Consider the following 230,686-nt stretch of genomic DNA (forward strand, 5'->3'; position numbering starts at 1 on the left):
TAACCTGTTCGGCAACGACACCGACGCTGCCAATCGTGGACTGGGCGACAACAGACTCCGCCAGACCATAGGCAATCTGGGCATATAAAACGGTGTGGGCCTTGGCATTCACAAGTCCCAGCGCCCGACGATAATGGCCACTGGCCGTTTCGGCCATTTCGATATCGTCAATTTCCTTGGCATGGATCATCGTGGCTTCGCCAAGTTTGCCAATGGCAATCGCGCGCGAAACCGGCGTGCCCGCCATCAATTCAAAACGGCGTTCCAGAAGCTTCCACACACCGATGGCTGTTGCGCCTGAACGCGCGTTCATATTGCTTACCATCGACCAGTTCAAAAGCGTGCCATACAACGCCATGATCGCCGAGCGTTCCGGATCAATCAGTGACAGATCCGCAACCCCGCGCAACATGTCTTCGGTTTTGCTGATGGTTTCAAAGGTTTCCTGCTGAACGACCCTTTCATTCAGAAGACCGGTCGGCTTTTTGATCGTTTTGCTGTCTTTTGGCGTTTCCGTGACCAGGGTCAGGAATTGACGGACAATCGGTTCAATTGCCCGGATCGCGCTGAGGCAATAGCTGCGTTCACCCGTTTCAGCCAGCATAACCGCACCAAAAGCATAGGCAGTTGTCACGCCCTGTCCGACGTCGGTAAAGTTTTCGCCGTTATTGATCCGTTCCTGAAGGTCATCAAGGTGAGACGCAAGGCGTGCCACCTGCAACGCACGCAGATCACGGCCACGTGCACGCGCCAGCAATTCACATGTCAGAAGGATATGAAGGGCCGCTGCGGTATCTTTATGCTGTGGCTGACGAAAGGTGTGAACCAATGGCAGCAGCAATTCATAAAGCGGTGAAACCAGCATGTCGTTGCTGAAATAAACTTCCAGCAATCCGTTCACCGGATTGGTCTGCCCCCAGAATACCGCCGTAGCATCCTGACGCCGGGCAAGGTTTAACACACCAGCATGGGCTTCGCGCACCGCCTGAAAGGCATCGGCAATATCGGTACTGATTGTGAAATGCCGTCCCAACGACAGTGGCGCAGTATCGGGGATATCCGATAGGGTGCGTTTCACCCAGTCACCAACCTGATCGGGCAATGGCGTTCCGGATGGATCTTCGGGGACAAAGTGGGCAACGGCATACAGGCATGGCTCAACACGTTCGTCCGGTCCATCGACCGACGCAGAACCGTTTTCAACCGTTTCCCCGGTTGTAAAGATGGACTTGAAAACAAGCCCGACCATCGACCAGAAGCCCGCCATTTATCCCCTTCTCAAACATCCGTCGCCATCCGTCCGTGGCCGGAGGTTGACTTAGACGATTATGATATAATCTCGTGCAGCGGCGGCGGCGTCAATCATACGCCATCGCATTTCGCACCATACCGAAGGATAAAACCGGCAAGGTTTGTATAGGTCGGGGTCAGGAAATCCCCCAAAATTTTAGTAACTTAGATTAATTCCAGGGGCGACGACGCACCCGGCGATCCTTTGCCGCCCCGGACCACGGACCGGATTTTGCCGGTGCGGCAGCTCCCGATTGTGGCGCGCCCGCCATTTCACGCAATTTGGCAATCCGGTTTGACATGCTCGGATGGGTTGAGAACAGATTGTCCACACCTTTGCCCGAAAGCGGGTTGGCAATATACATATGCGCCGTCGCCGGGTTGCGTTCGGCATCCATGTTCGGAATGGCATGAACGCCTTTGTCCAGTTTGTTAAGGGCGGATGCCAGCCACATCGGATGGCGGCAGATTTCAGCCCCGATCTTGTCGGCTTCGTATTCGCGGGTACGCGAGATTGCCATTTGCACCAGCATCGCACCCAGCGGTGCCAGAATGGCAACAAGGATCATCCCCACCCCGCCCAGCGGATTGTTGTTGTCATTGCGCCCCCCGCCAAACATGCCGGCAAACATGGCAAAGTTGGCCAAGGCGGAAATCGCCCCGGCGATGGTGGCGGTGATCGTCATGGTCAGGGTATCGCGGTTTTTGATATGGGCCAGTTCATGAGCCATCACCCCGGCAATTTCATTGCGATCAAGCAACTGCATCAAGCCGCTGGTTGCGGCGACGGCAGCATTTTCCGGATTACGTCCGGTGGCAAAGGCATTGGGCTGGGGATTATCGATCACATAGACCTTGGGCATCGGCAGCCCGGCATTGTGGGCCAGTTCGCGCACCATCGATACCAGTTCGGGTGCGGTGCGGTCATCCACCTGCCTTGCACCGCGCATGCGCAAAAGCATGGAATCCGCGTTCCAATAGGCAAACACATTCATCGCCGCAGCAAACAGCAATGCGATGATCATGCCCTGTTGCCCGCCAATCATCATGCCGACTGCGCCAAACAGCGCGGTCAAGCCAGCCAGCAACAAACCTGTACGCACATAATTCATGGTCGACACTTCCTTTGACGAATACTCCGCGCAGAAGATAGGGAGAAGTTGCGCCAAGGCAAGCACCCGGCAAACTTGTTCTGCTTCTTTGCCACCGCATCGAGAACTTATTCGTTGGTGTGGGAAGATTATTCCCGCCAACCCTTTGAACAAGCAAAATGATTATGGAATTTTTTCCTGCGTGACCAACATCACAGACCAAATGCCGCAGATATCAACGGAGTCCCACTAACACACTCATGAGTGGTCTTTTAATTGCATGTACAATTTAAAGATCATTGAAGGAGGTGTCATATGGTCGAGTTTCAAGGGAAAATGTCTATTGTCGGTGCACGGTACCTGACCATGCCCAGACCGATTGATCCACAAACCGGTGAATACAGCACCAGATTCTCGCTTGAAGAATGGAAAGCCCTTCAGACCAAGCGGAAGGAAGAATTCGAAACCTATCAAGCCAATGCCGAAGGCCAGTTGAATGGCTGGTTAGATGATAACAGCGAGGCACAGGTAACACGCGCCTATTATCTTGATGATCAGCTTGTCGCAGTCTTTGGCGAGGATAACGTCAATGTTTCCAATGGCATGAATTACGCCATAGAATATAGCAAAGCGCAGAGTGACGGCGAGAATCTTGGCTATTCCGGGGATCAGTTAACCCGATATGTCGAAAATCGCGTCGAGGTCGCGTTGCGTTCCGAATATGGCAACCGACTAACGGTTAAAGAAGGTACGGCAGGAACACTTGGCACGCTGGCAGATTACCGCGAGGAACTGTTTGGCGGGGATCGCTGGCCATCAGAAGAAAACATGCCGCCGCCGCGAGAAATTGACTGGAATGCGCCATCACCGGCACAGGCTGGCACCTGGCAAGGACCGCTTCGTATCGACACAGATACCTTCCTTGGCATTCGGCGTCTGGTTTTTGGAAATCAATAAAAGAGAAAACAGCCGGACCACGGGGTCGGGGGAACTTTATGGTCCGGCTGTTGTGCAACGGTTTTCGTTACTCCGCGGGCTGCTGCGCGTCAGCCCCATCAAGTGAACGAACCTCGTTGCCACGGCCGATCTTGCGCACCAGCACGTAGAACACCGGTGTCAGGATCAGACCGAAGATGGTCACGCCCAGCATGCCCGAGAAGACGGCGATGCCGATGGCATGGCGCATTTCCGAACCCGCACCGCTTGAAATCACCAGCGGCACAACGCCCATGATGAAGGCAAGCGACGTCATCAGGATCGGGCGCAGGCGCAGGCGGCTGGCTTCGATGGCTGCCTGAACGGTTGTCCGGCCCTGATGTTCAAGTTCACGGGCGAATTCGACAATCAGGATGGCGTTCTTTGATGCCAGTCCGGCCAGAACGAACAGACTGATCTGGGTGAAGATGTTGTTATCCCCACCGAACAGATAGACACCAAAGGCCGCCGAAAGCGTGCTCATCGGGACGATCAGGATGACCGCCAGCGGCAAGGTCAGGCTTTCGTACTGGGCGGCCAGAACAAGGAAGACCAGCAGAATACAGATCGGGAAGATGAAGATTGCCGTGTTACCCGCCAGAATCTGCTGATAGGTCAAATCCGTCCATTCATAGGACATGCCCGGCGGCAGGGTTTCATCAAGGATCTTGATAATCGCGGCCTCGGCCTCGCCACTGGAGTAACCCGGTGCGGCGTTGCCATTCAGATCAGCCGAACGGAAGGCGTTGTAACGCATGGCGGTATCCGGCCCGAATGTTTCGGATACGGAAAGAACACTGCCAAGCGGCACCATATCGCCATCCGCGTTGCGCGTTTGCAGACGCAGGATGTCTTCGGGGCTTGAGCGATAGGGTTTGTCGGCCTGTGCGATCACCTGATAGGTGCGACCGAACTGGTTGAAGTCGTTGACATACATGGAACCCAGATAAATCTGCATGGTCCGGAAGATTTCATCGACCGGAATGCCGAGCTGCTGGACCTTTGTACGGTCCAGATTGGCCTGCAATTGCGGGACATTGATATTGTAGCTTGAGAACACACCGGTCAGTTCGGGTGCGGCCCATGCCTTGGCCAATACCTGTTTCATGGCATCGTCAAGGGCACGATAACCCTGATCGGTACGGTCCTGTACCTGCAATTTGAAACCACCGACCGTGCCAAGCCCCTGAACCGGGGGCGGCGGGAAGATGGCAACGAAGGCCTCGTCAAGTGCGGCATATTTCTGTTGCAGTTTACCGGCAATTGCCAGCCCCGACAGGTCATCGGATTTGCGTTTGTCAAAGTCGGTCAAGGCGACAAAGACAATCCCGGCACTTGAACTGTTTACAAAGCCGTTGATCGACAGGCCCGGGAAGGCGACGGCACTTTCGACACCGGGTTCGGCCAATGCGATGTCAGACATTTCGCGAATGACTTCTTCGGTGCGATCAAGCGTCGCGCCCTGCGGCAATTGTGCGAAACTGACCAGATATTGTTTGTCCTGCAACGGAATGAAGCCGGATGGCAAAATCTGGAAGCCCTGCCAGGTCAGAACCAGCAATCCGGCATAAACCGCCATCATGATGGTTTTCATCCCCAGCAACCGTTTGACACCCCCGCCATACAGTTCCGTACTGCGGTTGAAGAACCGGTTGAACCAGCGGAAGAACCAGCCAAAGACAAAGTCCATCGCACGGGTCAGCCAATCCTTTGGCGCATCATGCGGTTTTAGCAGAAGTGCCGACAGGGCCGGGCTGAGCGTCAGGGAGTTGATGGTTGAAATGATCGTTGCGATGGCGATTGTCAGGGCGAACTGCTGATAGAACTGCCCGGTCAGGCCACTGATGAAGGCAATCGGCACGAACACGCCGGTGATGACCAGCGAGGTTGCGATGATCGGGCCGGTGACTTCGCGCATCGCAGCCACGGTTGCATCGCGCGGCGAAAGACCACGTTCGATGTTACGTTCGACGTTTTCGACCACCACGATGGCATCATCGACCACGATCCCGATGGCCAGAATAAGACCGAACAACGACAGCACGTTGATCGAGAATCCCAGCAACAGCATCAGGGCAAAGGTCCCGACAATCGACACCGGCACCGCCAGCAGCGGAATGATCGAGGCACGCCATGTTTGCAGGAAGATCGTCACCACCACAACAACGAGGGCGACGGCTTCGAGCAGGGTTTTGATCACCGATTTGATCGAGCTTCGAACAAAGACGGTCGGATCGTAAACGATGCTGTATTCAAGGCCTTCGGGGAAATTCTGCTTAAGCTCTGCCATGGTTGCGCGAACGTTGCTTGAAATTTCAAGCGCGTTGGAACCGGGCGAGGCAAAGATCGGCAGGGCAACGGCGGATTTGTTATCAAGCAGGGACCGCAGGGCATATTGCTGTGCCTCCAGCTCGACCCGGGCGACATCGCCAAGACGGGTTACGGTGCCGTCTTCGTCGCGATTGACGATGATTTCGGCAAATTCATCGGGTGTTTCGAGGCGCCCGTGGACATTGATCGGCAACTGGAACTGCACACCGGTATCATAGGGCGCGCCGCCAATGGTGCCGGCGGCGACCTGCACGTTCTGGCTTTGAATGGCCGATACGACATCACCCGCCGTCAGGCCGCGTTCGGCGACCTTGTCCGGGTTAAGCCAGATGCGCATTGCGTAATCACCCGATCCGAACAGACCGACCTGACCAACGCCCTTGATGCGGGCCAGCTGATCCTTGACATTCAGGGTCGCGTAGTTGCGCAGATACAGCATGTCATAGCGGTCATTTGGCGAGAGCAGATGCACCACCATCGTCAGATCCGGGGATTGTTTTGACACCGTCACGCCAAGCTGACGGACGATATCGGGCAGGCGCGGTTCGGCCTGCGAGACCCGGTTCTGGACCTTTTGCTGTGCCAGATCGGGGTCGGTCCCGATTTCAAAGGTCACGGTCAGGCTGAGACGACCATCGGTCGTCGCCAGCGAATTGATATATAGCATCCCTTCGACCCCGTTGATCTGTTCTTCAAGCGGGGAGGCGACGGTTTGGGCAATTTCGGCCGGGTTTGCACCGGGGAATTGCGCTTCGACCACAACGGTCGGTGGCACGACTTCCGGATATTCGGAAATCGGCAAATTCAGCATGGCAATCAAACCTGATAACAATATCAGGACGGATAGAACGCCAGCGAAAATCGGGCGATCCACAAAGAATCTGGATATATTCTGCATAACAGTCAGCCTAGCTTTTGCGCGCAGTCAAGCATCCGTCAGGATGCCGAGGCCTGCAGAATTTCAGGAGCAACAGGCATACCGGGCCGGACTTTCATGATCCCGTTCACAATCACCATGTCACCGGGTTCAAGCCCGGAGGTCACGATACGACGCCCGTCAACTTCGGCCCCCAGCGTTACCTGACGGTAGGCAACCGTATTGTCCGACTGGACCACGTAAACGAATTTGCGGTCCTGATCGGTGCTGATGGCGTCGGGTGCAATCAGGATGACATCCTGTTCGGCCGAGGTGCCGAGTTGCAGGCTGGCGAAACTGCCGGGCAGAAGTGCGCCGTTGCTGTTGTCAAACAGGGCGCGGGTCCGGATGGTACCCGTACGGGTATCGATGCGGTTATCGAAACTGTGGATAAATCCGTCAATTGTCTTGCCACCGGCGATGGTCATGCGGACCGGGATTTTCTGATCCGCGCCGCTGACTTTATTGGCGTCATAGATGCTGGCGAAATAGGTTTGTTCATCCAGATCGAAATCGGCATAGATTTTTCCGGTCGAGACTATGGTGGTCAGAACCGGGGCATTCGGCCCGGCATTGACCTGATTGCCGACGGTCAGTTCAACCCGGCTGACACGGCCATCAATCGGTGCCTTGACGAAGGCATGGTCAAATTCGATTTCGGCAAGTTCGAGCTGGGCAAGAGCGCGGTTAACCTGACTTTGCGCAACCTGTTCGGCGCTGACGCGTTCATCAAAAACACGTTTTGAAACGGTGCCATTGGCCACCAGTTTTTCAGCGCGTGCCTTTTCCTTGGCGGCAAGCGACAGGGTTTGGCGGGCAGCGGCCAGTTCGGCCTTGGCTTCGTCAACGGCGGCCTTGTAGGTGCGGGGATCGATCACGGCGAGAATATCGCCCTGCTTGACGATCTGACCATCTTCGAAGCGAATATCGACAATGGCACCACTGACCTGCGGGCGAAGCTGGACTTCCTCGACCGCACTCAGCCGGCCGGAGAAATTGTTCCAAAGCCTGACGGACTGGCTATGGACGCCTTGGACGGTAACAGGGGTGATTTGCGGTGCAGCCTGTGCAACGGCTTCGTCGGCACCCGCAGAACCTATGGTGCTAAGCCCGTAACCACCGGCAGCAATCGCAGCGATTGCAGCTGTGGCGGACAGCAGCATTCTCAGTTTGGATCGTGATTGCATCTTTCCATTTCCCAATAGCGTGACCCGCGCATTCGCGGACAGAATAACGGGAAAATGCGTACCGATCGGTTTGTTAGCAAGGGGAAAATGAAAAAAATTTACATGCGTTCTAAATTTTATGAATTATCCGGCAGCTGACAACGAGGCTTCCTCGGCCTTTACATCCCTGAATTCACAGCGTAAATCCAGCATCCGGCAGATGCCGACACGCAAATCAGACCGAACAGTATCCAAACTGTTAAAAACTTTGCCGTATGTCAGCAAGCCATGCACAAACTGGAAAACAAGACGCGCCAGCAGGGTCACATCGGCATCCCCGGAAAGCATGCCTTCGCCCTTAAGGCCGCGAATCATGGAGGCAAGATACTTGATCTGCTCCTCGGCAAGTTCGCGTGAACAGTCCTGAATTTCGATATCCTCGGGCCCAACCTGGCCACCGGCAGTAAAAATGGGGCAGACACAAACCTCGGCATCCCCCGGAATAGCCTGCTTTTTCTGTTTGTTCATGATCAGATCTATATAGCTGTTCAACTGATCAAGTGGCGCAATTTCCGGGGAAAAGATCGCTCTGAGTTCGTCCTTTCCCTTATCCCAGTGATGGCGCGCCGATGCGGCGAACAGGGCGGCCTTGCTGTCAAAGTGATGATAAAACGCCCCTTTGGTAACCCCTGCATGCTTGCAGACATCACTGACACCAATATCGTGATAGCTGCTGGTCCATAGCAATTGTATGGCGGTCTCCAGCAATTTCGTCCGGGTCTCGGCAGCGTTCCTCATTTTCACACCATTTTTCTCTTTTTCTGTATTCAATATACGTACCGGTTGGTATTTTTCAAGGCATCCCCTGACTTCATTTGGTTTTCATCATATAAAAACGGCAGGAGAATGGCAGTAAATTAAATCGATTCAATTACTTCGCATTCGGTATCCGGTTCAAAAAATTTACCAACCCGACAGCATCCGGTTGCTCCTGACATTTCGGGGGATATTTCAGCCCCCGGACGAAGGCAAAAAAAGAGGGCACCGAAGCGCCCTCTTTTGCGAAAATGCCTTGCCTGTGCGGATCAGCCGCCGACCATGGCCCTGATCTGACGGTTGGCAACCGTGATCATCGACAGGTCGATCTGTCCTGCGGCACGCAATTCATCGATCAGCTGATCACACCGCGCACAACCGCGCTGATGATCATCGACCCATTTCCTGACCAGATCACCACCAACCGTGCCGTTCGTGCCAGAAGACAGCACCACACGCGTCAGTTCGCGCTGATGACCGAACAGATCATCAATCGCGGCGGCACGCGCCAGTTTCTGCCAATGGGTTTCGGCTTCGATGGACTCGGCCGCTGCACGCAGCAGGCCAAGCTGGAAGCGTGCCCCGATGGCAAAATAGGTTGCCCCGACATCGATGACGTCACGCCCGGTTGCCTCGGCAATGCGGACGATATCGCAAACCGCGACCATCTGCTGCATTGCCGCCACACGGCGCGCCAGATCTTCGGGCACGCCCTGATCGATCAGGGATTGCGATTTCTGATCCAGGGTCGTGCGGAAAGCCGCATCGGCCGGGACGATATCGTCAAAGGCCTCGATCACCTTGGCGACCGCCGGACGGAACAGCTCGATCTTCGCCCCGACATTCAATTCCTCGCAATTGCGCAGGAACCACAGGGTCACATCTTCGACCATGCGGTTGATGTGGGAGAACATCGCGATCTGGACCTTGGCATCAACCTTGTTATCAAGGGCTTCGATACCCGCCCACAGTTTGCGCAGGCCAAACACCGCACGGGTAATCAGATAACCGCGCGAAACGTCCACCGCCGAAAGCCCGGTTGCTTCCATCATGTCATGGACAAAGGTGCCGCCAACGCGGTTGACCAGACTGTTGGTGCCGACGGTCGCGATGATTTCACGTTTCAGACGATGGCTGGAAATCGCCGCGCTGTATTTTTTACGGACAGCCGTCGGGAAATACCGCACCAGTTCTTCGACGAGGATCGGGTCATCGGGAAGATCGGATTTAAGCACCTCGTCATAGAGCCACAGCTTGGCATAAGGCATCAGAACCGAGATTTCCGGGCGGGTAAGGCCCTGATGGGCGGCCGTGCGACGTGCCAGTTCCTCGTCATCGGGAAGATATTCGATTTCCCGGTTCAGACGACCTTCGCGTTCCAGCATCCGGATCAGGCGAACCTGCGCATCAAGCGCATCCCCGCCCCCGGCAAAGGCGTTCGAGATCGCCTGGCTTTGCAGATAGTTGTCACGCAGCACCAGATCGCCGACCTCGTCGGTCATTTCGACCAGCAGTTTGTTACGCTGCTTTTCGGTCATGTCACCGGCGGCAACCACCTCGCCTACCAGGATCTTGATATTGACCTCGTGATCGGAGCAGTTGACACCCGCCGCATTGTCGATGGCGTCCGTATTCAAACGCCCACCAGCATGGGCATACTCGATACGGCCGCGCTGTGTGCAGCCAAGGTTGGCGCCCTCGCCGATGACCTTTGCGCGGATATCCTTGCCATTGATGCGGATGGCATCATTTGCACGATCCCCGGCATCGGCATTCGATTCCGTCGATGATTTGATATAGGTCCCGATCCCGCCGAACCACAGAAGTTCGACATCGGATTTCAGGATGGCCTTCATCATGTCGGCCGGCGTTACCTTGCCGGTGCCAAGATCAAGCAGCTTGCGAACCTCGGCCGAGGGATCAAGCGTCTTGGCCTTGCGGTCAAAAATTGCGCCGCCCTTCGAGAGGACCTTGGTATCGTAGTCGGCCCAGCTTGAGCGCGGCATATCAAACAGTCGCTGCCGTTCGGCAAAGCTTTTCGCCAGATCCGGGTCGGGATCGACAAAAATATGCATGTGGTTGAAGGCCGCAACCAGCTTGATCTGTTCGGACAACAGCATGCCATTGCCAAACACATCACCCGACATGTCGCCAACACCAGCAACGGTGAAGGGTTCTTTCTGGATGTCCTTGCCGATTTCGCGGAAGTGACGTTTGACCGATTCCCACGCACCGCGTGCGGTGATGCCCATTTTCTTGTGATCATAGCCCTGCGAGCCGCCCGATGCGAAGGCATCATCCAGCCAGAAGCCATAATCACGGGCCACACCATTGGCGATATCCGAGAATGTCGCAGTCCCCTTGTCGGCAGCAACAACCAGATAAGGATCGTCATCATCAAGACGGCGTACACGTTCCGGCGGGATGATGTCGCCACCGACAATATTGTCGGTGATATCAAGCATCCCGGACATCAGCGTTTTGTAACAGGCAATGCCTTCTTCAAGGAATGCTTCGCGCCCGCCATCGACCGGGGGCCGTTTGACGACAAAGCCGCCCTTGGAGCCAACCGGCACGATAACCGCGTTCTTGACCATCTGGGCCTTTACCAGACCAAGAATTTCGGTGCGGAAATCTTCCTGACGGTCCGACCAGCGGATACCACCACGCGCGACAGGACCACCGCGCAGATGGACGGCTTCGACACGCGGCGAATAGACGAATATTTCGCGCCAAGGACGCGGAAGCGGCAGATCTTCGACCATGCCGGAATTGAATTTTACCGACAGATAGGGTTTCGGATTGCCGTCCTTGCCATACTGGAAATAGTTGGTGCGAAGCGTTGATTGAACAAGGTTGAGGAAGGCGCGCAGAATGCGGTCCTCGTCCGGGTTCATCACATCTTCAAGGCGGGTGATAATGTCGCCTTCGATGGCCTCGGCTTCGGCGGCCAGCCCCGGATCACGATCCGGGTCAAAACGTGCGACAAACAGATCGACGATTGCAGCGGCGAGACTGGCGTTATTGGCCAGTGTTTTGGCCATGTAATCCTGCGAGAAGGCCGATCCCATCTGACGCATATAACGGGCATAGGTCCGCAGGATGACGACTTCGCGCCAATGCAACCCGCCCAGCAGAACAAGACGGTTAAAGGCGTCGTTTTCGACTTCGCCATGCCACATGCGAATGAAAAGTTCCTGGAACTTGTCACGCACATCATGCAGGTGGAATTCGCCGTCAACCAGCACCCCGAAATCGTGAATGCGGACATTCACATCGGTATCGCGTGGTTCGACCTTGAACGGGTTTTCGGTAATGACCTTAAGACCCATATTTTCAAGCATCGGCAAGACGTCAGAAAGCGGAACCGGTGCACCGGGGTTATAAATCTTGAAGCGCAGCTCGTTCTCGGCGGCCTCGATCGGGCGATACAGATTAACCCGCAAGTCCGATGATTTGATCACGTCCTCGATACGGTCGATATCAAGAGCCGCGGTATCAACACCGAACCGATCACGATAATCGCCGGTGAAGCTTTCGCCGTAACGACGATAAAGGGTCAAGCCGCGTTCTTCGCCCATTTCACGGACCAGTACCTGACGGAGCGTATCAGCCCAGTCGCGCGCGGTTTCAACAAGCTGACGTTCGATATCGGTAACATTGTATTCCGGCAACTCACCCGGCGTGGTTTTGACCAGAAGGTGCAACCGCGCAAGGGGGCTATCGCCGATCAATGTGTAATGTGCCGTCACCTTGCCATCAAAGGCGGCTTCGATCACCGACTGGAACTTCATGCGAAGTTTCGTCGAGAACCGGTCACGCGGACAGAAAACCTGACAGGAAACAAAACGTTCAAAGGCATCACGGCGCACGAACAGGGCAATCCGCTGACGTTCCTGCAAATGCAGGATGCCCATGCAGATATGATACAGATCATCAAGTTCGATCTGGAAAAGCTCGTCGCGCGGGAAGGTTTCAAGGATATTGACCAATGCCTTGGCATCGTGGCTGGCAGGCGGGAAGCCGGCACGCTTGATGGTTTCGGCAAGCTTCATGCGCAGAAGCGGAATGAGGCGCGGGCTGAGGTTATAGGCAACCGAGGTGAACAGACCGACAAAGAGATGCTGGCCGACAACCTTGCCTTCATCATCGAACTGCTTGACGACAATCGTGTCGAGATGCACCGAACGATGCACGGTTGACTGCTTGTTGGCCTTGGTCACCATCAGAAGACTTGGCTGGGCGACAAATGCCTGCACCTCGGTCGACAGATTGCCGATCTGGCGCAGCTCATCAAAGATATGCGTCCCTTCACGGCGCAGAATCCCAAGCTGGCTTTGCGGATTCACGTCCACTTTGGCCTTCTTGCCCGTACCGCTGAATTTATATTCGCGATAGCCAAGGAAGGTGAAATGGTCGTTATGAACCCAGCCGAGGAAATCCTGGGCTTCTTTCTGGTCTTCTGCGGAAATACCGGTTGGCGCGGTTCTGATGCCATCAAGAACTTCGGCGACTTTTGACAGCATCGCCTGCCAATCCTCGACCGAAAGACTGACATCGGTAAGAACGTCTTCCAGACGATCACTGATTTTTCGCAGAACGGCTTCGTCGGTCTGCTCGTCAATTTCAAGATGCATCACGGATTCACGCGACGCATCCGAATTCTCGACTGCTTCGACCGACTGCAATTCACCACGATCATCACGCGCGATACGCATGATCGGATGGATGACCAGATGGACGGTCAGATCGAATTCGTTAAGCGCAGACGTTACGGAATCCACCAGAAACGGCATATCCGTATTGATCATCTCGATCACGGTGTGATCGGATTTCCAGCCATGCTCTTCAAGATCGGGGTTATAGACCCGGATCTTGGCGGCATTGGCCGATGGGCGCTTTTGCGCGAATTTATATAATGTCAGTGCCGCGCCATAAAGCGAGTCGACGGATCGACCTGCCATGTCGTCTGGCGGTACATCCTTGTAAAAAAGGCGAACGAATGCTTCTGCATCCTTCGCCATCTTACCGGTCAAGCGTTGCTGGATCTGTTCGACAACCTTGTCGATGACTTCCCGTTTCGGGTCGTCGCTTCGGGCTTTCATGTCCAATTTCCCTTTTTATCGGCTCTGTTTGCCAGAACCGAAGTGCCGACCTTTGCGGGCGGCACTACACACCTCGGATGTCACATGTATTTGGGAAGACAACCTGAAGTTCCCCACACCCGGAAATGACGGAAAACTGCAGCTTCCTTCCATGGCTACACATAGCGGATCATCTGCCTAAAAACTATGCTTCTGCACAAAAAAAAATCGTTCACTCAATAGGTTCCGATCAACGGAGCCCTGTATTCCAATTGGGGATTGTCACAGAATTTTACACTTTGCTGCATCGCAAAATCATTTAAGCTTTGTATCGCTTGCGAATCAGGAGTCCGCTTCGCATCCGCAAAACAACTCAAAGCAGGAGATGCCAAGTGCTGGCAGGAAAGAAGGGCCTTATCGTCGGAATTGCCAACGACAAATCGATTGCCTATGGCTGTGCCCGAATTTTCAACCGGGAGGGTGCAGAGCTTGCGATCACCTATCTGAACGACAAGGCCGAAAAGCATGTCCGCCCCTTGGCAGAGGGACTAAACGCCGCGATCATCACCCCGCTTGATGTTCAGAACGAAGACCAGATGGATCGATTGTTCGCGGCAATTTCCGATCAATGGGGAAAACTGGATTTTGTCCTGCATTCCATCGCATTTGCGCCTGGCGATGACCTGCATGGACGCGTGATCGACTGTTCACGCGACGGGTTTCTGACCGCGATGGATATTTCGTGCCATTCATTCCAGCGACTGGCAAAGCGTGCAGAGCCGTTGATGATCGACGGTGGCGCACTTTTGACCGTCACCTATATGGGGTCGGAGCGGGTTATTGATCATTATGGCGTGATGGGCCCGGTCAAGGCCGCGCTTGAAAGTGCCACCCGATACATGGCGGCCGAACTTGGCCCGAAAAACATTCAGGTCCATGCGATTTCACCCGGCCCCCTTCTGACACGGGCGGCATCGGGCATTGCCGAGTTTGATCACCTTATGACCACCGCCCAAAGCCGGGCACCGGGACGCAGGCTGGTTACCATCGACGAGATCGGGGAACTGGCCGCTTTCCTTGCCAGCGACCGGTCACGCGGGATCACGGGCGACGTCATCCATATCGATGGTGGTTATAACATCATGGGCTAAAGCAATTTGCCTTTAACCGATCATGCTGTCCTCGAACACAATATTGTCCTCGGTGAAATCGGCAAGATCGGTATTTTCAATCAGGACACCATAATCGTAATGCCGACCATCACTAAAATCGACATACAACCCGGCGTCCGTTTCCTCTGCATGCTCTAGAAAATCAGCGAAGTCATGGATGCCGCTTTTTTCCTGAAACTCGATTCCGAACTGAAGCCTGTCACCGTTGGAACCGGTTTCAAAATCGGCAATACGGTCGCGTTCGGCACCGCCTTCAAACACCCGCCACAAAAACGTGTCCGGGCCATCATCCTCTGGATATCTGTCGCTATTGCCGCGCAGGAAATCGTTGCCGTCGCCACCCTCGATGATGTCATGCCCATTGCCACCATGCAGCACATCATGCCCGTCCCCACCACGCAGAACATCATCGCCAAAATGTCCCTGCAGAACATTTCGACCAGCGTCGCCGATTAACAGGTCATCATGGATTGTGCCGTATAGATTTTCGATATCATGGACAACGTCGCCTTCGGCTTCGCCGCCCTGAAAAACACCGGTTTCAAGGTTGATCGAAACACCGGCATCACCATTGTAGCGCAATTTGTCGCTTCCAGCACCGCCATCGACATAGTCCGCATCGGCACCGGGGCTTAACATATCATCCCCGTCACCACCCAGAAGGGTATCCTCGCCGTCGCGCCCTGTGAGGGTATCGTTCCCGCTTCCGCCCAGCAGGGTGTCGTTGCCCGGATCATTGCCAAGATAATCGCCGTACAGAAAATCGTCGCCGTCACCGCCCAGCAGCAAATCGCTGCCACCGCGCCCCCAAAGCACATTGCTTGCGTCATCGCCGATTACGGTATCGTCAAACGGACTTCCTTCGACCACTTCGATGCCAACAAGCCGGTCGCCTTGTGCCTCGCCCCCGTGACCGGTTCCGGCTTGCAGATCAACAATCACGCCTTGTGTTGCGGTATCGGTATCGTAGTTGGCGCTATCACGTCCTCCGGGGCCACCGTCAAGCAAATCGGCCCCCGGTCCGCCCGTTAGCTCGTCATCCCTGCCAGCGCCATAAAGCTGATCATCTCCGGCCAAGCCATAAATCGTGTCATTATCACTTGATCCGACAAGGCTATCATTGCCTTCCGTTCCGGTAACGAGTGCCACAACGCCCTCCTGCAACTGACGACAACATCAACTGCAGATTTAAATATATATTCCCGCGTACAGCAACATTCGTAAAATAGAATGAAATATAAACTTGAATTATACAAAATGACCATTTTCAAAAAATGGCGATAACGCGTTTTAAGAAATGAAATATTAGAAATTATTTTGCCGTTTTCTGGATTTTATTGCGTCATCTGCAAGCGGAGCCGCTTTGACAATTTGCTTCTTAAGGGCCAGAACCAGATCGGCATCGGGGTCCGGTGCGCTGGCCGCGAACAAATCGGCCGTATCACCGCCATTGATCGCAATCATACGCTTTTCCGTTTCTGCCTGGGTTTCCACACGCCCGTCGGAAACCAGGTGCCGCAAATCAAACCCAGCGGCCTTGAGTACCGGCGCGATCAGCAATGTGCGGTGGCAATCCAGCGGATCCTTTTCCGCACACATCAGACAGATTCGGTATTTGCCCGCACCCGATATCAAACGATCAATCCCGGCCCTGAATTCCGAGCGTGCTGCCATCAGGTCATAGTCCAGTCGACCGTTCGGATAAAGTGTCGGGTCTTGTGGCTTTCCACCCAGCAGATCGCCCATGAAAACGTAAGCAATGCCGTTCTCGCGCAGGAAGGGGCCAAAGGTATCGGCGTCAAACGCCTTCCAGTAATTCGATCCGCGAAAAGTCCGGATGTCGGCCACCGCCGTAATATCCTGCCCCTTCAGAAGGGCAAGCAAACTGTCGCGGTCATGCCCGGCATAACCGACGGTCCAGATAATGTTTTGGGGGTAATCGTTGTCCTGATTGTCGTGCATTTTTCCAAAAAACGACATCTGACAAGGAACCGCAAGACAGAAACAAAAAAGGCCGCCCCGAAGGACAGCCTTTTTAAACTTTCATCATGGAGCGGGCGAAGAGATTCGAACTCTCGACCCTAACCTTGGCAAGGTTATGCTCTACCCCTGAGCTACGCCCGCATCATCATGAAAGCATGATCAAGGAAACCACCTGATGGAGCGGGCGAAGAGATTCGAACTCTCGACCCTAACCTTGGCAAGGTTATGCTCTACCCCTGAGCTACGCCCGCATTCATCAGTATTTCCTGCCCCTGTGGAGCGGCGCGGATAATAGCCCAACAAAACGCGATTGCAACCCTTTTTTCCATCAAATCGCCGCCACATCCAGAATGGCGGTTTTCCTTGACTTTTTACCCTTAAAACAGGGAAATCACGCCAACATGCTGCAATTTGCGTCCTAATTGCAATCTGACGATCTTCGCGCGACCCAGCCAGAAGGAAAACAGGATGAGTGATCCATCAACCGCACTTTTCGATTATCTCGAAAATCTTGGGATCAAAACCAGCACTCACGCGCATGTGCCGTTATTCACGGTCGAGGATTCGCAAAAGCTGCGCGGGGATTTGCCAGGCCTTCATTCCAAGAACCTTTTTGTCAAAGACAAGAAGGATGCCCTGTGGCTTGTCGTGGCCGAGGAAAATACCGAAATCCGCATGAACCACCTGCACAAGACACTGGGCTGCGCGCGCCTTTCTTTTGGCAAACCGGAGCTGCTGCTTGAAACGCTGGGCGTCATTCCCGGATCCGTCACACCGTTTGCCCTGATCAACGATCATGCGCGCAAGGTCAACTTCGCCCTCGATTCAAAGCTGGCCAAAGGCGACATTCTTAACTTCCACCCCTTGCGGAATGATAGAACCACGACAATTCAATCGGATGATCTGCTTCGATTTATCACCAGTCTTGGCTACGAAATCAGAATTGTCGATTTTGACGAGGAAATTGGTTCGTTCTGATTCCGAACAAATGCTCACAAAGCCTTTTACCGCGAAACATTAAGCTATAAGACTTACCTAATGTTATGGTTGGACCCCTTGTCGAACAGCGGTTGCGGCATCATCTAGAATCCAGAATTAGAGAGTAAAGCAATAATGTCCATCATTCTTGACGCCACCGCTGCGAACGCCACCCCGACCGCCGGACAGGACAAAGACCTGATCAAGGACAGCAGCGTAGAAACATTTGTCCAGGACGTCATCGAACCCTCGATGGAAGTGCCTGTTGTCGTCGATTTCTGGGCCCCTTGGTGCGGTCCGTGCAAAAGCCTGACCCCGACCATCGAAAAGGTCACACGCGAAGCTGGTGGGCGCGTAAAGCTGGTCAAGGTCAATATCGACGAGAATCAGGAACTGGCGATGCAATTGCGCATTCAGTCCGTTCCAACGGTCTATGCCTTTAAGGGTGGCCGACCGGTAGATGGTTTTCAGGGCGCACAGCCCGAAAGCGAAGTCCGCGCCTTCTACGAGCGCCTTGCAGGCGGCCCGATTGAAAGCCCGATTACCGCAATTCTGGATCAGGCGGCAGGCGCACTTGCAGATGACGACCATGAAACAGCCCATGGCCTTTATGTTGGCGTCCTTGAACGTGAACCGCAAAACGAAACAGCAATCGGCGGCATGATCCGCTGCATGGTCGCCATGGGTGAAATTGAAGAAACCCGCCATTTTGTGGATAACATGGCCGAAGCAGACCGCCTGAAAGCGCCGATTGCATCCGCGATCAGTGCGCTTGAACTGGCGGAAACGGGCTACAGCAAGGAAGACCTTGATGTTGCGCGTGCCAAAGTGGCCGCCAATCCGGAGGACCTGCAGGCACAGTTTGATTTGGGCATGGCCTGCTTTGCCACCAACAAGCGCGAAGAAGCCGTCAACGCCATGATTGCGATCATTCGCAAGGATCGCAGCTGGAACGACGATGCCGGTCGCACCCAACTGATTAAATTTTTCGAGGCCTGGGGCCCAATGGACCCGGCCAGCGTTGCGGGGCGCCGCGCACTTTCGACGGTTTTGTTTTCATGAGCATATGCGGTCCTTTTGATCCCAGTTTTTCGGATCTTCCAGATACGATGCCGGTTTTTCCGCTAAGTGGTGCGCTTTTGCTGCCGCGTGGCCATCTGCCGCTCAATATCTTCGAGCCCCGCTATCTGAACATGATCGCGGATGCCCTGGGACAGGACCGCATGATCGGCATGGTTCAGCCACGCCCGGACGGGCGAAACACCTATCACATGGACCCCGACAATCCGCCGGTGTTCCAGACCGGCTGTGCGGGTCGCATCACGGCGTTCAGTGAAACGGATGATGGCCGTTTCCTGATCACGCTAACGGGTGTCTGCCGATTCAACATCATCGAAGAACTGCCGATGCAAAGTGGCGGATATCGTGCAGTGCTTGGTGATTTCGCCCCATGGAAGGATGACCTGCTGTTGCCATCGCCGGATTTGCAGCCCGTCAATCGCGACCGGCTCCGGCAAGCATTGGAAGGCTATTTTGCCCAGCATTCATTGCGATCCTGCTGGGATACGCTGAGCGATACGGATGATGAAATGCTGGTGACGGCCATTGCAATGGGCTGCCGCCTCAGCCCGCTTGAAAAACAGGCTTTGCTCGAATGCGCAAGCCTGTATGATCGCGGTGATATGCTGACAACCTTGCTGGAAATGGCGGCCCATCCACGGGCCCCGCAAACAGCCACCAATTAAAGTGATATGAAGGCCAGACAATGACCGTGACACATAGCCCGGTAGACCCGAAATTGCTTGAAATCCTCGTTTGCCCGGTCACGAAGGAAACGCTGGAATATAATCGCGAACGGAATGAGCTGATCAGCGTCAAGGCGGGCCTTGCCTATCCGATCCGCGATGGCATTCCGATCATGCTGCCCGACGAAGCCCGTGTCATCGCAGACTGATTGTGACGGCTTTCATGTCGGAAGACAGCTTTACCCCGCGTTTCAGTCCGGTTGAAATCAACTATCTGCGTGATGAGCACATTCTGGAAATCATCTGGGATGATGGGCTGACGTCAAAATTCAGTGCCGAACTTCTGCGGGTCGAAAGCCCGTCTGCCGAGGTTCAGGGACACCATCCGTCCGAGAAAAAAATCATCCCCGGCCGCCGTCATGTCGGCATTATCGACATCGTCCCGGTCGGGAACTATGCAGTGCGCCTTACATTTGATGATCTGCATGATAGCGGATTGTTCAGCTGGCAATATCTGCGTGACCTGCATGCCAATCAGGATCAGCTCTGGACTGATTACCTTCGCGCCCTTGAAACGCGCGGCCTGTCACGCGATCCTGTGCGCCGTTAAGGCAACAGGCATCCCTGTTTTCGATGAGCCGCCCATTCCATCCGGCCCCATAACCAAAAACGGCCCTGACAACAAAGCCAGGACCGTTCTTGGGATCAGACAACAAACCGGAAAGTTTGCCGTCGGCAGTGATCAGAAGCGGTAACCAACACCGACACCAAACAGCCACGGATCAAGATCGGCATCCGCTTTGGTGGCACCACCATTTACCGACACGTCGGTATTCAGATAAATCTTTTTAACATCAACGTTCAGCGACCACGGACCGGAGATCGCATAGTCAAAACCGGCCTGGAAGGCATAGCCAAAGCCATCGTCATATTTGACGGAATTGAACTGACCCGGTTTGCTGTCATAGAAGAACGTGTAATTGATGCCGGCACCAATATACGGGCTGAAACGCTGATCAGCCATGAAGTGATATTGTGCGGTCAAAGTCGGTGGCAGCAGACGCACACTGCCAAGGTCCAGATTGCTGGACCCGGTATTCCAAGTCACATCATGCTTGGAGGTACCAGCGATCAATTCCAGCGCAATGTTATCGGTAATGAAGTAGGAAAAATCCACTTCAGGAATAACATCGTCATCAACCTTGCCTTCACCCGCAAGCGTGCCGCTGGTGATGTCTTCGTCCGGAACAACCCCGACGACACGACCGCGAATCACAATATCGCCTGCCTGTTTCGTTTTAAATGCCGCTTCCTGCGCCTGTGCGCCAGTTGCCGCAATCATCATCGTGCCAACAACAGCGCAGCTGGCCACTGTGGTCATCAATTTCCGGGTAAGTGTCATGTTTATCCCCTGCATTCAAAAATACGTCATGGGGACATTGCATCTTCGCACATGCGAAATGCTTGACTCAAATCAACACAGCACGACAAAAAGCGACACAATTTTGAATTGTTTTTAACTGAGCGCAGATAACCAAACCAAAAGGCGATCTTTAGAAATCAAAGATCGCCTTTTGCATCAATCCCCATCTGGATGGGGGAAGATTAAAGCGGTTTACCCTGCATCAGGCGCGGCAGAGTCCCCGCATACCCCATGGCATGGGACATGAAAGTCTTTTTGAGCGGCGGGATTTTCTGCACCACGGCAAGCCCGATATCGCGCGCCCAACGCACCGGTGCAACATCATTGGAAAACAGCCGATTGGTCAAATCGGTCACCGCCAGCATCACGGTGTTGTCAAACCGGCGCCATTGCTCGTATTCAGCCAAAACATCAGAACCACCGATATCGCGACCAAGGCGGCGGGCTTCGACAAGAATCTCGGCAAGGGCCGCGACATCGCGTATCCCCATATTAAGCCCCTGCCCGGCAATCGGGTGCATGCCATGGGCCGCATCCCCGATCAGGGCGATGCGCGGATCGGTGTAGCGATAGGCATGCTGCAAACCGAGCGGATAACAAAAACGCGGGCCGATGACTTCAAGATCACCAAGGTAGCCGTCAAACCGCCGATGCAATTCGTCGACAAACGTCTCTTCGTCCAGATTGACAAGATAATTGGCGAGATCGGTTGTTTCCGTCCAGACGATCGAACAACGATCATCGGTCATCGGCAAAATGGCAAATGGTCCGGCGGGCAGGAAATGCTCCACGGCAAGACCGTTATGGGGCACCTTGTGCTTGACCGTACAGACCACCGCACTTTGCCTGTAGCTCCATTGGTAGGTCTTGATGCCCGCCCAATTCCGCAGCATCGAATTGCGCCCTTCGGCGCCAATGGCCAACGCGCCGCGGATAGACCGGCCATCTGCCAATGTAACCGTCATGCCGCCCTGATCACGTACAATGGTTTCAACACGTGCCGGTGCGATCATTTCGACCAGATCGGTTTCGGCAATAGCCCGATAAAGCGCGCCACGTGTGATCAGATTCTCGACGATGTAGCCCAAAGGCTGGTTTCCGACATCTTTATGATCATAATGAAGAAACAGCGGACTTACGCCGTCTGCAATCCTGATATCAAGGATCGGTTCGGCTTCGTCCGCCATATATTTCCATGCACCAATCACATCAAGCACGGAACGGGAAGCCGCAGCTATGGCGCAAGTACGTCCATCATAATTGGCGGTGAGGATGGCTTTGGGGTCAGCGTAATCAATCACAACGGAACGCAGGCCACCATGCGCAAGCGCAAGCCCCATCGCCGCACCATTCAGCCCCCCGCCAAGAATGATGACATCGGCCTTAATCGTTTCCTGCTGAGCAACCATCGTGCACACCTTTGCTTTCTGCGCCAGCCGGGCAAAGTCGTATGACACCTGACTGGAAAATCCATGTTTCGACAGTTTTTACGTAAAACAGCCGCCGAAAGATGCATCTGATTTACCGCGTCACGACCACGGCCACAAGCCGGACCAGGAAAATACCGCACATTGCGTCAATCCGGACATTCTCGATCCTGATGACAGCAATGCCGCCACGACATCGCCTTGACGGAAAACAGATTTTTAGATCGCTATAGTTGATTAAAATTTGTGCATAAATTTTAATCAGCGCCAAAATCTATGCACAATTAGTATTCTGCCCGCGTTTTGCATCACCCGATCAGATGACCTCTTTGTTGAGGAATATATATAAGATTCAATGCATTAGAAGATTTATTTCGAATCTGGCACGATTCTTGGTTTGTAGGTTGCGACTGCGAAATCGTGATTACCACGTCGGTACTCAACGGATATGCCGGGAGGTCGCAATATTATGAAACTCGTTACTGCTGTCATTAAGCCATTCAAGCTCGATGAAGTCCGTGAAGCGCTTAGCGCGCTTGGCGTTCAGGGCCTGACGGTGACTGAAGTCAAAGGTTTTGGCCGCCAGAAAGGCCAGACCGAAATTTATCGTGGCGCTGAATACATGGTCAGCTTCCTGCCCAAAGTGAAGCTGGAAGTCGCGATCACGGATAATCTGGTTGATCAGGTTGTCGAAGCCATCACCAAAACTGCTCAGACCGGGAAAATCGGGGACGGAAAGATTTTCGTTCTTGATGTGAGCCAGGCGGTACGTATCCGCACGGGCGAAACCGGCGACGACGCCCTGTAAGTCCAGAGACAAGGGGAGACATTATGAACATTCCGATGAAGAAAACCGGCTTTGCCGCTCTTGCCGGGGCCGCTGCGCTGGCAATCACGTCACCGGCCTTTGCTCAGGACGCGGGCGTTCCGGCCGAGACCCAATACATCCTCAACACCTTCAGCTTCCTGTTTAGCGGTGCGCTGGTGATGTGGATGGCCGCCGGCTTTGCCATGCTGGAATCCGGCCTGGTGCGGACCAAAAACGTATCGACCATTCTTTTCAAAAACATCGCCCTCTTCGCCGTTGCAGGTATCATGTATTACCTGATCGGTTATAACCTTATGTATATGGACGTTTCCGGCTGGATCGGTTCGCTCAGCCTCTGGAGCGCTGATGACGCTGCAGCTCTTGGTGGCGATTTCTCTGGCGGGTATTCGGCGACCTCCGACTGGTTCTTCCAGATGGTGTTCGTTGCAACCGCAGCTTCGATCGTTTCCGGTACCGTTGCCGAACGTATCAAACTGTGGCCGTTCATGATTTTCGTCGTCGTCCTGACCGGTATCATGTATCCGATTACCGGTGCATGGACCTGGGGCGGTGGCTGGCTGTCAGAAATGGGCTTTGCCGATTTCGCAGGCTCGACCATCGTTCACTCGGTTGGCGGCTGGGCGGCTCTGACCGGCGCAATCATCCTTGGTGCACGTAAAGGCAAATATGGTGCGGACGGTTCGGTTCATCCGATGCCCGGCTCGAACCTGCCGCTGGCAACGCTTGGTACCTTCGTTCTGTGGCTCGGCTGGTTTGGCTTCAACGGTGGTTCGCAGCTTGCAATGGGTTCGGCTGCTGACGTTATCGCGATTGCCAACATTTACGGCAACACCTCGATGGCTGCTGCCGGTGGCGTTGTTGCCGCAGCAATCCTGACCCAGATCCTCTACAAAAAGGTCGACCTTACCATGGCACTTAACGGTGCGCTGGCTGGTCTGGTCTCGATTACTGCTGGCCCGGACACCCCGACCATCGGTTCCGCCATCATCATCGGCGCCATCGGCGGTATTCTGGTTGTTGTTGCGGTTCCGCTGCTCGACAAACTGAAAATCGATGACGTTGTCGGTGCGGTTTCGGTTCACCTTGTCTGCGGTATCTGGGGCACCATGGCTGTTCCGTTCACCAATGACGGTGCATCGTTTGGTGTTCAGCTGACCGGTGTTGTTGCGATGGGTGCCTTCACCATTGTTGCATCGGCAATCGTGTGGCTGATCCTGAAATTCACGGTTGGCATTCGCCTTAGCGAAGAAGAAGAAGCACTGGGCAGCGATGCTGTCGAGCTTGGCCTCGAAGCTTATCCGGAATTCGGTAAAGGTTCGCAGCGCTTCTAAGCGATCAGATTTCCTGACGGGTGCCATGTTCGCATGGCACCCAGCCTGTCAGACCGATTGACCCGCCTTGGGATTTCCCAGTGGCGGGTCTTTTGTATTTTGCCCATGCCACCTTTTTAAGCACAGTGATAAGCACAAGACATGCAAACGGTTCCGTCCGGTCCTTATCCTGAGGATGATCCGCGTGCCAGCTGATCTGCCAATTCTTTGCCCGAATTTTCTGCCAAAAGCCCGGAGAGCGCAACTTTCCGGGCTTTTTCATTGCCAATCCCCCCGCCCTTAAATCTTTCTTTGTATTTTTGGCATAGGGGTAAAGTCAGGGGAGATTGCCCACATTTTGCGGATACCTGCATTTTGACGCCTGTCGATCTGCGAGATCCATTCATGACCGGAATGCCGAACGCGATGTTTAACCAGCGCCTTGATCAATTGCCCGCCTATCCGTTTCCACGGCTTGCTGCCCTGTTAGAGGGGCTTGAACCCGGCAAGACGCCATTGGTGATGTCGATTGGCGAGCCGCAGCACGAACCACCTGCAATGATCACCGAGGCCATGGTGAAATACGCCAGCCTCTGGCATAAATACCCGCCGGGAAACGGCACGCCGGAACTGCGCAGCGCGATCAAGGGATGGCTTGACCGCCGTTACAATCTGCCAGATGGCATGATTGATCGGGATGCTCATATTCTGCCGGTCGCCGGAACACGCGAGGCGCTTTATCTGATTGCAACCTGTGTCATCCCGCAGGATCAGCCCGGCCCGAAACCCAAGGTTCTTTTGCCCAATCCGTTCTATCAGGTCTATTGCGGTGCGGCAGTCCTTAATGATGCGGAAATGGTGCCGCTGGCGGCGGGACCGGAAACCGGTTTCATGCCGGATCTTGATCAGATCGATATCGAAACACTTAAGGCGTGCCGCCTGTTTTTCCTGTGTTCACCGGCGAACCCGCAAGGGGCCGTTGCATCGCGCGACTATCTTGAACGCATTATTGCGATGGCGCAGGAACATGATTTCGTTCTGGCGATGGATGAATGCTACGCCGATATCTATGATCGCGAAGCCCCGGTTGGTGCCCTTGAAATCTGTGCGGCGCAGGGCGGCAGGATGGATAATGTGGTTGTTTTCCATAGCCTGTCAAAACGATCCAGCGCGCCGGGCCTTCGTTCAGGGTTCGTTGCCGGTGATCCCGTGATTATCAAACGCTTCAACGCATTGCGCAGCTATTGCTCGGCGACGATTCCGATGCCGATCATGGCCGCATCCGCCGAACTGTGGGCCGATGATGCCCACGCATCGGAAAACCGTGATCTTTATCGCGCCAAGATTGATGTCGCGCAGGAAATTTTTGGCAACCGGTTTGGTTTCTATCGCCCGCCGGGGGGCTTTTTCCTGTGGCTTGATGTCGGTGATGATGAAGCCGCAACCAAAAAAATATGGGTGGAAGCCGGGGTAAAAGTCATTCCGGGCAGTTATCTGTCGATCACGGATGCAGATGGCAACAATCCCGGAAAACGCTTTATCCGCATTGCCCTTGTTCATGACCTTGAAACCACCCGCGAAGGGCTTCGACGTATCGCCGATGCCCTGAGCTGAACCAAGTCTGCCCGATCAACAGCGACGAAACGACAACGGATACCCCGATGAGCAGTCAGTCCAACCTTCTCGCACGCAGCACCGCCTTTATGCCGGGCAGTCTTGTCAATCTGCTGAAACGAAGCGGATTGCAGCTTTGCGGGCTTGCGCTGGTTGGCGCAGCAATCGCCCTTTTCATGATGCTGATCGGTTTTCATCCCGGTGATCCGTCTTTCAACCATGCGGCTGATCGCGATGTGATCTTCAACCCGCTTGGAACATTCGGGGCTTATACCGCCGATCTGTTGTTGCGCACGCTGGGTCTGGCATCGGCGCTGCTTACTGTCTTGATCCTCGGCTGGGGTCTGCGGCTGATTGCGGTTCGGCCGTTCAACTGGATGTGGGCACGTTTTCTGGTTTTGCCGCTTGCCCTGCTGATGGTCTCCACCGCGGCTGCCGCGGTCCGACCGGGTATGCACTGGCCGCTCACGGTCGGGTTTGGTGGTTTTGCCGGTGATCTGCTGCTTTCCAAGCTTCAATACGGGTTCGAAATGATTGGCGTGCCAGGTGCACGTCCGCTGATTGCGCTGATTGCAATGGTACTTGGTCTTTTCCTGACCATGTTCTGCATGGCCTATCACATGTCTGAATGGCAGAAAGTCGGCTCGATCCTGTCGCGTATCGCAGGCGGTATCATTTCCGCAATCGGCCGCGCCATTCCTGGCAATTCAACAGATGACCGCCCGGGCGAACGGACAGCAGCCCGCAATCCCCGCATGCGTCAGGAACCGTCGCTAGAAAAAGGCAAAACCGGCCTTGGCGCTGCGATCAGTACCCGTCTGCAAGCGGCAACATCGTCGCATAACAAGGACGATGATATCGAAGAAGACGATTACAACGACGCCGATCATGCGCCGCCGGTTCATATTGTCGCAGCCCCGGCGGCAAAATTACAGCCCGGCGAAAAAGCATCGGCCCAGCGTCAGGCGTCGTTTGATCTTGGATCAGACGATTACCGATTCCCGCCGCTTAGCCTTTTGCATGAACCCGACCCGGCAGACGCAACCCAGATTGATCAGGAAGCATTGGCGCAAAATGCCCGCCTTCTGGAAACCGTTCTTCAGGACTTCGGCGTCAAGGGCGAAATCGTTCAGGTTCGCCCCGGGCCGGTTGTTACCCTTTATGAACTTGAACCGGCAGCAGGCGTCAAGTCATCACGCGTGATCGGCCTGGCCGATGATATCGCGCGTTCCATGAGCGCGATTGCCGCCCGTGTCGCGGTGGTACCGGGGCGCAATGTCATCGGTATCGAATTGCCAAACGCGCGCCGCGAAACCGTACATCTGCACGAAATTCTGGCATCGAGCGATTTCGAAAAGAATACCGGCAAACTCAATATGAGCCTTGGCAAGGATATCGGCGGGACGCCGGTTATTGCCGACCTGTCGAAGATGCCGCACCTGCTGATTGCCGGTACCACCGGCTCGGGTAAATCGGTTGGTGTGAACGCGATGATCCTGTCGCTGCTTTATCGCCTGAAGCCGGAAGAATGCCGTTTCATCATGATCGATCCGAAAATGCTGGAACTGTCGATTTATGACGGTATCCCGCACCTTCTGACGCCGGTTGTGACCGACCCGCATAAGGCGGTTGTCGCCCTTAAATGGGCGGTGCGCGAAATGGAAGACCGGTATCGCGCCATGAGCCAGGTCGGTGTGCGTAACATCGCGGGCTATAACAAACGCATCAAGGAAGCAGCGGCCAAGGGCGAACAGCTGACGCGGCGCGTTCAGACCGGCTTTGATCCCGAAACCGGCAAACCGATCTTTGAAGATCAGGAACTGCCGATGGAGCCACTGCCGTTTATTGTGGTCATCGTCGACGAAATGGCCGATCTGATGCTGGTGGCAGGCAAGGATGTTGAAGCATCGATCCAGCGACTGGCACAGATGGCCCGTGCCGCTGGCCTGCATCTGATCATGGCAACCCAACGCCCGTCGGTCGACGTGATTACCGGTACGATCAAGGCAAACTTCCCGACCCGAATTTCCTATTCCGTGACATCGAAAATCGATTCCCGGACCATCCTTGGCGAAATGGGTGCCGAACAGCTTCTGGGTCAGGGGGATATGCTCTATATGGGGCAAGGTGGCCGATTGCAGCGTGTCCACGGCCCGTTCGTATCGGACGAGGAAGTCGAAAGCATCGTCGCCCATCTGCGCGATCAGGGCGACCCGGCCTATCTCGAAACCGTTACCGAAGAACCCGAAGAAGACCCGGTCGCGGCTTATATGGCCGGTGGCGGCGGTTCAGACGGTGGTGGGAATGGATCGGATGATGATCTGTATAATCAGGCTGTCGGCATTGTCCTGCGCGAGAAAAAGGCATCCACCAGCTTCATTCAGCGCAAATTGTCTATCGGGTATAACCGCGCAGCCCGAATCATCGAACAGATGGAAGAAAACGGCATTGTTTCGTCGGCCAACCATGTCGGCAAACGTGAAGTCCTGATGGAAAACATGGACGGATCGCCTTACGAATACTGATCGTCGTGCAACCAAAAATATCAACAACAAATGAAAGAGGGATGCCATGTGCATCCCTCTTTCATTTGCAGATCTCGCCGCGATACTGATTTCACTGAGGATTCTTCATCTTATCACGGGTTTTCTGATTTCGATCAGGAACAATTGGCAAAGCTCTTTTTATAAAACCGCACATCTGCACAACCCTATGTTGCAGTTATGCTGATCTGACAGCTTTTGCTGCATGCAGTTTCCGCCGTTTACATCCAAACACGGAGAACCCGATGAAACTCTCCAATTTCTCGCTTTCCGCCAAATTGCGGATGGTACTGGTAATGACGGCTTTTGCGCTGGGCGGTCTGGCGGTCTTTGATCTTGTGACCCTGCGATCTGCACTGGTCGAAGAAAAGAAAGCCAATGTCCGGCAAGTCGTCGATATGACCCGTTCGATCTTTAGCCATTATGATCAGCTCGCCAAATCCGGTGAGATCACCCTCGACGAAGCGCAGACCCGTGCAACAGAGTTTATTCAGAATGCGCGTTACGCTGACAATAATTATGTGTTTGTACTGGGTCTTGATACCAAGGTCATACTGCACCCGATCCAGCCAAAACTGAACGGCCAGAACGGTAAACAGGTGATTGATGTCAACGGTGTCCCGATCCTTGATGAAATGGTCAAGGCAGCACGTCATCCCGAAGGCGGTTTCCTGACCTATGAGTGGAACAAACCGGGGCATGACGGGGTATTTCCCAAACTGGCCTATGCCGAAACATTCAAGCCGTGGGGCTGGGTGATAACAACCGGCGTTTATATCGATGATGTTGATGACATTTTCTGGCAAACCGCCATCAATGACATCGCTGTTGCGATTTCCATGCTGATCGTCATCGGAATGGCCGGACTTGCGATTGACAGATCAACAACCCGACCCTTGCGAATGATCACCGAGGCGCTTAACAAACTGGCCCAAGGCGATACCAGCGTCACCACAAACGAAACAGATCGGCGTGATGAAATCGGTGCCTTGGCCCGGTCACTTGATGTTTTCAGGTCAAACCGCGAACAGGCCGAAAAGCTTGAACGGGAACAGAAAGATACGCACAGAACCCAGATTGCCCGCGCGGAAAAGGTCGAAAAGCTGATTAAAAGTTTCGAGATCGAAGTCGAAGGCAATCTGTCGACGGTTCACAGCGCGTTGGAGCAATTACGCACTACGGCAACAGGCATGGCCAGCCAGTCTGACGAAACCACGAGCCGTGCGGCCAACGTTGCCGTGGCAACCGAACAGGCAGCAGCCAATGTCGATACCGTTGCAGCCGCGGCAGAACAGCTTGCTGCATCCATCGATGAAATCACGTCGCAGGTTTCGCGAAGCTCTGATATCGCACAGTCGGGTGCAAACGAAGCCGATGACGCAAGTACGATTTTTGCAGAACTTGGAACGGCTTCCGACAAAATCGGGCAAGTGGTTGAACTGATCCAGTCGATTGCCGAGCAAACCAATCTTCTGGCACTCAACGCCACAATCGAGGCCGCCCGTGCCGGTGATGCCGGAAAAGGCTTTGCCGTGGTTGCGGCCGAGGTCAAAAACCTTGCCAACCAGACCACGCGCGCGACCGAAGACATTGCCGGTCAAATCGGCGGCATTCAGGAATCGACCCAGAATGCACTGGGCGCGATCCAGCACCTTTCGGGTCGGATGAAGGAACTGAACGAAGTTTCGGCAAGCATTGCCGCCGCCGTACGTGAACAGGATGCAGCAACCGGCGAAATTGCCCGCAACGTTGCCGAAGCCGCAACCGGCACCAAGGATGTCGCGCAAAACGTCGTCGGCTTGCGCAAGGCCGCCGAAGAAGAACGTGAAGCATCCGGTCAGGTTCTGGCGGCATCCGGCAGCCTGAACAGCAAATCGCAAAACCTGATGGAGCAAATCAAACAGTTCCTGAACGATATCAGGGCGGCATAAGCCAATCTGATACTGAACTTTCAGCTGTGCCGTCCTGAAAACCGTCAACGTATTTTGGGACGGCACATTCGGAAAAGACAAAAAGCAACTTTCAGTTGATTTTGATCTATCGCAAGATTTCCAGTCTAGAAAAAGCCTAAAACCGGAAAAGAATAACAAAACCGGCAGAAACACCGTCCCCACACGTTTTGGAGATGAGGCGTGAATGCCACCAACGGCTTATCTGGAAACGCTCATGACCCTATCCAATCTTTCCATATCGACAAAACTACGACTGGTTCTGGTGCTCGTTGCGCTTGCGTTGACCACTCTTTCAGCAATTGATTTGATCAACCTTCGCGCGACCATGGTTGATGATCGCAAAAACACTGTTCGCAATGTTGTTGAAATGGCCAACACAACCCTGGAGCATTATCAGCAACTGTCCAAAGACGGACAATTGTCGGATGAAGATGCCCGAGAGCAGGCGCTTGCAGCCTTGAATGCGCAACGTTTTGGCGATGACAATTACGTTTTTGTATTCAAGCCGGATACCCGAATTGTTTTGCACCCTGTCCAGCCACAGTTGAATGGCAAGCAAGGCCGCGACATCAAGGACCCGAACGGAATTGCACTGTTTGTAGAATTGGCAAAGGCTGCCGGACAGCGCGACGGTGTTTTTGTCCCTTACACCTGGAACAAGCCGGGGAAGGAAGGCACATTCCCCAAACTTTCCTATGCCAAAGCCGCACCGTTTGGCTGGATCGTTGCCACCGGCATTTATATTGATGATGTTGATGCATTATTCTGGCAGCGCGCGATTACCAATATTGTGGTCGCATTTGCCATGCTTTTCATCATCGCTGTCCTCGGCGTCATGATCGACCGGTCGACATCTCGTCCGCTTAAATCGATCACCACCGCGATCAACAATCTGGCAAACGGCAATACCGAAATCGCCATCACAAATTCAGATCGCAAAGATGAAATTGGCGACCTGCAACGGGCCTTGCTGATTTTCCGCGAGAACCGGATCCAAGCTGACAAACTTGAACGTGAACAGCAGGAAAACCAGGAAGCACAGCTTCAGCGTGCCAAAAAGATCGATGCAATGATCCGCAACTTTGAAACAGAGGTTGCCGGGAACCTGACAGTTGTTAATGCAGCGGTAACGCAGCTTCGCAGCACAGCCAGCCACATGATGGATCAATCGGTATCGACAACCAACCAAGCCACCGCTGTTGCGGCGGCAACCGAAGAAGCGGCGGCAAATGTGGACACTGTTGCCTCCGCCGCCGAACAGCTTGCCGCCGCGATTGATGAAATCACACTTCAGGTCAATCGTAGTTCGCAGATTGCCCAGTCGGGTGCCGAAGAAGCCGAGGAAGCCAGCTCTATCTTTGCTGCGCTCGGAAATGCATCCGACAAGATTGGCGAAGTTGTTGAATTGATCCAGTCGATTGCAGAACAAACAAACCTTCTTGCACTGAATGCGACCATTGAAGCAGCAAGGGCGGGAGAAGCTGGTAAAGGGTTTGCCGTGGTGGCCGCCGAGGTCAAGAACCTTGCCAATCAGACCACCCGCGCAACCGAAGACATCGCAACCCAGATCAACGATATCCAGTCATCGACACAAAATGCGCTGGGCGCAATCCAGCACCTTTCGGGTCGGATGAACGAATTGAACGAAGTTGCAGGTGGAATTGCCGCAGCCGTCAGCGAACAGGATGCAGCCACGGGTGAAATCGCCCGTAATGTGTCCGAAGCCGCCGAGGGAACCAAGGAAGTGTCACGCAATGTCAACGGCCTCAGGCACTCTGCCGAAGACGAACGAGGCGCTTCTGGCGAAGTCATGGATGCTGCGGAAAGCCTTAGCGACAAGTCACACGTCCTGATGTCCCAAATCAACGATTTCCTGGCCAACATCCGGGCCGCCTGATCAAACGGGCACAAGTCTTCGATACAAAGTTCAAAGAAAAAGGCGGGCTGCATGACACAGCCCGCCTTTTGATGTTTTAAGATCGTCACCGATCAGATGATCAGATCGACTGATTGATCCAGTCGACAAGAGCGCTTTTCGGCAGCGCGCCAACTTTCATCGCGGCAACTTCGCCACCCTTGAAGATCATCAGGGTCGGGATACCACGTACACCGTATTTCGCCGGGGTGTTCGGGTTTTCATCGATGTTTACCTTGGCAATCTTGAGCTTGCCGCCCAGTTCGCCAGCAATTTCGTCCAGATACGGCGCGATCTGTTTACACGGGCCGCACCATTCCGCCCAGAAATCGACGAGGACCGGGTCATTGGAACCCAGAACGTCGGAATCGAACGAAGTATCGGATACTTTAATCGTGGTCATACTATCAGTTCCTGGTTGTTACGAGGCCAAGTCGGGTTTCCCCTCCAACCTCGATCCGCTGTATGGAGGCAAAGGTAGGCAGCACCGACGCAAAGGTCAAGCGCGTTACAGTCTCATGATGTGTTCGGGCAGCTCGACCATCCATGGTCCGTTGGTCCACAGGATGAAACACCGAATGTTTTTATCCGGGTACATCTGGCCCAGTGCCGCCTTGTAAATAGACATCTGCCGACGATAGGCACGTGGTGTGCCCTCGACATCGCGTGGGGGCGGCCGATTTGTTTTAAAATCAACGATCATGACGTCGTTTTCACGCACCACCAGACGGTCAATCTGGGCGGAAACGACGTCTCCGCCGACAATGCCAACCAATGGTACCTCGGCCCTTGATCCCGTATCAAACACCGGCGCAAATTCGGGATTTTCAAAGATCGCGATTGTTTCACTGGTGATTTCACGCTGCTGGTCTGCATCAAGTGCATGCACCGGCTGGGCAAGGAACCGTTCGGCGGCATCCCGCCTTTTGGCTTCGGGCAGGTCGGGCAGCAGTTCAAGCAGTTTGTGAATCAGAAGCCCGCGTTTGAAACTTTGCCCCTGATCCCCGCCCAGCGGCGATTGCACAGAGGGCTCTTCTTCAAGCGGGCGGCTGGGTGCCAGGGGTTTTGGCGGGAAGGCTTCGGTCGGCGCGATGTCGCGAATCAGAACGCGCGTGGACAAATCGGCGGTGCCGGTCGCGGCAGTGACCTTGTCTGCCCGAGGCGCTTCGCGCTGATCGGTTTCCCATACCCAACCGTCGCCCGACCAGCCGGACCCCGAAAATTCCGTAAAATCGAATGTTTCGGAACTCGCATAGCCTTCCATCGCCTGCTGACACAGATTGTACCAGCAATGATCGGGGGCCTTGCGTTTTCCCTGCCAGCCACAGATGTAAAGCCGGTCTTCGGCGCGCGTCAGGGCGACATATAGCAGGCGGTTATATTCCTGATCACGCTTGATCGCGATGGCGTCACGCAACCGCGCAACCACATCGGTTTCCAATGCCACCCGCGGCAGCCAATACATCAGATCGCGATCTTCCTGCCAGAACAGGTTGGGGGCCTGTGTCGGCACCTGCATGGTATCGGGCAGAAACACGATAGGTGCCTGCAGGCCCTTGGCCCCGTGCACCGTCATGATCCGGACCTCGTCACGGCCGCTTTGTTCAAGGTCACGCTTGATTTCGGCGTCCCCTGCCATCAGCCAGTGCAGGAACCCCTGCAAGGTCGGCGCATGATCGGCTTCGTATCCCATGGCAAGGTTGAGGAATTCGTCAATCGGGTCGTTTGCCTCGATCCCGAGCCGCCCGACCAGACGGGCGCGCACCCCGCGCGCATCGTCGCCACGCCCGCCCAGAAGCTCGGCAAACAGTTCAAACGGGCGTTCGTAATCAACCCGCCCCAGCCATTTGAACAGGAATTCATAGGCCGAAAGGAAGGCCGGATCGGCATCATCACTGCCTGCCTTTTCGCGCAAGGCAAGCCAAAGGGTGCGCGGACGGTTATGGGCAATCGCAAACAACTGATCATCGTCAAACCCGATCAGCGGGCTTTTGAGGACCTCGGCCAATGTCAGGTCGTCTTCGGGCATCAGAAGAAACCGGCCAAAGGCGATCAGGTCCATCACGGCAAGCTGATCGGTGATCTGCATACGGTCCACACCGGCAACCGGAACGTTGCGTTCCTTTAACGCCTTGACGACCTCGTCGACAAAGGCCGTCCGACGTCGCACCAGGATCATGAAATCACCTGCCCGCACCGGACGTCCGCGCGATGTCAGTTCCTCTCGGGTGTCGATTGCATGGCGGATACGCCCGGCGATTACCCGCGCAAGGCGGATTTCCGGGTCCTCAAGGCGCACGATACGGGTTGGTGGGGTCCACGGGTCCTCGGCGGCTCTTTCCTGCGGTTCGACCGCCGGCCACAATTCGATCCGACCGGCCTGCCCGACACGGAACGGACTGTGACTGACATCGGCACCATCATCGCCCACCCCCTGTTTCGCGATCATCCCGGCAAAAACCCGGTCCACCGTGCCCAGCACGGCATCGGTTGAACGAAACGATATATTCATCGGGACTTCGCGCCATTCGGCTTCGATTTCGCGCGCCCGTTCGCGGAAATAGGCCCGCATCTGGGTGAATTTTTCGGGATCGGCGCGCTGGAAGCTGTAAATCGATTGTTTCGCATCCCCAACGGCAAAGATTGTCCGTGGCTTTTCATCATGCTGCCCGGCACCGGCAAAGAATTCCTCTGCCAGAATACGCACCACTTCCCATTGTTCGGGGTTGGTATCCTGTGCCTCGTCAATCAGGATGTGATCAAGCCCTTCGTCGAGTTTGAACAAAACCCACCCGGCAATCCCGGCCTGCTGTTGCAATAACTGCAGACTGGTCAGGATCAGGTCGTCATAATCAAGGCGGGCATGCAGCGCCTTTTTCGCGGCATAACGATCCAGCATCGCATTGCCGATACGGATCAGGGCCGATGTGGCACCGGCCAATGCGGCGGCCTTGCGCAAACGGTCAATTTCGATCAGACGGGCACATTCTGCTTCGAGCGCATCGGCCCCCATCGGATGATTTTCGGCGGCTTTTTTCGTGATCAGTTTGGCACGCGGTTCGCCTGCGGCGGTAAAGAAGACACCGCGATAATCTGAAAACACCGCCAGCCGATCCTCGATACCGGTTTTTTCAAGGAATTGGGCCAATGCGGGCACACGATCCTGATCGGTTTTGGTGCCCGCCTCAAGTGCGGCCAATCCACGCATCAGCCCATCCCGATCAAAGGCATCATCGGATAGGGCCTTGCGCAGGATATCATCCTCGCTTTGGCCGTTGGGAACGCCAAGTGCGGCATACACCGCATCGCGCATGCGTGCCGCACCGCCATGGCGTATCAGCATGCGTTTCAACCGGCCGCGTTCACGCGCCAATTCGCCCATGACCTCGCCAAAGGCACCTTCGCGGACCTGCCCGGTCACGACCGACAGGGCATCAGCCAGATCGTCATCCCGGCCATTTCGGGCAAAGGCCAGTACTTCTTCCTGAACGTCGGCCATGGTTTCGGCCGCAGTACGGTCATCCATGATTTCAAAATGCGGTGCCAGCCCGGCCTCAAGCGGGAAACGGCGCAGCAATGACTGACAGAAGGCGTGGATCGTCTGGATTTTCATCCCGCCCGGCGCATCAAGCACCGACGCAAACAGGCGGCGCGCGCGACGCGTTTCATCGCCACTTGGCGCGGTTCCGGCCAGATTGAAAAGATCGTCATGAAGTTCACGATCTTCCATGGTGGCCCAATGACCCAGCCGTTCATTGACGCGGTTGGCCATTTCCGCCGCGGCGGCCTTGGTAAAGGTCAGGCACAGGATGCGATGGGGCTCGGTCCCCGACAGCATCAGGCGCAGTACCCGATCCGACAGAACCTTGGTCTTGCCGGCACCAGCCGATGCCGACACCCAGACTGACGCCATCGGATCGGATGCATTGCGTTGCAGGATATTGGGATCGGTTCCGCGAATTCCGGTCATGCGTCACCATCCTTGTTCTCATTGCCGTCCGTCGTCTCGACATCCTCGCTGCCCATCCATTCGCGCAGGCGTGCCAGATGAACATAATCGGAATATTTTGGCGCATGATCCGGGTGCGGCACACTCAGATAAGGTGTATTTTCGTCGTCAAATGCGGTGGCAAGTGCATTGACCCCGGCCACCGCATCACGCGCAAGCTCCGCCGGGGTGGTTTTCATGCGTTTGGTATCAATCTCGCGGATTTCACCTGCGGGGTCACCACCGGACAGCTTCCAGAACGCCATGGAAGCCGGTGGACCGGCCGGGACATCCTTAAATCCGCCGTCCTGCGCAATCGCGGCCTCAAGCGGCAATTGCGGGGCAAAGCCATTGGCAACGTCCGTCTGGCTGGGCGGCATGCCGGTTTTATAATCAATGATCGCGATCCCGCCATCGCGCAGCATGTCAATCCGGTCCGCACGGGCATAAACTTCGAACCCGGTCTCGGTTTCAAGCGTACCGGATTGTTCGGTATAGGATCTGCGCACATGATCCCGGCGTGCTGCCTCCGTCTGGATGAACCAGCGGGCAATCCTCTCGAACCGTGGCCACCAGAACGCCCAAAGGCCGGGCCGGGCCGCAAGCGGTTTGAACACCGCACGCCCGATCATGATCAATTCCTGTTCGCCATCCGGTGGCAAATGATCCGGGTACCTCGAAATAAACTGATCAAGAGCATCATGGATCAGGTTGCCGTAATCCGCCGCGCCGGGATCTTCGTCCACCCCGTCAAGTTTGCGCAAACCAAGGATATGCCGGGCATAGATCGCATACGGATCACGCATCCATGTTTCAATCTGGGTAACCGACAACCGTTTTGGACGGACGGAAACCGGCGGCGTTGGTGCCGGACGGCCAATTTTGCGGCGCATGTCATCGCGCGGTTCATCCAGCAGATCGGCCAAGGCACGCCACGCATGGGCATCCGGCTTTTCCATTGAAACGCCCGACTTCCGAAGAATGTTTTCAATCCGTAACAACCAGCGGGACGGCACGGTTGGCGTGCCTTCGACGCGAAGCGCACGGGTCATGACCACATCGGGCGCACAGAAAAGCTGTTGAAAATCATGGGCGGATTGCCCGACACGATGTTCAGGTGCCGGAAGGCCAAAATTCCGCCGCATCGGGCGGCTCATCCACGGATCGGCCCCGGCCTCGGGCGGCCAGACACCCTCGTTCAAACCGCCCAGAATGGTCAGATCGGCCTGTTGCATCTGGGCTTCGACCGTGCCCCAGATAAACAGGCGCGGATGTTTGCCAAACTTCGGACGCACGGCACGCTCTGCCATCAAGGCATCCAGAAAGGCCGCATACCGGATACCCGGCATGGGGACGAAATCGGTTAATGCCTGAAGCAGCTCATGGATAAAATCGGCAAGGGCCTCGCCCGCTTCGCCGCGCCATAGACGCTCCGCCCCGTCCTGCACATCGCTTGCCGCCAAGGCTTCGGCAGTCTGAATATGACAGCGCAAGGCACCAACCGGCGAGATCGATTTTTCATCCATCAGATCAAGCAACGGTGCCAAACAGGTTTCAAACCGTGCGATCAGGTCGGAAAGCCGCGCATGATCATCGCGGATGCGTTCAATCCGCGGGGCCGCGTTATCCGCCCCGGACGAGGTGATGCGATCAATCGTCTCATCGCGCCAGCCATCCAGCGCCACCTGCAAGCCGTCCAGCCCCGGACCGGGACGCGCACCGCGCAAAACATACTGTTCCATTTGCCGGGTCAGGACACGGAACTGTTCCGGCGGAAGCCCCGCCGCACTCAGCGGATGTTTCAAAAGTTCCAGCAAGGGCACCGGGGCAAATTGCTCCTGCACGGCGCGCACGACAAGGCGCAAATAGATTGCGGGCGCTGTGTCATGCAACGGAATGCCTGCGGAATCATCAATTTCGATTTCCCAGCGACGCAGTTCCGTGGCAACACGGCGCGCCAGACCGCGATCCGGGGTTACCAAGGCACAGGTTTTACCGGGATGTTCCAGGGCGTCGCGCATCATAAGCGCAATCGTCGCGGCCTCTTCGCGCGCGCCGGAGCAGTCAACCCGCAGAACGCCATCCAGAATTTCTGGCGCGAAATTGGCGATATGGCGCCATTGGTCGGTTGTTTGCGCCGGGCGCAGGGCCTCGCGCGTCAATCGTCGGCGTTCTTCATCCTGCGGGTACGATTGCGGTACCGATGGCCAGATCAGGACCGTCCCCGGATCACGCCCGATATGTCGCAACGTTGTCCCCAAAAGATGTTGCGGGTGGGTGGCATCCTCGTTAATCGCCTGCCAGTCATCACGTCCCAACCCCGTCATCAGGCCGGGCAGGACCACACGACCATGCGGCATGTTCAAAACCGCACTCATCAGATCGCGCAAGGCCGGAAACGGGCCGGTCGACCCAGCGATAATAATCGGTGTGGTGGGGGGATTTTCGCGCCACAACATGATCTGGGCGGCAATCAACGCATTGCGCCGCATCGCACGGTCACTGACCTGATACGATTGCAGAATCTCTGGCCAATACAGGGTCAGGATTTGCAGGAATTCCAACGTCAATTGCCAATGTTCGGCAAATTCGGCAGGCACCAGCCCCTTAAGATCATCAAATTTGCAATTTTCGGTCTGTACCTGATCGAGAAACCGCGCCAGTTCCCCGGCCAGACGGGCGGCCTGATCGGCGGTTGGTTTATCGCCCTTGTGATCGGGGCGGTTCATGATCAACCGGGTTAGCAGCAGTTTTCGTTGCAAATCCGGAATGGATGGCGGCAGATCAAGGGCTGCCTGTTCGCCGCCTGCACCATAAATCGCCAGTTCGTCCTCGTCAGCCTCGCCCAATGCGCGGATGGTCGGCAGCATGGTCACCGCCCCATTCGACTGACGAAGGAACGCATCGCGCATTACCTTTGCCGACCGGCGATTGGGTACCATCAGGACATAATCAGGTAAGACGACCGGCTCTGCGGCGGTTTCCGCCATCAACTGTTTTGCGATCAGATCGGCAAATGCAGCGCCCGGCGGAATATAAAACAGGTTTTCGGGCTGTGCCGCCGGTGCGGCAAAGTGATCGGCGGCGTCCATATAATCGAACAGATCCGCCATCAGTCGCCCCCGGCTTTGGCTGCTTTTGCCATTCTGGCGGCACTTTCATGCGCCAAAGCGTCTGCGATGACGATTTCGGCATCGGCCAATGCTTCTGGCGTGCCGATATGGAAATAATCCCCGTCATGAACCAAACCAAAGCAGCGCCCCGATGCCAAAGCCTTGTCGTAAACCAGATTTGATGAAAACGCGCCATCAGGGGTATTTTCAAACAATCGCGGCGACAGGATTTGAACACCGGTAAAGAAATACGGGGCAGACACGGCATCGCCGCGACGCTTCAACCGACCATCGACCTGCCAGAAGAAATCACCCGCACCGTCATAACCAAACGCCCCTTCGACCGGATAGATCGCAAGCAACGCGTCCATATGGTCCGGATCGAAGGCCTCTGTCAGGCGGTCAAAAAGCGGCTCCGCCCCCTCGGTCCAGAAAACATCCGCATTGGCAACCAGCACGGCCTGATCATCAAGCATTGGCAGGGCCTTTTTCACCCCACCGCCTGTTTCAAGCAAGTCTTCCTCGGGCGAGCACAGAACCCGTGGCAGGGTCCGGGTGGCGACGTGGTCGACAATCATCTGCCCCATATAATGGCTGTTGACCACCGCCTGATCAAAGCCCGCCAAAGCCAGTTTATCAAGCACATGATCAAGCATCGGCTTCCCTGCAACCGGAACCAGTGGTTTTGGCATGTGATCGGTGATCGGACGCATGCGTTTGCCAAGCCCGGCAGCCAGGACCATTGCTTGCGCCTTTGCGGTGTTATCCCTCATCAGGATGCCCCCTGTTCGGACGATTGGCGTGCGCCGGAAAGTGACGGGGCCATTCGTGCCTCAACCGGGATATGATTTGCAATCCATGCGGCCAATTCAGGTAAATTGCGGTCTGCATCGCGCAGGATCAATTCCCAGCAGCGCGGGATGAAATCAAAATAGCGCTGCTTGCCTGCCTTGATGGCAAGCCAGCCAAACCGGCCCAGTATCCTGAAATTCCGAACCATATTACAGGCCATATATGATGTTTCGAAATCGGAATGATCCAGATTTTCGAAGGCTGCACAATAACGATCCTTCAGACTGGCTTCGAGTTCCGAACCGATATCATGCCGGACATCACGCAATAACGACACCAGATCATAGGGCCGTGGGGCGATTGCCGCGTCCTGAAAATCAATGATCCCGCAATCCTCGCCGCCCTCGTCATTTTCGACCAGCATCAGGTTATCGACGTGATAGTCGCGGTGAATGATGACCGTGCCGGTTTTCCAGCATGACGGCAAAACGCCATCCAGCATCACATCAAAATCAATCATGGCCTGATTGCGTCGGACCGGATCGACAATGATCAGCGGCAGATAGTCATCCTTGAAGCTTTTCAGCATACGCCTGAAATTATCCGGCCCGTAAACCACCAGATCGGCCTCTGCCTGCATCCCGGCCTGCGCCGTTTTTGTATCGCAATAGCGATGCAGGTTAATCAACTGATCCACCGCCCGAAGATAAAGGGCCGGTTTGGACGCCCCATTCTGGTCGAGCGCCCGTGTAAAGGTCAGATCGCCAAAATCCTCGATCAGGACAAGACCCTGCGACACATCGCTGGCATAGATTGCCGGTACGCGCCAGCCTGCCTGCATGAACAGGTCTGTCGTTGTCATCACGGGCTCCACAGATGCCGGGCGTTCGGGATTTTCATGGATGCCGTGCGGATCAACGCTGATGGCATCAATGGGAAAATCCATCAACAAAGCGGTGCGGCGACCGTCATCCAGACGATAGTATTTCCGTGCAGAGGCGTCATCGACCAACGGCACCGGCACCACATCGCGCCAGCCGTTTTTCCCAAGGAAAAGATCAATCACATCCTGTCGTGCCGCCGCATTCATGATGCAACCTCATCGAGATTTTCAATGCGCTTCTGCCAATCGGCACCGTGCGGAAGAAGCTGAAACACCCGCGCATCAATTGTTGATCCGGGTTCGATATGAATATCAAGACGATTTTCGGGCGTCAGATATTCCAGCCGGTCAGGCCATTCAATCAGACTGACGCCATCGGCAAAGGCATCTTCGATATCAAGCTCGTGGATTTCTTCGGGATCGGACAACCGATACAAATCGAAATGCCAGACAGGGATGGGGGCAAGTTCGTAAATCTGCACCAGGGTGAAGGTCGGACTGGGAACTTCTTCATGCGGATTGTTGGCCAACGCGCGGATATAGGCCCGGCAAAAGGCACTTTTCCCCATGCCCAGTGTCCCATGCATCAGGATCACGTCACCCGGCTTTGCCAATGCGGCAAGTTTCCCGGCAAGGGCTTCTGTCCCGTTCTGGTCGCTGACAGTAACTGTCCTGGTCATGATATCCGTCAATTGATTGCAAGCTGACCCTATTTGTAGGGTGACGAGACCATCCTTCGCAATGATTTTACGTGCAAGGATAAAGGCAACCCGCGCACAAGGTTAAAAACGGCGGGAAAGGCCGGTTTACATTGCGATAACCGGTCCCAAATGTTATCTCGCACATATATGATTCAGGCTATGAATTACCGTCGCTTTTATCGACCTGATGTTATTTGGATGGAATGAACATGTCAGACGCATCGTACAGCACCGATATCGCCATAATTGGCGCTGGCCCTGTCGGGCTTTTCGCCGTTTTCGAAGCCGGAATGCTGGGGCTTAAAACACATGTCATTGATGCGCTTGATATGGTTGGCGGGCAATGCAGCGCGCTTTATCCCGAAAAGCCGATTTTCGATATCCCGGCCCATCCGCAAATTGCCGGTCAGGACCTGATTGATCAGCTGGCCAAACAGGCCGCCCCGTTCGAACCGACCTATCATCTCGGTCAGCAGGTGATCAAACTTGAAAAGCGTGACGATGGCCGTTTCACGCTGGAAACCTCGGTCGGCACCATCATTGATGCGGGTGCGGTTGTGATTGCGGCGGGTTGCGGTGCCTTTGGCCCGAACAAACCGCCGATGGACGGCCTTGAAGATTACGAAGGCAGTGGCGGCGTTCAGTATTACGTCAAACGCCGCGCCGATTTCGCCGGGAAGAAGGTTGTGATTGCCGGTGGCGGGGATTCGGCTGTTGATTGGGCGCTTTCCCTTCATGACATCGCCGAAAAGGTCATGGTTGTTCATCGTCGCCCGAAATTCCGCGCCGCACCGGACAGTAGCGCAAAATTGCAGGCCCTTGCCGAAGCCGGAAAGATCGAGATGGTCATCCCCTATCAGCTCAAGAGCCTCAAGGGTGACAATGGCAAGCTTTCCCATGTCGTCGTTGCCACACTTAAGGGCGAGGAACTTGCACTGGAAGCAGATCACCTGTTGCCGTTCTTTGGCCTTGCCATGGAACTGGGTCCGATTGCCGATTGGGGCCTTAACCTTGATCGCAACCATATCGGTGTGACGCAGGCCACCATGGCAACGTCAGTTCCGGGCATCTTCGCAATTGGCGATATCGCGACCTATGACCACAAACTGAAACTGATCCTGTCAGGCTTTGCCGAAGGGGCCAGCGCCATCCATGCCGCGCGCAGCTACCTGTTCCCCGATAAGGAGTTCCATTTCGAATATTCCACCACGACGGGCGTTCCGAACGAGTAACGAGCCTTGTAGGCCATTCAGGAAAGCGCCCTTTATGCTAGGGCGCTTTCCGAACAAACAGGCAAGGATTCTGTGCCTGATTTTTGCTTTTTCTTCTCAGTCACGCTTCAAATTTCGTTTCCATCCAGGTGGAATACCACCTAAAGTCATTGCAGTAAATTTTCAGCAACCGGAAAATGCAATGGAAAATCCTGAGAATCCGTCCACCGCAAAACGCACACCTTTAACCGACATGCATAAACTTGCATTGTTCGGAGCCGGAACCTTGCTGTGTGGAACAATAATATTCATGTTCACACTTAATAGCGTTTTCGAAATGGCAATGCGTGGCCGCTCTGGCGGGAGCATCATGTTAACGATTGGAATGACATTGGCAATCGGTCTGCTGATTGCTGGTGGGACGGTCGTTTCAAAATGCGTATCAAAAGCAATCAAACCTATTCTAGAAGACTAAAAACCTTCAACAACAAGCTCGGCCGATTAGGGTGTTGATTAGGCACCTTCTCTTGGCAACATTGGCGGAATAAGCCCTGATCAAAAAGGGAAAGCACACCATGCCCGCAGCCGATAAAACCACCCTTCATTCCGGCGGTTGTCTGTGTGGCGCGGTGCGCTTTTCCGTTTCTGGCGATCCGACGGGCGGCAATCATTGCCATTGCGGCATGTGCCGCAAAGACAGCGGTTCAGGCGTCTCAACCTTCGTCACCTTTCCGACCGCGACCCTGAAATGGGATGGCAAACCGGCCGAGTTTGAAAGTTCACCCAACCGGTTTCGTGGCTTTTGTCCGACATGCGGATCAAGCCTTACCTGGCGGCACGGCGACCATCCCGAATTCCTTGATTTCAGGCTTGGCAGCTTCGACGACCCGACGCCCTTCAAGGCGAAAAAGCATCTGTGGGTGAGTACGGCCCTGCCCAGCTTTGCGGGAATTGATCCCGATATCGAACATATCGATCAATCGAGCTGATCGACCACGAATGTCCTTTTCCTAGATGGTCGGGACCGTGCCGCCATCGATGGTATATTCCGCGCCATGAATCGACGACGCCCGGCTTGATGCCAGAAAGGCAATCAATTCTGCGACTTCTTCCGGCTGCGCCGGACGCCCCAAGGGGATGCCGCCCAAGGCATCAAGGATGCTTTGGCGTGCGGCTTCCTCGCTGATACCGCCGCCTTCTGCAATCCGTTCGACCATCGCCTTTGAGGCATCGGTATAAATCCATCCCGGCGCAACGGCATTGACCCGAACACCTTTGGGGCCGACTTCCTTTGACAGAACCTTGCTGTAAGTCGTAAGCGCGGCCTTTGCTGCGGCGTAGGCGGTTGTTGCGTCAAATAACGGCAAACGCCGCTGAATTGAGGAGGTATGCACAACAACACCGCTGCCACGCCTGATCATTTCCGGCACCAGACAGCGGTCCAACCGCACAGCCGCCATCAGGTTAAGGTTCAATTCCTTTTCCCAACCGGCATCGTCGATCACAGCAAAGCCACCGGACGGGTTTGACGACCCGCCCAGAACGTGGATCAGGATATCAACTCCTCCCATGCGTTCTTGTGCAGCTGCGGTAAGTCTTTCGACACCGGCCGTGGTTGAAAGGTCCGCCTGCACATAGCAATCGCTGTCGATATCATCGGGTTTTTCGCCCCGCGCCGCCGTAAGCAGGGTTCCGCCACCCGCCATCATGCGTTCAAAAACGGCCTTTCCTGTACCTTTGGTACCGCCGGTTACAATTATGCGTTTTTGCGCAAATTCCTGCGCAGGATCTGGAAGCTGAAACATTTTCGGGTCGCTTGTTTTGTTGGGAAAATTGCGTCAAAAATCGCGGTCGATTAGCCGATCAAAAGCTTTTCGATCTTGCCATTCGCAAGTTCGAACCGATAATCAAGTTCAATCGGACTGTTGGGGAAGTCACCGCTGACCTTGGCTTTCACCGCAAATTGTTCAGCTTTATGGGCAACTTCAATCGGCTCAGCGACAAAGTTGTATTTTGCTTTGACGTCTTCCATCCATTTGCCGATTTCGGGTTGGCCGTGATGGCGTTGCTTTTCGTCTTCGACAATTGCAGTTTCATTGAAAGCCGCAACCTTCTGGGCAACGCTATTGGATGGATCAAAATATGCGGTGATCGGTTCAGGGAGTTTGATCATCTTGTTTGTTCCTGTCTGTTTGCTTGTCAGGCAGGCATTTTTCAAACAAACTCCCATTTTGGGAAGTACGTACTTTAAAGTAAGTAACTAACAGGCTTGAAGCATGGCGAAAACCTACACGCCGGTCACTGCGGCATCAGACGTCGAAACGATCTTTAAAATGCTTGAAGGTCGATGGAAGCTGATCATTCTTTTCCATCTGTTTGGTGGCAAGGTGCAACGTTATTCAGATCTGGAAAAGCTGATCCCGGGCATTTCGCAAAAGATGCTCGCCCAGCAGCTTCGACAGCTTGAAGCCGATGGCATCATCGAACGCAAAGTTTACCCGGTGGTGCCGCCCAAGGTCGAATATCGCATGAGCGAATGGGGCCAATCATTGTGCCCCGCATTGGATGCCCTGCTTAAATGGGCAGAAGCCCGTCCTGCCGAACTCAAAGTTGGCTGACGATCATTGGCCGATAACCCGATACCCGAAACCGAACCGAATCAAGCCGAAACCCCAAGAAAATCTTCAAGAACACCAACGATCATGCCGTGATCCTCGTGCGAGGCAAGGCCGGAAACGGTGATTGCCGCGATCACGCCAACGCCTTTGACGCGAACCGGGAAACTGCCGCCGTGGTCGGCATAATCGGCGAAATCAATCCCGTGATCGGCAAGCGTTTTGCCCTTGGCCTTCAACGCCAATCCGAACTGCATCGATGATTGATGTTCGCGAAGCGTCAGATTGCTTTTGCGATATGCCCAGGAATCATTGGCGGGTTTTGCCCCCAAAAGGGCCGCGTGGAACAGGGTGCGATCAGATGTACGGATGTCGACGACAACCGGGGCTCTCTGTGCCCGTGCCACTGCCACGAGGGCCGATCCGATTTCCCACGCCGTTTCCTCGTCAAAGCGATCAAAGACAAGGATGGCTTCCTGACGTTGAAGAATTTCAAGATCCATAGCGGGCTCCCGCAGCAAAACAGTATGACGACCTATCCATAACGCATGGCACGAATTGCCGAAAGCCCTCAAAGAAAAAGGCTGCATCCCCAATGGGATACAGCCTTTGTTTCGATACCGTAATATCGGTTTATTTATCGTCGCTCATTTTAAGGGCGTTGATAAAGGCCGACTGTGGAATTTCGACCTTGCCGAACTGGCGCATCTTTTTCTTACCGGCCTTCTGTTTGTCCAGAAGTTTGCGTTTACGCGACACGTCACCGCCATAACACTTGGCTGTCACGTCTTTACGCATCGCAGAAACCGTTTCACGTGCGATCACCTTGCCGCCGATGGCGGCCTGAATGGCGACCTTGAACATCTGGCGCGGGATAAGGTCCTTAAGACGTTTGCAAATCTCGCGGCCCCGATGTTCGGCAGCAGAACGGTGAACCATCAATGCAAGCGCATCAACCGGCTCTTCGTTGACCAGAATGGATACCTTGACCAGATCGCTTTCATCGTAGCCCGCCAGTTCATAATCAAAGCTGGCATAGCCACGCGAAATCGATTTCAGGCGGTCATAGAAATCAAACACCACCTCGTTCAGCGGCAGTTTGTACACCGCCATCGCCCGGTTCCCGACATAGGTCAGGTCCTGCTGAATGCCGCGGCGTTCGGTGCAAAGCGTCAGAATGCCGCCCAGATATTCATCCGGCACCATGATGGATGCCTTGATCCAGGGTTCTTCAATCGCCTTGATCTTGGTGACATCAGGGAAATCCGCCGGGTTATGCAGCAGAATATCTTCGCCCTTGATCATCGAGATTTTATAGGAAACCGATGGCGCCGTGGTGATCAGATCAAGTTCAAACTCGCGTTCAAGACGCTCCTGAATGATCTCCAGATGCAAAAGCCCCAGGAAGCCACAGCGGAAACCAAGCCCCAGTGCGGTCGAGTTTTCCGGCTCGAACTGGAAGGATGCATCGTTAAGGTGCAGCTTTTCAAGCGCATCGCGCAGCACATCATATTCGCTGGTATCAACCGGGAAAATGCCACAGAACACTACCGGAATGGACGGTTTGAAACCGGCAAGCGGTTTTGCGCAGGGACGTTTTTCTTCGGTAATCGTGTCGCCGACTTCGCATTCGGCAACGGTTTTCATACCGCAATTGATAAAGCCGACTTCACCCGGCCCCATTTCATCAAGCGCAAGCGGCTTGGGCGTAAACACGCCAACACGGTCAACCGTGTGGGTGACCTTGGCGTTCATGAAGCGGATTTTCTGGCCTTTTTTCAGGGTGCCTTCTTTGACACGCACCAGAATCATCACACCAAGATATGAATCGTACCAGCTATCAACCAGCAGGACTTCAAGCGGTGCCGCCGGATCGCCCGTCGGAGCAGGTAAACGATGCACCAATGCTTCAAGCACATCGGGAACACCAAGACCGGTTTTGGCCGAAATCATCAGCGCGTCACTGGCGTCAATGCCAATCACTTCTTCGATCTGTTCCTTGACGCGGTCCGGTTCTGCGGCGGGCAGATCAACCTTGTTCAGGACAGGCACGATTTCGTGGTTGTTATCAATCGCCTGATACACGTTGGCCAGCGTCTGCGCTTCGACGCCCTGGGCGGCATCAACCACCAGAAGCGATCCCTCGCACGCGGCAAGCGAACGCGACACTTCATAGGCAAAATCGACGTGACCCGGCGTATCCATCAGGTTCAGGGTATATTCCTGACCATCCTTGGCCGTGTATTTCAAACGCACGGCCTGCGACTTGATGGTGATCCCGCGTTCGCGTTCGATATCCATCGAGTCGAGGACCTGCTCGGACATCTCGCGATCGGTAAGACCACCGGTAAGCTGGATCAAACGATCGGCCAGGGTCGATTTACCGTGGTCGATATGCGCGATAATCGAAAAGTTTCGAATGTTCTTAAGATCGGTCATATGGCTGCTTCTGGCACTGGGCGATGGTTATGTCAAAAATTCGGTTCGGTTTTTGCCAAAACTTGATCGCATTTCACATCGATCATTTATCACAAAGCCGGTGTCACGCCGTTTGCACCATCCCGGTCAGCCAGCCCTGCACAAGGCAGCGACATCTGGAAAGGCACGGCAGTAAAAGTTGTGCTGCCGCGGAGCAAGCGGGCGATACCGGCAATTTCGGATCGTCTTGGCCGTCCTGGCGATAAAAACCAATCGCCAACAGCGGGTTTATAGGGGTTTTTAACTTCAATTAGAAGCACTGTGTTTGAATTCGGTTCTGCGAATTCGCCTTCACCCTGCCCCGGATTTGCATGATCGCCCCTTCCTGATGGCAACAACATGCCCCGAACAAGAGCAAGTTGCTGTCACCGCGCGATTTTTTATATGAGATCATCCGCATTATTGCCGGTTGAAAGCTTTTCAACCCGACCAAAAAAACATAGGCTTTGATCACGGGGCAGTTAGGCAGGATCAGGCAAGGGTGCAACAAAGAAAATGTTTCTGACATCCATCGAGCCGTCATTGTCCCGACGCGGGTTAAGCAAACTGCGAAAGCGTCTGGCTGCGCTCACGATGACCGGCATGGTGATCCTGCTTTTTTCCTTCTTGTTTATCCAGAAAACACTATACGACAGCGCGATTGATCAGGCGCGGGCGCAAATGATGGCCATCACCTATCATCTGAGTGCCGTGCTGATGCAAAACAGCACAATCGACCTGCAACGCGTCATTGATGAAAATCCCGATCTTTCCGTTGGCGTTCTCGATACTGATCGCCATCAGATCAACGGCACTATCCCGCCCCATTTTGTTGATGATCTTTTTGACGAAATAGACAAACAAAAAGCCTATCGCGGCAGTTTGCTGTGCATGCATGGCAATACCGTGATGCTGATGGCCTACAGTGTTTTGCCGCAGCTTGACCGTATCGTTGTGACCTATATTCCGCGGCACATTTTATTGGGCAACTGGCGCGAAGCCATCATGCTTCACGCCTCGTTGTTTCTGATCGTGCTGGTTATTATGGCGGGCCTTTCTGTTTGGCTGTGGCAGCGCCTGAAACGACAGCATTTGCGCGCCGCCGACCTGGCCGAGCATTTCAACGATTCAGAAAACACGCTGTCTGATTGCGGCTGTGCGATTTTAAGCTGGTCGTCAAAGAACCCGTCGGGAATTCTTACATCTCGTCTGAACTGGCCGGAAATACTCGGCCTTGAATTTGGCGATGTCAAACCAACCGCCGATGCATTTCTGTCACGTCTTGGCGCGGCATCGCGGGCACAGCTACGAAGTCCGCTGATTGACAACGAGTGGCAAGATAATCGTATCGGCACAATGGTCGATATACTGACATCAGCTGGTCAAACCCAGCGCTTTTATCTGATGGCTCAACGCCGCCAGGAAGAAGACAGTGAAACCATTACCGTCCTTTTGCTGGAAATCGCCCCGCAGCAGGAACTTTGTCACCCGTTCGAAACCTATCTGCATCATACGCCAGAACCTGCAATCGCAGTCGACATGGAAGGCATTCTGCAAGGCCTCAGCCCCGCATTGGCCGAACTTGTTGGAAAGGCGGTCTATGATCTGATCGGAAAGCCGGTCGAATTTCTTTTCCTGCCAGAAGACCGGGAAACTATCCGCACAAGTTTCATAAACCGGCAAAGTGGCGATACACAGGAAAGAGAACTGGTTTTACGTATTTCCGATCAGCGCGGCGAAACCCGATGGCTGGCGTGGCACGCCATTGGTCCGTTCGAGGGCATGACATTCAGCAGCGCACGCGACGTGACCCAGTTTGTCGAAAATGCAAACAAGCTGCGCGATACCCTTGATCAGCTCAAGCGGACCAATGAAGACCTTGAACAATTTGCCTATGTCGCGTCCCACGACCTGCAACAGCCATTACGCATGGTCGCAAGCTATACCCAGCTTTTGAAACGCCGTTATGGCGGATCACTTGATCAGGAAGCAGACGAATATATCGACTATGCGGTCGATGGCGCAAAGCGCATGCATAAACTGATCAGCCATTTGCTGGAATATGCCAAAACCGGCAGCAACGATGATGAAATGGCGGAACTCGACTGCAATCAGGTGCTTAACGAAGCGCAAGCCGACCTCAAGGCCATTATTGTTCAGGAACAGGCAACCATTACCCATAATGATCTGCCCGTGATCAACGGTGATCGGATCAGTTTGTCACGTCTATTCCAGAACCTGTTGTCGAATGCGATCAAATATCGTCGCCCAGGCGTCCCACCTCACATCGATATTCATGCCATGCGAGATCCCGACATGCCCGGATTCTGGCGTATTTCGGTTCGCGATAATGGAATTGGCATTCATCCGGAACATGCACATCGTATTTTCCGCCTGTTCCAGCGTTTGCACAAAGATGAGTTCAGCGGAACCGGGCTTGGGCTTTCACTATGTCGGAAAATTGCAGAACAGCATGGCGGTCGGATATGGCTTGATACGACCCGCCCCCTGACCGATCCCGGGGCAACATTTGTCTTCACTCTGCGCGGGAAGCCATAAAAGCCCCCAAGTCCAAGGGTGGCAAGCATCTTGCTTTGAAACAGACAGCACAAAGCGGGTCGGTAAAACCTGCCCGCTTGATGACCATCGGCCACGACGGAGCATGGTATGACTAGCACCCGTTTATATACGGCACTTTCATTGACTGGTTTGTTGCTTCTGGCGGCATGTGGCTCGGACATGCGAACCATGCCAAACAGCCACATGCAATCGCTGGCCAGCCTGTTTGCCGAGCGCGATGTTCATGCCCCTATGCCGCGTGGATGGCGGCAATTGAATGGTAAGGAAATCAACTACCGTTTCGCAAACGAAACTTACGCTGTTTACTCAGTTGACGAGGATGAAGAACTGCTGGTCATGCATCTGTCCGATAACGGAACCGGTCGGCTTGAAGCGGATGACGACTGGGAAAGCTGCACATGGAACAGCATGATCGATCAACTTAACATCGAATGCGATGACACCGATATGGAATGGCGGATTTACACCAATGGTCCGGACATCGTGGCCGTCGACCTTGATGAAGAAGAATTTGCCGTCTTGCGTAAACGACCAGGTGGATAGCTTCCTTGCGCCTTCGCGCACATTCCCACATTCGGACAACAAAAAACGGGCCGCCAGACAGGCGACCCGTTTTTATTATGCTTGTCGGGGAAAACCCTAGGCGCGCAAAGAACCGCCTGTTGCCTTTTCGACAGCAGCGACAACCTTTTTACAAACCCCGTCGATTTCTTCTTCGGTCAGGGTTGCCTTGGTCGGCTGCAAGGTGATCGAGAAAGCAATTGATTTCTTGCCATCCTCGATACCTTTGCCGGCATAAAGATCGAAGATCGTGACATCCGAAATCAGGTTACGGTCCACATTCCGTGCTGCCTTGACAATGGCTTCGGACTGAACATCCGCATCCAGAAGGAAGGCAAAATCACGTTCGACCGACTGGAAGCTTGATGCATTCAGTAACGGGCGGCCGGGGCCTTTTTTCTTTGGCATCGGAACGTTTTCAACGAACAGCTCGAACGCAACGACGCGCCCTTTGACACCCAAAGCTTTCAATACTTTCGGGTGCAGTTCACCGAAATAGCCAAGGATGTTTTTCGGCCCCAGCTGCAAGGCGGCTGATCGGCCCGGGTGATACCACGACGGGGCACCATCAGCATTCACCTGCACGTTGGCTGCGGCAGTACCAAGGGCTTCCAGCAATGCCTCGGCATCCGCCTTGACATCAAACAGGTCAATATCGCGACGGGACCCTGTCCAGCTGCGCGGAGTAGTCGATCCCGACCGCAAACCGGCCGCAACCAGACGCTGATCCCCCGGCTGATCGCCAAAGAATTCCGGACCAGCTTCAAACAGTGCCAGATCAGCAAAGCCGCGCGACTGATTGCGACCGACTGCGGCAATCAGGTTGATCAGCACATTGGGCCGCATCACATCAAGATCGGAACTGATCGGATTGGCAAGGAACAGCCCCGGTTTCAAATCCGCAAACAGTTTTGCCCAACGCGAGTCCGTGAACGACCACGTGACGGTTTCAAACATGCCGCGCGAAGCCAGTGTCCGACGGGTCAGACCGACCCGCTTCTGGAACGGGCTAAGGGCCGGAACCGGCAGGCTGGTTTCACGTTCCAGCGGCACCGTCGGTATTTTATCGTATCCGACAATGCGCAGCACTTCCTCGACCAGATCGGCTTCGCCAACGATATCCGGACGCCATGTTGGTGCAACAGCCGTAATAACGGGCGCATTTCCGGTAACTTCGAAGCCAAGCGACTTCAGAATTGCAATCGCCTGATCGGCGTCAACGTCGACACCCCCCAGTTCCCGGATGCGATCAATGCGAAGATCAAAGCTGTTCCTGGGCGCAGGAACGTCACCGGCCTTGACCACGTGCGAAACTTCGCCACCACAAAGTTCCGTGATCAGACGGGTGGCAACTTCCATGCCCCAGACAATTGATTGCGGATCAACGCCGCGCTCGAACCGGTAACGGGCATCGGAATTGATCTGCAGTTTGCGACCGGTTTTTGCAACACTGATCGGATCGAACAGGGCACATTCGACAAACACATTGACCGTGTCTTCGACACAACCGGTTTCTTCACCGCCGATAATACCACCGATGCCAAGTGCCTTTGCCTGATCGGCAATCACGACCATGCTCTCGGACAGCTCGTATTCCCTGTTATCAAGTGCCGCAAGCTTTTCGCCATTGATCGCATAGCGCACATTGATGTCACCCGACAGTTTATCGGCATCAAATACATGCAATGGACGGGCAAGGTCATGGGTCACAAGGTTTGTGATATCGACAAGAGCCGAAATCGGACGCAAACCGATGGCTTCAAGACGGGCTTTCAGCCATGCCGGGCTTTCGCCGTTTTTAACACCGCGAATGTAGCGACCATAAAATGCCGGGGCTGCGGCATTTTTTGCAATATCTGCTGAAATCGTGACACCCACCGGGCTATCGAACGATCCGGCAACCGCTTCCTGACGTGGATCTGCCTTTAGCGCCCCAAGACCGGCAGCGGCAAGATCACGTGCGATCCCGCGCACACCGGTACAATCGGGACGGTTCGGGGTCAGGCCGATTTCAATGATCGGATCGTCCGCACCAAGAACCGTTGCAACCTGTGCGCCGATTTCGGCATCTTCCGGCAGTTCGATGATGCCGTCGTGATCTTCACCCAGGCAAAGTTCGCGGGTCGAACACATCATGCCCTGGCTTTCGACGCCCCGGATTTTACCCGGTTTCAGTTTCGAACCGTCAATCGGGATGATCGCGCCCGGCTGTGCCAGTGCAACCTTGATCCCGGTTCGGGCGTTCGGTGCACCGCAAACGACCTGAATGATTTTATCACCGGTATTCACCCGGCACAGTTTCAGGCGGTCGGCATCCGGGTGCTGACCCGCTTCTTCGATATAGGCGACACGGATATCCCGAAGCGCTGCGGCTCGGTCGGTGACGCTTTCGATTTCAAGCCCGACATCGGTCAGTTTTTCGGCGATAACATCAATCGACGCATCGGTATCGAGGTGCTGCTTCAGCCAATCGAGTGTGAATTTCATGATCTTAGCCTCTCACCATGTTCGGTACATCCAGCGGCACGAAACCGTAATGTTTCAGCCAGCGCAGATCGGTATCGAAGAAGGTGCGAAGATCGGGAATGCCGTATTTCAGCATCGCGATACGTTCGATCCCCATGCCAAAGGCAAAGCCCTGATATTCATTCGGATCAAGCCCACAAGCCGCCAGAACGCGCGGATGAACCATGCCGCAGCCCAGAATCTCCAGCCAGTCGTCGCCTTCACCAATCTTGAGCTCCCCGCCCTTGCGCGAACAGCCAATGTCCATTTCGGCACTCGGCTCGGTAAAGGGGAAGAAGCTCGGACGGTAGCGAACCGGAACTTCGTCCAGCTCAAAATAGGTTTTAACAAACTCCAGCAGGCACCCTTTCAGATGGCCCATATGGGTTTTCTTGTCGATCACCAGTCCTTCGACCTGATGGAACATCGGCGTATGGGTCATATCGCTATCGGAACGATATGTCCGCCCCGGCGCGATGATCCGGATTGGCGGGGTTTTGCTCTGCATGGTTCTGATCTGCACCGGCGAGGTATGGGTGCGCAGCACAAGGCGCGACCCGTCTTCCTGCTCGGGCAGATAGAAGGTGTCCTGCATCTCGCGCGCCGGGTGTTCCGGCGGGATGTTCAGGGCGGTAAAGTTATGGAAATCGTCTTCGACATCCGGACCTTCGGCAAGCGCAAAGCCCATCTCGCCAAAGATCGAGATGATTTCGTCCATCGTCTGGCTGATCGGATGAATCCGGCCTGCAGTCTCGTCCATGCGCGAAGGCAGGGTTACATCGATCCGTTCGCCAACCAGGCGTGCATTCAAGGCCGCGTCTTCCAGGCCGGATTTGCGGGTCTCGATCGCCTCGGCAACCTGATCCTTGACCGTGTTCAGCGTTTGACCGAATTCACGGCGCTGATCCGGATCCATCTGGCCAAGGTTTTTCATCAGGCCGGTAATGCGGCCCTTTTTGCCAAGAGCACTGATACGAACATCTTCAAGAGCCTGCAAGTCGGCTGCTTTTTCGATTTCGGCCAGAACCTCTTCGCGCAATGCTTCGATGTTTTCCATAACTTCCGATGCTTTGCTTAAAGTGAATTGGGATAAACAAAAGAAAGGGGACGGCCAATATGGCCGCCCCCGATCAAATCAGGCAAGTGCCGATTAAACCTTTTTGCAAAAGGTTTATTAGCCGAGTGCAGCCTGCGCCTGGGTAACCAGAGCTTTGAAAGCATCGGGTTCGCGCACGGCGATGTCGGCAAGCACTTTGCGGTCCAGTTCAACGCCAGCCTTCTTGAGGCCGTTCATGAACTGCGAGTAGCTCAGACCGTTTTCACGAGCACCGGCGTTGATACGCTGAATCCACAAGCTGCGGAACTGGCGTTTCTTAACGCGACGGTCGCGATATGCATATTGCAGACCTTTTTCAACGGCCTGCACAGCAGTGCGGTAAGCATTCTTGCGGCGACCACGATAACCTTTGGCAGCCTTGATAACCTTGCGGTGACGGGCGTGAGAAGACACGCCCCCTTTTACACGAGCCATTTAACTCTCCTTAGCCTTAACCGTACGGCAGGAATTTTTTGACGATGCGGGCATCTGCGTCACAGAGAATCTCCGTGCCACGTGCCTGGCGCTTCATCTTGGTGGGTTTCGCAGTCAACAGGTGACGCTTGTTAGCGACATTGCGACGAACTTTACCCTTTGCGGTCAGGCTAAAGCGTTTTTTAGCGCTCGCTTTGGTCTTCATCTTGGGCATTTTTCTATCCTTGCATAAGCAATGAAACACGAAATTCCCCACGGCGGCTGGGCATGCCCTGAAAGATCAATGATCTTTCCAGCCTCACCACCTGTTTTGGGGACGGGTGGTTATAGACTCCACCCCTTCCTTTTTCAAGGACCTTTTCGCCCCTGTTACCCGCGATTTTCCCCGCTTCACCACATCGCGTAAAAGATCAGACTGAAACGGTCACAACAACACACCGTTGGCAGAGATCCTCGCATATCTGCGTGATCCGAAATCGTATTGTGAAAGTCAGGGAAAAAGTCGGACGATCAGGATGCACTCATACCTGGCGACAGATCGATGTCAGCCCGGCAGAAATATGTTAAACTGCTGTTTTAATTGTGTGAACCCGACCGATCCACTTCTCGATTCGGCTCAGCAGTTTTTCGCGATTGATCGGCTTTAAGACGAAGTCATTTCCACCCGCGGCAACACCGCCACGCAAATCTTCTTCGCCCTGACGGGCCGTGACATAGATGATTGCACAGGCACGATCAGGGAAACCCGTGCGAACCCGAAGCGAAGTTTCAAAGCCATTCATGCCGGGCATCATGATATCCATCAGAATGATGCGCGGCTTTTTTGTCTTCAGGACTTCCAGAAGTTCCTTGCCAGAGGAAACGCCAACAAAACTGTATCCGCCACTTTCGACGATTCGTTTCAGAAGCACGAGACTTTTAGGGTCGTCATCGACCCCGACGATCAGAAGATCATTCCCGGCTGCCATGGCATTCCCTCTTGCTTGGAAAGGCAAAACGCCGCGGGTTAACGCGGCGCCAGCACCATAATCATTATGCGGCCTTCCATCTTCGGCATCTGTTCGGTTTTGGCAAGATCTTCAAGATCCCCCGAAAAACGCTGCAGCATGCCAAGACCAAGGTCCTGGTGAGCCATTTCACGTCCACGGAAACGCAAAGTGACTTTCACCTTATCTCCACCGCCAAGAAACTTCTGCGCTGCACGTAGCTTCACATTGTAGTCATGGATATCAATGTTCGGACGGAGCTTGATTTCCTTGACTTCAATAACCTTCTGTTTCTTTTTGGCTTCGTTCTGTTTCTTGCTTTGTTCGTATTTGAACTTGCCGTAGTCGATCAGCTTACAGACGGGAGGCTCGGCATTCGGAGCGACTTCGACAAGGTCGAGTCCAGCTTCCATCGCCATTTCAATGCCTTCACGAACCGTCATTGGATCAGACATATTGCCTTCAGCGTCAACGACACAGATGGCACGGGCTTTGATATCCTCATTGACGCGCGGACCTTCCTTGGTCGGCTGCATCGGTTTACGTGGTCGTGCTATGGATAATCTCCTTTGGTAATCAAACAAAAAAGCACAGAAACAAGTCGCTGGTGATGCAATAAGTCGCCGGAAAGCACATCCGGTCATGCGTACTGCAAAACGGACCTTTGCCTAGCATATCGGGCCGTCATCAGAAAGCAATGATTTTAGCCTTGGGCAACGGTATTCAAAGCCTTGAAGTCCTTCGCATTCAATGACGCACGACCGACATGGCAGAAACGGCGATATTAATCGACAAGATCAAGGCGATGACGAACCTCATCCATCACCCGGTTAACCGTCAATTCCCTCAGGTCATTCTCTCGCACGATGCTGACGGCGTTGTCCGTTGTCCCGCGCGGCGCACTTTTTTTGGGGTCGGAGTCCCGCGAAAACAGCACAATAGACGGCGCCCCGGCCGCTGCTGCAATGTGCATTGGCCCCGTATCATTGCCAATCGCCAAAACAGAGCGTGCCGCAAGTCCCGCAATATCAAGAAACCCTGTACGTCCCATCAGGTTTCGCGCCTTGGGGCACATACTATCGATTTTGCCAAGAACCTCGGCTTCCTTATCAGTTCCGATCAGCACCGGCGTCAGACGATAGTCGGCAATCTTTTTTGCCAGCAAACCGAACCGCTCGGCAGGCCACCGCTTGTCAGGACGATGCGGGGCACCGCCAGGACAAATAAGAACAAAAGGACTTCGAACCCCAAAACGTTCCAGATCAATATCCGATCCGGCAATAAACGGCGGTGGCACATTTTCGATCCCGGAGCGATGCAGCTGATCCGCCAAACGGTCAATGGTATGCAGACTGTCACGATCCGGGTTGTCATGCGGATGCGAGCAGCCCTTGGCAATTCCGGACCACTCCGGTGCTTTCCCCGGCCAAAACAGCCGATAGTAAAACCCGCTGCGATCCGAAGTTTGCAGATCATAGACCCGATCAAAGTTGCCATTTCGCAGGAAGCGGCGCAGCGCAAGAACCTCACGCACCTGATAAAGCTTTGGCCGCCGGTCTATTGCAATGGCGTCAAAATAACCCGTTGATTTTATCAGGTCGACATAAAGCCGTGTTGTCAGAACCGTGATATGAGCACGCGGATGCGCGGATCGAATCGCGGCAAATGCCCCCATGGCAAGAATAATGTCCCCCAAGGCAGACAGCTTGATGACAAGAATGCGTTCCTGCCTGGCATCCGGCATCACACCCGCGACAATTTCAGCATCTTGCGACATGTCCGAAGTCATCGTTTCTGTCATGCAGCGTTCCTGATCGCGCCTTTCAGCGCCTTTTCATAAACCGCCAGAGTTTTTTCCGCCATTTGGGTCAGGGAATAGTTTTCGATAACGTGCTTTCGCCCCTTTTGCGCCAAAGCGGCACGCTTTTCCGGGGTCAACCGCAACACTTGTGTCAATGCCACAGACAATTGCTCAACTTCATTCGGCGTAACAAGCCATCCGGTTTCACCGGGCAAGACCGTCTCCATGGCACCGCCATGGGCCGTCGAAACAACCGGGCGCCCCATTGCCTGCGCTTCGGATGGAATTCGGCCGAAGGCTTCGGGCTCGATTGACGGACACGCAACCACATCCGCCAGCATGTAGGCCGCTGGCATATCGGCACAATGATCAACGATATGCACAATATCTTCGAGGCCAAGCTTCCTGGTCAAAGCCAGCACTTCATCGCGATAAGCCGTGCGTCCCTGATCGGAACCGACCATCAGACAACGCACGTTCCGATGGCCAAGTGCTTCAAACACTGCCGGTAAAGCCTTGATCAGGAAACAATGCCCTTTCCAGCGCGTGATCCGTCCCGGCAACATGATGACATATTCTTCACCGGTCAAACGCCACTGGTTTGACAATGCAATCAGGCGTTCCTGACTGACATTTTCCGGATTGAACAAATCGGTATTGGTACCGCGCGGCACGATATTCAGGCGCGCAGGATCCATTTTATAAAATTTGCGAATATGGTCCGCGATATGATTGGAAATGGCGATGACCTGATCACCCATTGTCATGATCGCGTTATAACGCTTTTTGAACAGGTTGTTATGACCGGAATAAGTGCCATGGAATGTCGTAACAAACGGAATCCCCGCCTTGCGCGCAGCAAAATAGGCACTCCAGGCCGGCGCGCGCGAACGCGCATGAATAATATCAACGCCCTCTGCACGGATAAGATCAACCAGCGCATCAACATTGCGGCGCATGGTAAACAGATTTTTTGACTTCAGTGGCAGGGTAATATGACGGGCACCAAACCGGTCCAGCTCCCGCTCAAGCCGACCGCCCTGAGAAGCGACCAGCGCAACACCACCACCATCAACAATGGCACGCGCAATATCAACCGTACCGCGCTCCACACCACCGGTATCAAGTTCCGGCAGAACTTGCAGAATTACGGCCGGACGATAAGCCGAACCTTGCACCTGCTGTTCCGGACGATAAACTGACTGGGTCTTGATCTCTGACGCGCTCATGCAATTCCAACCACTAACACCCAAGGATACCCTTCCCGGATGACAAATGACATGCCGACGCCTCAGTATCTCGAGCGGCCTGACGGATTAAAAATCGCATACCATGCGACTCCCGGCAAGCTGACAGAAGTACAAGGCCGACAAAAGCCTGGTGTTCTGTTTCTGGGGGGCTTCATGTCCGATATGACCGGCACCAAGGCCACCCATCTCGAGGCCCATTGCGTACAGCAGGGGCTGGCTTATACCCGCTTTGACTATTCGGGTCACGGACAATCGGCAGGCGCATTCAAAGACGGGACGATTGGACAGTGGGCCCGCGATGCCATTGCCATTATTGACGAAATCACCTCAGGTCCGCTTATTCTGGTCGGATCATCAATGGGGGGCTGGATCATGCTGTTGGCGGCACTGGCCCGGAAAGAACGCATCGCCGGACTTGTTGGCATTGCGGCGGCCCCCGACTTCACCGAAGACCTTATGTGGGCGCAATTCAGTGATGCCCAGAAATCTGAAATCACCAAGAACGGAGCCCTGATCGAGCCGACCGAGTATGGCGACGATCCCTATACGATTACGCAGGCTCTGATAGAGGATGGCAGAAATCAGCTACTTTTGCGAAATCCGATCAAACTTGAATGCCCGGTTCGCCTTATCCAAGGCATGCAGGATCCGGATGTCCCGTGGCAGACCGCCATTCGTCTGACGGAAGCACTGGTTTCCAAGGATGTCCGCATAGATCTGATCAAAACCGGTGATCATCGCCTGTCCGAACCGGATCAGCTTGATGTCATCACCAAACATCTTGATGAGCTTATCGAAAAGGTGACGGTCGCCTAAGACCGTCACCATGACGCAGAATTTCAGGCCAGAACGACTTTCTCGTTCTCAATCTTTACGGCAACGGGTTCCAGCATATCGCCGTCACAAGGACCCGATACGCATAGGCCATCTTCGATCCTGAAACGTGCGCCATGCGTCGAGCAGATGATTTCGTTGTGAATATCACTGATGAATTCATCGGACTCAAGTTCAAGCGGCACACCAATATGGGGGCAACTGTTGACGTAACCGAAAACCCCTGCGTCGTCCCGCACGATGAAAATCCCGGCCCGGCCAGAATTTCCGTCAAGCGATATGCCTTTGGCCCCGGTCGCATCCAGATCAGAAAGCGCACATAACACTGTTCCGGAGGGCGGCAGATCAACTGTCATGCCGAAACACCACCCATCTCGCAAATCGCTGTCCAGGATGCATCATCTATCGGCATGACCGACAAACGGGATTGTCTGAGCAACGGCAATTCGGCAAATCGCGGATCAGCTTTGATATCGGCCAGTGTCACCGGATTTGGCACCGGTTTGACGGTTTTGAAATCAACCTGAACAAATTTGCCGGTGGCGTCAGTTGGATCGGGATAGGCTTCGCGGACCACCTCGACAATGCCGACAATCCGTTTTTCATTCACCGAATGATAAAAGAAAGCCAGATCACCGATCTGCATGATCTTGAGGTTTTTTGCCGCCTGATGGTTGCGAACCCCATCCCATCCCTCGACACCTTTCCTGACCTGATCGTCCCACGACCAGCTTCCCGGCTCGGTTTTGATCAGCCAGTATGCCATGGATCAGAATACCTTTTTGAAGGGACGGATAATCACGGATTCAAACAGACCTGCCTTGCCGTATGGATCGTTGGCGGCAAATTCTTCGGCTTCGGCCTGGGTGTCAAATTCGATAATGAAGACCGAGCCATTCATGCCCTCAAGATCGGGATCAAGTGTGGGGCCTGCTGCAACGATCCTGTCGGCAAAACCGTCCTTGATATAGGCAAGATGCGCATTACGATTGGCTTTGCGCACAGCAAGATGCCCCGGTTTGTCGACACAGCGAATGTAAAAATGCATGGCAGCGTTTCCTGTCAAAATTGGTTTTGATACCGGTAAATTGACAGAACCTGCTCAAAGGCTCAAGCCGAACAAAAGCTGATAGCGTGGATGTGACCAGATTATTTTCCGGTTTCAAGCTCATCGCGAAACGGGCGCTGCAACAATGCATTGATCGTGCTGCGCAGGTCCGCATCATGGTTGGCGACCTGATCCACAGCACTGCAGATTGGCATTTCAATACCGTATTTCGACGCAACAGCTGTAATTGACGCGGCTGTATGAACACCTTCGGTCACCGAACGTCGTGCGGCCAAAATGGCATCAGCCTTCTGCCCCTGCCCAAGGGCAAACCCGAAGGTGTAATTGCGCGACAACGTGCCGGTACATGTCAGCGTCAGATCGCCAAGTCCCGCCAGCCCCATCATGGTTTCAATCCGCCCCCCCATCGCCACCGCCAATCGCGACATTTCGGCAAGTCCACGGGTAATCAGGGCTGCGCGCGCATTATCGCCAAGCTCAAGCCCCGCGACAACGCCGCTTGCGATTGCCAGAACGTTTTTGATAGCCCCCGCAACTTCAACACCCACGACATCGGTACTGAAATAGGGCCGAAATGCCGACGTCCCGATCAGTTCCACCAGATCCTTGCCCAAATTCCTGTCTGAACAGGCAAGTGTAATCGCCGCGGGCAGCCCTTTGGCAACTTCCTGGGCAAATGTCGGGCCAGACAGAACCGCAACCGGAACATCACCAAGCGTTTCGTTCACGACCTGCGCCATAAGCGCACCGGTCCCTTTTTCGATCCCTTTGGCGCAAATAACGGCAGGAAGCGTTTCGGGCCAATGCGGGGCAAGCTTGATCAAAGTGCTTCGAAGATGCTGTGCCGGTGTAACCAGAAGAACCGCGTCTGACTCTCTCAATCCATCAATCGCAATTGTCGCTCTTAATGCTTTCGGAAGCTTCACCCCAGGTAGATAAAGGTCATTTTCACCAGAATTGTCGATGCGTTCCGCCAGCGCACTATCACGCAGTACAAGCTCAACATCAGCACCAGCCCGTACAGCCTGAATAGCCAGCGCAGTACCCCATGCGCCGCCGCCGACTACCGTTATGCGCTTATCCGACATAGTTCTTCTCGACCCCGATGATAAATATTCGAACAGTTTGGCGTTTGGAGAAACTCAGGCCTTCACTCCCGCACCCGGACGCTTTGGTGCCTCTGGGTCAAGCGGCCAGCGCGGTCGCGGCTTGAAATCCAGTTCGTCATGCTGACCGAGGCGAAAACGTTCCAACCCTGCCCAGGCAATCATGGCGGCATTATCAGTACAAAGCTCCAACGGTGGCGCAACAAGCGTCATGCCAGCCTGATCGGTCAGTTCCGTCAAACGGGTCCGCAAATATTTGTTTGCCGCAACCCCACCGGCAAGCACCAAAGTCTTGCCCGTCGGATAATCGCGCATGAATTCGAAAATTGCATTTCGTGTGCGATCAATGAGCGTATCACCCACTGCCCGCTGGAACGAAGCCGCCAGATCAGCTTTGACTTCGGCAGTTTGCTGTTCGACAGGAAACCCGTCGAGATAGATGCGGACCGCAGTCTTCAAACCCGAAAACGAAAAATCACACCCGGGACGCCCGCGTAACGGTCGGGGCAGACCAAACCTGTCCGGGTTCCCGGCCTCCGCCGTTTTTTCAAGCGCAGGCCCCCCCGGGTAACCAAGCCCCATCATTTTCGCGGTTTTGTCGAATGCTTCACCCACCGCGTCATCGATGGTCGTCCCGATCCGCTTGTATTGGCCAACACCTTCAACGATCAGGACCTGGCAATGACCGCCGGAAACCAGCAACAGCAGGTAAGGAAATGCAACATCATCCGTAAGGCGCACCGTAAGCGCATGACCTTCAAGGTGATTGACCGCCAGAAACGGCTTCTGAGCTGCAAAGGCAATCGCCTTCGCGGTCATGGCCCCCACCATAACGCCACCAATCAGACCGGGGCCACCTGTGCAGGCCACGGCATCAAGATCGGCAAAATCAACACCCGCATCATCCATCGCTTCGGCGACAAGACGGTCAAGATGTTCAAGATGCGCGCGTGCCGCAATTTCCGGAACAACACCACCATAAGGACGATGATCGTCAAGCTGCGAAAGCACCCTGTTGGACATAACCTCGCGCTTGTCATTCACGACAGCTGCCGCCGTTTCATCACAACTGGTTTCGATACCCAATACGATCATTTCTTGCAAATCCGGCAATAAGTCGCGTCAGATTGACGCATCCTGTGTGGGAAAATTCTGGCAGTGATGTAGCCTAAACAGCACCCGTTTTCCACCCCAAGGCAATGCATTTGCCCTATGCAGGAAAAGCGTCAGAGAAAAAACACTACCACATAAGTCAATGAAACAGGGACATTCATCATTATAATCCGATCCGGTTTGGGTAAGGTGGCATACGCTACCGCCCTTGTTTTCAATCGGTTTTATGACTACAACTCGGGCTCATGACAAACACATCTGATACCGTAAAACTCCGCATCGGCACACGTGGCTCTCCCCTGGCGATGGCTCAGGCGCATGAAGTCCGCGACAAGCTTGCGAAAGCGCATCCCGAACTCGCCGCCGAAGGCGCGATTGCCATTACCGTTATTACAACGACGGGCGACAAGATTCTTGATCGCGCATTGTCGGAAATCGGTGGCAAGGGGTTATTCACCAAGGAAATTGATGATGCCCTGATGGGTGGCGAGATTGATCTTGCTGTTCACAGTATGAAAGATGTGCCGACGGTGCTGCCAGATGGCATGATTTTGCCAACGATCTTGCCGCGCGAAGACGTGCGCGATGCGTTTATTTCTCTGAAATACAAAAGCTTTGCCGAAATGCCTGCGGGATCGGTGATCGGCTCGGCATCGTTACGCCGCCAAGCAATGATCCTTAATAAATATCCCGATCTCAAGGTTGTGACATTCCGTGGCAATGTCCAAACCCGCCTTCGCAAGCTTGAAGAGGGTCAGGTGGATGCCACGCTTCTGGCAATGGCAGGTTTGAACCGGCTAAACCGTCCAGAAGTTGCAACTGCTGCAATTTCCGAGGACGACATGCTCCCCGCTGTTGCCCAAGGGGCAATCGGTATTACTATTCGCGAAACTGACAACCAGACGCACAACTGGCTTTCTGCTTTGAACTGCCCGGCATCGGCCATCCGCGTCGCGGCTGAACGCGCGGCGTTACGTGCGCTCGACGGTTCATGTCGCACCCCTATTGCTGCTCTTGCCGAATATCTCCCGGATGGCAGAATGCGTTTACGGGTCAGCATTGTGCGCCCGGATGGCAGCGAACGACTGGATACTGAACGAATGATTTATGATCCGGACCTGGCAAATGCCGCAGCCGCCGGAACCGATGCCGGTAACGAGCTCAAAGAGCGTGGCGGGTCAGACTTTATCTCGGCCTAGTCGGGTTAATGGCGCGATCTGGAATATCAGCGGGGAGAATATGGGACCATTGATCCTCAATACCCGACCGGAAGCCGATTCGCAGGAACTCGAAACCACGCTTCTGCAACGTGGTTATCGCCTGCTTTCGGCGCCGATGTTGCGGATCGAGTTTCCCCAAAACCCGGATCAGCTTGATCTTGCTGATGTGCAGGCATTGATATTTACCTCTGCCAATGGTGTGCGTGCCTTTACCCGGCAATGTGATGACCGGCGTTATCCGGCTTTGTGCGTAGGTGATGCCACTGCGCGCACCGCACAACAGGCCGGTTTCACCGATATACGAAGTGCTAACGGTGACATTCACGATTTGGCACGCCTGATCAAAGATCAGATTGATCCGACAAACGGGGCGTTATTCCATCCTGCGGCCCGCAAGGTCGCCGGAGATCTGGGATCACTTTTGCGAGACGGAAACTTCGATATCCGAAGGCAAACCATGTATGATGCCGTTCCGTCCGATTGTCTTCCAAATGAGGTCGTCAGCGCGATTTCTGCCCATCATATTGATGCAGTTTTATTTTTCTCTCCCCGTACGGCGGAAAGCTTTGTTAAGCTGATTGAAAGACACAAGCTGCAAAAAGATCTGGTCGGTACACGTGCAATTTGTCTGAGTTCGGCAGTGCAAGATCGCCTAAGCGTCCTTACATGGCTAAAGACAGAAGTGGCAAAACACCCGACACAGGAATACCTTCTTTCGGCACTAGAGAACGCATTCGCCTGACTTTTCCGCGCCAAGTGGTGTCTCGGAACAACCGCAAACTGCAATGGTCCGACCGTGAAAAAACCAGAAACGCCAAAAACCCACGCTTCCACAGACCCAGCCGAGACAAAATCCGGCTCGTCCGAAACCATTTCCATTGATAGCAAGGGCAATGCAAATGTTGCCAAAGAACCTGCTGATCAAAAGCCGGGAACGACGTCGGGTGGGTCAGAAGGTGCGAAACCTTCATCCACGTCAAACGCTACCTCAAAGTCAGACAGCCAGAAGTCCGGCTCCAAAACGGCAGATGCAAAACCTGAAATCAAACCGGGTATGAGCCAAAAGACTGCTTCCGACAAGCAAGCCACTGACAAGACAGACAAAACCGTGCAAAAAAAGCGTGGTGGTCGCGCAATCCTGTTGTTTGTGATCATTATTGCCGGTGCTTTGGTCACCGGATGGCTGACACGTACCCTTTGGTGGCGTGACGCGGAACCCGTCCTGAGCCAGTATGTGCCTGCTGAAATCCTGGCGGAGATCACACCGGCAGAAGTGGCGGATAACCAATCGTCAGGAACTGGTAGCGAGCCGACAACCGATAGTGCCACACCATCCACATCTGCCAATGATGCACCCGGAACTTCATCAAGCATAACGCCTGGTGCGCCGGAACGTGACGATGCAATGATCGGCAATGAAGACAACCTGTCTGAGCCGACAGACAATGCTTTTGCCCGCAATGAAAAAGCACCATCAGAAGGTGATGAAACAGTCGTCGTCGATACGGCATTGACCGAACGCCTGTCACGTCTCGAAGGTACGATCAACGCCTTGCGTGAACGCCTTGACAGTGAACGCGGCGATTCGCTGAACTCCACAGTTGCACGCCGGATGGCAGAAATTGAAACCCGCACCGCACCGATTGAAGAACTGGCACGGGTCGAAGCCGAACTTTCTGGTGTTGCAGCAGAAATGCGCGATCTGTCAGCACGTCTGTCAACCATGGAAGAAGAAGTGCGGGCAACTGCCGGTCTTCGGGTTGAAAGCCGTGGCCAGGCCATTGCCATGGCCGTTACGATCCTGCGCGATGCCGTGCAGCGCGGCGGATCGTTTATGATCGCGCTTAATCAGCTGGAACGCAGCGGCTCGGACGATCCCGTCATTGCAGAACAGATATCAGCCCTGAAACCGCTTGCGGATCGTGGCGCGCCCACCATCGAAAAGCTGCGCCAGTCATTTCCGGCAATGGCACAGAAAGCCGTACAGGCATCAAGTGACGACCATTCCGGTAGTGTTCTTGACGCGACCTGGGCCAATATCAAAAAACTGATCCCGGTTCGGCGTATTGATGTTGTCGGCGAAGAATCGCTCGATGGACGTTTGGTGACCGCAGAAACAGCGCTTGAAAGTGATGATCTTGATGGTGCCATTGCCGCCCTTGATGGTATCGAAGGTGACAATGCCAGGGCCGCCGTCAACGAGTGGCTTGAAGACGCCAAAAGCCGTCAGGTGTTGAACGGTGCCATCGCAACGCTCAGTGCACATGCGATCAATCTTCTGACCGGTGATGGGTCTGCAAATACGGGGGACAGCCAATGATCCGTCTTGGCCTGTTCATTCTGATAACTGCAATTCTGGTCACCTGCACGGTCTGGTTTGCCAATAATCCCGGTACAATGACCATCGTCTGGCTCGGCTACAGGTTTGATGGCTCTATTGGCATGGTCGCCCTTGGCCTTCTTGTTCTGACCGGGGTTCTGGTCATCCTTTGGCGCTGTTGGTCCGCCATTGCCAATTCTCCCAATTGGCTTGGCCGTATTCTGGGCAGTCGCCGTCGCAAAAAAGGTCAGCAGGCCCTTACCATGGGATTGCTGGAACTTGCATCTGGTGATGTTCGACAAGCATTGAAGCATACCCGTGCGGTCGACCGGTATCTTGAAGACGATACCCTGACCCGCCTGTTAACAGCCCAAGCCGCCGAACTTGACGGAAACAACGAGGCTGCCAAACGTCAATTTGAAGCAATGCTTGAAAAGCCTGATTCAGCATTTTTCGGGTTGCGCGGTTTACTGCAGTTATCGCTGAAGTCCGATAACCGGTCGGAGGCACTCGATTATGCGGAACGGGCCCACCGCCTGCGTCCGCGCAATCCGTCCGTGCTTGTAACGTTATTTGATTTGTTACTGGGTGCAAAACGCTGGGACCGGGCCCTGACCCTGCTGGTGGATGCCCAAAAGGCAGATATCTTTAACGAAGATGAACTGACACGTCGCCGTGCACTTCTGATTACAGCCAAAGCCGAAGACGCAATAACGGATGGTGAAAATGCCGAAGCCATCAAACTTTTGCGCAAAGCTTTGAACGCGCGCCCGGACTTTACCGGCGCGGCCGTTCTTCTGGCTAGGCTTTATGCCGACATTGATCAGCCTGCGAAAGCGCGCGACGTTGCCCAGCAAAGCTGGCAGACATCACCATCCGCGGCCTTGGGTCAAATCTATCTGGACAGTCTTTCCGAAGACGCCTTGGCAAAAGTCAAAGCTGTCGAAAAGCTGATTGCCGCCAATCCGGAACATGTAGAAAGCCAGCTTTTGCTTGCCGAAGCCGCACTTTCTGCCGATTTGTGGGGCATGGCACGCAGCAACCTGGAAAAGGCCATCGCCCAAAAGGCGCAGTCACGTCACTACCGTCTTCTGGCTGATCTGGAATTCCGTGAAAAGAAAGATGCCGCAAAAGCACGTGAGCTGCTGGTAAAGGCAAGTCACGCCAATCCCGACCCCGGCTGGCGGTGCGGCGCATGTGGTACGGAAACAGATAAATGGGCGGTAACCTGCCCGTCCTGTCATTCCTTTGGCAGCATTGACTGGCGCGCACCGATGCGCGTTCATAATGATCAGCCCGCATCCGATCCGGCAACGCCAAAACAGCCCGCCGCCATAAAGCGGGATGGGGCAATGATCGAAAACTCCGATCCGATTGATAAAACTGTGAACAGCAGCGCAAAAGGGGAACATCCAGCAACGGCTGTTTGACCCTGATATCCATCCACTGAACACAAAAAACAGGCCGCGGACATAAAATGTCTGCGGCCTGTTTGCTTAAGGTTCAAACCAAAGATTAATGACGGAAGTGACGCATACCGGTAAACACCATGGCAATACCGTGTTCATCGGCAGCCGCAATGACTTCTTCGTCACGCATTGAACCGCCCGGCTGAATAACCGCTGTGGCACCGGCATTGACTGCGGCCAGCAATCCGTCTGCAAACGGGAAGAAGGCATCAGACGACACGACCGATCCCTTGGTGCGCAATTCGCCTTCACCCGCATTTTTACCGGCTTCTTCGGCTTTCCATGCGGCAATCCGTGAACTGTCAACACGGCTCATCTGGCCGGCACCCACACCAACCGTTTTACCGTCTTTGACATAAACAATCGCGTTTGATTTGACATGTTTGCCAACACGGAAGGCAAACAGCAGATCATCAAGTTCGGCTTCGGTCGGCTTGCGCTTGGTGACGACTTTAAGCGCGTCACGCTTGACGCGACCGGCATCGCGGTTCTGAAGAAGATATCCACCAGCCAACGACCGAAGCGTCATGTCTTCACCTTCCGGATCCGCCATGCCACCGGTCACCAGAAGACGCAGGTTCTTCTTCGCTGCCAGAACTTCCTTCGCCGCGTCATCGGCATCCGGGCAGATCACGACTTCGGCAAACAGCTTGGCAATTTCTTCGGCAGTGGCCTTATCAAGGGTACGGTTAACCGCGATGATGCCACCAAAGGCCGAAACCGGGTCACAAGAAAGTGCCTTGTGATAGGCTTCAATCAGAGTTGCCCCCTCGGCAACGCCACACGGATTGGCGTGCTTGATGATGGCAACAGCCGGTTTTTCATCAAACTCGGACACCAGTTCGAACGCTGCATCCGTATCATTCAGGTTATTGAATGACAGTTCCTTACCCTGAAGCTGGGTTGCGGTGGCAACGCCCGGACGGTTCTTGCCATTGGTATAGAACGCTGCCTGCTGATGGGGGTTTTCACCGTAACGCAGGGTCTGTTTCAGTTCGGCAGAAACATTCAGGCGCTGCGGGAAGGTTTCACCAAGCTCACCGGCAAACCAGCTTGAAATAGCCGAGTCATAAGCGCCCGTACGGGCAAATGCCTTGGCGGCCAGAACGCGTCGGGTCTCAGCCGTCGTGGCACCTGCATTGTCTTTCATTTCGGCAACAACGCGGTCGTAATCAGACGGATCGACAACAACCGTAACCGATTCGTGGTTCTTTGCCGCCGAACGGATCATGCTCGGTCCGCCGATATCGATATTTTCGATGCAGGTATCGAAATCGGCACCCTTGGCAACGGTTTCTTCGAACGGATAAAGGTTCACACACACCAGATCGATCGGCGAAATATCGTTATCTTCCATCGCCTTCATGTGGCTGGAAAGAGAACGGCGGCCCAAAAGGCCGCCGTGAATCTTCGGATGAAGAGTCTTGACGCGACCGTCCATGATTTCGGGAAAACCAGTATGATCGGCAACTTCCTTCACAGGGATACCGGCCGCTTCGATGGCCTTGGCAGAACCACCGGTAGACAGGATTTCAACACCCTGTTCATGAAGGGATTTGGCAAATTCGACCAGACCGGTCTTGTCGGAAACAGAGATCAGCGCGCGCGCAATACGAGCAGTCATCGGGTTCGCTTTCAAAAGATCGTCAGTGATGAAGGCACCGGACCCATTGATGATATATCGGCCCACAAAAGAAACCGTTCCGTATGGCTGCGCGTGGGCAAGACTGGCCTTCTGATGAATGAAAACCGATGGTTTTCATTCTGGCCGACACATGATCAATGAGTCCGAACCATGTTTCGCGCGGAGCTTTATCACGCAGACGATAAAATGTGGACCCCGAAATGTTGCATGGCCGCAGACCAGACTGCGCAGACGTGCCGTCTTTAAACAGATATCAGGTTATTGACCACTAACCGCCTGATCGAGTTTTCCCGGATCGCTATCTGCAAAGAAGGATTTAACCCCAATCTCGGGCGGCTGAAATTCGGGGACAAGACGCCCCATCAGTTCCAGCGTCTTGTGCGTATCACGCCTTGCTGCACTTTCACCAAGCTCGTCAAACACCTGCTTGATCAACGCATAATCAACAACACGCGGGGCCGCCAACATAACGCCGTCGGTTTCAGTCGGTTCTGGTGGCTCACCATCGTGGAACAATTCTTCGTAAAGCTTCTCGCCGGGACGTAATCCCGTTACCTTGATATCGATATCCTTGCCCGGACGCAGGCCCGACAGCAGGATCATCTGACGCGCCAGATCGATGATCTTGACCGGTCGCCCCATATCAAGAACGAATATCTTGCCGCCATCGGTGACACCATGCTTGCCAAGTTCGGCAGCCTGCAAAACAAGTTCCACCGCTTCGGCAATCGTCATGAAGTACCGCGTGATGCCTTCGTGCGTCACCGTCAACGGACCACCGGCCTCCAGCTGGCGGCGGAACAGGGGTACGACGGATCCGGTTGAGCCCAGCACATTGCCAAACCGAACCGTCACAAAACGTGTCGGGCCGCGCTGATCCGCTGGCAGCGTCTCAAGCGCCTGACAATAGCATTCCGCCAAACGTTTTGACGCCCCCATGACATTCGCCGGATTTACGGCCTTGTCCGTTGAAATCAGAACCATGGTGCCAACCCCGGCCGCACGGCATGCCTCGGCAACGTTGCGGGTGCCCAACGTATTGGTCAGAATACCTTCATTGGGATTATGTTCAACCAGCGGCACATGTTTGTAGGCTGCGGCATGAAAAACAATCTCCGGCTTTTGCTTTGCAAAAACCTGATCGATCCGGGTTCGATCACGAACATCGCCTAAAATACTTTCACGCGGAAGATCGGGATATTTTTCCGCCATCTCCATATCAATGGCATAAAGATTGTATTCCCCCGCATCCAGCAAGGTCAGACTTTCCGGACCATAGGCAGCAATCTGCCGCACCAGTTCCGAGCCGATTGATCCACCGGCACCGGTCACAAGCACCCGATGCCCGGCAATCATTTGACGAACCTTGTCTCGATCAAGGCGCGCCTGCGGACGGCCCAGCAAATCCTCGATCGCTACGGGGCGGATTTGCAGTGGGTCGGCAAGACCTTCCCGCAGATCATTCAACTTTGGCAGGCGCGCAAGGGTGATGCCCCTTTGCTCAGCAATCTCGACCCATTTCGTTATATCTTCGTGACGCAGTGCGTCACCGGTCAGAACCAACCGGCGCGGCAGCCCACGCTTGCTATTGGCGAGCTTGCCAAGGATCTCCTCAAGACGGTCTACGGTCGCAAGAACATCAACGCCGTGCATGTTGCGCCCAACGCGGCTATCGGTCAGCGAAACAATCCCGACAACATCAAACGGTGTATTTGCTGAACGACGCGTTTCGCGAATGAAGGCTTCCGCCTCGTCACCTGCACCAATCAACAGAACCGGCAAACGATGCGTCCCCTGCCGCAGCATTTCACGGGCAGAGGTTTTGTCCTTGGTGATCCGATAAATCAGCCGGGATCCCCCCAGCAGCGCCATTAAAAGGAACCACTGAATAATCGGTGTTGATCGCGGCAACCAGTCAAGCCGCGCGGTCAGGAACAACACAAGAAACAATACGCCAATGGCAACTGTTACCGCCTTGGCAATTCGCGTCAGATCGTTCAAAGACGCATAACGCCAAATCCCGCGATAAAGGCCAAAAAACCAGAAAGAGACTGCGGCGATAACGGTAAAGACTGATGCTGAAAACAGAATGTTCTGCGGATTATAAAAAACCACACCATCGCCCACGCGCAGATAAAGTGCTGCGGGCAATGAAACAGCTGCCATTGTCACATCATGGACAAAGGCAATCTGGCTACGTTGGAATAAACGCGACATTCGGTTCCTTACCGGAATACTGGTGTGGTTCATACTAGCCGCAAGCCTTTGGCAGGGACACGGTTTTTCTTTTCGCGTTCGGCCTGTGACAAGTCAAGCTATCCGAACGAGCGGCAATCAGGGCGAATGCGTTTTGACAGTCTTAACCGGCAAAAATTTCATTCCCGCAATCAGCAACACGACAATTATCGCAGCTATTGCCAACCGTTCAGATACGTCCGCATCTGTCGGCAAAAACACCACAAGGATCAGTGCCAGATTGGCAAGCATTATCAGGAATGAAACCCCAGCGTGGCTCATCCCACGCTGGGTCGCCTGTTGATAGAAATGCTCACGATGAGCATGCCAGACCTTTTCCCCCCGAAGCCCGCGCTTCATCAACGTAAAGGTTGCATCGACCAGATAGTATAATGGCAGGATCAAAGCTGGCATCCACGCACCACGTGCCGCCAGTTCAAGCAGCAACCAACCCAGAACAAACCCCAGCGGCACCGATCCGACATCCCCCAGAAACAGCTTCGCCGGATGCCAGTTCCAGATCAGAAATCCGGCCATGATCGCCAGAATACCAAGCCCGATATAACCAAGATCAATGAATTCAGGCAACGGCATCAAAAGCGCCAAAGCAAAAACGCCCGCGCCAATGGATCCCGCTTCGACCCCGGTAATGCCGTCAATCCCATCCATGAAATTGAAAAGATTAAGGAACCAGACCCAGGCAAGAACCACCAGAACACGATCCAGCCACATTGGCACCAGCCCTTGCAGGACAGGACTGTCAATCGCGAACACACCGACGATCACGGCAACGAACTGACAGGCAAAACGAATAGCAGGCGACAGATCATGTCGATCATCAAACCAGCTTAACATGCCAAGCGCCGCAGCCGCGGCGAGCATGACCCATTGAGGCAGATCAGCATTCCCCGACCATAAAAAAACCGCTCCGACCATGAACACCAAAAGCGGCGTCACGGCCAATCCGCCACCGCGCGGGGTTGGCACCGCGTGACTGGAACGATGATTGGGCATATCAAGAATCGCCTTGCGCCGCAGATAAAGCAACACCGCCCAGGTCAGCAACATAGAGCCGATCAGAAAGCAGCCGGAAAAAATCGCAAGTGCGGCAAAAGACATCTGTAACGCCCGTTCCGTTCAAATCATCCGTCTGGATTACCGGGCACTCGTCCCCATCGCAAGGCTTTTAAGTAGCCGACAAACCATATCCAGCAGGCCAGCCATGCCAGAAATCGCGCGGCTAAGTGCTTTACAGCCCCCCAAAGGGCGCTTACTTACAAGCCACAACCCGAAACCGGAGATATTCCTTTGACAGAACGCCGCGCCCGTCCGGACAACCGCCACGCGCCACACCATAGCCAACCGGCCGATCTTCCCGATCCACGGATGCTGGCGCTCAAAACCCTGCAGGAGCTGCGCGGGGGGGAAGTCACACTGGACGAGCTTCTGTCAAAACACGGGTTTGGTCTGCCGTCACTGGATCGCAATTTTTTGCGTCAATTGCTCGGCACGACATTGCGCCATCTCGGTGAAATTGATGCCATGCTCGCCCCACGCTATCACCCGCCACAAGATCGCACCGCCGCACGACTGACCAATATCCTGCGTCTGGGTGTTGCCCAGCTGTTTTTCATGGATACAGCCGATCATGGTGCAGTTGACAGCACGGTTAATCTGGCGCGCGATGCAGGACTTCATCGGTACACCAAACTGATCAATGCCGTCTTGCGCGGCTTGCAGCGCGACGGCTTTGAATGGCCTGAAAATGTCGAAGACTGGCAATTGAATGTTCCGGCATGGCTGCGCGGATCATGGAAAAAGGCCTATGGCGCGGACGTGGCCCAGGGCATTGCACAGGCAAGCCTTGGCTATGCCATGCTTGATCTTTCGATCAAAGACCCGGCCGAGGCCGCCGAATGGGCGGAAAAAATGGACGGTATCGTCCTTCCAACCGGCACGGTCCGGCTTGAAGGCGGGCGTCGCATCCGCAACCTGCCGGGCTATAAAGACGGCAAATGGTGGGTGCAGGACGCGGCGGCATCCATCCCGGCCAAACTGTTTTCGGCTCACAAGGGCAAAACCATTTATGATCTCTGCGCTGCACCGGGCGGAAAAACCATGCAGCTTGCGGCTTTCGGTGCACAGGCCATTGCCGTTGATAAATCCGAGGGCCGCCTGAAACGCGTCTATGAAAACCTTGAACGGGTTGAACTCGGTGCCGCTGTTGTTATCGGGGACGCCACCGATCTGGCCCCTGATACGCCACGTGCCGATGCGGTTTTGCTTGATGCGCCTTGTTCGGCAACCGGCACCATTCGCCGCCATCCCGATATTTTGCTGCGTCAGAACGACAAACTGATGCGATCACTTTTGCCGATCCAGACCAAGCTGCTTAATCAGGCTGACAAGCTTCTGAATGTTGGTGGCGAGCTGATCTATTGCACCTGTTCGCTTCAGCCCGAAGAGGGCGAGCATCAGGTCAAATCGTTCCTGGCCGACCACCCCAATTACGAACGCAAGCCGATTACCGCCGACGAACTGGGCGGTTGGAGTGAGGCCATCAACGATGCCGGTGAATTGCGCATCCTGCCGCTACATATGCAGGAATATGGCGGGATCGATGGTTTCTTCTGCGCACGTCTGGTCAAGAAATCCTGATTGGTATCTTAAACGATACAGATCAAGACAGCCATTCGCCCCGCTTGGGTGACAGGACCGCGTTTTTGGGGTATGAGAACCGCGAAATTCCCATATCCCAACCCGCTTCAGGACCTTTGCCGCGCCATGACCGCATCAAACGCCATTAAAATCGCACCTTCGATCCTTTCCGCCGATTTCGCCCAGCTGGGTGTTGACGTCCGCGCGGTTGATGCCGCTGGCGCAGACTACATCCATATCGATGTCATGGATGGTCATTACGTGCCCAACATCACCATCGGCCCGGATGTGGTCAAGGCACTGCGCCCGCATAGCGACAAGGTGTTTGACGTTCACCTGATGATCGCACCGGTCGATCCCTATATCGAAGCCTTCGCCAATGCCGGATCCGACATCATCACCATCCATGCCGAAGCAGGCCCGCACCTGCATCGTTCGCTGCAGCTGATCAAGTCGCTGGGCAAAAAAGCCGGGGTGTCGCTGAACCCGTCAACGCCGGAAAGCGTCATCGAATATGTCATGGACATGGTTGACCTTGTTCTGGTCATGACCGTCAACCCCGGCTTTGGCGGCCAGAAATTCATTCCAAGCCAGCTTGAAAAAATCAAACGCATCCGCAAGATGATCGACGCGACCGGACGCGATATCGACCTTGAAGTCGATGGTGGCGTAAACCCGGAAATCGCGCCCAAGGTGATCGAAGCCGGGGCAAACGTTCTGGTCGCCGGTTCCGCGACCTTCAAAGGCGGCCCATCCGAATACGCCAACAACATCAAAGCCATTCGCGGCAACTGAGCCCGGCGGACTGCTTTATCTGGCAATTCAGAAATGAATAGGGTCGGCGCAAAAATTCCCGACCCTATTCATATATGTATCACCTGAAGTCAATTCCGGGAATGGCTGCAACATCAAAAATCGATGCAACGGCCCTTGTTTTCCCAATCACCAAATCGGGTCGGCTCGGGGCCTTTGGGCCCGCCGATTTCGCGCTGTTTTGCAGCAGCTTCCTTAGCGGCCTTGGCTTCGGCCAGCGCATTGATTGCATCCTGTGACAGAACAGGTGCCATGTCTGCACCGGCAATGGCTTCATTCTTTTCTTCCGAGGTTTTCGGTTCTGCCTTTTCTTTTGGCACCTCGTGAATGACGGTTTCGCGGAACTTTCCGGCCATCCTTATTCTCCGGTTGTCGGGACTGCCCGATGGAACTGTTATCCCAGAAATAGCCCGCCTGCACCGTCGGGGCAAGTTATAGGGCAGCAATATCTGGCAGGATTTCCAAAATCCGTTCGATTTCAGCAGCTTGGGATTTCAACGAGAAAATCCATCAAATATGCAGACAGCCATTTATCCGAAACTGGCTCTTTCCCCCCTGCACGAAAGCCGCTATTTCAGGCAGACGAGCAAACCAAGGAGAAACCATGCGTCCAATTCCCCAGCGTATCGCCGAAGAACTTTCATGCCGGCCGGAACAGGTCATTGCCACCATCGAGATGCTCAATGAGGGCTCCACCGTTCCATTCATTGCGCGCTACCGCAAAGAAAAAACCGGCGGCCTTGATGATACCCAACTTCGTACGCTGGAAGAACGCCTGCGCTATCTGACCGAACTGGAAGAACGCCGTTCAAGCGTGCTTGAAAGCATCCGCGAACAGGAAAAGCTGACGCCGGAACTTGAAAAGGCCATCAACGAGGCCGACACCAAAACCCGCCTTGAAGATTTGTACCTGCCCTACAAGAAAAAGCGCCGCACCAAGGCCCAGATCGCTCGCGAAGCCGGGCTGGAGCCGCTGGCGGATGATCTGTACGGCAATCCGAACCTTGATCCGGAAACAGAGGCCGCAAAATATGTCGATGCTGAAAAAGGCGTCGAAGATACCAAGGCCGCCCTTGATGGTGCGCGTCAGATCCTGATGGAACGCTTTGCCGAGGATGCCGATCTGGTCGCCAAGCTGCGCGACCTTTTGTGGAATGATGGCGAAATCAGTGCCAGCGTGATCGATGGCAAACAGGCTGAAGGTGCCAAGTTTTCCGACTATTTCGAACATTCCGAAAAAATCAAAACCTGCCCGTCGCATCGCGCACTGGCCCTGTTCAGGGGACGCAACGAAAACATCCTGCAACTTAAACTGACCCTGGGGGCCGCCGACGAAGACCGCCCGCGCACCGAGCAGGGCCGGGCCGAGATCATGATTTCCGCCCATGTCGGGATTGCCGACCGTGGCCGTGCCGCAGACAAATGGCTGGTGGATACGGTTCGCTGGACCTGGCGGGTCAAACTGTCGCTATCCATCGAACTTGATTTGTTCGGCACCCTTCGTGACAGCGCCGAAGAAGACGCGATCAAGGTGTTTGCCGATAACCTCAAGGACCTGCTGCTGGCCGCACCGGCCGGGCAGAAGGCCACCATGGGTCTTGATCCGGGGGTGCGTACCGGTGTCAAGGTTGCCGTGATCGATGCCACCGGCAAGATGGTTGATACCGCAACCGTTTACCCGTTCCAGCCACGCAATGACGTCGAAGGGGCGCTGAATACACTGGCGGCCCTTGCCGCCCGCCACAAGATCGAACTGATCGCGATTGGCAATGGCACCTATTCGCGTGAAACCGATGAGCTTGCCGGTCAGTTACTCAAACGCTTCCCGGCCCTTAAGGCGACCAAGGTCATCGTCAACGAATCCGGCGCATCGATTTATTCCGCGTCACAATTTGCCGCCGAAGAATTCCCCGATCTGGATGTGTCGCTGCGTGGCGCGGTATCCATCGCCCGCCGCCTGCAGGACCCGTTGGCGGAACTGGTGAAGATCGAACCAAAATCCATTGGTGTCGGGCAGTATCAGCACGACGTATCGGAAACCAAACTGGCCAAATCGCTCGATGCCGTGGTCGAGGATTGCGTAAACGGCGTGGGGGTTGACCTTAATACCGCGTCTATTCCGCTTCTGACCCGTGTTGCCGGACTTTCGGAAACACTGGCGCGCAATATTGTCGGTTATCGCGATATCAATGGCGCGTTCCGGTCGCGTGCGGACTTGCGCAAGGTCGAACGTCTGGGCCCCAAAGCGTTCGAACAATGTGCGGGATTTTTGCGCATCCGCGGCGGTGAAAACCCGCTGGATGCATCGGCCGTTCACCCGGAGGCCTATAAACTGGTGGAACGTATCAGCACGCGTTCCAACAAACCGCTGGCAGAGCTGATTGGCGACTCGCCCTTCATCAAAACCCTGCGCCCGGATGACTATGCCGATGATGTGTTCGGGGTTCCGACGATCCGCGACATTCTGGCCGAGCTTGATAAACCCGGCCGCGATCCGCGCCCGGAATTCAAAACCGCGAAATTCACCGATGGTGTGAACGAGATCAAGGACCTTAAAACCGGTATGAAGCTTGAAGGTACCGTCACCAACGTCACCAATTTCGGGGCGTTCGTGGATATCGGTGTCCACCAGGACGGGTTGGTGCATATTTCACAACTGGCCGACAAATTCGTTTCCGACCCGCGTGAAGTCGTCAAGGCAGGCCAGATCGTGTCGGTTACCGTCATGGAAGTCGATGCTCCGCGCAAACGTATCGGCCTGTCGATGAAATCAGCACCGGACTATGAAGGCACCCGTGAAAAGCGTACCGAGTCCCGTGGCAATCAAAGCAATCCCGGCCATCAGGCCCGCGGCAACACCGGGCGAAACAACCAGCACGGCGGAAATTATCAAAGCAGTCCGCGTAACAATCAAGGCAGTGCCGGAAATGACGGTGGTGCGATGGCCGCCGCACTCAAGGCCGCGATGGAACGCCGAAAGTAATAATTTCATAAAAATTTCGCGCACGATCTGATTGTAGAAAGCCCCCTAACCTTTTGTTCAGGGGGCTTTTTACCTGTGACCGATGGAAAATCGAAACATTCGGCACGGAAATGCCGCATTTGCGCCGCCATTTTCCCGTCTTCACCGCGCATCTTTACTTCACCAAAAAGAAGCGCGAGGAAACAACATGTTTAGATCTTTGCGCAGCAAGCCGGTTGTAATCGCCCTCGTCGGAGTTTTGACAGTGACGACAGCCGCACTGGCTGCAATCCGCGTCGCACCGAAAGCGACCACCGACAGTGTCACCATCCATGCTGATCAGCCGAAAGGCGAAGTCATCCTGTCCTTTCAGGACGGATCGATTGCGCTGAACAAAGATTGCGGCTCTTTTCCGTGCCGTATCGATATTTCCCGCCTGCAAAAGGGGGAATATGACGTGATGATCCGCAATGGCACCGATATTCAGAACATGGTCAGCCTTTATAAGGAATAGCGGGCTGACCGGTTATCCGGCTCGGGGTACATGACGCCCGATAACAGAAGCCTGTCGGGCAGACATTCGCAGAATTCAAAATATTTTCGCATCCATGGAACGATGCGCGCCTCAGCTTGTTTAAAGGGTATGAAATATCGCAAAGCCGTCCAAGGCATTGCGCGCTGCTTCCTTTGTCCTAGATAAAGGCCGAGGATTAAGACCACGAGGTTTTCCATCATGCCCGTTTCCAAACCAGCCAAAAGACAGTGATCATCCATAGCAACAAGTTTTCCAACAGGTTGCATGGGATTTTCACTTTTACGGCAGGTGGTAATGGGGATATGTTGCGGAAGCCCTGTGCTGACCGCACAAACCAATAACGAAAGTCGAGGATCTGTATCATGGCTCTTGAACTCCCTGCACTCCCCTATGCCTATGACGCGCTTGCACCGGTCATGTCGGCTGAAACCCTTGAGTTTCACCATGACAAACACCACAACGCCTATGTTGTGAACGGCAACAAGCTGCTCGAAGGTTCCGGCCTTGAAGGCAAGTCGCTCGAAGAAATCGTTGTTGCATCCTATGGCGATGCATCCAAAGCCGGCCTGTTCAACAACGCTGCCCAGCACTGGAACCATATCGAGTTCTGGCAGATGATGAAGAAAAATGGCGGCGGCAACATTCCGGGCGAACTGGAAAAGAAAATCGTTGAAGATTTCGGCTCTGTCGATGCCTTCAAGGAAGCCTTCATTCAGGCTGGCGTGACCCAGTTCGGTTCTGGCTGGTGCTGGCTGGCACTTGATAAATCCGGCAAGCTGGTCGTGACCAAAACCCCGAATGCGGAAAACCCGCTGGTCCACGGTCAGACCCCGCTGCTCGGTTGCGATGTCTGGGAACACTCCTACTACATCGATTACCGCAACGCGCGCCCGGACTATGTCAAAGCGTTCATCAACGACCTGGTGAACTGGGAATATGTTGCAGAACGTTTCTCCAAAGCTGGCTGATTAGACCCAAAGCTTTGAGATTGAATTTAAAAGCGGCCCTGATGCGGGCCGCTTTTTTTATGAGCCAAACATCAAGCTTTTGGTCACTTTCCAAGCACACTCGGTATATTGGTCACCTCAGTACCAATATAATATGCCCCGTCAAACGGATGAAGGACCTCCTGCTAGCAGGAAACCAAGCCCGTCCTTTGTCATAAATCTACCTTTATATATTAGTTGATCATTATTCAACCTATGATTATATTTAAATCCCGATAAACGCCTTAGAGGGATCAGCCATGCCTATAAAATTCAAAAAGTTGCGTGAAGCTGCCACCGTAACAATCATTCTAGCATTCACAAATACCGGGATGCTGAGCCAGGCAACCGCTCAAACTAAAAACCCTACCCTTGCAGTAATTCCAGCCGGTTTTAATTTTCCAACACCTGGATACGTCATCCAGCAATGGATAACAAATGCAGGATCAAGCGACACAACCGTCTCAGCTGCCGGATTAAAAAACATCCGCGATCATGGATGGGATTTATGGAATGGGATGACGCAAATGACGGGCATTAGTTCCGGTGGCGCGACGATTGCAGAAATCGAAGTTCCAATCTGGACCACCTGGCCGGACCAAACGCAGGCGCTAAAACCGATATTCTCCAAATCAGGTGCTAGCGAATTACTATTTGAACTCTCGCAAGAAACCGCCATGCGCCGACCAAAGCAATTCAAACACCTAAAAAAGGCAGAAGTAAAAGCCAAAGCCGACACTGCCGCCGCCCCCGAGATTGTGTATACATTGGAGACAGAACGATTTAACAGAACCTGGGTAATTTCGGCGAATACACCTCAGATTGTGCCCTTTGGACAAGGCATTTATTCCATTCTGGGTAAAGCCAACATTGACAATTATGCCAACGATTTCCCGGCCAGCTATTCCCCTGGAGCAAAAGCGATTCTCGACTTCGATGCCCGAGCGATAGAGACCAAACCGGTATATTACGCCCTGAAAAGCAAGGGCACATCCATCATGCCCTATTGGCAGGGAACCAGTTCATCGGCCACAACAAATACAACCAATCCCGTACCGGAAACATGGAAAACCTGTGTCATCATTGATGCAGAAAATACAGCGACAACCGGTATGCGCGTAGCCACGGCAAATGAACAAAATGGTGCCTATGCCGCACCGGGCTTGCAATGCGCAAGCTATCTTTATGCTCCGATTGGTATGGTGTTTGTGCAAAGCCTGACCGCACTGGAAGCAGCCGCATTCGAAGGACAACCAGACATTAAGGCAGGCGACTTCGGTGCGCTTATGGCTATGCATGTCAACAGCAAGGAAACCGATTCCTGGACCTGGCAGACATTCTACTGGCAGGGGGATCCGTCTTTTGAAACCAACAGTCCAGGCAGCCTTGAGGGTCAACCATCTTCACTCGGCGCGCCTTGGTCAAGCTATGCAATGTGTACTGCCTATGATCAAAGCTATGATCGCGGTGCAACCATGAACCTTTGCTATAACCCGTATCTGGAAACAAGCCCCGGAATCCCCGATGGTATCCAGTCAAACTGCGTAAGCTGTCATGGCTCTGCCAATGTTGCGGCACAAGGCACAGAAAACCCACCCAGCTATCCGTCAAACTATGACAAACTGATTGATTTTGGCGGATCAGAGTTCAAAGGCGTCATGAAAACTGACTTCTCCTGGACTATTGCCGACCAACAGTAACACAGCGGAAAATATGAAAAAGGAGCCCTGCAAGCACTCAGCGGGACTCCTTTTATCATCGTAAATTATCCGACGAGATCAGATATCGAACTTGATACCCTGCGCCAGCGGCAGTTCGCGGGAATAGTTGATCGTGTTGGTCGCACGGCGCATATAGCCTTTCCATGCGTCCGAACCCGATTCACGACCGCCACCGGTTTCTTTTTCGCCGCCAAAAGCACCGCCGATTTCCGCACCCGACGGGCCGATATTGACGTTGGCGATACCGCAATCCGAACCAACGGCTGACAGGAACAGTTCGGTTTCACGCAGATCGGTCGAGAATATGCAGGATGACAGGCCCTGTGGCACACCGTTCTGAAGCGCAATGGCTTCTTCAAGCGTTTCATAGGTCATGACATACAGGATCGGCGCAAAGGTCTCGTGGCGCACGGTTTCGGTCTGGGACGGCATTTCAACAACCGCCGGGGTGACGTAATAGGCATTCGGATACTGATCGGCCAACACGCGTTCACCGCCATGCACTTTACCGCCGTCTTTCTTGGCATTGGAAAGCGCGGTCTGCATGTTGTTAAAGCTGTCCTCGTCAATCAGCGGACCGACAAGCGTGCCATCGGCAAGCGGATCACCGATTTTGACAGACTTGTAGGCAGCAACGATTTTCGGCAGCAATTCGTCTTTGACGTCTTTGTGGACAATCACGCGACGCAAGGATGTGCAACGCTGACCACATGTCCCAACCGCCGAGAAGACCACCGCTCGCACGGTCATATCAAGGTCGGCAGACGGGGTCACGATCATCGCATTGTTGCCCCCCAGTTCCAGGATGGTCCGGCCAAAACGTTCCGCCACACGCGGTGCAACTTCGCGGCCCATACGGGTTGAACCGGTTGCCGAAACAAGTGCGACATCATGGCTGTCGGTAAGGGCTTCGCCAATGCTGCGATCACCGATCACCACCTGATGCAGGCCTTCCGGCGCATCACCGAATTTCGCCAATGCCTTTTCAAAGATTTTCTGGCAGGCAAGCGCCACAACCGGGGTTTTTTCCGACGGCTTCCAGATCACCGAGTTGCCGCAAACCAATGCAAGGGCTGTGTTCCATGACCAGACGGCAACCGGGAAGTTAAACGCGGAAATGACGCCAACAACACCCAACGGATGCCAGTTTTCCATCATTTTATGGCCCGGACGTTCGGACGCGATGGTCAAACCGTAAAGCTGACGGGACAGGCCAACGGCGAAATCGCAGATATCGATCATTTCCTGAACTTCGCCAAGACCTTCCTGATATATCTTGCCGCATTCCAGCGACACCAGACGCCCCAGCGGTTCCTTGGCCGCGCGCAGTTCTTCACCCAGAAGACGGGCCAGTTCACCACGGCGCGGGCCGGGCACCTGACGCCACTGGACAAATGCCTTTTTCGAACGCGCAATGATGTCGTTCATTTCCGACGGATCGGTTTCGGCAACAGCCGCAATTTCAGAACCGTCAACCGGGGTCTGAACCTTAAGCGTACCATTGGAAATCTCGGCCTCGGAAAGGCCCAGTTCAGTCAGAATGTTTTTGAAACTCACGGTTAAGCTCCCTTCTTTTTGAGTTTTACGGCAATCACGACCGGTCATCCGCATCCGATACCGCCGCCAGCTTTGGCAGCAACTTGCCGATGATGGCAAAGGCTTCATCGACCTGTTCGAATGGAATGGTCAGCGGGGCCAGAAGGCGCACCACATTGGCGTGTTCACCACTTGGCATCAACAATAGCCCGCTCGCACGGGCCAGTTGCAATAATGTTTGCAGACGTTTCGGCGACGGTGCCCCGTCATCTGCGATCAGTTCGAAGGCGCGCATCGCGCCAATACCCCGCATTGCACCAATCACATGCCCACCGGGCAAATCGCGCAGCCAGGAAATATGGGTGGCATATTTTTCGCCAAGCTGCTTGGCACGGTTCAGAATGCCGTCTGTTTCCAGCACATCGAACACACCGGTTGCCGCCGCACAGGCCACCGGATTACCGGAATAGGTCCCGCCCAGACCACCGGGCAGCAGGGCATTCATCACATCCTCCGCCCCCGTGATCGCCGCCAGCGGGAAACCACCGCCAATACCCTTACCCATCACGAGGATGTCGGGGCAGACATTGGCATGTTCGATGGCAAACATCTTACCCGTCCGGCCAAAGCCCGACTGGATTTCATCAGCAATCAGAACCATGCCATTGGCATCGCAAAGACGGCGCAGTTCGACAAGAAAGGCCGCGTCGCACGCCCGAAAACCGCCCTCCCCCTGCACGGGTTCGATCACCACGGCACCGATACTGCCCGGATCGACCGATACGGCAAATAATTTGGCAATTGCGTCCATTGCATCGGCCACCGATACACCGGTTTCACGGCAGGGATATGGCAAATGATAAACCGGCCCCGGAAGCGGCCCAAGCCCGGTCTTATAGGGTTTGGTTTTGCCCGTCAGCGCAAGAGTCGCAAGGGTCCGGCCATGAAACGCTCCTTCGAAAGCAATAACACCGGTCCGGCCGGTAAAGGCACGCGCAAGTTTCAGGGCATTTTCCATCGCCTCGGCACCGGAATTGGTCAGCATCGATTTTGCCGGACCTTCAATCGGGCAGTTTTGCGCCAGCCAATCGGTTACCGCGACATAAGGTTCATGAGGCAACGCGTTAAAGCACGAATGGGTAAAGCGTTCGCATTGCTCGGCCACACGGGCCATGACGACCGGATTGCGATGGCCGGTATTCAATACCCCGATCCCGCCGATGAAATCGATATAACGATTGCCGTCGATATCCCAGGCTTCGGAATTAAGCGCCCGGTCGAGATAAATCGGGTGCAGAGTACGAATACCATTTGAAACACTGTGTTTCTGGCGTGCCGTGACGGTGGCAGCGTCCATCACGGCATCAGATGTCTGGTTTGTCATATCGTCACGGGGCATGTGGGGTTGCTCCGGCTTTCATCGTTAAGATATTGATTTCGAACATCCGTTACGAAATCGATTTAAATCACGTTCAGTTCCAGAACCGGGGCATTGTCACGAATGCGCTCATATCCGAACACCGACATATCAAGTGTTTGGTAGTGGCCTGCGACAATCAGTTCCGAAAGACCACGGCCAACTGCCGGGCTTTGCTGCAATCCATGGCCCGAAAAACCATTGGCAAAGAAGAAGTTCTTTACCTCTGGATGCGGACCAATGATCGCGTTCTGATCAAGCAGGTTATAGGAATAATGCCCGGCCCAGGCATTGACCATCTTGATCGCCTCGAACCGTTCGCAACGCTCGTAAAGCCCCGGCCAGATGATATCGTCAAACAGGCTGTAATCGACGTCAAAGTCCCAGCATTCCGGGTCACGATCCGCAGGCGGCGCAATGCCGGTAATGAAAAGATCGCCTTCGGGACGGACATAAAGGCCACTTGGATCAATCAGCATCGGACAGGCCGCGTTAATGTCGGCCGCATCCCGGCAATCAAACACAAAGATGCACCGTTTGCGCGGCTCCACCGGGATCTCAAGCCCGGCCATACGGGCAACTTTTGATCCACCGGTTCCCGCCGCATTAATCAGCGCCCCGCAACCAAACCGCCGTCCGTCTTTCAGAACCACACCAGTGATCTGATTGCCATCGCGCAGGACTTCGACAACTTCGCCGTCGATATAATCAGCCCCCTGACGGCGGGCCTGTTTACGGAAGGACTGCATCAGGGAATAGGCATCAAACCAGCCTTCCCCGGTGCGGCCCCAGCAGGCCGCCGCCAGATCGGATGTGTTCATCCATGGATATTTGGCGGCCAGTTCATCGGGCTCCATCCAGACGATATCAGCCCCCAGCTTGGTCTGGGTTGCGTGATTCTGTCGCAGGATATCGCGACCGGACTCGGTCGCCAGAACCAGATAGCCCTTTTCATGGAAGGAAATATCAACTTCGGGATCAAGATCACGTTTCAGATTGCGCAGGAATTCAATGCCAAAACCCGACATTTCAATATTGATCGGGGTCGAAAACTGCTGACGGATCGATGCCGCCGACAGGGTTGTCGAACAGAATTCATAATTCGGGTCTTTTTCAATGACCAGAACCCGGCCCTTGAAATCATCCCGGTCGGTCAAAAACCACGCGGCGGAGCTTCCGATAACCGCCCCGCCAACAATGATGACATCATAATTTTCGTCCACTGAACCCATGATCGCCTGCCACCCGATAGAATGTTTTGAAACCGGAACGGTATAACCCGTTCCGGCATTCCGGTCTTTTTGCTTCCTTATGCCGCCTTGCTTCCGGCGGTCATTTTAAAGATGCCCTGTGCATTGCTGCTGTCAAATCGAAGATCAAGTTTTTGCTCCCCGGTCGTCTCGTCACGCACGTGATCACGGCTGATGAATTCATAGAAGGAACCGGGCACATTGCGGGTCACCAGATCGCCATTGGCATCACGCATCTGACGCAGAACACGGGTTGCCTTGAATGCGGTCTGACGCACCGATCCGGTGCTGGAAATCTCGACCTTCTCCTTCATCGGGCGGCCCTTGGCGCGCTGTTCGTCGGCGACCGCCTCGATATCGTCAACCCGGTCCGTTGCATGGTTGAACGCATTGCCTTCGGTTGAAATCCACGCCATTTCGGCGGATTCGGCCAACAGGACTTCATAATCGGCCTCGGCTACCGGGCCGTGATGCGCGCCAAAGCATTTGACCAGAACCGGCAGAAGCTTGGTCGCATCGGCAAAGTTGATAGTGCCGTTAGCGGCCAGTTGATCCAGCAGGACCTTGGCACCGGGCGACAGCGGATCAACCGATTTGCCAACCGTATTGGCAACCGCCTGCTGAAAGGCCGGGCTGAATTCTTCGACATGAAGTTCGGACACAAAAAACTGCGCAATCAGTTCCGGTTCATCTGCATGACAAAACGCCCGACCCGTCATTTTCAGACGCGACAGCGGATAAACACCGGCAATATCGAACCCAAGCGGGGCCAGGATGCGCGCCATGGCAACATGACCGCGCGGCAATGCGCCGGTTGCCGGGCCATCGACGGTACGAATGGCACCATGATCGAAAATGATCGGCTCGCCCGCCGCCAGTTTATCCTCGGAATAGGCTTTGCCTTCGGGAACGGCTTCCAGCAGACCATCAAACAGGATCATGTTAAGCGCCTGCGCCATCGTCAGGCGGCTGACTTTTCCGGCATCATTCGCAGGATCGGCCAAAAGCCGGTCATTCACATCAATCATCCGGAACAGATAATCGGCCTTTGTCTCGCCAATAACGGCCTTAAGCACCGCGCCAAGCTGGCTGTTCAAGGGGGATTTAACTGGCTGGGGCATTTCTGCCTCTCCTTCCGTAATATTATCAATTACCCGATCAATTTTACTGTCCGGAAGGATCATGTGGTGGCACGAGGGGTTCCGAACCATTGAAATGCTAAGGCTTGGCAGAAAATCTAACAAACGATATATTCGCACCATATCATTCCATTTGGTAATGAACTTTGGGATCAAAACATATGCGTCGCGTCCTGCCGTCCCTCACTGCCCTGCAATTTTTCGAAAGCTCCGCCCGGCATCTGAGTTTTACCCGTGCGGCAGAGGAACTGAATGTGACGCAAAGTGCTATCAGCCGCCAGATCCGCGCACTCGAGGAATATCTGGGCCGGGATCTTTTTCGTCGGGTAAAAAAACGCCTGAAACTGACGGCGGCGGGCGAAGCCTATGCCGCACAGGTGCGCGATCTTCTGGATCGGGCAGAAGCCGCAACCTTGCAGGTCATGGCCTATTCCGATGCGGGCGGGATGCTGAATGTCGGGACATTGCCGACCTTTGGCGCGCGCTGGCTGGTGCCGCGACTGGGTGATTTCAAAACCACATGGCCCGATATCCAGCTTAACCTGATCACCCAGACCCGCGAATTCAATTTCACCCGCGAAGGCATCGATATCGCCATCCATTTTGGCGAAGACAACATGCCCGGCTGCGTGTTTCACCGCCTGATGGGCGAAACCCTGATTGCGGTCTGCGCGCCCAAAATCCTTAAGGAAAATGACGATCTGCCGATTGCGCGTGAACGGGTCCGCAATTGCACCCTGTTGCAACATTCCACCCGTCCCCGCGCCTGGCAGGACTGGCTGGCGGCAACCGGCGTTGCGGTTGTGGATGAACTTGCCGGTCCCAGGTTTGAACATTTCCACATGGTGATACAGGCCGCCGTCGCCGGACTGGGGCTGGCCCTTCTGCCGGAATTTCTGGTGCGCGAAGAACTTGATAACGGGCGGCTTGTCGCCCCGTTTGACGTCTCGATCCCCAACCGGCACGCCTATTACGTTGTTTATCCCGAAGAAAAGGAAAACAACTTTGCGGTTCGGGCCTTCCGCGACTGGATCATCGCAACCTGCAGGGCGGAATCAGCACAAGCAAACGCCGCATGACATCCTTCAACGGATATATCCCGACAACGAATTTTATTGCCGATTGAATCCACGCCCCCTAAAGTTCCCATCCATATGTATAAGAACCGCCATTCAGGCGGTCAGGCCGGGGCATCCGTTGCAGGATGTTCAGACAGGGGTGGCCCTTCGGGGAATGACTGGGGTATAGGGAAATGGTTGTGTCACAACTGGAAAACCGTCTGGCGATTTACAACATCCTGCCGGAAACATTTGGTGCCCTTCGCAAGGCATCAGGACTGATCCACGATAAATCGGCCCAACGCGCCGAGACATTTTACCGGACCATCAGCCAAAGCGAAGATCTGAAATCCGATCCCCTTTCAGACGCCACCATCGCATCCCTGACGAAATCATTGCAAAATCACTGGAAAAACCTGTTTGACGGCAAGATTGACGAGGATTTCGTCCTTGAATCCAACCGGATCGGCCAGACCCACGAAACCCACGGCATTACCCCCAAACTTTACATCGCGACCTATAACGCGATCACCGATGCCCTGATCGAGGCCATCATAACCCGCTTTCGCTGGAACGCCGGTCAGGCGGCAAACATCGTCACCTCGCTCACCTCGGTCATGCTGCTCGATATCGAACTGACGCTGACCGCCTATTGCGATGCCAGTGCCGTCAAACGCCACAACGCATCGGAAAATGCCTTCGCCGATCAGCAGCTTGATCGCACGATGGAACTGTCGGTTGCGATCAATCAAAGTGCCGTATCCAATGCCCGCATGATGAATGTCATCGAGGATGTCGACCGCAAGGCACAATCGATTTCGGCCGCCATCGATCAAATGGTTTCCGGCATCAGTCACATTGCCGAAAATGGCCGCGCTGCTGCCGATAACGCAACCGATGCCATCACCGCCACCCGCAATGGCCAGCAAACTGTCAAGGAAGCTGTCGGCAGCATGGATGACATCGCACATGCGGTGTCGGACGCATCTGGCCGGGTCGATGCCCTGGCCGAGGCATCGGAAAAAATCGGCGAGATCGTCGCCTCCATCGAAGCAATTGCCGCCGAAACCAACCTTCTGGCGCTCAACGCCACAATCGAGGCCGCCCGCGCGGGCGAAGCGGGCAAGGGTTTTGCCGTCGTCGCGGGCGAGGTCAAGGCCCTTAGCCAGCAGACCGCACGCGCGACCGAGGAAATCCGCAGCCGCATCGTCAACCTGCAAGGCGAAACACAGGGCATCGTCGATGCCATGGCACGCGGCAATGATGCCGTATCACGCGGGCAGAATGTGATGAATGATGTTGCCCGCGAAATGGGGGATATCGGCAGCAAGATGGAAGACACGACCCGCCGCATTGCCGATATTTCAACCATCCTTGATGAACAGAACAAGGCAACCGATGCCGTCCGCGATGGCATTACCGGTATCGCCGGGCAAACCGGCGGGCAGGTTGCGGCAATCCGCTCGGCCATTGGTGTTATCGGTCAGGTCGAAGGCCTGATCGAAACACAGGTTTCCGAACTGGTTCAGTATGAAATTCCGAACCGCACCATACGAAGTGCCCGCGCCGAACATGCCGTGTTCTTCAAATCCGTTGCCGAATTGCTCGCCGGACTGGGCAGCAGCGCCGATATCCAGATGGGGGATGCGAAAACCTGCCGGTTTGGCAAATGGTATGACAGCCCGGCATCAAAACCGTTCCGCCATCTGCCGTCTTTCGACGCCATCCGGGCACCGCATCTGGCACAACATGAAGCCGGTCATGCGGCAATCACGGCCTTCAGGAACCGCGATATTATTGCCGCGGAAAAGGCCTTCGCCCTTATGGAAACTGCGACCCGTGAAGTCCTGCAGAAACTCGATCAACTGGCAAACGAAGCGCGCAATATCACACCACTCGCCGAAGCCGCCGAATAGCCGGCCATGTAAAAAGACCCGAACAGCTTGAAACCTTATCCACCGATCTTTGCCGCCGATCCCGCACGGAGGGCTGCAATCATCTGAATGCACACAATCACGAACAGGAAGGACAAGGCCGCCTCCCAGTTGCCAAGCAGGTCATGCAGGGCGCCGAACAAAACCGGGCCGACCGCGGCCAGCAAATAGCCGACCGACTGGCACATACCCGACAACCGTGCCGAGGTCTGCGGGTCCGCGCCGCGGATACCCACCAGCGTCAATGCGATGCTGATCATCGCCCCCTGCCCAAGCCCCATGCAGAACGCCCAAAGATAGGGAAGCTCGGTCGTGGCAAAAACAAACCCCGGAATGCCGATCATCAACGGAACGTGCAAAATGACCATCGCCAGTTTCTTGTTGGCGATTTTCGAATAGATCAGCGGTGCGGCAAACGCCGCCGGGATGCCAAACACGTTAAAGATCGTCAGAAGGGTTGCGGCCTCCCCCTCGGAAATGCCGCTATCGATGAAGACCTTCGCGACCCAGGCCGTGCCGGTATAAAACATCAGCGACTGGCACCCGAAAAACAGCGCAAGCCACCATGCCTCGGCATTTTTCCACAGGGAAACCTGTGTGACAGAAACGGGTGCCGGGCCCTTATGTCGATAACGCAACATTGGCAACCACAACAGGAAGGCAAGGGCGGCGAATACCGCCCAGATCCCCAATGAATAGCGCCAATCACCATCCGCCGCATTTCGTATCGGAATTGCAACGAATGCCGCAACAGTCGCACCGGTTGACATCGTAAAGGTGTAAAGCGCTGTAATCAAAGCAACACGGGTCGGGAAACTGCGCCGCACCAGTGACGGGGTCAGCACGTTTAAAACGGCAATCGCCGACCCAAGAATGATCGTGCCAACAATCATGATGCCATAACTGCCGGTCGCACGAAGCCCCTGCCCCACCGCAATAAACAGCAACATGGTCAGAAGGGTTGCCTCCAACCCGAACCGCTGCCCAAGGCGCGGCGCAAAGATCGATAACACACCGAAACTAAGAACCGGGATGGTCGTCAGCAGACCAAGCTGCACGCCCGAAAGCTGCAGATCAAGACCGACAATCTCGGCAAGCGGCCCCATGGCAACGATGCTGCCACGCATGTTCGCTGCCAAAAGCAAAAGCGCCAGCAGAAAGCCGATATGCGGACCAAGATGGCGAAATCCGCGTGCCGCAGGATCGGCTGATCGCGTGTTTCCATCCTGCTGCGTTGGGGACACAGCGGGCGAAGCTTCAGACGGTGCAACACCGCCCTGATTTTGGGTCATCGGAATACTCCGGCAGTGTGGTGGCGGGGAAAGCCTGAGTAACTTTGTTATTCATGCAGAAGAAAGATCGATCAAACCGGCAGAATGCCAATCAGAACACGCATCGCAATCACGACAAACAATATCGCGATGATGCGTTCGATCCACATCGAATGTGCGCGCAGCCATGGCAAAACCGCACCATGCGACAAGCCGACAGCAACAAGGCAGTACCAGGCGGCATCAATCCCCGCCGCGGTGAAAGCCAGCAGGAATTTACCGCCCCATTCAAATTCCGGGGACACGAACTGACTGAACAGGGCCAGGAAAAACAGCGCAATCTTCGGGTTCAGAAACGCGATCATGAAACCGTCGCGTGCCGCCTGCGTCATTGTATCTGCAACCTGCCCACTCTGATCAGATTCGAACCGTGCGCCTGACCCTGCCGCACGCCAGGCCTTGATCGCCAGATAGATCAGATAAAGCGCGCCAAGAACGCTGACGATATTGCGAAATGCCGGAACCGTCTGGAAAAGTATGCCAAGGCCGGTCATGGTGATGACGGCATAAAAACCGACGCCCAATCCATGGGCCACCGCACAGGCAAACCCCGCCTGACGTGATTGCCCGACGGAATATCGCAAAACAACGGCCAGACTGGGGCCGGGCGTCATCGCGCCAAGGATGCAGATTGTCGCAACGGACAACCAGGCCGCAAATGTCATGACGTTTCCCTTGGTCTTTCTGAGTTTTTTTTATCGCGCCTAATGCCGCGCCATCAAGCTAGCGGGATGTCTGAACCGTTTCAACGCAAATGATGTTTCAAAATCGCATCAATCACAGGCGAAAACGCGTTCTGAATCAAGGCATTCCCCGATGCCTTTTTCTTACCTTATCTGCCGCACTCTCTCCTTAAAGCCGCCCGATGCCTTCCTTATTGCCCGATCAGACTGTCTGATCGGCGGCGTATCCATTTCCCGGAATGCCACCACGATAAAACAAAATGGGAAGGACACGAGAGATGCGAAACGTAGCTATTACATTGGCCGTTGCCAGCACACTGGGATTGTCGGCCTGCAGCGGTTTGGGTGACAGGGATCAGAAAATGCTGAGCGGTGCCGCCATTGGTGCCGGTGTTGGTGTTGTGGGCACTGCCGTCACGGGCGGATGTATTTCCTGCGGGGCTGTCATTGGCGGGGTCGTGGGCACCGGTGCCGGTTATATCCTTCATGAGAATGAGGAACGCCGGAAGTGACAGGCTTGAAATGGTCCCGACGCATTATGGCCGCTGCGGTCTCTGTTGGCATCGTCGCACCGGTTGCCATTCCGGCGACGGCCTTTGCCGACCCGCCACCCTGGGCACCGGCGCACGGTCATCGTGCAAAGCATAAGGATAAACACCACCATCACAGGGATTATGACCGCGGATATCGACCCGACATGTTCGTATCAGACGGGAATTTCCTGCGATGCAACCGCGATGTGATTGGCGCATTGATTGGTGGCGGTGCGGGAACGGCAATCGGATCGACAATCGGCAAAGGCAGCGGGCGTGACGTTGCCATGATTGGCGGTGCGATCCTTGGCCTGCTGGGTGGGTACTCTGTCGGGCAAAGCCTGGATCAGGCCGATGTCGCCTGCACGGGATATGCCCTTCAACAAATTCCGGACGGACAGACCGCCCGATGGATCAACCCGGAGTCGCAACGCCAGTTTGATATGACACCAACCCGGACATGGCAAAATACGGCGGGACGTTATTGCCGCGAATATACGGCAACAACTGTCATTGGCGGAAATCAGCAGCAAAGCTATGGCACAGCCTGCATGCAACCGGATGGAAGCTGGCAGATCGTATCCTGATATCGCCTGCCGAAAATACGACCTATACGCGTAGTTGTATATTGAAGGACCCGGAACTTCCGGGTCCTTTCTGCTGTCTGGAACCGCAATTTTGCGGTCGATTATTTATCCAGATCAGTGACTTAATAGGAGTCTAACTATCCATATCGTAATTTGTTTTACGTTAACGTCACTTTGCGTTACAGTGCTGACATAAACAGAAAAACAACATCAGCTTCACAGGGAGGCGTTCGTGGAGGATATCCTCGAATCCGTAAAACAGAAACTTCCGCAATTGCGCGGCCTTAATGCCGTGGTTGCCTTTGATTGCGGCGATGACGGGCATATTGTCATTGATGCGACCGGCCCCGAGCCGGAAATCAGCGATGACGATATGAGTGACGCGGACTGCATCCTGAAAATCAAGAAAGCCAATCTGGAAAAGCTGATTGCCGGCAAACTTGATCCCATGCTCGCCTTTACAATGGGCAAGCTCAAGATCAAGGGCTCTATGGGAGTCGCGGCAAAACTTTCATCCATGCTGGATTGATTTCTATCGTCAGGGGAACAGGGATGCGGCACAGCTTTATCAAAAGCACCGTTCTTTGCACTTTGGCCGCCGGACTGATCGGAAGCCTTGGTGCAACTTCATCGGCGCATGCCGACGAAACACTGAATTATCAGGTCTTGAAGGATGGTGAACCCATCGGCTTTGAAACGGTCGAAATCACCGATACGCCAGATGGTTATACTGCCACCATCACCACGCGTACGGATGTAAAGGTCCTTTTCCTTCAATTCCAGTATGGCCATTCACGCCTTGAAAAATGGCGGAACGATCAGCTTGTGTCCGTTGATACCGACACAAATGATGACGGCACCCCCTATGTCTACAAGGCTGAATATGACGGCGACTGCTATGAAGTCGCTGGCAAGCGGATCGCGAAACGTGATGCCTGCGACGGTGCATGGCCCCTCACGCTTTGGCGCGAGGATATCACTGCGAAAACAAGTCTTTACAGCGTCATCAATGCCGAACCTTACGCTGTGACAACCCGGAAAACCGGGACAGAAACACTTGCCATCAAGAACCGGGAAATACCGGCCACACACTATGCCATGACCGGGGATGTTCAACGCGACCTTTGGTATGGCTCCGACGGCAGGCTTCTGAAAACAAGCTTCAAAAGAAAGGGTTACGACATCGACTTTATCCGGGTCGATGCTAAAGACCTTCAAAAATAAAAGCGGGCGCAAAAAGCGCATTCTTCAAAACCGTTATGATTCAGGGAGATACCCATGACGTCCAAATTCAAGAAAAGCTGCCTGTGGGGGGCAGCTTCCGGAACGGCACTTATCTGCGCACTTGTGGCAAGCGGCAGCGCCCATGCATCAGGCTTTCAGGTCCGTGAGACCAGCGGCACATTACAGGGTTCCAGCTTTGCGGGCATGTCGACGCTCTCAACTGATGCATCAACCATGTTCTACAATCCCGGAACCGTCGGACAATATAAGGAAACGAGCTACAGTGTTGGTGGCTCACTGATCATGCCCGTCGCGAAAGCAAAGAACATTGTGGCCTCTGGCGGAGCTGTAACGAATACTCAAACCTTCAATAACGGCAGCTATAAAGATATGGCACAGGACGCGTTTGTGCCTAACGCCCATGCCGTCTGGAAACTAAATGACCAGTTAAATATGGGTATTTCAATTACATCCCCTTGGGGACTGGTAACTGACTATGAACCTGATTTTGCGGGGCGCTTCTATGGTACAACCTCCAAAATCAAGACCATCAATATCAAGCCTGTTCTTGCCTACAGATTTGATAACGGGTTGTCGGTCGGTGCTGGACCTCAAATTCAGCAGATGGATGCGTCGCTCGCTAGGTCAGTTCCAAACCTTGCTGGTGCTGGCGAAGGAAACAGTGAAGTAAGTGGTGATTCAGTAGACGCTGGTTGGGCCGCAGGCATCAACTGGGAAGTGATTGATGGTACGAAAATCGGTCTTTCCTACAACTCTGAAATCAAGCACGAACTTGACGGTAAAATTGACTTTGATACGGCCGCCAACGCACTTGGTTATACCGACCGGAATGCGACGGCAAAGGTTGCCACGCCAGAATCAATCACCTTTGGCGTCTCCCAGGAACTGAACAGTCAGTGGACCGTTATGGCGGACGCACAGTGGACCAACTGGAACTCCATCGACACGCTCACCTTCAATTATGATGGTGACATCAGCCCGCAAGCCGGAACGCAGAGCTCAACCTCGGACGAATACAAGTGGGGCAGCGCCTGGTTTGCATCACTTGGCGCAAGGTACCAGTATGACGATAACTGGTCCTTTACGGGTGGCGTCGCCTTTGATGAATCGCCAATAAAAACCAAATATCGCAACGTTCGGCTGCCTGACTCCGACCGGTATTGGGTCTCTCTTGGTGCGGCATACAAGGTTGCAGACTGGGCGGCGGTAAGTCTTGGATATACGCATGTTTTCGCAAACTCGGCACGCGTTGACGAGACGGATACCTTCCTTGGCAGCTACGCAGCGGATTACGACGCGCACGTCGACATCATCGCTCTACAGGCGAATTTCAAGTTCTGATCGTTTATACTGTTCGATGCGGGATGGTGGTGGCCATTCCGCGTCGGGCGGTTTTTTTTGCCCGCAAAGTGACGTTAACGTAATGGAGTTAACGCGTATGAACCAAATAAACGTCCAAGACGCGCCTGTCCTGCAAAACGGTGTCGATGTCAGCTCGCCGGTGCGCATGCGCCCGGTTCACGAGATTTTTGATGATGCCGCAAAACGTTTTGCCAAGCGCCCCTGTCTTGATTTTCTTGGTCGTATTTACGACTACGAAGACATTTCCAGACAAATTGATCGCGTCGCCGAAGGCTTTCATCAGTTGGGCGTGCGTAAGGGGGACAAGGTCGGGCTGTGCCTGCCCAACACCCCTTATTACGTGATCTGCTACTATGCCGTGCTGAAATGCGGCGGTGTCGTTGTCAATTTCAACCCGCTTTATGCCAAGCGCGAGATCGCTTACCAGATCGAGGATTCCGGTTGCCGCCTGATGGTAACGCTTAATCTGAAACAGATTTATTCCAAGGTGGCAGATTGCCTGGATGTAACCTGCCTGAAGCGGATCGTCATCTGCGAGATGAGCGATATCCTGCCCCCGGTCAAAAGCGTCCTTTTCAGCCTGTTCAAGCGCAGCGAACTTGCCGAAATCCCCAAAGATCTGCGTCATATCCCTTTCTCCCGGCTGATCGACTGCAAACCCATAAATTTCGTCGCAGACGTAACAAACGACGATTTGGCCGTGCTGCAATATACCGGTGGCACCACCGGTCGCCCGAAAGGCGCGATGCTGACGCATGGCAATCTCAGCGCCAATGTCGATCAATTGACCCGCTGGATGCCCGATGCAAATCCGGGGCACGAAGTTACGCTTTGCGTTCTGCCGTTTTTCCACGTCTTTGCCATGACGGTGGCGCTTAACACGTCGATCAATCTCGGGGCGGAACTTGTCCTGCAGCCGCGCTTCGAACTTTATGCCCTGCTTAAGGCACTGGATAAAAAAAACGTCACGATCTTCCCGGGCGTGCCCACGATCTATACCGCGATCAACAACTCGCCCGAGACATTGAAGCATGACCTGTCAACGATTCGATGCTGCATTTCCGGCGGCGCGCCCCTGCCGGTCGAAGTCAAACACCGGTTCGAGGAAATTACGGGCGCAAAAGTGGTCGAGGGATACGGCCTGACAGAGGCAAGCCCCGTCTGCACATGCAATCCGGTAAAAGGTGTCAACAAGGAAGGATCAATCGGTATCCCGATGCCCGGTACCGAAATCCAGATTAGGTCGCTTGACCGACCGGATCAGATCATGCCGACCGGCGAGAAAGGCGAGGTTTGCGTCCGCGGCCCGCAGGTAATGCCCGGCTACTGGCAGAACGATGCCGCAACCAAAGAAACCTTTGTCGATGGCTGGCTGAAAACCGGCGATGTCGGTTATGCCGATGAGGACGGATATATCTTTCTGGTTGATCGGCTTAAAGACGTCATCCTGTGCAGCGGTTATAATGTCTATCCGCGCGCCATCGAGGAAGCGCTTTATCTGCACGAACAGATCGCCGAAGTCACCGTGATCGGCGTGCCCGATCAATATCGCGGTCAGGCACCAAAGGCCTTTGTCCGGCTGAAAGACGACGCCGCAGGCGTGACCGCAGAAGATCTTCGAACCTTCCTTGACGACAAGATTTCAAGAATCGAAATGCCACGCGAAATCGAAATACGCGAAGAACTTCCCAAGACCATGGTCGGCAAATTGTCGAAGAAGGAACTGGTCGAGGAAGAACGCCTGAAACGCGAGGGAAAAGCACAATAATTCAATACGTTAACGTCATGTCACACATAACGGAAAAAATCCAAGTGACGTTAACGTAAACTAATTGACGTAAAGATAAAAATATATACCATAAGGGCGATCAAATGACGAAAATTGACGACCGGTTTTATACCGTTCCCGAACTGGCTGAAAATCTGGGGGTCACACCACGTACCATCCGGTTTTACGAACAAAAGGGTCTCGTAGCACCACAGCGTGCTGGAACTACCCGGATTTATACCCGTCAGGACAGGGCAAGAATGCTGATCATCCTGCGGGGCAAGAGGCTGGGTTTCACGCTGAAAGAGATTGCAGATTATCTGGATCTTTATGGCGCAGACCCCACCCAGGCAGAGCAGATCAAGATGCTGCTGACCCGGGTTCGGGATCGAATAGAAGCCCTGGAGGATCAACGCCAGGCACTGGACGTCACGTTGGACGAATTGCGCGAAATCGAACAACAATCGATTGATGCGCTGAAAGAAAAAGGACTCGATCCGGTATCGTAACAATTGCTTTCCGGAATCGCTGACAGCTCAGGAAGGAATACTTCGCCATGACCAATGCCGTTATTGCCGGATATGTCCGGTCGCCTTTCACCCCGGCACGCAAAGGTGCCCTTGCCAAGGTCCGTCCTGACGATCTTGCGGCACAGGTTGTCAAAGGTCTGGTGGATAAAACCGGGATCGATCCCAACACGATAGAGGATCTGGTTCTGGGTTGCGCCTTCCCCGAAGGCGAACAGGGGCTTAACGTCGCCCGACTGGTGACTTTCCTTGCCGGTCTGCCGCGTTCGGTCGGCGGTGTTACGGTCAACCGTTTCTGCGGATCATCCATGCAGTCGATCCATCAGGCCGCTGGTGCCATCGCGATTGGTGCCGGTGATGCCTTCATCTGTGCCGGTATCGAAAGCATGTCGCGCGTGCCGATGATGGGCTTCAACCCGATGCCAAACCCGGCCCTGTATAAGGAAATGCCCGAGGCATATATGGGCATGGGCGACACCGCAGAAAACGTCGCAGCCAAATACAATCTTTCGCGTGCCGAACAGGAAGCCTTTGCCGTAGAAAGCCACAAAAAGGCCGCCGCAGCACAGGCCGCAGGAAAATTTGTCGATGAAATCATCCCGATTGAGGGCCCGGACGGCACAATCGCCGAAGATGGCTGCATTCGCGGCGACACCACAGCCGAAGGTCTGGCCGATCTGAAACCGGCTTTCAAGGCAGATGGCGTTGTCACCGCCGGAACATCCTCGCCACTGACCGATGGCGCATCTGCCGTTCTGGTCTGCTCCGAAGAATATGCCAAGAAACACGGCCTGACCCCGCTGGCACGGATCAAATCCGTCGCGGTTGATGGCTGCCTGCCGGAAATCATGGGGATCGGCCCGGTTGGTGCCTCGAAAAAGGCGCTGGCACGTGCTGGTATCACGGCTTCCGACCTTAATGTCGTTGAACTGAACGAAGCATTCTCGTCGCAGGCAATCGCCAGCATTTCCGACCTTGGTCTGGATATCAAAACCGTCAATATCGACGGTGGTGCGCTGGCCATCGGGCATCCGCTGGGCGCAACGGGGGCGCGTATCGTTGGTAAAGCCGCCGCCCTTCTGAAACGTGAAGGCGGCAAATACGCACTTGCCTCGCAATGTATTGGCGGGGGTCAGGGGATCGCGACCATTCTGGAGGCGATGTAATGACCAACATCAAACAGGTCGCCGTTATCGGCGCCGGTGTTATGGGGGCCGGGATTGCCGCCCATATCGCCAATTCGGGCACGCCCGTTCTGTTGCTTGATATCGTTCCCGAAGGATCAAAAAACCGCAACGCGGTTGCCGAAGGTGCGGTTGCCAAGATGCTGAAAACCGATCCGGCCCCGTTCATGTCCAAACGCGTGGCAAAGCTGATCACGTGCGGCAATATCGAGGACGACCTTGATAAGCTGGCAAAATGCGACTGGATCGTCGAGGCCGTCATCGAACGCCTTGATATCAAGCAGGATCTGTATCGCAAAATTGACGCCGTTCGCGCCAAGGGATCGGTTGTCTCGTCAAACACCTCGACCATTCCGCTTGCCACACTGATCGATGGCATGGGCGACGGGTTTGCGCAGGACTTCATCATCACGCATTTCTTCAACCCGCCGCGCTATATGCGTCTGCTGGAACTGGTCGGATCAGAGGTCACCCGAAGCGGCGTCATCGATATGGTCGCGGAATTTGCCGATCACAAACTGGGCAAGACCTGTGTCATCTGCCATGACAAGCCGGGCTTTATAGCCAACCGCCTTGGTGTCTACTGGATTCAGGCCGCCATGGTCGAAGCGATGGATCGGGGATTGACTGTCGAAGAAGCCGACAGCGTCATTGGTCGCCCGTTCGGCATTCCCAAAACCGGTGTCTTTGGTCTGATGGATCTGGTGGGCCTGGATCTGATGCCCCATGTGCAATCAAGCATGGCAGGTGCCCTTGATAAATCCGATCCGTTCCACGCCATTTACCGCGAAAGCGATCTGGTCGGAAAACTGATCGCCGATGGCTATACCGGTCGCAAGGGCAAGGGCGGTTTTTACCGTCTGAACCGCGAAGGTGGCGAAAAGGTCAAGGAATCCGTCAATCTTCAGACCGGCAAATTCGCCAAGTCGGAAAAAGCCCGCCTTGAAAGCGTTCGTTCTGCCGGCAAAGACCCGCGCAAAATGATGGAAGCAAAGGACAAGGGGGGCCTTTATGGCCGTGCCGTGATGGCCAAAACCCTTGCCTATGCCGCCTTCATCGCCGAAGAAGCCGCCAATTCGATTGTCGATGTCGATGACGCGATGAAACTTGGCTATGCGTGGAAAACCGGCCCGTTCGAACTGATGGATGCCATCGGGGTCGATACCCTGATTGCCATGCTTGAAGCGGACGGTATCGAAGTCCCCGCATTACTCAAAAAGGCCGCCGGGAAATCGTTTTACAAGGTCGAAGACGGCACGCTGTTCTTCCTTGGTTTTGATGGCACATACGCCAAAGTCACGCGCCCGGACGGTGTTCTTCTGCTCGAAGACATCAAACGCAAATCTGAACCGGTCGTCGGCAACCGCGCCGCATCGCTTTGGGATATCGGTGACGGCGTCGCCTGCCTTGAATTCCATACCAAAATGAATGCGCTTGATGCTGACGTTCTTGGCATGGTCAAGACATCCATCCGGACTGTCAAAAAGCAGTTCAAGGCAATGGTGATCTATAACGAAGGCAGCAATTTCTCCGCCGGGGCGAACCTTGGTCTGGCGCTGTTTGCCGCCAATATCGCCGCGTGGCCGGAAATCGAAAACCTCGTTGAAACCGGACAGGAAACCTACAAGGCCCTGAAATATTCGCCCTTCCCGGTTGTCGGCGCACCAAGTGGCATGGCACTGGGCGGGGGCTGCGAGGTCCTTCTGCATTGTGATGCCGTGCAGGCCCACGGGGAAACCTATATCGGTCTGGTCGAACCCGGTGTTGGTCTGATCCCGGCCTGGGGCGGGTGCAAGGAAATGATCCGTCGCTGGTCGGAAAATCCGAAATTCCCCAAGGGACCGATGGCCCCAAGTGCCAAGGCGTTTGAAATCATCTCGGTGGCAACCGTTGCCAAATCGGCGATGGAAGCCAAGGAAAACCTGTTCTTCCGCGAGGGTGACGGCATCACCATGAACCGCAATCGCCTACTGGCCGATGCCAAGGCGCGTGCGCTTTCAATGGTCGAAGGTTACGAAGCCCCCGAAGAATTCACCTATCGCCTGCCCGGCGAAAGTGCGCGGGTTGCCTTCGAGATGGCGGTTGATGGTTTCTATCGTCTGGGCAAGGCCACCGATTACGACCGTGTCGTCGCAGGTGAACTTGCCAAAGTTCTCGCCGGTGGTGACACCGACATCACCGAAGAACTTTCCGAAGATGACATTCTGGAACTGGAGCGCGAAGGCTTCATGCGTCTGGTCCGCAACGAAGGCACCATGGCCCGGGTCGAACATATGCTTCTGACCGGCAAGCCGTTGCGAAACTAGGACGAGGAGGACAGAAAAATGGCCCAATATAAAGCACCGCTGCGCGACATGCGCTTCGTCCTGACCGAACTGTTTGACTATAACGACATCAACCAGATGCCCGGATGCGAGGATTTCACCCCGGACGTCGTCGATGCCGTTCTCGAAGAAGCCGCCAAGGTCTGCGAAGAACTCCTGTTCCCGATCAACCGCACAGGTGACGAGGAAGGCTGTCATTGGGATGATGGTGTTGTCACCACGCCCAAGGGCTTCAGGGAAGCCTATCAGACCTTTGCCGAAGGCGGATGGACGGGCATTGCCTGCGATCCCGTCTATGGCGGTCAGGGTGCGCCGAAAACGATCAATGCCCTGGTCGAAGAAATGATCTGTTCGACCAACCTGTCATTCGGGATGTATCCGGGTCTGTCTTTTGGTGCTTACGCCGCCCTTCACAGCCACGCCTCGGACGAACTGAAGGATAAGTATCTTCCGAAAATGGTCGAAGGCACGTGGGCTGGCACCATGTGCCTGACCGAACCGCATTGCGGTACCGATCTTGGCATCATCAAGACCAAGGCTGAACCACGTGAAGACGGATCCTATGCCATTTCCGGCACCAAGATATTCATTTCCGCCGGGGAACATGACCTGACGGAAAACATCATCCATCTGGTTCTGGCCAAACTGCCCGATGCACCCAAGGGGACCAAGGGTATTTCCCTGTTCCTTGTGCCGAAATTCATGGTTGGCGACGACGGGTCGCTTGGCGATCGCAATGCGGTCAAATGCGGGTCGATCGAACACAAGATGGGCATCAAGGCATCCGCCACCTGTGTCATGAACTTTGATGGCGCAATCGGCTATCTGGTCGGTGAACCGCACCAAGGCATGCCCGCCATGTTCACCATGATGAACCAGGAACGGCTTTCGGTCGGTATTCAGGGTCTTGGCCTTGGCGAAGCCGCCTATCAGGGGGCGGCTGCCTATGCCCGTGACCGCCTGCAAGGAAGGGCATTGACCGGTCCCAAAAGCCCCGAAAAACCCGCCGATTCCCTGCTGGTGCATCCCGATGTACGCCGGATGCTGCTGACCGCACGCGCAACCAACGAAGGCTGCCGGGCGATGGGGATTTGGGTTGCGCGCGCGCTTGATACCGCCAAACACCACGCCGATCCGGTCAAACGCGAAGAAGCCGACGAATTCGTGCAACTGATGACCCCAATCGTCAAGGCCCTGTTCACCGACTGGGGCTTTGATAACGCCAATCTTGGCGTGCAGGTCTTTGGCGGCCACGGTTACATCCGTGAATGGGGGATGGAACAATATGTTCGTGATGCCCGCATCGCCCAGATTTACGAGGGCACCAACGGCATTCAGGCCCTTGATCTTGTCGGGCGTAAAATGCCGGCAAAGGCTGGTCGTTACCTTCGGCGTTTCTTCCACCCGGTACAGGAATATATCGAAGCCAACGTATCGAAGGACGGGCTTGGCGATTTCATCCAGCCACTGGCAAAGGCCTTCATGCGGTTGCAGCAGGCCACCGGTGAACTGGCCCAACGCGGCATGAAAAACCCCAACGAAGCCGGGGCCGCCGCCACCGAATTCCTGCGCCTGTTTGGGCTGGTCGCGGTTGGCTATATGTGGGCCCGCATGGCCGAAGTCGCCCTTACGAAACAGGACGACGACCCGGACGGTTTCTACAAGGCGAAACTGATCACCGCCAAATTCTATATGGAACGCATCCTGCCGCAGTCCGGCGCACTGTTCAGCGCGATCATGGCGGGGTCTGGCACCATGATGGAACTGGACGAGGATCTGTTCTGATCATGCAAACGGGCCGCATCCCTCAACCGGCAATCATTGGCGCAAGGAGCCTGTCGTGAATCTGATTTTCCGACTGATCCGTGTGCTGGTCTTGTCCTGGTTGCGGCCCGGTCTGCATCCGCTTGATCCGTCTGTCTTGTCATTCCGTGCCTGGCCATTGGATCTGGACATCAATGTCCATATGACCAATTCGCGCTACTTCGCCCTGATGGATCTCGGACGCACGGAACTGATCCTGCGTAACGGCATTGCCAGACAGATGTTCAAACGCAAATGGCAGCCCGTCGTGTCCGGGTCCACCATGCGGTTCAAGCGCGCGATCAAACCGTTTCAGCGCTTCAAACTCGAAACCCAGGCGCTTTATTGGGACGACAAGGGTTTCTATCTGGAACAACGTTTTATCGCGGAAAACAAGACACTGGCACTTGGCATCGTAAAGGCCGTGTTTGTCGGCCCCGATGGCATCGTCCCGCCCGAACAGATTTGCCGTCTGGTGGGTGCGGACGAAACATCACCGGTCATGCCCGACTGGCTTTCGGGCTGGCCGGACATGGAAACCGCCATCGAAGCACGGCTTGCCGCCTGACAAGAATAACCGGGCACAAACCCGCGGGAGGAATTCTTATGACTTCAAATGATGCCGTCTTGCTTTCGATCACCGATCAGATCGCAACGATCACCCTGAACCGGCCCGACCGGATGAATGCGCTTGATCAGTCCATGATCGAAGGGCTTGGCACCGCGCTTGACCGGATCGAGGCCGACATTGCCCATATCGGTGCAATCATTATCGAGGGATCAGGCGGCACTTTCATGGCCGGTGGCGATGTGAAGTTCTTTTATGAGTTATCAAAAAACCCGGCCGAAGAATCCCGCCCCCAGATCGAAACCATGATCAACCGCGTGCATGACATCATCACCCGCCTCACCGCCCTGCCCCGCCCGGTTATTGCAAAGCTTGACGGCGCGGTTGCCGGATTTGGCATCAGCCTGATGAATGCCTGCGATCTTGCGGTTGCCGCCGAGGAAACCGTTTTCACGCTGGCCTATATCCATATCGGTACGTCGCCGGATGGCGGATCAACCCATTCGCTGCCCCGCCTTGTCGGCATGAAGAAAGCCAAGGAAATCGCCTTTCTGGGTGACCGGTTCACCGCGACCGACGCCCATGAATGCGGCCTGGTCAACAAGGTCGTCCCCGCCGATCAACTGGCATCGGCCACGGCAAAATATGCCGCCCGCCTTGCCGCCGGTCCACGCGACGCCCTTGCCCGCACCAAGGCGTTGCTCAACACCGCGCCCGAAAACGATCTGGCAAAACAATTGGCCCTCGAAGCCACCGCCTTCGCCGATTGCGCCGGAAGCCACGACTTCCGCGAAGGTGTCAGCGCCTTTGTCGAAAAACGCAGCCCGCAATTTGGCAAATCATAAGAAAATTCAGGGAAGAAAATCATGGCAAGTTTAGCAGGCAAAACACTGTTCATTACCGGCGCATCACGCGGCATCGGCAAGGCAATCGCGCTGCGTGCGGCACGCGATGGGGCAAATGTCGCGATCATCGCCAAAACCGATGAACCCCATCCCAAACTGCCCGGCACCATTCATACTGCCGCCGCCGAGATCGAGGAAGCCGGTGGTAAGGCGCTTGCCCTTAAAACCGACATTCGCGAAGAAGACCAGATCGCCGATGCCGTCGCCAGAACCGTTGAAACTTTTGGCGGGATCGACATCCTGATCAACAATGCCAGCGCGATCAATCTGACCCCGACCCTGCAAACGCCGATGAAGCGGTTTGACCTGATGTATCAGGTCAACACACGGGCCAGTTTCGCCTGTGCGCAGGCCTGCCTGCCGCACCTGATGAAATCGGACAACCCGCATATCCTGACCATGTCGCCACCGCCCAACCTGTCGGCACAATGGTTTGCCAATCACACCGCCTATACGATTTCGAAATACGGTATGAGCCTCGTGACGCTGGGTCTTGCTGCGGAATTCGAAGACGAAGGTGTTGCTGTCAACTCGCTTTGGCCCGTCACCGTGATCGAAACCGCCGCCCTTAACATGATCCCCGGCCTTGAACAGGGTCGCGCGCGTAGCCCCGAAATCCTTGCCGATGCCGCGCACGCCATCCTGACATCGCCTGCACGCGACGTTACGGGGGGATTCTTCACCGATGAAAGCGTGCTCGAAGCCATCGGGATCACGGATTTCGAACCCTACAACCTGACACCGGGCAAGGCCCCCTATCCGGACTTCTTCCTTGAACTGGACCGGAACGGCAAAAACGATCCGGCCGTCGCCCGGCTTCTCGAAAAACTGTCCGCCGCGCGCAAAGCGGCCTGAACCTTTTTTCGTCGGCGTTGGGGAGTGTGTGCCCTGACGTCATCGGGATCTGATTTCAATCGGGATCAGGTCCCACTCGCCCGCTGAACTCGACCCGCCCTTTTGGGCGGGTTCTTTTTTGCATGCCCCAAAACCAACAAAGCACCGCCTTTATGGCAGTGCTTTGTTGGGAATGCGCAAATGACGTTGAGGGTAAAACAAGTCAGCGCAAATCTTTAAATTCTTAGGACGCGGCGCGACGATCCAGCGACTGGCGCGGCATCACACAGCTTTTCACCGCCGGGGTCGGGCACATCATCTGTACCGACAGGGCAAGGGCCAGGTCATTGTTGCTGTGTTCACGATCCAGGAAACGCTCGGACCAAGCCTTGTCGCAGTTTGCCGACAGGAATGCACAACGCATCATGGCAAAGCCCGAAGAACCAAAACAGTTGTTCTGGCCGCTCAGATCGGCAAACCAGCTTGCAATGGCATCATGGGCCGCCTGATCAAGGATGTCCTGCATGCTTTCTTTTTCGGTTGTCGCAACGGTGTCCTGCTGCAAGGCGGTACGCAATTCGTTCACCAGACGCTGATGGGCCTGCGGATTATCAACACTGAACGAACGCAACCACGCACGCGCGGTCTCGTCAATCAGGCGAGTCACAGCAGCAGATTCAAAAGCAGCGTAGGAAAAGCCTTTTGATGCGATGGTCAGATCAGTCATGTTTGCGGCCCCTTCGGGCTAAATGGCGACAATCGGTGATTAACTCTTTGGTAAGGATTATGATCACCTAAAAACCGCGGCATATTTTGATTAAATCAGGGCGTTTTTGTGGCGCGACCTATGCAAGAAAATCAATGCACTATGACGAATTAGCGGGCATTTTTGCGTTTTCGTCCTTTTTGCCAGCCATAATTTGATCAAGAGGCTTGACCGGCCACGATAGAATCTTGAGTTTCTCGTCTTTTGTCAGGCTTTCGACGCCCAACCGGGACAGCTTTTCATAGATGATGCCGATCTCGATCTGGGTACGACGATCAGGTTTACGCGCGGGCAAAAGTGCCGAATGCAATGCGTTGGCAAACGGGTCCTCGATCAGGCGCAGCAACCCGTCTTTGACATCCTCATCGGGCGCTTCCGCTGTCAGGCGCGCCAATGTCGCAAGCTCTTCGGGGGATTCGGTTTCTTCGGGTGTCACAAAAAGCTTCATCCGGCGCGCCGCACGCCCGATGGCAAGGCTACTTGACCAATGCGTCAGCCACGGTGCCAGAACAAGCCCCGCCAGAATCGGCGACAGCCACCAGAAGAAGGCCGTATCCACAAACAGCGCCACCGCCCCCCAGATAAGGCCGATCACGATGATCGTCCGATGGGTTTTCAATGCCGCCTTAAACGGCACCCCCGTATCGTCACGTTCCTGTGCATCCCAACCCACCTGATTGCCGGTCAGAACCGAAAACACGAACTGCGCATGCAACATCATCATGATCGGTGCCTGCAAGGCGGAATACAGCGTTTCAAGAACACCACTCGCCAGCACCATGACCCCACCGTATTTCTTGCGATCACGGCCGAAACAAACCATCAGGATCGAGATGATTTTGGGCACCACCAGCATGCCGATGGTAAAGACCAGCAGCACCAGCATCTCGAACGACCGGTCAACCGGCCATTGCGGGAACATCGTGAACTGGCTGGGAAAGAAGCTATAGGTCAGTTGGGTGTTTTGCAGCGTCGCAATCGTCGAAGACAGCAACAGCAGAAGCCACAGCGGCGATGAGCCAAAGCTCATGACCCCCATAAAGAAATGAAGACGGCTAAGCGGCCTGAATCCCGGCGCAAACAGAAGCCGCGCATGCTGCATATTGCCCTGGCACCAGCGGCGATCACGGATTGCATAATCAATCAGGTTCGGCGGCAATTCTTCCCAGCTACCTTCAAGCTGCGGGATCAGCCAGCAACGCCAGCCCGCCTTGCGCATAAAGGCGGCCTCGACAAAATCGTGGCTCAGGATATGCCCGCCCATCGGCGGCTTGCCCGACAATACAGGCAACCCGCAGCAATCAATGAACGCCTGCACGCGAATGATCGCGTTATGGCCCCAATAGTTCGAACTACCCATGCACCAGAATGACAAACCCGCCGACATGGTCGGACCATGCACACGCGAAATGAACTGAAGGATACGGGCAAACAGGGTCTGGCGGCCGGTCGGCTGCGGCGGACTCTGGATGATCCCGGCATCGGGATTGTTTTCCATTAGATAGGCCATATTCACCATGGCCTCGCCCGACATCACACTATCGGCATCAAAAACGATCATGTGATCGTAATGCGTCGCATAGGTCTCGCAGAATTCCTTAAGGTTCCCCGATTTGCGTTCGGTATTTTCAGCCCGACGGCGGAAAAAGATCTTGCCGCGCGCTTTCAGATCGGCGCAGGCCTTGGCCCATGCGACTTCCTCGGCGATCCAGATATCCGGGTCACGGGTATCGGACAGAACAAAGAAATCAAACGCATCGATTTCACCCGTCGCGACAAGGCTTTCATAACTCGCACGCAGTCCGGCAAAAACACGGTCCGGGTCTTCGTTATAAACCGGGATCACCACCACATTCCTGGATCTGAGCGACCCTTTGCGCGCAATCGGCTTCAACCGTTTCAGCGTAATCGCATCCAGCCCGAACCCACGCAGGAATATCCCGACAATCCCAGTAAAGAAGGATACTGAAATCCAGGCAAAGTTGATCGTAAAGAACGCAATAACCACCATTTCCATGACGGTCAGCTGGTCGGCCCCCAATACATCGGCCATCAGCCACGCGGCATAGGCGGTCGCAAAAATCGACGCGCCAAACAGGAAAATGCGCCGTGATCCAACACCCGGCCCACGCAGTTTGACTGTCGGGTCAAGGTCATCCTCGTTGACACCATGATTGGCTGCGCTATCAGGCATAGGATCGGAAATCCGGCTCATAAGGTTTTACTTTTCCCTGAATTCAACTTGCGACTGTCGGGCAAAACGCACCACACAGGCAATTGTGCCCGCGGGATTGGGGCCAAAGGCGTTAAAACACCCACGGCATTGTCCAGGTTTCACTCAGCACCCTGTCGTCATATTGCAGGAAGGCACGTAAATTTGAACTTTGGGCATCACCTGTCCCAATCAGATCAAAGATCACGCGAACCCCACCATTTTCCGAATCCTTCATGATACGGACATTACGTATTTCGGCATTGGACGCGCTGATATTGGCTTTAAGATTGTCGAGGTCCGCCAGATAATATTCAAGCTCTTCACCGGCAAAATTCAGGATGAAACGGGTTGCCGCCTGTGCGTCATCACCCTCAGACTGGATACGCATGATGCGCGTATCGGTCGCCTGTGACAGCTTGTGCAGGTCGCTTCCATCCTGTGTTGCCGCAATCTTATATTCGAATGTCAGCTCGGTTCCCGCCTCGGGCTTGTTCTGCGGGACCCAGAAGGCGACAATATTGTCGTTACCTTCGCTCGGGCTTGGTATCTCGACCAGTTCAACATGCCCTTTGCCCCAATCACCTTTTGGCGTCACCCAATATCCCGGCTGCTGATCGAAACGGGTATCGAGATCCTGATAATGGTCAAAGTTCCGGTCACGCTGCAAAAGCCCGAAGCCGCGCGGATTTTCATCCAGGAACGAACTGATTTGCAGATTTGCCGGATTATCAAGCGGCCGCCAAAGCCATTCATTTTTACCGTTATTGATCAAAAGACCATCACTTGAATGAACTTCACCACGATAATCATCAAGGCGGCGGCGCTTCTGTTCGCCATAAAGGAACATGCTGTTCAATGGCGCAAGGCCGATCTTTTCGACACGATCCCGGAAGAACAGCGTGCTGCTGACATCAACTTTGCTGTTGTTACCCGGACGAATATCAAACCGATAGGCACCGGTTACGCGCACGCTATCAAGAAGCGCAAATACCGTGATCGTGCGCTCGCCTTGTTTGGGCGCAACGATCCAGAATTCACGAAATACCGGGATTTCTTCGCCGGACGGCCCGGCAAGATCAATGGTCAGGCCGCGTGCCATCTGCCCGGCAACCTGATCACGCCCCAGAATGCGGAAATAGGAAGCGCCAAGGAACGTCGCCAGTTCATCACTGCCTGCAACATTCCCCAACGGATATCGCAGACGGAAACCGGCATATCCCTGTGTCGAGAAATCATTACCCGAAAGGCCGGTCTCGCCAAAATCGAACAATCCCGCAGAATAGGGAACAGCCTGCACCTGACCTTCACGAATAAGGTTTATGGCAACCGGCACGTCATACATGTTGCCCGGATGATAAAGGTCCAGTGCGAAACCCGAATTCGCCTGACTGAAAAATGCTTTCTCGGATTTAAAGCGGATCTTCGCATAATTATCGGAGCTAAGATTTGCCAGTGCTTCGGGCAGCTCACGATGCGGGTTCTCGAACGGTTGCTTTGCAAGATTGCGCGCCCGCTCGATCACCTGTGCGGGATCAAAGAGCACTGGCACGGAAACCGCCGGTTTTTCAGCCGTCTCTGGTGCCGCCGCACCCTCAGCAGGTTGCACAGAATTATCAGCAGGATTATCAGCAGGGGTTTGGGCACCATCCGCCGCCGTTGGCTCTGTGCTTTCTGCTGCCGGGCTGGCCGTCTCGGCCTGTACGGGTACAGCAGGCTGCTCGCCTGACGAAGTTTCGGTCGTGGTGCTGCTATCCTGCGCGTGTACCGGGCCACTCGCCCCAAACGTTAAAAACCCCGCCAGCGCAACCGCAAGCAGAGCATGAACCGAGACACTGGTGACACGCTTTTGAAATCTGTACATATTTCCCGTCTGAGTTTTCCAACTGATCGGCGATTTTCCCGCCAAAGATGTTTTGCTTAAAGAACGGGGCAGCAATGTGACAGCATATTGATAAGAATCCGGTGCTGCCAGCATTTCAAATTCCGTATCGTGCGTCTTTACGCCTGTCCTGACCAGTCTCAAAGCGGCATTTTTGCATGGGCTATCATGCTGGAAAGCAGTGATTTCCAGCTTGACTAGAAAGAAAAAATTTTATGCGGTGCAATGATTAACGGATCGCCACAGACGCGGTCTTTAAATCACCCTGCAACATTCTGGGTGATACGCCGTATTTCTGCAAAATAGCCCGCGCAAGTGCTGTCGAACTGCGATACCCGACCTCGCCCGCGACGAATTGCAAACGCTGCCCCGCCTGCAAAAGCGCATGGGCGCGCTCAAGGCGGATGGTTTGCAAAAATTCCCCGGGAGATATTCCAAGCAAATCTCTGAATAACTGCGCAAAAGCCGCACGCGACATGCCTGCCAGCTCCGCCTGACTTTCAACCGACCAACCGTGCCCCGGACGATTGTAAAGTGCCCCAACGACACGCGAAATTCTTGGATCACGCAAAGCAGATAGGATACCCGCGCGCATCAATCCATGCTTTTGGCAATGTCGCATCACCATCAGGAATAACAGATCAATCAGGAGATTGACGGCTGTTCGCGTCCCCGGCTGAATCTCAAAAGCTTCGTTAAAAAGCTGCCCGGTGATCATTTCCAGCCCCGGCATCTCATCAAATGTCAGGACAAGGCAATCAGGAATCCCAAGCAGGGCCGGACCGGGTCCAGCATCATGAAAAAGCAAATTCGCGCATACGATGTCCGATCCCGTTTTCGGGGTTTCAATCTCATGGCGGGTAGCTTTTCCAAAAAGGATCAATCCCGGACGATCCAGAAAATGTGTCTGACGACCATCTATGAACACACGAACCGAGCCGCTACGCAAAACATGCAATATGCCCTGTTGAATAAGCGGCTTGTCATCTCGCCCCTGATGATCGCTGCGACCACACAAAGTTCCGGTAAAAAACGCATTTCCACGCGGATGGTTCACACCAAAAACGTCGGACAGAATATCGTGTTCAGACAAATTGCGCGTTTGTTCAGACAACAAGTCACTCCCCCGCTGCTAGCTTGTCTCAGGATTTCAAGGCCATTTCTTGATGCCTCACATTATCGATAACCGGCCAGTCACAAGCCGGTGATCGACCGGGAAGGAGAACCTCAATGACGAACCGCAAATTCAATCTTCGGACTGCCGCACTTACGCTTGCAATTGGCGTCACCGCAATCGGTGGCATCGCCTCATTCGCAAGCCCCGCCATCGCCGCACAGGAAGTCAATATTGTCGAAGGCTATGCCTTGCATGGCTATGACCCCGTGGCTTATTTCACGGTTGGCAGTCCGACCTTGGGAAATTCTGATTTTGTCGCAGAATATGACGGCGCGAAATATCGATTTGCCAGCGCGGAAAATCGCGATCAATTTAATGCTGATCCGGAAAAATATGCACCGCAATATGGCGGTTTCTGTGCATTCGGCACCGCGATGGGCCGCAAATTTGATGGTGATCCGACCGCATGGCGGATTGTGGATAACAAGCTTTATCTCAACCTGAACAAAGAAATTCAGGCACGCTGGCTGGCAGATATTCCGGGCTTCGTCCGGGGTGCTGATCACAACTGGGATATCATCCGTTCTATCGAAGACGCAAAACTTGCCGACGAAGCAATGGCACCCAAAAACCTGACGATTGGCGCCCAGTAATACCGAAATACGGTTCCTGATCTTTTTTGGCCATGAACGGAAACGGGCCGGTTCACGTCATGAACCGGCCCGTTTAATTTCAGATGACTGCGAATGCCGACCTGAAAACAAATCCCGTACTAGTAACCGACGGCACATCCATCCTTGCGCGGATCAGAACCGGCAACATAACCGGCATCGGTTTTCGCGATAAGCTGCGCACCACCAAAACCGAAATTGGTGCTATCGGGGGCCTCAACCTTGATCGCATGCCCCTTGGCTTTCAGGGCATCGATCACATCCGCCCCGACCGAGGCCTCAACGGCAACCTCAAGCCCGGAAAGCGCCTGCCAGCGCGGTGCATCGGCCGCCGTTTGCGGGTCCTGCCCCCAAAGCTGGGTGCGAAGCGTCATCTGCAAATGGCCCTGTGACTGCATCGGGCCGCCCATCACGCCAAAACTCATGACCGGGTTGCCGTCGTCCCCCATCAGGAAACCCGGAATGATTGTCTGGAACGGGCGTTTTCCACCCGCGACCTGATTGGGATGACCGTCTTTCAGGGTGAAACCGAAACCACGGTTTTGCAGGCTGATTGATGTGCCCGGCACAACAACACCGGACCCGAAACCCATATAGTTCGACTGGATGAACGACACCATCATGCCGCTTTCATCCGCCGCCGTGACATAGACCGTGCCACCATGCTTGGGCGCACCGGCCTTGAAATCCTGCGCCTTGCTGGCATCAATCAATGCCGCACGCGATTTCAGATAATCATCGGACAGCAGATGTTCGACCGTCACATCACGCATGTGATCCAGATCGGCGACATATTCATGCATATCCGCAAAGGCGAGCTTCATCGCCTCGATCTCAAGATGCAGGGCCTCGACCGAGTCCGGTGCATGATCGGCGATGTTGGTATGGCGCAAAATACCAAGCGCAATCAGGGCCGAAATCCCCTGCCCGTTTGGCGGGATTTCATGCAGCTTGACCTTGCCAAAGCTTTGCGAAATCGTTCCGACCCAGTCGGTTTTATGATTTCCAAGATCATCCTCGGTAAGGACCGCACCATTTTCCTTGGCAAAGGCCGCAATTTTGGCCGCCAGCCGCCCGCGATAGAAACTCTCGCCACCGGTTTCGGCAATATCTGTCAGGCTTTCCGCAATCGCGCGGTTGATGAACAATTCACCCGCCTTCGGTGCCTTGCCACCGGGCAGAAACGCCTCGGCAAAGCCCGGTTGCTTCCCCAAAAGATTGCCGCCCTTTTCCCAAAGGGTCGCGATGATCGGGGAAACGGCAAAACCACGGCTGGCATATTCGATGGCTGGCTCGAACAGTTTTTCAAACGGCAATTTGCCGAACTTGTCGGAAATCGTGCGCCAGGCCGAAACGGCCCCCGGTACGGTCACAGATTCCCAACCACGCTGCGGCATGGCATCCGCCCCGGCAAAGCGTTCCGGCGACCATGCCGCGGGCGCACGACCCGATGCATTAAGCCCGTGCAGTTCCTTGCCATCCCAGATGATCGCATAGGCATCAGACCCAAGCCCATTGCCCGTCGGCTCAAGCACCGTCAATGCAATGGCGGATGCCAATGCGGCATCGGCCGCATTTCCGCCCGCCAGCAACATGCGCAAACCGGCCTGTGCCGCCAATGGCTGGGATGTCGATACAACATTGCGCGCAAGCACCGGTGACCGGCGTGAGGCATAAAGCGCGTCATGACGAAGTTTCATTGGAGTCTCCTGATCGGCTTAATCGCCGTCCTGTTCATCGGTGGCGGGACGGTTCTTTTTGCGCATTTTAAGGATGGAACGGACACTGAAGATAACCGACAGCAACGCCGCCGCCAGAAGGACGGCTGAAATCGGTCGGGTAAAGAAAGTCATCCAGTCGGGATCACTCATCAATGCGCGGCGTAAATTGGTTTCGGCAATCGGTCCCAGGATCACACCCAGCACCAGCGGTGCCAGCGGATAATCAAGGCATTTAAGGCCATAACCAACCAGACCGATAATCCCCAGAAGATACAGGTCCGTCACACGGTTATTAAGCGCAAACGCCCCAATAACGCAGCAAATGATGACGGTCGGCACGATGAACTGTTTGGGAATGTCGGTCACCCGCAGGAACAGGCGCATGGAAGCGACACACACCACCAGCATCATCAGGCTTGAAACGATCATGGCAATGAACATGCCATAGGCCAGATCGGCATGATCCATGATCAGGCGCGGACCAACTGAAATGCCGTGCACCATAAGCGACGCCATCAGAATGGCATCCACCGCAGACCCCGGAATGCCCAACGCAATCATCGGGATCAGACCACCACCCGCCGTGGCAGAATTCCCTGCCTCGGACGCAACCACACCATCGGCACAGCCTTCACCGAATTTTTCCGGGTTTTTCGAACTGCGTTTGGCCTGATCATAGGCCAGCAGGTTGGCGATGGATCCACCCGCCCCCGGCAGCGCCCCAATCAGAACCCCGATCATCGATGACCGGAACAGATTGACCGGCGCCATCAGGACTTCGCGCATGACTTTCCATGTCTTGAAGTCGATGACATCCGGGATCAGCGCCTGATTGGCTTTCTTACCATGAATTTCCACTTCGCTCAGAAGCTGGCTGATCGCGAAAATACCAATCAGCACCACAAGGAACGGCAAGCCCGGCATCAAAAGATCGGTATCAAAGGTCAGGCGCGATTTACCCATCATCGGGTCCGGGCCAATGGTCGCAATGCCAAGGCCAATGACGCCCGCGATCAAACCACGGATTAACGAATTCCCGACAAGGCTTGCGACAATCGTCAGTGCAAAGACGATCAGCGCGAAATATTCCCACGGGCCAAGCTTGACCGCAATCAGCGCCAGCGGCGGGGCGGCCACGATCAGAACGATGGTCGAAATCACCGTCCCAAAAAACGATGCCCATACACCCAGTGAAAGGGCCCGGCCCGGTTCCCCCTTGCGCGCCATCGGAAAGGCATCAAAGGTTGTCGCAACCGAACTTGGTGTTCCGGGAATCCCCAGAAGGGCGGCACTGATCAGGCCACCGGTATACCCACCAACATAAACCGACAGCATCACCGACACCCCCTGCAACGGTTCCATCGCAAAGGTCAGCGGCAGCGTCAGAATGATTGCCATTGTTACGGTAAAACCGGGGATGGCCGCGGCAACAATCCCGGCAACCGACCCGATCAGCATGTATGTCAGGGTATCAAAGGCAAATACCTGATGGGCCCCGGCAAGAAACGCATCCAGCATAATTTAAACTTTCCCGCCTAACCCGCGAACAGAACGCCGCGCGGTAAGAACACATTGAAAACTTCTGCAAACAGCAGGTTCAACCCGACCGAAAAAATCAGGGCGGCGATGATGGACTGCATGACCGTGCGTCGCGAAACATCCGCAATCATCAATTGCGCAATCAGCAGAAAGACAAAACTCGCAAGCGAAAACCCGGTCCACGGCAGAACACCAAGATAAACCGCGAACAGGACAAACAGACCGATGGCGACCCGACGCACATAAAGCCACTGGGTAAAGGCAGCCCCCACACCCGCAAGACCACCCGCCCGCACGATTTCAATGATCGAGCGAACAGCCGCAATCAGGCAAAGCACCGCCAGCAGCGCAAAAACAAGTTTCGGAAACGTGCCCGCCCCCAGCGGTTCCCAGCGTGACGTCGGCAAACCGGCCGCCATCGAGGACAGAACAACAGAAACGCCACCAAAAACGATATAGGAGATCAGCCGCGCCAATTCGGTGCGGGCGCGCGAAGCAGCGGATACACCTGTATCCGCTGCTGCTGCCTCCGTCACCTTGACGGTCATCCTTCGAGCTTGCCGACAAGCTTCGCGATGGTCGCATTAAGCTTTTCAAGATAGGCGCTGTATTTTTCCTGACCATAGAACACCGGATCGGCACCGGCATTTTTCATCAGCTTGATCACGTCTTCGCGCTGCATGACCTTTTCGATATGGGCTTCAAGCGCATCAACGGTTTCCTGCGGCGTGCCTTTCGGCAGAACCACACCACGCGTGATCACCAGTTCCGCATCCATGCCAAGTTCCTTAAGCGTCGGAACATCGGGTGCATCGTCGGTACGTTCCTCGGTACCAACGGCGGCATAAACCAGATCACCATTGTCGACGAACTGCTTGGCCGACGAAATATCACCAATCGCGATATCGATGTTGCCACCCATCAGCGCGCGGATACGCTCACCCGTATCGGTGTAACCGACATAGGAAAACTGAAGCCCCATGGCTTCTTCGATCATCGCGATATGAACATGCGGAATCCCGCCCAGCGTCACACCGGCGCGAACGGCACCCGGATGCGCCTTGGCATAGGCGACCATTTCTTCGAAGTTCGAAAAATTATCGTTCTTCGAAAGCGTCAGATACTGCGGCGACGATGCCACCAGCGCGACGGGGATGAAGCTGTCCCAGTTAAGCTCGGTAATTCCGGTCTGGCTCGATACCAGAAGACCTTCGTGAATCTGCGAAATGGTATAGCCATCTGCCGGACGTTTGGCGAATTCGGCAAGGCCGACATTGCCACCCACGCCGGGCATATTGATGACAGGAATGGCCTGACCGGTTTCTTCGGCAAGGCCCTGGGCAACGATACGCATCAACGTGTCACTGCCGCCACCCGGCCCCCACGGCACAATGAATTCAATCGGTTTTTCGGGATAGCTCTGCGCCTGCGCGGGTGCGGCAAAGGCAGCGGCCATCAAACCGGCGGCTACGGCAATCTTGCGGAACATATGTTCTGCCTCCTGATGAGATTTGATACCTGAGTCTGAACCAATTTATATTTGGTTTGTTCATTTTGTCGCCATATTGTTGGCATTCTTGCATTTGGTTCGCAACTATTAAATCTGGTTAATGCGGATTAATTGTGAAATTAAGCTGATTAACAGCGCAAAACATTTGCCAACCACAACCGATCAAGGCTAGTACCAATACATTCATATAGTCTTTATTGGTTTGGATTGGTTCATCATGATTGAAATCGAAGGCACCATGAGCCTGTATCTGCTGTGGGGTGCGGCAATGCTGTTTGCCGGCATCGTTGGCGGCATCATGGCCGGGCTTCTGGGCGTCGGCGGCGGCATCGTCATTGTGCCGGTGCTGTATCATTTCCTGACCACCATGGGTGTGGATGAAAGCCTGCGCATGCAGGTCGCCGTTGCCACGTCGCTCACGACGATTATCGCCACCGCGATTTCATCCACCCGAAGCCACTATAAAAAGGGTTCGGTTGATATCGCCCTGCTCAAACACTGGGGCCCGGCAATTGTCGTCGGTGTTCTGATTGGCACCGCGATTGGCGGCTTTGCCGATGGCCGGGTTCTGACCATTGTCTTTGCCGTCGTCGCCCTGCTGGTTGCCGCCAATATGATTCTGGTCCGGGATCGCGAAACCGATACCCAGAAAAACCCGCCCAAATCCGTCTGGGCGATACTGGGTGTGATCGCAGGCAGCCTGTCGGCCATGATGGGCATCGGTGGTGGCACGATCTGCGTACCGGTGCTCAGCTTCCTTGGATATGACATCCGCCGTGCGGTGGGCACATCGGCCGCAATCGGCCTGATCATCGCCCTGCCCGGCACCATTGGTTATGCGATGTCTGGTATCGGTGTGGACGGGCGGCCGCCCTTCTCGCTGGGATATGTAAACGTTCTGGCCGCGGCCCTGCTGATCCCGATGACGGTTCTTTTCGCACCGGTTGGCGCCCGCATCGCACATTCCATCCCAAGACGCGCGCTTCGCATCTGTTTTGGCCTGTTTCTGGCCATCACATCATTGCGCATGTTCTATGATCTGATTTCCTGATATCTGATTGGGATTGATGCTGTTCCGGGCTGATGAAACCGCAAGGGTGCAAAACGCGGGAAGCGACCCGGAACAGAAGATTAGCTTTAAACGTCCAGATAACGATAAAAAACGCCATGAATGACATAGCAACCCAGGACTTGGCAGAAAAGCTGAGAACAAGCTTCACCGCGGGAGAATTCGTCAAGGACGGGCGCGTCATCGCCGAACGCGAACTGGCCGAACAGCTTGATGTCGGACGCCGCGCACTGCGCAAGGCACTCGATCAGCTTGAATCTGATGGTCTGATCTGGCGTCGTCAGGGTCAGGGCACCTTTGTCGGAACGCCGCCAACACCGCGCCTTCGCAAGCTTGAAGGACTGGCCACCCGAACAAGCCCGTTTGAAATCATGGAAGTCCGCCAGGAGATCGAGCCCTCCATGGCCCGGTTCGCCGCCCTTCGCGCCTCACAGGCCGATATCGACACCATGCGCACCATGGTCGAAAACGCTGCCAAGGCCCAGAATCAGGGCGAATATGAAAAATGGGACGCGGCCTTTCATCAGAAACTGGCCGAAAGTGTCCGAAACACCCTGTTTCTGGCAGTGTTCGAAGCCGTCAGTGCCGTTCGCCGCGAAGCCGCATGGGCGCGCATGCGCGAAAGCAGCCATTCGGATCGCCTGATCAATGACCTAAGCGCCCAGCATCGCGAAATCGTCGATGCCATAGAACAGCGCGACCCGAAACGCGCAGAAGACGCCATGCGCCGTCATCTGGTTCAGGTCGAACAGGCGTTAAAGCAAATCTGACCGGAAATTTGATCTTCGATCACGCCACCGGGGCAAACGCGGCAAATATCCCGTCATAGGATTTGACCGGCGGGCTGGCATAGGCCCCCGCCTTGCTGGTCTGAAGCCCAAGCATCCCCATCGCCTCGATCAGCTTGACCGCCGCACTGACCCCGTCAATCACCGGCACGCCAAGTTCGGCCTGCAGACGGTCGGCAATATCGGTCATTCCGGCACAGCCCAGCACAATCGCCTCGGCACCATCTTCGGCAAGGCAGTTTTCCGCCGAAATTTTCAGCGCCAGATAGGCCATATCCGCATTCTCGCCCTCGAAATCCAGTGTCCGAACACCCGCCGCCCGCACCACACATTGCGACGACGCCCCGTATTTCGACACCAGATGTTCAAGCGGCCGCACCGACACCGCCATCGGGGTGACGATGGCAAACCGCGATGCAACGATGGCCGCAAACCGAAGGGCCGCCTCGCACAAGCCCATCACCGGTGCCTTGGTCAAACAGCGTGCGGCATCGACACCGGTATCATCAAAACATGCCACCACATATCCGCTGATCTTCCCGCCCGAAGCCCCGTCTGCCTCAAGCCCGCGCATCGCGGCAAGCAACCCGACACTGGCAAATGCCTCGTCATAATACCCCTCAATACTGGCCGGGCCGAATTGCGGATTAAGCGCCAGAACCTCGGTCCCCGGTGCCACAATACGGCGTGCTTGGGCACCAACCTTTTCGGTAAACCCGACCGACATATTGGGATTGATAACCGCGATCCGGGTCATGCCTTTTGCCCCTTGCGATGCCGCAGGATAAGGACCGAACCAAGTGCGATGGCAATCACCACAAACGAAAAGCCCGTCGTCACCGTGCCCAGCGCATAAAGCACGGGCGTCGTCACATTGGTCGTCATCCCGTAAATCTCAAGCGGCAGGGTATTAAGCGCGCCCGCCGTCATCAGGGTCCGGGCAAACTCGTCATAGGACAGGGTAAAGGAAAACATCGCGACCCCGATCAGGCTGGGGGCCACCATCGGCAGAACAATATGCCAGATGGTCTGCCAACTGCTTGCACCCAGATCACGCGCGGCTTCTTCAAAGGACGGATCAAACCGGTTAAACACCGCAAACATGATCAAAAGCCCGAACGGGAAGGTCCAAGTCAGATGCGCGCCAAGGGCCGATGTAAACCATTGCGGTTGCCAGCTCACGATATTGAACAGCAATCCGATGCCAAGTGAAATCAGGATCGACGGCACGATCAGGCTGGCAATCGCCAGATAGAAAATCACGCTGTCCCCCTTGAACCGCTTGCGAAACGCCAATCCGGCCATGAAGGACACCAGAACCGTCACCACCATGACAATCAGGCCAAGTTTAAGGGATCGCAGGAACGACCCGCCAAAATCCCCGACCGCCTGCTGTTCAAACAGGTTGCCGAACCAATGGACCGAAAATCCATTCATCGGAAAGGTCAGACCGCCATTCTCCCCCTGAAATGACAGGATAAAAATCGTCAGCATCGGCCCATACAGGAACAGCACAAACAGCGCAAAGAAGGCCGCCAGAAAATAGAAACTTGTCGGGCGCTTTTCACGGGTCTTCGCCATCTCAAAGCTCCTTCCTGATATCGACCATGCGAAGCAACGCCGTCACAATCAAAAGCACGGTCACCAGAAGCACCACCGCACTGGCCGCCGCCGCCGGATATTGCAGCAACCCGATTTCATTGGAAATCTGAAGCCCGACCGACGCACTCTGCCCGCCACTCATCAAACGCACCGTGATGAAATCCCCCATCACGACCGTGATGACAAAGATCGAACCGATTGCAATGCCGGGCTTCGATAACGGCACAATAACGTGCCGAAGGGTTTCAAACCCCGATGCCCCGGCATCACGCGCCGCCTCGATCAGGGAACGGTCAATGCGCATCATCGAATTGAAAATCGGCACCACCATAAACAGGGTGTAAAGATGCACATCCGCCAGAACGACCGCAAAATCCGAAAACAGCAGGAATTCAAGCGGCTCATCAACAATTCCCAGCCCCATAAGGGCCGAATTCAAAAGCCCGTTGCGCCCCAAAAACGGAATCCACGAAATCATGCGAATGATATTCGATGTCCAGAACGGGATCGTGCACAACATGAACAGGACAATCTGCCATGTCAGGCTGCGCACATGAAACGCCAGGAAATAGGCAACCGTGAACCCGATCAGAAGCGTGAAGCCCCAGGTCAGGGCAGCATATTTGAAGGTATTAAGGTAAATCTGCCAGGTCACCGATGACCCCAGCAGATATTTGTAATTTTCAAAAATGAAGTCGGGCAGAATGCGGTATTCGTCATAGTCCCAGAAACTGACGACAATAATCGTCAGCAACGGCACGACCAGAAAGATCGCAAAGATCAGCGCCATCGGCGAGATCAGGAAATACGATGATCGTTTGGACATATCAAACGCCATTGTCTGCCCTTTGAACCGGAAAAATCATCAAAGAAATCAGGATATCGGGCGCAACCAAAGCTGCGCCCGATCAAATTCAGATGCCTTATGCGGCGATGAATTCGTTCCACTTGCGGACCATGTGCTTGTTCTCGTCCATGACAGAGTTCCAGCACGCAACCGATCCCATGCGTTCCTCGTACGAACCACCATCGCGAACCGCACCGGCCTTTTCCATCACCTTGCCATCCGGGCTAAGGATATCGCCCTGGGCTTCCTTGCCTTCCATCCAGAAGCCCCATTCGTCTTCGGACATGAATTTCTGTGCCGTTGCCGGGGCGGCACTGTAATAACCCTGACGGTTAAGATACGCACCGACCCAGCCCGACAGGTACCAGTCGATATATTCATACGCCGCCTCAAGTTCGAGGCCGGTAAGGTGCTTGGCAAGACCAATGCCACCACCCCATGCACGATACCCTTCCTTAAGCGGCTGGTATTTGCATGCAATGCCCTTGGACCGAACGGCAGCAACCGCCGGTGACCACATCGACTGGATCACGACTTCGCCCGATGCCATCAGGTTGACCGACTCATCGAAGCTCTTCCAGAATGCGCGGAACTGACCGGCTTTCTTGGCATCGATCATGATCGCAATCGTCTTGTCGATTTCTTCCTGGGTCATGTTGCCCTTGTCACCATAGGTGACTTCACCCATGGCTTCGCAAACCATGGCCGCATCCATGATCCCGATGGACGGAATGTTCAGGATCGACGCCTTGCCCTTGAAGGCCGGATCAAGCAGATCGGCCCAGCTATTGATCGGGCGTTCGATCAGGTCGGGACGAATGCCCAGCGTATCCGCATTGTAAATCGTCGGAACAAGGGTCATCCACTGGGTCGGTGCAGATGCAAATTCGACACTGTCGGCACCTTCAACGAAGCCAACCGTGTGCGGTGCCGTGCCCTGTGCAATCTCGGAATCCGGGGTCAGTTTGCCATCGATGAACAGCTTGGAAATATACTGATAGTTTTTAAGCTTGGTGGTATCCATCGGCTGCATGGTGCCCGCCGGGAAAACCTTTTTGCAGATCCAGTATTCGATATCGGCAATATCAAACGATTTCGGCTGGGTGACCGCACGCTGCGCAACCGCATCGGAATCAAGGGCCGTCATCTGAAGCGTGAAACCAAGGTCTTCCTTAACCTTGTCGGCAACCGCGTTGATGTTTGAAACACCCGTACCGAACTGGCGCAATGTCACATCCTTGATGTTCTGCGCCCAGATGGTCGGGAAACCGGTGATCGCACCTGAACCAATCGCGACACCGGCAGTCGCAGCCGCCCCTTTAACAAAACCGCGGCGGGTGACTTCCTTGGTCGAAAGCAGGTTTTTCGTCGTTTTGGAATTGTCGGTCGTCATGTGAAGCTCCTGATAAATGATGTTTTTTTAGGCCAGAACATGCGCGTGTTCGGGTTTCCAGTAGGCGATGAACTTTTCCTTCCGGCGCACGGGCGCCTGCCGAAATTCACTTTCGGTCTTCATCAGGGTGATTTCCTTGCCGTCATTGGTCGTCGCCACAATCCGCACCCAAAGGCCGAGATACTCGACCGTTGTGATTTCGACGGGAATCTGACCGTTTTCGGCATCACCGGGCGCTGTTTCACCCAGTCCGATCAGGTCGGTACGAATTGTGAATTCAAGATCCTCGCCCGTGGCACCACCGCCATAACCGGGCAGGAAGAAACTATCGGGACCACGGCTCAGAAGCGTGCCCGCCGGACTGCTTTCCGAAACCGTTCCCTTGAAGATATTCTGACCGCCCATGAAATTGGCGATGAAGCGCGAACGCGGCTTGTTGAATATTTCCTCGGGCGTGCCTTTCTGGCGAATAACACCGTCTTCCATGACAACAACCATGTCCGAAAGCGCAAGCGCCTCGTCCTGGGCATGGGTGACATGGACAAACGTGATGCCAAGCTCCTGCTGAAGGCGGCGCAATTCGTCGCGCATCCGCGCCCGCAGGAACGGATCAAGCGCTGAAAGTGGCTCGTCAAGCAACAGGACGGAGGGCTGCGTGATCAAGGCACGTGCAAGCGCAATGCGCTGCTGCTGCCCACCCGAAAGCTGATCGGGCTTGCGATCCGCAAATTTTTCCATATGGACGCGGGCCAGCATTTCCTTGGCCCGTTCATTGCGCTCTGCTGTTGAAATGCCCTGCATCCGCAGGCCGAACGCGACATTTTCCATACAGGTCATATGTGGGAACAATGCATAATTCTGGAACATCATGGCCGTGCCACGCTTGACCGGCGGAAGCTCGGTGACATTGCGATCCCCGATCAGAAGATCACCCTCGCTGATCACCTCATGCCCGGCGATCATGCGCAATGTCGTGGTTTTGCCGCAGCCGGATGGACCAATCAGGCAACAATAGGCCCCTGCCGGTATTTTGAGGTCGATCGATTTGACTGCGATGGTACTGCCGTAATGCTTACTGACAGCGATCAACTCAATGGCCCCGTTACCCTTCATGCGCCCACCCGTTACTGCATGCAAAATTGTTAACAATCCATATTTTTGATTGTAGGCAAATTGCATGCCACTTTCAGGATCGGCAGTTTTGCGGGACGTTCACCCGAAACCATAGGGCGACAAAACCGGCCAATGCCCGATTCATACGCAATTTGTGCGCAATTTTTGCACAGAAGCATTCTTTTGATTAAACCGAAGGCAAAGCCGTCGCGGCTCATCCAAAACGATTGCCGCATTTTTTTGTTTTGCAGATCGTCAACAATTTTGTAGAAAAGAATTGACCCCTCGAATGAACAACCGGAAAGATGCGCCGCGATGGCCAACCCCGCACAGCCCACCCCCTATAAAGGCAGCGGTAAACTTCGCCCGGAAGAATTGATCTATCAGGAAATGCTGGGTGCCATTCTTGACCGGCGGCTGGAACCGGGCATGAAACTGATCGAAGAAGATCTTGCCAAAACATTCTCGGTCAGCCGTGCCCGCATCCGGGCCACCTTTTTACAGTTGGCCCATGACAAGCTGATCAATCTGGTCCCCAATCGCGGGGCCTTCATCGCCGAGCCCGCCATTGACGAGGCGATCGAGGTCTTTTCGGCCCGCCGCATGATCGAAGACGGCGTGGTGCGTAAAATCGCCGCCAAGATGACGCCCGACCGCGCAAGCCAGATCCGCGAACATCTGGAACGCGAACATCAGGCCCATCATGCCGGCGATCATCGCGCCGCCATTATCCTGTCGGGGGAATTCCACCTGTTGCTGGCCCGCCTTGCCGGCAATCTGGTGATCGAGGAATTTCTGGAACGCCTGATCCTGCGAAGCTCGCTGATCATTGCGATGTATGAAAGCCCGCAACCGGTTGACTGCTCTCATTCGGAACATGAAACGCTGTTAAACGCCCTTCTGGGCGGCGACCCGGACGCGGCAGCCGCCGAAATGGCCAAACACCTTGATGCCATTCGCGACCGGTTACAGCTTCAACGCCCCAAACCAGCCAAAACCGATTTCGCCAGCATCTTTGGCCGAAATCCCAAATCGGTTGCCAGCTAATCCGGCCAGTGATGGGTCGGGATTTTCAAATATCAGCACCCGCCATCGGCTTCCATAAGGCATGGGGCGGACCGCGCAGCTTCCGCCCGGACACGCCAGAAATCCTTGGCCAGAAATCCCTAGCCAGTAATCCTTGGCCGTAATGCGCGGCACAACACAGCGCAGCACTATACGGCACGGGCATACACGCCCGCAGGCTACTGACACAGCATTCCCAACCAGATCGTCATTCCCGCGACGGCGGGAATCCAGTCTCTTTCAATGGGATATGGATTCCGGGTCTGCGCGCCGCTTTGCCCGGAATGACGATTTTGATCCATTCCGGGCTTTGTCAATAATCTGAATTCTGACGGGCCCACACGCCCGTCGCTTTCTCTGACCAAATATAATTGTATAAATTATCCAATAATGCTTAACTGATTGAATCTCTACTTGCGGCTGCCGATGTCGATTTTGTCATATAATATTATATTTACATCGCCGCCCCGATTTCCTAAGCTGCGCCGAAGAAAACCGCGCAAATCGGGCGTTTGCAGATTACCGCAATCAACGGCCCAACCCTTTGCACGGTATCATCATACAAACACGCCAACCCCACAGGAGGCTCCATGCTGAATGGACAGCACTATATTGCAGGCGAATGGCTGAACGGTCCGGATGTGTTTCAGGCCGACAATCCGTCGACGGGTGAAAAACTGCCAACAAAGTTCCAGCACGGCACCGAGGAACTGGTGGATCAGGCGGTTCAGGCGGCAAATGCCTGTGCCGAAGAATTTGCGGCGATGCTGCCGGCCAAACGCGCGGCCTTCCTGCGCGCGATTGCCGATGAAATCGATGCGCGCGGCGATGAAATCACCGAAATCGGCAATCTTGAATCTGCCCTGCCCGCTGCACGCCTGACCGGCGAGCGCGGCCGCACCGTGGGCCAGTTGCGCTTCTTTGCCGACTGGATCGAAGAAGGATCATGGTTCGAAGCCCGCATCGAAACCGCCCAGCCAGATCGTCAGCCGCTGCCAAAGCCGGACATCCGCGTGATGCATAAGGCACTTGGCCCGGTCGGTGTTTTCGGCGCGTCAAACTTCCCGCTGGCATTCTCGACCGCAGGCGGGGATACCGCATCAGCACTGGCGGCGGGTTGCCCGGTCGTGTTCAAGGGCCACGCGGCCCACCCCGGCACGTCCGAAGTCGTTGCCAAGGCCATCGAAGCCGCAATTAAAAAAACCGGCATGCCCAAAGGCGTGTTCAGCCTGATCCATGGCGGCACCCGCAAGGTCGGTCAGGCACTGGTCGCCCATCCGCTGATCAAGGCGGTCGGCTTTACCGGTTCGACCGGTGGCGGTCGTGCGCTGTTTGATATTGCCGTCTCCCGCCCGGAACCGATCCCGTTCTATGGCGAACTCGGCAGCAACAACCCGGTCTTCCTGATGCCCAAAGCAATGGGTGCAAAGGCCGTTGAAATCGCAAAGGGCTGGGTGGGATCGCTCACCATGGGTGTTGGCCAGTTCTGCACCAATCCGGGTCTTCTGATCGCGCTTAAAGGTGCTGATCTTGATGCCTTTGTCGAAACTGCTGCCGCCGAACTGGGTCAGGTTGGCGGTGCCGCCATGCTGACCGACCGCGTTTCAAGCGCCTATCATCATGTCACCGATGCGATGGCCGGTCACGCCAAGGTAACCTGCGCGCTTAAACGCCGCGACAGCGACGGCCCGTTCGAAGGCAGCCCGGCAATCTTCCGCACCACGGCTGCCGACTGGCAGGCCAACCCCGAACTGGCCGAAGAAATGTTCGGCCCGGCCGGCATCATTGTCGAATGCGACACGCCCGAAGAAATGGTTTCCCTCTCCGCAACCCTGATCGGGCAGTTGACCGCGACCGTTCATATGGTTGATGCCGATGCCGAACTGGCCGGGAAACTGCGCCCCGCCCTTGAAAAATGTGCTGGCCGCATCCTGATCAATGGCTGGCCAACCGGGGTCGAGGTTTGCCATTCCATGGTGCATGGCGGCCCCTATCCGGCAAGCACGGATTCCCGTGCAACATCGGTCGGGTCGCTCGCGATCAAACGCTTCATCCGCCCGGTCTCCTATCAGGCCTTCCCGGATGCATTGCTGCCCGAAGCCCTCAAGGACGCGAACCCGCTTAACATCCCGCGCCTTGTAAACGGCAAATGGCAGATGCCGAAATAATCCCGGCCACATCAATCAATCTGCAAAGGGCGCGTCACAAAGGCGCGCCCTTTTTGGTAATCGATCCTGCGGTCGGCACAGCTTTAAGGCCATCGGGAATGGATTTCATCGATTACATAAGGATGGCGATGGCTGCGCGCCCCTTGCAAATGCGGATGATCTGCGGGGAGATCATCATGGCTGTGTTCGATTTCGTCGCTGTCGCTCGCAGGCCATAACAAGGCTCCGGCCAGTGTCGCGAGCAGGGCGATTGCGCCAAAAAGCACCAGACCCGCCTGAAATCCGTATTGTGAAACAAACCAGCCAGCCAGCGGATAGGTCACAAGCCAGCAGGCATGAGACAGGGCAAACTGGGCGGCAAAAATCGATGGCCGATCCCGGTCATGGGCTGATTTGCGCAACAGGCGTCCCGAAGGTGTCTGGGTTGCGGAATAGCCAAAGCCGGTAATGAACCAGACAATCAGAAGAACCGGCCATACCAGTTCACCGATCAGAAGGAATGATGCCAGACCGGCAAAGGCCAGTGTCCCCAGAAGCGCACCGGCAACCATCACGGTCCGTTCGCGGGTCCGGGCAAGAATACCCGGCAGAACCAGAGCCGCCAGCATCGAACCGGCGCCAAACGTCCCAAGGGTGATGGCAACCGCGCTGTCGCCAAGCGCAAGCGTGTCACGGACAACAATAATCGTATTGACCAGTATCTGGGCACCAAGGGCCGCGACCGCCATATTGATCGCCATCAATCCGCGCAGGCGCGGCGTCCGGGTAAAGATGCGTACCCCGCGCAACAGGCGTTTTGCAAAGCTGTCGGCGGTAAGCCTGGCCGGAGCAGGAAGGCTTACGGCGAGGATAAATGCGGCTGACACGGCAAATCCCGCCGATGTCCCGGCAAAAAGCGCATTAAACGTCATGACCGTAAGCAGCAATGTCGCAATCAGCGGGCTGATCAGGTTTTCAAGATCATAGGCCAGCCGGGACAGCGACAGTGCCTTGGTATAGCGTTCCTCGTCGGTCAGGATTTCCGGAATGGTGGCCTGAAATGTCGGGGTAAAAGCGGCAGACGCGCTTTGCAGCAGGAAAATCAGAACGTAAATCTGCCAGATTTCAGTGACAAACGGCAGCATTGCGGCGATCAGCACACGAAAAAGATCCATCCCGATCAGAACCGGGCGGCGTGGCAACGGGGCGACCAATGCCGCAGCAAAGGGGGAAACCCCGACATAGGCGATCATTTTAATGGCAAAGGCAGTGCCAAGGACCATCCCGGCATCCGCCCCGGCAAGGTCAAATGCCAGAAGCGACAGGCCGACCGTTGCAAGCCCGGTACCGAGCAGCGATGAAATCTGGGCCAGAAACAAATTGCGATAGCGACGATCCGACAGCACGGAAAGCATGGGGAACCTCGGAAAGGCGGGGGCTCACAGGTATTTTGCAATCTTTTTGAACCCGTCGAGCGATGCGGGACTGGCGGCGGGGGCATCGGCAAAGGCCGTGTCGAGACAATGGTCGATATGATCCTGTATCAGGATGCGTTTGGCTTGCGAGATGGCCTTTTCAACGGCGTGAAGCTGCTGGGCGATATCCTCGCACGGACGGCCTCCTTCGATCATTGAAATGACACTATGCAAATGACCGTCGGCGCGCTTTAATCGCTTGACGATGTCGGGATGGGTTGCGTGTGAAACGTCTTCTGTCATATAGATGAACCTATCCCCCCTGGGGGGATAAATCAAGCGACCATCGTGACACAGATATCAGGAGAGGCAGAGCAAAACCGTGACAGGGTGCCGAATACAAGCTGGTCATGGAAGAAGGCGCGGTTGCCCCGTTCAAATGGGTTGTCGAGGGCGGTGCCGTAAATTTCGACCTTCACGGGGACGGGACCGGCGGGCAATCCGTCAGCTATGAAAAAGGCCGGGCGATCCCCGAAGACGAGGGTGAGATCACGGCACGTTTCACCGGATATCACGGCTGGTTCTGGCGCAATCGCGGGAAACAGGATGTGACTGTTACCCTGCAAGTTGGCGGAAACTACAGCGAACTGAAACGAACCTATTAACAGATGCCTTTCCCCCTTGTGCATTGCATGTGCAAGGGGGAAAATTCCTGCATGGCACCAGATGCAATTTCGAAACGATGACTGCGACCTTCTGGCAAATAATCCGATTTCAATCGCCTTAACGGGAGCGGTTCATCTGATCTGGCCCATGCCCTTCGATCTCCCGGATGGTCCCGAATGGTCCTCGAGGCAATGGCAGGATAGGAACGCCAGACTCCGAAAGCGCGGCAACAGGGTGATGCCCGGACGAACCTCAGACCTCCACAAGCCCCACCACCAGACGGCCCACTGACAGCCACAGGCTTACCGCCCGCTCCGGTCCTTTCCGGCAATGCCATGACCACCGAAGCCCGGCCAAACCTATGACCTCCGCCAGACGACCCACAGATCGCCCACGGCCTCACTGCCCGCTCCGGTCCCTTTCGCCAGTGCCATGACCACCGACGCCGGACAAACCTCGGGCCTCCAGCAACCCAACCGTCGCCGACTGACAATCATCGGGCTCTCTGCCGCCTCGATCACCGTCCGGCCAAGGCGGCAACCTGCCACCCCGACATCCAGACAAACCTCGGGCCGCTGCCATTTTCACCAGCAGACGGTTTTCGGGCGTACTGCCCCCAACCTGTCCACCACCGACGGACCACAAATCACTGCTGCCGCTGCTGCCATTGCTGCCACTTTCGGCAAATTCGGGGTCGCTTCCCCGATAAGACGCACCTCTCCCGTCATGACAAATAAGGGTGTTAAAAGCGTGTTAGAACCGGCGCGGAACACCGCCGTAATGGCTTCGCCATCCGCCGATGAGCATCCTGCGGATTGCCCCGCCGCCCTGCCTCAATCCTTGCCGCTGCATCCCGATCACCTCTTTGATCCCGCCCCAAACGCAAAAACCCGCGAGGCGCACAAGGCGCTTCGCGGGTTTCGGTCCGGGTGCATTTCTCCCGTTGACTTTACTTTTATGCCATAAGAAAAAGAACAAATCAAGAACTTTTTGAAAAACTTTATACCCGGTCAGAAAAGCGGAGCAGGCAACCATCCGGGGCCGTCCTGTATTTTCATAAACCCTATGCGTCGCGCGGCACCCCGTTCGGGTCCTCGCTGCCGCGATGGTATTTGAAGGTGCCGGTCGCGGTTGCGATCACTTCGCCCGCCGCGTTATAGGCCGTGGCTTCGGTAAAGACGATCTTGCGCCCGCCGCCCTGTTTGCGTCCCTCAACCCGCACCGTGCCGCCGGTTGCCATCCCGATGAAATTGGTCGTCAGTGACAGGGTCAAAGATTTGCGGACATTCCCCGGAACAGCACAGTAACAGACAGCACAGCCCGACGCCGTATCCATCAGGGTCGCAATCACGCCACCATGCAGGATGCCCGCACGATTGCGGTGATGATCCCTGATTTCAAGTTCCACCACCGCACGATCTTCTTCCCATTCAACAACCTGATAGCCCAGATAAGCCTGAAGCCCGCTACCATGCGCCTGTTCCCAGGCAAGATTGTCATTCACATCACTCATGTCGCCGACCTTTGCGTTAATCCTGTTTGCCAAGCTATAGCAGATAAATCCAACATTTTGGACCATCCGAGTTTGGCAATAGATTGTGCGTTGCGATATAAATTAATCACTTAATATCAATTAGTTATATCTATCGTTCTCCAAACAAGAAGGGGATAGCGGTGAAACGAGAATAGTGGGTTCGAACGGCTTCTGGTACATCTGAAATCACCCCAGACGCAAAGGAACCTAACCATGGCAACGCTTGCACTTAAAGACACCACCACCATCGAACGCGAAGTTCGCGTCAACTGGTTCACCAACCTTGTTCATGCGCTTCAGGTCGCCGTGATCATGAAAGCGTCGAAAGCACGCACCCATGATGAACTGATGACCGAATGGAACAATGCATGGCGTCAGGTCGAGGGCTAATTCGCCCTCTCTGACCCTGCGGGTTTGAGGATTGGCATCCAGAAGATGGTGACAATTCATCGCCCTTGACGGTTTCAACCAAACAACCGAAAACGGTTGAATGCAAAAGTTTGATATCGTCACGATCCGGTTGTTTGTCGCCATTGTGCGCGCCGGAAGCATCAATGAAGCCGCCCGGCGCGAACATATCGCGACATCGGCTGTAAGTCGCCGCATCGGCGAACTTGAAGCCATGCTTGGCGTCAAGCTGCTGCGTCGTCTGCCCCGCGGTGTCGAACCGACAGAGGAAGGTACCATTTTCGCGCGCTACGGCGAAAAGCTTCTGGGTGATCTTAATCACCTGTCAAACGAGTTGCGCGATTTCAATACCGGCGAAAAGGGCAAGATTTATCTTGCTGCCGTAACCTCGGCAATCCTCACCGGACTGCCTGCATTTCTGGCCGATTTTCAACGTGATTTCCCCGATGTGACCGTCGATGTCCGCGAACTGACATCGCGCGAGTCCTCTGATGCCGTCCGCGAAGGCCGGGCCGATCTGGCGATCATGGCCGATAACGGCCCCTGTCAGGGTTTGTCGAACCACGTCTTTTGCGACGACCCGATCTGGGTCGTGACGCCCAAAGGCCATCCGCTCATCCCCGATCCATCCAATCCCGCCCCGGTTACCTTTGCCGAAGCCGCGAAATACGACATCATTTCCCTGCATGAAGGCGGCGTGATTGATGACCTGATCAGCGAGGCGGCGGGCAAACTGCATCACGATATGCATCCGCATATCAAGGTCATGCGTTTCGGCTCCTTGCGCCAGATGATCGCCGCCGGACTTGGCATCGGCTTCCTGCGGCAAAGCTCGGTTGCCGGTTACATTGATCACATGAATATTTCCGGCGCACCGATTGCCGATAGCTGGGCCAAACGCCAGTTGCTGATCGTGCATGACGGCGAAGATACCCTGACCAGTTCGGCGAAAATATTCCGGGACTATCTGTTAAAGAAATCGTCCGAAACAACAGTCAAACCGGGTCTTGGCTGATCACGCGATTTTATACAATGGCTGCACTGCTTGCGGCATGGCCGTCTTTGGCATTCGCGCTTAACCGCAGATTTGGCCTGCCCATTTCAGACCGGACGTATTTTGCGGCTTCCTTCAGGATCAAGTCGGGTAATTCGGCCCACTCGCCAATCGGATCAAGTATCTCAATGGCTTCATCCGGTTGCCCGGCAATCATTTCCGGCAGATCGGTGGTGGCGTGCGTGCCGCCGCCAGCCAGCATCGGAACAATCACAGCCCGTTTGCGCGAGCCAATTTTCCGCCAATCGCGAATGGACGGGTTGCCTTCGATATTTCCAATGCAAATTTCTGCATCGGGGCAGAACTGACCCACTTCATTGGCAAGCCTGACGGTTTCCGGCAATGCTTTGGTCAGGGTTTTAAGGCCATGCGGCACAAGAAATACCGACGTTTCCGAACAATCCCAACCACGCCGCACCATCGCAGAATTCACATGACGTGAAACCATCTCCGCAAAACCGGGCAAATTGATTGCAGGCGGCAGAATTACCGCACGATCAAGTCCGGCATCACGCAAATTGCGCGGCAATTCCTGAAACACCAGATAACCTTCACTGAAAAACAGCGGAAAGACGATCAGTTCGCTGGCGTCATGATTGCGTTTCAGCTTTGCCAATTGATCCGCAACCGAGGGCTGGCTGCGCATATAGCCATGATGCACAAAACCAGACCAATGGTCGCGCACGGCTTCTGCCAGTGTTCCCGCAGGATCACCGCCATTACCACTGTTACCGTGCGACACAATCATCAGGGTCGGCATATCGAATTCCGCCATGTCCTTGAACAGTTCCAAAGCTGGTCCAGATCTAATGCTTGATACGGACCTCGCAAGAGATCGGATTTCACCACAGGCAGATTATTGTACCAGATCCCAACGCGGTTGCCCGCCAAACCGGTCATAAAGAAAATCAACCAGAAGCCGGATACGCGCCGATAACTGCCGACTGGGCGGATACAACAGATACAGGAAAAGCTCTGGCGAGGCATAATCACACAAAACACTGACAAGATTGCCGCTTTGCAAATCCGGACCGGCGATAAAGGTCGGCAATAATACCAATCCGAGATCAGCCAGGGCTGCATCACGCAGAACCTCGGCATTGTTGCAGCAGAACACGCCATTCACCTGCACCGAAACCGGTCCGTCCGGTCCGGTCATCTTCCAGCTCGACCCGGCGGGCAAGCTACCGTAATGCAAACAAGGCAAGGTTGCCAGATCACGGGGCGATACAGGTTCGCCATGCTTTCGGATGAATTGCGGCGATGCACACAGAACCCGGTTCATCGGAATGATTTCGTGATCAATCAGTGCCAATGTCTCGCTTGGCTGACTGATCCGCACCGTCATGTCGTAACCATCAGCAACCGGATCGATGAACCGGTCCGAAAGTGCCAGCTCCACCCGTATTTCAGGGTATTCACGGGCAAAATCGACCAAAGCAGGCCCCAGATGCAGGGTGCCAAAGGACATCGGCGCATTGATGCGAATATCCCCCGACGGGGTTGCGCGGTTTTCACGAATGGCTTCTTCTGCTTCGCGCAAATCGGCAAGAACCGCTTTGGCCCGGTCATAAAAAGCGCGCCCGCTTGGCGTGACAGCAACCTGACGGGTCGTACGGTTCAAAAGCTGCACGCCCAAGTCTTCTTCAAGTGCAATAACAGCACGATTAACCTGGGATCGTGACTGCCCGATAGCACGTGCCGCTGCGGCAAAGCTTCCTTCATCAACCACTTTTACAAAGGTTTGCAAGCTTACCAGCTTGTCCATCCGCACGCTCCATCTGGCGAAGACCACAACAATTGTCGCATAATTTGCGACAGTATGCACATTATTAAGATAATTGTCACTTTTGTCGAAAAGCGTATTCTGGCTCCAACGAACAGCATTCAACTGATGGAGACCAACATGATTACCAAGATCGAATCCGCAGACCGTGGCCGCGCCCAGTTTGGCTGGCTTGACTCCCATCACACTTTTTCCTTCGGTCACTATTACGACCCGAAACGGATGGGCTGGGGCCCGCTGCGCGTGATTAACGAAGACCGGGTTATCCCCGGTGCCGGTTTTGACACCCACGGCCACAAGGATATGGAAATCATTTCCTATGTGCTTGATGGCGCGCTTGAACACAAAGACAGCCTTGGCACCGGTTCCGTTATCCGTCCGGGCCGCCTGCAACGCATGACTGCCGGTACCGGCATCCGTCATTCGGAATACAACCATTCCAAGGAGAAGCCGGTTCATTTCCTGCAAATCTGGGTCATACCCGAAGCCGCGAACCTCGAACCGGGTTACGAGGAAAAGGAAATCGCACGTTCCGATACGGGTTCGGGCCTGTCACTGATCGGCAGCCGCACCGGCCGGGATGGATCGATCACCATTCATCAGGATGTTGACCTTTACGTTGCCCATCTGGGTGAAGGCGAAACAGCATCCCATAAAATCGAACCGGGCCGGATTGCCTGGGTGCAAGTAGCGCGCGGCATGCTGAGCGTTAATGGCGAAACCCTGAAGGCTGGCGATGGTGCCGCCATCCGGGACGAAGATGAACTTGTCTTCACCGACGCAACCGAAGCCGAAGCTCTTGTTTTTGACATGGTCGCCTGAGCCGGTCTTCCGGTCCGACCCTTCAAAGGAAAACGAATATGTCGTCCCTTGAACACACCAAACCACGTCCGATTATCCCGGCCCTTGGCAATCTGTGGACTGCCCTTGAACCTCTTTCACCCGTGATCGTCCGCGTCACCACGGGTCTTCTTCTGGTCCCGCACGGTGCCCAGAAACTGTTTGGTGCCTTTGGTGGCTATGGCCTTGAAGGTACGGCTGGCTGGCTTGAAAGCATCGGCTTTGCCCCGGGCTTCCTGTTTGCCCTTCTGATCGGGCTTCTGGAATTCGTGGGCGGCCTGATGCTGACTGTGGGCCTTCTGACCCGCCCGGTAGCCGCCGCCGTGATTGCCTTTATGGCTGTTGCGGTCACCATTCATCTGCCCAACGGGTATGCATGGAACAATGCCGGGTTTGAAATGCCGGTCTTCTGGGGGCTGATGGCGCTTTCGGTCCTGATCCGTGGCGGCGGAAAATATTCGATCGATCGCAAGATTGGTATCGAATTCTGATCTTGCTCACCCTAACGCAACGATCTTCCCTCTTCCCTGAACAACGACTTCGGGCTGCCCTTACCGGCAGCCCTTTTTTTGTTTCCCTCCCTATATAGGGATATGTGGCTCTTCTCAACCGACGTAACATGCACACATAAAAGACTGCCAACTGAACCAGTATTTTGATCAACCGGTCTTCAGGAAACCATTACGGTCAGAGTTTGAGAAATGAACGCGATAAAATCCAATAGCCATAATGATATTGCCATTGCCGATGGCTTGCGTCGCTGTAAGGGTGACAATGCTTTTGGCAAACCGAACGCGCAGAAAAAGTTCCTGATCGTGGACGACAGTATCGAAGTCCGCTTCTCTATCCGTCGGATTTTGCGCAGCGGCGGAGCACAATCCGTCGATGTTGCAGAAAACGGTGAAACCGCACTTCAGATGATGGCGCAACTGTCGCGAAAACAGCAAAGCTATGACGTCATACTGATTGATTACATGATGCCCGGCATGTCGGGGATCGAAACGCTCTATGAAATCAAACGCCGACAAATCAAACATGCAGAAGGCACCCGCATGATCATGCTGACCGGCTTTTTTGATCCGGATATGGGTAAAGAAGCCGTATCGGTCGGAGCCGCATTTGTATTGTCAAAGCCCTGCGATGCTGCCAGCCTGATGGCAGCAATTGCCTGAACCCTTCCGCGAAGGAGCCGGGATGCCAGAAAGCGCTTCAATCATTTTCGTCGATGATGACCCCCATGTCCTCAGCGGATTACGCCGCCGTATCGTATCCAAACGCCCGAATTGGAAACTGCGGTTTTGCACCAGCGGCGCAGAAGCACTCGTAAATCTGGATCAGCATAGTGCAGATGTCATTGTTTCGGACATGCGCATGCCCGAGATGGACGGGGCAGAATTGCTTCGGTCTGTTGCCCGGAAATATCCGGATACCGCACGCATCCTTCTTTCCGGCTACGCCGATGAACAGGCTATCCAGACCGGTCTTGCGGCAACCCATCATTTCCTGATGAAACCCTGCAGCGATCAGGAAGTTATTCATGCCATCGAACGTGGCCTGATACTGCGCAACTATCTGCGAGACCCCCAGCTGATCAATATTCTGTACCGCATGCCTGCTGAACTTGTCTGGCCCCCGGTGTTTTACCGGCTTCATGCAATTCTGCAATATAAGGGACCACACAGTCAGAACGAACTACAGGAATTCTCCTTTGAAAATCCTGGTTTTATTATGCTGGTATGCGAAATGGCGCGGCGCGAAAAGCTGATCCTGCCAACAGAGGGTCCGGATCTCGTTACCCTGATTGACCTGTTCGGTCTTGAAACCATCAAGGCACTATGTGTCATTTGGACCTTGCATGGACAGCAAACCAGATTTGACCCTGACAATATCGACCAGCCAATAGATCGCTGCCTCATTCTGGGCAATATGGCGGCCGGGATCGCAAAACTTGAAGGCATGCCCTCAGAAACAATTGATCTGATTCGGGCAGCAGCATTGCTGTGTCATATCGGCCTGAATGTGATGGAGCATGTAATACCTGATCAGGTTGCTTTAAGCCGCAAGCAGGCCGACGACGATCAATGCGATATCATTTCCACTGAGATCGGCGAGATTGGAGTGTCTCATCCTGCCGTATCGGCATGCTTGGCCGCTCTCTGGGGTTTCAAGCACGAAATTGTCGAAAACATTGCTTTTCATCATCGCCCCGAAGCTGCGCCAACCCGTGACTCGCTGTCTCTTTTGATCGTTTATGCAGCTCAGCATTTTGCCCGCAAGTTTGGCAATGACCGTCATATCCGGGCGGCAAAATATGATCGCGCTTCGGGTTTCATCGCCCATTGTGATGCCCAGCAAAAATGGGCGAATTGGGAACGTCATTGTGCCCCACTTGGCGATAACCAAGCCTGACCAATCACCTTCCATTTCAGTCAAACGATACCGACGACCATGAACATCACGACCGGATGTCATAGAATTCATCGGTCGCGGTGTAATTCAATGCGCTATCATCATCAGTTGATCGAATACCGGGTTTCGGAATTCGAATAACGAATTCCGCCCCTTCGCCGTCCGGAGCGGAAAGGGTCAAGTCACCGTTAAAATCGTCCTGAATCAATTTCCGACATATCGGCAAACCCTGCCCCGTCCCAACGCCCCGTTCCTTGGTCGTGAAGAAATAATCGAAAATTCGATCTCGTAAATCCTCGGGAACACCACCGCCATTATCCCTTAATCGGATAAAAACATTCTCAGCGTCCGACGTGACATTCAGTTTGATTTTGCCGGAACGTTGCCCCGACTCGCGGATCGCCTGCGAAGCATTGACGATCAGGTTGATCAGGGCCTGTGACAAATGGTTCCGCCGCCCTTCAACTTCGGTGACGTCCGTATCATAGCTTTGTTCGAGTTCGGCAACATGTTTGACCTGATTACGTGTCAAAGTTATCGCTGTTTCAATTTCCTCGGCGATGGAAATCCGTTCCACAGAGTCCGTTGTAGGATGGGCAAATTTTCGGATGCCACGAACAATTTCCGCTATACGATCAAGCCCCTGAATACTCTCGCGGATCGCAAGCGGTATTTCTTCGGTCATAAAATCGATCCGTTCCGGCGCCAGTTCAAGACGGGCAGCCCCATCCCCCCCATCCTTGCGAATGGCATGAACGAGATCGTCAAAGCTGTCAGAAAGGAATTCAAGATTGTTCTGAATGTATTGGGCCGGCGTATTGATTTCATGTGCAACCCCACCCGCCAAAGTCCCCAAAGCATGCATTTTTGCGTAATCTGCCGCTTCTTCGATGACTTCCTGTTCCTGCCGAGCACGTCTTGCATCAATATCAGCCGCAAAAGCACGCTGACGGTGGCGAATAACAAATATCGCCAGGCCGATCATCACGATCATCCCGGAAAAGAATAGGTAGGACAGAATCTCTATGTCCGACTTTACGCTTGCGATGTTACTTGCATTGTAGACCGACACAAAATTTGTTGTCCGTACCACCGCCTGCTGCAGGGGATCGTCGATCGACTCTAGTTCTTCGTGGATGAATTCCAGCAATGCTGTCGAATTCGATACGCTTTTGATCCGCTCATCAATGCGGGCAATCTTTTGATCAAGCGTTTCTAGCAGACCGGCAACTTCCGGGATTTGCGCCAGAACCTGAAACCCTTCGCCCTGCTTGACCAATAGGGTTCTGCTAACAAAGATTTCATATTCCAGTAAAACCTTTTCAAGCTCCTCCCTCTCAACAACGCCATCGGAACGGGCATACTCGATATATCGTTCAATTTCGAGGAACTGCCGCTGAATCTGGAAAACTGCCCATGCAAAATTTTCGCGATAGGCAAATTTCTCATCTTCGAGCTTTCTTACGATTGCGATCGAGAAAACCCCATAAAGAACAACGAACAGAGCCAAAATTGAAAAAATGGCCCTGTTCGATATTTTTGACAGAAAATTTCTAGTTTTGCCCATCAATCGACTTCACCTGCCAGACGGAATAAGACCAATAGGTATCAGTCTGGAAACGGGTATCGCTGTCATAGGGGAACACAACCCAAAACGGTCCTTTGTCTCGTACCGACATTTCCGCATCATTCAGTCGATAAACTAGGATGGCATTGTCACGACGCAGGACACCAGCCGGAACCATGACGCTATAATCATTTAGCGCAGAAACGCGGACTGTATCGGCGGTGATGCCATAGGTATCGAACAGAACGTCGAAATCGACACCCTGAAACTTCTGAACACCATCCGTCCATGGGGTCGAAGTGTAGAACTCGGTGCTAGGCAGCTTGGTCAACTCCTCAAACGAGACCGTAACCGTTTCGCCGCCCGTGTTTGAGAGCATGAGCCTTCCGGCTGCTCGGGCGTTTTCCGTTGAGAGAAAACCGATGACACACAAAGCCATCGTATATTTAATGATCGTTTTCATCATCATAGTTATACTCCGAAACTGATTTACACATTGGTCACGCCAAAGGGTTACAACAATAGCTGGACCGGAAAAAATGGCTGTATGGCCGGTTCATTTCGTAAAGATACTTGGAATATGTTCTTCAATCGGTTGTGGCATACCAAACAGATATCCCTGCAATTCATCAACGCCATAACTTCTGAGACGAAGGGCTGTTGCCTCATTTTCAACGCCGGTGGCGATGACCGAATAATCAATCTGTCGGCATATCTGGACAATCCAAGAAATAAACCTTCCCGTATCGTCATTTTCCATCACCTGGCGAATCAATCGACGATCAAGTTTAACGCCAACAAAAAATTCGTAGCGCAGCAACTCCAACGCCCCTTTATCAGCCCCAAACCCATCGATAAAAATTCGTATTCCGCGATCTGAGAGAAACCTCGCGTTCTTTATAAAATTTTCGTCAATCTTGCCGAGCTGCATTTCATGAATTTCAAACGCGACTTCCAAACCATATTTCTGCATTTCAGCAGCAAAACCAGACAAAGCCTGAACGAACTGGCTGTTGCAAACCGAGGCATAATCAAGATTAAGTGACAACAGGGCACCTGAACCCAGAATTTTGCGATAAACAGGCGCTGAATTAATCGTCATATCCATCAAACACATCGTCAGACGATCCATGACAGGCTGATTTTGGCACTGCCTGATGATTTTCCCGATATCATAACCTTTATGCACATCAGACATTCGGTAAAGAACCTCGCCCCCCGTTCGCGAAAAGTCTTCGGCACTGACACGGGGCTGGAACGCGGTTGTGACTAAGGATTGATCAAGAAGCTCATTCAACGTATCGGCAATGAGTTGATCAGCATGACTTTCTTTACGTTTGTCCTCAATCGTCTTGAAAAGCACTTCCTTGAAGGTCGAAATCGAAATCGGCTTTGTCAGAATTTTACTGACTTTTGCCAGACCGTTTGCTTCACGCATGGGAACTGCCGAAATATTTCCGGTTAGCAGAATCCTCGGAATATCGGGGGCGCACCGAAATGCACGTTTCAGAAAGCTGATTCCATCAATCGTCGGCATCACCAGATCAGCTACAATGATATTCACCCCCGAACGATTTTTGGATAACCATTCAAGAGCTGCTTCACCATTGATATATTTGACTAAATTAAAGCTTCCGGACAAAGAACGGCACACCGAAGCCAGAAGATTCTCATCATCATCTACTATCAGAACCGTCGGAAGATCGGCTGCAGCAACGCTCATCTGAAACAACTCCGGTTAGTACGAAACCTTAAAGATTCTGGGCACGAACGATCTTCACCAGTTCATACAGGTCTTGATATACCGAAGAATAATGTCAGGATGGACGCACCAATATCCCCATATGTGGAGTGTGCATGACAATGGTGTCGGATCAGCCTGTCCGCATTGCTTTTGTCGATGATGATGAAAACCTTCTGTCATCGCACCGGCGGAATTTCGCGCGTCTCGCCCCGCATTGGCAGGGATTGTATTTCAACAATCCGCAAACCGCGCTGGCAGAAATTTCTGGTGATCCCGATGTTACGGCGGCGATCCTTGACATTCACATGCCGATCATGACCGGGCTTGAGCTGGCGGCCAAGCTTCGAAATCTTCGAAGCGATCTGATCATCGTCATGTTGACCGGCTATGCCGATCTGCAATCAGCATTAACCGCGGTCAATGAATTCGGTGTATTTCGGTTCTACCCCAAACCTACCGCCCTGAAGACGGTTCTTGAGGGCATCGAAACCGAAATCGCCCGCAAACGCGGAGAAAGCCGCGATACAATCCCCGCGGCATTCCTGGATCTCTTTCATCTGGGGCTGATTGCAACCGATGACCGGCTTGCGATTTCACATATGAATGCACAGGCTGCGGAAATGCTACGCCGATCACCCGCCATGCAGGTTAATCCTGAAAACCGGCTTCTGATCGACAATGCCCCGGATGATCTGGATCGGTTTCTGCACCCCCCCGCCGGTCGTGTCCCTGCGATGCAACGCGGTTTCTCGCTTGATCATGAACAGGGTGCCCTTTCGGTTTTCCTGCGTCGTGTACGAAATGGTGCTGACAAGAAAGACAGTTTTGTGTTCATTCTGGTTGAACCTGAACGAATGGGGCCGCCAACAATTGATGATCTGATTGATGTGTTTGGTCTGACCCGGTCCGAGGCCAAACTGACACAAAAACTGGCAGAAGGAATGTCCCTTGATCAGGCCGCAGATCTGGTAGGTATTTCGCTAAGCTCGGCGCGCACCTATCTCAAAACGGTGTTTTCCAAAATCGGAGTTAACAGGCAGCCGCAATTAATGAAAACCGTGCTGTCGACCATCCCAGCCCTTCGCCGTTAAAGTGCGTTTTATTGGTCTGATGCCAATCGGAAACGCACCGAGAAGATCGCGCCGCTGTGATTTTCGGGTTCATCCAGCCCGATACGGGTATCGTGGCGCAAGGCGATTTCGCGCACGATAGACAGGCCAAGACCACATCCGTCTTCCCCGCCATCCGACACGCGATAGAACCGCTCGAACACATGCTTGCGATGTTCAAGCGCAATGCCCGGCCCGTCATCCTCCACCACCAGCTTGATGAATGCAGTGTTACCTGCCTCGGGCATTAACCGAACCGTGACCGAACTGCCTTCCGGACAATAGGTCAACGCATTGTGGATCAGGTTCTTCAGCAATTCCTCGATCAGCGTCGCATCGCCCATGATCGGGGCCGCCCCGTCAATCCCTTCGTATCCGAGATCAATACCGCGTTCCAGTGCCTCGGGCACCTTGCTGCCCGTGACCGCGCGGGTGATCTCGCCCAGATCAATACGGACAAAGGGTCGTCCGGCCAGACCTTCGGGCGCGGACCGTGCAGATGCCAGCAACTGATTGGCAAGATGGGATGTCTGACGCGTTGATGCCGCCAGCTTTTCCATGACATCATGCAGCTTTTCCGGGTCCTTTTCACGCAGTCCCAGCTCGGCCTGGGTACGTAACGCCGCCAATGGTGTCCGCAACTGATGCGCGGCATCTGCTGTAAAGCGCTGCATGGTCGAAAGCGTATTTTCCAAGCGTTTCAGCAAATGGTTGATCGCCCCGACAAGGTGGCGCACTTCGGTTGGAACATCATGCAAAATCGGCCTCAGGTCCGAAGGCGATCTTCGGTTAAGTGCCTCTTCCAATCGCGCCAGCGGTTTAAGCCCCTGCCCGATCCCAAACCAGACAATAAGAGCCGCAATCAGGATCAGTCCGAATTGCCGGACAGCGGCACGTGCCAGAATATCCTCGCTCAGGCTTTCGCGTGTTCCGGTAGTTTCGGCGACCAGTACATGAAAACGGGTCGCCATCCTTGCACTGGCAACATACCGCGATAACGCCCCGATCCGCACACGTTCACCGTTATATTCCGCGTCATAAAATACCGGCTCTTCAAGTAGTGGCATCAGTTTTTCGGGAACCGGTGGTAATTCCTCATAACCAGTTATGAATTCACCTTGTGCGGTACTGACCTGATAAAAAACCCGATCCTGTGCGGAGCTTGTCAGCATCTCAAGCGCGACATAAGGCACGTCAACCTCGATCTGGCCGCCAATCAGAACCACACGATCAGCAATTGCCAGTGCAGAACTCAGAAGCGCACGATCAAACGCCTGATTGGCGGAATGCACGGCATTGCTGCGCACCTCGAACAGCATCAGCGAACTGATCAGAAGCAACGGGATCAGAAGCCAGATCAGCAATCGTCGGCGAAGGGATGCGTTACGCCACTTCATGTTTTTTTCAGCAGATAGCCAAGGCCGCGGATGGTCTGGATTTTAACATCAGCCGTTTCGACGCGTTTGCGCAATCGACTGATATAAAGTTCGACCGCGTTTGCACTGATATCATCCTCAAATCCGGCAAGCTGGTCTGTAATCTGTTCCTTGGATAAGACATGCCCAAGCCGCAGCAACAGAATCTCAAGGATATTCAGTTCTCGCCTTGGAATTTCGATATCCTCGCCGTCAATCATCGCACGGCGGGCTACGGTATCATATGTCAGGCGGCCACAGGTGATCCGGGTATTATGCGTACCGGAATGGCGACGCATAAGGGCGCGCACACGCGCTTCAAGCTCGATCAGTTCAAACGGTTTTGCCAGATAATCATCCGCACCAAGATCAAGGCCGCGCACACGATCATCGATATCGTTGCGGGCCGTAAGGATCAACACCGCACTTTCTGACCCGCGATGACGCAACCGGCGTAGTATTTCAAGTCCGTCCATCCTGGGAAGGTTGAGATCAAGCACCACAAGACCGTATTCCTGTGTACGCAGAATTTCATCCGCTTCCTCGCCATCGGAAATCACATCAACCGCATAGCCCGCCAACTGCAAGGAGCGGGCGATGCCATCGGCAAGTGCTGCGTGATCTTCTACGACAAGGACTCTCATTGTATCGGGTCCGGTCCCCTGTTAAACCAGAAGGGTCTGGTACATATTGCCCGAACCACATGAATTTTCCAGATTTTGCCGGATCGGGAAAGCCTTGATATAATCATCTGGCATCACGCCTGCGCGTAAACGGTTAATGAGGGCCTGTAAGCAATGAACCTGCGCAGTACTATCATTATTGCAGTTTTCTGCGCAGCAATTTTCCGCGTTTTTCCCGCGTCTGCCGAGTTGTTTGTTTTTCCTGCACAGCAAAATGTAGGTCCCGGCGACCCGGAACAGAACCTGTTATCGGAAAGTCGAACTGTCGTCATTTATGGATCGGCCGACATCGAGGCCTTTCGCCCTGTGATTGATGGCTTCCAGCAAAGTAACCCCGAAATTCGCGTCGAATATCATCAGCTGCAAACGCTGGAAATGTATCACCAGACCCTGGCGGAGCATGAAGCCGGAGAACCAAACGCCGATCTGGTGATCAGTTCTTCGATGGACTTGCAGATGAAACTGGCGAATGACGGTTATGCCATTTCCCATCAAAGCGATCAGACCCGCGCTTTGCCAAACTGGGCGCGCTGGCGCAACGAAGCATTTGCCGTCACGCAAGAACCCGCCGTAATGGCGTATAATCGGCAGTTCTTTCGCGAAAACAATCTCGAACCTCCAAGAACACGTAACGACCTCATCCGGCTTCTGAACGATCATGACGATCTGCTCAGCGAAAAAGTCACGACCTATGATATCGAGCGCAGCGGGGTTGGCTTCCTGTTTCTGGCACGCGATGAACGCTTTTTTTCGGGGATATGGGATTTTGTCCGCACACTGGGGCAGGCAAGGGTAAAACTGTATTCCAACACATCCCCGATGCTTGAAAAAATCGCCGACGGTCAGTTGGTCCTAGGATACAATTTGCTGGGATCATATGCAGAAACATTCAGTCACCGAAACCCCAATCTTGGGGTGATCCTGCCTGATGATTTCATCGTTGTTTATTCCCGTATCGCCATCATTCCGCGCGGCGCGCGCAACCCGGAAACTGGCGGCAGATTCCTTGACTATATCCTTTCTATCGAAGGCCAGAGCATCCTGCAGGATGAAGGGAATTTTAACCCGGTCCGCCCCGATGTCCCACCCAGCCCGTTTTCGTCGCTGATTTTTGACCGCTACGGCGAACGGGTCCGATCATTCCCTGTAGGGCCCGGGCTTCTGGTTTATCTCGATCAGGCAAAACGCCAGCGGTTTTTAAGCCGCTGGCAGGATGCATTGCTTAATCGCCGGTAAAAATTTTGTATCGGCCGGAATAAAATACCATGCGGCGGTGTCTTGCTTGATGAAGGCGGATTTTCGATCCGTCCCTGTTCCAAGGAGGAATTCATGAAGAAGCTTATGATCGCTGCCGGCCTGTTCACTGTGATGTCCCTACCGCTTTCGACCGTCGCCCTTGCTGCTCCCGATACCATGACCGTTGAAACCGGCATTGGCCCGGTACTTGCCGGTGGAAATGGCATGACCCTTTACACTTTTCGCAAGGACACGGACGGACAATCGAATTGCTATGATGCCTGCGCAAGTGCTTGGCCGCCCTTTATTGCCAAAGCCGGTGCAACTGCGGATGGCAACTTCGGCCTGATCCAGCGTAAAACCGGCGAAATGCAATGGGCCAAAGACGGAAAACCGCTCTATTTCTGGGTCAAAGACACTAAAAAAGGCGACACAACGGGTCATGGCTTCAAGGATATCTGGGATGCTGCCCGTCCTTAAGCGACCAATCCGTAACAGGTCTGATTGCAATTTGTTTTGCAAGTCTTCCGGGGCAGTACGAAATTCGTTTCGTGCTGCCCGGAGGATAATGTGATGTCGCGACAGAGTCAGGCGATGCTTGATCTGATCCCGCAATTGCGCCGCTATGCGCGCAGCCTGACCCGATCATCGCACGATGCCGAAGACCTGTTGCAGGACTGCCTGACAAATGCTGTGGAAAACGAGGCATCCTGGCGCGGCACCAATCTGCGCGCATGGATGACACGGATCATGACCAATCTGAATTACAATAACCTGCGCAAAAACCGCCGCACCCCGCCACATGTCCCAATCAATACCACCGACAGCGATCCGGGTCTGCAAAGTCCCAATCTGACTGTCGAACATTATGCCTTTCGCGAGGCAGTGGAAAAACTGCCGACCGATCAGCGATCTGTATTGATGCTGGTGGCGATTGAAGGATACAGCTATGGCGAAACTGCAGAGATTCTTGACATACCGGTAGGCACGGTAATGTCACGCCTGTCACGTGCCCGTCACTTCCTTGCCAAACAGCTTTCCGGCAACAATATTGTTGAACTACGGAGTTCCAGATGAACGATAGGAACAACACATCCGTAACCGAAAATGATCTTCATGCGTGGGTCGACAACCAATTATCTGATGAACGTCGACAGACTGTCGACGACTGGCTTGAAACCCACCCTGAAGACCGGCAAAAGGTTGAAACCTGGCGCAGACAAAATGTAATTCTTAGGGATCTGTTCCCCGAACCTGATGCATATCTGGGACTTCCCCTATCACGACGTCGCGCATCAACAACAGAACATCATCGCACAATCTGGCGCAACCTTGCTGCGGCTTTGATCCTGTTTATCGCCGGAGGGGCCAGCGCGCTTTTGGGACAAAAAATCATTGGCCCAACCAGCCGTGAAGCCTCCTATATCGACATCCTTCAAAAGGCATCACGTGACGGATATGGAATTTATGCCAGCGAAGTTCGCCATCCGGTAGAAGTCTACGCCAATGAAAAGGATCATCTGGTCACGTGGCTAGGCAAACGTCTTGGCATGTCGATGACGGCGCCTGATCTGGAAACACAGGGTTTCGAACTCGTTGGTGGGCGATTGGTGCCCTTTGATGGCAAACCCGGTGCGCTTTTGATGTATCAGGATGGCAGTGGTGCAAGACTGACCGTAATGATCGCACGTGATCCTGATAATGGATCAACGGCATTTCGCTATGATCAGAAAGGGTCTATCGGCACCTTTTACTGGGTCGATCAGGGGATCGGTTATGCCTTAAGTGGCGAATTTGATCGGGATCTTCTGGAAAGTGCTGCGCGCAGCATCTACGCGCAGCTGCCGACCTGAAACCTTACTGATCGCCGACATCTTTCGGGAACGGGCGGCGTTCCGGACCGTCATAATTCCAGATCAGACGACGCGGAATTGGCCCCTTGTTGCGCCCCCCCTGATTGGTTTGTTCCCAGGCATGAGCGAGTATCCCAACCGAACGGGACAAACAGAACAAGCCCCGTGCAAGAGGTGCTGCAAATCCAAGCTCGGCATATATCACCGCCGTCGCACCGTCGATATTCATCGGGATGCGTTTGCCTTTGCGTTGCAGAAGGGTTTCCTCGATCTGACTGGCGATCTGTCCAAAGCGCCCGGAAACGATGCCCTCTGCAGCCGCCTTTTCAACAAGCGACAATAAACGCGGGGCACGCGGATCAAGCGGATGGAAACGATGCCCAAATCCCGGAATATGTTTGCCATGTTCGGCAATCTGATGATCCAGACCAGCAGCTGTCGCATCGGCCAGGCTTGCGCCGCTATCCATGCGCGCGGCAATATCGTGGTAAAGTCCGACAGCCTGTTCGCCCGCCCCACCATGAACATCACCCAGAACATTTACAGCACTGGCCATCGCGTTATTCAACCCGACCCCGCAGGTCGCAGCCATTCGCGCGATTGCGATACTCGGTGCCTGCGGGCCATGATCGACTGCCGCGACAAGCGCGGCCTCAAGCAAGGCTGCCTGTCCCTTTGATGGTAACTCACCGCGCGTCATCAACCAAATCATACCGGGGAAACTGATATTGCCGATCAGATCCTCAATGGCGTAACCGCTGAAATGGATTTTCCCCGGTTCCATATCGATGATGGATGTTTTCCACCAGTCGCTGACTTCGTTTTCAATGTCTTTTACAGTTTTATCGCTCATAGCACGCCCTCGGCTTTCAAGGTGGCGACCTCCTCGGCGGAAAGACCAAGAGTGGCCAGAATGGTTTCGTTGTCCTGTCCCAGAACCGGTGGTGGCGCATTAACCGAAGGCGCGTCGCCATTCATCTTGATACCGGTACGCAGAATGCGGATGTCACGTTCGGCACCCGGTACATCGGTAAAATCGGCAAGCATCCCGCGATCGGCAATTTGCGGCAGCGAAAGTGCCTGCGGCACGGTCAAAACCGCGCCTGCCGGTACGCCAGCGGCGTTGAATTTTGAAACCCAGTGATCTGTTGGACGGGTTACGAGTATTCCTTCAAGCAGATCGCTTAGTTCCCTGCGATGCGACAGGCGTTCCGTTCGGGTAATGAAACGCGGATCGATTTTCAGGTCTGGCAATTCCAGAACATCACAAACGGCTTCAAACTGTTCCTGTTTGTTTGCTGCAATGTTGATCTTGCCATCCTGTGTGCGGAAAGTACCCGACGGCGAGGATGTGAAATTATCGTTTCCGTTGGCTGTTGGCTGTTTCCCGGCGATCAGGAAATTCGACACCACCCACCCCATGGTGGCAATTACGGATTCCAGCATCGAAATATCGATAAAACTGCCCTTGCCTTCATTGCTTCCCATGGCACGCCCGGCAAGTGCCGCTGTGATTGCGTATGCGGCGGTAAGGCCCCCTATCGTGTCAGCCATCGGATATCCGACACGATAGGTTTCCTTATCTTCTTCGCCGGTGATTGTCATAATGCCCGAAAGCCCCTGCACGATCTGGTCATAGGCAGGCAGCTTTTTCATCGGTCCGGTTTGCCCGAAACCCGAAATCGCACAATAAACCAGCGCCGGATTTACCCTCGACAGCACATCATAGCCAAGGTCAAGCCGATCCATCACGCCGGGTCGGAAATTTTCGACAACGACATCCGCCTTCGCGACCAGCTTTTTGAGTATTTCCTTACCGCGCGGATCCTTGAGGTTCAGCGTGACGGATCGTTTCCCGGCATTCTGCGCCATGAACGAAACACCCATCAGCTTTTCATTCAATCCCTGATCCGCGCCCAATTGACGTGCAAGGTCCCCCCGACCGGGTGCTTCGACTTTGATGACATCAGCCCCCAGATGGGCAAGCTGATGGCAGCAAAACGGGCCCGCCAGAACGTTGGTCAGGTCCAGAACGGTAATACCGGCAAGTGGTTTGGTCGTATCCATGACATTTCCTTAAATTCTGTCTGGTAGAATTTTATTCTATTATATAGAATTTTGACCAATCACAAAACGCCCAATGACATTGCATCGGGTCCAACCGTCACACGGAAATCGGATTAATCATGTCAGAACAGAATGTTAGCGCGGTTGAACGTGCCCTGGTCATTCTTGATGCTTTTACAGATCGCGACGCCGATCTTTCGCTCAAGGACCTTGCTGAACGCACGGGGATGTATAAAAGCACGATCACCCGATTGGCTGGAACGCTGGAGTCGCGGGGGTTTCTGGCAATATCGGGGCGTGGACGTTACCGGCTGGGACCAGCATTGTGGCGTCTGGGGTCAATATATCGTCGTTCATTTCGTATGGATGACGTAGTTCGACCACATCTGTCGGCGCTTGTTTTGGCCAGCGGCGAAACAGCCTCTTTTTATGTGCCCGAAGGAGAAAACCGCCTGTGCCTGTTTCGCGAAAATTCCCCCAGCAGCCTGCGCCACCATCTGGAAGAAGGTGCGATACTCCCCTGTGATCGTGGCGCGGCCGGGCACGTGATACGCGCATGGGGTAATGGCGTCGATGATCATGCAATTGACGTTCTTGAAGCCGGTTTTTCCCAAAGCGAAGGCGAACGTGATCCGGATATATCAGCAATCGCAGTACCCGTTCTGGACCGGCAGAACAGGCTGCTTGGTGTTTTGACTCTTTCGGGACCGGTCAGCCGGTTCAATCAATCGAAACGCAAGGAAGCACTTCTTTTCCTGAAGAAACATGCCCTTGAGTGTGGACGAGCATTGTCGGCATAAACCGTTTTCCGCAGCGGCTTTTGCCGCATGATCATAAATGCTGTGAACTTTTTTCACTCTGTTTGGTGCGATGACAGGTTGGTGACAGGTTTGCCTGTTACCGTCTTCGCGCTGCCGATCCGTCAGGTCGAATGATCTGATATAAGGACAATCAAAAAGGATCATCGGCAAGGGAGGCCTTCAGCTGTTTGTTGTCATGGGGTACCGGCATGTCGCCGGAATGCAAGCGCAGCCAGACCTTCATTGCAGATGCCTTGTCCTGAACTGATCGGCCTGCCGCCAATCGGCGGCCAGGGAAGGTTTTTGTGTCTGGAGGAGACGACAACATGACGAAGCTGACGATGTTCTCACGTCGCGGATTCTTGGCTGCAGCAACTGCTGTTGCCGTTTCAACTGCTGCATTTGGCGCCTTTGATGCCAAAGCGCAGGAAGTTAATGATATCCACTTCATCGTTCCGGGTGGTGCCGGCGGTGGCTGGGACAGCACTGCACGTGGTACCGGTGAAGCCCTGACCAAATCTGGTCTGGTCGGTACGGCGTCTTATGAAAACATGTCTGGAGGCGGTGGTGGTAAAGCCATTGCCTACATGATCGAAGCTGCAGATCGCCTCGACAACACCCTGATGGTCAACTCCACCCCGATCATCATCCGTTCTTTGACCGGCGTATTCCCGCAGTCGTTCCGTGACCTGACCCCGATTGCCGGTGTTGTTGCTGAATATGCCGCGTTTGGCGTTCCGGCTGACAGCCCTTACAAATCCTTTACCGATGTTGTCGAAGCGATCAAAGCTGATCCGAGCTCGGTCAAGTTTGGTGGCGGTTCGGTCCGCGGCGGTATGGATCACATTGTTGCGGCCTATGCTGTTCAGCAGGGCGGCGGTGATGCCAAACAGGTGAAATACATTCCTTACGACGCCGGTGGCAAAGCAATTGCCGGTCTCCTGTCGGGTGAAACCGAGGTCATTTCGACCGGTCTTGGCGAACTTCTTGAACTGCACAAAGCAGGTCAGATTCGTATTCTGGCTGTGACCTCGACCGATCGGATCGAAGTTGCTCCGGACGTTCCTTCGCTGGGTGAGCTTGGCATTAATGCTGAATTCATCAACTGGCGTGGTTATTTCGGTTCCCCGGCTCTTTCGGCTGAAAAGGCGGACGAATACGCCAAGATTCTGAAAGACGTTCAGGCAACCGAAGAATGGGAAGTCGTTCGCAAGCGTAACGGCTGGGAAAAGTTCTACAAGCCGCGTGCCGAGTTTTCCGCGTTCATGGAAAATCAGGAAAAAACGGTTGGCGATCTGATGCGTGAACTTGGCTTCCTGAAATAAGCCATCTCGACCTGCAATAAAAAAGACCTCTGAAGGAAACCACGCCATGTCCATCAATCGTGACAAGTTCGGCGCATTGCTCTTTTTGTGCCTTGCGCTGATCTATGGCTATTATGTTCGCGATATCCCGCTTCTGTTCGGTGACGAAGATGCCCCGTTCAATGCCCGGACCCTCCCTAATGCCGTGGCGTGGGTACTGGGTGTGGTTTCCTTCGTCCAACTGGTACTGCCGGCCAATCGAGAGGCCGGCAGCCTCCTTGCCGCATTCCGCGGCATGAAATGGAAACCGGTCATCATGCTTGCCGCATTGATGATCTTCTATGGCCTGACCATTCGCTATCTCGGCTTCCTGATCTCGACCACCATCTTCCTGATGGGCGGTTTTGCCGTTCTTGGTGAACGCCGCATCAAGGTCCTGCTGGGTGCAGCCGTACCTGTCGTTTTCGTGTTTTGGTTCCTGCTGTCCCAGTTGATGGGGATTTATCTGGCACCGGGCGACATCTTCGAAATGCTGGGCTAAGGCGAAAGAAATGCTTGAAGGAATTTTCTCCGGTCTTTCGACCGCGGTCATGCCGATCAACCTTCTGATGGTTGTTGTCGGTTGTTTTGCCGGTACCTTTATCGGCATGTTGCCTGGTCTCGGTCCGATCACGGCCATTGCGCTGATGATCCCGATCACCTATGGCTTTGATCCTTCTACCGGCCTGATCCTTATGGCTGGTGTGTATTACGGCGCGATTTTTGGCGGGTCGACATCATCAATCCTGATCAATGCGCCCGGCGTTGCCGGAACCGTTGCCACGGCGTTTGACGGTTACCCGATGGCTCAGCAGGGCCATGCCGGCAAGGCGCTTGCCATCGCGGCCTATTCTTCCTTCTCTGGGGGCACGATCGCTGCCATCTTCCTTCTGGTTGCAGCACCGGCACTGGCTTCGGTTTCGCTGTCCTTCCAGTCGGCTGATTACTTTGCATTGATGGTTCTGGGCCTGACTGCCGTTTCCGCGTTCGCCGGAAAGGGACAGGTTCTGAAGGCAATCACGATGACCCTGTTTGGCATCATGCTATCAACCATCGGCACCGATCCGGCGGCTGGCGTTGCGCGCTTCACCTTTGGCAGCATGGACCTTGTCGACGGCATTAGCTTCCTGTTGCTGGCGATGTCGACATTTGCCCTGTCCGAAGCCCTTCTGCAGATTCTGCGTCCGACCAAGGATACCCGTACTGACGAACAAAAAGCACTTAGAAACCTCGGCTCCATGAAGCTGACGAAGGAAGAGGTCAAAATCATGACCCCGGTCATCGCCCGCTCCTCGGTGCTTGGTTTCTTCACCGGCGTTCTTCCGGGTGCCGGTGCAACGATCGCGTCCTTCCTTGCCTATGGCCTTGAACGCAACCTAGCCAGTGCCAAGGAAAAGCTCAAGTTTGGCAAGGGATCAATCCGTGGTCTCACAGCGCCGGAAACGGCAAACAACGCGGCATGTTCCGGTTCGTTCGTCCCGCTTCTAACACTTGGTATCCCGGGTTCGGGAACCACTGCTGTGATGATGGGTGCGCTGATTTCTTATGGTGTTCAGCCAGGTCCGCGTCTGTTCGTCGAACAGCCTGACGTGTTCTGGTCGGTCATCATTTCGATGTATATCGGCAATATCGTTCTGCTGGTTCTGAACCTGCCGCTGATCCCGTACATCTCGCGTTTGCTGGCACTGCCGCAACAGTTGCTGGTTCCGTTCGTCCTGTTCTTCTCGCTGATCGGTGTTTATCTGGTGACGTTTAACACCATGGATATTCACATGATGGTCTTGGCCGCGGCAATTGCCATTGGCCTGCGCCTGTTGAATTATCCGATGGCACCCATGCTGCTGGGCTTCATCCTGGGCGAAATGATGGAAGAAAACCTGCGTCGCGCATTGATGATCAGTGATGGTTCGATTTCCTTCCTTTGGGAACGCCCGATTACGCTTATAATCCTTTTGATCAGCATTGCCTTCCTGTTGGCACCGCTTGTCGGGAACACCCGTCAGTGGTTCCGCAACCGCAAGGCCGTTCCGAACGACGGCGAAATGTAAGACCAAATATCTTCGACGCGAAGGATACAAAAGCGATGCGTTTTCTCGATAATCTTTCAATCGGCCCGAAAACCCTTTTGGTTCCTGTTTTTCTGATGGTTGTGATCATTGCGATGGGTATCGCAACGGTTCTGACATTGGAAAGCGAAAAGGAAACGCTGAACAACCTTCGCGTCGAAGCTTATGAACGCCGTTCCGATGCGCTGACACTCAGTGACGCACTGAACGAAGCGCACGGAAGCCTTTTCCGGATTCTGACGTGGGATTCCAACGGCGTTAATGCCGCCGCGGTTCCCGAACTTCGCGAAAAGGCCGGTAATCTGTCTACCGAACTGGCCCCGCTTGCCGAACGTCTGGCAGAAGTCGGCGGCGATGAATTTACCACCGCCTACGACACCTATATGAACGAAGTCGATCAGTTCCTGATCGAAAGCGAGATGAATATCTATGGCGCGCTTGAGGTTATTGCGCGTGCCGATGAGTCCTTCCGCGCACTGCAAGTACCGTTGCAGAAAATTCTCGTGCAGTCTCAGGAAGTTGCCACCACATCATTTGGCAACGCCCAAGCGCAGGCCGAAACACTTCAGAAGGTCTTCGTCATTGTCGCGATTGTCGTGATCTTTGTCGCGGCAGTCGTTTCAGTTTTTGTTTCACGCCGTATTTCGCGCCCGATGACCGATCTTGCGCAACTGATCGAACAGATTTCCAAGGGTGACCTTGATGTGGAAATTCGTGGTGTGCAGCGCCGTGACGAGATTGGCGTGGTTGCGCGCTCGGTAACCGTTCTTCGCGATCAGTCAAAAGAAGCCGAAACACTGCGTCATGAACGCGAACGCGTGCGAAAGATAGAACGCGAACGCCAGCTTGAACTGGTTAAGGCAACCGACAATTTCCAGCGTGCCGTCCAGGAAGCTCTCGGCGGATTTGACCGTGAATTCGGGTCACTGAACGGCTCGGCCAACGACATGGAACAGATTGCGACATCGGCCACCGCACGTGCTGCTGATGCCAACCATCATTCCGAAGCTGTCCTGCATCATATCGAGGCCGTATCACAAACCACCGCCAGCCTGTCAGAGGCCATCGGCGAAATTGGCCAGCAGGCACAGAAATCAGCCGAAGTTGCCGGACGCGCCCGCACTGAGAGTGAACATTCCCGCGCCCTGTTTGAACAGCTGACCGAAGCAACCCAGCGAATTGGTGATATTGTTACGCTGATCGAAGACATCGCCAACCAGACAAACCTTCTGGCATTGAACGCAACGATCGAGGCAGCACGTGCCGGTGACGCAGGCAAAGGCTTTGCCGTTGTCGCAGGCGAGGTTAAAAACCTTGCATCGCAAACCGCCCGCGCGACCGAGGACATTTCGGCACAGGTCGAAGAAATCCGCGGTCTGACGGACAATGTTGTCAGTGCTCTTGAATCCGTTGCCAATGTTATTGGTGAAGTTGATCAATCAGCCGCGGCCATTGCGGCAGCGGTGGAAGAACAACAAGCCTCGACCAATGGCATATCGACCAGCATCCATGATGCCAATGGTGGCATGCGGACAGTTGCCGATGCAGTTGGTGCATTGGACACGGAAACCGCCCGCGTTCACACAGGATCGGAAAACGTTTCGCGTGCGACAAACACCCTGAATGCCGAAGCTGCCCGCCTGCGTGATGCGATCGACGGCTTCCTTGACCAGATCAACAAGAACAAGGCCGAGGCATAATAATGAGCGTCCCGCCGGAAAGGCCCGCAGACGACAGTTGGATCAACCGCCTTTCCAGCAGCCTCACCCCGAAATTTTTCAAAAACCTGTTTGTGGCACTTGGCATAGGGCTTGTGGGCGGGTTGATCGCACACGGCATCAATATGCCGCTTGCCTGGATGATGGGGCCAATGCTCGCGACCTTTGTCGCCAGCCTGCTGCGTGTCCGCATGGGTATCCCGATGCGATTTCGCTCCGTTATTCTGGGTGTGATCGGCGTATTTCTCGGGGCATCCTTTACCCCAGATACCCTTGATCAGGCGGCCCGATGGCCGATCAGTATGATTGCGGTTCTGCTTTACGTTCCGATCATCACGCTTGTTGTTACCTGGTTTTACAGCAAGGTCGCAAAACTCGATCCGGCAACGGCTTTGTTTTCAGCCACACCGGGCGGTTTGACGCCAATGGTGGTTCTGGGTGCCGCCGCAGGCGGCAACGAACAGGAAATCGCCCTCACACAGGGTTTACGCGTTCTGCTTCTGGTCATGTCAGCACCATTGATCGTCCTTATGATCACCGGTGTCGTCGCAAGTGGTCATGGCGATAGCGAAGCCATCCAGATGACGTTGTCCGAGGGACTGATCACGGCATTCTGTGCGATTGCAACCGTCCTGGTTTTCCGAAAAATCGGCATTCCCGCCGCCGAAATGACCGGGGCCATGATGGCCAGCATGGTTTTGCATGTAACCGGCCTTGTAGAGGGCAATCTGCCCGGATGGTTATTGGCCGGAAGCCTTCTGATTCTCGGCTCGGCAATTGGCAGTCGCTTTGCCGGGGTAAAGCTCTCCTTCCTCGCCCGTCTTGCAGGTTATTCGATCTTTGCCACTGTGCTGATCCTTGCCTTCACCGGCGGAGTGGCCTGGTTTGTTTCTGACTGGCTGAATCTTGATTATATTGCTGTTCTGCTCGCCTTCGCACCGGGAGGCGTTGCGGAAATGTCCCTGATCGCGCTAGCGCTGAATGTCGAACCAAGCTTTGTTGCTTTCCATCATATCGTCCGCATTTTCGAGATCGTATTGCTGGCACCAATCATGGCAAAGTGGTTCGAACGATATCGTCAAAAGCGTTTAAACAACCTTTAGTTATAAAGCGTTGGCGTCTTACGATTAATTCGCTAATCTTTTCCTGCACATTCCGGGCGGGGAACAGAAAATGCAAATGAGGCTTTCGGGGCGGAGCTCGCAAACATTCGGCTTACACGGCCAAAGTCCTTTGCCGAAACGGCTCTTTGATCTTTCAGTTGCCACAACCTTACTTATCGCGGCCCTGCCTTTACTATTTATGATAGCGATAGCCCTGAAATGCGATCATCGTGGCCCCGTATTTTTCAAACAGGTTCGCATCGGGTATCTTGGCAGGCCTTTCAATATTTATAAGTTCTGCACTCTTTGGGGTTCGATGCGCCCGGACGGCACACCTCTGCCACCGACAAAATTCTGTAATTTCATTCGGCGCTGGGGTCTGGACGAGCTGCCGCAGCTTTTCAATATCGTTCGTGGTGATATGTCACTTATCGGGCCGCGCCCGCATACACCAGCGGACAATCACGATTTCGCCCGGCACTTTGCGTTTTATAATGCACGCCATCAGGTGCCACCTGGCATTACAGGCCTGGCCCAGATCAATGGTTGGCGCGGCCCAATTCAGTCTAGTTCTGATCTGAAAAGCCGCCTTGACTGTGATCTTCTCTATATCAACCAGCAATCTTTGACATCTGACATACTTATTTTGATCTGCACAGTCACGCGCCCTTGGTACTGGGTGAATGGCCCTAAGCGCACATCCCCTGAAACGCTGTCATCATGTCGTACCGGATGAAAAACGCTGGCTTTAAGACCGCTTCACTATGTTTCAGCATTGTGCTGGCCAACTGTTTCAACCCTATGGCTTTTGCAAAGTCTGAACCGACACAAAAGAACAGGCGAGATACAACAATTCAGCTTGGCCTTTTTGATTTGGTGCCATCGCTTTCAGTGACAGAGGAATTCAACGACAATATTTTTCTGTCCGATAGCTACCAAAAGTCCGACACCATTAGCCGGGTAGTACCTGCTTTAACCTTGCAATCAAATTGGCAAAGGGCCCGCTTACGACTTGAAGCTCTTGGTGATGCTGGGTTTTACGCCAAATCAGGCGAAGATGATTATCTGGATGGCGAACTTGGTGTTTCCGCCGGATCGGATATCGGCCCGGCATTTGCTGTTGATAGCGATTTCCGTATCGCCAAAGGTCACGAAGATCGCGGCGGTGATGATATTCCGACCGGTGCCAGCGAACCCGTCACCTATGACGAGAAAAATACTGAAATTGCCCTTCGCTATTTTGCCGGTGATGTCCACTACCGTGCCGCCATGGCCTTTCGGCAGCTTGATTTTGACGATACCGCGCTCACCAATGGTGACATTGCCAATAATGATGATCGGGATCGGACTGAATTGCGGCTGATCATGCGGGCTTCGTATCAACTGGGACTAGGCCGCGAAGCTTATGGCGAAACCACCTTGAACCAACGAGAATATGAAAGTACCCCCGACGATCAAGATATTTTTCGCAATTCAAACGGTTACCGGTTGCTGGGCGGCATGACATTTGACCTTACCAATTTGATTAAGGCCGATCTCGGGGCTGGATGGATGTCGCAAATTTATGAGGATTCCCGTTTGCAAAATAACGAAGGATTTTCACTTCGTGCCGCAACAACATGGAATATTACACGCATGACTGCGTTGGATTTCCGTGCCAAACGCGAAATCGGGGAAACCACCGTTACCGGTGCTAGCGGAATTATCGGTGAAAGCTTCGATGCCGGTATTGAACATGAACTGCGCCGCTGGCTAAGCATCCGCCTTAACGCTGGCTATCAGCAGGATCGGTTTGAGGGGGCTGGACGTACTGACAAATTAATGCGCTTTGGCGGGGGCGTGCGTTATGAACTCAACCGTTTTACGGAACTGGATGGTTCCTGGCGATATGACCAGCGTAAATCAAACGAAACCGGCCATGATTATCGCCGCAATCGCGCTTTGCTGACGCTTCGGTTGAAAATGTGATGTCATGAAAAACATAATTCTGACTGCAATCCTTTTGTTCGCGGTTTCAGGTGGCGTTCATGCCCAGACCGTCTACACGATTGATAGCGGAGACAAGCTGCGTATCACGGTTTTCGACGAGGAATCTCTTTCAGGTGATTTCTCGGTCGGTGCAGACGGATCCGTCACTCTGCCCCTGATCGGAACGGTTACCTTGCGCGACCTCACGCCACAAGCCGCACAGCAAACCATCGCCAACGTCCTTGCAGACGGTTATCTACGCCATCCCGTTGTATCCATTGATGTTCTTCATTTCCGCCCCGTCTATATTATTGGCGAAGTCAATGAGCCCGGTGAGTACGGGTATGCTTCAGGAATGAACGTATTGAATGCCGTCGCACTTGGTGGCGGTTACACTTATCGCGCCGATCAGGATGACATCATTATCATGCGTGGCCGCGACGATAATCGCGTCGAGATTCAGGCCAACGAGCAAAGCATTGTATTGCCTGGTGATATTATTCACATCACGGAACGGTATTTTTAAATCTCGTTGTAAGCGAATAAGCGATCAATCTAATTGGAACGATTTCAAAAGATTGACGAAAAAATCTGTTTCAAGGTGAACCCCATCTTTACGGGCCGGTTTAACCATGATGAAATCCGGTCACGCGCAAAAGCGCCCCACCAAGACAATGCGCATCTCAGGGAGCCCCGAATGTCGAATACTGCGGAAATGCGTCACGGCGGACGCATACTGGTCGATCAACTTGCCCTTCATGGCTGCGAACGGGTTTATCTTGTTCCCGGTGAGAGCTATCTGGCTGTTCTCGATGGCCTGGTCGACCATCCCGATATAGAACCAATCATCTGCCGCCAGGAAGGCGGTGCCGCCATTATGGCCGAGGCGCACGGCAAACTGACCGGAAAACCCGGCATCTGCATGGTCACGCGCGGTCCAGGTGCAACCAATGCGTCGGCGGGCGTGCATGTCGCCCATCAGGACAGCACCCCGATGATCCTTCTGGTCGGTCAGATCGGGCGTGACATGCTTGATCGCGAAGCCTTTCAGGAAGTCGACTATCGCAAGATGTTCGAACCGCTTTGCAAGTGGGTTGCCCAGATCGACGACATCAACCGCATCCCGGAATATATCAGCCACGCCTATCATATCTCGACATCCGGTCGCCCCGGACCAGTCGTCCTTGCACTGCCGGAAGATATGCTATCATCTGCCGCCGATGTTGCCGATGCAAAACCCTATGTCCCGATCGAAGCCAAAACTGCGCCCGAAGATATCGCCCGGTTCCGCGGTGCGCTAGCAGATGCGAAACAGCCGATCATGATCGTTGGCGGTGGTGGATGGACCGCAGAAACCACCGAAAACCTTAAGTCGTTTGCAAAACGAAACAATGTTGCGATCGCCACCAGTTTCCGCTGTCAGGATTACATCCCGAACACGCACAGCCATTTCATTGGCGATGTCGGTATCGGGATCAATCCGGAACTGGCGCAATTCATTCGCGAAAGCGACCTTGTGATCCTTGTCGGGTCGCGCATGGGGGAAATGACCAGTAGCGGTTACAGCCTGCTTGAAATTCCCTGCCCGAAACAGAAACTGATTCATGTTTACGCAGGCCCCGATGAACTGGGCCGTGTTTATCGCCCTGATATCGCAATCAATGCGTCCCAACGGTCCTTTATCCGTGCGATTGCTATGATGGAACCAGTGGACGGAAGCGGCCGTGAAGAGCAGATTGAAACGGCCCACACTTCATATCTGAAATTCTCGACCCCGCTTGATACGCCGGGTGACGTGAAAATGGCACATGTCGTTGCGCAACTTCGCGAAATGCTACCCGAAGACGCAATTGTGACCAACGGGGCTGGCAACTATGCCGCCTTCCTGCACCGCTTCTTCCGGTATGGCAAATATCGCACCGAACTCGCACCAACTTCGGGTTCGATGGGCTATGGCCTTCCGGCATCTGTGGCCGCCAAGCTGACCCATCCGGATCGCCCGTCGATCTGTCTTGCCGGTGACGGATGCTTTTTGATGCACGGCCAGGAATTCGCAACGGCGGTTCAGTATGGGGCGAACATCATCGTGATCGTGGTCAATAACGGCATGTTCGGCACCATCCGCATGCATCAGGAACGCAATTATCCCGGTCGCGTTTCCGGCACCCAGCTGCGCAACCCGGATTTTGCCGCCTACGCCATTGCCTTTGGCGGACATGGCGAAACCGTTACCAAGACCGAACATTTCGGCCCGGCTTTTGAACGTGCGATGAATTCCGGAAAACCGGCAATTATCGAGGTGCAGGTTGATCCGCAGGCCTTAACCCCGATCAAGACACTGGATCAAATTCGCGCAGGTAGTTGATCTGAAAAGCTATGAAATACGACGAGGTCACTTACCATTTGGCAAGGTGATCTCGTCATTTTCAAGCGCCTTGCGCAACTTGCCAACCGCGTCTGCCAGCTTCTCGTCAATGACATGCAAATAAGCTGTCCAATCCGAAAGCTTTTTGAGCTCTTCCTTGCCATCGGAAATTCCGCGCAAACCGATTAGCGGCACGTCAAACTTCTGGCAAACGCGCAGAATGGCATAAGTTTCCATATCGACCATATCGGCATCAATTGCATCATAAGCGACACCCGAGACAACGTTTGCCCCCGTCGACAAACGGGCTTCCGCCACCCCTGGAATGCGATAAGGCAATTCCATAACCGCCGGAAGATTCAGATAGGGCGTAATCCCCTTCTCAAAACCAAGTGCTGAGCAATCCATATCGCGGTAAGACACCGATGACGCCTGATAAACCGCCGCCTGCTTAAGCGTGCGCGAACCTGCCGATCCAAGGGTTACCACCAGATCGGGCAAATCGCTCACCAATTTCAGCTCCGTCAAGGCTGCGCTCAGATTAATTGCCGCCTCAACCGGACCGATGCCGATCATCAGTGGTTTGAACAGTTTTTCAAGATGAAGGCCATATTCCTGATTTGCCGCCATGGCAAACAGCACATTGGTTCCTGCAAAATCATGAAGATATCCACGCATGTCTCATCCATCTCGTCTGCAATTGATCCGCGTGCAGATTAATGGTCAGAAAACGCTTTGCCAGCCCTTAATCGGAAGTCTTTGAAAATATTCCGAAGAAAATTGGCGCACCCGACAGGATTCGAACCTGTGGCCTTTGCCTTCGGAGGGCAACGCTCTATCCAGCTGAGCTACGGGTGCGCAATAGGCATCGGGCAGCACGGCCCGAGCGGTTGGGTGATACAGGTTTTGTCCGTCGCGGGCAAGGATTTTTGACGGCCCCTGCCAATCAGCATCCTATCGACCGTTTGGTTAAATTCTGGTTGCTACATATCACACGATCAGCTTTCGACATCACGTCGCTCGTAGGGATCCCGTACGATCCAGGTCCCGTTCCATTCCCGGTCCTGTTCACGGCGCTGCAGACGTTCCATTCGGTTAAGCATGAGCTGGGCGGCAAAATCGCTGCCGATACCCTCCTGAACTTCCTCAAACAGCGGCTGCGCCTTATCAAACTCGCCCTCGCGATAAAGCGCAATCGCCATCTCATAGGTTTTGCGCCACTCGCGACGTTCATCGCTCAGCTGTCCGGACTGCGCCAGCACTTCATAGAGATAGACCACATGCTCGGTCCCCAGCAGCACGACATGGTCGAGATCACGCATCTCGATTTCGCCAGCTGCCATGCTGGCGGTTTCATGCGACGCCAGAATTTGCGTACCATAAATCCGGTTGGCCTTTTCAAGACGGTTGGCATAGTTCACACAGTCGCCGACCACCGTATAAGACCGTGATTTATCCGTCCCGATGGAGCCGACAACAACCTCGCCGGTTGCAATACCAACCCGAATATCAAGTCCGTGATCGCCAATCAGGTCGGCATATTTGGTCTTCAGCGCGTTAAAGCGTGCCACCTGCTCCAACGCTGCCAGACAGGCATGCCCGGCATGGCTTTTTTCCCCGCAGAAGGGCGGCCCCCAGAATCCAATCACCCGATCCCCGACAAAGTTATCGATAATGCCGCTGTGGTTGGCAATCGGTTCGGTCATGGCCGTCAGATAGTCATTCAGAAAATCGACGAGTTTCTCGGGCGGGATATGCTCCGCCATCCAGTCAAAATTGGTCAGGTTGACGACGCTAACCGTCATTACACGCTTCTGCGAGGTCTCAAGCGCGGTTTCCTGCGACAGCAGGTTATTGATAATCTTTGGATCAATATATTTGCCAAACCGTTCGCGCATCCGGAACCGGACACGTAATTCACGCGTCATTCGGTTAAAGGCATCCGCCAAACGGGCAAAATCGCCCTTGCCCTTGAAATCAAGGCTGGTATCGAGCTTGCCCGACTGCACGCTGTTTAACGCATTGGTCGTATCACGAACCGCTTTGACCACTGCCTGCGCCAGATAGTAGGCCAAGGAAATGCCAATCACCACCGCGGCCAGCATCATGATGAATTCGGCCTGGATCAGGAAATCTTCGCGGGCTGAGACATTTTCGACTGTTTCGCTGGAATATTTTTCCAGCAGCAAAATCTCGCTGCGCAGATCAAGCACGATATTGCGATGAATGCCACGCACCAGATTTTCCTGACGTTGCGCATCGTCAAGATCGCCATCGCGTACCCTGCCAAGCAGCCGTTCAACCCCCAGATTGAACTGGGCGGCAATATCGGCAAATTCACGCATCCGCACATCAAGATCAAGCAAGACGCCCTGATCAAAATGACCTGATGCCTGTGCTCGGCCAAGGGCTGCCGATGTGAACGCCTTGCGAAAAGCCTGTTCGATCTGGGTCTGCTTGGCATCAATTTCGATTTCGATGCCACTCAAAAGCGATGCATCCGGTCCTTCATTCTCGACCACACGCATATAACGGTCGATCAGCGAAATCTGCTCAAGCTGACGGGAACGCACATCGGAAAGCGCATCTTTCACCGGCGTGACATAGCGCGACACCGCTTCAAGATCGCCATTGATCCCCAACGACTGAATGACGGAGAACCCGGTAGCCACCACAAGCCAAACGACAAAAAAGGCCGCTACACCCAGGAACTTCGCCCGAACGGTCCTTAGCATGCCGGTCCTGATCCTCCGAAAAACATGGCTGAAAGCACCACCAAATACGCAAAGGCGATAGGTGCCATATCGTGATGGTCGCACCGCGTAACAAGCATGGCAACCATATGCAACTGATTAAAAATGCTACCTGATCGGTGATCCCCGGTCAAAATGCAATCAGTTGACCCGGCACGAAAAATCCCGCGCGGTACCGCCACCCTTTATCCAACGTCCGATATCGCCGATCACCGTTGGCCCATTCAGGTCCCGCAACAGCATGTGATAGCCGTCGCGATAAAGACAAATCGTGCTTTGATCGCTATTTGACGCCCGCATGTTATCTGCAATCGCGGCAACCGCCCCCGGTGGAATAACCTGATCCTGCTGACCTGACATCAAAAGTGTCGGAATATCGATATCGCCAGCCCGCTGCTGCGCCAAATCCATTAAATCTGCCAGTCCTGCAACCATGTCGACCCGCACCGATTTCATCATGTACGGATCACGAGATAGACGACGAAGCATTTCGATATTGTCAGACGGCCATATATCAAGCCCCTGCCCCGACAGGGGCAACCACGGCAAACTATTGGAAATCATCGATAATGGTGCTGTCTGATACCATGGCATCATGTCGCGGTTCCAGACTGCCGGTGCGACCAGAATAACCCCGTCCATCCATTGGGGGCGCGACGCAGCTGTCACAATTGCAACTGCACCCCCCATCGAGTCCCCCATCAAATAGATCGGTCGCCCCGGATATCGCATGCGAAGAATGACGAGCATATCAGATGCATCATTGATCAGGCTTTGCGTTCCCGGCCAGAATGGCCGTGTCGCCGTGCGGCCAAATCCGCGCTGATCATAGGCAAAAAGCGCAATATTTTCAGAAGCTAACTCCGTTCCGGCTTCGTCAAACGCGTTCGCATAATCGCCAAACCCATGCAGACCAAGGATTACCGCATCCGGATCATCAACCGGCCCCCAATACTGCAACGGCAAAGATGCCCCATCAGACGCCATAAACGCATTTTCGGTCATTCTAACGCTGGCGATCGGATCGCCAGCGGGAATTACCGTCGGCGCGCAGCCCGCCAGCCAAAATGCGAACCCAAGCCCGACAAACCACGACAATGCCTTCTCAATGTGATGAATTGCCGCCCCCACAATCATGTTGCTTTGCATTTACAGATCAAATTAAGGCCAAAAAACAAAACCCTGCAAGCAACTTGCAGGGTTTTGAAGGATGGTGAGACGCCCCGAAAATCAGGCCGCCTTGCCCGCACGGGCCTTGTCGTTATCGCGAGTCAGCATCAGGAAGATATCTTCAAGATCGCCCTCCTCGGTCGACAGGTCGGTAATCGCAAGACCGCAGCCCTGAATGGCATTGAGAATTTCAGCCATCTGGGTGTTGCTGGGCCGGTAATTCAGCGCGATCTGGTTTGCGGCCTTAAGCTCAGCACCCCACGGGGTCAGTTCCTCGGGCACGGCATTGAGTGCATTTTTAACTGTCAGAATCAGGGTTTTATGATCGATACGACGCAGAAGACTGCGCTTGTCTTCATGGGCAATCACATTGCCCTTGTTGATGATCGCAATCTCGTCACAAAGCTCTTCGGCTTCTTCAAGGTAATGCGTGGTCAGAACAATCGTAACGCCCACCTTGTTCAGTTCCTTCACATAGGCCCAAAGCTGCTGACGCAGTTCAATATCAACCCCGGCCGTTGGTTCATCCAACACCAGAACCGGCGGCATATGAACCATCGCCTTGCCGACAAGAAGACGCCGACGCATCCCGCCCGAAAGTGAGCGAGAATAGGAATCGGCCTTGTCAGACAGTCCAAGGGCGGCAAGAATCTCGTCCGTACGACGTTCCGTTTTGGGGACACCATACAGGCCTGCCTGCAATTCCATCGCCTGACGCGGCGTGAAAAATGCGTCCAGATTAAGTTCCTGCGGCACGATCCCGATTGAGCAACGCGCAGCACGCATTTCGGTTTCGATATCGTAGCCCCAGATTTTTGCCGTACCGCTTGTCTTGATGACAAGACCAGCCAGTATATTGATAAAAGTGGACTTTCCGGCACCATTCGGACCAAGAAGGGCAAAGAAAGAACCGCGTGGAATTTTCAACGACACATTGTCCAGTGCCAGTTTTTCGCCGTTCGCACCCTTATAGAGCTTGGTCAGCCCTTCGACTTCGATGGCGTAGTCGGGCATTGCAGTCATGAATGCGTGATCTCCGCTCTTTTCCGCGTGGCTTGTTTGCGCTAAGACCATGCGGAAGTGTTGATTGAATATGCGCAATCGGTATCATCCCCATGAAAGCGGGGTCAATGGCTCTTGGACCTGTTTCAGGCCGATGATCAACCGATGGCAACACCGATGCCTGTGCTAACTGGGAAGCTGGATATATGAAGATCACCGAAGAAATCAAAGTCGGCAGCCTTAATGTTGCCTGTGACGGCGGCAAAGGTCACCTTGGCCATCCCACCGTTTACCTCAATCTTGAGGAAAAGGGCGAGGTGGTCTGCCCATACTGCTCAAAGAAATATATTTTCGACAAATCCCAGGCCGAGCACGCAGCCCATTAATCTATTTTGCCTGACCACAGGTAAAAGGAACCAGCGCCAAAGCTGCCAATATCGTTGATCCCGGCAGCTTTTCGCTGACTTAATGACTGTCGCATGTCTTTGCCGTCGCGGCATTGTTCGCGGCACATCCACGGGGAAATCCTATGACGTCTGCACCAACCGCTCTTAACAGCTATCGTGCCCTTCCGGATCCGGACGGACATTTCGGCAATTTCGGGGGCCGCTTTGTCGCCGAGACCCTGATGCCGCTGATTCTCGAGCTTGAGCAGGCCTACAAGGATGCCAGGAAAGATCCGGCGTTTCAGAAAGAACTCGACTATTACCTGAAGCACTATGTCGGTCGCGCAAATCCGCTTTATTTCGCCGAACGCCTGACCGAACATCTTGGCGGTGCCAAGATTTATTTCAAGCGCGAGGACCTGAACCATACCGGCGCGCACAAGATCAATAACTGCATCGGTCAGATCCTTCTGGCCAAACGCATGGGCAAAACCCGCATCATCGCCGAGACCGGCGCGGGTCAGCACGGCGTTGCAACAGCGACGGTTTGCGCGCGCTTTGGTCTGCCCTGCACGGTTTATATGGGCTCGAAGGATATCGAACGTCAGTCGCCGAACGTTTTCCGCATGCGCCTGCTGGGTGCCGAAGTCAAACCAGTCAAATCCGGTTCCTGCTCGCTCAAGGATGCGATGAACGAGGCCCTTCGTGACTGGGTCACCAATGTCGAAGATACCTTCTACATCATTGGGACGGCAGCGGGTCCGCACCCCTATCCGGAACTGGTTCGCGATTTCCAATGCGTGATCGGTAACGAAGCCAAAGAACAGATTCTTGAGCAGGAAGGTCGCCTGCCCGATCAGGTAATAGCGGCCGTTGGTGGTGGATCAAACGCGATCGGTTTGTTCCACCCGTTCCTTGATGACAAGGATATCGAGGTGGTTGGTGTCGAAGCTGCCGGCCATGGCGTGCACACCGGTAAACACGCCGCCAGCCTGAGCGCTGGCAAACCGGGCGTTTTGCACGGGAACCGCACCTATCTGCTGATGGATGACGACGGACAGATCAAAGAGGCCGACTCGATTTCAGCCGGTCTTGATTATCCCGGTATTGGGCCGGAACATAGCTGGCTTAAAGATATTGGTCGTGCGCGTTACGAGCCGATCACCGACAAAGAAGCGCTGGAAGCTTTTAAACTTTGTTCGGAACTCGAAGGCATTATTCCCGCGCTGGAATGCAGTCACGCCATCGCGCAGATCATGAAAGAAGCCCCAAAAATGGGTAAAGACAAGATCATTCTCATGTGTCTGAGCGGCAGGGGCGACAAGGATATCTTTACCGTGGCCGAAGCACTGGGAGTAGAACTGTGAGCGACGCAATCATCGGCGGCCAGGACCGCATCGCCAAACGTTTCGCGAAGCTCAAGGAAGAAGGTCGTGCCGGTCTGGTCACGTTCATCACCGCAGGTGACCCCGACCCGGAAGCATCGTTTGAAATCCTTAAAGCCCTGCCTGCGGCAGGTGCGGACGTCATCGAACTCGGTATGCCATTTACCGATCCTATGGCGGATGGTCCCGCCATTCAGGAAGCCTCGATACGTGCCCTGGCAGCGGGGATGCATATGCGCAAGACCCTGTCATTGGTCCGCGGTTTCCGCGATCAGGATCACGAAACGCCGATCATTCTGATGGGGTATTACAACCCGATTTATATTTATGGCGTGGCAGAGTTTCTTGAAGATGCCCGCAATGCCGGTGTTGATGGCCTGATCGTTGTTGATCTGCCGCCCGAAGAGGATGCCGAGCTTTGCGTCCCGACCGTGGAAAAAGGGTTGTCGTTCATTCGTCTGACGACACCGACCTCTGATGACAAGCGCCTGTCGAAACTCGTTCAGAATACGTCGGGCTTTGTTTATTATGTTTCAGTTGCCGGTGTTACCGGTGCCGGTTCAGCAACCAATGACCAGATTGTTGAAGCGATGGCGCGTCTGCGTCGCCACACGGATCTTCCGATTGCAGTTGGCTTTGGCATCAAGAACGCGACCCAAGCCGCAGAGGTTGCCCGACAGGCCGATGCTGCTGTGGTCGGGTCAGCAATCGTATCAAAAATTGCCGAAAGTCTTGACGAAAACGGCAAGGCCACCGATAAGACCGCCTCTATGGTCACAGGCCTTGTTCGCGAACTTGCAGACGGGGTACGCAACGCGCGTAAATAACGCTGCGCGTTGCCGTGAAATGACCGATATAGGCAAAACCAAGGATCAGTATCCGATATGTCGTGGCTGACAGAATTCGTCCGTCCCAAGATTCAGAAACTTGTTCGCCGCACCGATGTGCCCGAAAACCTCTGGCATAAGTGTCCGTCGTGCGAACAGATGATCTTCCACCGTGACCTGGCAAAAAACAAACATGTTTGCCAGCATTGCGGCCATCATATGCGCATTTCAGCCAAGGACCGTCTTGAGCTCCTGTTCGATGATGGTAAATACCAGACCATCGAACTGCCGAACGTTCCGGTCGATCCGCTGAAATTCCGCGATCAGAAAAAGTACACCGACCGACTGAAAGCAGCACAGGCCAAGGCAACCTACAAGGATGCGCTAGCTGTTGCCCATGGAGATGTCGGCGGGCATGCAACCGTCGTTGCGGTCTTTGATTTTTCCTTCATGGGCGGATCGATGGGCACCGCCGTTGGCGAAGGCATCGTTGCCGCGGCCGAACTGGCAACGGTTCAGGATGCGGCCCTTATCATCGTTCCGGCGTCGGGCGGTGCGCGTATGCAGGAAGGCATCCTTAGCCTGATGCAGATGGCGCGCACCACGGCCGCGATCGAGAAGGTCAAGGAAAAGGGTCTGCCCTATTTCGTCCTTCTAACCGATCCGACCACCGGTGGTGTTTCGGCATCCTTCGCCATGCTGGGTGATATCCAGATTGCCGAGCCAGGCGCACAGATCGGTTTTGCAGGTCGTCGCGTGATCGAAAACACCATTCGTGAAAAGCTTCCGGATGATTTCCAGACAGCAGAATATCTTCTGGATCACGGGATGGTCGATATGGTCGTGCCGCGCGGTGAGTTGAATGAAACCATCGGTCGCCTGATCGATATGATCCGCCGCACCAAGCCGGGTGCCGCGATCGTTCCGATCAAGGATGCAAAAAAGAAACCCGCGAAAAAGGCCGAGACCGAAGGTGACAACGCCAAGAAGTGACGCCATTCTTGCGCGTCTGGGCCAGCTTCATCCAAAAGTGATCGACCTTTCATTGGGTCGGATTACCCGCTTGCTCAACAAGCTGGGTAATCCGCACCTCAATCTGCCGCCAGTCATTCATCTGGCCGGAACCAATGGCAAGGGATCAACGCTGGCTTACCTGCGTGCCATCTATGAGGCCGCAGGCCTTCGTGTTCACACTTCGACCTCCCCGCACCTTGTTCGCTTTCACGAACGCATACGTCTGGCCGGTGAACTGATCAGCGAAGACATGCTGTGTGACCTTCTTGAAGAAGTCGAAGCGGTCAATGGCGGTGAACAGATAACCTTCTTTGAAATCACCCAGACAGCAGCTTTTCTGGCCTATTCCCGAATTCCGGCAGACGTTGTTCTGCTTGAAACCGGTCTTGGCGGTCGGGTTGATGCCTCCAACGTGATTGATAAACCGGCTTTGACCGTCATTACGCCGATCTCGCTTGATCATCAGGGGTTCCTTGGCGATACGATTGACAAAATCGCCTTTGAAAAAGCCGGAATCATGAAGCCAGGCGTCCCATGTGTTCTGGCCCCACAAAGCCTTGAGGCATTTGATACGCTTGCCCGCCATGCCGGTGATATCGGCAGCCCTCTGATCACGAATTTCGGCATCACCGCCGAACGCGAGAACGGCTTCACACTTCGTATCGCCGAAGAAGAATTTGATCTGCCCTTGCCCGCGTTGCCCGGTCGCCATCAATTCATCAATGCCGCAACCGCCATTACCGCCGCACGCTACGCCGATATCCCGAATATCGCAGGCCCGAATATGGCAACGATTTCCCGCGGCATTACCCAAGCCAGTTGGCCCGCCCGCCTTCAGAGGCTGACCAAAGGCCCGCTGTGCGATGCCATGCCTGACAAATGCGACCTGGTTCTGGATGGTGGCCACAACATCGCCGCCGCAGAAGTCATTGCAGACTGGCTGTCACGTCAATCACAAGGTGACACGGTTGTGATTATGGGAATGCTCGACAACAGGGATCCCATCGCATTTCTAAGACCGCTGGCCCCGCATATCGCATCATTTGCCGGGATTCCGATCCCGGGTGATCATGAAGTCCACCGTGCGGAAACATTGCGTGATGCTGCCGTTAAGGCCGGAATTGCCAATGCTTATGCCTGTGACACGTTGAATGATGCGCTGGCAGTTCTGAAAAACAGCATCAATCAACCCAAAAGGGTCTTGATTTTAGGTTCGCTCTATCTGGCGGGTGTTGTTTTGGAAAATCACACCTAAACTAACACATCCGGCAATCAGATTTCCGGCAAACGCACTTTGCTGTGTACCGCGGATGAATTTCCGCCGCCCATACCACTACCACTTGATGACCCGTCATCATCTTTACGCAGGCGAAGACTGCCAGCTTTGTGCACCTTGCGCCGGTCGCCGGTTACACCGGGCGGCAACCCATCCAAAGCAGTCTCTTGCGAAACCTGATTTCTGACTTGTCCGATCCGATCATAACGTTCGGCTTCACGCCGAACATTACGACCAGCGACCCATGTATAACCCAGCACATAAAGCAGAAATCCACCAACCCCGATGGTCAGGGTCAGGAACTGCAAAACTGGCAGGAAGCTTCCGAATAGCTGTCCGCCGCCGTAAATCATGAAAATGCAAACCGCCGCTACGGGTGCCAACGCAAGAAAGAATATCCCGCGCACCTTGTGACGGATCGGCCCGTAATGCATCAACATCGCATAAAACAGATACATCAGCGCGATGAACACGACGAGCTTGATCAGCAGCACAAAATGGTCGGCCGCAGGAAGGCGCTGATTGCGATCATAAACGCCAAAAACCATGAACAGACCGTGCAGGAAAAACCCGAAAATCCCAAACGTAATCAGAAAGCGTAGCCACGAGGACACGCTAAAGAATCTGCGCCATCCCGATCCGTTGGATCGCGCAACCCGTTCAGCTTTCCTGATTTTTTTGTGCCGATTTGCCAGCTTCATGTCGTCATGAAGCTGGCGCGTCGGTTCTGCGGTTTCAATGCCGATGCCTTGCGGCTTGAAAACCGGTTTATCTTCCATCGCCGGCAATGACCGGTTCTCCCGTTTCCCAGAGCGAAGTTGCACCGCCATCGACCATATCAATCCCTTTGCATCCTGATAAGCCCAAAGCGACATACTGCCGCAAATGGCAAGAATCAGATCATGATCAAAAATTTCATTTTGATTTCGATATGATATCAAAATGCCTGTCATCAACTGACAAGCTCCTGTCAGGAGTAAAGCCGATAACAGGTGACATATTCCCGCTTTCGACGATGCCCCACTCGACTTAGCCGACCGGATCGGGCATTCTGCGGACCATCAAATCACATGAATGAATGAGCATTAGACGCATGACAGATTCTGCGCCATCCACCGGCAAAGCCCCGCGCCGCGTCGTTCTGGTTGACGGTTCCGGTTTTATCTTCCGGGCCTTTCACGCCTTACCACAAATGACAAGCCCCGACGGTACGCCGGTGAATGCGGTGTATGGTTTCTGCACCATGCTGATGAAATTGCGCGAAGATACCAAGCCCGATCATATGGCGGTGATCTTCGACACCAAGGGGAAGTCGTTCAGAAACGATTTCTATCCCGAATACAAGGCGCACCGTCCGCCGCCGCCGGAAGAACTGGTTCCACAGTTCGGGCTTATCCGTGATGCGACGCGTGCCTTCAACCTGCCTTCGATCGAGCTTGAAGGCTACGAAGCCGACGACCTGATCGCGACCTATGCCCGGCAGGCTGAGGCCGAAGGTTCTGATGTTATTATAGTATCTTCTGACAAGGACTTGATGCAGCTTGTGACGGACCGGGTGCAAATGTTTGATGCGATGAAGAATCGTACTATTGGCGCACCGGAAGTCTTGGAAAAATTCGGCGTTACACCCGACAAGGTTATTGATATCCAGGCGCTTGCTGGCGATTCCGTTGATAACGTTCCCGGCGTACCCGGCATTGGCATTAAAACCGCGGCCCAACTGATTGACGAATATGGCGATTTGGATGGCCTGCTGGAACGTGCAGGCGAAATCAAGCAACCCAAGCGCCGCGAAAAACTGATCGAGAATGCCGAACTGGCGCGCATTTCACGCGATCTTGTGACCCTCAAAACCGATGTTCCGGTTGTCGAAAAGCTGGATGGTTTTGAACTGCGCGAACCTGATCCGGATGCTCTTTTAAGCTTTGTTTCAACACATGGCTTTAAATCTCTGATATCAAAAATAAAGGCAAAGTTCGGCGGCTCTGTTGACGCAGATGGCATTGTCGAACCGGGAACCGGTGTCAATGATATCAGTGTCAAAAAGGCGGAATATGAACTGGTGCAGGATGAAGATCGCCTAAAGCACTGGATTTCAATGGCTGAATATGCCGGTACGGTTGCTGTCGATACAGAAACCACATCACTGAATGCCCATCAGGCCAAACTGGTTGGCATTTCGCTTTCGACCGAACCGGGCAATGGCTGCTATATCCCTGTTGGGCACGGACAGGGTCATGGTGAAAGTGGCGAAGCACAGGGTGGGTTTGATTTTGATGCCCCCGCCGAAGCACCGGCAAAAGTCGAGGTGCCAAAGCAAATCCCGCTGAATCGCGCGATTGCCTTGCTCAAACCCCTTCTGGAAGACCCGGGTGTTCTCAAGGTCGGCCAGAACCTGAAATACGATATGATCGTATTGTCCCGCCACGGTATCAATGTCGCACCGATAGACGACACCATGGTGCTGTCCTATGTTCTGGACGGCACGAGCCACGGCCATGGTATGGATGAACTGGCCGAACTGCATCTGAATTACAAACCGATCAAGTTTTCCGATGTTTGCGGATCGGGCAAAACCCAGATCACCTTTGATCAGGTGCCGCTCGACAAGGCGCTTGATTACGCCGCCGAAGACGCCGATATCACGCTGCGCCTGCACCGACTTCTGAAGCCACGGATTGCGCAGGAACACATGGCCAGCGTCTATGAAACGCTGGATCGGCCGCTTGTCCCGGTTCTGGCCAAAATGGAAAGCCTTGGCATCCGTATTGATGCCGACAAACTCAAAACCCTGTCGAATGATTTTGCCAAGCGGATGGCTGCCCTTGAAGAAACCATCCATGAAATGGCCGGTGAACCGTTCAATCTCGGCAGCCCAAAACAGCTTGGCGAAATTCTGTTTGAAAAGATGAGCCTGCCGGGCGGGAAAAAAACCAAAACCGGTGCATGGCAGACTGGCGCGGATGTTCTTGAAGCATTGGCGGCTCAGGGACATGACCTGCCGACCAAAATCCTTGAATGGCGGCAGCTTTCAAAGCTCAAAAGCACCTATACCGATGCTCTTGCCAATCACATTAATCCTGAAACCGGCCGCGTTCACACAAGCTATGGCCAGACCAATGTGAATACCGGTCGCCTTTCGTCAAACGATCCCAACCTGCAAAACATCCCGATCCGAAGCGAGGAAGGCCGTAAAATCCGTACGGCCTTTATCTCGGAACCCGGTTGCAAACTGATTTCTGCCGACTATTCGCAGATCGAGTTGCGCCTTCTGGCGCATGTCGCCGAAATCGACGCCCTGCGGGATGCCTTTAAAAATGGCGAAGATATCCACGCCGCAACAGCATCCAAGGTGTTTGGCGTTCCGATTGAAGGCATGGATCCGATGGTCCGCCGCAAAGCCAAGGCCATTAATTTCGGCATCATTTACGGGATTTCGGCCTTTGGCCTCGCCAACCAGCTTGGTATCCCGCAAAAAGAAGCCAAAGCCTTTATCGAAGCCTATTTCGAAATTTATCCCGGCATTCGCGATTATATGGAACAGGCAAAAGACTTCGCCAAAAAGCATGGCTTTGTCAGAACTCTGTTTGGCCGTCATATTCATATCAACGGCATTAATGATAAAAACGGGATGCGGCGAAGCTTCGGCGAACGTGCGGCCATCAACGCCCCTATTCAGGGCGGTGCCGCTGACATCATCAAACGCGCCATGATTGCCGTTCCCGGTGCCCTTCTTGATGCGGGGCTTAAAACCCGCATGCTGCTTCAGGTTCATGATGAATTGATTTTCGAGGCCCCCGAAGATGAAACCGAAAAGGCCGTTAAGGTGATCCGCGAGGTTATGGAAAATGCCGCACACCTGTCCGTACCGCTTATCGCAGATGCCGGTATCGGGGATAGCTGGGCGGATGCACACTGATCAGATCAATATCCAAATCCTTCATCATGACCAAAGCCCCGGCAGTACTGCCGGGGTCTTTGCGTAAAATGCCTCGATTGGCGATGGTTTATAGGCCCAGAACGTCACGCATTGAATAAAGACCGGGCTTCTTGCCCTCGGCCCATTTCGCGGCACGTACCGCCCCCTTGGCGAAAACTTCGCGTGATGATGCTTTATGAGTAATTTCGATCCGCTCACCCTCGCAGGCAAAAACAACGGTATGGTCGCCCACAACATCGCCACCACGCAACGTTGCAAAGCCGATGGTGCCGTTTTCGCGTGCGCCGGTATGCCCGTCGCGTGAGCGTACCGAAACCGCATCCAGATCGACCCCACGGCCCTTTGCCGCCGCTTCGCCAAGGCCAAGTGCCGTGCCGGAAGGTGCATCAACCTTGTGCTTGTGGTGCATTTCAACGATTTCAATATCAGCCGTATCCTTGTCAAGGATCGCCGCAACCTTCTCGACCAGCGCAAAGGCAAGGTTCACGCCGACACTCATGTTCGGTGCGAAAATGATGGTTGCTGTTTTGGCCGCGACCTTAAGCTCTGCTTTCTGATCATTCGAAAGCCCGGTCGTGCCAATCACAAGGATTTTACCGGTTTCGGCTGCCAGCTTGGCATGGTTCATGGTTGCCGCCGGTGCGGTGAAGTCAATTACCGCATCAACAGCTTCAAACAAGGCCTTGGGATCGTCACCTACCAGAACACCGCTTTCTTCCAGACCGGCAATCAGGGTAACGTCCTTGCCGACAAACGGGCTGTCTGGCAGATCGGTACCACCACCAACCTCGCAGCCTTTGGTTTTGGCCGTTTCATTGACCAGCATGCGCCCCATTCGGCCGGCACATCCGACAATTCCGATCTTCATTTCCGCCTCTCCTAGCAACAAAGCGTGCAAATCATGCCTTTGCTTTAGCACAGGCCTCTGACCGCACAAAACAAAACCCCCGACACGTCCGCCGGGGGTTTGAATTTCAGACTGAAATGCTGTGTTTGAACCTAGTCGGTCAGGTCTTTCCAGATTTCCTTCATCTTGGAAAAGAAACCTTCGCTTTCCGGGTTACTGCCCTCTTCGCGCGAAATCTCGTCAAACTCTTTCAAAAGTTCTTTCTGCCGCTCGGTCAGTCTGACCGGGGTTTCGACGCTGATTTCAACGAACATGTCACCACGCGCCTGAGAGCGCAGGATGGTCATGCCCTTGCCGCGCAGACGCAGTTGCTGTCCCGATTGCGTACCTTCCGGGATATTGATCCGGGTGCGTGTCCCCTCGATTGTTGGCACCTCAATGGTGCCGCCAAGGGCTGCCTTGCTCATTGGGATCGGAATCCGGCAGTACAGGTTCGCTCCGTCGCGCTGGAAGAAGCGATGGTTCTGGATATCCAGGAAGATATACAGATCACCTGCCGGTGCACCATTGGCACCAGCTTCACCTTCGCCCGCCAGACGAATACGCGTACCGTCCTCAACCCCGGCCGGAATCGTCACCGACAGGGTCTTTTCCTGCTCAACGCGGCCAACACCATGACAGGATTTGCAAGGATTCTTGATGATTTTGCCTTTGCCATGACAGCTCGGGCAGGTGCGCTCGATCGTAAAGAAACCCTGCTGCGCGCGGACCTTGCCGTGACCATTACAGGTCGGACAGGTTACCGGCTGCGAACCGGCCTCCGCACCGCTACCATGGCACTCTTCACAGGCAACCGACCCCGGAATGGTGATCTCGGCCTTTTTGCCTTCAAACGCTTCTTCAAGCGAAATCGCCATATTGTAGCGAAGGTCGGCCCCGCGCGACGATCCACCACCACGGCGACCACCGCCCATGGCACCGAAAATCTCGTCGAAAACGTCGGCAAACCCGCCGCCGCCGAAACCACCGCCAAAGCCGCCCCCGAAACCACCGGCACCGCCCGGCCCACCTTGCTCAAACGCAGCATGACCAAAACGGTCATAGGCAGCACGCTTTTCCTGATCTTTCAGGACTTCGTAGGCTTCGTTGACTTGCTTGAATTTTACTTCGGCTTCGGTATCGCCCGGATTTTTATCTGGATGATACTTCATCGCCTGTTTACGATAGGCGCTTTTGAGCGCGGCAGCATCGGCGTCTTTGCCAACACCCAACAGCTCGTAATAATCTTCTTTCGCCATCTGTAACTCCGAAACACGGTCGGGCCGTTCCCGCAATTCTCTGCGTCCGGAACGGCCCGATTTTTATTTACAGGGCGTCGTTCAAGACGACCTCTGCGGTCGCCTTACTTGTCTTTTTTGCTGTCATCGACTTCTTCGAAGTCGGCATCAACAACACCGTCATCGGCCTGTGAGGATGCGCCAGCAGATTCACCTTCGCCACCTTCTTCGGCCTGCTGTGCCTGATACATGGCTTCGCCAAGTTTCATTGCAGCCTGCTGAAGTTCGTTGACCTTCGTGGTGATTGCTTCCGGATCTTCGCCGTCCTTGGCTTCTTTAAGCGCAGAAAGAGCGTCTTCGATCATCGATTTCGCACCGGCATCAACCTTGTCACCGTGTTCGGCAAGGTTTTTCTCAGTCGAATGAATGACGGCTTCCGCCTGGTTACGGGCTTCGACAAGCGCTTTGCGCTTTTTGTCGGATTCCGCATTGGCTTCGGCATCCTTGACCATTTTTTCGATCTCGTCATCGCCAAGACCACCAGATGCCTGAATACGGATCTGCTGTTCCTTGTTGGTCGCCTTGTCTTTGGCAGACACGTTGACGATACCGTTGGCATCAATGTCAAAGGTCACTTCGATCTGCGGAACCCCACGCGGCGCCGGCGGGATACCGACCAGATCAAACTGGCCAAGCATCTTGTTGTCGGCAGCCATTTCACGTTCGCCCTGGAAGACGCGGATGGTCACGGCCGTCTGGTTGTCTTCAGCGGTCGAGAAGGTCTGCGACTTACGGGTCGGGATCGTGGTGTTACGGTCGATCAGACGGGTGAACACGCCGCCAAGGGTTTCAATACCCAGCGACAGCGGGGTCACGTCAAGCAGAAGAACGTCTTTGACGTCGCCCTGCAAAACGCCACCCTGAATTGCTGCACCAAGGGCAACAACTTCGTCCGGGTTTACACCTTTGTGCGGCTCACGACCGAAGAACTCTTTAACGCGTTCCTGAACCTTCGGCATACGGGTCATGCCGCCAACCAGGATAACATCGTCGATTTCGCCTGCAGTAATGCCAGCATCTTTAAGCGCGGCCTTACACGGGGTCATCGTGCGTTCGATCAGATCACCCACCAGACCTTCAAGCTTCGCACGCGACAGCTTGATGTTGAGGTGTTTCGGACCAGATGCATCAGCCGTGATGAACGGCAGGTTGACGTCGGTCTGCATCGACGAGGAAAGCTCGATCTTGGCTTTCTCTGCGGCTTCTTTCAGACGCTGCAGGGCCAGACGATCTTTGCGCAGGTCGATCTGCTGTTCTTTTTTGAACTCATCAGCAAGATAGTCAATGATCTGTTTGTCGAAGTCTTCACCACCAAGGAAAGTATCGCCGTTGGTTGACTTAACTTCAAAGACACCGTCGCCGATTTCCAGAACCGAGACGTCAAAGGTACCGCCACCAAGGTCATAAACGACCACGGTGCCACCATCTTTCTTGTCCAGACCATATGCCAGTGCTGCTGCAGTCGGCTCGTTGATGATACGCTTTACTTCAAGACCGGCAATTTTACCGGCGTCCTTGGTTGCCTGACGCTGGCTGTCGTTGAAATATGCCGGAACGGTAATAACGGCTTCGGTTACCGGTTCACCCAGATGAGCTTCTGCGGTTTCCTTCATTTTCTGAAGCACCATGGCTGCGATCTGGCTCGGTGCCATTTTCTCGCCATTGACTTCAACCCATGCATCACCATTGTCACCCGCGACAATTTTGTACGGGACAAGGTCTTTGTCTTTTTCGACTTCCGGGTCACCATAACGACGACCGATCAGACGTTTAATCGCAAACAGGGTGTTTTCCGGGTTGGTCACTGCCTGGCGTTTCGCAGGTTGACCGACAAGGCGCTCACCGTCATTGGTGAATGCGACCATCGACGGAGTGGTACGGGCACCTTCGCTGTTCTCGATCACGCGGCCTTCTTTGCCGTCCATGACTGCGACGCAGGAGTTGGTGGTGCCAAGGTCGATACCGATAATCTTGCCCATAGTAAGTTCCTCTTTTAGCGGCCGGTCCGTCCCGCAGCCTTCACGATCTAAGCGCTGCGCAGGACCTCCTGGGACCAATGGTTGTAATAGTCTCAAAATTCGTGGGGTAATTACCCCGCGCACCTATATATGAAAGTCATCAAAAACTCGCAAGCGGTGAAAACGGGGAATCTCGGGTGAATTTTACTCTGAAACGTGTATTTCGGTGTCCTGAACCGGTTCCAACACCGTTTTCCCGAACGAAATTACATCTTTTCCAGCTGTTTGCGCGGACAAGGTTAATGAAATTCGTTGGAAGCATATCGGGGTTGCCGACACAGCAAAACCACTCAAAGAATCTCGAGAACCCGCTTCAAACCTCGACTTTCACTAATCACACGGCCCGAGGATCGGGACTGCATCGAGCCTGACGCAGCAGGCGATCAAGCTTCCCGGCAAGATCAGTCTTTTCTTCCGCACCCAGAAATCCCGCAATCTCGAAACGCTTTCCATGCGATCGCAAATAAAGTTCGCATTGGTCATCATCACCCCGTTCAAGCACCACCTGAAGCCAATAGGGTTGAAAATCAAATTCCTGTCGCGTCCCGCGCGCCGAAATTCTGGTGACCCGCAAATTGCCGTGACGCAATTCAATCCGCTCCTCCGCCCGTGCTGCACGGAAACTGAAATAAAAGGCAAGCGACAATAGTATCACGTCAACACCAAGAAAACCGATCACCGGCCACGCCCCGACCAACCAGAAAATAAGACCGATAGTCGATGTGACACACGCCATCGCAATAACGATATTGCGTGCCGCCCGCCTGCCAAGCGAACGCGGCGGATGCAGATTAACCCGAAATATCGGCTTTTCTGTTCTTGGTACGGCTGGCATGGCTATCAACCGGTTTGCGGCATTTCCAATGTTTCAATTCTGGAACGCTTCCAGATCTGTCGCAATCAAAATTCGACCTTTGCAAAGCAGCCGTTTATATATGCTGATAGCAGGAGATCAGATCAGGAATGCGGAAAGTCAACCGTCCCTTATCCCGGAAATGACCGCAAAAATGCGGCATCAACACAGAGACGAAAATCCATGTCCCGCCCGATGAGCAAAACCGCCATAGAAGAATTTTTTCAGCGTCTTTCGGATGCCGAACCGGAACCTAAGGGGGAGCTGGATTACACCAATCCCTATACGCTTCTGGTCGCTGTTGCACTATCAGCTCAGGCAACAGATGTTGGTGTCAACAAGGCCACCAAAAAGCTGTTCCAGATCGTCGAAACCCCGCAGGACATGCTTGACCTTGGCGAAGAAGCCCTGATCGAACACATCAAAACCATTGGGCTCTATCGCGGCAAGGCCAAGAATGTCATGGCTGCTGCACGCATTCTTGTTGAAAAACATGGCGGGATCGTCCCCAACGATCAGGATGCGCTTGAAGAATTGCCCGGCGTTGGTCGCAAAACAGCCAACGTTGTCCGCAACATTGCTTGGGGCGAACACACGATGGCTGTTGATACCCATATTTTCCGGCTCGGTAACCGGACGGGGATGGCAAACGGCAAAAACGTGCTCGCTGTTGAAAAGGGTCTTTTGAAAAAGGTCCCGTCACGCTTCATGAACCATGCCCATCACTGGCTGATCCTGCATGGTCGTTATATTTGCAAGGCACGCAAACCACGCTGTGGTGACTGCATCGTCAATGACCTGTGCAATTACAAAGACAAAACACCCGCCGAAGCATAATCGGCGGGTGTTTGAGAGCGTTACAGCAGTCTCCAAATCCGAACAGATCAGAAAACCTGATCGAATGCAGCAGGTGCCGGTGCGACAACCTTTGCGCCATCAGGCTGGATTTGCATAACTGCATAGCCACGTTCCGAACGTCCCTGAGCCGTCAGACGGAAAATACCATCCACCCCGACAAACCCGTTCGGGTTCGTAACAGCTTCGTTGGTCATCTGACCGGAATCGCGCGACAGCACAGCGGCAAGGGCCGCACTGTCATAGGCAAGGCTTGAAATACGCGGGGGTTGTTCACCAAAGGTCCGCTGGAAGCGATCCGAGAACAGTTTCCAGTTTTCGGGATCCGGTGCAGCAAAAATGCCGCCCTTAAGTGCCGGCTCGGAAAACAGGCCCGGATCATTCCAGCCGAATGTCCCGATAAACTGAACCTGCGCACCATCGATATCAAAATAGGCCAACAGCGCAGAAACCTGACGAAGCTCGCCACCGGTTGCCGGCAGGATCAACGCGTCAAAATCAAGTTCACCAAGTGTATCGACACCTTCCAAACGCTTCAAAGCACGTTGGGATGCTGCCGAACCATCGGCCTGCAATTCGCGTTTACGTGCCCGCAAGTTTGCCCGTCTGGCATCATAATTGGCAAAATCACGAATTGTCTGTTCCAGATTTTCCGACCCCGGTGCATAGAACGCGATCCGGCCAAGGCTGCCACCGACACGTGAAACAACACCCTGCAATGCGCCTGCGATCTGGCGCCCATAGTCGTTTTGCGGCAGCAGAGCTGCAAATCGGTATTTACCCTGTGTTGTTGCGTAGCCAGCAGCACGCGCAATCTGGTCTTCGGGGACAAAGCCGTTAACCCAGACACCGCTTTCGGCAACCCGCTGATTGTTCGAAAATGCGATTACCGGAACACCGGCGGCCTTGGCGATTTCACTGGCACCGCTAACCGATTCGGCAAAAAGCGGGCCAAGAATCATCTTTGCCCCGGCATTGATCGCCTGATGGGCTGCGGCCTGCCCACCCTGATAAGTTCCTGCCGTGTCAATCGGCATCAGGACGAAATCGTCACCGGCAACATCAAACATTGCAAGTTCGGCCGCATGGCGCATCGCCCGGCCAAGCTCCTCGTTTGGCCCGGAAAGCGGCAGCAGAAGTGCAACGCGCTTTTCATTTAATGCCGCTTCGTCGTTATAAAGCGTCAGAATCTCCTGACCCTCTCCCTCCGGCAGGGCGGCATCGCCCGGCCAAGGGTTGGCATCCGTAATAAGCCCCTGATCGGGGGCTCTGGTCGGATCGTTTGCAGGGTTATTTGCCGTTTCCACAGGCGCCCCATCCCGTTGCATGCCCAACAGGTCCGTGATACTCGTGGTCGCGTTACATGCCGCAAGCCCCAGCGAAAGGACCACCACAGATGCCGTCCGGCGCGCGACCCGGCACCATGCCGAATTCCCGTCCTGATTCTGCAACGGATGACGTTTCGGAAAACCCACTCTCACCTCCCGATAGCTCGTTTCGCACGCAGGGTAATGCGCGCGACGGATCAAGTAAACCAGATGAACGACACTTGCCACTTTCATCAGGTCTTTATCTTGTCGCTACTCCAATCGGTAATTTGGGCGATATTACGTTTCGTGCGCTCGATATCCTCAAACGTGCCGATATTATCCTGTGTGAAGACACCAGAACATCGGGCAAGTTGTTGTCGCGATATGGCGTAAAAACCAAACGGATCGCCTATCACGAACATAACGCCGCCAAAATGCGCCCCGAAATCATGGAACGCCTTGGCAAGGGACAGGGGCTTGCGCTGATTTCGGATGCGGGAACGCCCCTGATCAACGATCCCGGCTACAAACTGGTCCGTGATTGCAAGGCAGAAGGCTTCAATGTCACTGCTGCCCCCGGCGCCTCGTCACCGATTGTGGCTCTTATTTTATCGGGACTTCCCAGTGACCACTTCTTTTATGCTGGCTTCCTACCCCCCAAGACATCGGCACGCAAAAAGGAACTGGCACGATTTTCAAGCATTCCCGGAAGCCTGATCTTTCTTGAGAGTCCCAAACGACTGGCAAGCAGTCTTGCCGATATGGCTGAAATGCTGGGCGAAGCGCGCGAAGCAGCCGTCACCCGCGAACTGACAAAAATGTTTGAGGAAGTTCGAACCGGAACACTTGGCAATCTGGCGGCTCATTACGCCACCGAAGGCACGCCCAAGGGCGAAATCATTGTTGTTGTCGGGCCGCAGAATGAACAGGACGCCGAACCCGACGCCGATGACATTGATGCGCGCCTGACCGGACTTCTGAAAACCCTGCGTACCAAAGAAGCAGCCGATCAGTTGGCCAAGGAAACCGGCCTTAAAAAGCGTGATCTTTATAATCGGGCGCTTGAACTTTCCAAACCATCCGGGGGATAGCCATGAAATCCGCCCGGACAACACGCGACACAGTCCGATCTGATCGTCGCAAGGCCGAGCAGGCCGGTAGACGTGCTGAATGGTTATGCGCAATGTGGCTTCGGCTATGCGGTTATCGTATTATCCAAACCCGGTATCGCTGCCCGGTCGGCGAAATCGATATCATCGTCAAAAAAGGCAATCTGATCGCCGCAATCGAAGTCAAAAATCGCGCTAACCTCGACGATGCGCTGCATGCTTTGCGACCCAAACAGCAACAACGCATTGCCCGCGCTCTTTCAAACTTCGCCTCAAACATAGGGCATCATGGCGATTTGCGGTTTGACATCATAGCCGTACGGAACGGCTGGCGTATCAGGCATTTGAAAAACGCCTGGATGCTGTGATCAGATTAATCACGGATGCATCTTTGCGCCCTTGATGATTTTGTCAGTCACCCGTTTTTCCGCGCGCAAAGCAATTCCGACCGCTTTGGCATCCTCTGGCGAAAACTGCCCGAAAGCATCGCGATTGGCTTCGTCATGACCGGTTGAAAACATTTCCTCGACATAAAGCGATGTGGTTACCCCACGCTCAAGGGCACGGCGGTGAATCTTTGCCATTGTCGCGGCATCAGCCGACAGAACGATCGCCGGTTGGCGGGACAAGGGGTTATAGATATTATTGTCACGGTCTTTATAGGGTTCCCCGATGATTTCGGGAAACTGGGCGACAATACCGCTCATTAAAAATGCCGTCACATTCAGCGATTGCCAATTTTCGAGATCATTGCGAAGAACAATGGCAACTTTGGTATCAAACATTTGCACATCCGTTGATTTTCAGGTTCGGGAGGTTGTCGGAAAAACCGTAATGCTGGATTCTGTAAACCAAACCCCATCAGACGGTCTTGAACGTTTGTGCAAACCGCGCGAGCACTTCATTTCTGCGGCCCCGCTGCCGGGGATCGAGCGAATGGAAGCCCTTTTCTTTGGTAATATGTTTGCCCCCCATCGCCACGATACCTATGCGCTGGGCATCACCATGCAGGGCGTTCAGACCTTCAACTATCGCGGCTCTTCCTGTGCCAGTCAGCCCGGTAATGTGATCATCCTTCACCCCGACGAGGTCCATGACGGAGGTGCAGGAACCGAGGACGGTTTGCGCTATCGCATGCTTTATCTCGAACCATCACTGCTACGGCAGGGCCTTGGCACGGATACGGCTTCCCTGCCCTTTGTTTCTGATCCCGTCATTGCCGACTCGCAGCTGGCCGCAACACTTGCCTCGGTGCTCGCCCATCTTGATGAAGATGTTGATCCGCTTCTGATAGATCAATTTATCTCTGACATCGCCACCGGCCTTGCGCGTCACGCCAAAAACTCAATGAAACCGATTGGCTTTCTGGCGTTGGAACGCATGGAACGGGCCAGAAAATATCTTGAGGACAACTTTGATCGCCCGGTACAGTCCGCCGAGCTTGAAGAGGTCACGGGGCTTGATAGATATCGTCTTATCCGTCAATTCCGTGCCTGTTTTGGGACAACACCATATCGTTATCTGATGATGCGTCGCCTGCAAAAAGCCCGCATCCTTATCAGCCTTCGCCAGCCGCTGGTCGATATTGCGGGTGATACCGGATTTGCTGATCAAAGCCATCTTAATCGGCATTTCAAACGTGCATTTGGTATCACACCCGGCCGTTGGGCCGAACTCACATGCGAAAAAAGTCATTAATCGGTCAAACCGCGCTTCGAGTTTAAAACTCCTTAACCGGCTGCGCTCATATTGGCAGTTGAGACGACGGGGGAACGCGGGGCGAGAAACCGATAGATGACATTGCTGTCACGCACATTGCGACGGTCAAAGGGCCGTATTGTTAAAGTCAGGAATTATATTGCGCAGGCAGGACCCGTTCTGGTGATCCTTGCTTTTATGCCACTTGCGGGGTGCACGTCTCTTGCAGTGGGTGCAGGTGCAACTGCCGGTGTGGCCGCCCTACAGGAACGCGGATTTGGCGGCGCGGTCAGCGATACCGCAATCACGGCCGAGATCTGGCAGAAGTTCCTGACCGAAGATGAAAACCTGTTTCGCCGGATCGAAATCGAAGTAGTTGAGGGGGAAGTTCTGCTTGCCGGAACGGTTGAAAATACCGACAGCGAACTTAAAGCGGTCGAACTGGCCTGGCAGGTCAATGGCGTAAACCGCGTCATCAACGAAATCAATGTCGGTCAAGGCAGCAGTTTAATGGACAGCGCCAGTGATCTTTTGATCACGACCCGCATCAAAACCGCACTGATGTTTGACACAGACGTCTATGCGATTAACTACAGTGTCGAAACCATCAATGGTACCGTCCATATCATGGGCATCGCGCAAAGCGAACATGAGCGCAACCTTGTAATCGCTCATGCACGCGCTACCAGTTATGTCAGACGCGTCGTCAGTCATGTAAGACTTAAGGACGACCCACAACGCCAGAGGACCTGAGCATTATTATTGATCGGGAAAAGGACATCACAGCAAAAGATCGCCAATGGCTTACCGATTACGGTAACGGCCAATATCCCGATGCAACTGCGGCCGAGGCCGCTTTGCATTTTGCACGGTTAAACGACCCAAGCCGTGATATTGCACCTTATATCGATTTGCTTGAAGCCATTTCTGGTGATGTCCGCAACCGGATTGGCTCCCTATCTGCGCAATCAAGAGATGAAGATGGCCGCGCCGCCATCGACCTAATCGTGCGGGCCATGCAGGATGTTATCCCCGGTCACTATCAGTTTCAGGGCGATGCGGAAAATTATGACGATATCGCCAATGCAGATTTGATGTCGGTCATTGATCGAAAGCGCGGTCTTCCTGTGGCGCTCGCATTGCTTTATGTACATGTCGCAAAACGTTGCCAGATAGAGATCACGGGCATCGATTTTCCTGGTCACTTTCTGCTGCGTCTGCAATCCGGGGGGGCGCGAAGAATGATCGATCCCTTCCATGGCGGCATCACATTGGGTTCTGCCGAGTTACGCGAATTGTTGAAGGCGTTTCAGGGGCTAGATGCAGAACTGCAACCCTCTCATTATCGTGAAGCATCTGATATTGCGATATTGTTACGACTTCAAAACAATATAAAGGTTAGGGCCCTTCGGCAGGGTGAGCTGGCCCTCGCCGCGCGTGTGATTGACAACAGTTTGCTGATTGCACCAGATCATGACGGGCTTTGGCATCAGCTCGGCGCGCTTTACGCCCGCCTGCACGAAGATGCAAAAGCACTCCATGCCTTCACCCGGTTCGTTAGACTGTGTAAGGACCCGATGCATCGGGCCCGCATAAGTGCTGTTGTCGAAGAACTGCGTGATCGCCTCGGTCATCAATCTTCTGACCGCAAGAATGACACGCGCGACGTGCCAAATTCAGATGCGCCAGTGCAGCTATATCCGATCCGGTCGCAAAACACGGATCACAAAAATCCCTCGGACAATCCTGATTCCGGTCAACCCTCAACTCCTCCGTAGTGTCAAGGCACGGGGAAGCCACTTCAGACTTAACCGCCACTTTTCCCAGCATAAGATTGATAGCATGTTCCTATATTGTAGTTTTTAGGGATTTTATGTATATCTAGATGAAGACATACCAGTCTGTTTGAATTTTAACACGTCTCTTATCTTCGCTAATTTCATAATTAAGATAAATAAAAAGATCTTATAGTGAGATTTATGAGCGACAGCAGAGCGCTAAAGACATCACATCGACAAACAATAGGTAAAGCGCCCTCATCATGCCTTGGAGGAGTCAAAAAGCGCGGTTTTCTGCGCATCGTGGAATCGGCGACCAGGGGTGCGACGAATCAATTTCCGACAATGGCAAAAAATTTCGGTCAACAAAGATTGCATTGATTTCGGAAAGCCGCGTAAAAAACTACGGATGCAGTTTTTTACGTCCTTAATGCAGGGTTAAAAGACCGGACGCGAAACGGTCGCGATGCTTGCACCGCGATTTTCATTCTCTATACTCCCGCTCCAGATCATCCGACCCATAAAGGCGATGGCAGCCAAGCACTATGACTTGCCGAACCTTGACTGTCGGGAAATACCGAAAAAAGCTTAGGAAATTCAAGTCAATGAGTGACACCAAATTCGACGTCGTCGGAATCGGCAATGCCATTGTCGACGTTCTTTCTCACTGCAAGGAAGAAGACCTTGGCCGTTTGAACCTTGTAAAGAACGCCATGACTCTGATCGACGCCGAAACCGCCGACAGTCTTTACGCCCAAATGGGCCCTGGCCTTGAAATGTCCGGTGGATCCGCTGGCAATACCATGGCGGGGATTGCGGCCCTTGGCGGCAAAGGTGCTTATATTGGCAAGGTGCGTAACGATCAGCTGGGTGAGGTTTTCCGCCACGATATCCGTGCCATCGGCGTTTCCTTTAATTCTACCCCGGCAACAAGCGGCTCCCCAACGGCGCGCTGCCTGATCTTCGTGACACCGGATGGTCATCGTACCATGAATACCTTCCTTGGTGCCTGCACGGAGCTTGGCCCGGATGATATCGATGCCGAACTGATCGCATCGGCCAAGGTCACCTACATGGAAGGATATCTTTGGGATCGCCCCGAAGCGAAGGAAGCTTTCATCAAGGCCGCACAGGTCGCGCACGATGCCGGACGACAGGTTTCGATCAGCCTGTCTGATTCCTTCTGTGTCGACCGTCATCGTGAATCATTCCGCGATCTGGTCCATAATCATATCGACGTACTGTTTGCCAACGAAGACGAGATCAAATCGCTTTACGAGGTCGACACCTTCGAAGAAGCTCTGGCGGAAGTCCGTAAACACTGCAAAGTCGCAGCCCTGACCCGCAGTGAAAAAGGTTCGGTCATTGTATCGGATGACGAAGTCATACAGGTTGATGCCGAACCGGTTGCCCGCGTGATTGACACTACCGGCGCAGGTGATCTTTTCGCATCGGGCTTCCTTTATGGCTACACACGTGGCGATAGTCTTGCGACATGTGGTCGCCTTGGCTCGATTTGTGCTGCCGAAGTCATTTCGCATATGGGCGCACGCCCCGATGCAGACCTTAAGGAACTGGTTGCGAAGACTCTTTGACCCTTCGCCATGGTTTCACGATAAAATTCACGGGACGGCAACATTTGGTTGCCGTCCCGTTTCTTTTGTAGCAATTGCCGGTATTCTGCCGTTTTGCAATGCACACAAAGATTGACTTTCTCCAGTTAATAGCGCAAGAACCCGGCATTGCATAAAAATCAACCCCGCATGGCATGCACAAGGCTGGTCATTCGCCTCGACATTGGCTATGACAGGGCGGCTTCCGAGCCAAACTGCAATTTGTCTTTTGGGCCAGTAAACATTCAGCATGTGCAGTGCTGCGCTAATGCGCGGGTTTGAACTTGCCGACCGGGCAACACCGGTCCTGCGGCAGCTGAATATCTACTGGCCTTGAAACTTTTACTGACCGATGCGCAAGGTATGTATCCCGGCGCGCGGCATTTTTATTCTGGAGTCCGCGCCAATGAACTTGCGCAATATCGCCATTATCGCACACGTCGACCATGGCAAAACCACCCTCGTCGACGCGATGTTCCGTCAATCCGGTGTTTATCGTGACAACCAGCGTGTTGATGAACGCGCCATGGACAGTAACGATCTGGAACGCGAACGCGGCATCACCATCATGGCAAAGCCGACCGCAATTCAGTGGGGCGATACGCGTATCAATATCGTCGATACCCCGGGCCACGCCGATTTCGGTGGCGAAGTCGAACGTATCCTGTCGATGGTTGACGGTGTTGTTCTGCTGGTTGACTCGGCCGAAGGCCCGATGCCGCAGACTAAATTCGTTCTGGGTAAAGCCCTGAAACTCGGCCTGAAGCCCATCGTGATCATCAACAAGATCGACCGCCCGGACCAGCGCGCAGAAGAAGTTCTCGACGAGATATTTGATCTGTTCGTGTCGCTCGAAGCCAATGACGAACAACTTGATTTCCCGGTTCTGTATGCCTCCGGTCGTGATGGCTGGGCTGCCGAGGCACCGGAAGGCCCGAAAGAAAACCTGACACCGCTGATGAACCTGGTTCTGAACTATGTTCCGGCACCGAAGGCAGAAGTTGACGCGCCGTTCGCAATGATTGCGACCATGCTACATGCTGACAACTTCCTTGGCCGTATCCTGACTGGCCGTGTCGCACAGGGCCGCGCAAAACTTAACATGCCGGTCAAGGTTCTTCGTGGTGATGGCACTGTCGAAACCGGTCGTCTTTCAAAATTGATGGGTTTCCGTGGTCTTGATCGTGTCCCGCAGGAAGAAGCTGTTGCTGGCGACATCATCGCGATTGCCGGTCTGACCGACGCAACCGTTGCCGACACCATCTGCGCACCGGAAGTCACCAGTGCAATTTCAAGCCAGCCGATTGATCCGCCGACCCTTGCCATGACTTTCTCGGTCAACAACTCTCCGCTTGCTGGGCAGGAAGGCGACAAGGTTACATCGCGCATGATCCGTGCCCGTCTGGAACGCGAAGTCGAAGGCAACATTGCCATTCAGCTGTCGGAAACCGCGGATAAGGACGCCTTTGAAGTTGCCGGTCGTGGTGAACTTCAGCTTGGCGTTCTCATCGAAACCATGCGTCGCGAAGGTTACGAACTGTCGATCTCGCGTCCGCGCGTTCTGATCAAGGAAATCGACGGCGTCCTGTCCGAGCCGTTCGAAGAAGTCCAGGTCGACGTGGACGAAGAATTTGCCGGTGCCGTCGTTGAAAAGATGAGCCTGCGCAAGGCCGAAATGACCGACATGCGCTCAAGCGGTGGCGGCAAGACCCGTATCATGTTCCTGGCACCGTCGCGTGGCCTGATCGGTTATCACGGCGAATTCCTGACCGATACCCGCGGTACCGGCGTGATGAACCGTGTGTTCCATTCCTATGGTCCGGTCAAAGGTTCGATTGCAGGTCGTCGTAATGGTGTTCTGATCTCGAACGATCAGGGCGATGCGGTTGCCTATGCCCTTTGGGGTCTGGAAGATCGCGGTTCGATGTTCATCAATCCGGGCGAACGCGTCTATGAAGGTATGATCATCGGTGAGCACAACCGCAACAACGACCTTGAAGTTAACATTCTCAAGGGTAAAAAACTGACCAACGTCCGCGCATCGGGCAAGGATGATGCCATCACCCTGACCCCGCCGCGTCGTATGTCGCTTGAAGAAGCGCTGGCTTATATCCAGAACGACGAACTGGTCGAAGTTACCCCGCAAAGCATCCGTATTCGCAAGCTGCACCTCGACCCGAACGTGCGCAAACGCGAAAGCCGCAAATCGGAATCCGAAACAGTTTAAACCGGTTTGGATCGTGATTTAGAAGGGCCGCCTGCTTGGGCGGCCCTTATACATTGAGAGGCACGAACATTTGCTATGATGTTCGTGCCTTTTTCATCAGGGGTCTCGTCCCGAAGTCGACATTGTCTGCGCCTATAGCTGACAACGTATTTCAGGACGAGACATACAATCGCCTGCACCGTTTCGGCATTCCTTAACGTGTTTCCCCTAATTTCGCACAAGGCCGCATTCAGACGGGGAATATCAATGCACGACACAGCCTTCCGCAGTTGGGGTGATTCATTTCGGGCGTTCATTCATCCACGCGTGATTACCATGCTGTTCATGGGACTGTCGGCCGGGATTCCCATCCTGCTGATTTTCTCAACCCTGTCGATCTGGCTACGTGAAGCCGGGGTGGACCGTTCTACCGTCACCTATTTCAGCTGGGCCGCCCTTGGTTATTCTTTCAAATTTGTCTGGGCCCCCCTTATTGACCGGCTGCCGTTCCCGATTTTGCATGGGGTTCTTGGACGTCGGCGAAGCTGGCTGATTATCGCCCAATGTGCCATTATCGGCTCCATCCTTTGGATGGGATTTACCGATCCGGCCGAAAACCTGACTACTATGGCCTTTGCTGCTGTTGCGCTTGGCTTTGCATCGGCAACACAGGACATCGTGATTGACGCCTATCGCATCGAGGCAGCAGATACCGACCTGCAAGCCATGATGAGCTCGGCCTATATCGGTGGGTATCGTATCGGAATGATTGTCGCCGGTGCCGGAGCATTGACCATTGCCGGACTATTTGAGGCCGAAGGCAGTTATGAGCCGATTGCTTGGACAATTGCCTATGGCTGCATGGCTCTGGCCATGGGGATCGGCGTTATCACCACGCTGATCATTCGCGAACCCACCGTAAATCGGACTGACAGCAAGTATTTTCATAAAACATCCGATTACGGTCGTTTCCTTCTGATGTTTGCGCTGACTGTGATCGCCTTCATCATTGCCAACATCTATGCCAGCGACCTGACGGAGCCGTTAAAAACGGCTTTAGTCGAAAACGGAATGATCGACGAACTGGCTGGTTTCATCGCCGGGTTTCTCAAACTAGCCATCTCTGTCGCAGCCGCAATCCTTGTCGCATGGCTGACCACCCGTGTCGGCGTAACCCCAACCGGCATGGTTCAGGAAACCTATGTCGCACCGGTTAAGGATTTCATCGACCGCTATGGCAAGGCTGCGATAGTTGTGCTGGCACTCATTGGCGTCTATCGGATTGCCGATATCGTCATGGGGGTCATGGCCAATGTTTTCTATACCGATCTGGGCTTTTCCAAGGAAGAAATAGCAGCTGTTTCCAAAACATTTGGCCTGTTCATGACCATCGCAGGCAGCTTCCTTGGCGGTCTCCTTTCGGTTCGCTACGGGGTCGTGCGTATCCTGTTTCTTGGCGCACTTCTCTCGGCAATTACCAACATCCTGTTTGCAATTATGGCTCATCTGGGCCCGAACACGATCATGTTTGCCGGTGTGATTATGGCTGACAACCTGTCAGGTGGTCTTGCAACAGCCGCCTTCATCGCCTACCTGTCGGGCCTGACCAATATTTCCTTTACCGCCATGCAATATGCGATCTTTAGCTCGATCATGACCCTGTTCCCCAAAATCCTTGCCGGATTTTCGGGCAGTGTCGTCGATGCGCTCGGTTACAGCTGGTTCTTTATTGGCACAGCCCTGATTGGCATACCCGTGCTGTATCTCGTTGTCCTGGCCGGTAGGCTGATGACACAGAATACCGCAGAAAAAGCCACGCACGCAGCAGCGATAAACGAAGACGGGTAACCAACAGTTATTCATCAAGGCAAAATAAAACCGGGCACCACATAATGGCACCCGGTTTCAGATCTTCTGATTTCACGACGTTCAGGCGGCTTGTTCAGCCTCATCCTGTGTCAGCAGTGCATAGATTGCATCCGCAGAACCCGCACCGCGCAACTTGTCGCACATGCCCTGATTACGCAGAAGGCGGGAAATACGCGCCAGTGCTTTCAGGTGATCTGCACCAGCTTCTTCCGGGGCAATCAGCATGCAAAACAAATCGACAGGATGTTCGTCAACGGCATCGAACTCAATCGGGTTCTGAGCACGCGCAAAGATCATGTGCAACCGGTCAAGATCCGCCAGCTTGCCGTGTGGAATCGCGACACCACCACCTACGCCGGTGCTGCCAAGTTTTTCACGGTCAAGCAAAACGGAAAAAATCTCGCCCGCTTCACGCCCGGTGACGTCAGCTGCCTTTTCGGCAAGTTCCTCAAGGACAGCCTTTTTCGCACCGGACCGCAGGGCCGGTATTACCCCCGAAGGGGAAAGAATCGATGATATGTCCATTTTTCGCGTTGCGTTGTTTGGCTCGGAAGAATCTGTATCCGTCACGCTGCACCAGCCTCCTTATCGGATGGGTCAAGCCACCCGATATTGCCGTCAGCACGACGATATACAACATTCAATCCGCCATGTTTGCCATTCCGGAACATAAGTGCCGGAATGTCCCCCAAGTCGAGCCGCATAACAGCTTCTCCAACAGAGAGCGTATCAATGCGATCCGGTGTTTCAGCGACGATCACAGGCTCGAAGCCATTGACATGTTCGTCATCTGAATGATCGTCGTCTTCCTGTGCGATCACATAATGTGTCGCATCAATTCTTGCCTGCTCATACTGATCACGGTTGGTATGATGGTCACGCAGACGCCGCTTGTAGCGTCGCAACTGTTTAGCGACACGATCACAGGCGGAATCGAAGGCAGGATACACTTCATTCGCCGATGCCTTCGCCTGAACCAACATGCCCTTGCCGACATGGACCGATATCTGCGTGATGTAGAGATGTGCCTCTTTGGTGATGGTCACCGTGGCTTCGATCGCGTGATCGAAATATTTCTCTACCGCAGGGTCCAAAGTCTCGACGACGTGTTGACGGAGTGCGTTACCAACGTCGAGTTGTTTACCAATAACCGTAATTTGCATGGATCGCCTATCCCCAGTTGAGTGACTTCCCAGTACATATGGACATTCAGTGCCCCTCAATCAGGAGGCCGCACCATATTCCCTCGTTAATGCCAAGTCAACATTTGGGTATTATTGCTTAATATACAATACCTTAAGGTATATTTTGCAGTGTTTGACTGGCTAGGAAACCCGCGATTTTTTTTCGCGCCGTCGCTGGACCGACGAGGGAATTCTCATCGCTTCGCGGTATTTTGCCACTGTTCGGCGGGCGATGTCGATCCCTTCCTTTTGAAGCAGCTCGACAAGTTTGTCATCAGACAAAATCTTTTTCGGATCTTCCCCGTCTATCAATGACTTGATGCGATGACGCACAGATTCAGAAGAATGCGCATCTCCGCCATCCGCAGATGAAATTGCCGTAGTGAAAAAGTACTTCAACTCGTAAACGCCACGCGGGGTCGCCATAAACTTGCCATTGGTCACCCGTGAAACCGTGCTTTCATGCATGCCGATTGCTTCGGCAATATCGCGCAGGATCAACGGGCGCAAATGCGATACGCCGTAATTGAAGAATCCATCCTGCTGACGCACGATCTCGCTTGCGACTTTCATGATCGTGGTAGCACGTTGGTGCAGTGCCTTTACCAGCCAATTGGCGTTTTGAAGCTTCTCGCTAAGAAAACTTCGTTCCTCGCGATTACGTAGCCCCTGTCCTATCTTTACGGCGTAATCCTCGTTCACCAATACGCGCGGCAATGCATCGCTGTTCAGTTCAAGATGCCAGTTGCCGCTTCCGGCTGCGCGCATCAGAACATCGGGAATGACCGGCGTTGCCGGTTCCCCATCGGCGGTTCGCCCCGGACGCGGATCAAGGGTGCGAATTTCGGAAATCATGTCCGAAAGATCATCGTTATCTACGCCGCATATCCGGCGCAAGCGATCAAATTCACGACGCGCAAGCAAATCCAGATTGGCCAGCAACGCTGCCATCGCCGGATCAAACCGATTAAGCTCACGCAATTGCAGTTCGAGGCATTGGGCAAGGTCGCGGGCGAAGATGCCCACTGGCTCAAATCCCTGCATAACGGCAAGAACGCGCAATACATCGCTCATTTCGCATTCAAGTGCCTCGGCAACCTCTTCAAGCGGCCCGGCGACATAGCCATTTTCATCAAGCATATCGATCAGGTAGCTGCCAATCATGCGTGAAATAGCATCCGCAAACGCGATGTTAAGCTGATCATCAAGTGACTGACGAAGTGTCGCCTTGTCGGCAAGCGTCTGTTCCAGGCCCGGCAGATCTTCGCCGCTGCCTCCACCACCCGTTCCACCGCTATAGGGCGACGAATAATCATGGTTTCCGGCAACCGGGGCACCATCGGGAGTGATTTCACCTTCGCCGTTGTAAAGGGCATCTGGCGCACAATCGAGCGGACCGGAATCGCCGGTGCTCATGGTTTCACTTGACGTCAGGCGGTCGGTGCCAAAACGATCTTCTCGATCCGAAAAATCATCGCTGGTACGGGAATCGATACCCTGATCGCCATTCCCGACGGCCCCGTCACCTGTTTCGGCAAAGGTTTGCCCCGGATCTGCGCGTTCCAGCAGCGGATTTTCCAGCAATTCACTATCAATGAAATTGGAAAGTTCGATGTTGTTAAATTGCAGCAGTTTGATCGCCTGCTGCAACTGAGGCGTCATGACGAGAGACTGAGACTGACGAAGATCAAGCCGCGCCTTCAGGGCCATTATGAACTACCCCTCGTCAATCCGAACCCCCTAGAAACAAGGTGTGTGATCAAAGGCTGAAACGATCACCCAGATAAACCCTTCTGACATCGTCATTTCTGACGATTTCGTCAGGACCACCTTCCATCAAAACCCGACCGTCATGCAAGATATATGCCCGGTCAATGATGTCCAGAGTCTCGCGCACATTGTGGTCGGTAATCAAGACCCCAATGCCACGATCTTTCAGATGACGTACAAGATCGCGAATATCACCGACCGCAATCGGGTCAATCCCAGCCAGCGGCTCGTCCAGCAGAACGAAGTTCGGATGGGCCGCAAGGGCACGTGCAATCTCGCAACGGCGGCGTTCCCCACCCGACAGGGCAAGGGCAGGAGTGCGGCGCAAATGCTCGATGGCAAATTCCGCCAGAAGATCTTCCAGGTTCTGTTCACGCTTGATCCGGTCATCTTCCACGACCTCCAGAACCGCCATGATGTTCTGTTCGACCGTCATCCCGCGGAAAATCGATGCTTCCTGCGGCAAATAACCGATTCCCATGCGTGCACGCTGATACATCGGCATCATGGTGATATCGCGCCCATCAAGCGAAATATTCCCCCGATCCGGAGAAATCAGACCCGTGATGATATAAAAACTGGTTGTCTTTCCGGCGCCATTTGGTCCCAGAAGGCCGACGGCTTCGCCGCGTTGTACCGACATCGACACGTCTTTAAGCACCGGTCGCTTCTTGAAGCTCTTGCCAAGATTGTGCGCAACCAGCCCCTTGTTGGCTGTCACCAGCCGAGGGCCCGTACCGGAGGATGCATTGCTGCCACTACCGGTCTTTGGTGCATGTGTGTTGTCGGATTTTCCGCTTTTGCGCGACCAGAACAAATTCCCGACCCTTCGTCAGTTGCCATTCCCGGATTGGCCCGGGCTGTTTTCGTCGTCTTTTTCCGGCACAAGCAAACCGCGAACGCGGCTTTTGCCATCGCCATTTCCGTTGGCGGTCAATCGGCTGACACCTGTATTCAGGTCGACAACAGCGCGATCCCCATTCAGCTGGTTCTCGCCGCGCGTGATCTTAACCGATCCGACAAGGGTTGCGATACCCGTTTTCGCATCATAAACGCCTTGATTGCCAACCACAAAATCGGTTGACGTTCGGATGGTAACATTTCCATCACCGTCAATGCGGCTCAGTTCGTTTTCGCCATTCTTGCCTGCTTCGAACCGTGCCGTCAGAACATCACCGCGAAGGGTACGATCATCGGCAACGGCAACCGCATTACCACGTGCAACCGCCATACGTTCGGTTTCCCAGTATTCAAGGCTTTCTTCAGCGGTCAGGGTTTCATTGGGTGTTTTGTATCGCAGATCTTTACCCGTCAAAACGACAACGGCATCGTCAATGTCATAGATCGCCTGATCACCGGTTGCGACATCGGTTTCTGAAGACAGTTTTACGTTGCCCGTGGCAATGATACGGTAAATCTCGCTTTGACCGTCACGATCCCGATAAAGGGCACGCAGTTCATCTGCGTCCACACGGGAATTGCCGCGTTTAGCCACAGCATTCCCTCGCGCAATCAGGACCTGCTCGTTACGACGCCATTCAATGCCGTTATCGGATTCGACCTCAAGCCCCCCGCTTCCACTTTGGGCAAGACCAAGTGGATCGGCATATGCCGCCACTGAGGGAACCAGCAGCGCGCCCCCAAAAACTGTCGCCATCAAAAAACGGCGCACCGCAAAACGCGCAACTGCGATCATGATTTACCTTTCAAAGCACTATCGAAAATCACCAGACGAGCATTCCCCAAAAAGCGGATCACGGCACCCTTGTCCTCAAGCTCAAACCCGGTGTCAGATTTGATCGTCCCGAACGGTCCCTGTCCATCGACAGGTTCATTGCCTTTGGCACTGCCGCTATTCAATGCGATCTCGGCCTGCTCGGTATGAATTTCAAACCCCTGATCGTGATACATATTCACGGTCCCGACCAGATCAAGCAATTCATCGGACTCGGTATAAAAACCTTCATCCGCCGTAAGTGCAATCCACGAACCATCTTCAAGCGTTATATCAGCCTGTGGTGCATCAAGATGCACATGTGCCAGCCGCTCGCCGTTTTCCGGCTGCTCAACCGCGTCGTTGGCTGTGACAGTGAAGGGTTGCTTATTCCCATCCACGCCAAAAAAGCGCGGATTGCTCATGGTAACATTTTCCATCAAATCATCGGGTGTGGTCGAAAAGCCAAGTCGAAAACCGCTTTCCTGAACCTTCTCGATTTGTGGCCACAGCACAACAAGAGCAACAAGCGATGCCGCAATCAACGGCAGCACAATTTTCAGCATGTTAACGATCGAACGGCGAAACGGATTGATCCGCACGTCCCGCCGCCCGGACGGAAGACGATCGTTCATGCGCGCATTACGCGCGGCCCTCTCGATCTCGGCCTTCCGTTCTTCGCTCATGGATTACGCAACCCCCAAACGCAGAAGGTCATGAATATGCACAAGGCCAACCGGCTTGCCTTCATCATCAACGACAAACAAGGCCGTGATGCTGCGATCATTCATAATCGCAAGTGCCTCGACAGCCAGAACATCGGATTTGGTCGCCTTGGGATTGCGTGTCATCACATCACCGACCCGCATTGCCACCAGATTGTCTGCCATATGCCTGCGTAGATCACCATCCGTTACGATGCCGCTCATCAAGCCTGTATCGTCGAGCACACCGACACAGCCAAATGACTTGCCGGTCATGATGACCAATGCCTCGGACATCAGCGCATTTTCCCCAATCAGTGGAATATCCGCAACGTCATGCATAACGTCACTAACACGCAGCAATCGCTGCCCCAGTTTACCACCAGGGTGGAATGTGCGGAAATCATCGGCGCTGAAGCCACGACGCTCCATCAATGTCACAGCAAGCGCATCGGCAAAAGCCAGCATCGCTGTGGTCGACGTCGTCGGTGCCTGCTTGTTCGGGCAGGCTTCCGGGCTATTGGGCAGAATCAGCGGGTAATCACATTGAGCTGCCAGCGAACTTTCCGGACGCCGGGTCATACCGATCAACGGCACGTTAAAGCGGCGCGTATACGCGATGATATCTGACAGTTCTGGTGTTTCGCCTGAATTCGACAGGGCCAAGACGGCATCATTTTTGCCAATCATCCCCAAATCGCCATGGCTGGCTTCAGCCGGATGCACAAAGAAGGATGGCGTTCCTGTCGACGCAAAAGTTGCTGCGATCTTTTTGGCAATATGACCACTTTTACCCATGCCGGTTACGACAAGGCGGCCCGCAAGGCTCTCGATCAGATCGATTGCCTTGCAAAAATCGCCGTTTAAGGATTTTGCAAGATCACTGAGTGCATCGGCTTCAATTGCCAGAACTCGGCGGGCGACTTCAAGGTCTTTCTCCGATGCCGGTTCAGGCGTGTTTTGCGGTTTCGGGGTCACTGTCATCAGTTTCTTTATGCGTTTCCCGGCGGAACTAACTACGGGGAAAGATGGGCGGGATCATCTGCACTGGCAAGCGACAAAAGCAACGATCAGGTAATGATGTCGCAGGGATCATTCCTTTACGCCAAAGGCCGTTGACGCAGAATTAACAATGCAGGCTCACCAGAAAAAATTTCAACACACCAAAAAGGCAAATCAGTGGGCAAAAATGTCTGTCTCTTCCCAACCAGCAAGATCAAGTGTCGCCCGTGTCGGCAGGAAGTCAAAACAGGCCTGCGCCAGTTCCGTTCTTCCTTCGCGCGCCAAACGACGATCAAGCTCTTCCTTGGCCTTGTGCAGATACAGCACATCGGATGCGGCATATGCGATCTGTTCATCTGACAGATCAGAAGAACCCCAGTCAGAGCTCTGCTGTTGCTTGTCGAGGTTGATTCCAACCAGTTCCCTTACAAGGTCTTTTAAACCATGGCGGTCGGTGTAGGTGCGCACGAGTTTGGATGCAATCTTGGTGCAATAGACTGGTGCACACCGCACACCAAGATACTTGTCCATCACAGCAATATCGAACCGCCCAAAGTGAAACAGCTTCAAAACCGACGGATCGGACAAAAGCTTTTTAAGGTTGGGCGCTTCGTAGCTTTCTAAGTCAAACTTCACCAGATGAGCATCGCCATCACCCGCCGAAAGCTGGACCACACAAAGACGATCACGATGCGGATTAAGGCCCATGGTTTCACTGTCAATGGCAACGGTTTTGCCAAGATCAAGCCCGTCGGGCAAGTCTCCATGATGAAGGAAATTGGTCATCGCAATTCTCCAGAATGCTGGTTTGACGCTGTCTTAACACAGCATTACCAACGTCGCGATGCAAAAAGCCCTATATCCGAACGGAAAATAGGGCTTTTCAATCAAACAACTTTGGATGCCGGAAACCGGAGCGCAGCAACCGCACTTGCAATGGAGGTCCAAGCCAGTATAGCAGGCCAGTTAGAGAAAAGGCTTTGTGTAACTGAAAAAGGAAACAGGGACATAACCAGAACGCCAAGATACAAGCCACCCAACAAGCGGCTTTCGCGCGGGCCAAATAGGGTTTTAAGCCCCATAAAATACAGAAGGCCGATAAAAACAGTAAACGGAATTGTCCCGATCATCCCCGTATCAGACAACCATTCAACATAGAAATTATGAGGATGGGGATGGCAAGGAACGTTAGTCAACCCCGCTGCAGTGTAATCTTTACAAACGAGCGGATAATTTCCCATACCGCTACCCGTCAACGGATTCTCGGCAAAGAACCGAATCCCCAGAAAAACAAGCTGACCATATATTGAGTCGCTGTAATCCGAGACGACGCTCGCCAATGCTTCAACTCGCCCCCAAATCCGATCACTTGTGATAAGTAAAAGGATCAAGGCAATTGCTCCAACAAACGCCAACCCCAAAGAAACTTTGCGTGCTGCGCCACCAATAAGAAACAAGCTAAAAAGCGTTGTCATAATTGCCAACAAAGTCAGTACGCTTGCGGCACGCTCGCCGCTAAGAAACACAACGACCAGAAGCAATGGTGACAAGACGCATCCAATAATGAAGAGTTTCCTGGAAACCCCGTGAGCATAGAGCATCACAGCCATAGTCAACGCAGCAAATCCAAGCTTAGAAAGATACATGCCAATATTCGGCCGATCTAACGGGCCGGTAAGACGGCCACTCATAGCCTGACCGGTCAGAAGCGAGAAACCCGTGAAAAACTGATAAAGCGCATCACAAGCGGCAGTTCCAAGCGCAAATAAAAGGCCCGTGACAAACCATTTGATCGTACGCGCATCGGTTAGAATCCAACGGGTCACCGCAGCATAAAAGACAACAAATCTCAGCCAACTTAGCGAGCGCTCAAAACTCTTACCTATATGTTCGGCAAAAGGTGAGATAACCAAATTCATCAGGACAAATATGATCAAAAGGATAAGAATATCCTTCTCACGGGTCCAAGACCATTTTTTTTCCAACAATGATCGCGCTAAGAAAATCAGAGCGATCAAGACAACCGAGATATCTGCAGCTGCCCTTGTAAATAATAGAAAGATAGGAATACAAAACAGCAAAAAACTAGCGACAACATGCATTTTTTTATCAAGCGAATTCATTTGTTTAATAACTCACTTCTCTTCAACACGACGAATATTCGGCAATTCGTAGAAAATATTCCTATAATACATCAGAGATTCTGGAGCTGGATCAACGAAGCCGATTTTCCCCATCACATAGCGTGTCAAAACCGGAATAGCAGCGAAAGGAGCATCATCCTTGCGCGCTTTTTTGACTGCAGAAATGCATTTCTGATAAATCCTTATACGTAAATCCGAAGACAACTCAGAATGTGCCTGCAAAAAGTTCAGATAAACTAGAAAACGATCATGATTCAGTTGCAAAGTATTTTGTGAAATATGGCTTCCCATATCGGGAACCATTGTCACAGTCATATCGGCATCAACAATACGTCGAGCTTTCGACGCCAGTCGCAGTGCCAGTGACTCATCCTGAACAAAAACAGTTTCATCACATCCTTCAGCCCTTTGAAACAATTCCTGCGTCACCAGCCAAGTCATACGCACCATGCCGCGCCCTAATATCCGATCAAGTGGATCATTGTGGATTGTAAAGCTGAAATTCTCACCAATCGGCTCGGCAATAACATCTTCAATCGGTGCGTTAGTCTTCCGCCCCCGTCCGTGCACCATATCGGCACCCTGCTGTTTCGCGAGTGACAGCATAGTTTTAAGCGCGTCCGGTGCAAGAATCTCGTCGCAATCAAATAGCGCGAGATATTTGCCCTTTGCTTCCGCCGCCCCCTGATTAAGTCGAATGGATGGTCCTGCATTGACTTCGTTGTTAATCACACGAACAAAGTCATGCGATCCGGCATATTCGTTCAGTATTTCCAACGAATTGTCAGTCGATACGTCGTCAATAAAAATAACTTCAAAGGAAACATCACCGGTTTGAGCCAACAGGGACTCGAAAAAATAAGGAAGCACAGAAGCCTTGTTATAAACCGGTAGAACGAAACTAACGTCAGGTCGCATCATATCCAAGGCTCTTTTTTGAAGTGGTTTTCGCTTGTAACCAGTAATCCCCGTTACAGAAAGACAAAAGCTGCGAAATTCATCCTACAACGACAATACCCCAGCACATCGTCCATGTGCTGGGGTATGGTGCCCAGGAGAAGACTCGAACTTCCACGACCTTGCGGCCACTGGCACCTGAAGCCAGCGCGTCTACCAATTCCGCCACCTGGGCATAGGGGCTTGTGGTATTTGCCCGACGGAACCCGCCGGAACGGGGCGCAATATACGCTGCCAAACTTCAGTGTCAACAACCTTTTTGAGGGTTTTGCAAAACGCGTCTTTGAAAATCGCCCACCGTCGCAAGACATAAGGAAAATCTTGATTTTCCCGCTCATCCGCGATCACGCCGAATGGTCGAACAAGTATCTGAGAACCCCGTTCAAACGGTTCCGCCCCTGATCGGTCGTGCGCAATCCGGCCTGATCGCAAATCAGATCGCCCGACGCAATCAGGGTTTCAAGACGTTCTGAATCCAATGCCTCGCGCGGGGTTTTGCCAATAATCCGCTCGAAGCGTCCCACCGGAATGGGTTCATTCAGGCGCAGCCCCATCATCACCATTTCAATAAGGCGTTCATCCGCAACCAAAGCGGTTTCTTCCTGCGTGCCGTGTCCCTGCTTTTCCACACGATCAAGCCAGATTTCCGGCGCACGATGACGGCGCACCGCCATTGGTTTAGTGCTACCATCTGGCTGAATGACGGCTTCGCGGCCATGTGCACCCGGACCAATGCCGAGATAATCGCCATAGCGCCAGTATACGAGGTTATGGCGGCTTTCCTGCCCGGGTCGGGCATGGTTGGAAACCTCGTAACAACCATAACCGGCGGCTTTGGTTTCTTCCTGGGTGATTTCATAAAGATCGGTCGCAAGGTCTTCATCGGGTACAACGAGATCACCGCGCTGATGCAAGGTATGGAACTGCGTTCCCGGTTCGATCGTCAACTGATAAAGCGAAATATGACCGCGCGCGATCTCAAGTGCTTCGCGCAGCTCATGACGCCAGGCTCTCGGATCATGTTCGGGCCGGGCATAAATCAGATCGAACGAAAACCGGTCAAACACATTCGCCGCAACATCAAGAGCACGCATGGCTTCAGCCGCATTGTGCACACGCCCCAGAAATTTAAGATCGCGGTCATTGAGCGCCTGAATGCCAATTGAGACCCGGTTGATGCCATTGGAAGCAAAAGACGAGAACCGATTGATTTCAACCGTACCCGGATTGGCTTCAAGCGTGATTTCGATGTCATCGGTTACCGGCCAGAAGGTTTTGATATCGGCGATCAGGGCCCCTGCGGTTTCCGGATCCATCAGCGACGGTGTCCCACCACCAAAGAATACCGATCCGACCGTGCGGCCGGGATGACGCGCAGCACCTGCGGCAAGTTCCGCACGCAATGCCGCCCTCCAGCGCGCATGATCAACCTTGTCAGCAACATGACTATTGAAATCGCAATAAGGACATTTCGACAGGCAAAACGGCCAATGGATATAGATGCCAAACGGGACAGCTTCTGCGGTTGCTAGGGACACGCGGTTCTCGATCTTCGACTGCGGGAAAGACGGATAAAGTAACACGCACCACCGATAGTTACATCAGCGATGCGTGCATAGGTTCGATGCAGGCAGTTGGCCGCCTAAAATCCTTACTCGAAGCAAGCCTTGACCAGCTGGCGAAACGCATCCGCGCGATGGCTCATTGCATGTTTCTGTGCCGGGTCCATTTCCCCAAAGGTCTGCTCATAACCTTTTGGCTGGAAAATCGGATCATAGCCAAAACCGTGACGGCCACGTTTGGGCCAAACGATTTCACCTTCAACACGACCTTCAAAATTCTCCACATGACCGTCTGGCCAAGCCAGAGACAAGGCGCAGATAAAGGCCGCCCGGCGGTCAGGATGGTTCCCGATCCCGTTCTGGACCTTTTCCATCGCCATATCAAAATCCTTGTCCGGCCCGGCCCAGCGCGCTGAATAAATGCCCGGCGCCCCATCAAGGGCGGAAACCGCCATGCCGCTATCATCAGACAGGGCTGGCAGATTGGCGGCCTTTGTTGCCGCCAACGACTTCAACTGTGCATTGCCAATAAAACTGTTTTCGGTTTCTTCGGGTTCGGGAAGATTCAAATCGCCTGCTGAAACCACTTCGATCCCGAACGGATCAAGCAGTTCGGCAATCTCCTTGATCTTGCCTTTGTTGTGGCTGGCAATAACGAGTTTTTTTTCCGTAAAGCGACGGGCCATGATGCTGCCTAGAGATATTCGGGTCGTTAAGACGAAGACGGTTGAAAACCACAAAAACAATATCGGGCGAACCATATCCAGGCTCGCCCGAATAAATTCTTAGATGCCAATCGCTGCTCGCTGTTTGGCAAACAGTTCCTTGCAGCCTTTTTCCGCCAGTTCAAACATCTTGTCATAAGCAGAACGATCAAACGGCACATCTTCCGCGGTCGCCTGAACCTCAACAATGCCGCCACTGCCCGCCAGAACAAAGTTCGCATCCGCACCCGCATTGCTGTCTTCGGCATAATCAAGATCAAGAACCGCTTCACCCTGATAAATACCGCACGAAATTGCGGCAACCGGCTGAGTCAACGGGATTTCCTTGATCAGGCCAAGACGGCGTACGCCCTGAAACGCCAGATGGGCGGCAACATAGGCACCCGTGATTGATGCGGTGCGTGTTCCGCCATCAGCCTGGATAACGTCGCAATCAAGGCGCATCTGCATTTCACCCATGCCCTTAAGGTCAGCGACCGCACGGATCGAACGCCCGATCAGGCGCTGGATTTCCTGGGTCCGACCCGACTGGCCACCGCGTGCGGCCTCGCGCTGCATGCGGCTGTCGGTTGCACGCGGCAGCATGCCATATTCTGCAGTGATCCAACCCTTGCCGGAATTACGCATCCAGCCTGGCACCTTGTCCTCGACCGTCGCGGTACAAATCACATGGGTATCGCCAAATTTAATCAGGCAGGAGCCCTCTGCATATTTGGAAACACCTGTCTCAATGGAAACGTCGCGAAGCTGATCGAAATTACGGCCGGATGGACGCATGGGGTCTGAACCTCTTTGTTCTGGGTCGGATCAACCTGCATGGCTGATCAACGATGGCTGAAATTGCGGCCAAAGCTACTGAGCATCGTATCAAAGGTCCAGCAGTTTCCCCGAAAATAACGGCAAAATCCCAGCAACACTATGCCTCAGATCCACGCGCAAAAACCATAAATGGCACTCGATTCGCGACGAATTCAAAGATTTGGCAGGACTAACTTCCTGATTGATACCATCGTTTGCCCGTCCTCCGGCTATCACCAATCTGCCAGCTTCATTGACGCCTGCCCGCCACCTCACTAAATTCCACGCAACACATTTGGTTTTGACAGGTTTAACATGGCGCTGTTTGACGACACATTGCTGGGCGACATGAACGCGCGATCCCGCGAAGTCTTTCGCCAGATCGTAGATGCCTATGTCGAAACCGGCGAACCGATCGGATCACGATCCATCGCGCGCCGCATGTCAGAAAACCTCTCGGCGGCGACCATCCGCAATGTCATGTCCGATCTTGAGGAAATGGGGCTTCTGGTTGCCCCCCATATTTCGGCCGGTCGATTGCCAAGCGAGAAAGGCCTGCGTCTTTTCGTCAATGCGCTGATGGAAGTCGGTGATCTACCAAATGCCGAGCGCGATCAATTGACTAAAAATTGCGAGCAGGCCGGATATTCCCTTGATCAGATGCTGGGCGAGGCCACAAGTATGCTTTCGGGGCTGTCACGCTGTGCAGGGCTTGTGGTTGCACCGAAAACCGATGGCATCCGTTTAAAACAGATTGAATTTGTTGCGCTTTCGCCGGGCAAGGTCCTTGCGGTTCTGGTTTCGCAGACCGGTAATGTTGAAAATCGTATCCTTGATGTTCCGCCCGATTTGCCGACCTCGGCATTGACAGAAGCATCGAACTATCTAAATACCCGGTTGGCCGGAAAGACACTTGATGACGCCCGGCAATTGATGAGTTTGGAACGCGACCGCATCAAACAGGAACTCGACGAATTGTCGGCTGGACTGATTGATGCCGGACTTGCGACATGGGCCGGCGGGGTCAAGGGTTCGTCCCTGATCGTAAAGGGCCAGTCGCAATTGCTTGAAAATATCGACACGATCGAACAGCTCGAAACCGTAAGAAGGCTGTTCAACGTGCTCGAAGCACGCGATCAGATGATTGAATTGCTTGATGTCACCACGATTGCCCAAGGTGTGCAGATTTTCATCGGGTCCGAGAACAAATTGTTCGGCGGATCGGGGCTTTCGATGGTGATTTCGCCCTATCAGAATGCCGAAGGCAGCATTGTGGGCGCAATCGGGGTTGTCGGGCCGACCCGGATCAATTATGCCCGGATCATTCCGCTGGTCGATTACACCGCCAAGCTGGTCGGGCGACTGATTGGATAAACGTTGGCGCTGCGTGTCAGGCCACACAAATTGAAGGTACAGGTTAGCCATGTCGGAAACCGCAAAGAACAACCAGGACGATCTGCATGATGCCGCGTCGGCAGAAGAAACTGCCGCAGAGGATGTCGTCTCAGAAGCAACCGAAGCCGAAGGTGGCGAAGCCACCACAGATCCGGTTGCAGCACTTGAAGCAGAAGTTGCTGAGTTGAAAGACCGCCTATTGCGCGCCGCCGCCGAGGTGGAAAACACGCGCCGTCGCGCGAAGAAAGACGTCGAGGACGCCGGGAACTATGCGATTACCAAATTTGCCCGCGAACTGCTTGATGTAGGTGACAACCTCCGCCGCGCCCTTGAGGCTGCTGGCGACACGTCCAATGCCGACCCGACGATGAAAAAGCTGGTTGAAGGCGTTGAAATGACCGAACAGACGCTTCTTAAGGCACTGGAAAAGAACGGCGTTGAAAAGCTTGAACCGCTTGGGGAAAAACTTGACCCCAATCATCATCAAGCCGTGTTTGAAATGCCAAATCCTGCTTATCCAGACGGCCATGTCGCCCAGGTAATGCAGGCCGGTTACGTGCTCAAAGGTCGCCTTTTGCGCCCGGCAATGGTCGGGGTCACCAAAAACCCCGCCGGTCAGGAAGCCGCAAAAAACGACGAACCTGGCAGCAATGTTGACACCTCTGCCTGATAGCGCTGGCTGATTGCCGGTCGGGAATCCGCAAACCGGTTTTGAAAGATCAAATATTTAAACGGCCCTGCCATTTTCACGGCGGGCCGTTTTATTTTGTCCATTTCGGGTCTAATCTGGCCTGCTTGCAACAATGACATCGGAACACGCCATGCCGCTTCGTCCTGACATTATCAATATTCTGCGCGATGAAGCCGCAACGATTGTTATCTTGACCGGGGCCGGTATTTCGAAGGAAAGCGGCCTGCATACCTTCCGCGACCCCGATGGGATCTGGGCAAAATATGACATTTCCGAAGTCGCAACGCCTGAGGCATTCATCAACAATCCCGATCTTGTACATCACTTTTACAATGACAGACGCGCAGGGCTGCTTGACCCTGCAATACAGCCAAACAAGGCGCATATTGCCCTTGCCCGGCTCGAAACCAAGTGGCCAAGCGACGTTCTGCTGGTAACCCAGAATATCGACGATCTCCATGACCGCGCCGGATCAAAAAACCTTATCCATATGCATGGCGAATTGCTGAAAATCCGCTGCAATCATTGCGGGCTTCTGACGGTCTGGTCTGCCCCACTGGGACGAGACACTCCCTGTACCTCCTGCACCAAAACCGGCGGCCTACGCCCACACGTTGTCTGGTTCGGGGAAATGCCGCTTGAAATGGAACGCATTTATGCTGCTCTTGCCAAATGTGGCCTATTCATTTCAATCGGCACATCAGGGAACGTTTATCCGGCTGCCGGGTTCGTCCAAATCGCCAGTAAAGAATCTGGTGCAGAAACGGTCGAGATCAACCTGGAACCAGGTTTCGGGGCGTCCTTGTTTGATCACAGTTCATATGGCCGGGCGACTGAATTGGTTCCGGCACTGGTCGACAGCCTATTGATGGATCAAGTCTGACAACTATTAACTATCGCACAGCGCCTTGAAGTTGCGTTCGCCTTCGGGGCTGAAAATCACCACACGCGACTCCTTACTTCGCTGTGCCCAGCCCAGATCATAAAACCGGTCCAGTAACGCAGCACCAAACGACCCTGCCAAATGAGATTGTCGGGCGCTCCAATCCAGGCATTCCCGGCAAAGCGGCCTGCGGCTGGTACGCAGTTCATTCAGATTAATCCCGAACGCCTCGGCGAAATCTGCACCGGCATCTGTCAAAGCCACGCCATTATGATCTGTCGAAATCAGTTTGCGGGCCTCAAGCCCCGAAAACAGGGCAACCCCCATTTCTCCGGCCAAATGATCATAGCAAACACGTGCCTTGCGCAATGCCGGGTCCTTCGGCCCGGTTCGGACCCGATTATGTCCGACCCGACTGGCAATCCCCATCAGGACTTCCAATGCCTCGACAATATCGGGGCCCGAAAGCGTAAAATAACGATGCCGCCCCTGCTTTCGCGGGATGACGATCTGACCAGCCTCCAGCTTTGCCAGATGTGAACTCGCCGTTTGCGGCGTCACACCAGCCTCCTGTGCCAGCTCTGCAGCGGTCAGCGCGCGGCCACTCATCAGAGCGGTCAGCATGTTTGCGCGAGCCGGATCGCCAAGCAATGTAGCCACGCGGGCAATATCGGGTCCTTCTTTCATAGTTCGATGTTAATCGAAGCATTGGTCGCCAGCAATCGGTTATTTGTTCAGAATTGCCCCTGCCCCGGAGATCCGAATGACATCGTCCAAAATATCGCTACCCCTTGAAATCGGTTTGCTGGCTGTGCTCGCCCTGCTTTGGGGGTCGTCGTATCTGTTCATCAAAATCGCGCTGACCGATATCCCACCAATTACCCTGATCGCAATCAGGGTTGGCATCGCATCGCTGTTTCTTCTCGTCGTCATGTGCTGCCGTAGCGAACGTTTTCCGCGCGATGGCAAGGTTATCGGCACATTGCTGATCCAGTCGGTTTTCAACAGCCTCGGCGCATGGACAATACTTGCTTGGGGACAGCAACATGTCGAAAGCGGCCTTGCCAGTGTGCTTAATTCAACATCACCGGTTTTTGTTTTCCTGATCACGACCCTTCTGACACGGCATGAACGGGTTGACCGGTTTCGTCTTGCCGGAGCGTGCCTTGGCGTTGCTGGTGTGGTTCTGATTGTCGGCCCTGGTGTGATTATCGGACTAGGGCAGCATGTTGGCGGGCAGCTTGCCGTTCTGGCCGGAGCGATCCTCTATGCCGGAGCAGCAATCTATGGCAAGCGCTTCAACGCCCTGCCCGCAACCGTTAGCGCCGCCGCAACCATGATCTGGGCCAGCATCTTTCTGATCCCGGCCAGTCTGGTGCTGGATCGACCCTGGAACTTGACACCGTCAACGTCCGCCATTCTTGCAACGCTTGCCCTGTCGGTTTTTTGCACGGCAATCGCTTTGCTGATCTATTTCAGGCTGTTACGCACGCTTGGCTCAATGGGTGTTGCCAGTCAAAGCTACCTGCGTGCCGGGATCGGCGTCGTGCTTGGCAGCCTGTTACTTGGCGAAACCATAAGTTCCCCGGTTCTTGCTGGAATCCTCTGCACGCTTGTCGGCGTCGCAATCATCAATCTGCCGCGCGCATTCTGGCGACAGTCACCCTTTCCTAAATCATAAAATGGTCTCCCAATAAGGATATAAAGCCAATGATCACGTGTTTCATCCGCTATGAAATCGACCCTTATAAGAAGAATGCTTTTGTGGAATATGCGCGTAACTGGGGCGAGGCAATTCCACGATGCGGTGCTGATCTGGTCGGCTATTTCGCGCCTCATGAAGGAACAATATCGACCGCTTACGCAGTTTATCATTTGCCGGATCTGGCAGCATATGAAGCCTATCGCGCCCGCCTGTCACAAGACCCACTGGGGCATGAAAACTATCAGTTCGCCCAACGTGAAAAATTCATCCTGCGCGAAGAACGCCAGTTTTTCAAAATCGCCTCTACCCCGCATGCGGAACTGGTCAAGCCATGATTGCCGTCATTTTCGAAGTCCTGCCTCACCCGCAACATCGTAACGAATATTTCTCGATCGCAAAGGACCTCCGGTCGGTACTTGAAACAATCGACGGCTTCATTTCCATCGAACGGTTCGAAAGCCTTAACGAGCCGGGCAAAGTTCTGTCTCTTTCTTTCTGGCGCGATGAAAAAGCCGTCATGGCATGGCGCAATGTCGGTGAACACCGCATTGCACAGAACAAAGGTCGTAACCGGATTTTCGACGATTATCGTCTGCGGGTCGCCCATGTCATGCGTGATTATGGAATGCATGAACGGGCCGAAACACCCGATGATTCCCGCAAGCAACACGACGACAGTTCATAACGGATAAACAGGTTTTCCGAAGAAAGGCTAAACTTTCGCCGTTGCAGCCTTGCGATTTCCATCGCTTTCATCATCTTCGGCGGGCACAACCGAAACCGGTTTTGCCCCGCCTCTGTAATCCAGCAAGGCAACCGCCAGCACGACAATCGCCGCCCCGACAAAAATCACCGGCACCGGAAGCATGTCAAAGAAGATCAGATCCATTGCTACAGAAAACGGCAAGGCCGTATAGGCTGCTGGCGAAATGACACTGGCATCCGCAACCCGAACAGCCCGCAGAACCATGTAGTTGGTCAGCATGGCAAAGAAACCTGCACCCGCAGAATAAAGCCAGTCAGAGAAGGCCGCCGGTTGCCACATGATGACGGCAACCGGCACCCAGATCACAATGGCGACAATCTGGGGCCAGAACAGCATGGAGAAATTCGTCTCGGTCCGGGTCAGAACCTTGGCATAAAGCGTTTGTGCGGAAAAACAGAACGCCCCGATCAGGGCTGCGGCAACCCCCAATGGAACGCCAAATCCGTCCATTTTGGGAACGCACATTACCCAAACGCCAACAAGTCCAAGAAGGGTTGCGATCACTTTACGTGCCGTCAACTGCTCGCCAAGAATCACAACGGCAAGCATCACGGTCAGCAAGGCCTCGATGAACAGATAGGCATTTACCTCGGCAATACTCATCTGGCGAAGGGCAAAGAACACAAAAAACAGCGATCCGTACCAAAGAACGCCGCGCGCCAGATGCGCATAAGGTCGCTTGGTCCGGATCGACCTGGTGCCAATAAACATCAGGATGATCACGAACACAGCCACCGTCGTCACTGCACGCATCGCGAGAATTTGTGCCGTCGACACATCATGGGATACCAGCTTGGCACAGACATCGACAAAAACGCCCGATGCCATCGCCGCCGTCATCCACAAAACGCCGCGAAAATTGCCGCTGAGGCGCAAAAGCGTCCCGGTCATCACCTGATCATGATCTCTGGAATTAAAGTGGGTTTCCGACAGCGGGGAGACTGCTGCGGGGTGGCGCAAGGAGACTATCTATCGATCAGCCGGAAACCCTTTTCATTCAGCAGTGTGCCCGCAAAAATTGAAAAATGCGAATGAGGAGTTTTCAGCCATTGATGAGAATTTTTTGCCCCAAACCACATTCAGGCCTGTTACACAGGAATAAACTCTAAAACCCTGTCCCACGGAAATGTTCGATGCGCCGCAAACTGCCCCCCTTACGCGCGCTTGTCGCTTTTGAAGCCACCGCCCGCCATCAAAGTGTGAAGGCGGCGGCTGAAGAATTGCATGTCACCCAAAGTGCGATCAGCCATCAATTGCGTCAGCTTGAAGAATGTCTTGGCGTTGTCCTGTTTGTTCGCAAGGGACGCGGGCTCAGCCTGACCAAATCGGCAACCCGTCTGCTCCCGCGCCTGACAGAAGCCCTTGATGGCATTGCCGATATCACCGGCGAAGTCGGGCCCGACAAGGGCAAGGCGATCCGTATAGGCGCATTGGCAACCCCTGCCTTGACCGTTCTGTTAAACGAGCTTGGTGACCTGCAGGCCCGTATGCCTGCCGATATTCCCGTTCAGTTTCGCAAGATCGAATTTGATGATGATCTTGATCCACTTGAAATCGACATCGCCCTTCAGATCGCACCAAAAGATTTGCCGGGGCTTGATGGCTGGATCACCGAACTTCTGACTCCCGAAATTTACAATGCTTTTGCTGCGCCTGAATGGCTCGAAAAGCGCGGACTTGATCCCTGCAATATCGATGTCGGTTCACTTGGATCGCGCGATATCCTGCTGATCGACAGCGACAGCGAACAATTTTCGCAGATTGCCAACTGGTTTGATCGCGCCACCTTTTCACTCGATGATTGCTGGACCTTCAGCCATCATATCTGGGCACTCGAAGCAGCCCGTGCTGGACAAGGCATTGTTGCCAGCACCGATGTGATCGCCCGCAACTTTGTGGAACGCGGGGAACTGGTCTTGCTTAATTTCCCCGATTTCGTATCGCACTGGTGGTATCGCCTGCTGATCCGCCCTGCCCGTGAAAAAGACCCGGCCGTCATCGCCGCCGCCAACTGGATCCGCGAACTGATCAATCCACATACGGCGTCGCTGAAAGGCAAAATGCTTAAAAAATGATCTGCCAGACAGAATTCACCTAATCTGTATTTCTAATACGACCAAATCATTGGCTGGATATTGAACAGAACGGAAGCTATGGAAAAAATACTGGTAACAGGCGGCGCCGGATATATCGGATCTCATATATGCCTGAAATTGCAAGAAAGTGGCTATCTGCCGGTGGTTCTTGACAATTTGTCGAACGGTCACCGTGATGCTATTTCTGGTGATATCCCATTTGTTCATGCAGATATTCGTAATCGCACCGCTCTTGACGATACCTTTAAAAAATTCCAACCAACTGCAGTCATTCATATGGCTGCCCTGATTGAGGCAGGTCTTTCGATGCAGGAACCAGCCAGCTTTTACGAGGTGAATACGACCGGCTCATTTAATCTGCTTGAAGCGATGCGTCATCATGAGTGTCGGCAGATCGTTTTCTCATCAACTGCCGCCATATACGGTAACACCAATCTCGACATGCTTGACGAGACTTTACCGGCTCAGCCTGAAAATCCCTACGGCCGCTCAAAGGCGATGGTTGAAACAATGATCGCGGACTATTGCGCGTTATATGGTTTTCGTTCCATTGCTCTGCGTTATTTTAATGCCGCGGGTGCGGACCCTTCAAGGCGAACCGGTGAAAGACATGATCCGGAAACTCACCTCATTCCGCTTGCGCTATTGGCGGCGGCCGGGCGAAGAGACGGTTTAAAAATATTCGGCAATGACTATGACACGCCGGATGGAACCTGCATTCGCGACTACGTTCACGTTGATGACTTGGCAACGGCCCACGTCAAGGCACTTGAGCATATAACAGGCAAAACAAAACCATTTTTTGATTGCGTCAATATTGGGACGGGCAAAGGCTGTTCTGTACGTGAAATATTGATGCTTTGCAGAGAAGTTACGGGTATCGAGTTCCCGATATCTGACGCGGCACGCCGCCCGGGCGACCCCGTAAAACTGATTGCCAATCCGGCGAAAGCGAATTCACTATTAAACTGGAAGCCGAAATATACAGACCCACGTGAAACGATTGCTCATGCTTGGGCCTATTATTGTTCTAACCCTCGAAAGTCTGAATGAACACAAATTGGTAACCTGTTCATGTGATATACGATTTTAATATCTAGAACTTTTTTGTAATTGACGAGACGGAGCGGAAATCGGCTCCATGCATTATGGACCAGAGGGGATACTGGTTGAATGCGTTCTGTAATTGGGGGGAAATTACGTGCATAAGGTTTCTGTGATCGTTTCGACCTATAATTGGCCCGAAGCGCTTGAGATGGTCTTGCAGTCGTTAATCGACCAGAAAGACAGGAACTTCGAGGTGATCGTCGCAGATGACGGGTCCGGCCCGGAGACGGCAAATACCATTATCCGCATGCAGAAAAAATCACCCGTGCCGATCAAACATTTCTGGCAAGAAGATATGGGCTATCGCCTGTCACGTGTCCGCAATGGTGCAATCAAAATCGCAGAGGGCGATATTGTTGTTTTCACCGATGGTGACTGTTGTCTTCTTCCTGATTTTGTCTCAAACCACCGAAAAGTTGCCGAACCAGGCTGCTTCGTGACCGGCAAGCGCGTTTTTCTTAAACGTCGCTTCACTGAATTCGTTATGAAAAAGCGCTTTTCATTTCACAAATGGCCTCGCATCCTTTTGTTCATGCTGGGTCTGATGGGACAATGCAATCGCCCCTTCCAGTTTGCCCCTCTCCCGCAAAACAAGAAAAGCCTTTGGGCGCATCAGAAATGCTGGAAAAAGGCACAAGGGTGCAATATTGCCGCCTTTCGAAATGACATTCTGGCAATCGGCGGTTTTGACGAAGCCTATGAGGGACATGGTCTCGAAGATTCCGATTTCGTGCTGCGCATGATCCGATCTGGCGTGAAACGCAAAAGCGTCGAATACTGCTCACCCGTTCTGCATCTGTATCACGGACGCTCCATAGGGCAACGTCACGCCAACAAATCAAACAACGGTATGTATTTTAAAGAGCTAGAAGCAGACCCGAGCCGCTTCCAACCGAGACAGAGTGAACTTATTCCAATCGCCGCTTCAGCATAAAATAGTCCAGTTATCTGCGGGGCTTGGAACAACGCCAATTTCAAGATAAAAGGACCACCTGATTTTTGCATCCTCGATAGATTTCGAGTGTTTGTGCGTTGTGATAGCCCCGGCAACGGGGCACAGCCTTATCAAAAAGCGAAAGGGATTTTCCCCAAATGGATCTCAGCAAGATTGCCGTTGGCAAAGATGTTCCCTGGGACGTTAACGTCGTCATCGAAATCCCGCAGGGCGGACCGATCAAGTACGAAGTCGACAAAGACTCTGGTGCTGTCTTCGTTGACCGCTTCCTCCATACCTCGATGTATTATCCGGTAAATTACGGTTTCATCCCCAACACCCTTGGCCTGGATGGTGATCCGGTCGATGCCATGGTCATGTTCCGTGAACCGGTTGTTGCTGGCTCGGTCATTCGCGCCCGTCCGGTCGGTGTTCTGATGATGGAAGACGAGGCCGGGCAGGATGAGAAACTGATCTGCGTGCCGCACGACAAGATCGATCCGTACTATACCGATATCAAATCCCACGAAGATCTTCCGCAGATTCTGCGCGATCAGATCCAGCATTTCTTCGAGCGTTACAAAGACCTCGAAAAAGGCAAATGGGTAAAAGTCACCGGTTGGGAAGGCGCTGAGAAAGCCGCTAAACTGATCGAAGAAGGTGTAGCCCGTCTCGGCAAATAAGCCGATTTATGTGCGATGGCTTTCTAACGCCCCGCCCGGATTCCGGCGCGGGGCGTTGTCATTTTAACATGACGCCAAAAAACATACATAATCTCAATTCGCTCGGGACTATTGGACAAAGGATTTGTTCCGTGCAGGCGAAGCACGCCTGACGTAGGCATTAAGCCTTCCGCACCTTTCCAAAGATATTTTTGGTTACCTGCGAAACCTGACAGTCTGCATTCCCGTATCAACTTTGCGTGCAATCATTGTAGCTGATACGGCATTGCCACAAATTCACCTTTGTTGTTTCTCAACATCTTCAAGAAATTTTCTGCAAAACGCTTTGGCGACAGCACTTTAGACAACCGGAATTCAGAGTTTCAGACCAATGCATAGCAACCTGCAAACCAGTACGCCGTCCGATCCGGTCGAAATGATTGTCTCGACAGATGGATTGCTGCGCTTTGAGGACCGGGAATTTCGCTGTGCAATTGGCAAAAACGGCGTGGTCTCTGCCGATGCAAAGACCGAAGGTGACGGTAAAACGCCGGCTGGAACCTGGCGACTGCGTTATGTTATGTATCGGTCTGATCGCCGCGCAAGCCCCCATACAGACCTTCCAGTCACCACTATTTCCTTTTCTGATGGCTGGTGCGACGATCCTACCCATCCGGACTATAATCGCCCCGTGCGGCTTCCGTTTGATGCCAGCCATGAGAAACTGTTTCGCGACGATGGGCTTTACAACCTCATTGTCGTACTTGGTCACAACGATGATCCTACCGTCCCGGGAAAAGGGTCGGCGATTTTCATGCATATTGCCCGCCCGGATTATACCGGTACCGAAGGCTGCGTTGCACTTGGCGAAAAAGATCTCGAAACCGTTTTGTCCATGTGCACGACTGAAAACTATATTCGGATCGATATGTAAAATCATGGACTTGCCGTTGTGGCAATGACACCCTAGTTTCATGCTGCACGCCATTGACCGGGACGGATCATGATTGAAGACGATTATCTATACAAAAAGAACGGTATTTCCGGTTTCGGAGCACGCATCAGGCGTGTTTTCAGCTCCCGCAAGTTTTGGGTGGGCAGCCTTACCGTTATTGTGTTGGTCGCTGTCATCTATTATCCGGTCGGCATGGCACTGGTGCACAAGATCGACGACAATCCCGATTTCACTGGTAATTATCAGGGCGGCAGCCATTCGGTAAGCACCGCATCCGCACTGATAGATCGCGAAATCAATCAGAACCGCTGGACGGCGAACGATCCCTTCTTCCTGCCGAGTGCCGCACTGGACAATATGCCGAACTTCCAGACGGGTATTGTCTATGCCCTGTCACGCTTTGCAATCGAGTTGTCCGATCAGATTGGTCGTACGCGTGGCTCAAGCCAGGTTGACCCGGATCTGGATGATGCAGCAGGCCTTCTGAAATTCAGGGGTGACAAATGGGTCTTTGATCCCAGCGTGTCGCTTTTGCCCGGTGTAACCTCCGAACAGCAATACCGGCAGGCTATTGCAGCGCTTAACCGTTACAATCAGCGCCTGGCAGACGGTCAGGCCGTTTTTGAACGCCGTGCTGACAATCTGCAGGAAACGCTGAACCGTTTCGCCAATGATCTTGGATCAGCATCCGCACTGATTGATGACAAGGTCGAAGACCCATCCTTGTTTGATCGCACTGCTGATGATGTCTTTTATGCCACCAAGGGCCGTCTTTATGCCTATAGCCTGATCCTGCGTGACCTCGGCACCGATTTCGAACAGGTCATCAATGAACGTCAGGTAGCACCAGCCTGGGCGGAAATGATCGGCTCGTTGCAGGCAGCAGCGGCTCTTGATCCTCTGGTTGTGGTCAACGGTTCGGCCGATGGCATTATTTTCCCAAACCACTTGGCCGGGCTTGGTTTTTATCTGCTGCGCGCCCGTACCCAGATGCGCGAAATCAGCTCTATTCTGCAGCGATAAGACAGGTTCCCGGTACCGGGTGTCAGATCACGAATACCTGAGTTGCGCGCTCAGACTTGATCTTTTCCTGTTTTTGCCCCATTTAGGGCCTAACCAGATGAAATCGGGAACGCCGCGCGGGCAAGATTTGCCCCGGCCCCCAGAGTGAGAGGACAAGCCGACATGTTCATTCAAACCGAACCGACTCCGAACCCGGCAACACTGAAATTCCTGCCCGGCGAAGATGTTATGGGCCGTCAGGGCACCGCCAACTTCACGGCAACCGATACAGATGTAAAATCACCGCTTGCCCGCAAGCTGTTTGAAGTTGAAGGCATCACCGGGGTGTTTCTGGGCGGTGACTTCATCACCATCACCAAGGACGATGCCAAAGACTGGCAGACACTCAAACCGCAAATCCTTGGCGGTATCATGGAGCATTACACCTCCGGACAGCCGGTTCTTGATCAGAATTCCGGTGCTGCCACCGGTGCCAGCACCGCATCAGATGGAGATGATGAACTGGTCAGCCAGATCAAGGAACTGCTTGATACCCGTGTCCGGCCGGCCGTCGCACAGGATGGCGGCGATATCGTCTTCCACAAATTCGAAGACGGCGTTGTATTCCTTGAAATGCACGGCGCATGCTCCGGCTGCCCGAGCAGCACGGCGACCCTTAAAATGGGCATCGAAAACATGCTGCGTTATTACGTGCCGGAAGTTCAGGCCGTAGAACCGGTCATGGCTGACTGATTTCCCGATTCGCGAAATTTTTTCCGCCCGGCACGCACAAATTTCTGTGCCGGGCGTTGTCATTACGCGCGGAACGCAAACGTCGCAAAGGAAAAATTAACCTTTTCGATATTGCAGGTTGCGATCCGCACAACAGGCAGGCATAGATAACGGCTCGCATGAACCGGCAGTTTTACTGATCCTGGAGAAACAACATGAATAGCGCAAAAGAAGGCAGTTACCGTAAAATTGCGCTTGCTTCAGTGTTTGGAGCGGTAGGTTTACTGTATTTTGGCATTTTCGGTGGATGGGATGTTACCCCCCCCCCTAAAGGTATGAGCTTTGACGAGGTCGCAGCAGTTACCGTTGCGCCGGAAAAAAAGAACGTCAAACCGCTCTACCGTCGCGATCCAGAAGTGATCGCGCTTAACCAGTATTATCAAAGCATCGGCTACAGCCTGTCGGGTGTGCAGGAAATTCCACGCGTCTATATCAAACGCGTTCCCAAAGGCATGCGCGATCTGGCATCCGCAGACGAGCGCAAACAGATTTTCATTCGAATCATGCTGCCGCTGGCATTGCGTGTGAACGAGGAAATCACAGCGCGACGTGATCGCCTGATGGCTATTCAGAGCAAGAAATATTCCGGCGACCCGATCAGTGCGGCTGAAAAAGAATGGGTCGATCAGATGATGAAGCGCTATCGCGTGAAGGATGGCGGTGTCACCGCACTGCTTGAACGCATCGATATCATTCCGCCATCTCTGATGCTTGCTCAGTCCGCTGAGGAAAGCGGCTGGGGCACGTCGCGCTTCGTGCGCAAGGGTAATGCCCTGTTTGGCCAGTGGGCCTGGGATGAAGACGGCATCGTCCCAGAAGACCGTGCCGAAGGCAAAACCCACGTCATCAAATCGTTTAACAGCCTGATCGACAGTGTTCGTGCCTATGCACGCAACATCAACTCGCACCCGGCATATGCCGAACTGCGCGCTGAACGTGCCAAGTTGCGTGAAGGTGGCGAAGTCGTGCTTGGTTGGGATCTGGCCGATACACTAACCAAATATTCCGAACGTGGTGAAGAATATGTCGACTCGCTTCACGCCATCATGCGCGTGAACGGTCTTGAAACATTCGACGGGATCGGCTTCGCGTCTGGCGATATACCGCCGCCGCCAAGTGTTCTGGCACTTCTTGAAGATTGATCGCACCAATCGCTTATAAAAAAGGGACCGGTTTCATGCGGTTCCTTTTCTTATTTCCGTAAATGGATACCACCAGATTCTATGGGCGGTAAATCCAGCCTTTCTCGGATTTGACCAGCCGGATCTCGCTTTCGACAATGCGCCTGTCACCCGCCTTGAACTCGCCCTCCTTCAAGGCCAGCATCTTGGTCTTCACCAGATCAATTGCTTCACTGACAGTGTCACCGACCGTATCAAGGTCCCCGGCGGCCTTGCCCTTTTCCGTCACGTCATCGGCAAAATCCGCGACCGAGCGATCAAACACCAATTCGTAACGCACCATAACTGTCGTTTCATCTTCGGCTTCTTTGATGCTGTTGGTCTTGGCAATATTTTCAACATGACCAACTTTGGCATAAGGATCATCACGGAAACGTTCGATCACGGCCGTGGTGATCTCATTAGCTGTTGGGCCTTCGGTCTTTGTATCGTCGCACGCAGCCAAGGCCACAAGCGCCGGAACGAACAGAATAAATGCAAAAAAATGACTGATGCGATGCATCGACAAGTTCCTTATGCCTGAAATACGGTTATGGCGCGAACCTGTTACAGTCCGATGTGGCAGAAATCGGGTCGATCCACGCTATTGCCCAAGCGATAAACGCCATCAGGGCTGCGCGATCCATTTGCCTTTAATCTTAACGAAATCGACGACCCGGGCGACGTCAAAGCGCTGATCTTTTTCAAATTCACCATAAAGGCTGGTCAGGCCCGTCAATTCAACAGTTCCAAGAATACCAAGATAATCACGAAACCGCATACGTTCGGCTTCCGAAGCTGACCCCGGATCGGCAACAATGCCAATGGCATTGGCAAAATCAATATCAAACACCAGTTCGTATTGCACAGATACACGACTGCGATTGTCGCCTGTTCGCTCCGTATCGGATATCTCGATATTTTCCAGATGCGATAGCATGCCTATCAGGGCTTCATCGTGCAGTTCGTTCAAGCTGGACGTAATCAGTTCTGACGAAGGCTCGGAAGCATTGCACCCGAACAGAATCAAAAAAACTGTGCATAGCCCAAAACGCCATTTGCATGAAAAATTCAACGTCACGTTCCCACGATTACCGGTTGTTTTTTGTTATATTCCGGCCTCTTAAAGTAAAATGGCGGAAATTGCATCAGCAATTCCGCCATTTTAACAATATTGTTTAGCGCAACTTAGCCGTGTTCTGCCTCGTGAGCGGCCAGTGCTGCCAGGTTGACAAGGTCGTTAACCGTACTGCCCATCTGGGTGATCTGTGCCGGCTTTTCGAGCCCGATCATCACCGGACCAACAACCGTACCACCGCCCAGCTTGTCGAGAAGCTTTGACGCCGTTGTCGCCGCATGAAGGGCCGGCATTACAAGCACATTGGCCGGGCCGGAAAGACGGCAGAACGGATAAAGCTTCAACAGTTCAGTATCAAGCGCCACATCAACCGCAATATCACCATCGAATTCAAAATCGACATTACTGCGCTCAAGGATACCGACCGCCTCGCGGATACGGTCGGTATCTGCACTCCACGGGTTGCCAAACGTCGAATGCGATACCATTGCCACACGCGGCTCGTGACCAAGCTGACGGGCTTTTTCGGCCGCCTGGATCGCAATCTCGGCAAGCTGCTCGGCATCGGGCATGTTATGCACGCGCGTATCGGCAATAAACACCGTCCGGCCTTTGGCAATTGCAATCGAAAGACCCATAGGGATTTCGCCCGGCTTGGCATCGATCACTGAACTGATATCGGTAAAGCTGCGATGGAAGTTTCGCGTCAGGCCGGTAATCAGGCCGTCCGCATCGCCTTTTGCCACCATAACAGCTGCAAAGACGTTACGCTTCTGGTTGACCATGCGCTGGCAATCGCGCCACAGGAAGCCTTTACGCTGCAGGCGGCCATACAGGAACTCGGCATATTCCTTGTTCTTGTGAGAAAGGGCCGCGTTGCTGATTTCAACACCCTCAAGGCTTTCGATACCGAGCGATTTGGCCGATTCCGCGATCCGGTCCTCGCGCCCGATCAGGATCGGAGTACCATAACCGGAATTGCGATAGGCCACAGCCGCACGAATAACGGTTTCCTCTTCGCCCTCGGCAAAGGCAATCCGTTTCGGATGGGCCCGCACATAATCGGAAATCAGTTGTAGATGGGCCGCCGTCGGATCAAGGCGACCGCGCAGCTGATTTTCATATTCCGCCATGTCAATGATCGGTCGGCGTGCAACACCACTGTCCATCGCGGCCTGTGCCACGGCCTTGGGCACCGCAATGATAAGGCGCGGGTCAAACGGTGCCGGAATGATATATTCCGGACCATATTGCAGGCGACGGCCGGAATAAGCCGCAGCAACCTCGTCAGGCACATCTTCACGCGCCAGTGACGCCACCGCATGCGCCGCGGCAATCTTCATTTCCTCGTTGATCGTGGATGCCTGAACGTCAAGCGCCCCGCGGAAGATATAAGGGAAACCAAGCACGTTATTGATCTGGTTGGCATAGTCCGAACGCCCGGTGGCACAGATCGCGTCATTTCGGATCGCGGCGACGTCTTCCGGGCTGATTTCCGGATCCGGGTTTGCCATGGCAAAGATGATAGGCTGTTTGGCCATGCTTTTGACCATGGCCGCCGTCACCGCGCCCTTGACCGACAGGCCGAAGAACGCATCCGCCCCGTCCATCGCTTCTTCCAGCGTGCGGGCATCTGTTTCGGCCGCGTGCGCCGATTTCCACTGGTTCATGCCGTCTTCACGGCCCTTGTAAATCACCCCGCGCGAATCGCACATGATGACATTATCGGGTGTGACTCCCATGCTTTTGACCAGTTCGCAACATGCAATCGCCGCCGCACCCGCACCGTTGATCACAAGCTTGATGTCTTTAAGCTCGCGCCCCGTCAGGTCGCAGGCATTGATCAGGCCGGATGCGGCAATAATCGCCGTACCGTGCTGGTCGTCATGGAATACCGGAATATCCATCAGTTCGCGCAAGCGTTGCTCGATGATGAAGCATTCCGGGGCCTTGATGTCTTCAAGGTTGATCCCGCCGAACGACGCGCCAAGGAAGCGCACGCAATTGACGAACTCGTCAACATCCTCGGTCGACACTTCAAGGTCCAGCCCGTCAACATCGGCAAAACGCTTGAACAGGACCGCTTTGCCTTCCATTACCGGCTTGGATGCCAGCGCACCCAGATTGCCAAGCCCCAGAACGGCCGTACCATTCGAGATCACGGCGACGATATTGCCCTTGGACGTATAGTCATAGGCCGTTGCCGGATTCTTGGCGATTTCGAGGCATGGCACCGCCACACCTGGTGAATATGCAAGTGAAAGATCGCGCTGTGTGGTCAGCGGCTTCGACGGAGTGATTTCGATTTTTCCGGGGCGGCCACTTGAATGAAACAGCAGCGCTTCACGGTCACGAACCTTGATTTCTGAATCTGACATATATTTTCACTGACGCTTGCGTGGTGGATTGGAAAGCGGCGAGAACCTGTAAACTTTAACCCGGCAATCAGGTGTGGAGCCGTCATGCCGGACCGCTCAATAAATCAGGCTTCTGGCCCCGGGTCAAAGGCGACGTTAACGGCAACCGCAAAATTACGTAGCGTTTTCCGTATGTTGCAGCGCATCATATGCCAACCGGAAATAAGAAAGGCGATCATTTCTGATCGCCTTTTACGTTTTAGCAAACCATGTCCGTCATGCCGAAAAATGCAAATACGCACTCAAAATCAAGGGATTATCCCTGATGCAGATGAATGTTTTCCGCGCCGTGCTTTTTCAGAATCGCGGTCGCCTTGGCTTCTGCATCCTCCTTGTCGGGATCAATCCGCACCCACAGGATCACCGACCCGGCATTGATCGCGCGGGCGAAATCTTCGGTATGCGGGGTTGATGTAACTTCCTCGATAAATTCGCGAAGCGCCACGGCGCCAACGCCCGCACCAACCGCAAGCGCCACCGGCGCGGTTGCCGCCCCGCCAAACAGTGCAATCGCCCCCGATGCCACCAAGGGCACCTCGTATTTTGCTTCACCGACCAGCGCGGTCAGCACATCGGACCAGGACCGGCCATCCGACCCGGCAACATCAATTGATTCATGGGAACTTAAAACTGACAGGTCCGTGCGCGAAAATCCGCTATCGCGCAATTCCCGAACCGCGGCATCAAAGCCGTCTTTTGTATCGAATAATCCAACCAGTTCCGGCGCCTGACGGGTCGCTTGGTCTGCTGCCATCTTCTTATCTCCTTGGTCACTGGTCAAAGGGCGGCAAATCGGCGATGATCGCGCTACTTTGCTGCCTGCGTATCTTAACATATTTTACAGAAAATCAGGCATTGCAATGGCATAGGTCAAAAACTGCTCCCGGGCCGTTTCATCCCCTCGTCAATGCCTTCAGGGTTTGCTATCACACTCGCCATGAACAATATTGCCGATCCTTCCGATACTCAGACCGTCCCCCTTTCGTTCGACACCGAAGGTGCGACCCCGATGATGATGCAGTTCCTTGAAATCAAGGAACAGTATCAGGACTGCCTGCTGTTTTACCGCATGGGCGACTTTTACGAGCTATTCTTCGACGATGCCGTCAAGGCGGCCGAGGCACTCGATATCGCGCTGACAAAACGTGGCAAACATCAGGGTAACGAAATTCCCATGGCCGGTGTTCCCGTCCATAGCCACGAAACATATCTTCAGCGTCTGATCCGCAAGGGTTTCCGTGTCGCTGTATGCGAACAGATGGAAGACCCGGCCGAGGCCAAGAAACGCGGCGCCAAATCCGTCGTCAAACGCGGCGTTGTCCGACTGATCACGCCCGGCACCCTGACCGAAGACAGCCTTCTGGATGCCCGGCGCCATAACTATCTGGCCGCCGTATCCGAAGTTCGCGGCAAGGTCGGCCTAGCCTGGCTTGATATGTCGACCGGCGATTTTTATGTTCAGCCCTGTGATATGGGCGGGCTTCCTGCCGCCCTTGCCCGTCTTGACGCTGGTGAGCTTCTGATATCTGACAAACTTCTGAATCGTTCGGAAATGTTCGATATCTACGCCGAATACAAAAACGTCATCACCCCGCAACCCGCATCACGCTTTGATGCCGAAAATGCCCAGCTGCGCCTTAAAAAACTATATGAAGTTGCGGCCCTGGACGCTTTTGGCGGATTCGAAATTGCCGAACTTTCGGCGGCCGGGGCGCTGATCGATTATGTCGATCTGACCCAGAAGGGTCAGATGCCGCGCCTTGCCCCGCCGCAACGCATGGCTGCGGGTGCTGCAATGGAAATTGATGCCGCCACCCGCCGGTCACTGGAATTGACCCAGACCCAATCAGGTGAACGCAAGGGATCGCTTTTATCGGTCATCGACCGTACCCGCACTGGTGCCGGTGCCCGCTTGCTGGCCGCCCGCCTGTCCGCACCGCTGACCGATGCGGGCACGATCAATAAACGCCTTGATCTGGTCTCCTATTTCCATGATCGCGATGCCCTACGGTCCGATCTGCGAGCTGCCCTTGGCGAATGTCCGGATATCGAACGTGCATTGTCACGTCTGTCCGTCGGTCGTGGCGGCCCACGCGATCTGGCTGCCATGCGCGATGGTCTGGCCTGTGCCTTTGAGATTGGCAACCTTTTGCACAAACCCGATGGCGGCAATGATGGCCTGACCACGCAACCCGCCGCCCTTGTCGATCATTTGACCGATATGGGTCATCACGGCGATCTGATTGATCTTCTGCGCCGGTCGCTTAGCGAAAATCTACCGTTGCTGGCGCGTGATGGCGGTTTTATCGCAAGTGGTTATCACCCGCCGCTTGATGAATTGCGGATGCTTTCAAGCGAAAGCAAAAAGCTAATCGCCAATCTGCAAGCCCGATATACCGAACAAACGGCCATCACCAGCCTTAAGGTCAAACACAACAATGTTCTTGGCTACTTCATCGAAGTACCGGCCAAACAGGCTGACCGGATGATCGAAATCGATGAATTTATCCATCGCCAGACCATGGCCAATGCGGTTCGTTTCACCACGGTCGAGCTGTCCGAGCTCGAAAGCAAGGTTTCAAAGGCCGGTGATCAGGCATTGGCTCTGGAACTCGAACTGTTTGACACACTGGTCACGGGCGTCCTTGAACATGCCGACGCCATCGCGCGCTGTGCACAGGCACTTGCCGGGCTTGATGTGTCAGCCGCGTTGGCCGAACTGGCGCGTGATCAGGGATGTATCCGCCCGACCATTGATGACAGCCTTGCCTTTGATATTCGTGGCGGTCGCCATCCGGTGGTCGAAGCCGCCCTGCGCGAAAATGGCGATAGCCCCTTTGTTGCCAATGACTGCCGCCTTGAAGGCGAACAAAGTCTTTGGCTGATTACTGGTCCGAACATGGCCGGTAAATCGACCTTCCTGCGCCAGAATGCCCTGATTGCGGTTCTGGCCCAGATCGGTGCCTTTGTCCCGGCTGAAACGGCGCATATCGGTGTGATTGACCGGCTGTTTTCGCGTGTCGGGGCAGCGGATGATCTGGCGCGTGGCCGGTCGACCTTCATGGTCGAAATGGTCGAAACCGCCGCCATCCTTAATCAGGCATCCGATCGTTCGCTGGTTATCCTTGATGAAATCGGGCGCGGCACGGCAACATTTGATGGTCTTTCAATTGCTTGGGCGGTTGTTGAAAACCTGCACGAAGTCAATAAATGCCGTGGCCTCTTCGCAACCCACTATCATGAACTTACAGCCCTTGCCGCCAAGCTTGCCCATCTGTCCTGCCACACCATGCTGATCAAGGAATGGCAGGGCGAAGTCGTCTTCCTGCACGAAGTCGGTGCAGGAAGTGCGGATCGGTCTTATGGCATTCATGTTGCCCAGCTCGCAGGCCTGCCCAAACCAGTGATCAAACGCGCCGAACAGGTATTGAAAACCCTGGAGAAGGGCGAGCAGGGCGGTGCGGTTTCCAAACTGGCCGATGACCTGCCGCTTTTTGCTGCCGCAATCGAGCAAGTCAAACAGGAAGAAAAAGCCAAAACCACTGCATTGTCGCCTGAACAAAAGGCCCTTCTGGATGCTGTGGCTGAAATCGATCCCGATAACATGACCCCGCGCGAAGCACTTGATGCGCTATATCGCTTGCGCGCCATGCGCGGTTGATTTCGCATCTGTCGCGAAAAATATCGGCCAACGCATTAAAAACAGGCACTTTGCCCTTATATCAGGCAGGTGCCTGTTTGCTTTTTGATGTTAAACTCCGGCGATCAGCCTAACACTGGCATCGAAAACACGGCATGCCATATGCATTGGGTGTGGACCCAAAAGGGCAACCAGCCCGTTCATGCCAGACCCGACCGAGGAAACCACTTCAAGTGACGTATAGAATCAAGAAACAGCGCGAAATCATCGACCGCCGCAAAATCTTTGCCGAGCTTGAAACCATCGCTGCCAATGCGGATCTGACATCCTTCAAACAGCGTGCGGAAATCCTTAAACACCTCAAAGCCGTTCTGGAGAATGGCCGCAAGGTCATCCGTGCCCGTTTCGAAGAAACCAATTCCGGGCAGGACGCGGTCTTTTCCAACAGTTTCCTGATCGATCAGATTGTCCGTCTGATCCATGATTTCGCCCTGAAATTCGTCTATCCACTGCATAATCCCACCAATGAGCAACGCATGGCGGTTGTCGCGGTTGGCGGTTACGGTCGCGGCGATATGGCGCCGCAATCTGATGTCGATATCCTGTTTCTGTTTCCCTACAAACAAACCGCGCATGGCGAACAGGTTGTCGAATACATCCTTTATATGCTCTGGGATCTAGGGCTGAAGGTCGGTCATGCCACCCGTTCGATTGATGACTGCCTGCGCATGGGCAAACAGGACATCACAATTCGTACCAACCTGCTTGAAAGCCGGTTCGTATGGGCGGATGAAGAAGTCTATAAAGCCTTCCGCACCCGTTTCATGGAAGAGCTGGTCAAGGGCACGGGGCTTGAATTCATCGAAGGCAAGCTGAACGAACGCGATGAACGCCACATTCGCATGGGTGATTCCCGCTATGTGGTTGAACCCAACGTCAAGGACGGCAAAGGCGGCCTTCGCGATCTTCATACCCTGTTCTGGATCGGCAAATATCTTTACCGTGTCAGCAACCCGCTTGAACTGGTCGACCTCAAAGTCCTGACCCGCAAGGAAGCACAAGGCTTTCTGAAGGCACAAAACTTCCTGTGGTCGGTGCGCTGCTGGCTGCATTACCTGACCGGACGCGAAGAAGACCGCCTGACATTTGATATGCAGCGCGATATTGCCGATAAGCTTGGCTATACCGACCATGCAGGCGCATCAGGTGTCGAACGCTTCATGAAACACTATTATCTGATGGTGAAACATGTCGGCAACCTGACCCGCATCTTCTGTGCCGCCCTTGAAGAACGCCATCAACGCAAACCGCTAATCCGCTTCCCGGCACGTTTTTTCGGTAGCAAGGAAATCGACGGTTTCCAGTTGCGCAATGATCGCCTGACCGTCGACAGCCTCGAAACCCTGCAAAGTGACCCGATACAGATATTACGCCTATTCCTTGTCGCCCATCAGAACGGGGTCGGCATTCATCCCGAAACGCTGCGCTGGGTAACACAAAGTCTGAAACTGGTCGATCACAAGTTGCAAAAGGATCCGGCCGCGAACGAGGTCTTTCTTGAGATCCTGACACACCGCGATACCCCCGATATCCCGCTTCGCAAAATGAACGAAGCCGGGCTGCTTGGCCGTTTCATCCCGGATTTCGGTCGTGTCGTTGCCCAGATGCAATATGACATGTACCACACCTATACCGTGGACGAGCACACCATCCGCGCGATCGGCATATTGAACCAGATCGAACGCGGCGAACTGGCAGAAGAAGCCCCGGTTGCCACCCGTATCATGGAAAAGGTGATTTCGCGCCGCGTGCTTTATGTCGCGGTATTGCTTCATGATATCGCCAAGGGCCGAGGCGGTGATCATTCGGAACTCGGCGCCGAAGTCGCCGAAAAGCTTTGTCCGCGTCTCGGCCTGTCGCCTGCCGATACCGAAACCGTCGCTTGGCTGGTCAAAGCCCATCTGTGGATGAGCCTGACCGCATTCAAACGTGACCTGAATGACCCGACGACGATTCGCGCCTTTGCCGATCTGGTCCAGTCACAGGAACGGTTGCGTTTGTTGCTGTGCCTCACGGTTGCCGATATCCGGGCCGTAGGTCCGAATGTCTGGAACGGCTGGAAAGCGACCCTTCTGCGCGAACTGTTCTATGCCACCGATGACTTGCTTTCGGGCGGCCTGAATGCCGACAGTCGCGATTCGCGTGTCGCCCGTGCCCAGCAGAAATTGCGCGACGCCCTTGCCGCATCCGGTTCCAACTGGCCAGAACAGGATGTCGAGGACTTCATTGATCGCGGTTATCCGTCCTATTGGCTCAGTTTTGACACCGAAACCCATGTCCGTCATGCCCATCTGACCCGTGATGCCAAGGCAAGCGGTGCGGACATCACGATCGATATGCGAATCGAAACCGATATCGATGCCACCGAAATCATTGTCCACACCACCGATCATCCCGGGCTGTTTTCCCAGATTGCCGGATCGATGGCGCTGTGTGGCGCCAATGTCGTCGATGCCAAAATCCTGACCCTTGCCGACGGCATGGCACTTGATACCTTCTTTATCCAGGATACCAATGGCGAGGCCTTCAACGACAAATCCAAGCTCGATAAATTACGCAAAACGCTTGAACAGGTGATTTCAGGCCGTCTGCGACCGAGTCAGGAAATCGAACGTCGCCAGATCAAGGATAACAAGCATCGCACTGCAGTCTTCAAAGTCGAGCCAAACGTCATCATCGACAACAAGGCCAGCCGCACCCACACGGTCATTGAAATTACCGCGCGCGACCGGCAGGGTCTGCTTTACGACGTCACACGCACATTACGCGACCTTTCGCTGCAAATCGCATCGGCGCGTATTTCGACCTTTGGTGAACGCGCAGTCGACGTTTTCTACGTCAAGGACGTGTTTGGTCTGAAAATTGATAGCCGCACCAAATTCCTGCAGGTCAAGGAAACCCTGACCCAAACCTTGGAAAACGGCTGAACAACCGACCCGAAAACACAAAATCCCCGCCCCTGCGATTGGCCAAACGCCAAATCACCCCGGCAGGGATCCGTGTTCAATGGTGTAAGCACCATGATCGAATTTTGATTTGTATCGGAAGTTTGAACGGACGAGGGCTGGTCGGTCCTGAAACCTGATGTTATGGCCTGTTGTCCCGTAACATCATATTCCTCGGAGTGCAGCAGGTTGAGGTGGAGCGCCTTTATCCCTCGTCCGGTCAGAATAGCGAGGCTCGCGTCCCAACGAATCCTCAGCGAGTTGCAATGTATGAGTATTGCAGCATATTTTCTGTGACGGTTGTCACAACCCCAAGCATTTTTTACAAAACCACAGCCCATTTCACAAAAGTTCAATGTTTGTGCGCCCATTTAGGCAAAAATTATCGCCTCTCACTCACCGCTAATCCGCCGTCATTACGAGTTATTCACCTTCGACTGGCAGATTTCATGACTATCGAACCCGGTGGGACTCTTTGCCACGGTTAAAAACATATTCTGGTTCATAACTTTTTTGGATTTGATCGCGAATGTCGCTCGTACGTTCCATTGCCACGGTCAGTGGCTTTACCCTGATCTCGCGTCTTCTGGGTTTTGCCCGCGACATCATGATTGCCGGGATGCTAGGTGCCGGTGGCATGGCCGATGCCTTTTTCGTGGCCTTCAAATTCCCCAACCTGTTCCGCCGCCTGTTTGGCGAAGGCGCGTTTAACGCCGCCTTTGTACCTTTGCTAGCCGGTGATATTGAAAAACGCGGCCTTGATGTCGCGCGTGAATTTGCCGCACGCGCCATGTCGATGCTAATCCTGATTACCGGTTTTCTGGTCGCGATCATCGAAATCACCATGCCTTGGGCAATGCATGTCTTTGCACCGGGCTTTGCCGAAGACCCGGAAAAATTCGCCCTTGCCGTCGAATTGTCGCGTATTACCTTCCCCTATCTCGCCTTCATTTCGGCTGTTGCCCTGATGTCGGGTGTACTTAACACCCTGCACCGCTATGCCGCGGCAGCGGGTGCGCCCATCATCCTCAATATCTGTCTGATCGCTGCCCTTCTGGGACTTACACCGATGACCGAAACCCCGGCCCATGCCCTGGCATGGGGGGTTGCGATTGCCGGTATCGCGCAGTTCGTTTGTCTGGTGATTGCCTGCAAACGCGCCGGTTTTGTCATAAAATGGCAATTGCCCAAAATTGATGACCGGATAAAGTTGCTGGGCAAACGCATGATCCCGGGCATGATCGGTGCGGGCGTCTATCAGTTGAACCTCCTGATCGATACCATGCTGGCATCCCTTGTTTCGGACGGGGCGGTATCTTGGCTTTACTATGCCGACCGCGTACATCAACTACCGCTTGGCGTTATCGGAATCGCGATTGGCACGGCCCTTCTGCCGACCCTGTCGCGTCAACTTCAGGGTGCAGACCCGAAAGTCGCGATGTATAGCCAGAATCGCGGCATCGAGATCGCCCTGCTGCTGACCCTGCCTTCCGCGGTAGCGCTTGGCGTAATGGGTATTCCGATCATCAATGTTCTGTTTGAACGCGGTGCCTTTGGCGCCAGCGAAACGCTGATGACTGGCATGGCACTGACCATTTTTGCCTTTGGCCTGCCCGCGTCGGTTCTGGTCAAAGTTCTCGCGCCGGGATTCTTTGCGCGCGAAGATACCAAAACGCCCATCCGCATCGGCATTTCCGCCATGGTGATCAATATCGTTCTGATCATCGCCCTGATGCCGACCTTCGGCCATCTTGGCATTGCAGCAGCAACCTCGACCTCGGTCTGGATCAATG

General features: G+C 54.1%; 204 protein-coding genes and 4 tRNA genes (2 of these 208 cut by a window edge). 104 read left to right on the top strand and 104 right to left on the bottom strand.

Annotated features, from left to right (window positions below; all coding sequences use genetic code 11):
* A protein-coding gene (locus ABIE64_RS05465; protein WP_354376846.1) for a hypothetical protein crosses the window boundary here: on the bottom strand, positions 1 to 1,267 show its 5' portion. Its footprint begins 311 nt before the window's first position; 1,267 of the gene's 1,578 nt are visible here — the first part of the coding sequence; its start codon is at positions 1,265 to 1,267; the stop codon falls past the left edge of the window.
* A 193-nt stretch (positions 1,268 to 1,460) separates the two neighbouring features.
* Positions 1,461 to 2,402, bottom strand: coding sequence for a zinc metalloprotease HtpX (gene htpX / locus ABIE64_RS05470; RefSeq protein ID WP_354376847.1), 942 nt, complete (start codon positions 2,400 to 2,402; stop codon positions 1,461 to 1,463).
* Positions 2,403 to 2,696: 294 nt separating this feature from the next.
* Here htpX and ABIE64_RS05475 point away from each other — a divergent pair, with 294 nt between their 5' ends.
* A complete protein-coding gene (locus ABIE64_RS05475) occupies positions 2,697 to 3,338 on the top strand; it encodes a hypothetical protein (RefSeq protein WP_354376848.1) in 642 nt (213 codons plus the stop codon).
* Positions 3,339 to 3,405: 67 nt separating this feature from the next.
* On the opposite strand, the gene ABIE64_RS05480 is transcribed toward ABIE64_RS05475, so the two are convergent.
* From ABIE64_RS05480 to ABIE64_RS05495, 4 genes are all read right to left on the bottom strand, one after another.
* Positions 3,406 to 6,585, bottom strand: a complete 3,180-nt coding sequence (locus ABIE64_RS05480; protein WP_007088739.1) for an efflux RND transporter permease subunit — start codon at positions 6,583 to 6,585, stop codon at positions 3,406 to 3,408.
* A 38-nt stretch (positions 6,586 to 6,623) separates the two neighbouring features.
* Positions 6,624 to 7,790, bottom strand: a complete 1,167-nt coding sequence (locus tag ABIE64_RS05485) for an efflux RND transporter periplasmic adaptor subunit (protein ID WP_354376849.1) — start codon at positions 7,788 to 7,790, stop codon at positions 6,624 to 6,626.
* Between the two features lie 123 nt (positions 7,791 to 7,913).
* Entirely contained in the window at positions 7,914 to 8,567 is a 654-nt protein-coding gene (locus tag ABIE64_RS05490; RefSeq protein ID WP_354376929.1) for a TetR/AcrR family transcriptional regulator, read from the bottom strand.
* 287 nt (positions 8,568 to 8,854) lie between these two features.
* Positions 8,855 to 13,690: an NAD-glutamate dehydrogenase gene (locus ABIE64_RS05495; protein WP_354376850.1), complete on the bottom strand. Its 4,836-nt coding sequence runs from the start codon at positions 13,688 to 13,690 to the stop codon at positions 8,855 to 8,857.
* A 371-nt stretch (positions 13,691 to 14,061) separates the two neighbouring features.
* Between ABIE64_RS05495 and fabI the strand changes: the two genes are divergently transcribed.
* Positions 14,062 to 14,820, top strand: coding sequence for an enoyl-ACP reductase FabI (gene fabI / locus ABIE64_RS05500; RefSeq protein WP_007088735.1), 759 nt, complete (start codon positions 14,062 to 14,064; stop codon positions 14,818 to 14,820).
* A 12-nt stretch (positions 14,821 to 14,832) separates the two neighbouring features.
* Here fabI and ABIE64_RS05505 read toward each other — a convergent pair whose 3' ends face one another.
* The 4 genes from ABIE64_RS05505 to ABIE64_RS05520 form a co-directional block, all read right to left on the bottom strand.
* Positions 14,833 to 15,990, bottom strand: coding sequence for a calcium-binding protein (locus ABIE64_RS05505; protein WP_354376851.1), 1,158 nt, complete (start codon positions 15,988 to 15,990; stop codon positions 14,833 to 14,835).
* Positions 15,991 to 16,146: 156 nt separating this feature from the next.
* Positions 16,147 to 16,821 carry a DUF488 domain-containing protein gene (locus tag ABIE64_RS05510; RefSeq protein WP_354376852.1) on the bottom strand — a complete coding sequence of 225 codons (675 nt, stop codon included), beginning with the start codon at positions 16,819 to 16,821 and terminating at the stop codon, positions 16,147 to 16,149.
* 69 nt (positions 16,822 to 16,890) lie between these two features.
* Positions 16,891 to 16,965: transfer RNA gene (locus tag ABIE64_RS05515), tRNA-Gly, on the bottom strand.
* Positions 16,966 to 17,000: 35 nt separating this feature from the next.
* Positions 17,001 to 17,075 (bottom strand) — tRNA-Gly (locus tag ABIE64_RS05520).
* Between the two features lie 217 nt (positions 17,076 to 17,292).
* Here ABIE64_RS05520 and ABIE64_RS05525 point away from each other — a divergent pair.
* From ABIE64_RS05525 to ABIE64_RS05545, 5 genes are all read left to right on the top strand, one after another.
* A complete protein-coding gene (locus ABIE64_RS05525) occupies positions 17,293 to 17,802 on the top strand; it encodes a prolyl-tRNA synthetase associated domain-containing protein (RefSeq protein WP_007088732.1) in 510 nt (169 codons plus the stop codon).
* 135 nt (positions 17,803 to 17,937) lie between these two features.
* Positions 17,938 to 18,864 carry a thioredoxin gene (gene trxA, locus ABIE64_RS05530; protein WP_354376853.1) on the top strand — a complete coding sequence of 309 codons (927 nt, stop codon included), beginning with the start codon at positions 17,938 to 17,940 and terminating at the stop codon, positions 18,862 to 18,864.
* Complete coding sequence (locus ABIE64_RS05535; protein WP_037990752.1) at positions 18,861 to 19,547, top strand: LON peptidase substrate-binding domain-containing protein; 687 nt, start codon at positions 18,861 to 18,863, stop codon at positions 19,545 to 19,547. Before trxA (ABIE64_RS05530) ends, ABIE64_RS05535 begins: the two co-directional genes overlap by 4 nt.
* A gap of 20 nt (positions 19,548 to 19,567) precedes the next feature.
* A complete protein-coding gene (locus tag ABIE64_RS05540) occupies positions 19,568 to 19,756 on the top strand; it encodes a Trm112 family protein (protein WP_007088729.1) in 189 nt (62 codons plus the stop codon).
* 14 nt (positions 19,757 to 19,770) lie between these two features.
* Positions 19,771 to 20,157, top strand: coding sequence for a gamma-butyrobetaine hydroxylase family protein (locus ABIE64_RS05545; protein WP_354376930.1), 387 nt, complete (start codon positions 19,771 to 19,773; stop codon positions 20,155 to 20,157).
* A gap of 132 nt (positions 20,158 to 20,289) precedes the next feature.
* On the opposite strand, the gene ABIE64_RS05550 is transcribed toward ABIE64_RS05545, so the two are convergent.
* Positions 20,290 to 20,949, bottom strand: coding sequence for an OmpW/AlkL family protein (locus tag ABIE64_RS05550; protein ID WP_007088727.1), 660 nt, complete (start codon positions 20,947 to 20,949; stop codon positions 20,290 to 20,292).
* A gap of 203 nt (positions 20,950 to 21,152) precedes the next feature.
* The gene (locus ABIE64_RS05555; RefSeq protein WP_354376854.1) at positions 21,153 to 22,379 is read right to left on the bottom strand and encodes a UbiH/UbiF/VisC/COQ6 family ubiquinone biosynthesis hydroxylase; all 1,227 of its coding nucleotides are present in this window, start codon (positions 22,377 to 22,379) and stop codon (positions 21,153 to 21,155) included.
* Between the two features lie 487 nt (positions 22,380 to 22,866).
* Here ABIE64_RS05555 and ABIE64_RS05560 point away from each other — a divergent pair, with 487 nt between their 5' ends.
* From ABIE64_RS05560 to ABIE64_RS05585, 6 genes are all read left to right on the top strand, one after another.
* Complete coding sequence (locus ABIE64_RS05560; RefSeq protein WP_007088725.1) at positions 22,867 to 23,205, top strand: P-II family nitrogen regulator; 339 nt, start codon at positions 22,867 to 22,869, stop codon at positions 23,203 to 23,205.
* A 23-nt stretch (positions 23,206 to 23,228) separates the two neighbouring features.
* A complete protein-coding gene (locus ABIE64_RS05565) occupies positions 23,229 to 24,557 on the top strand; it encodes an ammonium transporter AmtB (RefSeq protein ID WP_007088724.1) in 1,329 nt (442 codons plus the stop codon).
* A gap of 384 nt (positions 24,558 to 24,941) precedes the next feature.
* A complete protein-coding gene (locus tag ABIE64_RS05570) occupies positions 24,942 to 26,150 on the top strand; it encodes an aminotransferase class I/II-fold pyridoxal phosphate-dependent enzyme (protein ID WP_354376855.1) in 1,209 nt (402 codons plus the stop codon).
* A 47-nt stretch (positions 26,151 to 26,197) separates the two neighbouring features.
* The gene (locus ABIE64_RS05575) at positions 26,198 to 28,675 is read left to right on the top strand and encodes a DNA translocase FtsK (protein ID WP_354376856.1); all 2,478 of its coding nucleotides are present in this window, start codon (positions 26,198 to 26,200) and stop codon (positions 28,673 to 28,675) included.
* A 263-nt stretch (positions 28,676 to 28,938) separates the two neighbouring features.
* Positions 28,939 to 30,624, top strand: a complete 1,686-nt coding sequence (locus ABIE64_RS05580; protein ID WP_354376857.1) for a methyl-accepting chemotaxis protein — start codon at positions 28,939 to 28,941, stop codon at positions 30,622 to 30,624.
* Positions 30,625 to 30,859: 235 nt separating this feature from the next.
* The gene (locus ABIE64_RS05585) at positions 30,860 to 32,542 is read left to right on the top strand and encodes a methyl-accepting chemotaxis protein (RefSeq protein ID WP_354376858.1); all 1,683 of its coding nucleotides are present in this window, start codon (positions 30,860 to 30,862) and stop codon (positions 32,540 to 32,542) included.
* 100 nt (positions 32,543 to 32,642) lie between these two features.
* Here ABIE64_RS05585 and trxA (ABIE64_RS05590) read toward each other — a convergent pair whose 3' ends face one another.
* From trxA (ABIE64_RS05590) to tsaE, 6 genes are all read right to left on the bottom strand, one after another.
* On the bottom strand, positions 32,643 to 32,963 hold the full coding sequence (gene trxA / locus ABIE64_RS05590; protein ID WP_007088718.1) for a thioredoxin TrxA: 321 nt from the start codon (positions 32,961 to 32,963) through the stop codon (positions 32,643 to 32,645).
* Between the two features lie 105 nt (positions 32,964 to 33,068).
* Positions 33,069 to 36,530 (bottom strand): double-strand break repair helicase AddA, encoded by a 3,462-nt coding sequence (gene addA / locus ABIE64_RS05595; protein WP_354376859.1) that lies wholly within the window; start codon positions 36,528 to 36,530, stop codon positions 33,069 to 33,071.
* Positions 36,527 to 39,661 (bottom strand): double-strand break repair protein AddB, encoded by a 3,135-nt coding sequence (gene addB / locus ABIE64_RS05600; protein ID WP_354376860.1) that lies wholly within the window; start codon positions 39,659 to 39,661, stop codon positions 36,527 to 36,529. Before addB ends, addA begins: the two co-directional genes overlap by 4 nt.
* The gene (locus ABIE64_RS05605; protein ID WP_354376861.1) at positions 39,661 to 40,434 is read right to left on the bottom strand and encodes a nucleotidyltransferase family protein; all 774 of its coding nucleotides are present in this window, start codon (positions 40,432 to 40,434) and stop codon (positions 39,661 to 39,663) included. The genes addB and ABIE64_RS05605 overlap by 1 nt, the downstream gene beginning before the upstream one ends.
* Positions 40,434 to 41,543: an aminoglycoside phosphotransferase family protein gene (locus ABIE64_RS05610; RefSeq protein WP_354376862.1), complete on the bottom strand. Its 1,110-nt coding sequence runs from the start codon at positions 41,541 to 41,543 to the stop codon at positions 40,434 to 40,436. Before ABIE64_RS05610 ends, ABIE64_RS05605 begins: the two co-directional genes overlap by 1 nt.
* Positions 41,540 to 42,016, bottom strand: coding sequence for a tRNA (adenosine(37)-N6)-threonylcarbamoyltransferase complex ATPase subunit type 1 TsaE (tsaE, locus tag ABIE64_RS05615; RefSeq protein WP_354376863.1), 477 nt, complete (start codon positions 42,014 to 42,016; stop codon positions 41,540 to 41,542). The genes ABIE64_RS05610 and tsaE overlap by 4 nt, the downstream gene beginning before the upstream one ends.
* A 230-nt stretch (positions 42,017 to 42,246) precedes the next feature.
* On the opposite strand from tsaE, the gene ABIE64_RS05620 reads away from it, so the two are divergent.
* The 3 genes from ABIE64_RS05620 (at position 42,247) to ABIE64_RS05630 (ending at position 44,237) form a co-directional block, all read left to right on the top strand.
* Positions 42,247 to 43,269 carry an NAD(P)/FAD-dependent oxidoreductase gene (locus ABIE64_RS05620; protein WP_354376864.1) on the top strand — a complete coding sequence of 341 codons (1,023 nt, stop codon included), beginning with the start codon at positions 42,247 to 42,249 and terminating at the stop codon, positions 43,267 to 43,269.
* A gap of 34 nt (positions 43,270 to 43,303) precedes the next feature.
* Positions 43,304 to 43,723: a hypothetical protein gene (locus ABIE64_RS05625; protein WP_063092456.1), complete on the top strand. Its 420-nt coding sequence runs from the start codon at positions 43,304 to 43,306 to the stop codon at positions 43,721 to 43,723.
* Positions 43,724 to 43,823: 100 nt separating this feature from the next.
* Positions 43,824 to 44,237 carry a GFA family protein gene (locus tag ABIE64_RS05630; RefSeq protein ID WP_354376865.1) on the top strand — a complete coding sequence of 138 codons (414 nt, stop codon included), beginning with the start codon at positions 43,824 to 43,826 and terminating at the stop codon, positions 44,235 to 44,237.
* Positions 44,238 to 44,258: 21 nt separating this feature from the next.
* Here the strand turns inward: ABIE64_RS05630 and ABIE64_RS05635 are convergent, their stop codons facing one another.
* Both ABIE64_RS05635 and ABIE64_RS05640 read right to left on the bottom strand, forming a co-directional pair.
* Positions 44,259 to 45,053 carry an SDR family oxidoreductase gene (locus ABIE64_RS05635; protein WP_354376866.1) on the bottom strand — a complete coding sequence of 265 codons (795 nt, stop codon included), beginning with the start codon at positions 45,051 to 45,053 and terminating at the stop codon, positions 44,259 to 44,261.
* 50 nt (positions 45,054 to 45,103) lie between these two features.
* Entirely contained in the window at positions 45,104 to 45,421 is a 318-nt protein-coding gene (locus ABIE64_RS05640) for a nuclear transport factor 2 family protein (protein ID WP_114094723.1), read from the bottom strand.
* Positions 45,422 to 45,524: 103 nt separating this feature from the next.
* Between ABIE64_RS05640 and ABIE64_RS05645 the strand changes: the two genes are divergently transcribed.
* Entirely contained in the window at positions 45,525 to 45,866 is a 342-nt protein-coding gene (locus ABIE64_RS05645; protein WP_007088708.1) for a winged helix-turn-helix transcriptional regulator, read from the top strand.
* A 41-nt stretch (positions 45,867 to 45,907) separates the two neighbouring features.
* Here the strand turns inward: ABIE64_RS05645 and ABIE64_RS05650 are convergent, their stop codons facing one another.
* Both ABIE64_RS05650 and lepA read right to left on the bottom strand, forming a co-directional pair.
* Complete coding sequence (locus ABIE64_RS05650) at positions 45,908 to 46,366, bottom strand: heme-degrading domain-containing protein (protein ID WP_037988388.1); 459 nt, start codon at positions 46,364 to 46,366, stop codon at positions 45,908 to 45,910.
* Positions 46,367 to 46,496: 130 nt separating this feature from the next.
* Positions 46,497 to 48,302: a translation elongation factor 4 gene (lepA, locus tag ABIE64_RS05655; RefSeq protein ID WP_354376867.1), complete on the bottom strand. Its 1,806-nt coding sequence runs from the start codon at positions 48,300 to 48,302 to the stop codon at positions 46,497 to 46,499.
* 534 nt (positions 48,303 to 48,836) lie between these two features.
* On the opposite strand from lepA, the gene ABIE64_RS05660 reads away from it, so the two are divergent.
* Together ABIE64_RS05660 and ABIE64_RS05665 are read left to right on the top strand one after the other, a co-directional pair.
* Positions 48,837 to 50,879 (top strand): sensor histidine kinase, encoded by a 2,043-nt coding sequence (locus tag ABIE64_RS05660; RefSeq protein ID WP_354376868.1) that lies wholly within the window; start codon positions 48,837 to 48,839, stop codon positions 50,877 to 50,879.
* Positions 50,880 to 50,987: 108 nt separating this feature from the next.
* A complete protein-coding gene (locus ABIE64_RS05665; protein WP_063092451.1) occupies positions 50,988 to 51,443 on the top strand; it encodes a hypothetical protein in 456 nt (151 codons plus the stop codon).
* Between the two features lie 96 nt (positions 51,444 to 51,539).
* On the opposite strand, the gene pheT is transcribed toward ABIE64_RS05665, so the two are convergent.
* The 8 genes from pheT to ABIE64_RS05705 all read right to left on the bottom strand — a co-directional run bounded on the left by pheT (position 51,540) and on the right by ABIE64_RS05705 (position 59,513).
* On the bottom strand, positions 51,540 to 53,948 hold the full coding sequence (pheT, locus tag ABIE64_RS05670) for a phenylalanine--tRNA ligase subunit beta (protein WP_063092450.1): 2,409 nt from the start codon (positions 53,946 to 53,948) through the stop codon (positions 51,540 to 51,542).
* Positions 53,949 to 53,952: 4 nt separating this feature from the next.
* Positions 53,953 to 55,023: a phenylalanine--tRNA ligase subunit alpha gene (gene pheS / locus ABIE64_RS05675; protein ID WP_063092449.1), complete on the bottom strand. Its 1,071-nt coding sequence runs from the start codon at positions 55,021 to 55,023 to the stop codon at positions 53,953 to 53,955.
* 117 nt (positions 55,024 to 55,140) lie between these two features.
* A complete protein-coding gene (gene rplT / locus ABIE64_RS05680) occupies positions 55,141 to 55,497 on the bottom strand; it encodes a 50S ribosomal protein L20 (protein WP_007088700.1) in 357 nt (118 codons plus the stop codon).
* Positions 55,498 to 55,513: 16 nt separating this feature from the next.
* Positions 55,514 to 55,711: a 50S ribosomal protein L35 gene (gene rpmI / locus ABIE64_RS05685; protein WP_007088699.1), complete on the bottom strand. Its 198-nt coding sequence runs from the start codon at positions 55,709 to 55,711 to the stop codon at positions 55,514 to 55,516.
* A 349-nt stretch (positions 55,712 to 56,060) separates the two neighbouring features.
* Entirely contained in the window at positions 56,061 to 56,465 is a 405-nt protein-coding gene (locus tag ABIE64_RS05690) for a response regulator (RefSeq protein WP_007088698.1), read from the bottom strand.
* Between the two features lie 38 nt (positions 56,466 to 56,503).
* Positions 56,504 to 57,019, bottom strand: a complete 516-nt coding sequence (gene infC, locus ABIE64_RS05695; RefSeq protein WP_007088697.1) for a translation initiation factor IF-3 — start codon at positions 57,017 to 57,019, stop codon at positions 56,504 to 56,506.
* 248 nt (positions 57,020 to 57,267) lie between these two features.
* A complete protein-coding gene (locus ABIE64_RS05700) occupies positions 57,268 to 58,284 on the bottom strand; it encodes a glycosyltransferase family 9 protein (protein WP_007088696.1) in 1,017 nt (338 codons plus the stop codon).
* Positions 58,281 to 59,513, bottom strand: coding sequence for a glycosyltransferase family 4 protein (locus ABIE64_RS05705; protein ID WP_114094720.1), 1,233 nt, complete (start codon positions 59,511 to 59,513; stop codon positions 58,281 to 58,283). Before ABIE64_RS05705 ends, ABIE64_RS05700 begins: the two co-directional genes overlap by 4 nt.
* A gap of 174 nt (positions 59,514 to 59,687) precedes the next feature.
* On the opposite strand from ABIE64_RS05705, the gene ABIE64_RS05710 reads away from it, so the two are divergent.
* Positions 59,688 to 60,350 carry an alpha/beta hydrolase gene (locus ABIE64_RS05710; RefSeq protein WP_063092447.1) on the top strand — a complete coding sequence of 221 codons (663 nt, stop codon included), beginning with the start codon at positions 59,688 to 59,690 and terminating at the stop codon, positions 60,348 to 60,350.
* Between the two features lie 23 nt (positions 60,351 to 60,373).
* Here the strand turns inward: ABIE64_RS05710 and ABIE64_RS05715 are convergent, their stop codons facing one another.
* From ABIE64_RS05715 to tsaD, 5 genes are all read right to left on the bottom strand, one after another.
* A complete protein-coding gene (locus ABIE64_RS05715) occupies positions 60,374 to 60,724 on the bottom strand; it encodes a Rieske (2Fe-2S) protein (protein WP_063092446.1) in 351 nt (116 codons plus the stop codon).
* Positions 60,721 to 61,134, bottom strand: coding sequence for an EVE domain-containing protein (locus tag ABIE64_RS05720; RefSeq protein WP_063092445.1), 414 nt, complete (start codon positions 61,132 to 61,134; stop codon positions 60,721 to 60,723). Before ABIE64_RS05720 ends, ABIE64_RS05715 begins: the two co-directional genes overlap by 4 nt.
* 3 nt (positions 61,135 to 61,137) lie before the next feature.
* Positions 61,138 to 61,416 carry a YciI family protein gene (locus tag ABIE64_RS05725; protein ID WP_063092444.1) on the bottom strand — a complete coding sequence of 93 codons (279 nt, stop codon included), beginning with the start codon at positions 61,414 to 61,416 and terminating at the stop codon, positions 61,138 to 61,140.
* A gap of 101 nt (positions 61,417 to 61,517) precedes the next feature.
* The gene (locus tag ABIE64_RS05730; RefSeq protein WP_063092443.1) at positions 61,518 to 62,525 is read right to left on the bottom strand and encodes an NAD(P)H-dependent glycerol-3-phosphate dehydrogenase; all 1,008 of its coding nucleotides are present in this window, start codon (positions 62,523 to 62,525) and stop codon (positions 61,518 to 61,520) included.
* A 54-nt stretch (positions 62,526 to 62,579) separates the two neighbouring features.
* Positions 62,580 to 63,638: a tRNA (adenosine(37)-N6)-threonylcarbamoyltransferase complex transferase subunit TsaD gene (tsaD, locus tag ABIE64_RS05735; protein ID WP_007088689.1), complete on the bottom strand. Its 1,059-nt coding sequence runs from the start codon at positions 63,636 to 63,638 to the stop codon at positions 62,580 to 62,582.
* A 263-nt stretch (positions 63,639 to 63,901) separates the two neighbouring features.
* Between tsaD and hemC the strand changes: the two genes are divergently transcribed.
* Genes hemC through ABIE64_RS05755 form a run of 4 tightly spaced genes read left to right on the top strand, consistent with a single transcriptional unit; the run spans position 63,902 to position 68,626 of the window.
* Positions 63,902 to 64,855 (top strand): hydroxymethylbilane synthase, encoded by a 954-nt coding sequence (hemC, locus tag ABIE64_RS05740; protein WP_063092442.1) that lies wholly within the window; start codon positions 63,902 to 63,904, stop codon positions 64,853 to 64,855.
* Between the two features lie 40 nt (positions 64,856 to 64,895).
* Positions 64,896 to 65,618 (top strand): uroporphyrinogen-III synthase, encoded by a 723-nt coding sequence (locus ABIE64_RS05745; RefSeq protein WP_063092441.1) that lies wholly within the window; start codon positions 64,896 to 64,898, stop codon positions 65,616 to 65,618.
* Positions 65,619 to 65,672: 54 nt separating this feature from the next.
* Positions 65,673 to 67,196, top strand: coding sequence for a COG4223 family protein (locus tag ABIE64_RS05750; RefSeq protein WP_063092440.1), 1,524 nt, complete (start codon positions 65,673 to 65,675; stop codon positions 67,194 to 67,196).
* Positions 67,193 to 68,626: a heme biosynthesis protein HemY gene (locus ABIE64_RS05755; RefSeq protein WP_063092439.1), complete on the top strand. Its 1,434-nt coding sequence runs from the start codon at positions 67,193 to 67,195 to the stop codon at positions 68,624 to 68,626. The genes ABIE64_RS05750 and ABIE64_RS05755 overlap by 4 nt, the downstream gene beginning before the upstream one ends.
* An 85-nt stretch (positions 68,627 to 68,711) precedes the next feature.
* Here the strand turns inward: ABIE64_RS05755 and purH are convergent, their stop codons facing one another.
* From purH to ABIE64_RS05770, 3 genes are all read right to left on the bottom strand, one after another.
* Positions 68,712 to 70,289 carry a bifunctional phosphoribosylaminoimidazolecarboxamide formyltransferase/IMP cyclohydrolase gene (purH, locus tag ABIE64_RS05760; RefSeq protein WP_063092569.1) on the bottom strand — a complete coding sequence of 526 codons (1,578 nt, stop codon included), beginning with the start codon at positions 70,287 to 70,289 and terminating at the stop codon, positions 68,712 to 68,714.
* A gap of 279 nt (positions 70,290 to 70,568) precedes the next feature.
* Positions 70,569 to 72,527, bottom strand: a complete 1,959-nt coding sequence (locus ABIE64_RS05765) for a polysaccharide biosynthesis protein (protein ID WP_063092438.1) — start codon at positions 72,525 to 72,527, stop codon at positions 70,569 to 70,571.
* 117 nt (positions 72,528 to 72,644) lie between these two features.
* Positions 72,645 to 73,664: an MraY family glycosyltransferase gene (locus tag ABIE64_RS05770; protein WP_063092437.1), complete on the bottom strand. Its 1,020-nt coding sequence runs from the start codon at positions 73,662 to 73,664 to the stop codon at positions 72,645 to 72,647.
* A 189-nt stretch (positions 73,665 to 73,853) separates the two neighbouring features.
* Here ABIE64_RS05770 and ABIE64_RS05775 point away from each other — a divergent pair, with 189 nt between their 5' ends.
* Entirely contained in the window at positions 73,854 to 75,203 is a 1,350-nt protein-coding gene (locus ABIE64_RS05775; RefSeq protein ID WP_063092436.1) for an RsmB/NOP family class I SAM-dependent RNA methyltransferase, read from the top strand.
* Positions 75,204 to 75,329: 126 nt separating this feature from the next.
* On the top strand, positions 75,330 to 75,998 hold the full coding sequence (gene rpe / locus ABIE64_RS05780; RefSeq protein ID WP_040061298.1) for a ribulose-phosphate 3-epimerase: 669 nt from the start codon (positions 75,330 to 75,332) through the stop codon (positions 75,996 to 75,998).
* Between the two features lie 113 nt (positions 75,999 to 76,111).
* Here rpe and ABIE64_RS05785 read toward each other — a convergent pair whose 3' ends face one another.
* Positions 76,112 to 76,372 (bottom strand): DUF1674 domain-containing protein, encoded by a 261-nt coding sequence (locus ABIE64_RS05785; protein ID WP_007088679.1) that lies wholly within the window; start codon positions 76,370 to 76,372, stop codon positions 76,112 to 76,114.
* 248 nt (positions 76,373 to 76,620) lie between these two features.
* On the opposite strand from ABIE64_RS05785, the gene ABIE64_RS05790 reads away from it, so the two are divergent.
* Together ABIE64_RS05790 and ABIE64_RS05795 are read left to right on the top strand one after the other, a co-directional pair.
* Positions 76,621 to 78,999 carry a Tex family protein gene (locus ABIE64_RS05790; protein WP_063092435.1) on the top strand — a complete coding sequence of 793 codons (2,379 nt, stop codon included), beginning with the start codon at positions 76,621 to 76,623 and terminating at the stop codon, positions 78,997 to 78,999.
* 187 nt (positions 79,000 to 79,186) lie between these two features.
* Positions 79,187 to 79,492 (top strand): hypothetical protein, encoded by a 306-nt coding sequence (locus tag ABIE64_RS05795; protein ID WP_051682147.1) that lies wholly within the window; start codon positions 79,187 to 79,189, stop codon positions 79,490 to 79,492.
* Here ABIE64_RS05795 and ABIE64_RS05800 read toward each other — a convergent pair.
* The gene (locus tag ABIE64_RS05800) at positions 79,480 to 79,779 is read right to left on the bottom strand and encodes a hypothetical protein (protein ID WP_063092434.1); all 300 of its coding nucleotides are present in this window, start codon (positions 79,777 to 79,779) and stop codon (positions 79,480 to 79,482) included. The two genes, ABIE64_RS05795 and ABIE64_RS05800, sit on opposite strands and share 13 nt — an antisense overlap.
* A gap of 96 nt (positions 79,780 to 79,875) precedes the next feature.
* Here ABIE64_RS05800 and ABIE64_RS05805 point away from each other — a divergent pair, with 96 nt between their 5' ends.
* Positions 79,876 to 80,481 (top strand): superoxide dismutase, encoded by a 606-nt coding sequence (locus ABIE64_RS05805; protein WP_007088675.1) that lies wholly within the window; start codon positions 79,876 to 79,878, stop codon positions 80,479 to 80,481.
* A 278-nt stretch (positions 80,482 to 80,759) separates the two neighbouring features.
* Positions 80,760 to 82,199, top strand: coding sequence for a hypothetical protein (locus ABIE64_RS05810; RefSeq protein ID WP_139189986.1), 1,440 nt, complete (start codon positions 80,760 to 80,762; stop codon positions 82,197 to 82,199).
* A 78-nt stretch (positions 82,200 to 82,277) separates the two neighbouring features.
* Here the strand turns inward: ABIE64_RS05810 and amaB are convergent, their stop codons facing one another.
* The 4 genes from amaB to ABIE64_RS05830 all read right to left on the bottom strand — a co-directional run bounded on the left by amaB (position 82,278) and on the right by ABIE64_RS05830 (position 87,544).
* Positions 82,278 to 83,777, bottom strand: a complete 1,500-nt coding sequence (gene amaB / locus ABIE64_RS05815; protein WP_354376870.1) for an L-piperidine-6-carboxylate dehydrogenase — start codon at positions 83,775 to 83,777, stop codon at positions 82,278 to 82,280.
* Positions 83,778 to 83,811: 34 nt separating this feature from the next.
* Entirely contained in the window at positions 83,812 to 85,155 is a 1,344-nt protein-coding gene (locus tag ABIE64_RS05820; protein ID WP_354376871.1) for an aspartate aminotransferase family protein, read from the bottom strand.
* 62 nt (positions 85,156 to 85,217) lie between these two features.
* On the bottom strand, positions 85,218 to 86,405 hold the full coding sequence (locus tag ABIE64_RS05825; protein WP_354376872.1) for an NAD(P)/FAD-dependent oxidoreductase: 1,188 nt from the start codon (positions 86,403 to 86,405) through the stop codon (positions 85,218 to 85,220).
* 77 nt (positions 86,406 to 86,482) lie between these two features.
* On the bottom strand, positions 86,483 to 87,544 hold the full coding sequence (locus ABIE64_RS05830) for a DUF1338 domain-containing protein (RefSeq protein WP_354376873.1): 1,062 nt from the start codon (positions 87,542 to 87,544) through the stop codon (positions 86,483 to 86,485).
* Between the two features lie 179 nt (positions 87,545 to 87,723).
* On the opposite strand from ABIE64_RS05830, the gene gcvA reads away from it, so the two are divergent.
* On the top strand, positions 87,724 to 88,641 hold the full coding sequence (gene gcvA / locus ABIE64_RS05835; RefSeq protein ID WP_354376874.1) for a transcriptional regulator GcvA: 918 nt from the start codon (positions 87,724 to 87,726) through the stop codon (positions 88,639 to 88,641).
* Positions 88,642 to 88,814: 173 nt separating this feature from the next.
* Positions 88,815 to 90,536 carry a methyl-accepting chemotaxis protein gene (locus ABIE64_RS05840; RefSeq protein WP_354376875.1) on the top strand — a complete coding sequence of 574 codons (1,722 nt, stop codon included), beginning with the start codon at positions 88,815 to 88,817 and terminating at the stop codon, positions 90,534 to 90,536.
* 35 nt (positions 90,537 to 90,571) lie between these two features.
* Here ABIE64_RS05840 and ABIE64_RS05845 read toward each other — a convergent pair whose 3' ends face one another.
* Positions 90,572 to 91,846 carry a CynX/NimT family MFS transporter gene (locus tag ABIE64_RS05845; protein ID WP_114094699.1) on the bottom strand — a complete coding sequence of 425 codons (1,275 nt, stop codon included), beginning with the start codon at positions 91,844 to 91,846 and terminating at the stop codon, positions 90,572 to 90,574.
* A gap of 71 nt (positions 91,847 to 91,917) precedes the next feature.
* Positions 91,918 to 92,550, bottom strand: a complete 633-nt coding sequence (locus tag ABIE64_RS05850; protein ID WP_007088664.1) for a LysE family translocator — start codon at positions 92,548 to 92,550, stop codon at positions 91,918 to 91,920.
* A 296-nt stretch (positions 92,551 to 92,846) separates the two neighbouring features.
* Here ABIE64_RS05850 and ABIE64_RS05855 point away from each other — a divergent pair, with 296 nt between their 5' ends.
* From ABIE64_RS05855 to ABIE64_RS05915, 13 genes are all read left to right on the top strand, one after another.
* Positions 92,847 to 93,080, top strand: coding sequence for a YMGG-like glycine zipper-containing protein (locus tag ABIE64_RS05855; RefSeq protein WP_037988326.1), 234 nt, complete (start codon positions 92,847 to 92,849; stop codon positions 93,078 to 93,080).
* Entirely contained in the window at positions 93,077 to 93,688 is a 612-nt protein-coding gene (locus ABIE64_RS05860; RefSeq protein WP_114094698.1) for an RT0821/Lpp0805 family surface protein, read from the top strand. Before ABIE64_RS05855 ends, ABIE64_RS05860 begins: the two co-directional genes overlap by 4 nt.
* A gap of 232 nt (positions 93,689 to 93,920) precedes the next feature.
* Positions 93,921 to 94,217, top strand: a complete 297-nt coding sequence (locus tag ABIE64_RS05865; protein WP_354376876.1) for an SCP2 sterol-binding domain-containing protein — start codon at positions 93,921 to 93,923, stop codon at positions 94,215 to 94,217.
* A 23-nt stretch (positions 94,218 to 94,240) separates the two neighbouring features.
* Positions 94,241 to 94,912, top strand: a complete 672-nt coding sequence (locus tag ABIE64_RS05870; protein ID WP_341365118.1) for a DUF6134 family protein — start codon at positions 94,241 to 94,243, stop codon at positions 94,910 to 94,912.
* Positions 94,913 to 94,966: 54 nt separating this feature from the next.
* Positions 94,967 to 96,274 carry an OmpP1/FadL family transporter gene (locus ABIE64_RS05875; protein ID WP_354376877.1) on the top strand — a complete coding sequence of 436 codons (1,308 nt, stop codon included), beginning with the start codon at positions 94,967 to 94,969 and terminating at the stop codon, positions 96,272 to 96,274.
* Between the two features lie 97 nt (positions 96,275 to 96,371).
* On the top strand, positions 96,372 to 98,063 hold the full coding sequence (locus tag ABIE64_RS05880; RefSeq protein ID WP_354376878.1) for a long-chain-fatty-acid--CoA ligase: 1,692 nt from the start codon (positions 96,372 to 96,374) through the stop codon (positions 98,061 to 98,063).
* Between the two features lie 104 nt (positions 98,064 to 98,167).
* A complete protein-coding gene (locus tag ABIE64_RS05885) occupies positions 98,168 to 98,572 on the top strand; it encodes a MerR family transcriptional regulator (RefSeq protein ID WP_037988319.1) in 405 nt (134 codons plus the stop codon).
* Positions 98,573 to 98,619: 47 nt separating this feature from the next.
* Positions 98,620 to 99,756, top strand: a complete 1,137-nt coding sequence (locus ABIE64_RS05890) for a thiolase family protein (protein ID WP_007088656.1) — start codon at positions 98,620 to 98,622, stop codon at positions 99,754 to 99,756.
* The gene (locus ABIE64_RS05895) at positions 99,756 to 102,080 is read left to right on the top strand and encodes a 3-hydroxyacyl-CoA dehydrogenase/enoyl-CoA hydratase family protein (RefSeq protein ID WP_354376879.1); all 2,325 of its coding nucleotides are present in this window, start codon (positions 99,756 to 99,758) and stop codon (positions 102,078 to 102,080) included. Before ABIE64_RS05890 ends, ABIE64_RS05895 begins: the two co-directional genes overlap by 1 nt.
* Positions 102,081 to 102,098: 18 nt before the next feature.
* A complete protein-coding gene (locus tag ABIE64_RS05900) occupies positions 102,099 to 103,883 on the top strand; it encodes an acyl-CoA dehydrogenase C-terminal domain-containing protein (protein ID WP_354376880.1) in 1,785 nt (594 codons plus the stop codon).
* Between the two features lie 55 nt (positions 103,884 to 103,938).
* On the top strand, positions 103,939 to 104,469 hold the full coding sequence (locus ABIE64_RS05905) for a thioesterase family protein (protein ID WP_354376881.1): 531 nt from the start codon (positions 103,939 to 103,941) through the stop codon (positions 104,467 to 104,469).
* A 38-nt stretch (positions 104,470 to 104,507) separates the two neighbouring features.
* Positions 104,508 to 105,314 (top strand): enoyl-CoA hydratase/isomerase family protein, encoded by an 807-nt coding sequence (locus ABIE64_RS05910; RefSeq protein WP_354376882.1) that lies wholly within the window; start codon positions 104,508 to 104,510, stop codon positions 105,312 to 105,314.
* Positions 105,315 to 105,335: 21 nt separating this feature from the next.
* A complete protein-coding gene (locus tag ABIE64_RS05915; protein WP_354376883.1) occupies positions 105,336 to 106,229 on the top strand; it encodes an SDR family oxidoreductase in 894 nt (297 codons plus the stop codon).
* A gap of 223 nt (positions 106,230 to 106,452) precedes the next feature.
* Here ABIE64_RS05915 and ABIE64_RS05920 read toward each other — a convergent pair whose 3' ends face one another.
* The 4 genes from ABIE64_RS05920 to ABIE64_RS05935 all read right to left on the bottom strand — a co-directional run bounded on the left by ABIE64_RS05920 (position 106,453) and on the right by ABIE64_RS05935 (position 112,182).
* Positions 106,453 to 106,935 carry a hypothetical protein gene (locus tag ABIE64_RS05920; RefSeq protein ID WP_063092415.1) on the bottom strand — a complete coding sequence of 161 codons (483 nt, stop codon included), beginning with the start codon at positions 106,933 to 106,935 and terminating at the stop codon, positions 106,453 to 106,455.
* A gap of 139 nt (positions 106,936 to 107,074) precedes the next feature.
* Positions 107,075 to 109,168 (bottom strand): glucans biosynthesis glucosyltransferase MdoH, encoded by a 2,094-nt coding sequence (gene mdoH, locus ABIE64_RS05925; protein ID WP_258548465.1) that lies wholly within the window; start codon positions 109,166 to 109,168, stop codon positions 107,075 to 107,077.
* A 112-nt stretch (positions 109,169 to 109,280) separates the two neighbouring features.
* The gene (locus ABIE64_RS05930; RefSeq protein WP_354376884.1) at positions 109,281 to 111,050 is read right to left on the bottom strand and encodes an OpgD/OpgG family glucan biosynthesis protein; all 1,770 of its coding nucleotides are present in this window, start codon (positions 111,048 to 111,050) and stop codon (positions 109,281 to 109,283) included.
* A 247-nt stretch (positions 111,051 to 111,297) separates the two neighbouring features.
* Entirely contained in the window at positions 111,298 to 112,182 is an 885-nt protein-coding gene (locus ABIE64_RS05935; protein WP_354376885.1) for an AraC family transcriptional regulator, read from the bottom strand.
* 116 nt (positions 112,183 to 112,298) lie between these two features.
* Between ABIE64_RS05935 and ABIE64_RS05940 the strand changes: the two genes are divergently transcribed.
* Positions 112,299 to 112,838, top strand: coding sequence for a YHS domain-containing (seleno)protein (locus ABIE64_RS05940; RefSeq protein WP_354376886.1), 540 nt, complete (start codon positions 112,299 to 112,301; stop codon positions 112,836 to 112,838).
* 119 nt (positions 112,839 to 112,957) lie between these two features.
* Here ABIE64_RS05940 and ABIE64_RS05945 read toward each other — a convergent pair whose 3' ends face one another.
* The 4 genes from ABIE64_RS05945 to ABIE64_RS05960 are packed head-to-tail and all read right to left on the bottom strand — an operon-like array spanning position 112,958 to position 117,605.
* Positions 112,958 to 114,556, bottom strand: a complete 1,599-nt coding sequence (locus ABIE64_RS05945) for a gamma-glutamyltransferase family protein (RefSeq protein WP_354376887.1) — start codon at positions 114,554 to 114,556, stop codon at positions 112,958 to 112,960.
* Between the two features lie 18 nt (positions 114,557 to 114,574).
* A complete protein-coding gene (locus tag ABIE64_RS05950; protein ID WP_007088644.1) occupies positions 114,575 to 116,095 on the bottom strand; it encodes a tripartite tricarboxylate transporter permease in 1,521 nt (506 codons plus the stop codon).
* Between the two features lie 17 nt (positions 116,096 to 116,112).
* A complete protein-coding gene (locus ABIE64_RS05955; RefSeq protein ID WP_037988301.1) occupies positions 116,113 to 116,664 on the bottom strand; it encodes a tripartite tricarboxylate transporter TctB family protein in 552 nt (183 codons plus the stop codon).
* Positions 116,661 to 117,605: a tripartite tricarboxylate transporter substrate binding protein gene (locus ABIE64_RS05960; protein ID WP_341365131.1), complete on the bottom strand. Its 945-nt coding sequence runs from the start codon at positions 117,603 to 117,605 to the stop codon at positions 116,661 to 116,663. Before ABIE64_RS05960 ends, ABIE64_RS05955 begins: the two co-directional genes overlap by 4 nt.
* 238 nt (positions 117,606 to 117,843) lie before the next feature.
* Here ABIE64_RS05960 and ABIE64_RS05965 point away from each other — a divergent pair, with 238 nt between their 5' ends.
* Positions 117,844 to 118,677: a sulfite exporter TauE/SafE family protein gene (locus ABIE64_RS05965; RefSeq protein WP_037988410.1), complete on the top strand. Its 834-nt coding sequence runs from the start codon at positions 117,844 to 117,846 to the stop codon at positions 118,675 to 118,677.
* A gap of 116 nt (positions 118,678 to 118,793) precedes the next feature.
* A complete protein-coding gene (locus ABIE64_RS05970) occupies positions 118,794 to 119,465 on the top strand; it encodes a FadR/GntR family transcriptional regulator (protein WP_354376888.1) in 672 nt (223 codons plus the stop codon).
* 19 nt (positions 119,466 to 119,484) lie between these two features.
* On the opposite strand, the gene ABIE64_RS05975 is transcribed toward ABIE64_RS05970, so the two are convergent.
* The 5 genes from ABIE64_RS05975 to ABIE64_RS05995 form a co-directional block, all read right to left on the bottom strand.
* Positions 119,485 to 120,240 carry an aspartate/glutamate racemase family protein gene (locus ABIE64_RS05975; protein WP_354376889.1) on the bottom strand — a complete coding sequence of 252 codons (756 nt, stop codon included), beginning with the start codon at positions 120,238 to 120,240 and terminating at the stop codon, positions 119,485 to 119,487.
* Positions 120,237 to 121,064: an ABC transporter permease gene (locus tag ABIE64_RS05980; RefSeq protein WP_063092408.1), complete on the bottom strand. Its 828-nt coding sequence runs from the start codon at positions 121,062 to 121,064 to the stop codon at positions 120,237 to 120,239. The genes ABIE64_RS05975 and ABIE64_RS05980 overlap by 4 nt, the downstream gene beginning before the upstream one ends.
* Before the next feature lies 1 nt (position 121,065).
* A complete protein-coding gene (locus tag ABIE64_RS05985) occupies positions 121,066 to 121,911 on the bottom strand; it encodes an ABC transporter permease (RefSeq protein ID WP_223304904.1) in 846 nt (281 codons plus the stop codon).
* A gap of 97 nt (positions 121,912 to 122,008) precedes the next feature.
* On the bottom strand, positions 122,009 to 123,325 hold the full coding sequence (locus ABIE64_RS05990) for an ABC transporter substrate-binding protein (RefSeq protein ID WP_062950322.1): 1,317 nt from the start codon (positions 123,323 to 123,325) through the stop codon (positions 122,009 to 122,011).
* Between the two features lie 27 nt (positions 123,326 to 123,352).
* Positions 123,353 to 124,438: an ABC transporter ATP-binding protein gene (locus ABIE64_RS05995; protein ID WP_354376890.1), complete on the bottom strand. Its 1,086-nt coding sequence runs from the start codon at positions 124,436 to 124,438 to the stop codon at positions 123,353 to 123,355.
* Positions 124,439 to 124,753: 315 nt separating this feature from the next.
* Between ABIE64_RS05995 and ABIE64_RS06000 the strand changes: the two genes are divergently transcribed.
* On the top strand, positions 124,754 to 125,485 hold the full coding sequence (locus ABIE64_RS06000) for a GntR family transcriptional regulator (protein WP_354376891.1): 732 nt from the start codon (positions 124,754 to 124,756) through the stop codon (positions 125,483 to 125,485).
* A gap of 608 nt (positions 125,486 to 126,093) precedes the next feature.
* Complete coding sequence (locus tag ABIE64_RS06005) at positions 126,094 to 127,671, top strand: aldehyde dehydrogenase (NADP(+)) (protein WP_354376892.1); 1,578 nt, start codon at positions 126,094 to 126,096, stop codon at positions 127,669 to 127,671.
* Positions 127,672 to 127,754: 83 nt separating this feature from the next.
* Here ABIE64_RS06005 and ABIE64_RS06010 read toward each other — a convergent pair whose 3' ends face one another.
* On the bottom strand, positions 127,755 to 129,065 hold the full coding sequence (locus ABIE64_RS06010; RefSeq protein ID WP_354376893.1) for an MFS transporter: 1,311 nt from the start codon (positions 129,063 to 129,065) through the stop codon (positions 127,755 to 127,757).
* A gap of 24 nt (positions 129,066 to 129,089) precedes the next feature.
* The gene (locus ABIE64_RS06015; RefSeq protein ID WP_354376894.1) at positions 129,090 to 129,368 is read right to left on the bottom strand and encodes a metal-sensing transcriptional repressor; all 279 of its coding nucleotides are present in this window, start codon (positions 129,366 to 129,368) and stop codon (positions 129,090 to 129,092) included.
* Positions 129,369 to 129,475: 107 nt separating this feature from the next.
* Between ABIE64_RS06015 and ABIE64_RS06020 the strand changes: the two genes are divergently transcribed.
* Positions 129,476 to 129,730 (top strand): hypothetical protein, encoded by a 255-nt coding sequence (locus ABIE64_RS06020; protein WP_354376895.1) that lies wholly within the window; start codon positions 129,476 to 129,478, stop codon positions 129,728 to 129,730.
* Between the two features lie 754 nt (positions 129,731 to 130,484).
* Here the strand turns inward: ABIE64_RS06020 and ABIE64_RS06025 are convergent.
* On the bottom strand, positions 130,485 to 130,766 hold the full coding sequence (locus ABIE64_RS06025) for a hypothetical protein (protein ID WP_354376896.1): 282 nt from the start codon (positions 130,764 to 130,766) through the stop codon (positions 130,485 to 130,487).
* Positions 130,767 to 130,794: 28 nt separating this feature from the next.
* A complete protein-coding gene (locus ABIE64_RS06030; protein WP_062950308.1) occupies positions 130,795 to 131,244 on the bottom strand; it encodes a PaaI family thioesterase in 450 nt (149 codons plus the stop codon).
* A 234-nt stretch (positions 131,245 to 131,478) separates the two neighbouring features.
* On the opposite strand from ABIE64_RS06030, the gene ABIE64_RS06035 reads away from it, so the two are divergent.
* Together ABIE64_RS06035 and ABIE64_RS06040 are read left to right on the top strand one after the other, a co-directional pair.
* Positions 131,479 to 131,655 carry a hypothetical protein gene (locus tag ABIE64_RS06035; RefSeq protein ID WP_156484574.1) on the top strand — a complete coding sequence of 59 codons (177 nt, stop codon included), beginning with the start codon at positions 131,479 to 131,481 and terminating at the stop codon, positions 131,653 to 131,655.
* 100 nt (positions 131,656 to 131,755) lie between these two features.
* Positions 131,756 to 132,688 (top strand): LysR family transcriptional regulator, encoded by a 933-nt coding sequence (locus ABIE64_RS06040; protein ID WP_063092343.1) that lies wholly within the window; start codon positions 131,756 to 131,758, stop codon positions 132,686 to 132,688.
* Between the two features lie 10 nt (positions 132,689 to 132,698).
* Here ABIE64_RS06040 and ABIE64_RS06045 read toward each other — a convergent pair whose 3' ends face one another.
* The gene (locus ABIE64_RS06045) at positions 132,699 to 133,520 is read right to left on the bottom strand and encodes a sirohydrochlorin chelatase (RefSeq protein ID WP_354376897.1); all 822 of its coding nucleotides are present in this window, start codon (positions 133,518 to 133,520) and stop codon (positions 132,699 to 132,701) included.
* Positions 133,521 to 133,583: 63 nt separating this feature from the next.
* A complete protein-coding gene (locus ABIE64_RS06050; protein ID WP_063092342.1) occupies positions 133,584 to 134,495 on the bottom strand; it encodes a LysR family transcriptional regulator in 912 nt (303 codons plus the stop codon).
* Positions 134,496 to 134,633: 138 nt separating this feature from the next.
* Between ABIE64_RS06050 and ABIE64_RS06055 the strand changes: the two genes are divergently transcribed.
* From ABIE64_RS06055 to ABIE64_RS06070, 4 genes are all read left to right on the top strand, one after another.
* Entirely contained in the window at positions 134,634 to 135,335 is a 702-nt protein-coding gene (locus ABIE64_RS06055) for a pirin family protein (protein ID WP_037989206.1), read from the top strand.
* Positions 135,336 to 135,373: 38 nt separating this feature from the next.
* Positions 135,374 to 135,844, top strand: a complete 471-nt coding sequence (locus ABIE64_RS06060) for a DoxX family protein (RefSeq protein WP_082822657.1) — start codon at positions 135,374 to 135,376, stop codon at positions 135,842 to 135,844.
* Positions 135,845 to 136,054: 210 nt separating this feature from the next.
* Positions 136,055 to 136,525 carry a response regulator gene (locus ABIE64_RS06065; protein ID WP_007088624.1) on the top strand — a complete coding sequence of 157 codons (471 nt, stop codon included), beginning with the start codon at positions 136,055 to 136,057 and terminating at the stop codon, positions 136,523 to 136,525.
* Between the two features lie 22 nt (positions 136,526 to 136,547).
* Positions 136,548 to 137,762: a response regulator gene (locus ABIE64_RS06070; protein WP_063092341.1), complete on the top strand. Its 1,215-nt coding sequence runs from the start codon at positions 136,548 to 136,550 to the stop codon at positions 137,760 to 137,762.
* Between the two features lie 46 nt (positions 137,763 to 137,808).
* Here the strand turns inward: ABIE64_RS06070 and ABIE64_RS06075 are convergent, their stop codons facing one another.
* The 3 genes from ABIE64_RS06075 to ABIE64_RS06085 all read right to left on the bottom strand — a co-directional run bounded on the left by ABIE64_RS06075 (position 137,809) and on the right by ABIE64_RS06085 (position 141,052).
* Entirely contained in the window at positions 137,809 to 139,272 is a 1,464-nt protein-coding gene (locus ABIE64_RS06075; RefSeq protein WP_354376898.1) for a sensor histidine kinase, read from the bottom strand.
* Between the two features lie 43 nt (positions 139,273 to 139,315).
* Positions 139,316 to 139,708 carry a putative pterin-binding protein gene (locus ABIE64_RS06080; RefSeq protein WP_246832230.1) on the bottom strand — a complete coding sequence of 131 codons (393 nt, stop codon included), beginning with the start codon at positions 139,706 to 139,708 and terminating at the stop codon, positions 139,316 to 139,318.
* Positions 139,709 to 139,885: 177 nt separating this feature from the next.
* Positions 139,886 to 141,052: an EAL domain-containing response regulator gene (locus ABIE64_RS06085; protein WP_354376899.1), complete on the bottom strand. Its 1,167-nt coding sequence runs from the start codon at positions 141,050 to 141,052 to the stop codon at positions 139,886 to 139,888.
* 134 nt (positions 141,053 to 141,186) lie between these two features.
* On the opposite strand from ABIE64_RS06085, the gene ABIE64_RS06090 reads away from it, so the two are divergent.
* Positions 141,187 to 142,164, top strand: coding sequence for a DNA-binding response regulator (locus tag ABIE64_RS06090; RefSeq protein WP_223304911.1), 978 nt, complete (start codon positions 141,187 to 141,189; stop codon positions 142,162 to 142,164).
* A gap of 8 nt (positions 142,165 to 142,172) precedes the next feature.
* On the opposite strand, the gene ABIE64_RS06095 is transcribed toward ABIE64_RS06090, so the two are convergent.
* Entirely contained in the window at positions 142,173 to 143,579 is a 1,407-nt protein-coding gene (locus ABIE64_RS06095; RefSeq protein WP_037988904.1) for a sensor histidine kinase, read from the bottom strand.
* The gene (locus tag ABIE64_RS06100) at positions 143,576 to 144,241 is read right to left on the bottom strand and encodes a response regulator transcription factor (RefSeq protein WP_007088617.1); all 666 of its coding nucleotides are present in this window, start codon (positions 144,239 to 144,241) and stop codon (positions 143,576 to 143,578) included. Before ABIE64_RS06100 ends, ABIE64_RS06095 begins: the two co-directional genes overlap by 4 nt.
* A 153-nt stretch (positions 144,242 to 144,394) precedes the next feature.
* On the opposite strand from ABIE64_RS06100, the gene ABIE64_RS06105 reads away from it, so the two are divergent.
* The 4 genes from ABIE64_RS06105 to ABIE64_RS06120 all read left to right on the top strand — a co-directional run bounded on the left by ABIE64_RS06105 (position 144,395) and on the right by ABIE64_RS06120 (position 147,369).
* On the top strand, positions 144,395 to 145,516 hold the full coding sequence (locus ABIE64_RS06105) for an ABC transporter substrate-binding protein (RefSeq protein ID WP_063092337.1): 1,122 nt from the start codon (positions 144,395 to 144,397) through the stop codon (positions 145,514 to 145,516).
* 93 nt (positions 145,517 to 145,609) lie between these two features.
* The gene (locus ABIE64_RS06110; protein ID WP_110252574.1) at positions 145,610 to 145,996 is read left to right on the top strand and encodes a COG4315 family predicted lipoprotein; all 387 of its coding nucleotides are present in this window, start codon (positions 145,610 to 145,612) and stop codon (positions 145,994 to 145,996) included.
* Positions 145,997 to 146,089: 93 nt separating this feature from the next.
* Entirely contained in the window at positions 146,090 to 146,593 is a 504-nt protein-coding gene (locus ABIE64_RS06115; protein WP_063092336.1) for an RNA polymerase sigma factor, read from the top strand.
* On the top strand, positions 146,590 to 147,369 hold the full coding sequence (locus ABIE64_RS06120; RefSeq protein ID WP_063092335.1) for an anti-sigma factor family protein: 780 nt from the start codon (positions 146,590 to 146,592) through the stop codon (positions 147,367 to 147,369). Before ABIE64_RS06115 ends, ABIE64_RS06120 begins: the two co-directional genes overlap by 4 nt.
* A gap of 4 nt (positions 147,370 to 147,373) precedes the next feature.
* Here the strand turns inward: ABIE64_RS06120 and ABIE64_RS06125 are convergent, their stop codons facing one another.
* Both ABIE64_RS06125 and ABIE64_RS06130 read right to left on the bottom strand, forming a co-directional pair.
* Positions 147,374 to 148,222 carry a citryl-CoA lyase gene (locus ABIE64_RS06125; RefSeq protein ID WP_063092334.1) on the bottom strand — a complete coding sequence of 283 codons (849 nt, stop codon included), beginning with the start codon at positions 148,220 to 148,222 and terminating at the stop codon, positions 147,374 to 147,376.
* Complete coding sequence (locus ABIE64_RS06130; protein WP_354376900.1) at positions 148,219 to 149,436, bottom strand: CaiB/BaiF CoA transferase family protein; 1,218 nt, start codon at positions 149,434 to 149,436, stop codon at positions 148,219 to 148,221. The genes ABIE64_RS06125 and ABIE64_RS06130 overlap by 4 nt, the downstream gene beginning before the upstream one ends.
* A 119-nt stretch (positions 149,437 to 149,555) precedes the next feature.
* Between ABIE64_RS06130 and ABIE64_RS06135 the strand changes: the two genes are divergently transcribed.
* The 10 genes from ABIE64_RS06135 to ABIE64_RS06180 all read left to right on the top strand — a co-directional run bounded on the left by ABIE64_RS06135 (position 149,556) and on the right by ABIE64_RS06180 (position 160,799).
* Positions 149,556 to 150,236, top strand: a complete 681-nt coding sequence (locus ABIE64_RS06135; RefSeq protein WP_007088610.1) for an IclR family transcriptional regulator — start codon at positions 149,556 to 149,558, stop codon at positions 150,234 to 150,236.
* A 326-nt stretch (positions 150,237 to 150,562) separates the two neighbouring features.
* Positions 150,563 to 151,561 carry a tripartite tricarboxylate transporter substrate binding protein gene (locus tag ABIE64_RS06140; RefSeq protein ID WP_007088609.1) on the top strand — a complete coding sequence of 333 codons (999 nt, stop codon included), beginning with the start codon at positions 150,563 to 150,565 and terminating at the stop codon, positions 151,559 to 151,561.
* A 46-nt stretch (positions 151,562 to 151,607) separates the two neighbouring features.
* Complete coding sequence (locus tag ABIE64_RS06145; protein WP_007088608.1) at positions 151,608 to 152,081, top strand: tripartite tricarboxylate transporter TctB family protein; 474 nt, start codon at positions 151,608 to 151,610, stop codon at positions 152,079 to 152,081.
* A 10-nt stretch (positions 152,082 to 152,091) separates the two neighbouring features.
* Positions 152,092 to 153,627 carry a tripartite tricarboxylate transporter permease gene (locus ABIE64_RS06150; protein ID WP_354376901.1) on the top strand — a complete coding sequence of 512 codons (1,536 nt, stop codon included), beginning with the start codon at positions 152,092 to 152,094 and terminating at the stop codon, positions 153,625 to 153,627.
* A 35-nt stretch (positions 153,628 to 153,662) separates the two neighbouring features.
* Positions 153,663 to 155,345 carry a methyl-accepting chemotaxis protein gene (locus ABIE64_RS06155; RefSeq protein ID WP_007088606.1) on the top strand — a complete coding sequence of 561 codons (1,683 nt, stop codon included), beginning with the start codon at positions 153,663 to 153,665 and terminating at the stop codon, positions 155,343 to 155,345.
* Between the two features lie 2 nt (positions 155,346 to 155,347).
* On the top strand, positions 155,348 to 156,466 hold the full coding sequence (locus ABIE64_RS06160) for an AbrB family transcriptional regulator (protein WP_354376902.1): 1,119 nt from the start codon (positions 155,348 to 155,350) through the stop codon (positions 156,464 to 156,466).
* 70 nt (positions 156,467 to 156,536) lie between these two features.
* A complete protein-coding gene (locus tag ABIE64_RS06165) occupies positions 156,537 to 157,202 on the top strand; it encodes a sugar transferase (RefSeq protein ID WP_354376903.1) in 666 nt (221 codons plus the stop codon).
* Positions 157,199 to 158,434 carry an outer membrane beta-barrel protein gene (locus ABIE64_RS06170; protein WP_354376904.1) on the top strand — a complete coding sequence of 412 codons (1,236 nt, stop codon included), beginning with the start codon at positions 157,199 to 157,201 and terminating at the stop codon, positions 158,432 to 158,434. The genes ABIE64_RS06165 and ABIE64_RS06170 overlap by 4 nt, the downstream gene beginning before the upstream one ends.
* 4 nt (positions 158,435 to 158,438) lie before the next feature.
* Entirely contained in the window at positions 158,439 to 158,960 is a 522-nt protein-coding gene (locus tag ABIE64_RS06175) for a polysaccharide biosynthesis/export family protein (protein ID WP_063092328.1), read from the top strand.
* Between the two features lie 171 nt (positions 158,961 to 159,131).
* Positions 159,132 to 160,799 (top strand): thiamine pyrophosphate-binding protein, encoded by a 1,668-nt coding sequence (locus ABIE64_RS06180; protein ID WP_354376905.1) that lies wholly within the window; start codon positions 159,132 to 159,134, stop codon positions 160,797 to 160,799.
* A 27-nt stretch (positions 160,800 to 160,826) separates the two neighbouring features.
* On the opposite strand, the gene ABIE64_RS06185 is transcribed toward ABIE64_RS06180, so the two are convergent.
* From ABIE64_RS06185 to ABIE64_RS06205, 5 genes are all read right to left on the bottom strand, one after another.
* Complete coding sequence (locus ABIE64_RS06185) at positions 160,827 to 161,477, bottom strand: 5'-methylthioadenosine/S-adenosylhomocysteine nucleosidase (RefSeq protein ID WP_354376906.1); 651 nt, start codon at positions 161,475 to 161,477, stop codon at positions 160,827 to 160,829.
* 103 nt (positions 161,478 to 161,580) lie between these two features.
* Positions 161,581 to 161,657 (bottom strand) — tRNA-Arg (locus ABIE64_RS06190).
* Positions 161,658 to 161,797: 140 nt separating this feature from the next.
* On the bottom strand, positions 161,798 to 163,534 hold the full coding sequence (locus ABIE64_RS06195; RefSeq protein WP_354376907.1) for an adenylate/guanylate cyclase domain-containing protein: 1,737 nt from the start codon (positions 163,532 to 163,534) through the stop codon (positions 161,798 to 161,800).
* 159 nt (positions 163,535 to 163,693) lie between these two features.
* Positions 163,694 to 164,701, bottom strand: a complete 1,008-nt coding sequence (locus ABIE64_RS06200) for an alpha/beta hydrolase (protein ID WP_223304914.1) — start codon at positions 164,699 to 164,701, stop codon at positions 163,694 to 163,696.
* A gap of 81 nt (positions 164,702 to 164,782) precedes the next feature.
* On the bottom strand, positions 164,783 to 165,745 hold the full coding sequence (locus ABIE64_RS06205; RefSeq protein ID WP_354376908.1) for an ABC transporter ATP-binding protein: 963 nt from the start codon (positions 165,743 to 165,745) through the stop codon (positions 164,783 to 164,785).
* A gap of 185 nt (positions 165,746 to 165,930) precedes the next feature.
* Here ABIE64_RS06205 and ABIE64_RS06210 point away from each other — a divergent pair, with 185 nt between their 5' ends.
* From ABIE64_RS06210 to ABIE64_RS06230, 5 genes are all read left to right on the top strand, one after another.
* Entirely contained in the window at positions 165,931 to 166,110 is a 180-nt protein-coding gene (locus tag ABIE64_RS06210) for a zinc-finger domain-containing protein (protein WP_007088596.1), read from the top strand.
* A gap of 143 nt (positions 166,111 to 166,253) precedes the next feature.
* Positions 166,254 to 167,477: a tryptophan synthase subunit beta gene (gene trpB / locus ABIE64_RS06215; protein WP_007088595.1), complete on the top strand. Its 1,224-nt coding sequence runs from the start codon at positions 166,254 to 166,256 to the stop codon at positions 167,475 to 167,477.
* Positions 167,474 to 168,322, top strand: a complete 849-nt coding sequence (gene trpA, locus ABIE64_RS06220; RefSeq protein WP_007088594.1) for a tryptophan synthase subunit alpha — start codon at positions 167,474 to 167,476, stop codon at positions 168,320 to 168,322. Before trpB ends, trpA begins: the two co-directional genes overlap by 4 nt.
* Positions 168,323 to 168,379: 57 nt before the next feature.
* A complete protein-coding gene (gene accD, locus ABIE64_RS06225) occupies positions 168,380 to 169,315 on the top strand; it encodes an acetyl-CoA carboxylase, carboxyltransferase subunit beta (protein ID WP_354376909.1) in 936 nt (311 codons plus the stop codon).
* Entirely contained in the window at positions 169,296 to 170,591 is a 1,296-nt protein-coding gene (locus ABIE64_RS06230; RefSeq protein ID WP_063092323.1) for a bifunctional folylpolyglutamate synthase/dihydrofolate synthase, read from the top strand. Before accD ends, ABIE64_RS06230 begins: the two co-directional genes overlap by 20 nt.
* Positions 170,592 to 170,608: 17 nt before the next feature.
* Here ABIE64_RS06230 and ABIE64_RS06235 read toward each other — a convergent pair whose 3' ends face one another.
* Complete coding sequence (locus ABIE64_RS06235; protein ID WP_354376910.1) at positions 170,609 to 171,391, bottom strand: hypothetical protein; 783 nt, start codon at positions 171,389 to 171,391, stop codon at positions 170,609 to 170,611.
* A gap of 314 nt (positions 171,392 to 171,705) precedes the next feature.
* On the opposite strand from ABIE64_RS06235, the gene polA reads away from it, so the two are divergent.
* The gene (polA, locus tag ABIE64_RS06240) at positions 171,706 to 174,531 is read left to right on the top strand and encodes a DNA polymerase I (RefSeq protein ID WP_063092321.1); all 2,826 of its coding nucleotides are present in this window, start codon (positions 171,706 to 171,708) and stop codon (positions 174,529 to 174,531) included.
* A gap of 88 nt (positions 174,532 to 174,619) precedes the next feature.
* On the opposite strand, the gene dapB is transcribed toward polA, so the two are convergent.
* From dapB to ABIE64_RS06260, 4 genes are all read right to left on the bottom strand, one after another.
* Entirely contained in the window at positions 174,620 to 175,420 is an 801-nt protein-coding gene (gene dapB / locus ABIE64_RS06245; protein WP_063092320.1) for a 4-hydroxy-tetrahydrodipicolinate reductase, read from the bottom strand.
* A gap of 131 nt (positions 175,421 to 175,551) precedes the next feature.
* Positions 175,552 to 176,697: a molecular chaperone DnaJ gene (gene dnaJ, locus ABIE64_RS06250; protein WP_007088588.1), complete on the bottom strand. Its 1,146-nt coding sequence runs from the start codon at positions 176,695 to 176,697 to the stop codon at positions 175,552 to 175,554.
* A 104-nt stretch (positions 176,698 to 176,801) separates the two neighbouring features.
* Positions 176,802 to 178,715, bottom strand: a complete 1,914-nt coding sequence (dnaK, locus tag ABIE64_RS06255) for a molecular chaperone DnaK (RefSeq protein WP_354376911.1) — start codon at positions 178,713 to 178,715, stop codon at positions 176,802 to 176,804.
* A 373-nt stretch (positions 178,716 to 179,088) separates the two neighbouring features.
* Positions 179,089 to 179,589, bottom strand: coding sequence for a DUF2244 domain-containing protein (locus ABIE64_RS06260; RefSeq protein WP_037988936.1), 501 nt, complete (start codon positions 179,587 to 179,589; stop codon positions 179,089 to 179,091).
* A gap of 213 nt (positions 179,590 to 179,802) precedes the next feature.
* Here ABIE64_RS06260 and nth point away from each other — a divergent pair, with 213 nt between their 5' ends.
* On the top strand, positions 179,803 to 180,444 hold the full coding sequence (gene nth, locus ABIE64_RS06265) for an endonuclease III (protein WP_354376931.1): 642 nt from the start codon (positions 179,803 to 179,805) through the stop codon (positions 180,442 to 180,444).
* Between the two features lie 47 nt (positions 180,445 to 180,491).
* Here nth and ABIE64_RS06270 read toward each other — a convergent pair whose 3' ends face one another.
* A complete protein-coding gene (locus tag ABIE64_RS06270) occupies positions 180,492 to 181,937 on the bottom strand; it encodes a penicillin-binding protein activator (RefSeq protein WP_354376912.1) in 1,446 nt (481 codons plus the stop codon).
* 74 nt (positions 181,938 to 182,011) lie between these two features.
* Here ABIE64_RS06270 and rsmI point away from each other — a divergent pair, with 74 nt between their 5' ends.
* Both rsmI and ABIE64_RS06280 read left to right on the top strand, forming a co-directional pair.
* Positions 182,012 to 182,863 carry a 16S rRNA (cytidine(1402)-2'-O)-methyltransferase gene (gene rsmI / locus ABIE64_RS06275; RefSeq protein ID WP_063092318.1) on the top strand — a complete coding sequence of 284 codons (852 nt, stop codon included), beginning with the start codon at positions 182,012 to 182,014 and terminating at the stop codon, positions 182,861 to 182,863.
* A 2-nt stretch (positions 182,864 to 182,865) separates the two neighbouring features.
* Positions 182,866 to 183,249: a YraN family protein gene (locus ABIE64_RS06280; protein WP_341365164.1), complete on the top strand. Its 384-nt coding sequence runs from the start codon at positions 182,866 to 182,868 to the stop codon at positions 183,247 to 183,249.
* A gap of 9 nt (positions 183,250 to 183,258) precedes the next feature.
* Here ABIE64_RS06280 and ABIE64_RS06285 read toward each other — a convergent pair whose 3' ends face one another.
* The gene (locus ABIE64_RS06285; protein ID WP_037989228.1) at positions 183,259 to 183,666 is read right to left on the bottom strand and encodes a DUF2000 family protein; all 408 of its coding nucleotides are present in this window, start codon (positions 183,664 to 183,666) and stop codon (positions 183,259 to 183,261) included.
* Positions 183,667 to 183,715: 49 nt separating this feature from the next.
* On the opposite strand from ABIE64_RS06285, the gene ABIE64_RS06290 reads away from it, so the two are divergent.
* The 6 genes from ABIE64_RS06290 to ABIE64_RS06315 all read left to right on the top strand — a co-directional run bounded on the left by ABIE64_RS06290 (position 183,716) and on the right by ABIE64_RS06315 (position 192,024).
* The gene (locus ABIE64_RS06290) at positions 183,716 to 184,579 is read left to right on the top strand and encodes an AraC family transcriptional regulator (RefSeq protein WP_354376913.1); all 864 of its coding nucleotides are present in this window, start codon (positions 183,716 to 183,718) and stop codon (positions 184,577 to 184,579) included.
* A gap of 96 nt (positions 184,580 to 184,675) precedes the next feature.
* A complete protein-coding gene (locus ABIE64_RS06295) occupies positions 184,676 to 185,332 on the top strand; it encodes a BON domain-containing protein (protein ID WP_051682173.1) in 657 nt (218 codons plus the stop codon).
* Positions 185,333 to 185,436: 104 nt separating this feature from the next.
* Complete coding sequence (locus ABIE64_RS06300) at positions 185,437 to 186,357, top strand: SirB1 family protein (RefSeq protein WP_354376914.1); 921 nt, start codon at positions 185,437 to 185,439, stop codon at positions 186,355 to 186,357.
* Positions 186,358 to 186,962: 605 nt separating this feature from the next.
* On the top strand, positions 186,963 to 187,952 hold the full coding sequence (locus ABIE64_RS06305) for an adenosine kinase (protein WP_037988944.1): 990 nt from the start codon (positions 186,963 to 186,965) through the stop codon (positions 187,950 to 187,952).
* A 424-nt stretch (positions 187,953 to 188,376) separates the two neighbouring features.
* Positions 188,377 to 190,197 (top strand): translational GTPase TypA, encoded by a 1,821-nt coding sequence (gene typA, locus ABIE64_RS06310; RefSeq protein ID WP_007088576.1) that lies wholly within the window; start codon positions 188,377 to 188,379, stop codon positions 190,195 to 190,197.
* A 246-nt stretch (positions 190,198 to 190,443) separates the two neighbouring features.
* Positions 190,444 to 192,024 carry an AmpG family muropeptide MFS transporter gene (locus ABIE64_RS06315; protein ID WP_354376916.1) on the top strand — a complete coding sequence of 527 codons (1,581 nt, stop codon included), beginning with the start codon at positions 190,444 to 190,446 and terminating at the stop codon, positions 192,022 to 192,024.
* Between the two features lie 81 nt (positions 192,025 to 192,105).
* Here ABIE64_RS06315 and ptsN read toward each other — a convergent pair whose 3' ends face one another.
* From ptsN to rph, 14 genes are all read right to left on the bottom strand, one after another.
* Positions 192,106 to 192,570 carry a PTS IIA-like nitrogen regulatory protein PtsN gene (gene ptsN / locus ABIE64_RS06320; protein ID WP_007088574.1) on the bottom strand — a complete coding sequence of 155 codons (465 nt, stop codon included), beginning with the start codon at positions 192,568 to 192,570 and terminating at the stop codon, positions 192,106 to 192,108.
* Between the two features lie 41 nt (positions 192,571 to 192,611).
* On the bottom strand, positions 192,612 to 193,208 hold the full coding sequence (gene hpf / locus ABIE64_RS06325; RefSeq protein ID WP_037988948.1) for a ribosome hibernation-promoting factor, HPF/YfiA family: 597 nt from the start codon (positions 193,206 to 193,208) through the stop codon (positions 192,612 to 192,614).
* A 162-nt stretch (positions 193,209 to 193,370) separates the two neighbouring features.
* Positions 193,371 to 194,939 (bottom strand): RNA polymerase factor sigma-54, encoded by a 1,569-nt coding sequence (rpoN, locus tag ABIE64_RS06330; protein ID WP_114094260.1) that lies wholly within the window; start codon positions 194,937 to 194,939, stop codon positions 193,371 to 193,373.
* Between the two features lie 49 nt (positions 194,940 to 194,988).
* Entirely contained in the window at positions 194,989 to 195,720 is a 732-nt protein-coding gene (gene lptB / locus ABIE64_RS06335) for an LPS export ABC transporter ATP-binding protein (RefSeq protein ID WP_246832234.1), read from the bottom strand.
* Positions 195,721 to 195,831: 111 nt separating this feature from the next.
* Positions 195,832 to 196,695 carry an LptA/OstA family protein gene (locus ABIE64_RS06340; protein ID WP_085642697.1) on the bottom strand — a complete coding sequence of 288 codons (864 nt, stop codon included), beginning with the start codon at positions 196,693 to 196,695 and terminating at the stop codon, positions 195,832 to 195,834.
* The gene (gene lptC, locus ABIE64_RS06345) at positions 196,692 to 197,399 is read right to left on the bottom strand and encodes an LPS export ABC transporter periplasmic protein LptC (RefSeq protein ID WP_063092312.1); all 708 of its coding nucleotides are present in this window, start codon (positions 197,397 to 197,399) and stop codon (positions 196,692 to 196,694) included. Before lptC ends, ABIE64_RS06340 begins: the two co-directional genes overlap by 4 nt.
* Positions 197,400 to 197,402: 3 nt before the next feature.
* Complete coding sequence (locus ABIE64_RS06350) at positions 197,403 to 198,401, bottom strand: KpsF/GutQ family sugar-phosphate isomerase (RefSeq protein WP_063092311.1); 999 nt, start codon at positions 198,399 to 198,401, stop codon at positions 197,403 to 197,405.
* A gap of 192 nt (positions 198,402 to 198,593) precedes the next feature.
* Positions 198,594 to 199,205, bottom strand: coding sequence for a ribonuclease D (locus ABIE64_RS06355; protein WP_063092310.1), 612 nt, complete (start codon positions 199,203 to 199,205; stop codon positions 198,594 to 198,596).
* A 101-nt stretch (positions 199,206 to 199,306) separates the two neighbouring features.
* The gene (locus ABIE64_RS06360) at positions 199,307 to 200,542 is read right to left on the bottom strand and encodes an O-antigen ligase family protein (RefSeq protein WP_063092309.1); all 1,236 of its coding nucleotides are present in this window, start codon (positions 200,540 to 200,542) and stop codon (positions 199,307 to 199,309) included.
* A 12-nt stretch (positions 200,543 to 200,554) separates the two neighbouring features.
* Entirely contained in the window at positions 200,555 to 201,484 is a 930-nt protein-coding gene (locus ABIE64_RS06365) for a glycosyltransferase family 2 protein (RefSeq protein ID WP_223304921.1), read from the bottom strand.
* 124 nt (positions 201,485 to 201,608) lie between these two features.
* Positions 201,609 to 201,695 (bottom strand) — tRNA-Leu (locus ABIE64_RS06370).
* A gap of 169 nt (positions 201,696 to 201,864) precedes the next feature.
* Positions 201,865 to 203,058 (bottom strand): radical SAM family heme chaperone HemW, encoded by a 1,194-nt coding sequence (hemW, locus tag ABIE64_RS06375; protein ID WP_063092308.1) that lies wholly within the window; start codon positions 203,056 to 203,058, stop codon positions 201,865 to 201,867.
* Positions 203,059 to 203,171: 113 nt separating this feature from the next.
* Positions 203,172 to 203,768: an RdgB/HAM1 family non-canonical purine NTP pyrophosphatase gene (rdgB, locus tag ABIE64_RS06380; protein ID WP_114094255.1), complete on the bottom strand. Its 597-nt coding sequence runs from the start codon at positions 203,766 to 203,768 to the stop codon at positions 203,172 to 203,174.
* A gap of 99 nt (positions 203,769 to 203,867) precedes the next feature.
* Positions 203,868 to 204,584, bottom strand: a complete 717-nt coding sequence (gene rph, locus ABIE64_RS06385) for a ribonuclease PH (RefSeq protein WP_063092306.1) — start codon at positions 204,582 to 204,584, stop codon at positions 203,868 to 203,870.
* A 336-nt stretch (positions 204,585 to 204,920) separates the two neighbouring features.
* On the opposite strand from rph, the gene hrcA reads away from it, so the two are divergent.
* The 3 genes from hrcA (at position 204,921) to ABIE64_RS06400 (ending at position 207,574) form a co-directional block, all read left to right on the top strand.
* Positions 204,921 to 205,979, top strand: a complete 1,059-nt coding sequence (hrcA, locus tag ABIE64_RS06390; RefSeq protein WP_062950135.1) for a heat-inducible transcriptional repressor HrcA — start codon at positions 204,921 to 204,923, stop codon at positions 205,977 to 205,979.
* 49 nt (positions 205,980 to 206,028) lie between these two features.
* A complete protein-coding gene (grpE, locus tag ABIE64_RS06395) occupies positions 206,029 to 206,670 on the top strand; it encodes a nucleotide exchange factor GrpE (protein ID WP_007088560.1) in 642 nt (213 codons plus the stop codon).
* A 151-nt stretch (positions 206,671 to 206,821) separates the two neighbouring features.
* Positions 206,822 to 207,574, top strand: coding sequence for an NAD-dependent deacylase (locus ABIE64_RS06400; RefSeq protein ID WP_354376917.1), 753 nt, complete (start codon positions 206,822 to 206,824; stop codon positions 207,572 to 207,574).
* 6 nt (positions 207,575 to 207,580) lie between these two features.
* Here the strand turns inward: ABIE64_RS06400 and ABIE64_RS06405 are convergent, their stop codons facing one another.
* Positions 207,581 to 208,261 (bottom strand): ArsR/SmtB family transcription factor, encoded by a 681-nt coding sequence (locus tag ABIE64_RS06405; RefSeq protein ID WP_063092304.1) that lies wholly within the window; start codon positions 208,259 to 208,261, stop codon positions 207,581 to 207,583.
* Positions 208,262 to 208,337: 76 nt separating this feature from the next.
* Here ABIE64_RS06405 and ABIE64_RS06410 point away from each other — a divergent pair, with 76 nt between their 5' ends.
* From ABIE64_RS06410 to ABIE64_RS06420, 3 genes are read left to right on the top strand one after another with little or no spacing between them, the layout of a single operon-like run.
* Positions 208,338 to 209,255: a DMT family transporter gene (locus tag ABIE64_RS06410; protein WP_063092303.1), complete on the top strand. Its 918-nt coding sequence runs from the start codon at positions 208,338 to 208,340 to the stop codon at positions 209,253 to 209,255.
* Between the two features lie 29 nt (positions 209,256 to 209,284).
* Positions 209,285 to 209,614: an NIPSNAP family protein gene (locus ABIE64_RS06415; RefSeq protein ID WP_354376918.1), complete on the top strand. Its 330-nt coding sequence runs from the start codon at positions 209,285 to 209,287 to the stop codon at positions 209,612 to 209,614.
* A complete protein-coding gene (locus ABIE64_RS06420) occupies positions 209,611 to 209,964 on the top strand; it encodes an antibiotic biosynthesis monooxygenase family protein (protein ID WP_354376919.1) in 354 nt (117 codons plus the stop codon). Before ABIE64_RS06415 ends, ABIE64_RS06420 begins: the two co-directional genes overlap by 4 nt.
* 27 nt (positions 209,965 to 209,991) lie before the next feature.
* Here ABIE64_RS06420 and ABIE64_RS06425 read toward each other — a convergent pair whose 3' ends face one another.
* The gene (locus tag ABIE64_RS06425; RefSeq protein ID WP_063092301.1) at positions 209,992 to 210,936 is read right to left on the bottom strand and encodes a DMT family transporter; all 945 of its coding nucleotides are present in this window, start codon (positions 210,934 to 210,936) and stop codon (positions 209,992 to 209,994) included.
* A gap of 242 nt (positions 210,937 to 211,178) precedes the next feature.
* Between ABIE64_RS06425 and ABIE64_RS06430 the strand changes: the two genes are divergently transcribed.
* The 8 genes from ABIE64_RS06430 (at position 211,179) to ABIE64_RS06465 (ending at position 218,735) form a co-directional block, all read left to right on the top strand.
* Positions 211,179 to 212,120, top strand: a complete 942-nt coding sequence (locus ABIE64_RS06430; protein WP_063092300.1) for a LysR family transcriptional regulator — start codon at positions 211,179 to 211,181, stop codon at positions 212,118 to 212,120.
* A gap of 78 nt (positions 212,121 to 212,198) precedes the next feature.
* Positions 212,199 to 213,194 (top strand): UDP-glucose 4-epimerase GalE, encoded by a 996-nt coding sequence (gene galE, locus ABIE64_RS06435; protein WP_063092299.1) that lies wholly within the window; start codon positions 212,199 to 212,201, stop codon positions 213,192 to 213,194.
* A gap of 148 nt (positions 213,195 to 213,342) precedes the next feature.
* Positions 213,343 to 214,182: a glycosyltransferase family 2 protein gene (locus ABIE64_RS06440; RefSeq protein WP_063092298.1), complete on the top strand. Its 840-nt coding sequence runs from the start codon at positions 213,343 to 213,345 to the stop codon at positions 214,180 to 214,182.
* A 158-nt stretch (positions 214,183 to 214,340) separates the two neighbouring features.
* Positions 214,341 to 214,865, top strand: coding sequence for an inorganic diphosphatase (gene ppa, locus ABIE64_RS06445; protein WP_007088550.1), 525 nt, complete (start codon positions 214,341 to 214,343; stop codon positions 214,863 to 214,865).
* Between the two features lie 370 nt (positions 214,866 to 215,235).
* Positions 215,236 to 215,778: a L,D-transpeptidase family protein gene (locus ABIE64_RS06450; RefSeq protein WP_082822654.1), complete on the top strand. Its 543-nt coding sequence runs from the start codon at positions 215,236 to 215,238 to the stop codon at positions 215,776 to 215,778.
* Positions 215,779 to 215,847: 69 nt separating this feature from the next.
* Complete coding sequence (locus tag ABIE64_RS06455) at positions 215,848 to 216,822, top strand: DUF2333 family protein (RefSeq protein WP_037988967.1); 975 nt, start codon at positions 215,848 to 215,850, stop codon at positions 216,820 to 216,822.
* 162 nt (positions 216,823 to 216,984) lie between these two features.
* A complete protein-coding gene (locus tag ABIE64_RS06460; protein ID WP_007088547.1) occupies positions 216,985 to 217,554 on the top strand; it encodes a NifU family protein in 570 nt (189 codons plus the stop codon).
* Positions 217,555 to 217,748: 194 nt separating this feature from the next.
* Positions 217,749 to 218,735, top strand: coding sequence for a glucosaminidase domain-containing protein (locus ABIE64_RS06465; protein ID WP_063092296.1), 987 nt, complete (start codon positions 217,749 to 217,751; stop codon positions 218,733 to 218,735).
* A gap of 79 nt (positions 218,736 to 218,814) precedes the next feature.
* Here ABIE64_RS06465 and ABIE64_RS06470 read toward each other — a convergent pair whose 3' ends face one another.
* The 4 genes from ABIE64_RS06470 to ABIE64_RS06485 form a co-directional block, all read right to left on the bottom strand.
* Positions 218,815 to 219,276 carry a hypothetical protein gene (locus ABIE64_RS06470; RefSeq protein WP_063092295.1) on the bottom strand — a complete coding sequence of 154 codons (462 nt, stop codon included), beginning with the start codon at positions 219,274 to 219,276 and terminating at the stop codon, positions 218,815 to 218,817.
* A 105-nt stretch (positions 219,277 to 219,381) separates the two neighbouring features.
* A complete protein-coding gene (locus tag ABIE64_RS06475; protein WP_139189988.1) occupies positions 219,382 to 219,828 on the bottom strand; it encodes a hypothetical protein in 447 nt (148 codons plus the stop codon).
* A gap of 113 nt (positions 219,829 to 219,941) precedes the next feature.
* Positions 219,942 to 222,209, bottom strand: coding sequence for an NADP-dependent malic enzyme (locus ABIE64_RS06480; RefSeq protein ID WP_007088543.1), 2,268 nt, complete (start codon positions 222,207 to 222,209; stop codon positions 219,942 to 219,944).
* A gap of 295 nt (positions 222,210 to 222,504) precedes the next feature.
* A complete protein-coding gene (locus ABIE64_RS06485; RefSeq protein WP_063092293.1) occupies positions 222,505 to 223,002 on the bottom strand; it encodes a hypothetical protein in 498 nt (165 codons plus the stop codon).
* A 183-nt stretch (positions 223,003 to 223,185) separates the two neighbouring features.
* Here ABIE64_RS06485 and mutS point away from each other — a divergent pair, with 183 nt between their 5' ends.
* The 3 genes from mutS to murJ form a co-directional block, all read left to right on the top strand.
* Entirely contained in the window at positions 223,186 to 225,909 is a 2,724-nt protein-coding gene (mutS, locus tag ABIE64_RS06490; protein ID WP_354376920.1) for a DNA mismatch repair protein MutS, read from the top strand.
* A gap of 212 nt (positions 225,910 to 226,121) precedes the next feature.
* On the top strand, positions 226,122 to 228,875 hold the full coding sequence (locus ABIE64_RS06495) for a [protein-PII] uridylyltransferase (RefSeq protein ID WP_063092291.1): 2,754 nt from the start codon (positions 226,122 to 226,124) through the stop codon (positions 228,873 to 228,875).
* A 547-nt stretch (positions 228,876 to 229,422) separates the two neighbouring features.
* A protein-coding gene (gene murJ / locus ABIE64_RS06500; RefSeq protein WP_063092290.1) for a murein biosynthesis integral membrane protein MurJ crosses the window boundary here: on the top strand, positions 229,423 to 230,686 show its 5' portion. Its footprint extends 287 nt past the window's final position; the window shows 1,264 of its 1,551 coding nt (coding positions 1-1,264); it begins with the start codon at positions 229,423 to 229,425; its stop codon lies off the right edge, out of view.

Origin of the sequence: Thalassospira sp. MBR-102, assembly GCF_040549275.1 — a bacterium.
In the GTDB taxonomy this organism is placed as follows: domain Bacteria; phylum Pseudomonadota; class Alphaproteobacteria; order Rhodospirillales; family Thalassospiraceae; genus Thalassospira; species Thalassospira xiamenensis.

Coding starts and splice junctions, on each gene's coding strand:
- htpX (WP_354376847.1), bottom strand. CDS start 2,402: ATGAATTATGTGCGTACAGGTTTGTTGCTGGCTGGCTTGACCGCGCTG.
- ABIE64_RS05475 (WP_354376848.1), top strand. CDS start 2,697: ATGGTCGAGTTTCAAGGGAAAATGTCTATTGTCGGTGCACGGTACCTG.
- ABIE64_RS05480 (WP_007088739.1), bottom strand. CDS start 6,585: ATGCAGAATATATCCAGATTCTTTGTGGATCGCCCGATTTTCGCTGGC.
- ABIE64_RS05485 (WP_354376849.1), bottom strand. CDS start 7,790: ATGCAATCACGATCCAAACTGAGAATGCTGCTGTCCGCCACAGCTGCA.
- ABIE64_RS05490 (WP_354376929.1), bottom strand. CDS start 8,567: ATGAGGAACGCTGCCGAGACCCGGACGAAATTGCTGGAGACCGCCATA.
- ABIE64_RS05495 (WP_354376850.1), bottom strand. CDS start 13,690: ATGAAAGCCCGAAGCGACGACCCGAAACGGGAAGTCATCGACAAGGTT.
- ABIE64_RS05510 (WP_354376852.1), bottom strand. CDS start 16,821: ATGTCGTTTTTTGGAAAAATGCACGACAATCAGGACAACGATTACCCC.
- ABIE64_RS05525 (WP_007088732.1), top strand. CDS start 17,293: ATGAGTGATCCATCAACCGCACTTTTCGATTATCTCGAAAATCTTGGG.
- trxA (WP_354376853.1), top strand. CDS start 17,938: ATGTCCATCATTCTTGACGCCACCGCTGCGAACGCCACCCCGACCGCC.
- ABIE64_RS05535 (WP_037990752.1), top strand. CDS start 18,861: ATGAGCATATGCGGTCCTTTTGATCCCAGTTTTTCGGATCTTCCAGAT.
- ABIE64_RS05540 (WP_007088729.1), top strand. CDS start 19,568: ATGACCGTGACACATAGCCCGGTAGACCCGAAATTGCTTGAAATCCTC.
- ABIE64_RS05545 (WP_354376930.1), top strand. CDS start 19,771: ATGTCGGAAGACAGCTTTACCCCGCGTTTCAGTCCGGTTGAAATCAAC.
- ABIE64_RS05550 (WP_007088727.1), bottom strand. CDS start 20,949: ATGACACTTACCCGGAAATTGATGACCACAGTGGCCAGCTGCGCTGTT.
- ABIE64_RS05555 (WP_354376854.1), bottom strand. CDS start 22,379: ATGGTTGCTCAGCAGGAAACGATTAAGGCCGATGTCATCATTCTTGGC.
- ABIE64_RS05560 (WP_007088725.1), top strand. CDS start 22,867: ATGAAACTCGTTACTGCTGTCATTAAGCCATTCAAGCTCGATGAAGTC.
- ABIE64_RS05565 (WP_007088724.1), top strand. CDS start 23,229: ATGAACATTCCGATGAAGAAAACCGGCTTTGCCGCTCTTGCCGGGGCC.
- ABIE64_RS05570 (WP_354376855.1), top strand. CDS start 24,942: ATGACCGGAATGCCGAACGCGATGTTTAACCAGCGCCTTGATCAATTG.
- ABIE64_RS05575 (WP_354376856.1), top strand. CDS start 26,198: ATGAGCAGTCAGTCCAACCTTCTCGCACGCAGCACCGCCTTTATGCCG.
- ABIE64_RS05580 (WP_354376857.1), top strand. CDS start 28,939: ATGAAACTCTCCAATTTCTCGCTTTCCGCCAAATTGCGGATGGTACTG.
- ABIE64_RS05585 (WP_354376858.1), top strand. CDS start 30,860: ATGACCCTATCCAATCTTTCCATATCGACAAAACTACGACTGGTTCTG.
- trxA (WP_007088718.1), bottom strand. CDS start 32,963: ATGACCACGATTAAAGTATCCGATACTTCGTTCGATTCCGACGTTCTG.
- addA (WP_354376859.1), bottom strand. CDS start 36,530: ATGACCGGAATTCGCGGAACCGATCCCAATATCCTGCAACGCAATGCA.
- addB (WP_354376860.1), bottom strand. CDS start 39,661: ATGGCGGATCTGTTCGATTATATGGACGCCGCCGATCACTTTGCCGCA.
- ABIE64_RS05605 (WP_354376861.1), bottom strand. CDS start 40,434: ATGAGGGATAACACCGCAAAGGCGCAAGCAATGGTCCTGGCTGCCGGG.
- ABIE64_RS05610 (WP_354376862.1), bottom strand. CDS start 41,543: ATGAATGCGGCGGCACGACAGGATGTGATTGATCTTTTCCTTGGGAAA.
- tsaE (WP_354376863.1), bottom strand. CDS start 42,016: ATGACCAGGACAGTTACTGTCAGCGACCAGAACGGGACAGAAGCCCTT.
- ABIE64_RS05620 (WP_354376864.1), top strand. CDS start 42,247: ATGTCAGACGCATCGTACAGCACCGATATCGCCATAATTGGCGCTGGC.
- ABIE64_RS05625 (WP_063092456.1), top strand. CDS start 43,304: ATGCTAGGGCGCTTTCCGAACAAACAGGCAAGGATTCTGTGCCTGATT.
- ABIE64_RS05630 (WP_354376865.1), top strand. CDS start 43,824: ATGCCCGCAGCCGATAAAACCACCCTTCATTCCGGCGGTTGTCTGTGT.
- ABIE64_RS05635 (WP_354376866.1), bottom strand. CDS start 45,053: ATGTTTCAGCTTCCAGATCCTGCGCAGGAATTTGCGCAAAAACGCATA.
- ABIE64_RS05640 (WP_114094723.1), bottom strand. CDS start 45,421: ATGATCAAACTCCCTGAACCGATCACCGCATATTTTGATCCATCCAAT.
- ABIE64_RS05645 (WP_007088708.1), top strand. CDS start 45,525: ATGGCGAAAACCTACACGCCGGTCACTGCGGCATCAGACGTCGAAACG.
- ABIE64_RS05650 (WP_037988388.1), bottom strand. CDS start 46,366: ATGGATCTTGAAATTCTTCAACGTCAGGAAGCCATCCTTGTCTTTGAT.
- lepA (WP_354376867.1), bottom strand. CDS start 48,302: ATGACCGATCTTAAGAACATTCGAAACTTTTCGATTATCGCGCATATC.
- ABIE64_RS05660 (WP_354376868.1), top strand. CDS start 48,837: ATGTTTCTGACATCCATCGAGCCGTCATTGTCCCGACGCGGGTTAAGC.
- ABIE64_RS05665 (WP_063092451.1), top strand. CDS start 50,988: ATGACTAGCACCCGTTTATATACGGCACTTTCATTGACTGGTTTGTTG.
- pheT (WP_063092450.1), bottom strand. CDS start 53,948: ATGAAATTCACACTCGATTGGCTGAAGCAGCACCTCGATACCGATGCG.
- pheS (WP_063092449.1), bottom strand. CDS start 55,023: ATGGAAAACATCGAAGCATTGCGCGAAGAGGTTCTGGCCGAAATCGAA.
- rplT (WP_007088700.1), bottom strand. CDS start 55,497: ATGGCTCGTGTAAAAGGGGGCGTGTCTTCTCACGCCCGTCACCGCAAG.
- rpmI (WP_007088699.1), bottom strand. CDS start 55,711: ATGCCCAAGATGAAGACCAAAGCGAGCGCTAAAAAACGCTTTAGCCTG.
- ABIE64_RS05690 (WP_007088698.1), bottom strand. CDS start 56,465: ATGGCAGCCGGGAATGATCTTCTGATCGTCGGGGTCGATGACGACCCT.
- infC (WP_007088697.1), bottom strand. CDS start 57,019: ATGCAGCCGACCAAGGAAGGTCCGCGCGTCAATGAGGATATCAAAGCC.
- ABIE64_RS05700 (WP_007088696.1), bottom strand. CDS start 58,284: ATGACAGAAACGATGACTTCGGACATGTCGCAAGATGCTGAAATTGTC.
- ABIE64_RS05705 (WP_114094720.1), bottom strand. CDS start 59,513: ATGAGCGCGTCAGAGATCAAGACCCAGTCAGTTTATCGTCCGGAACAG.
- ABIE64_RS05710 (WP_063092447.1), top strand. CDS start 59,688: ATGTCCGATATGACCGGCACCAAGGCCACCCATCTCGAGGCCCATTGC.
- ABIE64_RS05715 (WP_063092446.1), bottom strand. CDS start 60,724: ATGACAGTTGATCTGCCGCCCTCCGGAACAGTGTTATGTGCGCTTTCT.
- ABIE64_RS05720 (WP_063092445.1), bottom strand. CDS start 61,134: ATGGCATACTGGCTGATCAAAACCGAGCCGGGAAGCTGGTCGTGGGAC.
- ABIE64_RS05725 (WP_063092444.1), bottom strand. CDS start 61,416: ATGCATTTTTACATTCGCTGTGTCGACAAACCGGGGCATCTTGCTGTG.
- ABIE64_RS05730 (WP_063092443.1), bottom strand. CDS start 62,525: ATGTCGGATAAGCGCATAACGGTAGTCGGCGGCGGCGCATGGGGTACT.
- tsaD (WP_007088689.1), bottom strand. CDS start 63,638: ATGATCGTATTGGGTATCGAAACCAGTTGTGATGAAACGGCGGCAGCT.
- hemC (WP_063092442.1), top strand. CDS start 63,902: ATGACAAACACATCTGATACCGTAAAACTCCGCATCGGCACACGTGGC.
- ABIE64_RS05745 (WP_063092441.1), top strand. CDS start 64,896: ATGGGACCATTGATCCTCAATACCCGACCGGAAGCCGATTCGCAGGAA.
- ABIE64_RS05755 (WP_063092439.1), top strand. CDS start 67,193: ATGATCCGTCTTGGCCTGTTCATTCTGATAACTGCAATTCTGGTCACC.
- purH (WP_063092569.1), bottom strand. CDS start 70,289: ATGACTGCTCGTATTGCGCGCGCGCTGATCTCTGTTTCCGACAAGACC.
- ABIE64_RS05765 (WP_063092438.1), bottom strand. CDS start 72,527: ATGTCGCGTTTATTCCAACGTAGCCAGATTGCCTTTGTCCATGATGTG.
- ABIE64_RS05770 (WP_063092437.1), bottom strand. CDS start 73,664: ATGTCTTTTGCCGCACTTGCGATTTTTTCCGGCTGCTTTCTGATCGGC.
- rpe (WP_040061298.1), top strand. CDS start 75,330: ATGACCGCATCAAACGCCATTAAAATCGCACCTTCGATCCTTTCCGCC.
- ABIE64_RS05785 (WP_007088679.1), bottom strand. CDS start 76,372: ATGGCCGGAAAGTTCCGCGAAACCGTCATTCACGAGGTGCCAAAAGAA.
- ABIE64_RS05790 (WP_063092435.1), top strand. CDS start 76,621: ATGCGTCCAATTCCCCAGCGTATCGCCGAAGAACTTTCATGCCGGCCG.
- ABIE64_RS05795 (WP_051682147.1), top strand. CDS start 79,187: ATGTTTAGATCTTTGCGCAGCAAGCCGGTTGTAATCGCCCTCGTCGGA.
- ABIE64_RS05800 (WP_063092434.1), bottom strand. CDS start 79,779: ATGCAACCTGTTGGAAAACTTGTTGCTATGGATGATCACTGTCTTTTG.
- ABIE64_RS05805 (WP_007088675.1), top strand. CDS start 79,876: ATGGCTCTTGAACTCCCTGCACTCCCCTATGCCTATGACGCGCTTGCA.
- ABIE64_RS05810 (WP_139189986.1), top strand. CDS start 80,760: ATGCCTATAAAATTCAAAAAGTTGCGTGAAGCTGCCACCGTAACAATC.
- ABIE64_RS05820 (WP_354376871.1), bottom strand. CDS start 85,155: ATGCCCCGTGACGATATGACAAACCAGACATCTGATGCCGTGATGGAC.
- ABIE64_RS05825 (WP_354376872.1), bottom strand. CDS start 86,405: ATGGGTTCAGTGGACGAAAATTATGATGTCATCATTGTTGGCGGGGCG.
- ABIE64_RS05830 (WP_354376873.1), bottom strand. CDS start 87,544: ATGCCCCAGCCAGTTAAATCCCCCTTGAACAGCCAGCTTGGCGCGGTG.
- gcvA (WP_354376874.1), top strand. CDS start 87,724: ATGCGTCGCGTCCTGCCGTCCCTCACTGCCCTGCAATTTTTCGAAAGC.
- ABIE64_RS05840 (WP_354376875.1), top strand. CDS start 88,815: ATGGTTGTGTCACAACTGGAAAACCGTCTGGCGATTTACAACATCCTG.
- ABIE64_RS05845 (WP_114094699.1), bottom strand. CDS start 91,846: ATGACCCAAAATCAGGGCGGTGTTGCACCGTCTGAAGCTTCGCCCGCT.
- ABIE64_RS05850 (WP_007088664.1), bottom strand. CDS start 92,550: ATGACATTTGCGGCCTGGTTGTCCGTTGCGACAATCTGCATCCTTGGC.
- ABIE64_RS05855 (WP_037988326.1), top strand. CDS start 92,847: ATGCGAAACGTAGCTATTACATTGGCCGTTGCCAGCACACTGGGATTG.
- ABIE64_RS05870 (WP_341365118.1), top strand. CDS start 94,241: ATGCGGCACAGCTTTATCAAAAGCACCGTTCTTTGCACTTTGGCCGCC.
- ABIE64_RS05875 (WP_354376877.1), top strand. CDS start 94,967: ATGACGTCCAAATTCAAGAAAAGCTGCCTGTGGGGGGCAGCTTCCGGA.
- ABIE64_RS05880 (WP_354376878.1), top strand. CDS start 96,372: ATGAACCAAATAAACGTCCAAGACGCGCCTGTCCTGCAAAACGGTGTC.
- ABIE64_RS05885 (WP_037988319.1), top strand. CDS start 98,168: ATGACGAAAATTGACGACCGGTTTTATACCGTTCCCGAACTGGCTGAA.
- ABIE64_RS05890 (WP_007088656.1), top strand. CDS start 98,620: ATGACCAATGCCGTTATTGCCGGATATGTCCGGTCGCCTTTCACCCCG.
- ABIE64_RS05895 (WP_354376879.1), top strand. CDS start 99,756: ATGACCAACATCAAACAGGTCGCCGTTATCGGCGCCGGTGTTATGGGG.
- ABIE64_RS05900 (WP_354376880.1), top strand. CDS start 102,099: ATGGCCCAATATAAAGCACCGCTGCGCGACATGCGCTTCGTCCTGACC.
- ABIE64_RS05910 (WP_354376882.1), top strand. CDS start 104,508: ATGACTTCAAATGATGCCGTCTTGCTTTCGATCACCGATCAGATCGCA.
- ABIE64_RS05915 (WP_354376883.1), top strand. CDS start 105,336: ATGGCAAGTTTAGCAGGCAAAACACTGTTCATTACCGGCGCATCACGC.
- ABIE64_RS05920 (WP_063092415.1), bottom strand. CDS start 106,935: ATGACTGATCTGACCATCGCATCAAAAGGCTTTTCCTACGCTGCTTTT.
- mdoH (WP_258548465.1), bottom strand. CDS start 109,168: ATGCCTGATAGCGCAGCCAATCATGGTGTCAACGAGGATGACCTTGAC.
- ABIE64_RS05930 (WP_354376884.1), bottom strand. CDS start 111,050: ATGTACAGATTTCAAAAGCGTGTCACCAGTGTCTCGGTTCATGCTCTG.
- ABIE64_RS05940 (WP_354376886.1), top strand. CDS start 112,299: ATGACGAACCGCAAATTCAATCTTCGGACTGCCGCACTTACGCTTGCA.
- ABIE64_RS05945 (WP_354376887.1), bottom strand. CDS start 114,556: ATGAAACTTCGTCATGACGCGCTTTATGCCTCACGCCGGTCACCGGTG.
- ABIE64_RS05950 (WP_007088644.1), bottom strand. CDS start 116,095: ATGCTGGATGCGTTTCTTGCCGGGGCCCATCAGGTATTTGCCTTTGAT.
- ABIE64_RS05955 (WP_037988301.1), bottom strand. CDS start 116,664: ATGACCGTCAAGGTGACGGAGGCAGCAGCAGCGGATACAGGTGTATCC.
- ABIE64_RS05960 (WP_341365131.1), bottom strand. CDS start 117,605: ATGTTCCGCAAGATTGCCGTAGCCGCCGGTTTGATGGCCGCTGCCTTT.
- ABIE64_RS05965 (WP_037988410.1), top strand. CDS start 117,844: ATGATTGAAATCGAAGGCACCATGAGCCTGTATCTGCTGTGGGGTGCG.
- ABIE64_RS05970 (WP_354376888.1), top strand. CDS start 118,794: ATGAATGACATAGCAACCCAGGACTTGGCAGAAAAGCTGAGAACAAGC.
- ABIE64_RS05975 (WP_354376889.1), bottom strand. CDS start 120,240: ATGACCCGGATCGCGGTTATCAATCCCAATATGTCGGTCGGGTTTACC.
- ABIE64_RS05980 (WP_063092408.1), bottom strand. CDS start 121,064: ATGGCGAAGACCCGTGAAAAGCGCCCGACAAGTTTCTATTTTCTGGCG.
- ABIE64_RS05985 (WP_223304904.1), bottom strand. CDS start 121,911: ATGTCCAAACGATCATCGTATTTCCTGATCTCGCCGATGGCGCTGATC.
- ABIE64_RS05990 (WP_062950322.1), bottom strand. CDS start 123,325: ATGACGACCGACAATTCCAAAACGACGAAAAACCTGCTTTCGACCAAG.
- ABIE64_RS05995 (WP_354376890.1), bottom strand. CDS start 124,438: ATGAAGGGTAACGGGGCCATTGAGTTGATCGCTGTCAGTAAGCATTAC.
- ABIE64_RS06000 (WP_354376891.1), top strand. CDS start 124,754: ATGGCCAACCCCGCACAGCCCACCCCCTATAAAGGCAGCGGTAAACTT.
- ABIE64_RS06005 (WP_354376892.1), top strand. CDS start 126,094: ATGCTGAATGGACAGCACTATATTGCAGGCGAATGGCTGAACGGTCCG.
- ABIE64_RS06010 (WP_354376893.1), bottom strand. CDS start 129,065: ATGCTTTCCGTGCTGTCGGATCGTCGCTATCGCAATTTGTTTCTGGCC.
- ABIE64_RS06015 (WP_354376894.1), bottom strand. CDS start 129,368: ATGACAGAAGACGTTTCACACGCAACCCATCCCGACATCGTCAAGCGA.
- ABIE64_RS06020 (WP_354376895.1), top strand. CDS start 129,476: ATGGAAGAAGGCGCGGTTGCCCCGTTCAAATGGGTTGTCGAGGGCGGT.
- ABIE64_RS06025 (WP_354376896.1), bottom strand. CDS start 130,766: ATGGTTGCCTGCTCCGCTTTTCTGACCGGGTATAAAGTTTTTCAAAAA.
- ABIE64_RS06030 (WP_062950308.1), bottom strand. CDS start 131,244: ATGAGTGATGTGAATGACAATCTTGCCTGGGAACAGGCGCATGGTAGC.
- ABIE64_RS06035 (WP_156484574.1), top strand. CDS start 131,479: ATGGCAACGCTTGCACTTAAAGACACCACCACCATCGAACGCGAAGTT.
- ABIE64_RS06040 (WP_063092343.1), top strand. CDS start 131,756: ATGCAAAAGTTTGATATCGTCACGATCCGGTTGTTTGTCGCCATTGTG.
- ABIE64_RS06050 (WP_063092342.1), bottom strand. CDS start 134,495: ATGGACAAGCTGGTAAGCTTGCAAACCTTTGTAAAAGTGGTTGATGAA.
- ABIE64_RS06055 (WP_037989206.1), top strand. CDS start 134,634: ATGATTACCAAGATCGAATCCGCAGACCGTGGCCGCGCCCAGTTTGGC.
- ABIE64_RS06060 (WP_082822657.1), top strand. CDS start 135,374: ATGTCGTCCCTTGAACACACCAAACCACGTCCGATTATCCCGGCCCTT.
- ABIE64_RS06065 (WP_007088624.1), top strand. CDS start 136,055: ATGAACGCGATAAAATCCAATAGCCATAATGATATTGCCATTGCCGAT.
- ABIE64_RS06070 (WP_063092341.1), top strand. CDS start 136,548: ATGCCAGAAAGCGCTTCAATCATTTTCGTCGATGATGACCCCCATGTC.
- ABIE64_RS06080 (WP_246832230.1), bottom strand. CDS start 139,708: ATGCTCTCAAACACGGGCGGCGAAACGGTTACGGTCTCGTTTGAGGAG.
- ABIE64_RS06085 (WP_354376899.1), bottom strand. CDS start 141,052: ATGAGCGTTGCTGCAGCCGATCTTCCGACGGTTCTGATAGTAGATGAT.
- ABIE64_RS06090 (WP_223304911.1), top strand. CDS start 141,187: ATGACAATGGTGTCGGATCAGCCTGTCCGCATTGCTTTTGTCGATGAT.
- ABIE64_RS06095 (WP_037988904.1), bottom strand. CDS start 143,579: ATGAAGTGGCGTAACGCATCCCTTCGCCGACGATTGCTGATCTGGCTT.
- ABIE64_RS06100 (WP_007088617.1), bottom strand. CDS start 144,241: ATGAGAGTCCTTGTCGTAGAAGATCACGCAGCACTTGCCGATGGCATC.
- ABIE64_RS06105 (WP_063092337.1), top strand. CDS start 144,395: ATGAACCTGCGCAGTACTATCATTATTGCAGTTTTCTGCGCAGCAATT.
- ABIE64_RS06110 (WP_110252574.1), top strand. CDS start 145,610: ATGAAGAAGCTTATGATCGCTGCCGGCCTGTTCACTGTGATGTCCCTA.
- ABIE64_RS06115 (WP_063092336.1), top strand. CDS start 146,090: ATGTCGCGACAGAGTCAGGCGATGCTTGATCTGATCCCGCAATTGCGC.
- ABIE64_RS06120 (WP_063092335.1), top strand. CDS start 146,590: ATGAACGATAGGAACAACACATCCGTAACCGAAAATGATCTTCATGCG.
- ABIE64_RS06125 (WP_063092334.1), bottom strand. CDS start 148,222: ATGAGCGATAAAACTGTAAAAGACATTGAAAACGAAGTCAGCGACTGG.
- ABIE64_RS06130 (WP_354376900.1), bottom strand. CDS start 149,436: ATGGATACGACCAAACCACTTGCCGGTATTACCGTTCTGGACCTGACC.
- ABIE64_RS06135 (WP_007088610.1), top strand. CDS start 149,556: ATGTCAGAACAGAATGTTAGCGCGGTTGAACGTGCCCTGGTCATTCTT.
- ABIE64_RS06140 (WP_007088609.1), top strand. CDS start 150,563: ATGACGAAGCTGACGATGTTCTCACGTCGCGGATTCTTGGCTGCAGCA.
- ABIE64_RS06145 (WP_007088608.1), top strand. CDS start 151,608: ATGTCCATCAATCGTGACAAGTTCGGCGCATTGCTCTTTTTGTGCCTT.
- ABIE64_RS06150 (WP_354376901.1), top strand. CDS start 152,092: ATGCTTGAAGGAATTTTCTCCGGTCTTTCGACCGCGGTCATGCCGATC.
- ABIE64_RS06155 (WP_007088606.1), top strand. CDS start 153,663: ATGCGTTTTCTCGATAATCTTTCAATCGGCCCGAAAACCCTTTTGGTT.
- ABIE64_RS06160 (WP_354376902.1), top strand. CDS start 155,348: ATGAGCGTCCCGCCGGAAAGGCCCGCAGACGACAGTTGGATCAACCGC.
- ABIE64_RS06165 (WP_354376903.1), top strand. CDS start 156,537: ATGCAAATGAGGCTTTCGGGGCGGAGCTCGCAAACATTCGGCTTACAC.
- ABIE64_RS06170 (WP_354376904.1), top strand. CDS start 157,199: ATGAAAAACGCTGGCTTTAAGACCGCTTCACTATGTTTCAGCATTGTG.
- ABIE64_RS06175 (WP_063092328.1), top strand. CDS start 158,439: ATGAAAAACATAATTCTGACTGCAATCCTTTTGTTCGCGGTTTCAGGT.
- ABIE64_RS06180 (WP_354376905.1), top strand. CDS start 159,132: ATGTCGAATACTGCGGAAATGCGTCACGGCGGACGCATACTGGTCGAT.
- ABIE64_RS06185 (WP_354376906.1), bottom strand. CDS start 161,477: ATGCGTGGATATCTTCATGATTTTGCAGGAACCAATGTGCTGTTTGCC.
- ABIE64_RS06195 (WP_354376907.1), bottom strand. CDS start 163,534: ATGCTAAGGACCGTTCGGGCGAAGTTCCTGGGTGTAGCGGCCTTTTTT.
- ABIE64_RS06200 (WP_223304914.1), bottom strand. CDS start 164,701: ATGCAAAGCAACATGATTGTGGGGGCGGCAATTCATCACATTGAGAAG.
- ABIE64_RS06205 (WP_354376908.1), bottom strand. CDS start 165,745: ATGACTGCAATGCCCGACTACGCCATCGAAGTCGAAGGGCTGACCAAG.
- ABIE64_RS06210 (WP_007088596.1), top strand. CDS start 165,931: ATGAAGATCACCGAAGAAATCAAAGTCGGCAGCCTTAATGTTGCCTGT.
- trpB (WP_007088595.1), top strand. CDS start 166,254: ATGACGTCTGCACCAACCGCTCTTAACAGCTATCGTGCCCTTCCGGAT.
- accD (WP_354376909.1), top strand. CDS start 168,380: ATGTCGTGGCTGACAGAATTCGTCCGTCCCAAGATTCAGAAACTTGTT.
- ABIE64_RS06235 (WP_354376910.1), bottom strand. CDS start 171,391: ATGGAAGATAAACCGGTTTTCAAGCCGCAAGGCATCGGCATTGAAACC.
- polA (WP_063092321.1), top strand. CDS start 171,706: ATGACAGATTCTGCGCCATCCACCGGCAAAGCCCCGCGCCGCGTCGTT.
- dapB (WP_063092320.1), bottom strand. CDS start 175,420: ATGAAGATCGGAATTGTCGGATGTGCCGGCCGAATGGGGCGCATGCTG.
- dnaJ (WP_007088588.1), bottom strand. CDS start 176,697: ATGGCGAAAGAAGATTATTACGAGCTGTTGGGTGTTGGCAAAGACGCC.
- dnaK (WP_354376911.1), bottom strand. CDS start 178,715: ATGGGCAAGATTATCGGTATCGACCTTGGCACCACCAACTCCTGCGTC.
- ABIE64_RS06260 (WP_037988936.1), bottom strand. CDS start 179,589: ATGCCAGCCGTACCAAGAACAGAAAAGCCGATATTTCGGGTTAATCTG.
- nth (WP_354376931.1), top strand. CDS start 179,803: ATGAGCAAAACCGCCATAGAAGAATTTTTTCAGCGTCTTTCGGATGCC.
- ABIE64_RS06280 (WP_341365164.1), top strand. CDS start 182,866: ATGAAATCCGCCCGGACAACACGCGACACAGTCCGATCTGATCGTCGC.
- ABIE64_RS06285 (WP_037989228.1), bottom strand. CDS start 183,666: ATGTTTGATACCAAAGTTGCCATTGTTCTTCGCAATGATCTCGAAAAT.
- ABIE64_RS06290 (WP_354376913.1), top strand. CDS start 183,716: ATGCTGGATTCTGTAAACCAAACCCCATCAGACGGTCTTGAACGTTTG.
- ABIE64_RS06295 (WP_051682173.1), top strand. CDS start 184,676: ATGACATTGCTGTCACGCACATTGCGACGGTCAAAGGGCCGTATTGTT.
- ABIE64_RS06305 (WP_037988944.1), top strand. CDS start 186,963: ATGAGTGACACCAAATTCGACGTCGTCGGAATCGGCAATGCCATTGTC.
- typA (WP_007088576.1), top strand. CDS start 188,377: ATGAACTTGCGCAATATCGCCATTATCGCACACGTCGACCATGGCAAA.
- ABIE64_RS06315 (WP_354376916.1), top strand. CDS start 190,444: ATGCACGACACAGCCTTCCGCAGTTGGGGTGATTCATTTCGGGCGTTC.
- ptsN (WP_007088574.1), bottom strand. CDS start 192,570: ATGGACATATCATCGATTCTTTCCCCTTCGGGGGTAATACCGGCCCTG.
- hpf (WP_037988948.1), bottom strand. CDS start 193,208: ATGCAAATTACGGTTATTGGTAAACAACTCGACGTTGGTAACGCACTC.
- rpoN (WP_114094260.1), bottom strand. CDS start 194,939: ATGGCCCTGAAGGCGCGGCTTGATCTTCGTCAGTCTCAGTCTCTCGTC.
- ABIE64_RS06340 (WP_085642697.1), bottom strand. CDS start 196,695: ATGATCGCAGTTGCGCGTTTTGCGGTGCGCCGTTTTTTGATGGCGACA.
- lptC (WP_063092312.1), bottom strand. CDS start 197,399: ATGAGCGAAGAACGGAAGGCCGAGATCGAGAGGGCCGCGCGTAATGCG.
- ABIE64_RS06350 (WP_063092311.1), bottom strand. CDS start 198,401: ATGACAGTGACCCCGAAACCGCAAAACACGCCTGAACCGGCATCGGAG.
- ABIE64_RS06355 (WP_063092310.1), bottom strand. CDS start 199,205: ATGACCAATTTCCTTCATCATGGAGACTTGCCCGACGGGCTTGATCTT.
- ABIE64_RS06360 (WP_063092309.1), bottom strand. CDS start 200,542: ATGAATTCGCTTGATAAAAAAATGCATGTTGTCGCTAGTTTTTTGCTG.
- ABIE64_RS06365 (WP_223304921.1), bottom strand. CDS start 201,484: ATGATGCGACCTGACGTTAGTTTCGTTCTACCGGTTTATAACAAGGCT.
- rdgB (WP_114094255.1), bottom strand. CDS start 203,768: ATGGCCCGTCGCTTTACGGAAAAAAAACTCGTTATTGCCAGCCACAAC.
- rph (WP_063092306.1), bottom strand. CDS start 204,584: ATGCGTCCATCCGGCCGTAATTTCGATCAGCTTCGCGACGTTTCCATT.
- hrcA (WP_062950135.1), top strand. CDS start 204,921: ATGGCGCTGTTTGACGACACATTGCTGGGCGACATGAACGCGCGATCC.
- grpE (WP_007088560.1), top strand. CDS start 206,029: ATGTCGGAAACCGCAAAGAACAACCAGGACGATCTGCATGATGCCGCG.
- ABIE64_RS06400 (WP_354376917.1), top strand. CDS start 206,822: ATGCCGCTTCGTCCTGACATTATCAATATTCTGCGCGATGAAGCCGCA.
- ABIE64_RS06405 (WP_063092304.1), bottom strand. CDS start 208,261: ATGAAAGAAGGACCCGATATTGCCCGCGTGGCTACATTGCTTGGCGAT.
- ABIE64_RS06410 (WP_063092303.1), top strand. CDS start 208,338: ATGACATCGTCCAAAATATCGCTACCCCTTGAAATCGGTTTGCTGGCT.
- ABIE64_RS06415 (WP_354376918.1), top strand. CDS start 209,285: ATGATCACGTGTTTCATCCGCTATGAAATCGACCCTTATAAGAAGAAT.
- ABIE64_RS06420 (WP_354376919.1), top strand. CDS start 209,611: ATGATTGCCGTCATTTTCGAAGTCCTGCCTCACCCGCAACATCGTAAC.
- ABIE64_RS06425 (WP_063092301.1), bottom strand. CDS start 210,936: ATGACCGGGACGCTTTTGCGCCTCAGCGGCAATTTTCGCGGCGTTTTG.
- ABIE64_RS06430 (WP_063092300.1), top strand. CDS start 211,179: ATGCGCCGCAAACTGCCCCCCTTACGCGCGCTTGTCGCTTTTGAAGCC.
- galE (WP_063092299.1), top strand. CDS start 212,199: ATGGAAAAAATACTGGTAACAGGCGGCGCCGGATATATCGGATCTCAT.
- ppa (WP_007088550.1), top strand. CDS start 214,341: ATGGATCTCAGCAAGATTGCCGTTGGCAAAGATGTTCCCTGGGACGTT.
- ABIE64_RS06450 (WP_082822654.1), top strand. CDS start 215,236: ATGCATAGCAACCTGCAAACCAGTACGCCGTCCGATCCGGTCGAAATG.
- ABIE64_RS06455 (WP_037988967.1), top strand. CDS start 215,848: ATGATTGAAGACGATTATCTATACAAAAAGAACGGTATTTCCGGTTTC.
- ABIE64_RS06460 (WP_007088547.1), top strand. CDS start 216,985: ATGTTCATTCAAACCGAACCGACTCCGAACCCGGCAACACTGAAATTC.
- ABIE64_RS06465 (WP_063092296.1), top strand. CDS start 217,749: ATGAATAGCGCAAAAGAAGGCAGTTACCGTAAAATTGCGCTTGCTTCA.
- ABIE64_RS06470 (WP_063092295.1), bottom strand. CDS start 219,276: ATGCATCGCATCAGTCATTTTTTTGCATTTATTCTGTTCGTTCCGGCG.
- ABIE64_RS06480 (WP_007088543.1), bottom strand. CDS start 222,209: ATGTCAGATTCAGAAATCAAGGTTCGTGACCGTGAAGCGCTGCTGTTT.
- ABIE64_RS06485 (WP_063092293.1), bottom strand. CDS start 223,002: ATGGCAGCAGACCAAGCGACCCGTCAGGCGCCGGAACTGGTTGGATTA.
- mutS (WP_354376920.1), top strand. CDS start 223,186: ATGAACAATATTGCCGATCCTTCCGATACTCAGACCGTCCCCCTTTCG.